The sequence below is a fragment of the Litorivita pollutaquae genome (genome assembly GCF_003205515.1).
Lineage (GTDB): Bacteria > Pseudomonadota > Alphaproteobacteria > Rhodobacterales > Rhodobacteraceae > Litorivita > Litorivita pollutaquae.
Genome location: NZ_KZ826485.1, coordinates 1 through 228,685, shown reverse-complemented (window position 1 = coordinate 228,685; position 228,685 = coordinate 1). Strand labels below are relative to the sequence as shown.

219 protein-coding genes, 2 tRNA genes and 5 pseudogenes (1 of these 226 cut by a window edge) are annotated in these 228,685 nt (G+C 58.0%); 143 read left to right on the top strand and 83 right to left on the bottom strand.

Annotation, left to right across the window (positions count from 1 at the left end):
- The 7 genes from gltB to DI396_RS10990 all read left to right on the top strand — a co-directional run.
- A protein-coding gene (gene gltB / locus DI396_RS11020; protein ID WP_110796260.1) for a glutamate synthase large subunit crosses the window boundary here: on the top strand, positions 1-3,653 show its 3' portion. Its footprint begins 886 nt before the window's first position; the window shows 3,653 of its 4,539 coding nt (coding positions 887-4,539); the start codon falls outside the window, past its left edge; its stop codon occupies positions 3,651-3,653.
- A gap of 103 nt (positions 3,654-3,756) precedes the next feature.
- Complete coding sequence (gene mtgA, locus DI396_RS11015) at positions 3,757-4,482, top strand: monofunctional biosynthetic peptidoglycan transglycosylase (protein WP_110796293.1); 726 nt, start codon at positions 3,757-3,759, stop codon at positions 4,480-4,482.
- A 56-nt stretch (positions 4,483-4,538) separates the two neighbouring features.
- Positions 4,539-5,204, top strand: a complete 666-nt coding sequence (gene fzlA / locus DI396_RS11010) for an FtsZ-binding protein FzlA (protein WP_110796292.1) — start codon at positions 4,539-4,541, stop codon at positions 5,202-5,204.
- A 12-nt stretch (positions 5,205-5,216) separates the two neighbouring features.
- Entirely contained in the window at positions 5,217-6,269 is a 1,053-nt protein-coding gene (gene queG, locus DI396_RS11005; protein ID WP_110796259.1) for a tRNA epoxyqueuosine(34) reductase QueG, read from the top strand.
- A 63-nt stretch (positions 6,270-6,332) separates the two neighbouring features.
- Positions 6,333-6,782, top strand: a complete 450-nt coding sequence (msrB, locus tag DI396_RS11000; RefSeq protein ID WP_110796258.1) for a peptide-methionine (R)-S-oxide reductase MsrB — start codon at positions 6,333-6,335, stop codon at positions 6,780-6,782.
- Positions 6,779-7,279, top strand: a complete 501-nt coding sequence (gene msrA, locus DI396_RS10995; RefSeq protein WP_110796257.1) for a peptide-methionine (S)-S-oxide reductase MsrA — start codon at positions 6,779-6,781, stop codon at positions 7,277-7,279. Before msrB ends, msrA begins: the two co-directional genes overlap by 4 nt.
- 157 nt (positions 7,280-7,436) lie before the next feature.
- A complete protein-coding gene (locus DI396_RS10990; protein WP_110796256.1) occupies positions 7,437-8,360 on the top strand; it encodes a DMT family transporter in 924 nt (307 codons plus the stop codon).
- 60 nt (positions 8,361-8,420) lie between these two features.
- Here the strand turns inward: DI396_RS10990 and DI396_RS10985 are convergent, their stop codons facing one another.
- The 5 genes from DI396_RS10985 to DI396_RS10965 all read right to left on the bottom strand — a co-directional run bounded on the left by DI396_RS10985 (position 8,421) and on the right by DI396_RS10965 (position 13,789).
- The gene (locus tag DI396_RS10985; protein ID WP_110796255.1) at positions 8,421-9,749 is read right to left on the bottom strand and encodes an NAD(P)/FAD-dependent oxidoreductase; all 1,329 of its coding nucleotides are present in this window, start codon (positions 9,747-9,749) and stop codon (positions 8,421-8,423) included.
- A 3-nt stretch (positions 9,750-9,752) separates the two neighbouring features.
- Positions 9,753-10,568, bottom strand: a complete 816-nt coding sequence (locus DI396_RS10980) for an ABC transporter permease (protein ID WP_110796254.1) — start codon at positions 10,566-10,568, stop codon at positions 9,753-9,755.
- Positions 10,565-11,455: an ABC transporter permease subunit gene (locus DI396_RS10975; RefSeq protein WP_110796253.1), complete on the bottom strand. Its 891-nt coding sequence runs from the start codon at positions 11,453-11,455 to the stop codon at positions 10,565-10,567. The genes DI396_RS10980 and DI396_RS10975 overlap by 4 nt, the downstream gene beginning before the upstream one ends.
- A gap of 2 nt (positions 11,456-11,457) precedes the next feature.
- Positions 11,458-12,582, bottom strand: a complete 1,125-nt coding sequence (locus DI396_RS10970; protein ID WP_110796252.1) for an ABC transporter ATP-binding protein — start codon at positions 12,580-12,582, stop codon at positions 11,458-11,460.
- A gap of 121 nt (positions 12,583-12,703) precedes the next feature.
- Entirely contained in the window at positions 12,704-13,789 is a 1,086-nt protein-coding gene (locus DI396_RS10965; RefSeq protein WP_110796251.1) for a polyamine ABC transporter substrate-binding protein, read from the bottom strand.
- Between the two features lie 158 nt (positions 13,790-13,947).
- Between DI396_RS10965 and DI396_RS10960 the strand changes: the two genes are divergently transcribed.
- Together DI396_RS10960 and DI396_RS10955 are read left to right on the top strand one after the other, a co-directional pair.
- On the top strand, positions 13,948-14,658 hold the full coding sequence (locus tag DI396_RS10960; RefSeq protein ID WP_110796291.1) for a GntR family transcriptional regulator: 711 nt from the start codon (positions 13,948-13,950) through the stop codon (positions 14,656-14,658).
- A gap of 100 nt (positions 14,659-14,758) precedes the next feature.
- The gene (locus DI396_RS10955) at positions 14,759-16,156 is read left to right on the top strand and encodes an aspartate aminotransferase family protein (protein ID WP_110796250.1); all 1,398 of its coding nucleotides are present in this window, start codon (positions 14,759-14,761) and stop codon (positions 16,154-16,156) included.
- A 57-nt stretch (positions 16,157-16,213) separates the two neighbouring features.
- Here the strand turns inward: DI396_RS10955 and DI396_RS10950 are convergent, their stop codons facing one another.
- The 3 genes from DI396_RS10950 to DI396_RS10940 all read right to left on the bottom strand — a co-directional run bounded on the left by DI396_RS10950 (position 16,214) and on the right by DI396_RS10940 (position 19,629).
- Positions 16,214-17,725: a malonate--CoA ligase gene (locus DI396_RS10950; protein WP_110796249.1), complete on the bottom strand. Its 1,512-nt coding sequence runs from the start codon at positions 17,723-17,725 to the stop codon at positions 16,214-16,216.
- A 73-nt stretch (positions 17,726-17,798) separates the two neighbouring features.
- Complete coding sequence (locus DI396_RS10945; protein WP_110796248.1) at positions 17,799-18,776, bottom strand: alpha/beta hydrolase; 978 nt, start codon at positions 18,774-18,776, stop codon at positions 17,799-17,801.
- Between the two features lie 148 nt (positions 18,777-18,924).
- Positions 18,925-19,629 carry a glutathione S-transferase N-terminal domain-containing protein gene (locus DI396_RS10940; RefSeq protein ID WP_110796247.1) on the bottom strand — a complete coding sequence of 235 codons (705 nt, stop codon included), beginning with the start codon at positions 19,627-19,629 and terminating at the stop codon, positions 18,925-18,927.
- A 149-nt stretch (positions 19,630-19,778) separates the two neighbouring features.
- Here DI396_RS10940 and mscL point away from each other — a divergent pair, with 149 nt between their 5' ends.
- From mscL to DI396_RS10920, 4 genes are all read left to right on the top strand, one after another.
- A complete protein-coding gene (gene mscL, locus DI396_RS10935; protein ID WP_110796246.1) occupies positions 19,779-20,195 on the top strand; it encodes a large conductance mechanosensitive channel protein MscL in 417 nt (138 codons plus the stop codon).
- Positions 20,196-20,381: 186 nt separating this feature from the next.
- On the top strand, positions 20,382-20,840 hold the full coding sequence (locus DI396_RS10930; protein ID WP_110796245.1) for an Lrp/AsnC family transcriptional regulator: 459 nt from the start codon (positions 20,382-20,384) through the stop codon (positions 20,838-20,840).
- A gap of 120 nt (positions 20,841-20,960) precedes the next feature.
- Positions 20,961-22,550: a GMC family oxidoreductase gene (locus tag DI396_RS10925; protein ID WP_110796244.1), complete on the top strand. Its 1,590-nt coding sequence runs from the start codon at positions 20,961-20,963 to the stop codon at positions 22,548-22,550.
- Positions 22,547-23,110 carry a flavodoxin family protein gene (locus DI396_RS10920; RefSeq protein WP_110796243.1) on the top strand — a complete coding sequence of 188 codons (564 nt, stop codon included), beginning with the start codon at positions 22,547-22,549 and terminating at the stop codon, positions 23,108-23,110. Before DI396_RS10925 ends, DI396_RS10920 begins: the two co-directional genes overlap by 4 nt.
- 257 nt (positions 23,111-23,367) lie before the next feature.
- Here DI396_RS10920 and rpsU read toward each other — a convergent pair whose 3' ends face one another.
- Positions 23,368-23,574 (bottom strand): 30S ribosomal protein S21, encoded by a 207-nt coding sequence (rpsU, locus tag DI396_RS10915; RefSeq protein ID WP_110796242.1) that lies wholly within the window; start codon positions 23,572-23,574, stop codon positions 23,368-23,370.
- Between the two features lie 112 nt (positions 23,575-23,686).
- On the opposite strand from rpsU, the gene DI396_RS10910 reads away from it, so the two are divergent.
- Positions 23,687-24,388 carry a COQ9 family protein gene (locus DI396_RS10910; RefSeq protein ID WP_110796241.1) on the top strand — a complete coding sequence of 234 codons (702 nt, stop codon included), beginning with the start codon at positions 23,687-23,689 and terminating at the stop codon, positions 24,386-24,388.
- A gap of 37 nt (positions 24,389-24,425) precedes the next feature.
- Positions 24,426-25,421: an NAD(P)H-quinone oxidoreductase gene (locus DI396_RS10905; protein WP_110796240.1), complete on the top strand. Its 996-nt coding sequence runs from the start codon at positions 24,426-24,428 to the stop codon at positions 25,419-25,421.
- 2 nt (positions 25,422-25,423) lie between these two features.
- Here the strand turns inward: DI396_RS10905 and DI396_RS10900 are convergent, their stop codons facing one another.
- Together DI396_RS10900 and DI396_RS10895 are read right to left on the bottom strand one after the other, a co-directional pair.
- Complete coding sequence (locus DI396_RS10900; protein WP_110796239.1) at positions 25,424-26,119, bottom strand: DUF1045 domain-containing protein; 696 nt, start codon at positions 26,117-26,119, stop codon at positions 25,424-25,426.
- A 42-nt stretch (positions 26,120-26,161) separates the two neighbouring features.
- Positions 26,162-27,184, bottom strand: a complete 1,023-nt coding sequence (locus DI396_RS10895; protein WP_110796238.1) for a LacI family DNA-binding transcriptional regulator — start codon at positions 27,182-27,184, stop codon at positions 26,162-26,164.
- Between the two features lie 490 nt (positions 27,185-27,674).
- Between DI396_RS10895 and DI396_RS10890 the strand changes: the two genes are divergently transcribed.
- From DI396_RS10890 to DI396_RS16765, 5 genes are all read left to right on the top strand, one after another.
- Positions 27,675-27,751 (top strand) — tRNA-Arg (locus DI396_RS10890).
- A gap of 155 nt (positions 27,752-27,906) precedes the next feature.
- On the top strand, positions 27,907-28,323 hold the full coding sequence (locus tag DI396_RS16780; protein WP_235851836.1) for a hypothetical protein: 417 nt from the start codon (positions 27,907-27,909) through the stop codon (positions 28,321-28,323).
- A gap of 25 nt (positions 28,324-28,348) precedes the next feature.
- Entirely contained in the window at positions 28,349-28,762 is a 414-nt protein-coding gene (locus DI396_RS16775; RefSeq protein WP_235851835.1) for a hypothetical protein, read from the top strand.
- Positions 28,759-29,232: a plasmid mobilization protein gene (locus tag DI396_RS16770; RefSeq protein WP_235851834.1), complete on the top strand. Its 474-nt coding sequence runs from the start codon at positions 28,759-28,761 to the stop codon at positions 29,230-29,232. Before DI396_RS16775 ends, DI396_RS16770 begins: the two co-directional genes overlap by 4 nt.
- Positions 29,226-29,417, top strand: a complete 192-nt coding sequence (locus DI396_RS16765) for a hypothetical protein (protein ID WP_235851833.1) — start codon at positions 29,226-29,228, stop codon at positions 29,415-29,417. Before DI396_RS16770 ends, DI396_RS16765 begins: the two co-directional genes overlap by 7 nt.
- Positions 29,418-29,635: 218 nt before the next feature.
- Here DI396_RS16765 and DI396_RS16945 read toward each other — a convergent pair whose 3' ends face one another.
- A complete protein-coding gene (locus DI396_RS16945) occupies positions 29,636-29,977 on the bottom strand; it encodes a hypothetical protein (protein ID WP_407936310.1) in 342 nt (113 codons plus the stop codon).
- On the opposite strand from DI396_RS16945, the gene DI396_RS16755 reads away from it, so the two are divergent.
- Both DI396_RS16755 and DI396_RS16750 read left to right on the top strand, forming a co-directional pair.
- Positions 29,976-30,404 (top strand): hypothetical protein, encoded by a 429-nt coding sequence (locus DI396_RS16755; protein ID WP_235851845.1) that lies wholly within the window; start codon positions 29,976-29,978, stop codon positions 30,402-30,404. The genes DI396_RS16945 and DI396_RS16755 overlap by 2 nt on opposite strands.
- Entirely contained in the window at positions 30,405-30,707 is a 303-nt protein-coding gene (locus DI396_RS16750; protein ID WP_235851844.1) for a hypothetical protein, read from the top strand. It abuts the gene before it with no gap.
- 37 nt (positions 30,708-30,744) lie between these two features.
- On the opposite strand, the gene DI396_RS10870 is transcribed toward DI396_RS16750, so the two are convergent.
- Positions 30,745-31,035, bottom strand: coding sequence for a HigA family addiction module antitoxin (locus tag DI396_RS10870; protein WP_110796237.1), 291 nt, complete (start codon positions 31,033-31,035; stop codon positions 30,745-30,747).
- A gap of 263 nt (positions 31,036-31,298) precedes the next feature.
- Here DI396_RS10870 and DI396_RS10865 point away from each other — a divergent pair, with 263 nt between their 5' ends.
- The gene (locus tag DI396_RS10865) at positions 31,299-32,363 is read left to right on the top strand and encodes a DNA cytosine methyltransferase (protein ID WP_110796236.1); all 1,065 of its coding nucleotides are present in this window, start codon (positions 31,299-31,301) and stop codon (positions 32,361-32,363) included.
- A gap of 18 nt (positions 32,364-32,381) precedes the next feature.
- Here DI396_RS10865 and DI396_RS10860 read toward each other — a convergent pair whose 3' ends face one another.
- The 4 genes from DI396_RS10860 to DI396_RS10845 all read right to left on the bottom strand — a co-directional run bounded on the left by DI396_RS10860 (position 32,382) and on the right by DI396_RS10845 (position 38,249).
- The gene (locus DI396_RS10860; RefSeq protein ID WP_110796235.1) at positions 32,382-34,055 is read right to left on the bottom strand and encodes a response regulator receiver domain; all 1,674 of its coding nucleotides are present in this window, start codon (positions 34,053-34,055) and stop codon (positions 32,382-32,384) included.
- 13 nt (positions 34,056-34,068) lie between these two features.
- Entirely contained in the window at positions 34,069-37,035 is a 2,967-nt protein-coding gene (locus DI396_RS10855) for an ATP-binding protein (RefSeq protein ID WP_110796234.1), read from the bottom strand.
- 174 nt (positions 37,036-37,209) lie between these two features.
- Positions 37,210-37,815: a hypothetical protein gene (locus tag DI396_RS10850; RefSeq protein ID WP_110796233.1), complete on the bottom strand. Its 606-nt coding sequence runs from the start codon at positions 37,813-37,815 to the stop codon at positions 37,210-37,212.
- Positions 37,815-38,249: a helix-turn-helix domain-containing protein gene (locus tag DI396_RS10845; RefSeq protein WP_110796232.1), complete on the bottom strand. Its 435-nt coding sequence runs from the start codon at positions 38,247-38,249 to the stop codon at positions 37,815-37,817. Before DI396_RS10845 ends, DI396_RS10850 begins: the two co-directional genes overlap by 1 nt.
- A gap of 175 nt (positions 38,250-38,424) precedes the next feature.
- Here DI396_RS10845 and DI396_RS10840 point away from each other — a divergent pair, with 175 nt between their 5' ends.
- Positions 38,425-38,643 (top strand): hypothetical protein, encoded by a 219-nt coding sequence (locus DI396_RS10840; RefSeq protein WP_110796231.1) that lies wholly within the window; start codon positions 38,425-38,427, stop codon positions 38,641-38,643.
- 369 nt (positions 38,644-39,012) lie between these two features.
- On the opposite strand, the gene DI396_RS10835 is transcribed toward DI396_RS10840, so the two are convergent.
- Positions 39,013-39,483 carry an Lrp/AsnC family transcriptional regulator gene (locus tag DI396_RS10835; protein WP_110796230.1) on the bottom strand — a complete coding sequence of 157 codons (471 nt, stop codon included), beginning with the start codon at positions 39,481-39,483 and terminating at the stop codon, positions 39,013-39,015.
- Between the two features lie 110 nt (positions 39,484-39,593).
- Here DI396_RS10835 and DI396_RS10830 point away from each other — a divergent pair, with 110 nt between their 5' ends.
- The 4 genes from DI396_RS10830 to arsB all read left to right on the top strand — a co-directional run bounded on the left by DI396_RS10830 (position 39,594) and on the right by arsB (position 44,358).
- Positions 39,594-41,972, top strand: a complete 2,379-nt coding sequence (locus DI396_RS10830) for a transketolase (RefSeq protein ID WP_110796229.1) — start codon at positions 39,594-39,596, stop codon at positions 41,970-41,972.
- A 433-nt stretch (positions 41,973-42,405) separates the two neighbouring features.
- On the top strand, positions 42,406-42,738 hold the full coding sequence (locus DI396_RS10825; protein ID WP_110796228.1) for an ArsR/SmtB family transcription factor: 333 nt from the start codon (positions 42,406-42,408) through the stop codon (positions 42,736-42,738).
- 9 nt (positions 42,739-42,747) lie between these two features.
- The gene (locus tag DI396_RS10820; RefSeq protein ID WP_110796227.1) at positions 42,748-43,257 is read left to right on the top strand and encodes an arsenate reductase ArsC; all 510 of its coding nucleotides are present in this window, start codon (positions 42,748-42,750) and stop codon (positions 43,255-43,257) included.
- 33 nt (positions 43,258-43,290) lie between these two features.
- Complete coding sequence (gene arsB, locus DI396_RS10815; RefSeq protein WP_110796226.1) at positions 43,291-44,358, top strand: ACR3 family arsenite efflux transporter; 1,068 nt, start codon at positions 43,291-43,293, stop codon at positions 44,356-44,358.
- A 157-nt stretch (positions 44,359-44,515) separates the two neighbouring features.
- Here arsB and DI396_RS10810 read toward each other — a convergent pair.
- From DI396_RS10810 to DI396_RS10765, 9 genes are all read right to left on the bottom strand, one after another.
- Positions 44,516-44,592: transfer RNA gene (locus DI396_RS10810), tRNA-Pro, on the bottom strand.
- A 60-nt stretch (positions 44,593-44,652) separates the two neighbouring features.
- The gene (locus DI396_RS10805) at positions 44,653-45,615 is read right to left on the bottom strand and encodes a DMT family transporter (RefSeq protein WP_110796225.1); all 963 of its coding nucleotides are present in this window, start codon (positions 45,613-45,615) and stop codon (positions 44,653-44,655) included.
- Positions 45,616-45,837: 222 nt separating this feature from the next.
- Positions 45,838-46,944 (bottom strand): 3-isopropylmalate dehydrogenase, encoded by a 1,107-nt coding sequence (leuB, locus tag DI396_RS10800; RefSeq protein ID WP_110796224.1) that lies wholly within the window; start codon positions 46,942-46,944, stop codon positions 45,838-45,840.
- A 105-nt stretch (positions 46,945-47,049) separates the two neighbouring features.
- Entirely contained in the window at positions 47,050-48,102 is a 1,053-nt protein-coding gene (locus DI396_RS10795) for an endonuclease/exonuclease/phosphatase family protein (RefSeq protein ID WP_110796289.1), read from the bottom strand.
- Between the two features lie 34 nt (positions 48,103-48,136).
- Positions 48,137-48,976, bottom strand: coding sequence for a hypothetical protein (locus tag DI396_RS10790; RefSeq protein ID WP_110796223.1), 840 nt, complete (start codon positions 48,974-48,976; stop codon positions 48,137-48,139).
- A gap of 383 nt (positions 48,977-49,359) precedes the next feature.
- Positions 49,360-49,965, bottom strand: coding sequence for a 3-isopropylmalate dehydratase small subunit (leuD, locus tag DI396_RS10785; protein ID WP_110796222.1), 606 nt, complete (start codon positions 49,963-49,965; stop codon positions 49,360-49,362).
- A 3-nt stretch (positions 49,966-49,968) separates the two neighbouring features.
- Positions 49,969-50,814: a hypothetical protein gene (locus tag DI396_RS10780; RefSeq protein WP_110796221.1), complete on the bottom strand. Its 846-nt coding sequence runs from the start codon at positions 50,812-50,814 to the stop codon at positions 49,969-49,971.
- The gene (gene leuC / locus DI396_RS10775) at positions 50,815-52,224 is read right to left on the bottom strand and encodes a 3-isopropylmalate dehydratase large subunit (protein ID WP_110796220.1); all 1,410 of its coding nucleotides are present in this window, start codon (positions 52,222-52,224) and stop codon (positions 50,815-50,817) included.
- A 347-nt stretch (positions 52,225-52,571) separates the two neighbouring features.
- A complete protein-coding gene (locus DI396_RS10765; protein ID WP_110796218.1) occupies positions 52,572-53,204 on the bottom strand; it encodes a hypothetical protein in 633 nt (210 codons plus the stop codon).
- A gap of 386 nt (positions 53,205-53,590) precedes the next feature.
- Between DI396_RS10765 and DI396_RS10760 the strand changes: the two genes are divergently transcribed.
- From DI396_RS10760 to DI396_RS10720, 9 genes are all read left to right on the top strand, one after another.
- Entirely contained in the window at positions 53,591-54,979 is a 1,389-nt protein-coding gene (locus tag DI396_RS10760; RefSeq protein WP_110796217.1) for a mechanosensitive ion channel family protein, read from the top strand.
- Positions 54,980-55,054: 75 nt separating this feature from the next.
- Positions 55,055-56,215, top strand: coding sequence for a VPLPA-CTERM sorting domain-containing protein (locus DI396_RS10755; protein WP_110796216.1), 1,161 nt, complete (start codon positions 55,055-55,057; stop codon positions 56,213-56,215).
- 256 nt (positions 56,216-56,471) lie between these two features.
- Positions 56,472-56,837, top strand: a complete 366-nt coding sequence (gene rsfS / locus DI396_RS10750; RefSeq protein ID WP_110796215.1) for a ribosome silencing factor — start codon at positions 56,472-56,474, stop codon at positions 56,835-56,837.
- On the top strand, positions 56,838-57,308 hold the full coding sequence (gene rlmH, locus DI396_RS10745; RefSeq protein WP_110796214.1) for a 23S rRNA (pseudouridine(1915)-N(3))-methyltransferase RlmH: 471 nt from the start codon (positions 56,838-56,840) through the stop codon (positions 57,306-57,308).
- Between the two features lie 108 nt (positions 57,309-57,416).
- Positions 57,417-58,934 (top strand): 2,3-bisphosphoglycerate-independent phosphoglycerate mutase, encoded by a 1,518-nt coding sequence (gene gpmI, locus DI396_RS10740; RefSeq protein ID WP_110796213.1) that lies wholly within the window; start codon positions 57,417-57,419, stop codon positions 58,932-58,934.
- The gene (locus tag DI396_RS10735; RefSeq protein ID WP_110796212.1) at positions 58,931-60,085 is read left to right on the top strand and encodes a murein hydrolase activator EnvC family protein; all 1,155 of its coding nucleotides are present in this window, start codon (positions 58,931-58,933) and stop codon (positions 60,083-60,085) included. Before gpmI ends, DI396_RS10735 begins: the two co-directional genes overlap by 4 nt.
- A gap of 3 nt (positions 60,086-60,088) precedes the next feature.
- Positions 60,089-61,429, top strand: a complete 1,341-nt coding sequence (locus DI396_RS10730) for a S41 family peptidase (protein WP_110796211.1) — start codon at positions 60,089-60,091, stop codon at positions 61,427-61,429.
- 276 nt (positions 61,430-61,705) lie between these two features.
- Positions 61,706-61,912: a cold-shock protein gene (locus DI396_RS10725; RefSeq protein WP_110796210.1), complete on the top strand. Its 207-nt coding sequence runs from the start codon at positions 61,706-61,708 to the stop codon at positions 61,910-61,912.
- Between the two features lie 139 nt (positions 61,913-62,051).
- On the top strand, positions 62,052-62,534 hold the full coding sequence (locus tag DI396_RS10720) for an RNA pyrophosphohydrolase (RefSeq protein ID WP_110796209.1): 483 nt from the start codon (positions 62,052-62,054) through the stop codon (positions 62,532-62,534).
- Positions 62,535-62,540: 6 nt separating this feature from the next.
- Here the strand turns inward: DI396_RS10720 and DI396_RS10715 are convergent, their stop codons facing one another.
- The 4 genes from DI396_RS10715 to dapE all read right to left on the bottom strand — a co-directional run bounded on the left by DI396_RS10715 (position 62,541) and on the right by dapE (position 68,277).
- Positions 62,541-64,022: a lytic murein transglycosylase gene (locus DI396_RS10715; protein WP_235851831.1), complete on the bottom strand. Its 1,482-nt coding sequence runs from the start codon at positions 64,020-64,022 to the stop codon at positions 62,541-62,543.
- A 112-nt stretch (positions 64,023-64,134) separates the two neighbouring features.
- A complete protein-coding gene (rnr, locus tag DI396_RS10710; protein WP_110796287.1) occupies positions 64,135-66,423 on the bottom strand; it encodes a ribonuclease R in 2,289 nt (762 codons plus the stop codon).
- Between the two features lie 31 nt (positions 66,424-66,454).
- The gene (locus DI396_RS10705) at positions 66,455-67,045 is read right to left on the bottom strand and encodes a TIGR04282 family arsenosugar biosynthesis glycosyltransferase (RefSeq protein ID WP_110796286.1); all 591 of its coding nucleotides are present in this window, start codon (positions 67,043-67,045) and stop codon (positions 66,455-66,457) included.
- A 35-nt stretch (positions 67,046-67,080) separates the two neighbouring features.
- Positions 67,081-68,277 (bottom strand): succinyl-diaminopimelate desuccinylase, encoded by a 1,197-nt coding sequence (dapE, locus tag DI396_RS10700; RefSeq protein WP_110796208.1) that lies wholly within the window; start codon positions 68,275-68,277, stop codon positions 67,081-67,083.
- A gap of 292 nt (positions 68,278-68,569) precedes the next feature.
- On the opposite strand from dapE, the gene DI396_RS10695 reads away from it, so the two are divergent.
- From DI396_RS10695 to DI396_RS10655, 9 genes are all read left to right on the top strand, one after another.
- The gene (locus tag DI396_RS10695) at positions 68,570-70,180 is read left to right on the top strand and encodes a Hint domain-containing protein (RefSeq protein WP_110796207.1); all 1,611 of its coding nucleotides are present in this window, start codon (positions 68,570-68,572) and stop codon (positions 70,178-70,180) included.
- Between the two features lie 52 nt (positions 70,181-70,232).
- Positions 70,233-71,321, top strand: a complete 1,089-nt coding sequence (locus tag DI396_RS10690) for a Hint domain-containing protein (RefSeq protein ID WP_110796206.1) — start codon at positions 70,233-70,235, stop codon at positions 71,319-71,321.
- A gap of 402 nt (positions 71,322-71,723) precedes the next feature.
- Positions 71,724-72,338 (top strand): ribonuclease D, encoded by a 615-nt coding sequence (locus DI396_RS10685; protein WP_110796205.1) that lies wholly within the window; start codon positions 71,724-71,726, stop codon positions 72,336-72,338.
- Positions 72,331-73,317 (top strand): KpsF/GutQ family sugar-phosphate isomerase, encoded by a 987-nt coding sequence (locus DI396_RS10680; RefSeq protein ID WP_110796204.1) that lies wholly within the window; start codon positions 72,331-72,333, stop codon positions 73,315-73,317. Before DI396_RS10685 ends, DI396_RS10680 begins: the two co-directional genes overlap by 8 nt.
- A 3-nt stretch (positions 73,318-73,320) precedes the next feature.
- Entirely contained in the window at positions 73,321-73,956 is a 636-nt protein-coding gene (locus DI396_RS10675; RefSeq protein ID WP_110796203.1) for a hypothetical protein, read from the top strand.
- 5 nt (positions 73,957-73,961) lie between these two features.
- The gene (locus DI396_RS10670; protein WP_407936309.1) at positions 73,962-74,462 is read left to right on the top strand and encodes an LptA/OstA family protein; all 501 of its coding nucleotides are present in this window, start codon (positions 73,962-73,964) and stop codon (positions 74,460-74,462) included.
- Between the two features lie 3 nt (positions 74,463-74,465).
- Positions 74,466-75,248 carry an LPS export ABC transporter ATP-binding protein gene (lptB, locus tag DI396_RS10665; RefSeq protein WP_110796202.1) on the top strand — a complete coding sequence of 261 codons (783 nt, stop codon included), beginning with the start codon at positions 74,466-74,468 and terminating at the stop codon, positions 75,246-75,248.
- A gap of 260 nt (positions 75,249-75,508) precedes the next feature.
- Positions 75,509-76,081 carry a ribosome hibernation-promoting factor, HPF/YfiA family gene (gene hpf / locus DI396_RS10660; RefSeq protein WP_110796201.1) on the top strand — a complete coding sequence of 191 codons (573 nt, stop codon included), beginning with the start codon at positions 75,509-75,511 and terminating at the stop codon, positions 76,079-76,081.
- Positions 76,082-76,123: 42 nt separating this feature from the next.
- Entirely contained in the window at positions 76,124-76,588 is a 465-nt protein-coding gene (locus tag DI396_RS10655; RefSeq protein WP_110796200.1) for a PTS sugar transporter subunit IIA, read from the top strand.
- Positions 76,589-76,660: 72 nt separating this feature from the next.
- Here the strand turns inward: DI396_RS10655 and DI396_RS10650 are convergent, their stop codons facing one another.
- From DI396_RS10650 to cysQ, 9 genes are all read right to left on the bottom strand, one after another.
- On the bottom strand, positions 76,661-78,109 hold the full coding sequence (locus DI396_RS10650; RefSeq protein WP_110796199.1) for a sulfotransferase domain-containing protein: 1,449 nt from the start codon (positions 78,107-78,109) through the stop codon (positions 76,661-76,663).
- Positions 78,110-78,115: 6 nt separating this feature from the next.
- Positions 78,116-79,813, bottom strand: a complete 1,698-nt coding sequence (locus tag DI396_RS10645) for a DUF5927 domain-containing protein (RefSeq protein ID WP_110796198.1) — start codon at positions 79,811-79,813, stop codon at positions 78,116-78,118.
- 73 nt (positions 79,814-79,886) lie between these two features.
- Positions 79,887-80,897, bottom strand: a complete 1,011-nt coding sequence (locus tag DI396_RS10640; RefSeq protein ID WP_110796197.1) for a glycosyltransferase family 2 protein — start codon at positions 80,895-80,897, stop codon at positions 79,887-79,889.
- A gap of 51 nt (positions 80,898-80,948) precedes the next feature.
- Positions 80,949-82,121, bottom strand: coding sequence for a glycosyltransferase family 4 protein (locus DI396_RS10635; protein WP_162617213.1), 1,173 nt, complete (start codon positions 82,119-82,121; stop codon positions 80,949-80,951).
- 67 nt (positions 82,122-82,188) lie between these two features.
- Positions 82,189-83,172: a UDP-glucose 4-epimerase GalE gene (gene galE, locus DI396_RS10630; protein WP_110796195.1), complete on the bottom strand. Its 984-nt coding sequence runs from the start codon at positions 83,170-83,172 to the stop codon at positions 82,189-82,191.
- 41 nt (positions 83,173-83,213) lie between these two features.
- A complete protein-coding gene (galU, locus tag DI396_RS10625) occupies positions 83,214-84,104 on the bottom strand; it encodes a UTP--glucose-1-phosphate uridylyltransferase GalU (RefSeq protein ID WP_110796284.1) in 891 nt (296 codons plus the stop codon).
- 138 nt (positions 84,105-84,242) lie between these two features.
- Positions 84,243-85,496 (bottom strand): glycosyltransferase family 2 protein, encoded by a 1,254-nt coding sequence (locus DI396_RS10620; protein ID WP_110796194.1) that lies wholly within the window; start codon positions 85,494-85,496, stop codon positions 84,243-84,245.
- Positions 85,496-86,296 (bottom strand): 3-deoxy-manno-octulosonate cytidylyltransferase, encoded by an 801-nt coding sequence (locus tag DI396_RS10615; protein ID WP_110796193.1) that lies wholly within the window; start codon positions 86,294-86,296, stop codon positions 85,496-85,498. Before DI396_RS10615 ends, DI396_RS10620 begins: the two co-directional genes overlap by 1 nt.
- Positions 86,297-87,094 carry a 3'(2'),5'-bisphosphate nucleotidase CysQ gene (gene cysQ, locus DI396_RS10610; RefSeq protein WP_110796283.1) on the bottom strand — a complete coding sequence of 266 codons (798 nt, stop codon included), beginning with the start codon at positions 87,092-87,094 and terminating at the stop codon, positions 86,297-86,299.
- 138 nt (positions 87,095-87,232) lie between these two features.
- Here cysQ and DI396_RS10605 point away from each other — a divergent pair, with 138 nt between their 5' ends.
- Together DI396_RS10605 and DI396_RS10600 are read left to right on the top strand one after the other, a co-directional pair.
- On the top strand, positions 87,233-88,054 hold the full coding sequence (locus tag DI396_RS10605; protein ID WP_110796192.1) for an ABC transporter permease: 822 nt from the start codon (positions 87,233-87,235) through the stop codon (positions 88,052-88,054).
- 15 nt (positions 88,055-88,069) lie between these two features.
- On the top strand, positions 88,070-88,648 hold the full coding sequence (locus DI396_RS10600) for a COG3650 family protein (protein WP_162617212.1): 579 nt from the start codon (positions 88,070-88,072) through the stop codon (positions 88,646-88,648).
- On the opposite strand, the gene DI396_RS10595 is transcribed toward DI396_RS10600, so the two are convergent.
- The gene (locus DI396_RS10595) at positions 88,645-89,286 is read right to left on the bottom strand and encodes an alpha-ketoglutarate-dependent dioxygenase AlkB family protein (RefSeq protein WP_235851830.1); all 642 of its coding nucleotides are present in this window, start codon (positions 89,284-89,286) and stop codon (positions 88,645-88,647) included. The two genes, DI396_RS10600 and DI396_RS10595, sit on opposite strands and share 4 nt — an antisense overlap.
- A gap of 251 nt (positions 89,287-89,537) precedes the next feature.
- Between DI396_RS10595 and dnaK the strand changes: the two genes are divergently transcribed.
- The 4 genes from dnaK to DI396_RS10575 all read left to right on the top strand — a co-directional run bounded on the left by dnaK (position 89,538) and on the right by DI396_RS10575 (position 95,933).
- A complete protein-coding gene (gene dnaK / locus DI396_RS10590; RefSeq protein WP_110796190.1) occupies positions 89,538-91,454 on the top strand; it encodes a molecular chaperone DnaK in 1,917 nt (638 codons plus the stop codon).
- Positions 91,455-91,531: 77 nt separating this feature from the next.
- On the top strand, positions 91,532-92,689 hold the full coding sequence (dnaJ, locus tag DI396_RS10585; protein ID WP_110796189.1) for a molecular chaperone DnaJ: 1,158 nt from the start codon (positions 91,532-91,534) through the stop codon (positions 92,687-92,689).
- Between the two features lie 131 nt (positions 92,690-92,820).
- Entirely contained in the window at positions 92,821-93,582 is a 762-nt protein-coding gene (radC, locus tag DI396_RS10580; protein ID WP_110796188.1) for a RadC family protein, read from the top strand.
- Positions 93,583-93,710: 128 nt separating this feature from the next.
- Positions 93,711-95,933, top strand: coding sequence for a response regulator (locus tag DI396_RS10575; protein ID WP_110796187.1), 2,223 nt, complete (start codon positions 93,711-93,713; stop codon positions 95,931-95,933).
- Here DI396_RS10575 and yaaA read toward each other — a convergent pair.
- The 3 genes from yaaA to DI396_RS10560 form a co-directional block, all read right to left on the bottom strand.
- A complete protein-coding gene (yaaA, locus tag DI396_RS10570; protein ID WP_110796186.1) occupies positions 95,930-96,703 on the bottom strand; it encodes a peroxide stress protein YaaA in 774 nt (257 codons plus the stop codon). The two genes, DI396_RS10575 and yaaA, sit on opposite strands and share 4 nt — an antisense overlap.
- Before the next feature lie 30 nt (positions 96,704-96,733).
- Positions 96,734-98,776, bottom strand: a complete 2,043-nt coding sequence (gene recQ / locus DI396_RS10565) for a DNA helicase RecQ (protein ID WP_110796185.1) — start codon at positions 98,774-98,776, stop codon at positions 96,734-96,736.
- A 74-nt stretch (positions 98,777-98,850) separates the two neighbouring features.
- Positions 98,851-99,138 (bottom strand): YggT family protein, encoded by a 288-nt coding sequence (locus DI396_RS10560; RefSeq protein ID WP_110796184.1) that lies wholly within the window; start codon positions 99,136-99,138, stop codon positions 98,851-98,853.
- A 145-nt stretch (positions 99,139-99,283) separates the two neighbouring features.
- On the opposite strand from DI396_RS10560, the gene DI396_RS10555 reads away from it, so the two are divergent.
- The 6 genes from DI396_RS10555 (at position 99,284) to arfB (ending at position 104,391) form a co-directional block, all read left to right on the top strand.
- The gene (locus tag DI396_RS10555; RefSeq protein ID WP_110796183.1) at positions 99,284-99,829 is read left to right on the top strand and encodes an acyl-CoA thioesterase; all 546 of its coding nucleotides are present in this window, start codon (positions 99,284-99,286) and stop codon (positions 99,827-99,829) included.
- A gap of 67 nt (positions 99,830-99,896) precedes the next feature.
- The gene (locus DI396_RS10550; RefSeq protein WP_110796182.1) at positions 99,897-101,255 is read left to right on the top strand and encodes an MFS transporter; all 1,359 of its coding nucleotides are present in this window, start codon (positions 99,897-99,899) and stop codon (positions 101,253-101,255) included.
- Between the two features lie 89 nt (positions 101,256-101,344).
- Positions 101,345-102,151, top strand: coding sequence for a penicillin-insensitive murein endopeptidase (mepA, locus tag DI396_RS10545; RefSeq protein WP_407936311.1), 807 nt, complete (start codon positions 101,345-101,347; stop codon positions 102,149-102,151).
- Positions 102,124-103,038 carry an esterase-like activity of phytase family protein gene (locus DI396_RS10540; protein WP_110796180.1) on the top strand — a complete coding sequence of 305 codons (915 nt, stop codon included), beginning with the start codon at positions 102,124-102,126 and terminating at the stop codon, positions 103,036-103,038. The genes mepA and DI396_RS10540 overlap by 28 nt, the downstream gene beginning before the upstream one ends.
- A gap of 65 nt (positions 103,039-103,103) precedes the next feature.
- Positions 103,104-103,733, top strand: coding sequence for a queuosine precursor transporter (locus DI396_RS10535; protein ID WP_110796179.1), 630 nt, complete (start codon positions 103,104-103,106; stop codon positions 103,731-103,733).
- Between the two features lie 247 nt (positions 103,734-103,980).
- A complete protein-coding gene (arfB, locus tag DI396_RS10530; protein ID WP_110796178.1) occupies positions 103,981-104,391 on the top strand; it encodes an alternative ribosome rescue aminoacyl-tRNA hydrolase ArfB in 411 nt (136 codons plus the stop codon).
- 140 nt (positions 104,392-104,531) lie between these two features.
- Here the strand turns inward: arfB and pncB are convergent, their stop codons facing one another.
- On the bottom strand, positions 104,532-105,824 hold the full coding sequence (gene pncB / locus DI396_RS10525) for a nicotinate phosphoribosyltransferase (protein ID WP_110796177.1): 1,293 nt from the start codon (positions 105,822-105,824) through the stop codon (positions 104,532-104,534).
- A 114-nt stretch (positions 105,825-105,938) separates the two neighbouring features.
- On the opposite strand from pncB, the gene DI396_RS10520 reads away from it, so the two are divergent.
- Entirely contained in the window at positions 105,939-106,493 is a 555-nt protein-coding gene (locus tag DI396_RS10520) for a hypothetical protein (RefSeq protein WP_162617211.1), read from the top strand.
- A 25-nt stretch (positions 106,494-106,518) separates the two neighbouring features.
- Here DI396_RS10520 and pncA read toward each other — a convergent pair whose 3' ends face one another.
- Positions 106,519-107,118 (bottom strand): bifunctional nicotinamidase/pyrazinamidase, encoded by a 600-nt coding sequence (gene pncA, locus DI396_RS10515; RefSeq protein ID WP_110796175.1) that lies wholly within the window; start codon positions 107,116-107,118, stop codon positions 106,519-106,521.
- 457 nt (positions 107,119-107,575) lie between these two features.
- On the opposite strand from pncA, the gene trhO reads away from it, so the two are divergent.
- Positions 107,576-108,484, top strand: a complete 909-nt coding sequence (gene trhO / locus DI396_RS10510) for an oxygen-dependent tRNA uridine(34) hydroxylase TrhO (RefSeq protein ID WP_110796174.1) — start codon at positions 107,576-107,578, stop codon at positions 108,482-108,484.
- 88 nt (positions 108,485-108,572) lie between these two features.
- Here the strand turns inward: trhO and glf are convergent, their stop codons facing one another.
- Positions 108,573-109,718 (bottom strand): UDP-galactopyranose mutase, encoded by a 1,146-nt coding sequence (glf, locus tag DI396_RS10505; RefSeq protein WP_235851829.1) that lies wholly within the window; start codon positions 109,716-109,718, stop codon positions 108,573-108,575.
- 263 nt (positions 109,719-109,981) lie between these two features.
- Between glf and DI396_RS16885 the strand changes: the two genes are divergently transcribed.
- Positions 109,982-112,690 (top strand): S8 family serine peptidase, encoded by a 2,709-nt coding sequence (locus DI396_RS16885; RefSeq protein WP_162617210.1) that lies wholly within the window; start codon positions 109,982-109,984, stop codon positions 112,688-112,690.
- 88 nt (positions 112,691-112,778) lie between these two features.
- On the opposite strand, the gene DI396_RS10495 is transcribed toward DI396_RS16885, so the two are convergent.
- The 3 genes from DI396_RS10495 to DI396_RS10485 form a co-directional block, all read right to left on the bottom strand.
- The gene (locus tag DI396_RS10495) at positions 112,779-116,165 is read right to left on the bottom strand and encodes a calcium-binding protein (RefSeq protein ID WP_110796171.1); all 3,387 of its coding nucleotides are present in this window, start codon (positions 116,163-116,165) and stop codon (positions 112,779-112,781) included.
- Between the two features lie 194 nt (positions 116,166-116,359).
- Complete coding sequence (locus tag DI396_RS10490) at positions 116,360-117,013, bottom strand: ABC transporter ATP-binding protein (protein ID WP_110796170.1); 654 nt, start codon at positions 117,011-117,013, stop codon at positions 116,360-116,362.
- A gap of 33 nt (positions 117,014-117,046) precedes the next feature.
- Entirely contained in the window at positions 117,047-118,087 is a 1,041-nt protein-coding gene (locus DI396_RS10485) for a KpsE/RkpR family capsule polysaccharide export protein (protein ID WP_110796169.1), read from the bottom strand.
- Positions 118,088-118,138: 51 nt separating this feature from the next.
- Here DI396_RS10485 and DI396_RS16620 point away from each other — a divergent pair, with 51 nt between their 5' ends.
- Entirely contained in the window at positions 118,139-118,474 is a 336-nt protein-coding gene (locus DI396_RS16620; protein WP_204362838.1) for a hypothetical protein, read from the top strand.
- 131 nt (positions 118,475-118,605) lie between these two features.
- Positions 118,606-119,487, top strand: coding sequence for an ABC transporter permease (locus DI396_RS10475; RefSeq protein WP_110796168.1), 882 nt, complete (start codon positions 118,606-118,608; stop codon positions 119,485-119,487).
- 21 nt (positions 119,488-119,508) lie between these two features.
- On the opposite strand, the gene DI396_RS10470 is transcribed toward DI396_RS10475, so the two are convergent.
- From DI396_RS10470 to fliK, 4 genes are all read right to left on the bottom strand, one after another.
- A complete protein-coding gene (locus tag DI396_RS10470) occupies positions 119,509-120,615 on the bottom strand; it encodes a glycosyltransferase (RefSeq protein WP_110796167.1) in 1,107 nt (368 codons plus the stop codon).
- 119 nt (positions 120,616-120,734) lie between these two features.
- A complete protein-coding gene (locus DI396_RS10465; protein ID WP_110796166.1) occupies positions 120,735-121,667 on the bottom strand; it encodes a phosphotransferase family protein in 933 nt (310 codons plus the stop codon).
- A gap of 134 nt (positions 121,668-121,801) precedes the next feature.
- Positions 121,802-122,608, bottom strand: coding sequence for a flagellar hook capping FlgD N-terminal domain-containing protein (locus tag DI396_RS10460; RefSeq protein WP_110796165.1), 807 nt, complete (start codon positions 122,606-122,608; stop codon positions 121,802-121,804).
- Positions 122,609-122,642: 34 nt separating this feature from the next.
- Complete coding sequence (gene fliK, locus DI396_RS10455) at positions 122,643-124,226, bottom strand: flagellar hook-length control protein FliK (RefSeq protein ID WP_110796164.1); 1,584 nt, start codon at positions 124,224-124,226, stop codon at positions 122,643-122,645.
- 120 nt (positions 124,227-124,346) lie between these two features.
- On the opposite strand from fliK, the gene DI396_RS10450 reads away from it, so the two are divergent.
- From DI396_RS10450 to DI396_RS10425, 6 genes are all read left to right on the top strand, one after another.
- Complete coding sequence (locus tag DI396_RS10450) at positions 124,347-124,682, top strand: rod-binding protein (protein WP_235851828.1); 336 nt, start codon at positions 124,347-124,349, stop codon at positions 124,680-124,682.
- Positions 124,672-125,031, top strand: a complete 360-nt coding sequence (locus tag DI396_RS10445; protein WP_110796163.1) for a hypothetical protein — start codon at positions 124,672-124,674, stop codon at positions 125,029-125,031. The genes DI396_RS10450 and DI396_RS10445 overlap by 11 nt, the downstream gene beginning before the upstream one ends.
- Positions 125,032-125,287: 256 nt before the next feature.
- Complete coding sequence (locus tag DI396_RS10440; protein WP_110796162.1) at positions 125,288-126,511, top strand: flagellin; 1,224 nt, start codon at positions 125,288-125,290, stop codon at positions 126,509-126,511.
- Positions 126,512-126,588: 77 nt separating this feature from the next.
- Complete coding sequence (flaF, locus tag DI396_RS10435; protein ID WP_110796161.1) at positions 126,589-126,966, top strand: flagellar biosynthesis regulator FlaF; 378 nt, start codon at positions 126,589-126,591, stop codon at positions 126,964-126,966.
- On the top strand, positions 126,963-127,367 hold the full coding sequence (gene flbT / locus DI396_RS10430; RefSeq protein WP_110796160.1) for a flagellar biosynthesis repressor FlbT: 405 nt from the start codon (positions 126,963-126,965) through the stop codon (positions 127,365-127,367). The genes flaF and flbT overlap by 4 nt, the downstream gene beginning before the upstream one ends.
- A gap of 15 nt (positions 127,368-127,382) precedes the next feature.
- Positions 127,383-128,177, top strand: coding sequence for a DUF1217 domain-containing protein (locus DI396_RS10425; RefSeq protein ID WP_110796159.1), 795 nt, complete (start codon positions 127,383-127,385; stop codon positions 128,175-128,177).
- A 95-nt stretch (positions 128,178-128,272) separates the two neighbouring features.
- Here DI396_RS10425 and DI396_RS10420 read toward each other — a convergent pair whose 3' ends face one another.
- Positions 128,273-129,745 (bottom strand): FliI/YscN family ATPase, encoded by a 1,473-nt coding sequence (locus DI396_RS10420; RefSeq protein ID WP_110796158.1) that lies wholly within the window; start codon positions 129,743-129,745, stop codon positions 128,273-128,275.
- 84 nt (positions 129,746-129,829) lie between these two features.
- Between DI396_RS10420 and DI396_RS10415 the strand changes: the two genes are divergently transcribed.
- From DI396_RS10415 to DI396_RS10370, 10 genes are all read left to right on the top strand, one after another.
- Complete coding sequence (locus DI396_RS10415; protein WP_204362837.1) at positions 129,830-130,216, top strand: FlgB family protein; 387 nt, start codon at positions 129,830-129,832, stop codon at positions 130,214-130,216.
- A gap of 9 nt (positions 130,217-130,225) precedes the next feature.
- The gene (gene flgC, locus DI396_RS10410) at positions 130,226-130,618 is read left to right on the top strand and encodes a flagellar basal body rod protein FlgC (protein ID WP_110796156.1); all 393 of its coding nucleotides are present in this window, start codon (positions 130,226-130,228) and stop codon (positions 130,616-130,618) included.
- Between the two features lie 31 nt (positions 130,619-130,649).
- Complete coding sequence (gene fliE / locus DI396_RS10405) at positions 130,650-130,937, top strand: flagellar hook-basal body complex protein FliE (RefSeq protein WP_110796155.1); 288 nt, start codon at positions 130,650-130,652, stop codon at positions 130,935-130,937.
- 15 nt (positions 130,938-130,952) lie between these two features.
- Positions 130,953-131,219 (top strand): flagellar biosynthesis protein FliQ, encoded by a 267-nt coding sequence (gene fliQ, locus DI396_RS10400; RefSeq protein ID WP_110796154.1) that lies wholly within the window; start codon positions 130,953-130,955, stop codon positions 131,217-131,219.
- Between the two features lie 18 nt (positions 131,220-131,237).
- Positions 131,238-131,951, top strand: coding sequence for a flagellar hook-basal body complex protein (locus DI396_RS10395; RefSeq protein WP_110796153.1), 714 nt, complete (start codon positions 131,238-131,240; stop codon positions 131,949-131,951).
- 40 nt (positions 131,952-131,991) lie between these two features.
- Positions 131,992-132,777 carry a flagellar basal-body rod protein FlgG gene (flgG, locus tag DI396_RS10390; RefSeq protein WP_110796152.1) on the top strand — a complete coding sequence of 262 codons (786 nt, stop codon included), beginning with the start codon at positions 131,992-131,994 and terminating at the stop codon, positions 132,775-132,777.
- On the top strand, positions 132,777-133,217 hold the full coding sequence (gene flgA, locus DI396_RS10385) for a flagellar basal body P-ring formation chaperone FlgA (protein ID WP_235851827.1): 441 nt from the start codon (positions 132,777-132,779) through the stop codon (positions 133,215-133,217). The genes flgG and flgA overlap by 1 nt, the downstream gene beginning before the upstream one ends.
- Positions 133,218-133,245: 28 nt before the next feature.
- A complete protein-coding gene (gene flgH, locus DI396_RS10380) occupies positions 133,246-133,983 on the top strand; it encodes a flagellar basal body L-ring protein FlgH (protein ID WP_204362836.1) in 738 nt (245 codons plus the stop codon).
- Between the two features lie 12 nt (positions 133,984-133,995).
- On the top strand, positions 133,996-134,523 hold the full coding sequence (locus DI396_RS10375) for a flagellar basal body-associated FliL family protein (protein WP_110796151.1): 528 nt from the start codon (positions 133,996-133,998) through the stop codon (positions 134,521-134,523).
- 170 nt (positions 134,524-134,693) lie between these two features.
- Positions 134,694-135,527 carry a DUF2793 domain-containing protein gene (locus tag DI396_RS10370; protein ID WP_110796150.1) on the top strand — a complete coding sequence of 278 codons (834 nt, stop codon included), beginning with the start codon at positions 134,694-134,696 and terminating at the stop codon, positions 135,525-135,527.
- A gap of 69 nt (positions 135,528-135,596) precedes the next feature.
- On the opposite strand, the gene DI396_RS10365 is transcribed toward DI396_RS10370, so the two are convergent.
- From DI396_RS10365 to DI396_RS10320, 10 genes are all read right to left on the bottom strand, one after another.
- A complete protein-coding gene (locus DI396_RS10365; protein ID WP_110796149.1) occupies positions 135,597-136,004 on the bottom strand; it encodes a hypothetical protein in 408 nt (135 codons plus the stop codon).
- Complete coding sequence (locus DI396_RS10360) at positions 136,001-137,089, bottom strand: EscU/YscU/HrcU family type III secretion system export apparatus switch protein (protein ID WP_110796148.1); 1,089 nt, start codon at positions 137,087-137,089, stop codon at positions 136,001-136,003. Before DI396_RS10360 ends, DI396_RS10365 begins: the two co-directional genes overlap by 4 nt.
- Positions 137,086-137,862: a flagellar biosynthetic protein FliR gene (locus tag DI396_RS10355; RefSeq protein ID WP_110796147.1), complete on the bottom strand. Its 777-nt coding sequence runs from the start codon at positions 137,860-137,862 to the stop codon at positions 137,086-137,088. The genes DI396_RS10360 and DI396_RS10355 overlap by 4 nt, the downstream gene beginning before the upstream one ends.
- Positions 137,862-139,949: a flagellar biosynthesis protein FlhA gene (flhA, locus tag DI396_RS10350; RefSeq protein ID WP_110796146.1), complete on the bottom strand. Its 2,088-nt coding sequence runs from the start codon at positions 139,947-139,949 to the stop codon at positions 137,862-137,864. Before flhA ends, DI396_RS10355 begins: the two co-directional genes overlap by 1 nt.
- A 3-nt stretch (positions 139,950-139,952) precedes the next feature.
- Complete coding sequence (locus DI396_RS10345; RefSeq protein ID WP_235851826.1) at positions 139,953-140,786, bottom strand: transglycosylase SLT domain-containing protein; 834 nt, start codon at positions 140,784-140,786, stop codon at positions 139,953-139,955.
- Positions 140,787-140,908: 122 nt separating this feature from the next.
- Entirely contained in the window at positions 140,909-143,317 is a 2,409-nt protein-coding gene (locus tag DI396_RS10340) for a hypothetical protein (protein WP_110796144.1), read from the bottom strand.
- Positions 143,314-144,183, bottom strand: coding sequence for a flagellar motor stator protein MotA (gene motA, locus DI396_RS10335; RefSeq protein WP_110796143.1), 870 nt, complete (start codon positions 144,181-144,183; stop codon positions 143,314-143,316). The genes DI396_RS10340 and motA overlap by 4 nt, the downstream gene beginning before the upstream one ends.
- Before the next feature lie 88 nt (positions 144,184-144,271).
- A complete protein-coding gene (locus tag DI396_RS10330; protein WP_162617209.1) occupies positions 144,272-144,916 on the bottom strand; it encodes a MotE family protein in 645 nt (214 codons plus the stop codon).
- Positions 144,917-144,918: 2 nt separating this feature from the next.
- A complete protein-coding gene (locus DI396_RS10325; RefSeq protein WP_110796142.1) occupies positions 144,919-145,377 on the bottom strand; it encodes a hypothetical protein in 459 nt (152 codons plus the stop codon).
- A 14-nt stretch (positions 145,378-145,391) separates the two neighbouring features.
- Complete coding sequence (locus tag DI396_RS10320; RefSeq protein ID WP_110796277.1) at positions 145,392-145,898, bottom strand: flagellar basal body-associated FliL family protein; 507 nt, start codon at positions 145,896-145,898, stop codon at positions 145,392-145,394.
- 122 nt (positions 145,899-146,020) lie between these two features.
- Here DI396_RS10320 and fliF point away from each other — a divergent pair, with 122 nt between their 5' ends.
- The 4 genes from fliF (at position 146,021) to fliP (ending at position 149,292) form a co-directional block, all read left to right on the top strand.
- Complete coding sequence (gene fliF / locus DI396_RS10315) at positions 146,021-147,646, top strand: flagellar basal-body MS-ring/collar protein FliF (RefSeq protein ID WP_110796141.1); 1,626 nt, start codon at positions 146,021-146,023, stop codon at positions 147,644-147,646.
- A complete protein-coding gene (locus DI396_RS10310; protein WP_162617208.1) occupies positions 147,646-148,242 on the top strand; it encodes a FliH/SctL family protein in 597 nt (198 codons plus the stop codon). Before fliF ends, DI396_RS10310 begins: the two co-directional genes overlap by 1 nt.
- Complete coding sequence (locus tag DI396_RS10305) at positions 148,235-148,531, top strand: FliM/FliN family flagellar motor switch protein (RefSeq protein ID WP_110796139.1); 297 nt, start codon at positions 148,235-148,237, stop codon at positions 148,529-148,531. Before DI396_RS10310 ends, DI396_RS10305 begins: the two co-directional genes overlap by 8 nt.
- Before the next feature lie 65 nt (positions 148,532-148,596).
- Positions 148,597-149,292, top strand: coding sequence for a flagellar type III secretion system pore protein FliP (fliP, locus tag DI396_RS10300; protein WP_110796276.1), 696 nt, complete (start codon positions 148,597-148,599; stop codon positions 149,290-149,292).
- A gap of 349 nt (positions 149,293-149,641) precedes the next feature.
- On the opposite strand, the gene DI396_RS10295 is transcribed toward fliP, so the two are convergent.
- A complete protein-coding gene (locus tag DI396_RS10295; RefSeq protein WP_110796138.1) occupies positions 149,642-150,457 on the bottom strand; it encodes an IclR family transcriptional regulator in 816 nt (271 codons plus the stop codon).
- 117 nt (positions 150,458-150,574) lie between these two features.
- On the opposite strand from DI396_RS10295, the gene DI396_RS10290 reads away from it, so the two are divergent.
- From DI396_RS10290 to DI396_RS10225, 14 genes are all read left to right on the top strand, one after another.
- On the top strand, positions 150,575-151,723 hold the full coding sequence (locus DI396_RS10290; RefSeq protein WP_110796137.1) for an acyl-CoA dehydrogenase family protein: 1,149 nt from the start codon (positions 150,575-150,577) through the stop codon (positions 151,721-151,723).
- 20 nt (positions 151,724-151,743) lie between these two features.
- Entirely contained in the window at positions 151,744-152,742 is a 999-nt protein-coding gene (locus tag DI396_RS10285; RefSeq protein ID WP_110796136.1) for an acyl-CoA dehydrogenase family protein, read from the top strand.
- Complete coding sequence (locus DI396_RS10280; protein WP_110796135.1) at positions 152,739-153,941, top strand: CaiB/BaiF CoA transferase family protein; 1,203 nt, start codon at positions 152,739-152,741, stop codon at positions 153,939-153,941. Before DI396_RS10285 ends, DI396_RS10280 begins: the two co-directional genes overlap by 4 nt.
- The gene (locus tag DI396_RS10275; protein WP_204362835.1) at positions 153,941-154,714 is read left to right on the top strand and encodes an enoyl-CoA hydratase/isomerase family protein; all 774 of its coding nucleotides are present in this window, start codon (positions 153,941-153,943) and stop codon (positions 154,712-154,714) included. The genes DI396_RS10280 and DI396_RS10275 overlap by 1 nt, the downstream gene beginning before the upstream one ends.
- Positions 154,715-154,738: 24 nt before the next feature.
- Entirely contained in the window at positions 154,739-155,758 is a 1,020-nt protein-coding gene (locus DI396_RS10270; RefSeq protein ID WP_110796133.1) for a TRAP transporter substrate-binding protein, read from the top strand.
- Positions 155,759-155,814: 56 nt separating this feature from the next.
- Complete coding sequence (locus tag DI396_RS10265) at positions 155,815-156,360, top strand: TRAP transporter small permease (RefSeq protein WP_162617207.1); 546 nt, start codon at positions 155,815-155,817, stop codon at positions 156,358-156,360.
- Entirely contained in the window at positions 156,357-157,640 is a 1,284-nt protein-coding gene (locus DI396_RS10260; protein ID WP_110796131.1) for a TRAP transporter large permease, read from the top strand. The genes DI396_RS10265 and DI396_RS10260 overlap by 4 nt, the downstream gene beginning before the upstream one ends.
- Before the next feature lie 451 nt (positions 157,641-158,091).
- Positions 158,092-159,057, top strand: a complete 966-nt coding sequence (locus DI396_RS10250; RefSeq protein WP_235851825.1) for a DnaJ C-terminal domain-containing protein — start codon at positions 158,092-158,094, stop codon at positions 159,055-159,057.
- Positions 159,058-159,061: 4 nt separating this feature from the next.
- Complete coding sequence (locus DI396_RS10245; protein ID WP_110796129.1) at positions 159,062-159,406, top strand: chaperone modulator CbpM; 345 nt, start codon at positions 159,062-159,064, stop codon at positions 159,404-159,406.
- Positions 159,407-159,504: 98 nt separating this feature from the next.
- Complete coding sequence (locus tag DI396_RS16735) at positions 159,505-159,831, top strand: general stress protein (RefSeq protein WP_235851824.1); 327 nt, start codon at positions 159,505-159,507, stop codon at positions 159,829-159,831.
- A complete protein-coding gene (locus tag DI396_RS16730) occupies positions 159,816-160,079 on the top strand; it encodes a hypothetical protein (RefSeq protein ID WP_235851823.1) in 264 nt (87 codons plus the stop codon). The genes DI396_RS16735 and DI396_RS16730 overlap by 16 nt, the downstream gene beginning before the upstream one ends.
- A 38-nt stretch (positions 160,080-160,117) precedes the next feature.
- Positions 160,118-160,600: a bacterioferritin gene (locus DI396_RS10235; protein WP_110796128.1), complete on the top strand. Its 483-nt coding sequence runs from the start codon at positions 160,118-160,120 to the stop codon at positions 160,598-160,600.
- A gap of 138 nt (positions 160,601-160,738) precedes the next feature.
- A complete protein-coding gene (locus DI396_RS10230; protein ID WP_235851838.1) occupies positions 160,739-161,215 on the top strand; it encodes an HdeD family acid-resistance protein in 477 nt (158 codons plus the stop codon).
- A gap of 103 nt (positions 161,216-161,318) precedes the next feature.
- Entirely contained in the window at positions 161,319-161,708 is a 390-nt protein-coding gene (locus DI396_RS10225) for a carboxymuconolactone decarboxylase family protein (protein WP_110796126.1), read from the top strand.
- Positions 161,709-162,032: 324 nt separating this feature from the next.
- Here the strand turns inward: DI396_RS10225 and DI396_RS10220 are convergent, their stop codons facing one another.
- The 3 genes from DI396_RS10220 to DI396_RS10210 form a co-directional block, all read right to left on the bottom strand.
- Positions 162,033-163,259 (bottom strand): acetate/propionate family kinase, encoded by a 1,227-nt coding sequence (locus tag DI396_RS10220; RefSeq protein ID WP_110796125.1) that lies wholly within the window; start codon positions 163,257-163,259, stop codon positions 162,033-162,035.
- Positions 163,256-164,653, bottom strand: a complete 1,398-nt coding sequence (locus DI396_RS10215; protein ID WP_110796124.1) for a bifunctional enoyl-CoA hydratase/phosphate acetyltransferase — start codon at positions 164,651-164,653, stop codon at positions 163,256-163,258. Before DI396_RS10215 ends, DI396_RS10220 begins: the two co-directional genes overlap by 4 nt.
- Positions 164,654-165,081: 428 nt before the next feature.
- The gene (locus DI396_RS10210; protein WP_110796123.1) at positions 165,082-166,914 is read right to left on the bottom strand and encodes a PHA/PHB synthase family protein; all 1,833 of its coding nucleotides are present in this window, start codon (positions 166,912-166,914) and stop codon (positions 165,082-165,084) included.
- A gap of 192 nt (positions 166,915-167,106) precedes the next feature.
- On the opposite strand from DI396_RS10210, the gene DI396_RS10205 reads away from it, so the two are divergent.
- The 18 genes from DI396_RS10205 to DI396_RS10125 all read left to right on the top strand — a co-directional run bounded on the left by DI396_RS10205 (position 167,107) and on the right by DI396_RS10125 (position 187,160).
- Positions 167,107-168,087: an HlyD family secretion protein gene (locus DI396_RS10205; RefSeq protein WP_110796122.1), complete on the top strand. Its 981-nt coding sequence runs from the start codon at positions 167,107-167,109 to the stop codon at positions 168,085-168,087.
- A complete protein-coding gene (gene rbbA / locus DI396_RS10200) occupies positions 168,084-170,840 on the top strand; it encodes a ribosome-associated ATPase/putative transporter RbbA (protein ID WP_110796121.1) in 2,757 nt (918 codons plus the stop codon). The genes DI396_RS10205 and rbbA overlap by 4 nt, the downstream gene beginning before the upstream one ends.
- A 1-nt stretch (position 170,841) precedes the next feature.
- Positions 170,842-171,969 carry an ABC transporter permease gene (locus tag DI396_RS10195; protein WP_110796120.1) on the top strand — a complete coding sequence of 376 codons (1,128 nt, stop codon included), beginning with the start codon at positions 170,842-170,844 and terminating at the stop codon, positions 171,967-171,969.
- A 463-nt stretch (positions 171,970-172,432) separates the two neighbouring features.
- A complete protein-coding gene (locus DI396_RS16940; protein ID WP_407936308.1) occupies positions 172,433-172,642 on the top strand; it encodes a DUF6506 family protein in 210 nt (69 codons plus the stop codon).
- 133 nt (positions 172,643-172,775) lie between these two features.
- Complete coding sequence (locus DI396_RS10190) at positions 172,776-175,496, top strand: cation-translocating P-type ATPase (RefSeq protein ID WP_110796119.1); 2,721 nt, start codon at positions 172,776-172,778, stop codon at positions 175,494-175,496.
- A 429-nt stretch (positions 175,497-175,925) separates the two neighbouring features.
- On the top strand, positions 175,926-177,374 hold the full coding sequence (locus DI396_RS10185) for a YfcC family protein (RefSeq protein ID WP_110796118.1): 1,449 nt from the start codon (positions 175,926-175,928) through the stop codon (positions 177,372-177,374).
- A gap of 13 nt (positions 177,375-177,387) precedes the next feature.
- Complete coding sequence (locus tag DI396_RS10180; protein ID WP_110796117.1) at positions 177,388-178,617, top strand: arginine deiminase; 1,230 nt, start codon at positions 177,388-177,390, stop codon at positions 178,615-178,617.
- Between the two features lie 18 nt (positions 178,618-178,635).
- On the top strand, positions 178,636-179,637 hold the full coding sequence (gene argF, locus DI396_RS10175; protein ID WP_110796116.1) for an ornithine carbamoyltransferase: 1,002 nt from the start codon (positions 178,636-178,638) through the stop codon (positions 179,635-179,637).
- A 1-nt stretch (position 179,638) separates the two neighbouring features.
- Positions 179,639-180,562 carry a carbamate kinase gene (gene arcC, locus DI396_RS10170; protein ID WP_110796115.1) on the top strand — a complete coding sequence of 308 codons (924 nt, stop codon included), beginning with the start codon at positions 179,639-179,641 and terminating at the stop codon, positions 180,560-180,562.
- Positions 180,559-181,968, top strand: coding sequence for a F0F1 ATP synthase subunit beta (gene atpD / locus DI396_RS10165; protein ID WP_110796114.1), 1,410 nt, complete (start codon positions 180,559-180,561; stop codon positions 181,966-181,968). The genes arcC and atpD overlap by 4 nt, the downstream gene beginning before the upstream one ends.
- Entirely contained in the window at positions 181,965-182,375 is a 411-nt protein-coding gene (locus tag DI396_RS10160) for an ATPase (RefSeq protein WP_110796113.1), read from the top strand. The genes atpD and DI396_RS10160 overlap by 4 nt, the downstream gene beginning before the upstream one ends.
- Positions 182,372-182,659 carry an AtpZ/AtpI family protein gene (locus DI396_RS10155; RefSeq protein ID WP_110796112.1) on the top strand — a complete coding sequence of 96 codons (288 nt, stop codon included), beginning with the start codon at positions 182,372-182,374 and terminating at the stop codon, positions 182,657-182,659. The genes DI396_RS10160 and DI396_RS10155 overlap by 4 nt, the downstream gene beginning before the upstream one ends.
- A 50-nt stretch (positions 182,660-182,709) precedes the next feature.
- Positions 182,710-182,955: a hypothetical protein gene (locus tag DI396_RS10150; protein WP_235851822.1), complete on the top strand. Its 246-nt coding sequence runs from the start codon at positions 182,710-182,712 to the stop codon at positions 182,953-182,955.
- On the top strand, positions 182,952-183,647 hold the full coding sequence (locus DI396_RS10145) for a F0F1 ATP synthase subunit A (RefSeq protein ID WP_110796110.1): 696 nt from the start codon (positions 182,952-182,954) through the stop codon (positions 183,645-183,647). Before DI396_RS10150 ends, DI396_RS10145 begins: the two co-directional genes overlap by 4 nt.
- The gene (locus DI396_RS10140; RefSeq protein ID WP_110796109.1) at positions 183,644-183,931 is read left to right on the top strand and encodes a F0F1 ATP synthase subunit C; all 288 of its coding nucleotides are present in this window, start codon (positions 183,644-183,646) and stop codon (positions 183,929-183,931) included. The genes DI396_RS10145 and DI396_RS10140 overlap by 4 nt, the downstream gene beginning before the upstream one ends.
- A gap of 4 nt (positions 183,932-183,935) precedes the next feature.
- Positions 183,936-184,691 (top strand): F0F1 ATP synthase subunit B family protein, encoded by a 756-nt coding sequence (locus tag DI396_RS10135; protein WP_110796108.1) that lies wholly within the window; start codon positions 183,936-183,938, stop codon positions 184,689-184,691.
- A 5-nt stretch (positions 184,692-184,696) separates the two neighbouring features.
- The gene (locus tag DI396_RS10130; RefSeq protein WP_110796107.1) at positions 184,697-186,235 is read left to right on the top strand and encodes a F0F1 ATP synthase subunit alpha; all 1,539 of its coding nucleotides are present in this window, start codon (positions 184,697-184,699) and stop codon (positions 186,233-186,235) included.
- Positions 186,219-187,160 carry a F0F1 ATP synthase subunit gamma gene (locus DI396_RS10125; protein ID WP_110796106.1) on the top strand — a complete coding sequence of 314 codons (942 nt, stop codon included), beginning with the start codon at positions 186,219-186,221 and terminating at the stop codon, positions 187,158-187,160. Before DI396_RS10130 ends, DI396_RS10125 begins: the two co-directional genes overlap by 17 nt.
- A 203-nt stretch (positions 187,161-187,363) precedes the next feature.
- Here DI396_RS10125 and DI396_RS10120 read toward each other — a convergent pair whose 3' ends face one another.
- Positions 187,364-188,146: a Crp/Fnr family transcriptional regulator gene (locus DI396_RS10120; protein WP_110796105.1), complete on the bottom strand. Its 783-nt coding sequence runs from the start codon at positions 188,144-188,146 to the stop codon at positions 187,364-187,366.
- 266 nt (positions 188,147-188,412) lie between these two features.
- On the opposite strand from DI396_RS10120, the gene DI396_RS10115 reads away from it, so the two are divergent.
- From DI396_RS10115 to DI396_RS10080, 8 genes are all read left to right on the top strand, one after another.
- Entirely contained in the window at positions 188,413-190,035 is a 1,623-nt protein-coding gene (locus tag DI396_RS10115; RefSeq protein WP_162617205.1) for a hypothetical protein, read from the top strand.
- 578 nt (positions 190,036-190,613) lie between these two features.
- Positions 190,614-192,413, top strand: coding sequence for a phosphomethylpyrimidine synthase ThiC (gene thiC, locus DI396_RS10110; protein WP_110796103.1), 1,800 nt, complete (start codon positions 190,614-190,616; stop codon positions 192,411-192,413).
- Positions 192,410-193,345 carry an FAD-dependent oxidoreductase gene (locus DI396_RS10105; RefSeq protein ID WP_110796102.1) on the top strand — a complete coding sequence of 312 codons (936 nt, stop codon included), beginning with the start codon at positions 192,410-192,412 and terminating at the stop codon, positions 193,343-193,345. Before thiC ends, DI396_RS10105 begins: the two co-directional genes overlap by 4 nt.
- Positions 193,335-193,532, top strand: coding sequence for a sulfur carrier protein ThiS (gene thiS / locus DI396_RS10100; RefSeq protein WP_110796101.1), 198 nt, complete (start codon positions 193,335-193,337; stop codon positions 193,530-193,532). The genes DI396_RS10105 and thiS overlap by 11 nt, the downstream gene beginning before the upstream one ends.
- Before the next feature lies 1 nt (position 193,533).
- Complete coding sequence (locus DI396_RS10095) at positions 193,534-194,295, top strand: thiazole synthase (protein WP_110796100.1); 762 nt, start codon at positions 193,534-193,536, stop codon at positions 194,293-194,295.
- 2 nt (positions 194,296-194,297) lie between these two features.
- Positions 194,298-194,900, top strand: coding sequence for a thiamine phosphate synthase (locus tag DI396_RS10090; protein ID WP_110796274.1), 603 nt, complete (start codon positions 194,298-194,300; stop codon positions 194,898-194,900).
- On the top strand, positions 194,897-195,811 hold the full coding sequence (locus tag DI396_RS10085; protein WP_110796099.1) for a HesA/MoeB/ThiF family protein: 915 nt from the start codon (positions 194,897-194,899) through the stop codon (positions 195,809-195,811). The genes DI396_RS10090 and DI396_RS10085 overlap by 4 nt, the downstream gene beginning before the upstream one ends.
- Positions 195,808-196,569, top strand: coding sequence for a hydroxymethylpyrimidine/phosphomethylpyrimidine kinase (locus tag DI396_RS10080; protein WP_110796098.1), 762 nt, complete (start codon positions 195,808-195,810; stop codon positions 196,567-196,569). The genes DI396_RS10085 and DI396_RS10080 overlap by 4 nt, the downstream gene beginning before the upstream one ends.
- Positions 196,570-197,112: 543 nt before the next feature.
- Here DI396_RS10080 and DI396_RS10075 read toward each other — a convergent pair.
- From DI396_RS10075 to DI396_RS10055, 5 genes are all read right to left on the bottom strand, one after another.
- Positions 197,113-197,439 (bottom strand): DUF6522 family protein, encoded by a 327-nt coding sequence (locus DI396_RS10075; protein ID WP_204362834.1) that lies wholly within the window; start codon positions 197,437-197,439, stop codon positions 197,113-197,115.
- 2 nt (positions 197,440-197,441) lie between these two features.
- On the bottom strand, positions 197,442-197,669 hold the full coding sequence (locus DI396_RS10070) for a hexameric tyrosine-coordinated heme protein (RefSeq protein WP_110796273.1): 228 nt from the start codon (positions 197,667-197,669) through the stop codon (positions 197,442-197,444).
- Positions 197,617-197,958: a cbb3-type cytochrome oxidase assembly protein CcoS gene (gene ccoS / locus DI396_RS16880; RefSeq protein ID WP_328588342.1), complete on the bottom strand. Its 342-nt coding sequence runs from the start codon at positions 197,956-197,958 to the stop codon at positions 197,617-197,619. The genes DI396_RS10070 and ccoS overlap by 53 nt, the downstream gene beginning before the upstream one ends.
- Positions 197,862-198,467, bottom strand: a complete 606-nt coding sequence (locus tag DI396_RS16720; RefSeq protein WP_110796097.1) for a DUF2189 domain-containing protein — start codon at positions 198,465-198,467, stop codon at positions 197,862-197,864. The genes ccoS and DI396_RS16720 overlap by 97 nt, the downstream gene beginning before the upstream one ends.
- 108 nt (positions 198,468-198,575) lie before the next feature.
- The gene (locus DI396_RS10055) at positions 198,576-198,992 is read right to left on the bottom strand and encodes an RrF2 family transcriptional regulator (protein WP_110796096.1); all 417 of its coding nucleotides are present in this window, start codon (positions 198,990-198,992) and stop codon (positions 198,576-198,578) included.
- Positions 198,993-199,078: 86 nt separating this feature from the next.
- Here DI396_RS10055 and DI396_RS10050 point away from each other — a divergent pair, with 86 nt between their 5' ends.
- From DI396_RS10050 to DI396_RS09980, 13 genes are all read left to right on the top strand, one after another.
- Positions 199,079-199,522 carry a group III truncated hemoglobin gene (locus tag DI396_RS10050; protein WP_110796095.1) on the top strand — a complete coding sequence of 148 codons (444 nt, stop codon included), beginning with the start codon at positions 199,079-199,081 and terminating at the stop codon, positions 199,520-199,522.
- 15 nt (positions 199,523-199,537) lie between these two features.
- A complete protein-coding gene (locus DI396_RS10045) occupies positions 199,538-200,023 on the top strand; it encodes a hemerythrin domain-containing protein (RefSeq protein WP_110796094.1) in 486 nt (161 codons plus the stop codon).
- A gap of 213 nt (positions 200,024-200,236) precedes the next feature.
- The gene (locus tag DI396_RS10035) at positions 200,237-200,947 is read left to right on the top strand and encodes a 5-formyltetrahydrofolate cyclo-ligase (RefSeq protein ID WP_110796093.1); all 711 of its coding nucleotides are present in this window, start codon (positions 200,237-200,239) and stop codon (positions 200,945-200,947) included.
- 609 nt (positions 200,948-201,556) lie between these two features.
- On the top strand, positions 201,557-203,227 hold the full coding sequence (gene cydD, locus DI396_RS10030) for a thiol reductant ABC exporter subunit CydD (RefSeq protein WP_235851821.1): 1,671 nt from the start codon (positions 201,557-201,559) through the stop codon (positions 203,225-203,227).
- Complete coding sequence (locus DI396_RS10025; RefSeq protein WP_110796092.1) at positions 203,224-204,867, top strand: amino acid ABC transporter ATP-binding/permease protein; 1,644 nt, start codon at positions 203,224-203,226, stop codon at positions 204,865-204,867. The genes cydD and DI396_RS10025 overlap by 4 nt, the downstream gene beginning before the upstream one ends.
- A gap of 122 nt (positions 204,868-204,989) precedes the next feature.
- Positions 204,990-206,591, top strand: a complete 1,602-nt coding sequence (locus DI396_RS10020; RefSeq protein ID WP_110796091.1) for a cytochrome ubiquinol oxidase subunit I — start codon at positions 204,990-204,992, stop codon at positions 206,589-206,591.
- A gap of 5 nt (positions 206,592-206,596) precedes the next feature.
- Positions 206,597-207,760, top strand: coding sequence for a cytochrome d ubiquinol oxidase subunit II (cydB, locus tag DI396_RS10015; RefSeq protein ID WP_110796090.1), 1,164 nt, complete (start codon positions 206,597-206,599; stop codon positions 207,758-207,760).
- A 14-nt stretch (positions 207,761-207,774) separates the two neighbouring features.
- Positions 207,775-207,903, top strand: a complete 129-nt coding sequence (gene cydX, locus DI396_RS10010) for a cytochrome bd-I oxidase subunit CydX (protein WP_110796089.1) — start codon at positions 207,775-207,777, stop codon at positions 207,901-207,903.
- A 151-nt stretch (positions 207,904-208,054) separates the two neighbouring features.
- Complete coding sequence (locus DI396_RS10005; RefSeq protein WP_110796088.1) at positions 208,055-209,371, top strand: NAD(P)/FAD-dependent oxidoreductase; 1,317 nt, start codon at positions 208,055-208,057, stop codon at positions 209,369-209,371.
- 12 nt (positions 209,372-209,383) lie between these two features.
- Entirely contained in the window at positions 209,384-209,737 is a 354-nt protein-coding gene (locus tag DI396_RS10000) for a DUF5368 domain-containing protein (protein WP_110796087.1), read from the top strand.
- Between the two features lie 676 nt (positions 209,738-210,413).
- Positions 210,414-211,082 (top strand): ZinT family metal-binding protein, encoded by a 669-nt coding sequence (locus DI396_RS09990; RefSeq protein ID WP_110796085.1) that lies wholly within the window; start codon positions 210,414-210,416, stop codon positions 211,080-211,082.
- 86 nt (positions 211,083-211,168) lie between these two features.
- Entirely contained in the window at positions 211,169-212,392 is a 1,224-nt protein-coding gene (locus DI396_RS09985) for a GTP-binding protein (protein ID WP_110796084.1), read from the top strand.
- On the top strand, positions 212,362-212,694 hold the full coding sequence (locus DI396_RS09980) for a DUF6525 family protein (RefSeq protein WP_407936307.1): 333 nt from the start codon (positions 212,362-212,364) through the stop codon (positions 212,692-212,694). The genes DI396_RS09985 and DI396_RS09980 overlap by 31 nt, the downstream gene beginning before the upstream one ends.
- A gap of 116 nt (positions 212,695-212,810) precedes the next feature.
- Here the strand turns inward: DI396_RS09980 and DI396_RS09975 are convergent, their stop codons facing one another.
- The 4 genes from DI396_RS09975 to DI396_RS09960 all read right to left on the bottom strand — a co-directional run bounded on the left by DI396_RS09975 (position 212,811) and on the right by DI396_RS09960 (position 216,542).
- Positions 212,811-213,764, bottom strand: coding sequence for a hypothetical protein (locus tag DI396_RS09975; RefSeq protein ID WP_110796083.1), 954 nt, complete (start codon positions 213,762-213,764; stop codon positions 212,811-212,813).
- A 500-nt stretch (positions 213,765-214,264) separates the two neighbouring features.
- On the bottom strand, positions 214,265-214,864 hold the full coding sequence (locus DI396_RS09970; protein WP_110796082.1) for a TetR/AcrR family transcriptional regulator: 600 nt from the start codon (positions 214,862-214,864) through the stop codon (positions 214,265-214,267).
- A 3-nt stretch (positions 214,865-214,867) separates the two neighbouring features.
- Complete coding sequence (locus tag DI396_RS09965; protein WP_235851819.1) at positions 214,868-215,548, bottom strand: DsbA family oxidoreductase; 681 nt, start codon at positions 215,546-215,548, stop codon at positions 214,868-214,870.
- Between the two features lie 424 nt (positions 215,549-215,972).
- Positions 215,973-216,542 (bottom strand): carboxymuconolactone decarboxylase family protein, encoded by a 570-nt coding sequence (locus DI396_RS09960; RefSeq protein WP_110796080.1) that lies wholly within the window; start codon positions 216,540-216,542, stop codon positions 215,973-215,975.
- A 250-nt stretch (positions 216,543-216,792) separates the two neighbouring features.
- On the opposite strand from DI396_RS09960, the pseudogene DI396_RS09955 reads away from it, so the two are divergent.
- The 4 pseudogenes from DI396_RS09955 to DI396_RS16930 all read left to right on the top strand — a co-directional run.
- Positions 216,793-216,960 (top strand): annotated as a pseudogene (locus DI396_RS09955) (transposase); the annotation flags it as partial.
- 57 nt (positions 216,961-217,017) lie between these two features.
- Positions 217,018-217,555, top strand: a pseudogene (locus DI396_RS09950) (IS3 family transposase); the annotation flags it as partial.
- A 33-nt stretch (positions 217,556-217,588) separates the two neighbouring features.
- A pseudogene (locus tag DI396_RS16935) lies at positions 217,589-217,735 on the top strand (IS3 family transposase); the annotation flags it as partial.
- A 45-nt stretch (positions 217,736-217,780) separates the two neighbouring features.
- A pseudogene (locus tag DI396_RS16930) lies at positions 217,781-218,011 on the top strand (integrase core domain-containing protein); the annotation flags it as partial.
- A gap of 259 nt (positions 218,012-218,270) precedes the next feature.
- Here the strand turns inward: DI396_RS16930 and DI396_RS09940 are convergent.
- Positions 218,271-219,680 (bottom strand): PepSY-associated TM helix domain-containing protein, encoded by a 1,410-nt coding sequence (locus DI396_RS09940; RefSeq protein WP_110796078.1) that lies wholly within the window; start codon positions 219,678-219,680, stop codon positions 218,271-218,273.
- Positions 219,681-220,953: 1,273 nt separating this feature from the next.
- Between DI396_RS09940 and DI396_RS16435 the strand changes: the two genes are divergently transcribed.
- Positions 220,954-221,805: a hypothetical protein gene (locus DI396_RS16435; RefSeq protein WP_162617203.1), complete on the top strand. Its 852-nt coding sequence runs from the start codon at positions 220,954-220,956 to the stop codon at positions 221,803-221,805.
- A 3-nt stretch (positions 221,806-221,808) separates the two neighbouring features.
- Entirely contained in the window at positions 221,809-222,168 is a 360-nt protein-coding gene (gene mauJ / locus DI396_RS09930; RefSeq protein ID WP_110796076.1) for a methylamine utilization protein MauJ, read from the top strand.
- A gap of 241 nt (positions 222,169-222,409) precedes the next feature.
- On the opposite strand, the gene DI396_RS09925 is transcribed toward mauJ, so the two are convergent.
- Genes DI396_RS09925 through DI396_RS09915 form a run of 3 tightly spaced genes read right to left on the bottom strand, consistent with a single transcriptional unit; the run spans position 222,410 to position 227,674 of the window.
- Complete coding sequence (locus DI396_RS09925) at positions 222,410-225,718, bottom strand: error-prone DNA polymerase (RefSeq protein ID WP_204362833.1); 3,309 nt, start codon at positions 225,716-225,718, stop codon at positions 222,410-222,412.
- Complete coding sequence (locus tag DI396_RS09920; RefSeq protein ID WP_110796074.1) at positions 225,715-227,172, bottom strand: Y-family DNA polymerase; 1,458 nt, start codon at positions 227,170-227,172, stop codon at positions 225,715-225,717. The genes DI396_RS09925 and DI396_RS09920 overlap by 4 nt, the downstream gene beginning before the upstream one ends.
- Positions 227,087-227,674, bottom strand: a complete 588-nt coding sequence (locus tag DI396_RS09915) for an ImuA family protein (protein ID WP_110796073.1) — start codon at positions 227,672-227,674, stop codon at positions 227,087-227,089. Before DI396_RS09915 ends, DI396_RS09920 begins: the two co-directional genes overlap by 86 nt.
- Before the next feature lie 121 nt (positions 227,675-227,795).
- Between DI396_RS09915 and DI396_RS16710 the strand changes: the two are divergent.
- Positions 227,796-228,685: pseudogene (locus DI396_RS16710) on the top strand (transposase); the annotation flags it as partial.

Below are 228,685 nucleotides of genomic sequence, written 5' to 3'. Positions count from 1 at the left end.
ACATCAAACCCATCGTTCCGGGCGGATCATCGGATTCGGCGGCTTTGGACGCGGTGTTCGAAGTTCTGGTTCGCGCGGGCCGCAATGCGCCGATGGCCAAAACCATGTTGGTGCCTGAAAGCTGGTCCAAGCAGGCGGTCGAATTGCCCGAAGCATGGCGCGATATGTATTCCTATGTGAATTCCGTGATGGAGCCATGGGACGGTCCGGCGGCGCTTGCCATGACCGATGGCCGTTGGGTTTGCGCGGGTCTCGACCGCAACGGCCTGCGCCCGATGCGGTATGTTGTGACCGGCGAAGGTATCCTGATCGCGGGATCCGAAGCGGGCATGGTGCCGTTTGACGAAGCAAGTGTCGTTGAGAAAGGCGCGCTTGGCCCGGGTCAGATGTTGGCGGTCGATATGGCCGAGGGCAAACTGTACCACGACACCGATATCAAAGATAAACTGGCCGCGAGCCAGCCTTTCGGCGATTGGGTCGGGAAGATCAAAGATCTCGAAGAAGTGCTTGGCAATATCGAAGAATCCCCTGTCTACACCGGCGCGGAATTGCGCCGCCGCCAAATCGCGGCAGGGTATTCCATCGAAGAACTGGAGCAAATTCTTGCGCCGATGGCCGAGGATGGCAAAGAGACATTGGCTTCGATGGGTGATGATACCCCGTCGGCGGTTTTGTCCAAACAATATCGCCCGCTGTCGCATTTCTTCCGTCAGAACTTCTCACAGGTTACCAACCCGCCGATCGACAGCTTGCGCGAATTCCGCGTGATGAGCCTGAAAACGCGATTCGGGAACCTCAAGAATGTGCTCGACGAAAGCTCGGCACAGACCGAGATTTTGGTGCTGGAAAGCCCGTTCGTTGCCAACACTCAATTCGATGAATTGACCAAATACTTCAATGCCGACATGACGGTGATTGATTGCACCTTCCCTGCCGGTGGCGGCAAAGGCGCGCTGCGTGTGGCATTGGACCGTATCCGCGCCGAAGCTGAAGATGCCGTGCGCTCGGGCGGTGGGCATATCGTGTTGTCCGACATGGGACAGGGCGAAGGCAAGGTCGGCATGCCGATGATCCTTGCGACCTCGGCGGTACATAGTTGGCTGACGCAAAAGGGCCTGCGCACCTTCTGTTCGCTTGGCGTGCGGTCGGCCGAGTGCATCGACCCGCATTATTTTGCGGTTCTGATCGGCTGCGGCGCCACCATCGTCAATGCCTACCTCGCCGAGGACAGCATCGCCGACCGCATTGATCGCGGCCTTTTGGATGGCACCTTGTCCGAGAACGTGCAGCGTTACCGCGAAGCGGTGGATGCCGGATTGCTTAAGATCATGGCGAAGATGGGCATCTCGGTGATTTCCTCCTATCGCGGCGGTTTGAATTTTGAGGCTGTCGGCCTTTCCCGTGCCATGTGCGCGGAGTTTTTCCCTGGCATGCTGTCGCGGATTTCCGGCATCGGCGTGTTTGGTGTTCAGACCAAAATCGAAGAAGTCCACGCCAAGGGCTGGGCCTCTGGTTCGGAAATCCTGCCGATTGGCGGGTTCTACAAGGCCCGCAAATCCGGCGAAACCCATGCGTGGGGCGCGCAAAACATGCACCTTTTGCAGGCCGCCTGTAACCGTGCGTCTTTTGAGCTGTGGAAACAGTATTCCAATGCGATGCAATCCAATCCGCCGATCCACTTGCGCGATTTGCTGGCAATCAAACCGATCAGCAAAGCCATCCCGCTCGAAGAAGTGGAAAGCATCACGGCGATCCGCAAACGCTTTGTGACGCCGGGCATGTCTTTGGGCGCACTTAGCCCCGAGGCGCATAAATTGCTCAATGTTGCGATGAACCGTATCGGCGCAAAATCGGATTCGGGCGAGGGCGGCGAAGATCCGGCGCATTTCGTGCCGGAACCCAATGGCGATAACCCGTCGGCCAAGATCAAACAGGTCGCCTCGGGCCGCTTTGGCGTGACCGCAGAATATCTCAACCAATGCGAAGAGTTGGAAATCAAAGTCGCGCAGGGGGCCAAACCCGGCGAGGGCGGGCAATTGCCCGGCATGAAAGTCACCGATTTGATCGCGCGTCTGCGCCACTCGACCAAAGGCGTGACGCTGATTTCGCCGCCGCCGCACCACGATATCTATTCGATCGAGGATCTGGCGCAGCTGATCTATGACCTCAAACAGATCAACCCGCGTTGCAAAGTCACGGTGAAACTGGTGGCGTCCTCTGGCGTTGGCACCATCGCAGCAGGCGTGGCCAAGGCCAAAGCCGACGTGATCCTGATTTCGGGCCACAATGGCGGCACCGGTGCTTCGCCGGCGACCTCGATCAAATTCGCCGGTCTGCCGTGGGAAATGGGCCTCACCGAGGCGCATCAGGTTTTGGCGATGAACAACCTGCGTGAGCGTGTCACCCTGCGCACCGATGGCGGGTTGCGCACAGGCCGCGACATTGTCATCGCGGCCATGCTGGGCGCCGAAGAATACGGCATCGGCACCGCCGCCTTGATCGCGATGGGTTGTATCATGGTGCGTCAGTGCCAATCGAACACCTGCCCCGTGGGTGTGTGTACCCAAGATGAAGCCCTGCGGGCCAAGTTCACCGGCACGGCGGATAAGGTCGTCAATTTGATCACCTTCTACGCCCAGGAAGTGCGCGAAATTCTCGCGAGCATCGGCGCGCGCAGCCTCGATGAAGTGATCGGCCGCGCCGATTTGCTCAGCCAAGTCAGCCGCGGCGCGGATCACCTCGACGATCTTGATCTCAACCCGCTTTTGATCACCGTCGATGGGGCAAAGGATATCAAATACGATCAGAACAAAGCTCGCAACGCGGTGCCTGATACGCTTGATTCCGAGATTGTCCGCGATGCGGAACGCTTCCTCAAGGATGGCGAAAAGATGCAGCTGAGCTATGCGGTGCAAAACACCCACCGCACCGTTGGCACCCGCACCTCGAGCCATATCGTGCGCAATTTCGGTATGCGAAACGCGCTGCAACCCAATCACCTGACGGTCAAATTGTCGGGCAGTGCAGGGCAATCCTTGGGGGCCTTCGCGGCTCCGGGGTTGAAGATCGAAGTGTCCGGCGATGCGAATGACTATGTCGGCAAGGGCCTGTCCGGCGGCACCATTGTGGTGCGCCCGCCTATGGCCAGCCCTCTGGACGCCTCGCAAAACACCATCATCGGCAACACCGTACTCTATGGTGCGACCGACGGTTTCCTCTTTGCGTCGGGTCGCGCCGGAGAGCGGTTCGCCGTGCGGAACTCGGGGGCGAGTGTGGTGATCGAGGGATGTGGCTCTAACGGTTGTGAATATATGACCGGCGGTGTGGCCGTGATCCTTGGCGAGATCGGTGCAAACTTTGGCGCGGGCATGACCGGCGGCATGGCCTATCTCTATGACCCGGATGGCAAAGCGGCGGACATGATGAATATGGAAACATTGGTGACTTGCCCGGTGAGCGTGGACCATTGGCTTGGCCAACTCGAAGGGCTGGTCCAGCGTCATTTGGAAGAAACCGGTAGCCGTAAAGCCGCCGCGATTTTGCAGCATTGGGATTTGGAAATATCCAACTTTGTGCAGGTCTGCCCAAAGGAAATGCTGGCCAATCTTCCTGCGCCTTTGACACTAGAGGAAGGCGCTATTCCGGCGGAATAGTCTCTGTCTCGCCGACCACGAGTTGGATGAAATCAATATCCCCGCGACGCGATTGCGCGTCGCGGGGCTTTTTATTTCTGCCGGCCCGCCCTATGAAGATTGTGTGGCAAAGAAGACAAAAAAACCAACCCCCAGACAGGCGCTGACGACGCGCTTTCACCCGCTGCGCTTTCTACGCCGCTGGACCATTCGTATGGTCTTGGTTTTGGCGGCTCTGGTGTCGTTGACCGTGTTCGCACACCGCGTGATCAACCCGACATTCGGCCACTATATGCGCACCGAAGATCGGCGTTTGGGCGATGTCGATCACCATTGGGTGCCGTTGGAAAATATTGCCACTGTCATGGCGCGCTCTGCTGTTGCGGCCGAGGATGCGAATTTTTGCACCCATTGGGGGTTTGACCTCAATGCAATCCGCGCTGCCCTCGATGAAGGATCGGGGCGCGGTGCATCGACCATCAGCCAGCAAGTCGTCAAAAATGTCTATTTGTGGCACGGGCATTCTTGGTTGCGCAAAGCCCTCGAAGCGGTTCTGACGCCGATGGTCGAAGCCATGTGGTCAAAACGCCGCATTGTCGAGGTTTACCTGAATGTCGCCGAATTCGATGAAGGTGTTTTTGGCATCGAGGCTGCATCACGCCATTATTTTTCCATCGGCCCCGAGGCACTCAGCGCGGTGCAGGCTGCGCGCCTCGCCGCCGTTCTACCCAGTCCAAAAACGAGGTCTGCCAGCAAGCCGTCAGATCGCACCCGCCGCCGCGCCGCGCAAATCCTCGACGGGGCGGCCACAATTCGCGCGGATGGACGTGCGGCCTGTTTCGAGGATTGAAAACCGCGCCGCAAAAGGGCATTCAGGGGGGCAAAGACCGCTTTGAAAGTTCCCAAATGGCCACTCTGTATCACGTTCCACTCTCTCCATTTTGCCGAAAGGTGCGCCTTGTTTTGGGCGAAAAACGGATCGAATGCGAATTGATCGAAGAGCGGTATTGGGAGCAGGACCCCGATTTTCTGCGCCGCAACCCTGCCGCCAAGGTGCCGGTTCTCAAAATCGACGGTAAAACCATGGCCGAAAGCGCCCCGATTTGCGAATATCTCGATGAGGCATATCCGGAGCCCTCGCTGATGCCGCAGGGGGTGGATGCACGGTATGAGGTGCGCCGTCTGGTGTCATGGTTTGACGATAAATTTCATCACGAAGTCACGGCGAATCTGCTCTATGAGCGGGTGAACAAAAAGGTGATGAAGGCCGGATATCCTGACAGCAAAAATATCAAATCCGGCGCGCAACGGATCAAATATCATCTCGATTACATGACGTGGTTGTTGGAGCATCGCCGGTGGTTGGCGGGTGACAATATGACTTTGGCCGATTTCGCCGCCGCCGCACACCTGTCGTCGCTCGACTATATTTCCGATGTGGACTGGCACCGTTCCGATACGCTTAAGGATTGGTATGCGAAAATCAAATCGCGCCCTGCCTTCCGCTCGATTCTGGCTGACCAAGTGTCGGGTTTCCCGCCGCCACCGCATTATGCCGATCTTGATTTCTAAAGTCCCGTGCCGATGCAGGCGCTAAAGGACCGCCTCACCGCGCAGGCCAATGCCGAAGGGTTTGACGCTTGCCGGATTTGCCGACCGTGGGACGTGCCGCAGGTGCCGGCCCGATTGGACGCGTTTTTGGACGCGGGTCATCATGGGCAAATGGCATGGCTCGCTGATCGCAAACATTGGCGCGCCGCGCCACAGGTGCTGTGGCCCGAAGCGCGCTCCGTGATCATGCTGGCCGAAACCTATTCTCCGGACCATGACCCATTGGAGATACTGGCGCAAAAAGATGCCGGAGCGGTCTCTGTTTATGCCCAAAACCGCGATTATCACGATCTGGTCAAGAAGCGTTTGAAGCGTTTGGCGCGGTGGTTGATTGCCGAACAAGACTGCGAGGTGAAGGTCTTTGTCGATACTGCGCCGGTGCCTGAAAAGCCATTGGGGCAAGCCGCCGGATTGGGATGGCAGGGCAAACACACAAACCTTGTATCTCGGGATTTGGGCAGCTGGTTTTTTATTGGATCGATTTTTACCACGCTCGATTTGCCCGATGATCCTGCCGAAGTGGATCATTGCGGATCTTGCCGGAATTGTCTCGATGTCTGCCCTACGGGCGCCTTTCCAGCGCCCTATCAAATCGACGCGCGGCGTTGCATTTCCTATCTGACGATCGAGCATCATGGCCCCGTAGACGAGGCATTGCGCCCCCTGTTGGGCAATCGGATCTATGGATGCGACGATTGCCTCGCGGTGTGCCCGTGGAACAAATTTGCGCAACAGGCGCGTGAGACCCGGTATCATGCCCGCGACGATTTACGCGCGCCGAAGCTGGCCGAATTGGCTGCGCTCGATGATGCGGCTTTTCGCGCGTTTTTTTCGGGCTCCCCTGTCAAAAGGATCGGGCGTGATCGGTTCGTCCGCAATGTGCTCTATGCCATCGGTAATTCGGCGGACAAAGGCCTTATTCCACATGTTCAGAGACTGATTTCTGATCCTGATCCCACGGTGTCGGATGCCGCAACTTGGGCGCTGGCGCAGTTGGTCAACGCCGGCCCCAACACGGCCGCGTGATCTCCCTTTGATCTTTGAGCTGCGAGCCTATCTAATAGCCGGAGCAAGCATCGGAGGACGCCCATGACACGCTATGAAAAAAAAACCGACGCCATCGCCGCGCTGACGCCGGAGCAATATCACGTCACCCAAGAAAGCGGCACGGAACGCCCCGGAACCGGCGAATATCTCGACAATAAAGAGGCGGGGATCTACGTCGATATCGTCTCTGGCGAACCGCTGTTTGCATCGGCCGATAAATACGAGAGCGGTTGCGGTTGGCCGAGTTTTACCAAGCCGATTGAGCCGGCCCATGTGGCCGAATTGCGTGACGACAGTCTTGGCATGACCCGCGTCGAGGTCCGTTCCTCCCATGGCGACAGCCACCTGGGCCATGTGTTTCCTGACGGGCCACAGGATCGCGGTGGATTGCGGTATTGCATCAACTCCGCCTCGTTGCGCTTTATCCCGAAGGACGAGATGGAAGCCGAAGGCTATGGCGCCTATGTTGATCAAGTAGAGCGTGCGCAATGAAGACTGAACGTGCGGTTCTGGCTGGCGGGTGTTTTTGGGGCATGCAGGACCTGATCCGGCGCTTGCCGGGCGTGATCGAGACGCGCGTCGGCTATACCGGTGGCGAGACCCCGAATGCGACTTATCGAGATCATGGCACCCATGCCGAAGGGATCGAGATTATCTTTGATCCGGCGCGTTTATCCTATCGCCGGATTTTGGAAGTTTTCTTCCAAATTCACGATCCGACAACGCTCAATCGGCAGGGCAATGATCGCGGCATTTCTTACCGCTCCGCGATCTATTATGCCGATGCAGCGCAAAAGGCCGAAGCGGAGCGAACCATTGCCGATGTCGATGCTTCGGGCTTATGGCCTGGTAAAGTTGTGACGGAAGTCGAACCGCTGGGTGATTTTTGGCAGGCGGAGCCGGAACATCAAGATTACCTTGAGCGTATTCCGAATGGCTATACCTGTCATTTTCCGCGCGCTGATTGGGTCCTTCCTCGCCGAGAATAGACTCAAACATGCGTGTTAGAGACTGATATGTTCAATCATGGAAGCCTACCGTTCAAGTGATGCAATGAGCCACAGCGTAGTTTCCGGTGATTGACAACTCGCGGCTGGTGATTTCAGCATGGGCTCCGATCATTGCGCGCCCAGGAGATCCCGCATCATGCACCCTGCCAAAGGAATTGCCTTCAAACTTGGCTCGGTGACGATGTTCATCATCATGTCCGCGTTGATTAAATCGGTGTCGGATCACGTGCCCGCCGGGGAAGCCGTATTCTTCCGCTCTGCGCTCGCCATTCCGGTCATTTTGATGTGGTTATGGACACGCGGTGACATAAAAATGGGCCTGCGCGTGGCGTCACCCTTGGGTCATTTCTGGCGCGGGTTTGTCGGCACCGCCGCGATGGGATGTATGTTTGCGGGGCTCGGGCTTCTGCCTTTGCCCGAAGTCACGGCCATTGGCTATGCTGCGCCGTTGCTGACGGTTATATTCGCGGCGATGTTCTTGGGCGAAGACGTGCGGGCCTTTCGGATGTTTGCGGTCGGACTTGGCTTGGTGGGGGTGTTGATCATCCTGTCGCCACGCCTCACCCTGTTCGAAGGCGACACAGTGCAAACCAGCGAAGCCACCGGCGCGATCATTGTGTTGATGGGGGCGGTGTGTGCCGCACTGGCGCAGATTTACGTGCGCAAATTGGTCCAGAGCGAGCAAACCTCGGCCATCGTATTCTATTTTTCGGTGACGTCGACTGTGCTCTCGTTGCTAACTTTGCCATTTGGTTGGGTTGTTCCGGCGCCGCATGAGCTGTTGATGCTCTGCCTCGCAGGGATATTGGGCGGGATCGGACAGATTTTCCTGACCTCGGCCTATCGGTTTGCCGATGCGTCCGTTGTCGCGCCGTTTGACTATGCCTCGATGATTATGGCGCTTGGCATCGGGTATTTCATCTTTTCCGAAGTACCGAGCAAAACCATGATCGGCGGTGCCTGTTTGGTGATTTTGGCCGGCGTCATGATCATCTGGCGCGAGCATCGCCTCGGATTGCAACGCTCCCGGGCGCGGTCAGGCATGACCCCGCAAGGATAGTCCGCCGCGATATGTCACTGCGGGCATTTCGCCGTGAAAACCGGCCTAAACAGAGACGGATTACCCGCCTGTCACAGCCCCCCAAAGATACGGTGGCACCAGAGCAAGCCGCCGGAAGCGCCCCATTGGCAATCGCCGTGGCAGGTTTTTCATCATCGCCGGATAGCTACGCTTTGGTGTCCGATCTTGCACGAGGTCGGCCAAAATTGCACCTGCGTAACTGCCCATCGCCACACCGTTTCCATGAAAGCCAAAGGCGGCAAACGCCCCGGGCATTTCGGGTATTGCACCGCAATAAGGCTCCAGATCGGGGGTGAGGCAAAGCAACCCATTCCACGCATAGGGCGTTTCTATGTCGGCCCAATCGGGAAACATAGTCTCGAAATGACGCCTTGTGGTGGTAAGGGTTTGGCGATCCGCCTGCGTTGACGATCGCAGGCCACCGCGCATCCCGAACAGCATGCGCCCCTCTGGCAGTAGTCGGAAATAATGTAAGAAAAATCGGTGATCATAGGCCATCTGATCGCTTGACCAACCAAGGTTGATCTCTTCGGGGGTCAGTTGGCGGGTGACGAGCACATTGGATTGCGCCGGCAAAAACCGCCCCGCCATCCAATTGGGTAGGTCTTCGGAGGAATATCCATTGGTTGCAACGATCAACTGTTTGCAGCGCAGGGCGCCTTGGGGGCTGTGCAGCAGATAACCGTCGCGTAGGGTTTCGATTTGCAGCACCGGACTATGGGAGTAAATCCGTGCATTCGCCACCCGTGCGGCACGGGCCAACCCAGCGAGGTATTTCATCGGGTTCAACCCAAACCCATGCGGAATTGTCATCGCCCCATGAAAGGCGCCTTTCATCCCTTCGGCAGCGAGGGCCTCCGCCTCGATAAGCCGAGGGGTGATGCCGTAATCAGTCTCTATTGCTGCACAATCAGCGCGTAAATGTGCCATCGAACCGGGGCTATGAGCCAAAACTGTTTCACCATTTGAATGCGTATCGGCGTCGATTTCATGCTGTTTCAATAGGGCCCTGACATGGTCTATTGCTGCGACCTCGGTGCGATACCACGCGGCCGCACCCGCCGCGCCGTAGCGGCGCAGCAAAGCTTTGCGCGACAGTGCGGCGCCGCCGAGGCAGCAAAAACCACCATTCCGGCCCGAGGCTCCAAAGCCCACATCTTTGGCCTCCATGACGGCAACACTTATTCCCGCGCGGGCCAAGGCGAGCGCCGCGTTCAACCCGGTAAACCCCGCGCCAATAATCCCGACATCGGCGTCTACAGATCCGGTTACAGATTCACATTCCGGCGGAATAGACTCTGTTTTTGGCCAATAGCAACCGGCGCGCGGCCCCGCGCCATAGGTATAGGAGGGGTAGATACGGCGCATATCTTAGGTTCGCACGGCGGCTTGTTCTTCGGCCTGTTGTCGCAGGCTGGCGCGTTTGGATATCAGCGAAGCCGAGATTACGCCGACGGTTACAATCCCGATCATGATGGTCGAAAGCGCGTTGATCTCGGGACTGACCCCAAGACGCACAGCCGAGAAAATCTTGATCGGCAAAGTCGTGGCGGAGGGCCCGGCGGTGAAGGAGGCAATCACCAGATCATCGAGCGACAAGGTAAAGGCGAGAAGCCAGCCCGAGATCACCGCAGGTGCAATAATCGGCAGGGTCACCAAGCGGAAAGCTTGAAATTGTGTGCAGCCAAGGTCAAGCGCAGCCTCTTCAAGCGCGCGGTCAAAGCTGACCAAACGCGACGAGACCACGACCGAAACATAGCACATCGCAAATGTGGTATGCGCGAGTATGATGGTGAAAATCCCGCGGTCCAATCCAATCCCGATGAACAGCAGCAAGAGCGACAGGCCGGTGATCACTTCGGGCATCACCAAGGGGGCATAGATCATGCCGGAAAAGAGTGTTCTCCCGTGAAAACGTCCGGCGCGGACCAGAACATAGGCGGCCATCGTACCGAGAACCGTCGCCAGAGTAGAAGACAGCACGGCAACTTTGACCGTGACCCATGCCGCATCCAAAAAGGCCTCGTTGCCCATCAATTCGACATACCATTTGGTCGAGAATCCGGCCCAAACGGTTACCAGCTTTGAGGCGTTGAACGAGTAGACCACAAGGATCACCATCGGCAGGTATAAAAACACGAATCCCAGTGTGATAGAGACTGTATTGAACCATGACATACGTTTCATTGATCCGCCTCCCGCGCTTTTTGCTCGTTGCGTTGGAAGAGGATAATTGGAACGATGAGCAGCAACAAAAGCACCACGGCGACGGCGCTGGCCACTGGCCAGTCACGGTTGGAGAAAAATTCTTCCCACAGGACCTTGCCGATCATCAATGTATCCGAGCCGCCCAATAGCGAGGGGATAACAAATTCGCCGAGCGCCGGGATGAAGACCAGAAAACACCCCGCGATAACGCCGCCTTTGGACAGCGGAAAAGTCACCAGCCAAAACGCCGAGAGGCGCGAACAGCCGAGATCTTCGGCGGCCTCGATCAGCGCTCCGTCGAGCTTTTCCAGCGCCGCGTAGATCGGCAGAATCATGAACGGCAGGTAAGTGTAGACGATGCCGATATAGACGGCCCAATTGGTGTTGAGGATGATCAACGGTTCGGAAATCAGCCCCAGCGACATCAAGAATTGGTTCAGGTAGCCCTCTTGGCTTAATATCCCCATCCATGAATAGACGCGGATTAAGAAGCTGGTCCAGAATGGCAAGATGATGAGCATCATCAAGGTGGGCCGCCACTCGATCCGTGCGTTGGCCATCGCATAGGCGATCGGATAGCCGACGAGCAGGGTGAAAAACGTCGAAACGGCTGCGATTTTCAGGCTCGACAGGTAGGCTTTCCAATAGAGTGCATCTTCGGTCAGGAAGGTGAAGTTTTCGAAATCCAACGCCGCGAAAAAGTTGCGAATTCCGTCCCATCCGGCCCCGAAATCCAGTTGCGGTGTATAGGGCGGGATCGCCAGCGCCGTATCAGAGAGCGAGATTTTTAAAACGATCAGAAAGGGCACCAAGAACAGCGCAAGCAACCAAATATAGGGCACCGCAATGAGGAAAAACCGCCGCATTCCTATTGCTCCAACACAACGGCGGCGGTGTCGGTCCAATTGAGCCAGACTTTATCTTCCCACGTCAACTCGCGGCGCGAGAGCCGCCGCGTATTGGCGGTTTGTGCCTTGACCATGATGCCGCCTGCGACCTCAACGTGATAGGTCGACAGATTGCCAAGATAGGCGATGTCGATGATTTTTCCCTCGATCGCATTGACGCTGTTTTCTGGCTTTTCGGCGGAGATAGAGACTTTTTCAGGGCGAATGGCCAAGCTAATGCGTTGCCCTTCGCGGAGCACCTGCGAAGCCTTGGCGACGAGCGGTGCGTGCCCCTCGGCCCAGCGGACCTCATACCCGTTTACCGAAGGCGACGCGGTTCCCTCGATGATATTCACGTCGCCGATGAAATCCGCGACATAAACCGAATTTGGCGCCTCATAGATCTGTGCGGGGGTCGAAACCTGCATGATCCGGCCTTCATCCATCACCGCGACGCGCGAGGCAACGGTCATGGCCTCTTCTTGGTCGTGGGTGACGATGACAAATGTGGTGCCGGTCTTTTCTTGAATGTCCATCAATTCGAATTGCGTGTCCTGACGCAATTTCTTGTCCAGCGCGCCCAAAGGTTCATCCAGAAGCAAAAGCTTTGGCGCTTTGGCGAGGCTGCGGGCCAAGGCGACCCTTTGGCGTTGCCCGCCGGAAATCTGGTGGGGCTTGCGCTTGGCGAATTTCTCCAATCGCGTCAGTTTGAGCATCTCCTCAACCCGCGCGCTGACCGCGTCTTTTGTGTGTCGCTCGCGTTTGAGGCCAAAGGCGATGTTGTCCCAGACGGACAGATGCGGAAACAGAGCGTAGCTTTGGAACATCATGTTTACCGCGCGCAGGTTTGGCGGCACATGCGCCATATCCGTGCCAGCGATCAATATCTGTCCCTCGGAAGGGGCCTCAAATCCCGCCAGCATGCGCATCATCGTGGTTTTGCCACAGCCCGACGGGCCGAGCAGCGCGAAAAATTCGCGGGCATAGATATCTTGGGTCAGGTTATCAATTGCAACGAAATCGCCAAACCTTTTGGTCACCCCTTTGAATTGGATCAGAGGCGTTTCGGTGGGATCATCCCACGGGGCGAAGACGTTTTGAGCCATATTAGTCCCTGTTCCTGTGTCATAAAGCACCAGATGTTCTCTCTGGTTTGGGCCGTTTCGGGTCAGTTCCGTGGGGCAGAAGGCAACCACCCGCGCCGGTGCGCGGGTGGGAATGGGCGCGTTAGGTTCCGGATTTGATCTTGGTCCAAAGACGGGTGACGACCCGCTGCACCTTGGCGTCATACGGCGTGGTGGTGAAGAGGTTCTCCATGGTTTCGGCTGACGGGTAAATTGCCGGATCCCCGATCACATCTTCTTCCAAATACTCTTGGCTCGCGAGGTTGCCGTTGGCGTAATAGACATAGTTGGACGCCGCGGCCATGTTTTGCGCATCCATGATGAAGTTCAGGAATTTATGCGCGCCCGAGGGGTTCGGGGCATCCGTCGGGATCGTCATTTGGTCGAACCACATCTGCGCGCCTTCCTTGGCGGCGTAATAGACGATTTCGGTGCCATTGTCGGCCTCTGCCGCGCGATCACGCGCTTGCAAGATATCGCCGGACCAACCGACCGCAACGCAGATGTCCCCATTCGCCAGCGCGTTGATATATTCCGAGCTGTGGAATTTCTGGATATAGGGGCGCACGGCGGTAAACACGGCTTCGGCCTTGGCGATGACCTCGGGGTCGTGGCTGTTTGGGTCTTCTCCGAGGTATTTTAATGCGGCCGGGATCATTTCGGCAGGTGCGTCAAGGAAATGCACACCACACTCAGACAGCTTTTCCATATTCGCCGGATCAAATACCAACGCAAGGCTGTCGACCGGTGCATCGGGGCCAAGTACTTCGGTGACCTTGCCAAGGTTTGCTCCGATCCCCGTGGTGCCCCACATGTAGTTGATTGAATAGGCGTTATCGGGGTCATATTGTGCCGTGCGCGCCTCGACCATGTCCCACATGTTCACATGGTTCGGCAATTGCGCCATGTTGAGCTTTTGGAACGCGCCGGCGGTAATCTGGCGTTGCAAGAAGGTGCCCGTGGGCACGACCACATCATAGCCCGATCCGCCAGCCAGCATTTTGGTTTCCAGCAATTCGTTGCTGTCGAACACATCGTAAATCAGGTTGATGCCGGTTTCTTCTTCGAACTTGGTCAGCAACTCTTCGTCGATATAATCGGACCAGTTGTAAACCCGCACGTCCTCGGCCATTGCCGCCCCCGCGCAGAGCGCAAGCGTCGCGGTCATGGTCATCATTGGATGTTTCATATCGTTCTCCCATAAATCTTCGGATCGGGGTCTTTGCCGCGCACGCATGGCCGCGACATAGATTTGATCAAGTTTTGCCTCTGTGGGCAGTATAGCAATCTATTCATGGTCGCGCTAAACTGGCAAGGGATCAGATGCCCGGAGGATCGGAGGGGAAGATGAAAATTGCTGCAGATGCCCAACAATCAACCAGCGCGCCCATCACACCGGCCGGCGCACCGGCACATCAAGTGATCTATGGCGCCTTGCGCGATCTGATTCTATTTGGCGAACTGGCCCCGGGCGAAGCCGTGACCATCGCGGGTTTGAGCGCGCGGCTTGATGCGGGTATGACGCCGGTGCGCGAGGCGATCCGCCGCCTGACCGCCGAGGGTGCATTGGCATTTTTGGGCAACCGGCGGGTTATCGTCCCGGATCTTACGGCGGCGAATGTCTCGGAAATTATATATGCAAGGCAACATCTTGATCCTGAGCTGGCGCGCCGTGCCTGCGCGCATGCGACCCCTGAGGACATTGCCGCACTGGAGGCGATCGACATCGCGCTTGATGCGGCAATCGCGCGCGGCGACCAACGTCAGTATCTGGAACAGAATTACCGGTTTCACGATTGCTTTTACGATTTGGCCCAGGCTCCGATTTTGGCGGATATGGCGCGCGGGCTTTGGTTGCGGTTCGGGCCGTCTTTGCGGGTGATTTGCGGGAGGATTGGCACGCAAAATTTGCCGGATATGCATAAATCCATGCTCGCCGCCATGCGTGCCGGCAATGCCGAAGCTGCCGCCCAAGCGATCCGCGAAGATGTGGGCCAAGGCATGACTCATGTCGCGCAAAGTCTCGATATGCCGCATATCGGTCAGCGATTCGATTGACTCGGCTTAATTTGATCATATTCTGACCGCAGCTTTGACAAGCCGCCCCTTGGCCCTGCCAACCGGCGCCCCCGCCACCCCAATCCAAGGAGGCCCAGATATGGCCACCATCACAAACCACATGCCCACCGCTGAATTGCAGGCCCTCGACGCCGCGCATCACATCCACCCGTTCTCGCATCAGGCGGAGCTTGCCGAAAAAGGCGCACGGGTCATCACCCGCGCAGACGGCATCTATTTGACCGACAGTGAAGGTGAAACGATCCTTGACGGGATGGCGGGGCTTTGGTGCGTCAACATCGGCTATGGTCGCAAGGAGTTGGCCGATGTCGCCGCGCGGCAGATGACCGAGCTGCCGTATTATAACAGCTTTTTCCAAACCACCCATGTGCCGGTCATCGCTCTGTCGCAGCGTCTTGCCGACCTTGCCCCCGGTGATTTGAACCATGTGTTTTATGCCGGTTCCGGCTCCGAGGCCAATGACACCAATATTCGCATGGTGCGCACCTATTGGGCGGAAAAAGGCAAGCCAACCAAGACAACCATCATCAGCCGCAAAAATGCCTATCACGGCTCGACCGTCGGAGCTGCCAGCCTTGGCGGTATGGCGGGAATGCACGCACAGGGTGGCATTCCGATCCCTGATATTCACCACATCGACCAACCCAATTGGTGGGCCGAGGGCGGCGATGCGACCCCCGAAGATTTCGGCCTTGAACGTGCGCAACAATTGGAACAGGCGATTTTGGAGCTGGGCGAAGACAAGGTCGCAGCCTTCATTGCCGAACCGGTTCAAGGCGCTGGCGGCGTGATTGTTGCACCTGATAGCTATTGGCCGGAAATCCAACGCATCTGTGACAAATATGAAATCCTGCTCATTGCCGACGAAGTGATCTGCGGGTTTGGCCGCACCGGCAATTGGTTTGGCAGTCAAACCCTAGGCATCCGCCCCGACATCATGACCGTCGCCAAAGGGTTGTCGTCCGGATACATGCCGATCGGCGCTTCCATCGTGAGCGACGAGATTGCCGAGGTCATCGGCAATTGCGAATTCAACCACGGTTACACCTATTCGGGTCATCCGGTGGCCTGCGCTGTGGCGCTCGAAAACCTGCGGCTGTTGGAGGAAGAAGGCATCGTTGATCGCGCGGGACGCGAGATCGCGCCCTACCTCAAAGAGAAATGGGAAGGTTTGCTCGATCATCCTTTGGTGGGTGAAGCAAAGATTGTCGGCCTGATGGGGTCGGTTGCCTTGACCCCCGACAAAGCCAGCCGCGCAGCATTTGCGTCTGACCCCGGCACAATTGGCTATATCTGCCGCGACCGTTGCTTTGCAAACAATCTGGTGATGCGTCATGTCGGTGACCGGATGATCATCTGTCCGCCGTTGGTGATCACCAAGGCGGAAGTCGATTTGCTCATTGAACGGGCGCGCAAATCCTTGGATGAAACCTTGGAAAAAGCCACTGCTGACGGGCTGATGGTTGCCGCAAGTTAGGCCCGAACAGAGACTGTTTCGGGGCGGCGCGCGGGGCAACCTGCGCGCCGTTTTGCATCAAGCAAAGAGATCTGCGTGCGCCTCCCGCAGCAGGTTCTTTTGCACCTTGCCCATGGTGTTGCGAGGTAGGGCATCCATCACAACATAGCTTTTGGGTTGTTTGAATTTTGCCAAAACCTCCGCCGCCGCCGTGGCGATACGTGACGTATCAAGTGATGTGCCCGCCTCTGGCACAAGAACCGCAACGACGGCCTCGCCAAAATCGGGATGCGGCACGCCAATTACGGCGCTTTCCAATACACCGGTCTGGTCATCCAAAACGCTTTCGATCTCTTTGGGATAGACGTTGAATCCGCCGGTGATGATCAAATCCTTGCCGCGCCCAACCAACGTCACATAGCCATCCGCCGAGCGCACCCCGAGATCGCCGGTGATGAAAAATCCGTCCGCGCGCAATTCTTCGGCGGTTTTCTCGGGCATCTTCCAATAGCCTTTGAACACATTGGGCCCGCGCACTTCTATCGACCCGATCTCGCCATCGGGCATTTCGGCGCCGGTCTCGGGGTCGGTGATCTTCAACTCTACTCCGCGCAATACCGGCCCCACGGTGCCCGCGCGGCGTTCGCCCTCATAGGGATTGGTGGTGATCATATTGGTTTCGGTCATCCCGTAGCGTTCCAAAATGCGCAATCCGGTGCGTGCTTCGAACTGTTTGTGTATTTCCGCCAAAAGCGGAGCAGAGCCGGAGATGAAAAGCCGCATATGTTTGGTCGATGCACGATCGAACCGCGCGTCATCGAGCAGACGGGTGTAGAAGGTTGGCACGCCCATCATCGCCGTCGCCTGCGGCATTAACTTTAGGACCGTTTCCAGATCAAACTTCGGTAAAAACAACATCGATCCACCCGCCAAAAGCATCACGTTGCTGGCTACAAAAAGCCCATGCGTGTGGAAAATCGGCAAGGCATGCATCAGCACATCTTCGGCACTAAACCGCCATTCCGTGACCAAAGTGCGTGCATTCGACAACAGGTTCTCATGCGTCATCATCGCGCCCTTGGAGCGCCCTGTGGTGCCGGACGTATAGAGAAAGGCCGCAAGATCATCGGGTGCGCGTGACACGGTGTCGAACCTGTCAGGCTGAGCGTCGGCCATCGCCGCGAAACGGCCCGCGCCCTGCGCATCCAATGTTTCGATCCGCGCACCGGTATGGGCCAACGCACCGGCCAACTCCGTCTCGCGCGCCGGATCACATAGGAATAATTTTGCTCCGGAATTTTCGACGAAATAGGACACTTCCGCGCCGGTATAGGCCGTATTGAGCGGTAAGAAGATGACCCCGGCCTGGGTGCAGGCCGCATAGATTGCCAACATCTGAGGCGATTTTTCAAGCTGCACCGCCAAACGGTCGCCAACATCCAATCCGCCAGCGCGCAGAGCATGGGCAAACTGTGCCGCCATGCTTACAAACGCGCCATGGGTCAGGGTCTCGCCCTCGGGTGAGATCAAAAACGGTGTGTCTTTGCCGGCGTGAATGCCGAAAAGCGCGTCATAGAGCGGATTGGCCATGGGTGCCTCTTTACCTGTCATTTGCGCCCTTCTTGAGCAAAACCGGCAGATTTGGCAAGCTTCGCCGCGCAGATTATTCGGCGGCGTCCGAGGGTTTGGGCGGCGTGCTGCGGGTTTGTGCGACGGCCTCTTGCAAGGCGCGATGCTGTTTGCGCAACTTCCAGTTGCTTTCGTTTTCCATCAATTTTTCCGACAGAGCCAGCCCGGCATGATGATGTCCCTTTTCCAAGCAGCGATCCAGAAACCCGACCATCCACGGCAATGATGTGCGCCGCGCCCGAAACAGCCGGTGAAACGCGGCCTCATCCAAATTTCCTTGCAGTGCCGGCACGGCTAGGGATTTCAAAATTCCCATCCGTTTAAGTTGTAGCGGAATTTTATGCCCCAGATACGGCAGTTTCAGCGTCGTGACATTGGGCCCGTCCAACCGTTCGACATGCATCCGATCATAGCGTTCCATCGGGTCATACAGGATATAGGCGCGTTTTGCCGCGCGCACGCCATCGGCAGCATCGGTATATCGCCCGCCCCAATTGCCTTGCTTGCGTCCGTATCGATAGCGTTTTTCAAAAGGCACCAATTCGGGGTCAAGCGTGCTTTGCGGGGCAAAAGCCAAAACCGTGCACCCCGGAGCGGCGGGGGCGAAGGTAAGCGCGCCATATCCGCCCATAGAGGCTCCATACATTGCCACATGATCGAACCGTTCAAAAAACTTTTCGCGCCGCAGAACATCGAAGAGATCCCAAACATCTTCGTGGCGATACCAATCATTGATCCGCCCCATGATGCCCAAAATGCTCCAGCTTTGACCAAGCAGAAAATTCGCCTCCCATGGCATACGGCGGGGATCGCGAATGGCGGAAAGATTGTCGAAACTGACGACCAGATTGCGCGCCGTCGCGCTGTCGGAGGGGGCGGGTAGAAACGCCGCAACGTGGTTGAGCATATCATGCACGAACCCGCCGCGCGCCAGAGCCGCAGCTTTGACATCGTCAAAGGTCGGGTCCCGAAAATGGCCCTGCGTCAATGTATCGGCATTCTTCACAACCATGTGCCCCGAAGTTACGTGCCTCCTTCTGTGCTCCGGCGAGCCGGCGGGAGGTTTCGGGCAGTTTCGCAAATTGCGCGGGCAGGGGTCAAGGTCACCGGCATCAACCGCCGGTGACCTGTGGCATGCAGGGGCAGGGCCGTAGGCGGCGTCAGGTGGCCGGACGCGGCGGTATATTTAGACCCTTTTGCACCGCAGAACGCTTCGAAAACCGTTCGATGTAGCTCTGAAGCTGCGGGAAGTTATCCCAACCCAAAACCTCATAGGCGTCGTAAAAATCAAGCGCGCGTAGCCAAGGCACGATGGCGATATCAGCGATGGAATAATCCCCCGCAATCCAGTCACGGCCCTCCATTTGTGTCTCTAACACGGCCAAGAGCCGCTTTGCTTCGCCGATATACCGGTCGCGCGGGCGCGGGTCTTCTATGTCTTTGCCCGCAAAAGCATAGAAATACCCAAACTGTCCCAACATTGGGCCAAGCCCACCCATTTGAAACATCACCCATTGAAGAACTTCATGGCGCTTGGCACCCTGCGCAGGCAGCAGCTTGCCAGTTTTTTCGGCCAGATAGATCAAGATCGCACCGCTTTCGAACAACGGCATCGGTGCCCCATCCGGACCGTCAGGATCGATGATCGCGGGAATTTTGTTATTGGGATTGAGCGCGAGGAATTCGGGGCTTTTCACATCGGCGTCGGACAGGGTGACCAGATGCGCCTCATAGGGCAATCCGATCTCTTCGAGCATAATCGAGACTTTCACGCCGTTGGGCGTCGGAAAAGAATAGAGCTGTAGCTTGCCGGGATCAGCAGCGGGCCAACGGTTCTGGATGGGGTGGTTCGAAAGTGGCGTCATGAAAGCAGTCCTTCGCACATGATGTGATATTTGCGCCAACCTAAGCGTTTTTCCCCCTGTGAACAGTCATTAACATGTGCGAATTCGTGCTATGGTCTGCGCGCAGGGCAAGAATAGAAAACAGCGCTTCACAACACGAGGGAAGAAAAATGTTAAAAGAATTCAAAGATTTCATCGCCAAGGGCAACGTCATGGATATGGCCGTCGGGATCATCATCGGCGCGGCGTTCACGGCGATTGTTGGATCGTTGGTGGCCGATTTGATCAATCCGATCATCAGCCTGTTCATGGGCGGGGTTGATTTTGCCGGCCTCTATGCGCTTTTGGGCGAAGGTGAATATGCTTCGATCGCCGAGGCCGAGGAAGCTGGCGCAGCGGTCTTTGCCTATGGCCGGTTCATCATGGCAATCATCAATTTCCTGATCATCGCATTCGTGGTGTTCATGTTGGTCAAGGCTGTGAATGCAACCAAGAAGAAAGAAGCAGAAGTGAAAGCGGAAGAGCCCACAGGCCCGAGCGAGCTTGAGCTTCTGACAGAGATCCGTGACGCGCTTGCCAAGAAGTAAGCACGCCTGATCGACGCTCTAGCGGCCCGCTGCCCGGTCTTGGGTGGCGGGCCGTTTGCGTTTTTGGTCCGCGCACAAAACCGCAAACGCGGTGGAACAGATATGGCGACACGATTGCATTTCGCCCCTCGCATGCGCGCGCGCCTTGTCCTAACCTGCGTGCAAGCGAGAATGAAAAGGCTGCCAATGGATATTGATCAACACGACCGCCAGATCCTGACCGTGTTGCAACGCGAAGGGCGCCTTTCCAATGCAGCGCTTGCAGAACGGGTGAACCTTTCGGCCAGCGCGACCCACCGCCGTGTGCAACGCCTTGAGGCAGACGGCTATATTCGCGCCTATGTCGCCATGCTTGATGCGCGCAAGGTGGACTTGCCCACCACGGTGTTCGTCGAAATCAAACTACAGGCGCAAGCCGATGAGGTTCTCGATGCCTTTGAAAAGGCGGTGGCGCGGGTGCCGGATGTTTTGGAGTGTCATTTGATGGCCGGCACGGCGGATTACATTCTCAAAGTGGTGGCTGCCGACACTGATGATTTTGCCCGCATCCACCGGCAATATCTCACCCGCTTGCCCGGCGTCGCGCAGATGCAATCGTCCTTCGCATTACGCACGGTTTTCAAAACCACGGCTTTGCCCGTCTGAAACATCGAATCTGGGTGGAATAGGACCTGTTTTTGGTGAGAACCCGCCACCACATCACGTGGCGTTGCCATTCCCGCTGCGGGCGTTACTCTGTGCCGTATTCGGTTGGGGAGTAGCCAGATGGATTGGGATTATATCATCGTCGGTGCCGGCAGCGCAGGGTGCGTTTTGGCCAAGAGGTTGAGCGAAGCAGGGCACCGCACGCTGATTTTGGAAGCCGGTGGCAAGGACAATTATCATTGGGTGCATATCCCGATGGGCTATCTCTATTGCATTGGCAATCCGCGCACCGACTGGATGTATAAAACTGCCCCTGATGCCGGGTTGAACGGGCGGCAGCTTCTCTACCCGCGCGGCAAGGTGCTGGGCGGATGCTCATCAATCAACGGCATGCTATACTTACGTGGGCAGGCGGCGGATTATGATGGTTGGCGGCAAATGGGGCTCTCGGGTTGGGGATGGGATGACGTCCTGCCGATGTTCAAGAAATCCGAGGATTATTTTGGCGGTGAAAACGACGACCACGGCGCTGGCGGTGAATGGCGGGTGGAAAATCAGCGCCTGCATTGGAAGGTTCTCGACGATTGGCGCGATGCCGCCGTGGCGGCGGGAATTCCGGCGACGGAGGATTTCAATCGCGGTGACAACGAGGGCGTCGGATATTTCAAGGTCAACCAACGTGGCGGATGGCGGATGAACACCGCCAAAGCGTTTTTGCGCACGGCTAAAACGGATTGTTTGAAGGTTGAAACCAAGGCCCACGCACAAAGGATCCTGCTGGAACAGAGTCGATGTGTCGGGGTCGCGTACGAGCAGGGTGGTGAGGTGAAAACCGCCCGCGCCCGCAGAGAGGTGATCCTGTCCGCAGGCGCGATCAACAGTCCGCAAATCTTGCAACTTTCAGGGCTTGGGCCGGCGGATCATCTGCGGGAGCAGGGCATCGAAGTGGCGCGTGATATCGGCGGCATTGGCGGCAATTTGCAAGATCACCTGCAATTGCGCTGTGCGTGGAAACTGACCGGGGCGAAGACGCTCAACACCATGGCGAGTTCGCTGTATGGCAAGGGCAAGATCGGGCTTGAATACGTCCTGCGCCGCTCTGGTCCGATGTCGATGGCGCCAAGCCAATTGGGCGCGTTCTCCAAATCCCGCGACGGGTTGGCGACTGCGGATTTGGAATATCACGTGCAGCCCTTATCTTTGGAAGCTTTTGGTCAGCCCTTGCATGATTTCCCTGCGATGACAGCGAGCGTTTGTAATCTGCGTCCCGAAAGCCGTGGACGGGTCGATATTATCAGCAATGACCCCAAGGTCGCGCCAAAAATCGCGCCGAATTACTTGAGCACCGAAGGCGACCGGCGCGTGGCGGTCGATGCGATCCGGCAGGTGCGGGACATCATGGCGCAGACCCCGATGGCACAATATGCGCCCGAAGAGATGAAACCAGGAATGGCCGCGCAGAGTGACGAAGAACTGGCGCGGGCGGCCGGCGATGTAGGCACGACAATTTTCCATCCCGTCGGGACCGTGGCAATGGGTGCAGAGGACAGCGCGCCATTGGACGCGCGCTTGCGGATGCGGGGGGTGGCGGGGCTGCGCGTGGTGGATGCCTCGGTCATGCCGCGCATCATTTCTGGGAACACCAATTCACCCACCATCATGATTGCGGAAAAAGCCAGCGAGATGATCCTGTCGGATGCCCGGGCATGAGCGGCGCGGTGCAAACTGTGGCTTTGGCCTATTGCTCCGGTGCAGGCCATACGCGGCGTTTGGCCGAACACATCGCGACGGGCGTCGAAGCGGCAGGCGCGCGGGCCGTTCTGGTTGATGTCACCGCAATGACGGCGGCGGACTGGGCCACATTGGCCGCAGCACATGCAATTCTTTTTGGCGCGCCGACCTATATGGGCAGCGCCGCAGCCGGGTTCAAAACCTTTATGGATGCGAGCAGCGATATTTGGGCGGGTCAGATATGGGCGAATAAACTGGCGGGGGGCTTTTCTGTTGGAACGTTTCCAAGCGGTGACAAACTGTCGACCCTCGTGCAATTGACGGTCTTTGCCGCGCAACACGGGATGCTATGGGTAGGACAACAAGAGATCGGTGCACCGGTGGATGCGGGCAAACCTGATATCAATCAAAGCGGCACATGGCTTGGGCTTGGCGCGACATCGGTGCGCGATAAAAGCCTGATGATCAGCAGCGGCGATGCCGAAACCGCCCGCCGGTTTGGCACCCGCATGGCCGCGGCGGCGCAACGCTGGGGCTGACGGTGATTTTGGCACCCGCCAATAGACACACTGTGTCTGCCTTGCTCAAATCCGCCTGTGTCACTTGGCCAAGGCGGCTGTCGTCGCTGCGACAGGATCGATAAACGCCCTTTTTGGTAGACACAATTACATGGCGCGCGAAGAGGGCCGGTGCTGCGGATTTGCGCCGTGCATCACGGCCTCAAACGACAAACCCCCGCAGCCTTGCGGCAACGGGGGCTGTATTCTCATCGTGTCAAAAGCTGTGAAGCCTGCTCTTAGAGCATACCTTCGCGCTGGAGCTTCTTACGTGCCAGTTTACGGGCACGGCGAATCGCTTCAGCCTTCTCGCGCGCTTTTTTGACCGACGGTTTCTCGAAATGTTGCTTGAGCTTCATTTCGCGGAAAACGCCTTCGCGCTGCAGCTTTTTCTTCAGAGCGCGGAGCGCCTGATCGACATTGTTGTCGCGAACACTAACCTGCATGTGGTTTTCACCACCTTTCTAAGTTGAATTGCAAAATTGCAGGAGGTGGCCATATAGCAAAGCGCGCCCTAGATGTCTAGTATGCTGATAAATCTCCCGGAAGGAGGCCGCCATGCCCGAGACTGATCAAAGCGCCGAGGCACATCGTGCTGTGAAGGACCGTTTGTTGGATGCTGCATTGATGCATGTGGCGTTTGACGGATGGACAGACGCGACATTCACCGCCGCGATCAATGATGCGGATGTTGAGCCAGCTCTGGCGCGGGCGCTGTGTCCGCGTGGGGCCTTGGATCTGGCCTTGGCCTATCATGCGCGCGGTGATGCGTTGATGTTGGAACGGCTGGCCTCTGCGGATTTGAGCGCGATGCGGTTTCGCGACCGGATTGCCGCCGCTGTTCGGTACCGGCTTGAGGCCTCCACCGATAAAGAAGCCGTGCGCCGCGGCACCACGCTTTTTGCCCTGCCGCAAAATGCGCCCGATGGCGCCCGCGCGATTTGGGGCACCTGTGATGCGATTTGGACGGCGCTGGGCGATACCTCGGATGATTTCAATTGGTATTCCAAGCGCGCCACTCTGTCCGGGGTTTATAGCTCTACCGTGCTCTATTGGCTCGGTGATGATAGCGAAGACCACGCCGCCACATGGGAATTCCTTGATCGGCGCATCGATAATGTGATGCAGATCGAGAAGCTTAAAGCCACTGTGCGCGATAACCCGCTTTTGTCGAAATTGATGGCGGGGCCGATGGCGCTTGCGTCCCATATCAAACCGCCGCAGGGCGGGGCACATATGCCGGGGCGCTGGACCCGTTGAGCGTCCGCAGCGAAACTCACTAAAAAAGGAAGACGCAATGAGCGATACACTCCCAACAACCATGCGTGCGATCGAGATCACCGAAGCCGGCGGGCCGGAGGTGTTGAAACCTTGCTCTCGCTCCGTCCCGACCGCTGCGGCCGGTCAAGTGGTGATCAAAGTCGCCTACGCCGGGGTTAACCGTCCGGACGCATTGCAACGCGCCGGTGCTTATAACCCGCCCCCCGGCGCTTCCGACCTGCCGGGCTTGGAAGCTGCGGGAGAGATCGTCGCCATCGGCGAGGGTGCGCAGGGCTGGGCGATTGGCGATCAGGTCTGCGCCCTGTTGCCCGGCGGCGGATACGCCGAATATGTCGCCACCCCCGCCGCGCATTGCCTGCCCGTTCCCACCGGCATGGGCCTCAAAGAGGCAGCCTGTTTGCCCGAGACATTTTACACGGTTTTCTCCAATGTGGTTCAACGCGGCGGATTGAAAGCGGGCGAGGTTTTCTTGGTGCATGGCGGGTCGAGCGGCATCGGCACAACGGCGATTCAATTGGCCAAAGCGATGGGCGCGCGGGTCTTTACCACCGCCGGTTCGGACGAGAAATGCGCCGCCTGCGTGGCATTGGGCGCGGAAAAAGCGATTAACTATCGCACTGAGGATTTCGTCGAGGTGATGAAGGCCGAAGGCGGTGCGAATGTGATTTTGGATATGGTGGGTGGTGATTATATACCGCGCAATATCAAGGCGTTGGCAATGGAGGGCCGTTTGGTGCAAATCGCGTTTCTCGGCGGCGCTGTGGCGAAAATGAACTTTGCCCCCGTGATGATGCGACGCTTGACGATCACCGGATCAACGCTGCGTCCGCAAAGCGATCTGGCGAAGGCGCGGATTGCGGAGGCCTTGCGGGCGGATGTCTGGCCGCTGCTCGACGCGGGTAAAATCGCACCGGTGATGGACAGTGAGTTTGCCTTTGAAGACGCGGCAAAAGCCCATGCGCGGATGGAAAGCAGCGGCCATATTGGCAAGATCGTGCTGAAGGTCGGCTGAGGTTAACCGCCGAGCGGCACGCGCGCGATTTGCACAAACCGTCCGGCGTGATCCGAACGTAAAAGCGTCACCTCCCGCACCTCGAACGGTGCGGGAAGGATCGGGGCAAGGAGAGGCGCCAACACCTTGCGGGTCTGTGTTGCCTCCGCCTTGGGTAGTTTACCGGTGAGCGTGATGTGGAATTTGAACTGGTCGAACACATAGGGATAGCCCCAGCGCTCCAAATGACGGCGTTGCGCGTCGTTCAAATGCGCGGGATTGCGGCGGGCAATCTCTGCGGCTCTGGGCGGGGCACGAAAACCATCTAAACCTTCGACCAATGCGCTTGCGATATCGGCCAACCCTGTCGTTTCCCCCCGTGGGATCAGCGCTATGAACCGCCCCAGTTGTGCCAGTTCCAACCCGTCCAAAATCGCGGGCTTTAGCGTCGCGCTGACATGCTCAAGAGCGGTAATTAGACCGGTTTCGTCGCATCCATCGGCCAAATGAAACGGCGGTTTGAGTGTGCCGTGTAGACCATATTTACGCGGCGTTTCGGTGATGTCGGCAATCTGGCGTGGCACACCGTCGATCTGCGGATGTGGCAGGGCGCATCCATGTGCGCAATCCCAGCCGAGCCACGCCGCGCCGAAATCGGCCAGTGGCCCCGCAGGCGGCGTGTAATATATTGCATAGCGAGGCAGGGCAGCGGTTTGCATGTTCGCGGGCCTCGCGGCGCGGTGTGACGCCGGCATGACGGGTTACCGTTTCAGCGTATCGCCAAACGAGATCACCGGAGTCATCTCGATTTTCTTCGGCAGATCACTCTCGGGGTTGGTTGTACGTTCGGCAATGATCTCGGCGGCTTTGCGGCCGATCTCGCTGCGGCAGGCATCCATCGTTGCCAATTGGCGTGGCAGGCCTTGCAACAGTTCAACCCCGTTGAACCCCGCGAGTCCGATTTGCGCCGGCACATCGACACCTTTTTCGAGGAGATAGAGCAAGCCGCCTGCGCCGATCATGTCATTGGAATAATACAGAAAATCAATGTCCGGTGTGCGGTTGAGCATCGCTTCGGTCAACTCGCGCCCCTTGGCCAGGGCTGATCCGCCAGAGTAAAATTCCTGATCCGCCATTTCTATGCCGGCTTTGGCCATGACTTGTGTGAAGCCTTCGAAGCGTTTTCGTGCGCGGTGGTCGAGAGGCATCTTCGTGCCCAGAAAGCCGATCCGTTTATATCCGGCCTCTACGATTGCCTGAGCCATCTTTTCGCCCGCAACCCGGTGCGAAATGCCGACCATTGTGTCGATCGGCATACCGTCCACATCCATGATCTCGACCACGGGAATTCCGGCCGCACGCAGCATCGCGCGCGAAGCGTCCGAATGTTCCAATCCGGCGATAATCACGCCGGAGGGGCGCCACGAGAGCATCTCGTAAAGCACTTTTTCCTCTTTTTCGGGGAGATAATCGGTAATTCCGACCACGGGCTGTAAATCGGTGCCCTCAAGGGCGCGGCTGATGCCGGTCATCACTTCAGGAAAGACCATATTCGACATCGACGGGATGATTACAGCGACCAGATTGACCCGCTGACTTGCCAGAGCTCCGGCAATTTTATTGGGCACATAGCCAAGTTGTTTGGCCGCTGCGAGAACTTTTTTCCTTGTGTTTTCCGATACATCGCCGCGATTCCGAAGCACGCGGCTTACGGTCATTTCTGACACGCCCGAAGCTTCGGAGACATCACGTAGGGTGAGCGGGCGGCTGTCATGTCGTGTCAAAGAAGTGATCCTGAAAATAAGACTTGCGGTTATGTTAGCGCGAACCAGCCCAGCACTTCAAGCGACCTCACCGATCTACCTTATGCATCTGCCGCCAAGGCCCCGAAAATCGTCTAAAGAATCCTCGCGTTTACCTTCGTTCGCAGTTCGCATTTCGGGTCTGGCGACGTTACCGAGCGGGCGAGAAGATTGCATGTTGTAAGCGAGGCCGGCGCGGGGCCGAGGCCAAGCTGGATGAAGCTGTGACGGAGGTTTAAGACCAAGGATGCGAACATTCATACCCGAGAGGTTCCACGCCACATCGACACCGTCGATGGCGCGAGCGTTTTGTGCGCATAGGATGGAGGTATCGCCACATCTGCGATAGTAACACAGCCTCACGTTGCCCATTGGCAAAAATACAGTGCCCGCGTCCGCAATGTGTCATCGTAACAATGGATGACAAACCCCGCCGGGCAAGGTAAAGCATGCACCGCAGGTCGTGCACCGTGGCCCCGTGGCTCAACTGGATAGAGCAGCCCCCTCCTAAGGGGCAGGTTATTGGTTCGAATCCAATCGGGGTCACCAAAAACACCTTTAAAATATGGCCTATTTACAGGGCTTTGTGCAGAAGCTTGCAGAAAGTCCCGCGAGCTTTCGCATCGAATTCTGCTGAAATGGCGGAAATCTCGTACAAAACCTGTACAAAATTTGCATGTCTTTGCGCAGTTTTGGGCCTTCCAATGAGCTGGCGGGTTGCAAACACATGCGCGGAACGGAAGTTCGGCAGCGCAACGCGCAAGCAGATCATCATGTTTCTGGCCGATAAGGCGAGCGATGACGGCTCAGGCATCTGGTGTTCTAAGGGCACGATCCAGCGCCATACCGAGCTGGGCGAGACCACAGTCAAGCGAACCGTCCGCGAGTTCCTGAAGGAAGGCATTCTGGTCGAGACTGGCGCGCGGACCTGCAAGAATGGATTCACGGTCGTTTATCGCATCGATCTGACCCAGGTCGAAGAGTTGGAGCCGACGCTTGAACCCAAGATTGAGACGGGGTCCACAGTGGCCCCCGTCCAGTCTGACCCCGGTACGGGGGCCACTGTGGCCGGGGTACCGGGGCCACCACGGCCCCCAAACCATCCAAAAAACCATCCATAAACCACCTACGCGCAGGCGCGAGGCGGTGGCGGATAAAGAAGCTGAGAAGATTTTGGCGGCCTATCCATCGGACCGGTTGCGCGGCAAAGCCACCTGCCTTGCCCAGATCGAAGAGGCCATGAAGGAAGGGATCAGGCGGGAGGACTTACTTAAGGCCGTCCAAGCCTACGCGAACGACAGCGCAGGGTTTACCCGCTCCAAGGTCTGCTTTTCCGACAACTTGTTTCTGTCGCGGCGCTGGCGGGCCTATATCGAGAAGCAAGCGGAAGACCGAGAGAAGGCGGCGGCGTTGGAGGCGGATCACCACAAACGGCTGGCCTGCTGGATTAGTGATCGCAGTCCGATGTGCAAGCACATCACGGCCAAGCAGATCGACAGATTGCTGGCGTCGAAGCTGGTAAACGAGGCCCAAATCCAAGCCGCAGGCCTCAGATCATGAGCGTCACCGATCCGACCGAAATGCAAACAGCAAGGCGACCCATGTCATACGGCTGCGCCGATGACACGGGACCTTGCGAGGGGCGGCAAGCCTCCCCTTCGAACCCCACCGGCGCGGGTAAACCTCGCACCAAAGAGCCGCTCACCGAGACTTTTGTCTTCCGGTGCACAGCGGCAGAGAAGGCCCAGTTGCGCGCCAAGGCCGAGGCCGCTGGTCTGCCCGCAGCGACCCTGTTGCGCGAGGCTTTGGGCCTGACTGAGGCCCGCCGTCGCAAGCCCATCCCACGCGTTGACCCGGCGTTGGTGCTGGCCGTCGGGCGCATCGGCGGCAACCTCAACCAGATCGCACGCTGGCTGAACCGCGCAATGCTGGCCGGTGGCGTTGACCTCGACGCGCTCACAGTTGCGCGCCGTCTGCTGACCATTGAACGCCAGCTCGCCCAGATCATTGAGGCGTCCCGTCGATGCTGATCAAGTTCTTCCGCAACGGCAAAGGTGCGGGCTCTGGTCCGGTCGGCTACCTCGTCGCAGACAAGGTGCTGGCCTATGACGACAACCGCGACCTGATCCGCGATGCTGACGGCCAGCCAATGACCGTGACCCGTGAGCCTTTGCCGGAGGTTCTGCGCGGCAATCCCGAGCGCACCGAGGCCTGATCGATGCCAGCCGCCACCAGTGGACCTACCGCGCAGGCGTGATCAGCTTTGCCGCAGAGGATGCTCCGAGCGAGGAACAGCAGGCCGAGGTCATGGACGGGTTCGAGCGTCTGGCCTTCGCGGGGCTGGACCCGACGCAATATGAGGTGCTCTGGGTCCGAAATACCCACGAAGACCGTGTCGAGCTTCACTTCTGCACGCCGCGCTTGGAGCTGACCTCAGGGCGGAGCCTGAACATCGCGCCGCCCGGATATCAGAATGCCTTCGACAGCCTGCGCGACGTGATGAACCAGCGCCACGGCTGGGCCGATCCGATGGAGCTGGAGCGCACCCAAGAGGTGCGCGACACCATCGAGACCCCAACCCGTGCCCAAGGCCGCGACGAGCTGCACGCATGGCTGCAAGACCAGATCAGCGTTGGCTTGATCACTGACCGCGCCAGCATGGTTGATGCGCTCGCCGACGCAGGCTTCGACCTGCCTCGCGTCGGCAAAGCCTACCTGACCGCCCAAGACCCCGACACGGACGAACGCTGGCGTTTGAAAGGAGAGATTTTCCATGAAGACTGGCAAGCCGACCCGGCTGAGCGAGAAGCTGAACGCGGAACTGGACACGATCCGGCAGGACTACGCCGCCTCGATGGCATCCCAGCTGGAGAGCTTCAGGACCGATTTGAACAGCATTGCGACCAACGCGCAGCATACAATCGAGATCGATACCCGCACCTTTCTGCGACAGAACAAGAGCTGGCTGACGATCTCGCCCTGGCTGATCACGGGGACGTTCTTGGTGGGGATCGTCTCGATGATGGCCGCGAGTTTGCTTTGGACGCTGATGCTGGCCAGCTCGGAACTGACGGACTTGGGCCTGACACGGATCGACAGGGAGGACGGGACCTGGCTGGTGCTGGACCCGACCAAGACGCACTTGAGGACCTGCACACTGGGCGGCAGACCAGTGACCTGCATCAAAATCGAAGAGAATTAGATGACGACACCCCTGACAGCCTTGGAACGCGACTTGCTCGCCTGCGTCGAGCGGTTGGTGACGGCCTGCGAAGTCTCAGCAAAGGAATTGAGCGGGTTAGAAGCACGCTCGACGACCAAGTTGCAGAGCCAGATGGATGGATTGGCCGCCTGCGTGTCGGTGCTCATTCAATCGCAAGTGGCGTCCGTGGATGCGTTGAACGGCTTGTTGAGCGAGGGCTCGAACTACGGGAAGCTGCGCACGCAACTAGAGACCAGCTTGAAGTTAGTGAAAGCCGCCGAAGAGAGGTTGAGACAGAGCTAGAAGAGCGGGAGGTCGAGATGGACCGGGGTCTGACGCATTAGGGTGCGATGAGCGGCTCGATTTTGGAAACGTCGACTGTTTTCGCCGCAACCGATAGGTTGAAATTCGTCTGCAAGTTCACCCAGTAAGTTGGCGTTGTGTTGAAGACGCGTGCTAAGCGAAGTGCAGTATCAGGCGTAATTCCCGTTGTTCCTTTGATCAACCGTTCGATCCGCGTACGAGGCACATCCAAACGCCGCGCAAACGCGATTGCCCCCATGTCCAGAGGATCAAGGTAAAGCTCTTTCAGGACTTCACCGGGGTGTATTGGTTCCTTAAGTATGCTCATGGCCTTGGTATCTTCAAAGCAAGGCCGAAATTCAACAACAAGAACCGATCTTGTTCAGGAGGCCGGGTCTTCCGGTTGGACTTCGCGCATCTACATTTTTCGGCACTGTTTGCGAAAGACCGCCGAGCACCCGACGCCTTGAAAGCGCCAAATTTTGACTTGAGGAAAATGCGGGCAAACGGTATTAATGAGAGAAAAATTGACATCTTAAAATCAAGTACTTAGCGGAATTTTCGCTTGAACTTACAAGGCAAAAACTGACCATGAAGGCCAAATCCACACCGGAGCCCCAAAAAAAACTTACAGCGGTGGACCTGTTTAGTGGGGCTGGCGGACTGACACTGGGACTGAAACAGGCGGGCTTTAACGTGTTGGCTGGTGTCGAAAAGGAAAAAATCCCCGCCGCAACTTATCGGCTTAACCACTCTGATGTTCATTGCTTTGAAAATGACATACGTGAAGTGGGAGCGGCCGCGTTGTTGAAGACCATCGGCCTGAAACGGGGAGAACTAGACTTGCTGGCTGGCTGCCCACCTTGTCAGGGTTTTTCAACGCTACGAACTCGCAAAAAATCTAATGCAGTCGCAGATGACCGTAACGATCTTCTGTTTGAGTTTCTGCGGATTGTTGAGGCTGTTTCACCCAAAGCTATCATGATGGAGAATGTGCCGGCTTTGGCGCAAGATAACCGCATGAAGACTTTCCTTAAGAGAATATCAGTCCTCGGTTACAAGGTTGGGCGGAAAAACGTAAGGGTGGAGGATGCTTCAGAATACGGCGTTCCTCAGCGCCGATACAGAATGATTTTGCTCGCATCCAAAATTGGCCAAGTTGAGGGTGCTGAAAAGTCAGAGACTATTACAGTTCGGAAATGTCTCGATGCCGTTCGGCTTGCACCCGTTGGTGAAGCAGGTGACCCGCTGCATGACCATTTTCCAAACAGGGCTCCGCACGTAGAGGAAATCATCCGCAATATACCGAAGGACGGGGGATCGAGAACATCTCTACCAGAACATCTTGTGCTTGATTGTCATAAAAACAAGAAGTCTGGCTTTCGCGATGTTTATGGGCGCATGTCTTGGGACAAAGTTTCCCCTACGATGACAGGTGGCTGCGGGAATCCATCAAAGGGACGATACCTGCACCCGGAAGAAGATCGTGCGATTAGCTTGCGTGAAGCGGCATTGTTTCAAACGTTTCCTGCTGACTATCGGTTTGACCTCACTGAAGGTCGCGGAAAAGTTGCCTTAATGATCGGGAATGCGTTGCCCCCAGAATTCATTAGGCGGCACGCCATACAGATTGCAAAATCGTTGGCATACTGCTGACCCCAGACTAGGTGGCAGCTAACCTTTACGAAATGGCTCGAATTCATCGAAGCCGATCCTAGAAATTTCCTGGCTCATATTCTGCGCAATTCTAAGTGCCCGCTTGTACTTAAGATTTGCGAGCCAGCGATAGTCCGTATTATTGGCATCCGGGACATGGTAAATCTCTCTCTGCTCATCATAGCATATTGGGATATGCCCTATGGCATCGTTTATCACACCAAAATCGAGAGACAGGGATTTGGTGTAGCACTTTGGCGGAACCGAAAGGCCCACGTAGTTGATAAGCGCTCCATTTCTTCCATGGGGAACAACGATATCAGGAGTATCACTATTCACGACTTCGAGCGGTACGAAGAAAAATAATCCAGCCCCACGAACAGTATCGCAGGTCGCTTGTAAGCATAAAAAATAGCCGCCGTCAGCATCCGAGAAAATGACTGATCCTAGCCCCAATTTTGGCGGTGCTTTTCGGTGTACCATACTGAGCTCGCTTGACTGAGAGTTAGTCAAGAACGAGAACTGCCGCATGGAGAAACTTGCCGCCTCAATGGTATCGCAGAACAGAGTAGAAAAACTCTTGGAAAACGCATCCTTTGGCGGCATTGGGCTGGCTTGCTTATCCTGTTGCCGCCCAACAGCTGCTTGCTTGTCCTCATCTGGCCAAGCGGAAAAACCACGTTCCATAATTGAAATGACATCGTCAATATGCAGCTTAAATTCCTTTTCTTGATCCTTTTTCGAGTACCGGAGTGTAAAATTTTCAGGGCTCTGAGGCATCAGGCTTAAGCGACGTTTTATTGCGTCTACTGTTGTATATTTCGACGTGACTTTTGACTTATCCACCTCCGACTTCAACGCGCTCATTACGACAGAAACTGCATAATCCATCGAATCCGAAGAATTTTTAAGGAGTGCGCGGTGGTGAAAGAATGGACCATCGAGTTCTGACGAAAATTTGCTCAAAACATGATGCGTCGTGTCTCTCATCGAGGAGATCGTTGCGAGCGCGACGTTCGAAAGTAGACCATTCGACAACTCTGAGAATGCCTCCAACAGCTCTTTTGGAAGTTGCGTCTCGGAAACGGCATTGGCCAATTTTTCATTGCCCATTGATTTTTCACGCCAAATTATACGTAAACCAGACGAGTTGGTAAGGACATCACCTGTCTTAGAAACGTTGCCAGCGATTTCCTCAGCTGCGTTGAGCCTTTCAGCGATTTTTTCAAGGATGGCTCCCTGATCCTTGTTGCCGGTGTAGATCGCGATCAATCTCAGGCGTCCTCCAATGGCCTCATCCCCACGAAGAATTTCCTGAATAATCTCGGATGCTAGCTCGCCATCATCACCGTGATTCATGTGCCAGTCTAAGGATACGATATCAGCTCTCAACGAGGCCTTAGCGACACTTTTTGCTACACTACCTTCATCACCAGTCGGATTAACAACCGAGCAGACAAGCCCCAAGTCTAGGGCACTCTTTATCAATCCTTTTGCGTCTAGCGGATGTGAGCGTTGTGCTTCAGGTTTCTGATCAACCTTCTTGGCGGCCGCAACATCGCGCCTACCAGGCGTCTTAACCTCAACGGCCGGTTCTGGTTCGACAGGGTCATCTACAGGTTCGTCGTCAACCACGATCATTGTATACGCGAAGGAGCTGGCGGCGTTGTATTGGTCGTCGGCAAAATTCATCTGATCAAATCTTCTATTGAGACATCTTTGAGATACGGAAACAGGCACCAGAATTGGGGGTTGGTGGATCAATGTTCAGTTCGTAACCAAGCCGGCCAAGCGCCTGCCTTGAAATATGCAGTCCCATACCTCTCCCGCCCGGCTTTCGAGTAAAGCTGAGCTCAAAAATGTTTCGGACATCAATGCTACTCACTCCACGACCGTTGTCTCTGACACAAAGGTCGCCATAGTCTTCAATCAGTTCAATGATGCCCGCGTCGTTTCTCGCACTGGACGCCCAATAGATCGCATTATCGATTAGGTTGACGAAGACAGGATAGAAGTCCGCGTGAAACCCATGAAGAGTATGAGCCTTAAAGCCCTCATCAGCGACCAGCCGAACATTGTGACGTTTAAGCCGCTTTTCAAACAAGTCAGACACAAATCGAAATATGTCACTGCCTTTGATATCGACGGCTGTCGACTGAAGCTTCCGGTCTAGTGGGTTGAACAATGCCAAGTAGCTGTCCAAGTGATCAAAATTGACGCGCATGTCGTCGTATAGGCGCTTCATGTCAGGATTGGCATGGGCCCAAGATTTCATGCGCCTAAGGCCGTCTCGCAAGCTACCAGCCGTCTTTCCAAATTCATGATTAATCGTGTTAAGCGCCATCCCAATTTGGGCGAGCTCGAAATCGACCTCTTGCCGCTCGCGAAGCGCGACGACTTCCTCTTCCAGCGCTTCAGTGACTTCGACCATATCTGAACCGCTGGATTGGGTTGATGATAAAACAGCGTCGAGTTGACTGTAGATCTTCCGCAGTTTTTCGCTCTCTTCTTCGAATGCGTCAGCTACCAAGGTCTCGAAAGCCTCCCGCTGTTTTGAGAAATCGAACTCTGCCTGCTTCTTACCTTTAACGGCCTCAAGCTCGGCGAGGACCTCATCAACGACTTTCGATACGTTTCGAAAGCTGTTTTTTGTTGTATCCCTTACTGTGCGTGTCAGGTCGGTTAGGGTCTCCTCAGTCTGCGTCCGCAGAGTTTTCATGGTTGAAAGGGTCTCTTTCGTGTGCTTTTGGACGGCAGCATTCAGTCGCAGCCCAGGCTCAAGGTTCAGCTTGTTTTTCTTTACAGTTGTTGTGACGATGTTCTCAATCGTCTTCTCGGCAGGCAACACCAGGTCATTCGTTAGCCGGCCCATTTCTGTTTGATAGGCCTCCCAGTTGTTGCGTAGTTCAGTGTTTAGACCAACACCTCGCGGTTTCGAGATAGCATGCTCCTTACGAAGTTGGTCCAGATGCAACTTCGCCTCAGCCTCCAGACGGCCAATTGCAAGTGCCTTGGCTTGAGGATTCTTTTTGCTATTGATTTCGGAAAGCACGTCCGCTTCAAAACCTGCAACCGTATCAGATATGGTTTTTGGCAACTGTCCGGAGTCTATAACCTTGAAGAATTTCTCCAGCTGTTCACCGAACCTGTCTTTCTTGCCTTTGGACTGTTTCTCACGCTTCTTTCGAACTTCATCGAGGCGTTGAAGTTCGTAACGTTTTTCAGTCCATTCTTCAGAATATTTGCCATTTTCCCGGAAGAAATCTGCCGCCGACTGTATGAAAAAGTTAATCAGAATACTTCGAAACTGCCGGTAAGCCTTATCCTCACGAAAACCTTCCCTCCCTGCTTTTTCTACCAAGTTGGGGTTGTCTCGAGATGTTAGTTCGACCGCCCCCATGATATTTCTGAAGGAGTAGTAGGCTGTTGCTGCTCGCAAGTTTCGCCGGCGCTCAACATCGAGGAAGTCGAAGTCAGGACCGCCATATGGTTGAACTCGAACCCCATCTTTGTAGATATAAACTCCACCATGCCGTTCAAGTTTTCGCCGAATTTTGGCGTGCTCGGTTGGATCAACTAAAGAGTCCGTTGGCGTTGGCTGTATCACCGCGATTGAAAAGTCAAAGGGGCCGCAACTAGTCGGTTTACCATCTGTATTTGACCAGTTGAGCACATATTCAGAGGGCAACGTTTGATAGACGCCAACCTTCCCACGAAACTGACCGAATTCATCGAAGCGACCGCGAATATGATGGTCGACTTGCTTGAACTCTTCAGGACTAAAGAATGCTTTCTCGCCGACTCTCTCTAACGGCTCACCCTCGTCTATATGATCTCTAAACCGTGTTATGATCTTTGGCTTCCGGAATTCCGGTGTCATCGTATTTGTGAAGCCGATGAGGTTTTTTTCGAACCTTGTTGCCTTGGTGGATTCATCCCGATCATCAATATCGTCTTGGATGATCTCATCGGCAGGCAGTATGTAGAAATGAGTTCCGGAACCGTTCAAATCGAAAGAAGGTTGCCCAAGGTAGGTTGATGCATCTCGAGGGTCTACTTTGAAGGCGTCCATATCGTTGCGGATGGATTTTGCAACTTTTTCGTCTATCCGGCTTGCTAGGCTGTCCAAGCTGTCCCGGGCTTTTGACACCATCTCTTGCACGTCTTCAAGGTTCGGCAGGGTGTCAGCTCTGAAAGTTTCAAGTGGGATAACAATTTCGTCGAGATCAATCCCAGGTAGCTCAAACAAGCCCCAATGGATGTAAGCCGCGGTAATGCTGTCCTCAGCTTTTCCATCGACTTTTGCGCGAGTAAGTACAAGTACTTGTCGGCCGATAACCGCAATTGCTAGCCGTCCTATGCCCTTTTCGCCAAGTAGCGGACGAATGTCTTGTGCGCTGTCAACTGGGGGACGTTTTAGGCCCGAAAACGATCCTACCTTGCTGTCAGTCCCAAGTGTGAGCCAACGATCTTCAAAGTCTTGCTTGGTCATCCCTAGACCGTCATCTCTTAAGACAAGCAGTCCATCGTCCCGAAAGTAGTCGACTTCAGCTGTAGTGGCATAAGCATCATGCGCATTCTTGAAGAGCTCACTTATTGCCGTGGATATGTTGGCGATTTGCTGTCGACCAAGAAGGTCAATGGTTCGCGCTCTGATGTGAAACTTTGCCAATGACTTTTCTATCCAACTTGGGTGGTTATAGTGTGACCCAACGACAGGGCCAGTTCTTTGTCCTGTGCGGATCCGTTGTGTAAAGGCACCACTGACAAACCCAGGCTTTTACAGGATGTTTTAGGGCCAAAAGTAAAGGACCTTTGCTGACTTGGAGTAGGGTGAACCAAGGGGTTATACACCATTGGCTTCTAACCCCTCTTCAAAAAACGGTTTGTTAGGGTGCTGATATCTGTTGGATAGGAAAACATCGAAGGTGTAGTTATTGAGTAACTGGTTGCTTTCCTTAAGTGGCCGGATGACATGGTTCTCCGCAAACATACCAGCACCGGCGATTAGCATGGCTGGCATCCACCAAAGAAAAGTACTTAGGGCGAAGCTATCAGACCAAAAAAGAGCATGTAGAGCTGGCATGATCATAAAAGGCAGGGCAAGCATGTAGCAGAACCGGAGGGGCTTTAGTGCGCGCTCAACCTCATCAGACAATTCTGCATGTTTAGCGTGGAGGCTCTGCTCAAAAGCAAGATACTCGTCTTGAAGTTGACCGCCTAGATAGTGACCACAGCGACAATATTCGCGGGTCAGATACTCGACTTGGCCACAACCCGCGCAAAACATGGCGTTCAAACTGCCAGCCTTGGGTCGAGTCTGATCGTTTACCGGAGCACAATCAGAATGCGCTAGGCCAGTTGCATTTAAGAAACTATCGAGTTTCTGCGACACGGAGACTTTTCGTGGCTTCAGGACATGGACGCTTCCGGGAAAGTCAGTGTCAGACATTATGCCACCAGTCCTAAAATGCTATCGATCCGCTTGGTATCTAGCTCGTGATCCTCGCCACCCAAAGCGTCCGTGTTAAGAAACTCAGCGAATAGGAAGTCGATTGCGTCCCACTTCTTTTCTGGCGTTACCTTCAGGCTGCGTTCGCTAATGCGATGCTCGACCGCGAGGCCAATCTTTCGGTAGGCTTGTGTCACCTCTTCGTGGCGTCTGCTTTTGCCAGTTTCAGTGTCACCTTCCAGCATCCAGAGCGGGTCAACGTCGAACTCTTTATATACCTTGAACAGGAGTTCGGCGGTCAGGTCACGTTGGCCCCGTTCATAATTCTGGAACGCGCTACGACTTATCCCCAAACGACGACACATATCCTCTTGGGAGAGCTTAGACATGGTTCTAACTGCCGCGAGGCGTTCTCCCATTCCCTGAACTGCCATTTGCAACTTTCGTTTGTAATCGTATTGACCTCATTCGTGATCATACCTAACAATATATGTTACGAACGATGGCGATACGCCTGATTCATCCAAGATCAGCGTAGTTTTGTTTCTTTCTGAACGCAAAACTAATTCTCTCGCCTCGATATGTGAGCAACTGGCGGAGGGGCGATCCATGACTAAACTTCTCGAGACACCCAAAGAGCTGGCGGACCGAGTTGGCATTCCTGTGACAAACGTTCGCTACCTGATCCGGGAGGACATGCTGGATCATATCTACACCGCGCCTGGGAAACGGAACCCGAAAATCCCCAGCGGGGCTTGGGAAAAGTATGTGGCCCAGTTCACGGTCAAAGCCGAAACCAAAGCGGTAATCTCGCGCAGGGAAGGGTGAGTCATGTCTATCCTAGATACCACCGATGGTTCTCAAATCTTGGGGCTGGGAAAGACGCCGGCTCAATGGGTCGCGGTCATGTCGGACAAAGCCTGATCGCATCGCACCTCTGTGTTTAGGCTTTCTAGGTTCGTCTGAGCCGCGCTTGTGAACGGATATAACGCCGCAACTATCGCAATAAACCTCGCGTGTTTCATAAGTTCATTCCGGTCTGTTTCTCGAGAGTTACCATCGCCCAAAGGTGTTTATGGCAGCAAGTAAATTTCCAAAAAAGACAGGCTGGCCAAAGTTGGCTAATGTGGTTTTTAAATGCACCATCGGCGGCATTGATCTTGACCCTATGAGAGTGAGGCCGCTCTATTTGGATCGTTAAACCGCCTTTCGCGTTGATGCTTTGACCCTGCGCAAAGAAATTGAACTTTCGATGCTGGATACGCCCGGGACGCGAGTCAGTTGTCCGGTCAGGAAGGCCTCGAACCCTGCCAATCCGGTGGTCACCACGCGCAGCAAATAGTCGCGGTTTCCGGTCATCAGCCAGCAATCGGCCACTTCGGGAAATTCGTCAATTGCGGCTTCGAATTGGGCCAAGGCCTGATCGACCTGCCGATCCAGTTGCACCGATACGAACACCGAAAACTCATAGCCAAGCGCGGCTTCGTTTATCACGGCGGAGTAGCTGCTGATGATACCTTTTGATTCCATCTGGCGAATGCGCCGCGAGACGGGGGTCGGGCTTAGTCCGACGCGGGCAGACACATCTTGAACGCTCATCCGGCCGTCGGTCACCAAAAGGTCAAGGATTCGCGCGTCTATATGATCAATGGTCGTTAGATCAGCCATAATTTTGAATTTCCTTAGTGGTATTCGCCAATGATTATCACATTCAGAGCAAAAGTAGCAGGGAAAGACTACCGTGGTTTTGATATTCGGGATGAAAAAGGGAGTAGCACATGACCCAATCTCATCTTCGCACGATTGAGCAACGACTGCTGTGGCTGTCGCATTGGATGATCCACCACGCAAATCATATCCGGCCCAAGGTGGACGGGATCAAGGTTGGTGGGCACCAAGCCTCCTCGGCGTCGATGGTGTCGATGATGACGGCGCTCTATTTTTCGGCGCTCCGGCCAGAGGATCGGGTGGCGGTCAAGCCCCATGCCTCGCCGATTTTTCATGCGATGCATTATCTGATGGGAAACATGCCACGCGAGAAGATGGAGAATTTCCGTGGCTTTGGCGGGGTGCAATCCTATCCCAGTCGCACCAAGGATGTGGATGATGTGGATTTCTCGACGGGCTCTGTTGGTCTGGGTGTGGCGATCACTTCATTTGCGTCAATCATACAGGATTATGTGACTGCTAAGACTTGGGGGGCGGATGTCCCAAAGGGGCGGATGATTGCCTTGATGGGGGATGCGGAGTTGGATGAGGGCAACGTTTATGAATGCCTCCAAGAAGGATGGAAACACGATCTACGCAACACGTGGTGGATCATTGATTACAATCGGCAATCTTTGGACGGGGTCGTGCGCGAAGGGTTGTGGGAGCGGGTCGAAAAGATTTTTGATGCCTTCGGTTGGGATGTCGTGCGGGTCAAATACGGCGCCTTGCAGCGGGCGGCGTTTCTTGAGCCCGGCGGTGAGACATTACAGCAGTGGATCGATGCTTGTCCCAATGATCTTTACTCCGCTCTGACCTATCAAGGCGGAGCAGTTTGGCGCGAACGGCTGATGGAAGATTTGGGAGATCAGGGGGATGTTTCGGCGCTGATCGACGGTCGCGACGATACGGAATTGGCCGCCTTGATGGAAAACCTCGGCGGGAATTGCGTCGAGACGATGGCCGAGACCTTCGCCAGCATCGACCACGACCGTCCGACCTGTTTTCTGGCCTATACCATCAAGGGGTGGGGCACGCCGATTGCGGGGCATAAAGACAACCATGGCGGCCTGATGACCAAAGCGCAGATGGGAGAGTGGCAACAGCATATGGGGGTGCCGGAGGGGCAGGAATGGGAGCCGATGGCAACGGTCGCAGATCCCGAGGCTCTGACTCGGTTTCTGGGTGAGGTGCCGTTTTTTGCCGCCGGTCCGCGTCGTTTTAATGATGCGCATCTGCAGGTCCCCAAAATCGGGCTGCAAAGCGACCGCGAAATTTCGACACAGATGGCCTTTGGCAAAATCCTTGACGACCTTGCCAAAGGGTCCTCGGATATCGCGCAGCGGATTGTGACAATGTCCCCCGATGTTACGGGCACGACGGGATTGGGGCCATGGGTCAACCGCCGCGGATTGTTTGCCCGCACAGAGCAACCGGACATGTTCAAGGAACGGAAGATCCCATCCACAGCAAAATGGGAGTTTTCCCCCGAAGGCCAGCACGTCGAATTGGGCATCGCAGAGATGAACCTGTTCCTTGCGCTGGGGGCGGCGGGTTTGTCGCACTCGTTGTTTGGCAAGCGGCTTATTCCGGTCGGAACGGTCTATGATCCCTTTGTGAACCGTGGGTTGGATGCGTTGAATTACGCCTGCTATCAGGACGCTCGGTTTATGATTGTTGGCACCCCCTCTGGCGTCACCCTGGCCCCCGAAGGCGGGGCACATCAATCTGTCGGCACGCCTTTGATCGGGATGAGTCAGGATGGTTTGGCCGCGTTCGAGCCAGCCTTTGTGGATGAGCTCGCGGTGATCATGGAGTGGGCGTTTGATTATCTGCAAAAGGATGGTTCGGGCGATCCGGATGAACGCACATGGTTGCGTGATGAGACCGGCGGTTCGGTATATTTGCGATTGACCACCAATCCGATCGAGCAACCGGGAACGCGGAATGATGATGCCTTTCGTCAGGGCGCGATCGATGGCGCCTATTGGCTGCGCCCGCCGGGTCCGAATTGTGAGGTCATCCTTGCCTATCAAGGTGCGGTGGCCCCTGATGTCATCCGTGCGGCGGGGTTGATTGGCGCGGCGCGGCGCGATGTTGGAGTGTTGGCGGTGACCTCGGCCGACCGGTTGAACGCCGGATGGACGGCGGCACAGCGCGCGCGGGCGCATGGGCAGAGGGACGCGATATCGCATATTGAGCGCCTGTTGGCGATGGTGTCTCGCGACGCCAAGATGATCACTGTGATTGACGGGCACCCTGCGACATTGGCGTGGATGGGCGCTGTCGTAGGGCACGAAACGGTGCCGCTGGGCGTGGAGCATTTTGGTCAAACGGGCACAATTGGGGATCTGTATCGGCATTTTGGCATAGATACCGCGAGCATCGTCGAGAAGGTCAACGGGCTTACGTTTGGTGCAAAGGTTCCGGTGCACGGGCCCCTAGGATAGGGGGCGGCCCAAACCCATAGCCATGCGCCGCCCCACAGGTATCAGCCCTCGTGTCAGGCTTTCGTGTCCGGTTTCTGCAGAATCTCGGCCTATTCGCGCGGGTGTGACGGTGCCGCATTGGCGCCGCCACGGTGGCCCACCTCTTCGCGTGCGTGCGTCTGCCACAAGGCGGGCATGCCTTTTTGTCAGATGCGCGGATATTTTGTGAGGGGAAATCCCCAGTCGTCAAAAGGATCGGGAATTTTCAACGCATTGAACGTGGATGGCACATCGAATTTTCTCGAAGGCGTGCCGGTGGCATCAGGATCTTACCGCGTGAATAGCACCTGCTGTGATGCGTTTGCTTTCACCTATGTGGGGCACTGATGCGGGGATTTGCGCGAGATTGCATTGGGGCTTGACGTGCGGCCATTGTATCTTTAATTCTCGATATATGGATAAAAATACTGCCCTAGATGCCTTTGCGGCACTCAGCCAATCAACCCGTCTCGACGTGTTCCGTTTGCTCATAAAGGCGGGGGAAACGGGGATGTCGGCGGGTGCGATCAGTGACGCCCTCGATGTGCGCCAGAATACCATGTCGACCAACCTGTCTATTCTGGTCCGCGCCGGCCTAATCCGCAGCACCCGCGAGGGCCGCAGCATCCGGTATTTCGCCGATATGGACGGAATGCGCGGCTTGCTTGGTTTTCTGATGGAGGACTGTTGTGGGGGGCGACCGGACCTTTGCCAACCTGTCATCAATGAAGTCGCTTGCGCCTGTTAGGAGGTTGCCATGACCAAGGATGTTTATAACGTCTTATTCCTGTGCACCGGAAATTCCGCCCGGTCGATCATCGCCGAAGCAATTATGAACCGCGAGGGGATGGGCCGGTTCAACGCCTATTCTGCGGGGTCCAATCCGGCAGGGACGCCGCATCCCTATACGCTTGATCTGTTAAAGGGATTGAACCACGACACCGGCTTTGCGCGGTCAAAAAGTTGGGACGAATTTGCCGAACCGGACGCGCCGCAGATGGATTTTGTCTTCACGGTTTGCGATGCCGCCGCCGCCGAGACCTGCCCTGTGTGGCCCGGTCAACCGATGAGCGCGCAGTGGGGTATGCCTGATCCGGTCAAGGTCGAAGGCACCGAAGCCGTCCGCCGCGTTGCATTCTCGGAAACCTACCGGATGTTGCGCAGCCGCATTTCGATTTTCACAAGTTTGCCGATTGGCTCGCTTGACCGGATGGTGTTGCAACGCAATCTTGACGATATCGGCAAAGGCACCGTGGAGGCGGATTAATTCTACCCTTGAAGGATTAATTGAGAGACTAAGATGACTGATATTTCGCGCACCGCTGCGGCAGGGTTGGGCACTTTTGAACGTTGGCTCTCTGTCTGGGTGGCACTTGCCATCGGGGCGGGACTTTTGCTGGGCAATCTATTTCCCGCTGTTTTTGGATTTCTGGCCTCGCTCGAAGTGGCTTCGGTGAACCTGCCGGTGGCGGTGCTGATCTGGGCGATGGTTTATCCGATGATGGTGGGCGTGGATTTCGGCGCCCTGCGGCAGGTCGGCGACAAACCGAAGGGCTTGATCGTGACGCTGATTGTCAACTGGTTGATCAAACCCTTTACCATGGCCGCTCTTGGGGTGTTGTTCTTCAACTATGTGTTTGCCGGATTGATCCCGCCCGAGGATGCGCAGGCCTATCTCGCGGGCGTGATTTTATTGGGCGCGGCGCCCTGCACGGCGATGGTATTTGTCTGGTCGAATCTGACGCGCGGAGATCCCGCCTATACTCTGGTGCAGGTTAGCGTGAATGACGTGATCATGGTATTTGCCTTTGCACCGATTGTGGCTTTTTTGTTGGGCGTGACGGATATTGTCGTGCCGTGGGATACGCTCTTATTGTCGGTGGGGCTCTATGTAATGTTGCCGCTTCTGGCGGGATATGTCACGCGCCGGAAGCTCGTGGCGCAGGATGGGGAGGCGGCGGTCGATGCCTTCAAAACCCGCGTGCAGCCGTTTTCTATTCTCGGGTTGTTGGTCACCGTCGTGCTGCTGTTCGGGTTTCAAGGCGAAGTGATCTTGGCCCGCCCTATGGTCATTGCTCTGATTGCGGTGCCGTTGCTCATCCAATCCTACGGTATCTTTTTCGTGGCTTATGGCGCGGCGCGGGCTTGGGGCATTCCCTTTAATGTGGCCGCGCCCTGTGCCTTGATCGGGACGTCGAATTTCTTTGAGCTCGCAGTGGCAGTGGCGATCAGCCTGTTTGGCCTTGGGTCCGGTGCGGCGCTGGCGACGGTCGTCGGTGTGCTTGTCGAAGTCCCGGTGATGTTGTCATTGGTTGCCTTTGCCAACCGCACCAAACATTGGTTTCCCGCCGACGATCCGGCCGCGTGAGTATTGTGGCCTTATGATAATCTGGGCTGTGACCTGTTGGGATTGTCTGTGCCCGACGGCGCAAAGGCGATCACCATAACGGGCAGGACAGGCGCGATTTTCCGGCGTCGGCCGTTAGCATCGCATTTGACGTCGCCGCGTTTGAGTTGTTTGAAATTGGTCGGGCTGAGAGGATTCGAACCTCCGACCCCCTGCTCCCGAAGCAGGTGCGCTACCAGGCTGCGCTACAGCCCGACCGTGAGGGGCGATTTAAACCCCGCATCGGGTTTTGACAAGACAAAACACGCGGGGCGGTCAGTCGCTTTTGCGGCCGAAGCGTTGCAATAGACTGATACGGGTCAGCGGGATCGGGCCAAAGCGGCTTTGGGTTTTCAGAACCGGCGTGCCGCTGCCCGTGGCGCCATCCTCGCGCAACACGATATAAACGCCGCTGCCGATGATGATCGCCGCGCCGATCGCCGTGTTGAGGTCGGGAACCTCGTCAAAAAAGAGCGCCCCAAACAGAGTGGCCCAAATGATTTGCGAATACTGCATCGGGGCGACGATCACAGCGCGCGACATTTTATAGGCTTGAATCTGCACCAGCAGCGCCACCACCGCAAGGGCGGCGAGCGCCGCCATTCCGGCCATATCGGCGGGGGCGACAGGCACATAGACAAAGGGCAGAATGCAGCCCATCACGATGAAATTGGCCAGCATCGGATAAAGTACCAGAACCGCGCTGCGCTCTTCATGGCCAATTTTGCGCAAAATCACCGAGATCAAAGAGAGGAACACCGCCGCAGAGAGTGCCGCAGCATGGCCAAGCGTGAGGTCCGTTGTGCCGGGGCGCAACACTGCCATAACCCCGCCAAGGCCTACCAGAATCGCGATGCCGCGGCGCCAGCCGATGCGCTCACCCAAAATCGGAACCGCAACCAAAGAGATGATCAGCGGCATGGAAAAAAGGATCGCGTAGGTCTGCGCCAGAGGCAGCGCCGAAAAGGCATAAAAGACGCTAAGCGTTGCGATGACGGTAAAAACCGTGCGCAAGACGGTCCACATCGGTCGGCGCGGGCGCAGATTGCCGTCGGTGCGGTCGCGGATTAACATCAGGGTGGTCAACGGAAAGCCGAAAAGCACCGAGAAAAACACGATTTGGAACGCTGAATAGTTGGCCCCCAATGATTTAATCAACGCGTCATGCACGGCATAAATCGCGAATGCGGCTAATGCAGTGAGCGCGCCGCGCAGGTTGGATGGGAGGGCTTGGGTCATGGTGGCTCGGGGAGGTTTGCTGCAAAAAACGATAGCTGTTCGCGGTGACACTAAGGTGCATGCGATGCGCTGCCTAGGGGATGATATGGATTTGAGGAGTTTCCACATGGCGGCCGGTGTGATGGCCGCTTTGTAGATAAAAACGGCGCGCCCTGTGGCGCGCCGTTTCCATCCGTGTGCCGGTTGTCCGGCCGATAAGTTTTCCGGCCAATGGGCCCCGGATTATAGGGACGCCTCGAGCGCGGCGACAATCGCATCGCCCATTTCTGCGGTGGTCACCGGCGTAACGCCGTCTTCACCCAAAAGATCCGCCGTGCGTTTGCCGTCTGCCAAAACCGTCTCGACGGCTTTCTCAAGGCGGTCGGCCTCTGCGCCCTGGTCAAAGCTGTAGCGCAGCGCCATGGCGAAGCTAAGCACGCAAGCGATGGGATTGGCTTTGCCTTGACCGGCGATGTCGGGCGCCGACCCGTGCACCGGCTCGTAGAGCGCCTTGGGGCGGCCATTGTCCATCGGTGCGCCAAGGCTGGCCGAAGGCAGCATGCCGAGTGAACCGGTGAGCATCGCAGCGGCATCGGACAGAAGATCGCCAAAGAGGTTGTCGGTGACGATCACGTCAAATTGCTTGGGCCAGCGGCACAGCTGCATCGCGCCCGCGTCCGCATACATATGCGACAATTCCACATCGGGATATTCGGCGGCGTGCACTTCGGTGACCACGTCGCGCCACAGGATGCCGCTTTCCATCACGTTGGCTTTTTCCATCGAGCAGACTTTGTTGCCACGCTTGCGGGCCAATTCAAACGCCGAGCGGGCCACACGGGCGATCTCGCTTTCGGTGTAGCGCTGGGTGTTGATGCCCACACGCTCATTGCCTTCTTTGATGATGCCGCGCGGCTCGCCAAAATAGATGCCCGAAGTCAATTCGCGCACGATCATGATGTCGAGACCCGCCACAACGTCCTTTTTCAGCGACGAGAAATCGGCCAATGCGTCAAAGCATTGCGCGGGGCGCAGGTTGGCATAAAGATCCATTTCCTTGCGCAGGCGCAGCAACCCACGCTCGGGCTTTACCGAGAAATCAAGGGCGTCGTATTTCGGCCCGCCGACGGCGCCGAGCAGAACCGCGTCGACCTCTTGGGCCTTGGCCATCGTGTCGTCATGAAGCGGCGTGCCATGTTTGTCATAGGCGCAGCCGCCGACGAGGTCTTCGCTTACGTCAAAGGCCAGATCCCGTTTGTTGCCATACCAGTCAATAACTTTGCGCACCTCGGCCATGACTTCGGGGCCGATGCCGTCACCTGCGAGAATAAGGATCGAGGGGTTCGTCATGTGGATCTGTCCTTCGTGAAAATCTGTTGCGGTCGGCCTATCGCGTTGGTGCGGTCGGGTCAAGAAATGAGGGGGCTGGAGATGACGGGCTATCCCGCACACCGATCAACGAGGGTCGAGATCAACATAGACGAGCCGGTGGCGGCTGGCAGCGGGGTCTTGCAGTATGCCACTGCCGGTCACCTGCAAATCCGAGGACGGCAGGATGTAGCTCAGGCGCAGCAGGCCAGCACGCGCGAATTCGGTGGTGGCATCCTCGCCCGCACTATTGGTCGGGTGCGGATCGTTGAAGCGCGGATCCGCCAGCAAAGCGGTCAACGCCGCGCGCCGTCCTTGGCCTCTGTGCGGGTCGACATTGGCAAGGCCGAGCAGAACCAAGGGCGGGTTAGGCGGCGGACCAAACGCCCCATCCAATAGCCATGTCCAAAACCGTGTTTCGTCGTGATTGCGTTTGCCATTACGATCTTCGTCTTTGTCAAACAGGGGCGGCGTGGCGGCATAGGTCAGCAGCATCAATTCCTGACCTTCGCCCAAATCGACCGGCACGGCCCAATGTCCGGTGGAGCTGAGCCGCTGCGCCGCGAAGGCATCGGGGGAGGGGAAGGGTGCGCCGTCTGGGCTGGTGGGCACCATTGGGTCGGGCATATCGGCCCATAGCAGCGCGCTGTAATCCTTGGCCAGAACGGTCCGGATTGGATAACGCGACAGGATCGCCATGCCGTGTTGGCCCGAATAGTGCCCATACCCTTGAGCGTCGCGGGGAGTACCAAGGCGGCCATCACCCTCCATATCAAGACCGGTGGGCATGCCGGTATTGGGGCGCAGTGCAAAGCGATAGGGCAATGCATGACCGTGCTCTGTGATGCGCTCCGCGAGGGCGGTGAGCGCCTCGGCGTGATAGTCATAGTCAATGTCTTGCAGGGCAATGATATCCGGTGCGGCGCGGGCGATGAGCCGCGCGACAGCTTCGACCTGAGGATCACCTTCGCGGGCTGCTTTCAGCAAAAGCCCCGGCCCCTTACGTGACAATTCGGTGTGGAAGCTGGCGATACGCAGCGGGCCTTGGGCGCATGCGGGTCGCGGAGCAAGTAACAGCAGGATAACCACCAAGGCGCAGATCAAGGCAAGGGGCGCATGTCCAGTATCAGGCACCGCCATGGCACACCGCCAAGGCGGCGCGCGCCGCGATCCATTACGCCGTTTGCAGGGCGTCGTGATTTGCTTCGGCATAGGTCCGGCGGCGCTTTTCCTCGATCATATCGGCGATGCGGCTCATGGCGATACCGCGCATGATCATGCTCGCGGGCAGGAACGCCCATGCCGAAATGGTCCAGATCAAGGTTTGCGGGTTTTGCATGCTGATCGGGTCAATCACGTCTGCTGCGGCTTTGATCACAGCGGGGATGAAGAACGGAAGGAGAAAGCCAAGCACAATGTTCAGGCTGGCATCGCGTTTGAGACGGTGCAAGACATCGCCGCCTGCTGTGGGATCAAACAGGGGCAGGTTGACCCATACATTGAACACGCCGCCACGGGCCGGCCAGCCAAAGATGCGTACCATCGTGACAAAGCAGAACATCGCAATCAACGAGACGAGATAGGCGATGCCTGCGGCGGTGCGCACGGTTGCGACCAATTCGTGGCTGGCATCGGCAGGTAGGGTCAACACGACCAACCGGACCGGCGAATAGGGGAAATCAATGGCATTGCCGAGGATCGCCCCGAGCGATGTGACGAAATGCGTGAAATTGGTCGGATCGGTGAGGCCACGGCAAATTACGGTCAATAGGAAAACGGTGAAGAACAATGCCACAAACCGCAGCCGGTTAAAGGGCGGTGCAAAGCGGAACTCCACGATCGACGGGTATTGGCTAAAGTATTCGATATAGGTCAACAGCCCGGCGAAGATCGCGATGAGCATGACAATTTGCGACGTGTCCGCGACCACCCCCGGTAACAAGAGTGCCGGCGTCGCGATCAAAAACGCGACAAGGACTGCGCGCATAAATGCGCCGAATGTTCGTGCGAGCACTGCTGTGTTCCCTTCAAACTGGCCTGACGCGATACGATGCCGCGTCTTTGTCCCAACTTGATTCCGCCTACTCTGACGGTCTGCCTCAATCTTGCCCAATTTCTGCCTTCTTTCGCTATCTCGCTCAAGGTATTGGTTAACAAGAGTTGAGATTCAGGGCGATTTGAGGGTCAATGTGGTGCGGTATTGCATCAATTTTGGTGCAAGATTAAGGCACATTGATGCGTCCTACCAGATATGGTGGAGCGCGCCAAAGGGGCCACTACGTGACGCAGATTTTCGAGAGGTAAGGCCAAAACAAAGGCCGCCTGCGCGGGACAGGCGGCCTTGGCGGCATATGAGTATCGAGGCACGCGGGAAGACGGCGCGCCTGATATTTCATCTCAAACCCAAGGGCGTTCGGCGCTTGCGTTGGATTCAAAGGCATCGATGGCCGCGCCTTTTTCCATGGTCAGGCCAATGTCGTCGAGACCTTCGAGCAGGCAATGCTTTTTGAACGGATCGACGTCAAATGTGATCACTTCGCCATCCGATGTGGTGATCTCTTGCGCTTCAAGATCGATGGTCACACGGGCGTTTTCCCCTTTCTCGGCGTCTTTCATCAAAAGGTCGACTTGCTCTTGCGGCAGGACGACGGGCAGGATGCCGTTTTTGAAGCAGTTGTTAAAGAAGATGTCGGCGAAGGATGTGGAGATCACGCATTTGATGCCGAAATCCGCAATCGCCCAAGGCGCATGTTCGCGCGAGGAGCCGCAGCCGAAGTTGTCGCCCGCCACCAGAATTTCAGCGCCGCGATATTGCGGTTTATTGAGCACAAAATCGGGGAGTTCATTGCCCTGACGGTCATAGCGCATCTCGTCAAAGAGATTCACGCCAAGGCCCGAGCGTTTGATGGTTTTGAGAAATACTTTAGGGATGATCATATCGGTGTCGATGTTGACCAAAGGCATGGGCGCGGCAACGCCGGTGATTTTTTGAAACTTGTCCATAGGTTAAAACCCTTCGGTTTGTTGTGGCAGGTCTCCGAAAGAGAACCCGATATCGGCGGCGAATTTCGCCATAAAGCTATTGGGATAGGGCGCGACGCGCAGGTGCAGCGCCCTGATCCGTGATGAGTAAAGATGCACGGCTTGGGTTTCATCCGTCAGCCATCCCTCGACCCCGCCATGGGGGTTGAAATAAGCATCGGCCATCGACCAAGGCAGCGGGTTCAACGCGGCAACCGGCAAGGCATGGTGCTTTTCATTATGCTTTTTGAGCATATGGGTCAGCATCCTTGGCCCCAATGTGTTGCGGATGCGTTTGCACGCTTCCATCAACCGGTTCTTGGGTTGCACGCGCATCACCTTGGCTTGCACATCCTCTGGCAACCATTCCGGCACGGTGGTCGGATCAGTCACGCAATCCATCATGTCGTGCAATGCCGCACTGTCTTCGGGCAACCGCATCACGGCGACATTGACCCAACCGCCGTGCTCGCGCCCGACAAGATACCCGTCCTTGGGCCGGAACGGCCGTAGGGCGAGCACATCGGTATCGACACATATGAAATCCGATTTGGAAATCAGATGCAGCGCAAACATGTCGGAAAAGACCGAAGGTTTCACAGACGCAAGGAAGATCCGGTCATAATCGAACACTTCGCGTGCGTGGATGAATTCGACACCCTCAATGGGTGGCTCTGCGAACCCGTCGAGATGAAACAATGCGACCGCGTGGCCCTGATGCACGAACGACGCGAGCGACAGCCGGTCAAGCCAGCGCAGCCGCTCTCCCACCCAAAGCGCGCCAATTGGCGCAAGGGTTTGGTCATCGGTATGCAGGGCCACTTGGCTCATTCAGAGCATCTCGCGCACATCGGTCAGGTGACCGGTGATCGCAGCGGCTGCGGCCATTTCCGGCGATACAAGATGGGTGCGGCCTTTGTAGCCTTGGCGCCCTTCGAAGTTGCGGTTCGAGGTCGATGCGCAACGTTCGTCTTCTGCCAATTGGTCGGGGTTCATTGCAAGGCACATCGAGCATCCCGCCAGACGCCATTCGAACCCGGCCTCCTGGAAGATCGCCGCAATGCCTTCTTCTTCGGCTTGGGCGCGAACAAGACCCGAACCCGGCACGACCATGGCACGCAGGCCGTCTTTGATTTTTTTGCCTTTGAGGATCGACGCCGCAGCGCGCAGATCCTCGATACGGCCGTTGGTGCAGGATCCGATGAACACCGTGTCGATTTCGATGTCGGTCAATTTTTGACCGGCGGTCAGGCCCATGTATTCAATGGCGCGTTTGGCCGCTTCGACCTTGCCGCCCTTAAAGCTTTCCGGCGCAGGCACAACCGAGGTGATCGGCAGAACGTCTTCGGGCGAGGTGCCCCATGTGACCACCGGGGCGATGTCTTCGCCTTTGAGTGTGATGACCTTGTCGAAATGTGCGTCCTCATCAGTGTAGAGGGTTTTCCACCACGCCAAAGCCTTGTCCCAATCCGCGCCTTTGGGGGCATGGGGGCGGCCTTTGCAATAGGCATATGTGGTGTCGTCCGGCGCGATGAGGCCCGCGCGCGCGCCGCCCTCAATGGCCATGTTGCACACGGTCATGCGGCCTTCCATCGACAGATCACGGATCGCTTCGCCGCAATATTCGATGACATAGCCGGTGCCGCCGGCGGTGCCGGTTTCGCCGATCACGGCAAGGGTGATGTCTTTGGCGGTCACGCCGGGCTTCAATTTGCCGGTGATCTCGACCTTCATGTTTTTGGACTTTTTCTGGATCAACGTTTGCGTGGCCAGAACATGTTCCACCTCGGAGGTGCCGATGCCATGGGCCAATGCGCCGAATGCGCCATGGGTTGCGGTGTGGCTGTCGCCGCATACCACGGTCATGCCCGGCAGGGTCCAGCCTTGCTCGGGGCCGACAATATGCACGATGCCTTGGCGCACGTCCGAGACGGGATAGTAATGGATGCCGAAATCCTTGGCGTTCTTGTCGAGGGCTTCGACTTGAATGCGGCTTTCTTCATTGGCGATAACACCGGACACGCGATCCAATGTGGTGGGCACGTTGTGATCCGGCACGGCGATGGTTTTATCCGGCGCGCGCACCGCGCGGTTCGCCATACGCAGACCCTCAAACGCCTGCGGTGATGTCACTTCGTGCACAAGGTGACGGTCGATATACAAGAGGCAGGTGCCGTCGTCGCCTTCATGGGCAACATGGGCATCCCAGATTTTATCATAGAGTGTCTTTGGGGCTGTCATGGCTTGGTCCTCTCCCGTGTGGAGTGTCGGGATTTGCTGTGATGATTGTATGTATCAGAAACTTGGGCCGCATGTGCGTATGGCGCGCGGCAAAACAGGGATCGGTGCCTTATAGGCGTGCCAGAATGGTCAGCGTTGCGCCAAAAAAGCGCCACGGCAGACGGGACCGATCATCCATGTCGAAAATCTGTGTCATAGGAAGCAGATACTATGCGCCGCCGTCTCTATCAAGAGATATGCGCAAACGGGGTTTTGGGCGCGTGGGCCGCCACGGGGTAGGCAAACAAAAAGCCGCCGCCCCAGCGAGGGATCAGCGGCTTTGGTCGTTAGAGATATAGAGGCGTGGCTTAGCCTTTGCGGCGCCGCGCGGCCCCGATCAGGCCCAAACCGCTGAGCAACAGCAAACCGCCGGCTGGCAGCGGCACGGTTGGCAGGTTGTCATAGACGATGAAGCCCGCGATCGCGTTGCTGGGCGAGCTGCTGTCGTAGATGCCAAAACGGTAATCGCCCGCAACCAGATCGCTGAACAGCATCGCGCCAGGGGTGCTGGCCAAACCTGTGGAGCCGCCTACTGCGCCGTCTTGAGAGAACAGATTACAGCTGCCGCGGACGGCAGCGGCAACGCCTGCGCCTGCGCAGAATGTCGTGTCATTGGTCAAACGCGATGTCACGCCGCCGACAGTGTAGTCCAGCGTATAGCCGGTCACATCGCTAAGCGCGCCACTGTAAACGTCGAACGCGTCAAATGCGATTGACCCGGTGCCTTCGAGGGTGAAGTCGACCCAACCGGATACCGGGGCAGAGATCCAATCAAAGTTCATGAAGATCTGGCTTTCGTCGCCGCGGGCGCTGACAAAAATATCGCCTTGCCCAACGCCGGTGCTGACGGATGTCAGCGCCTGAGCCGTGGTGGCAGGCATCGCGGTCAGGGCCAGACCCAAAGCGCAGGTTGCGGCAGCTGTTTTCTTGAATAGGTTCATCGTGTCCTCGTTACAGTTATGCGTAGGGGGGCAGAACCCCTTATGGTTAACCTGTCGGTTACATACGACGCCAAAACGGGTCAATGTTGACGTTAGGAAGTGACCGTCAAACATGTCCGAAATAAGGCCAAATCAGAGCAGGCAAGACATTATTAACCAATTGTTGCGGATATTTGGAGATTCAGTGTTTCGGGTTTGGCGACAATCGCGGAAAGCGTCCGGCGAGAGGGGCCTTCCGCCGGTCGCCGCGCACAATGCCGTGCACAGTAAGGAACGGGATCGGCAAGATACGGCTTTGGCCCCGCAGCTCGGGATCATTGCTTTAGCGCGGCATTCTATGCCTTACTCAATGGAAGGGTTTGCACAGACGAGGGCGACCAAAACCTATGACGATCATTTTCCCGTTTGATATCTCCGCTGTCACCCATGACGCCGCTTTGTCGTTCTGGGAGCGGGCGATGGCATTTGCCGATACCATGATGCGGCCTTGGAATGCCTATCAGATTGCGATTGCGCTGGGCGTGTTTGCGGCGGCGTGGGTGGCGGGGCGGATCATCGGGCCGCGTATGCAAGATTGGATGCGGTCCCGCGAAGGATGGCCAAAATGGCGCATGCGCATTTTTGTGGTGCTGCACCGGCGGTTGGGGCTCATCTTGTTCGTCGGGATGATCTGGGCCCTTGTCTGGATCATGCGGATGACGACGTGGCCAAGCCGTTCTTACCTCTTGGCGGTTATTGCGCAATTGGCCTTTGCCTATCTGGTGATTGCGGTCCTGACGCGTTTGATTTCCAACAAGTTGCTGCGCTCGGCGGTGCGATATGTGGGATGGGTGTGGGTGACGCTGTCGATCCTCGGATTGAGCGATCAGGCCCAAGCCATCCTTGATAGTGCTTCCGTGCATTTGGGCGAAATGCGCCTGTCGTTGTGGATCTTGTTGCAGGCAGGGGTGATTTTGGGGGCGCTTTTCGCCCTTGCGCGTTTCATTTCGGTCAATAGCGCCACGCGCGTGCGCCGCAACGACGACATCAGCCCTTCGATGCAGGTCCTTGTGATCAAATTCATGCAAGTGCTGCTCTACGGTGCTGCGGTGTTTATCGGGTTGCGCACCATTGGTGTGGATTTGACGGGACTGGCGGTGTTGTCCGGTGCGATTGGTGTCGGGCTGGGTTTCGGGCTGCAAAAGGTGGTCTCCAACCTGGTGTCAGGGATTATCATCCTGTTGGATAAATCCATCAAACCGGGCGATGTGATCTCTTTGGGCGAAACCTTCGGGTGGATCAACGCGTTGGGCGCGCGCTATGTCTCAGTGGTGACGCGGGACGGCAAGGAATATCTGATCCCGAACGAGGATTTGATTACCGGGCAGGTGGTCAATTGGTCCCATTCCGACGACTTCGTACGGCTCGATATTTTCTTTGGCACGGCGTATGAGGATGATCCGCATTTGGTGCGTACAATCGCCATCGAAGCGGCGCAAAGCGTCGATCGCGTGCTCAAAACCAAACCCTCTGTCTGTCATGTCGTCGGGTTTGGCGACAGTTCGGTGGATTACATTTTGCGGTTTTGGATTCGCGACCCGACTGGCGGGCTGACCAATATTCGCGGCAATGTGTATCTGGCGCTTTGGGATGCGTTCAAAGAGCATGGCATTTCCATTCCCTTCCCGCAGCGCGAAGTGCGTATGTTAGGAGAGGCCGCCGCGTGCGGCGATGGCGCGTTGCCCGGCGATGCCGGTAAGGGCGCCTCCACATCAGGCAAAGCCGCGTTGGACTGACATCATCGCGCCACTGTTAATACCCTGTCACATTCGCCGCCTAAGGAGGCGTGAACACTGACATAGGGGATTTTCATGTTTGTTACCGATAGACGCACTGCCGCAGTGATCGCCGCGACGTTTTCCACGCCTTTTCTCATGGCTGTGCCGACTGTTGCGGTGGCCGATTGTGCGCAAATTGGCAGCTCCAGCAGCTATGCCTGCCTGACCGATGACAGCGACGGGTTTCGCGTCGATATTGATGGCATTGACGTGACTATCGCGGGCGACGTCACCGTTCGCAATGACAACGACGCCTTGCGCACCAATGCCGATGACCTGACGGTGGTCAATGCCGGCACGCTGATCAGTTCCGAGCAAGAGGGCCTGCAATCCGATGACGGGCTGACCCTCACCAACCTTGGTAGCATCATTGCCGGCGATGAAGGTATCGAGGCTGGAGATGATGCGGTCATTCGCAATTTTGGCCTGATCGAAGGGGTTGATGACGCGCTGCAGGTCGGCACCGACGCTTGGATCGAAAATTTCGGTCTCATCCGCAATGTTGGCGGTGCCGAAGATCCGCAGGATGCGATTGATCTCGACAGCGGCTATATCCTCAATGCGGCAGGCGCCGAAATTTCCTCGATCCAGGATGCGGCAATTGATTTTGACGAGATGGAGGGCACGGTCGATGTGATCGACAATTACGGGCTGATCAGCGGTACCTATGGTGTGCTTGTCGATGATGCCAATACATCGTCACAATGGCTCACTAATTTTGCCGGCGCGAGTTTGACCGGAACGGACGACCGCGCGGCCTATCTCGGCGGGGGGGACGATAGGGTCACGCTTGCCGGCGGTTCGATCCTCAACGGCGGTATTGATTTGGGCGCTGACGATGACATGTTGGTGCTTGGCGATATATCGGCGCTGGGCGGCACGCTTGGTTTGTTCGATGGCGGCGACGGATATGATATCGCGGATTTCGAGGCGACGATGATATCCGACATTCTCGGCGCGGCTTTCTCGGGAGACGCCGCAGTGTTGTCTTTTGCGGATGCGCTGGGCGGCAGGGTTGATGCGACATTCGCCCGTTTCGAGACCTTCCTCTTTGGGGGCGAGAGCTATACCTTGGCCACGCTTGAGGCCGCTTTTGCCGCACCGGTTCCCTTGCCTGCGGGCGGATTGCTGATGCTTGGGGCGCTGGGCGGCTTGGCCGGACTGCGCCGCAGATCGTCGCGCGCCGCCTGCTGATTCTGTCGCAATGATTGCCCATTGGCCCGCCACGCGTCCGCGCGTGGTGGGTTTTTTGTATGTTACGCGGTGTTTTCTGCGTTGCGGCGACAAATTCACGCCGATTGCGCGCCGCCGGATTGAGATTTCCACCCTCCGATGCTATTTAGTAATGGATAGCCCAGCGTCGGGGCCCTGACGACGCTTTGATAAGGAGGACGATGTCCTGTCTCTTCACGTTAGCGCAGCTCAGGCTGCGGGTTCCGGAGTGCCGCCTATGAGCGCGCCTCAAGATGTGTCCAGCGAAGAACTGCTGGCGCGTATTCTCTCCTCGCTCGACGAAGATAAAGCCGAAGATATCGTACAGATTGATTTGCGCGGCATGACGGCGATTGGCGATTACATGGTGATCTGCACGGGCCGGTCATCTCGTCAGGTTGCCTCGATTGCCGAGAAACTGGTCGAGCGCCTGAAGGCAGATTTTGGTCGCCTCAGCAAAGTCGAAGGCAAGGACACCGGCGATTGGGTGTTGGTCGATGTTGGCGATGTCATCGTCCATGTGTTCCGCCCCGAAGTGCGCGAATTCTATCAGCTTGAAAAAATGTGGCTGCCCAGCGGCGCGGCGGCTCCTGCTGACGCGTAAATGAAGTTGCATATCTGCGCGGTGGGCCGTCTACGGACTGGCCCCGAGCGCGATCTTCTCGACGACTATTTGAAGCGATTTGAGCGCACGGGGCGGGCTTTGGGCCTTGGCCCCGCGATTGTGCATGAGGTCGAGGATAAAAAAGGCGGCGGTATGGCGGCAGAGGCCGACCTGCTGCGCCGTAGCCTGCCCAAGGGGGCGGTGATCTGCGCGCTGGATGAACGCGGTAAGCTGATGACCTCGCCGGAGTTCGCCGATAAGCTTGCCGGATGGCGCGATGCGGGGCGCTCTGATCTGGCCTTTATCATTGGCGGGGCGGATGGGATCGACCCGTCCTTGCGGGCCGAGGCGGATTTTTCCTTGTCGTTTGGCAAAATGGTCTGGCCGCATATGATGGTGCGCGCGATGCTTTCCGAACAAATCTATCGGGCGGCTTCGATCCTTGCTGGCGGGCCGTACCACCGCGTGTGAACGGCGGATTTCGGGCGCAATGATGCGGCAGGTGCGAAAGCGGTTCAAAATCCGGTGCGAAGCGGCTAAAACCGGCGCAAATTCTATCCGAGCCTGCGGAGCATCCCTATGAGCCATCCCAAACCTGTTGTCCTTTGTATCCTCGACGGTTGGGGCGCGCGCAGCGAAACGGGTGCAAACGCGCCAGCTTTGGCTGACACGCCGAATTTCGACCGGATCATGCGCGACTGCCCGAACAGCCAGTTGATCACCCACGGTCCCGATGTGGGCCTGCCTCGCGGGCAAATGGGCAATTCCGAAGTGGGGCATACCAACATCGGTGCGGGGCGTGTGGTTGCGATGGATCTGGGTCAAATCGATTTGGCGATTGAAGACGGCAGCTTTGCTGATGCCGAGAACCTCGTGAAGTTTATCGACGCGATGAAGGCCTCGGGCGGCACCGCACATGTGATGGGCCTTGTCTCGGACGGCGGGGTGCACGGGCATCTCTCTCATATCATCGCGGCGGTTGAAACGCTTTGCGCGGCGGGGGTGCCGGTGGCGTTGCACGCGATGACGGATGGGCGTGATGTGGCGCCGAAATCGGCCGCAAGTTTCATGGCGAAATTACAAGCGGCTTTGCCCGAGGGCGCGAAAATCGCCACCGTGACGGGGCGCTATTATGCGATGGACCGCGACAATCGTTGGGAGCGTGTCAGCACTGCTTATAACGCGATGATCAAGGGCGAGGGGCCCAACAAACCTAGCGCCGTAGAGGCGATTGCCGATGCCTATGCCGCCGATCAAACCGATGAATTCATTCCCGCCACTGTGATCGGAGATTACGCTGGTGCGCATGATGGCGACGGCGTGTTTTGCCTCAACTTCCGTGCGGATCGCGCGCGCGAGATATTGGCCGCCATTGGCAAGCCGGAGTTTGACGGCTTCGACACGGGCCCGCGTCCAGATTGGGCGGGGCTTTTGGGGATGGTCGAATATTCCGACGGTCACAACACCTATATGACTGCCGTGTTCCCCTCGCGCGACATCGTGAACACGCTGGGTGCTTGGGTCGCCAAACAGGGCCTGCGCCAGTTTCGTGTGGCCGAGACCGAAAAATACCCGCATGTGACGTTTTTCCTCAACGGCGGCAAAGAAGAGCCGGAAGACGGCGAAGTGCGTTACATGGCGCCCTCGCCCAAGGTCGCGACCTATGATCTGCAACCGGAAATGTCGTCGGTCGAAGTGACCGATGCCTTTGTCGGCGCGATCAAGGATGGATTTGATTTGATCGTTTGCAATTATGCCAACCCTGACATGGTCGGCCATACCGGCGATTTGCAGGCCGCGATGAAGGCGTGCGAAGCGGTGGATGCCGGCCTTGGCCGTGTGTTGGAGGCGCTAAAGACGGCAGGCGGCGCGATGATCGTCACCGCCGACCACGGCAATTGCGAAACCATGATTGATCCCGAAACCGGCGGGCCACACACGGCACATACGATCAATCCGGTGCCTGTGATTTTGGTCGGCGGGCCAGAGGGCGCGGCACTGCGTGAAGGTCGTTTGGCAGACCTGGCGCCGACCTTGTTGGATTTGATAGGCGTTGAGAAACCTGACGAGATGACTGGCGAGAGCCTTTTGAAATGATCCGCATCGCCTGCCTGATCGTGATGATGATGGCGGGAATGCTGCGCGCCGAAGTAGACGCGCGCCCGGATGCACGAGTGGCGGCGCGTGATGCCGCACAACGGTTGGATGCAGCGGCGCGGCAGATGGACAAAGCCACAACCGCCAAGGACCGCGTCAAAGCGCTCAGCGAGACGGTGCATGCCTATGAGGACGGATTGGACGCGATGCGTGACGGGCTGCGCCGCGCCACGGTGCAAGAGCAACGTATCAGCCGGGAGTTAAAAGCCCGTGAGATCGAAATCAGCCGTCTTTTGGGGGTGTTGCAATCGATCGGTGCTGCTCCTGCGCCTGCCACATTGTTGCATCCTGACGGGCCGGTGGGCACGGCGCGGGCCGGCATGGTGTTGGCTGATATCATGCCCGGCGTGAATAGCGAAGCCGCAAGCCTGCGGGCGCAGTTCGAAGAGGTCACCACGTTGCGCCTGTTGCAAAAATCCGCAACAGAGACCTTGCAAAAGGGTTTGGTCGGGGCGCAAGAGGCGCGCACAGCATTGAGCCAGGCCGTGGCCGATCGTACCGATTTGCCACGCCGCTTCACGGCCGACCCGGTACGCACGGCGATTTTGATCGCTTCGACCGAAACGCTTGAAGGATTTGCCAGCGGTCTGTCGCAGATCACCGATGCCGAGGGCGGCGCGCCGCTACCGGATATTTCACATCGTCAAGGTACATTGCCGTTGCCGGTGCAGGGGCAGGTGTTGCGCCGCGCCGGAGAGGCCGATGCTGCCGGCATCCAGCGCCCCGGGATCGTGATGGCAACGCGCCCGCAGGCTTTGGTCACCACGCCAACCGCCGCGACGATCCGCTATCGCGGGCCATTGTTGGACTACGGAAATGTGATGATCCTTGAGCCGCAAACAGGCCTACTGTTGGTTCTGGCGGGGCTCGATGTGGTTTACGGTCACGCTGGCGAAGTCTTGCCCGCAGGTGCGCCCGTGGGTTTAATGGCGGGCGACCCGGCGCTTTCGGGCGAGATTTTACAGGAAACACCGGCAGGGATGGGCATTGGCTCTGGAAACCGGCGCTCGGAAACGCTCTATATAGAAATCAGGCAGGACAACACGCCGGTAGATCCGGAGCTGTGGTTCGAAACGGATAAGGATGACTAGGCGATGAAGAAATTCGTAATGGCAGCGGCGGGCGGTATCCTTGCCGGCGGCATCGTGACGACACAGCTTGCGGCGCCTTTGCTGGCCCAAGAGGCCGCCAAGACCACCAACGTGTATGAGCAGCTTGATCTGTTTGGTGACATTTTCGAGCGCATCCGCGCGCAGTATGTTGAGCCCGTGGATGAGGCAAAATTGATCGAAGCCGCGATCAACGGCATGCTGACATCGCTTGATCCGCATTCCTCTTATATGCCGCCCGAAGACGCCGAAGCCATGCGCGTGCAGACGCGGGGCGAATTTGGCGGCCTTGGCATCGAGGTCACCCAAGAAGAGGGTTTCGTCAAAGTCGTTTCACCCATTGATGGCACGCCTGCGGAAGCGGCGGGTATCGAATCGGGCGATTTCATCACCCATGTGGATGGCGAAAGCCTGCTTGGTCTGACGCTGAATGATGCGGTGGAATTGATGCGCGGCCCCGTGGGCAGCGAGATTATCATTACCATCGCCCGCGAAGGCGAAACCGAACCTTTCGACGTTTCGATCATCCGCGATACGATCAAATTGACCGCTGTGCGGTCGCGCGTTGAGGGCGACACAGTTGTTTTGCGCGTTACCACCTTCAATGACCAAACCTATCCGAACCTTGCCGAAGGCCTCGCCAAAGAGGTTGAAACGCTGGGGGGGCTGGACAAGGTGAACGGCTTTGTTTTGGATTTGCGCAACAATCCTGGCGGGCTTTTGACCCAGGCGATCAAAGTATCGGATGCTTTCCTCGAGAAGGGTGAAATCGTCTCGACCCGTGGCCGCAACCCCGAAGACGGGGACCGGTTCAATGCCGATGCCGGTGATCTGACTTCGGGCAAGCCCATCGTCGTGCTGATCAATGGCGGTTCGGCTTCGGCTTCTGAAATTGTGGCGGGGGCTTTGCAAGACCACCGCCGCGCCATTGTCGTTGGCACGAAAAGCTTTGGCAAAGGTTCGGTGCAAACGGTTCTGCCGTTGCGCGGCGACGGGGCGATGCGGCTGACCACGGCGCGTTATTACACGCCTTCGGGCCGCTCGATTCAGGCGCTCGGCGTATCGCCGGACATTATCGTCGCACAGCCGCGCCGCAAGGTGGAAACCGAATCCGAGGATGAGGCAGCGGTTAAGCCACGCACACGGTCCGAAGCGGATCTGCGCGGCAGCTTGAACAATGACAGCCTGACAGAGGATCAAATTCGCCAGATCGAAGCTGATCGCGCCAAGGCCGAGAAGGCTGCGAAGCTGCGTGAAGAGGATTACCAATTGGCCTATGCTATTGATATCCTTAAGGGCCTTTCGGCGCTCGGCCCGAAAGAATAGGCCGCAGCGTCGCGCCAACGATCAAGGCCGCGCTTTTGCGAGGCCTTGATATCGGGTTTGAGGGCGGCGGATTTACGCCACACACTCGCCGTCAAATACCGGATCTTGCGCGGTTATCTCGCAAAGACCTTGCTCTTGAGCATGAATCGCCTTAAATAACACCTGCGACGTTACCACTATCGGCCTCACTGATCCTCTTACGGCACAGTCTTTCGATCTTGCACTGACTTAGCCGAACTGCCGCATTCCGTGGGCAGTATAAAAAGGAGAACGACGATGGCTACTGGCACCGTCAAATGGTTTAACACTACTAAAGGCTTCGGCTTTATCGCCCCCGATGGCGGCAGCAAAGATGTGTTTGTGCACATTTCGGCTGTTGAGCGCGCGGGCCTTACTGGTCTGTCCGACAACCAAAAAGTGACTTTCGACATCGAGCCCGGCCGTGATGGCCGCGAGAGCGCGACAAACCTCGCATTGGCGTAAGGTTTGGCCCCGATTGCGGGGCTGGTAAAGTATTGAAAAGGGCGCATCTTTGTCGATGCGCCCTTTTTTGCACGCGCCTGCTTTCCCTCTGGTCGGAGCGCCGTTAGGTTGAGGGCACGATCACCGCAAGAGGCCCACCATGACCCCCGATGAAATTGAAAAACTGCCCTATCGCCCCTGTGTCGGGGTGATGCTTGTGAACGGTGACGGGCATGTTTTCGTTGGCCAGCGGATTGATAATCCCGGGCCCGCTTGGCAAATGCCGCAAGGCGGGGTGGACGAGGGAGAGGCGCCGCGCGATGCCGCCCTGCGCGAGCTTTGGGAAGAGACGGGAATAGAGGCCGGTAAAGTATCGGTCGCGGCCGAAACCAACGAATGGATCCCATACGATTTGCCGCATGAACTGGTCCCACGCATTTGGAAAGGCCGCTATCGTGGCCAAGAACAAAAATGGTTCCTGTTGCGCTTCGAAGGCACGGATACGGACGTAAACATCGCCACCGACCATCCCGAGTTTTCACAGTGGCGGTGGTTACCGCCGCAAGACTTGGTTGCCAATATCGTGCCCTTCAAGCGCGCGGTTTATACCCGCGTTTTGGCCGAGTTTGATGGCCTGATTTAACCGCAGTTAGCGTTTGAGAAGCTTCATCAAATCTTGTGAGGGGAAGCCGTCCGGCGTCGCGCCAACCGAATTTTGAAAGGCACGAATGGCGTTGATGGTGTTCGGCCCGATGATGCCATCGATTTTTTCGACATCGAAGCCCTTGCGTTTCAATCGCCTCTGCATTTCCTTTTTCTCATTAAACGACAATGGCTTATACCCGCGCGGCCAAGAGGCTTGAATGGCCGGGCCGCCTTTCAACCGGTCGGAAAGATGTCCGACTCCGATCACATAGGCGTCGGCCTTGTTGTATTTCTCAATGGCAGCGAAATTGTCGAAGATCATAAACGCGGCCCCTGCCGAACCGGCAGGTAGCAAGATCGAGGCCCGGCCATAGTTCGGCACCACCCGTCCGTTCACATCGCGCACGCCCATAGCGGCCCAATCGGCCGGGGATCGTTTGTTGTCGCGCCGCGCGGCAGCATGATTGAAGCCTCTGGGCAAACGTACTTCGACGCCCCAAGGTTGGCCTTTGGTCCAACCGGAGCGTTGCAAGTAGGCCGCCGTCGAAGCCAGAGCATCGGCGGGATTGTCCGACCAGATATCGCGTTTCCCGTCGCCGGTGAAATCCACAGCGAATGACAAATAGGAGGTCGGGATGAATTGTGTATGGCCCATGGCACCGGCCCAAGATCCGGTCATGTTGCGGGGGGCAACGTCGCCGGATTGCAGGATCTGCAGCGCTGCGATCAACTGCGCCTCGAAGAACGCACCGCGCCGCCCGTCATAGGCCAGTGTTGCCAAAGCCTCGATGATATGGATGTTGCCGCGGTGTTCGCCGTAGGCGCTCTCCAGCCCCCAAATCGCCGCGACGACTTCTTTTTCGACGCCATATTTTGCCTCGATGCGGTCCAGAACACGGCCGTGTTTGCGCAGGGCGGATTGGCCGTTTTTGACCCGCACCGGCGATGCGGCGCTGTCGAGGTAGTCCCAGATCTGTTTGGTGAACTCGGATTGATTGCGGTCCTTTTGGATCACGCTGGTGTTGTAGCGCACCCCGCGAAAGGCACGGTTGAGCACTTCGGGCCGGATGCCTTTGGCGCGAGCGCGCGATTGGAAACCTTTGATCCAACGGTCAAACCCGGCATTGGCGGTTGAAACCCGTTCGCTGGCCAAAACGATATCGGCGGTGAATGTATCGGGGCGTTCTTGCGGGCGCAGGCTGCGGGTAACGGCATTGGCGGGGGATCGGGACGGTGCGGCGGTTTGCGTGGGCGGCGAAATCGCAGCAAGGGCGGCGGCGGCGATGCTGGCCCCAGCGGCGGCATCGGTGCCACGTACCGGCGCCGGCGTTGCGGGTTCGGGGGCCTTCTGCGGAACGGTGGGAGCCTGTGCGGGTCGCGCCTGTGGACGCAGGGATTGCGCCACGGGAGCGGCGCCTGCTGCCATGGTGGTGGCGCCAGAGAATGCCAGAGTAACCAGTAGAATCGTGCCGAACACGCTATGCATTTTTTGCCTCAAGACTGCTTTCTCCACGATGCTATCCGCATTGTTTCCGAATCGAAAGCAAAGTTGCATCTAGCATGGGCATCATGCCGCCGACGGGCGCGATCCGGATGGATTAGCTGCGTTTGCGGTGGACCTTGCGTTTGACCTTATCGGCTTTGCGTTTGGCCTTAACCGCCTTACGCTTCGCGGGCTTGCCGCTGTTGCCGCCGCGCCGTGCTTGGCGGGAAAAACCACCGCCGGTCGGGCCGTGGGGGACATCCTCACCGTCGAGCGTCAGTATTTGCAATTCGACCCCGCCGGTGACCGGCAGGGCATCGATCAATTTGACCGTAACCCGTTGGCCAATTGTGATGATCCGCCCTGTATCTGCGCCCATCAAGGAATTGTTGTCGCGGTCGAAATGAAAATATTCGTTGCCCAATGATCGGATCGGCACCAACCCGTCGGCACCGGTTTCGTCCATTTTCACGAAGACGCCGAATTTGGCGATGCCGCTGATCCGGCCGGTGAATTCACCGCCCAGCCGTTCGGACAAAAACGCCGCGAGGTAGCGGTCGTTGGTGTCACGCTCCGCGACCATCGAACGGCGTTCGGTGCTGGAAATATGCGTGGCGGTATCGTCCAGGGATTCGATCCCAGCCGGTGACAATCCGTCTTTGCCCCAACCGTGACTGCTGATCAAAGCGCGGTGCACGATCAGGTCGCTGTAGCGGCGGATCGGAGAGGTGAAATGCGCGTAGCTTTGCAAGGCAAGGCCGAAGTGACCGAAGTTTTGCGGGCTGTAATAGGCCTGCTGCATCGAGCGCAGGGTCGAGATGTTAATCAACTCATCGCTTTCGGTGTCTTCAGCGGCCTTGAGCAATGCATTGAGATGCGCGGTTTTCAACACTTGGCCTTTGGCCAAGTTGAAGCCCGCCGCTTGCGCCACTTCGCGCAGTGCGTCGAGTTTGTCGGTACTGGGTTCCTCATGCACGCGGAAGAGCAGCGGTGATTTCTTGGCAATCAGGGTTTCGGCAGCGGCGACATTGGCGAGGACCATCAATTCCTCAATAAGCCGGTGCGCATCGAGCCGCTCGCGGAAATTCACCGAGGCGACTTTGCCGGCGTCATCTAACTCCACCTTGCGCTCTGGCAAATCAAGGTCCAGCGGCTGCCGCCGCCCCCGCGCGCGGGTCAGCGCATCATAAGCGGCATAAAGCGGCGCGATCACCAAATCCATCAAGGGCGCGGTTTTCTCGTTGGGCTTGCCATCAACGGCGGCTTGGACTTCTTCGTAGTTGAGCGAGGCGACAGACTGCATCAATCCGCGTTCAAACCGGTGGCTGATCTTGTTGCCATCGGCGTCGAGTTGCATGCGCACGGCGATACAGGCGCGCGGCACGCCTTCGTGCAGGCTGCATAGATCGCCGGAAAGGCGATCGGGCAACATTGGCACAACGCGGTCGGGGAAATAGGATGAATTGCCGCGTTTGCGCGCCTCGCGGTCAAGCGCGGTGCTTGGGCGCACATAATGGGCGACATCGGCGATGGCGACCCACACAATATGACCGCCCTCGTTTTTCGGATCGTCGTCCGCATGGGCCCAGCAGGCATCATCATGGTCGCGCGCGTCCCAAGGGTCGATTGTGACCAAAGGCATATCGCGCATGTCGGTGCGGCCCTTGAGGCCGGCTGGCTTCATGGCGTCGGCTTCGGCAATCACCTCATCGGGGAAATCATCGGGAATGCCATGTTGGTGAATGGCGATCAAAGACACGGCTTTGGGTGCTGATGGATCGCCCAAACGGTTGACGATGCGCGCGCGCGGCAACCCCATGCGCGCCTTGGGTCCGGCCTGTTCGGCTTCGACCAATTCGCCGTCCTTTGCGCCATGGGTGGCATCGGCGGCAACGCTCCATTCGGTGCCAAGCCCCTTGTCGATGGGCAAGATGCGCCCGCCTTCCGCGCCTTTGCGAAAGACGCCCAGAACCTTATGGGGGTTCGTGCCGATCCGGCGGATCAGCTTGGCATCATATGTGTTGCCCTCGCCTTCGCCCAAGGACACGCGGGCCAAAATCCGGTCGCCTTCGCCCAATGCGGGATCGGAGGCGCGCAGCGCCATGAAAATCTTTGGCTCCGGTCCCTCGCCTTGCCATTCGAGCGGCTTGGCCGTGAGGTCGCCGTTGCTGTCCGGGCCAAGAATTTGCAGCACAGACACAGGCGGCAACCGGTCGGGATCGCGATAGGTCTTTTGACGCTTCTCGAGATGCCCTTCCGCCTCCAACTCTTTCAGGATGCGTTTCAGGTCGATCCGCGCGGCGCCTTTGATGCCAAAAGCTTTGGCAATGTCGCGTTTTGCGGTTTGTGTCGGGTGGTCGGAAATCCATGCGAGAATCTCCGCCTTGGAGGGCAGCTTGCTCATGCCTATGCCGTAACACGGCGCGCGGGCGGCGTCATCGGGAAAGAACTGGCGCGGGCGCGGCATGCGCCAAATTGTGCAAATCCTCGGCGGTGTCGATGTCCTGAAGCGTGTCGATCAGGGTAGTGCGCAGACCGCCAAGGCTGGCGCGGCTGTCCGCAAGGGCATGTTCGCAGGACCAGCGCACGTTTTTGAAAAGCCCGGGCGGGGGCGGGGCGCTGCGTTTGAGGCCGGTGAGCCAGAAACCGCCGTCCGGTGCGGGGCCAAAAACCGCCTCATCGCGCCCAAGCGCGGCAAAGGCACGGGCGATATGTGCAGGGGTGATGCCGGGAATATCCGCGCCAATGATACAAACCGGGCCTTTGGGAAGGCCATACATCAACCGCGCCATGCGCGTGCCAAGATCACCGTTGCCTTGCGCGACGCGGGGCAGATGCGCGGGCCAAATCGGGGTCATCAATCCGGTGCGGTCCGGCGCGACGGCGAGGATCAATTCCCAACGCGGGTCAGACAACCGGCGCAGCAAAGCGGCGCTTTGGTGGCGAAACCACCATGCCGAAGTCGTCATGCCAAGATCCGCGCCAAGGCGGGTTTTGACACGGCCCGCTTGCGGAACTTTCAGCATCACCACAAGGCGCTGGCGATAGGACAAACCGGGTGTCATCGGGCGAAATAGTCGCGCAGGATACGGCTGTAAATGGATTTCAATTGGTGGATTTGAGCCACCTCGACGCGCTCGTCGACCTGATGCATCGTCTTGCCGACAAGACCGAATTCCACCACGGGGCAATGGTTTTTCACGAATCGCGCATCCGATGTGCCGCCCGATGTGGACAGCTCTGGCGCGATACCGGTTTCGGCCTCGACCGCGCGGGCGATGATGCCGGAAAAATCACCCGGCGGGGTGAGGAAGCTTTCGCCGGATATTTTGATTTTGAGGTCGGCTTCGATCTTGAATTCATCAGCAATCTTCCCGGCCTCGGCGCGCAGCCAATCCGACAGGTCCGCGCCGGTATGGGCGTCATTGAACCGGATATTGACGGTGGCACGGCTGGCCTCGGGAATGACATTTGTGGCCGGATTGCCGGTGTCTATTGTGACCACGGCAAGGGTCGAGGCATCGAAATGTTCGGTGCCGGTGTCGAGCTTATGGGAGGACAGCCGGTCCATCAATCGCGCCATCGCGGGCAACGGGTTGTTGGCGCGATGCGGGTAGGCGGCATGACCTTGGGTGCCGCGCAGGGTGAAGAACGCATTGAGCGATCCCCGCCGCCCGATTTTCATCATCTCGCCCATAGTGTCGGGGCAGGTCGGCTCGCCCACAAGGCAGACAGACATCGCCTCTCCCTGCTGGGCCATCCAATCCAAAAGCGCCAGAGTGCCGTCTTCGGCATCGCCCTCTTCATCGCCGGTGATCGCAAGGATCAGCGCGCCGTCTTTGGGCATATCATTGGCAAAATCAATCGCGGCGGCGGCAAAGGCGGCCACGCCGGATTTCATATCGGTGGCCCCGCGCCCATACATAAAACCGTCTTTCACCTCGGCACCGAAGGGCGGCATGGTCCACGCATCGGGATCGCCCAAGGGCACCACATCTGTATGACCATTAAAGCCGAAACTCTTGGCTGCGGCTTTGGCACCAAAGCGGGCGTATAGGTTGGCAATGCCGCCGCGATCAACGCGGGTGCAGGTGAAGCCCGCCGCGCTCAACAGCTCTTCGAGCAAGACCAAGGCGCCGCCTTCATCCGGCGTGACCGACGCGCAACGGATCAGCGCAGCCGTCAGCGCTTCGGGATCGGTTGCGCCGGTGTCGTCACGTAGGTCATCCGCGATTGACGGAGCGGGGGATGCGGTCATTTTGCTCTCCTTTTGGGGTTTGTATGTAGCCTCTCGCGGCCACGGGGGAAATCCAAAACGTTGTAAAAAAGCCGCGATTTCGGAGCTTTAGCAGGGCTTCCTTCGCGAAAGCCGTATGGAATGGGACTGTCATATGTTAACCATTTGGTAATAATGACCCGAGGCAGGGCAACCAAAGTGGGGCCGCAATAGGCCCCTATCGAGCAGAATAAAGATGATAATAGTTTGATAACGTTGGATTATATCCGGCGTGCGATGGGGTATCCTGTCTCCAACAGGGGTTGGAGCAGTCATGGTTGCGGCATCAAAGCTGTCTGTAAACAGCAACGCCTCTGCACTGCAGATGGCACAGGAAATTTTTGGTCCCGGCGTTCAGGTGGTCGGGGCTTCGGTCAGTGGTGACAGCCGCTCTTCGGGTGTTTTCGAAGGTGGCGACACGGTTGCGCCTGGATTGACGCCGGCGGATACTGGTGTGATTTTGTCCACAGGGCGCGCCGATAGCGTGACCAATCCCGCCGGCACCGTCGGAAAAGGTTGGAACACCCGCCCTGCCGACGCCAACCAGTCTGATTTTCGAAGCACCAACACCCGCGGCCTTGATAACGAGGCGGGCTTTAACGAGGCCGCAGGCACCCGTACCTTTGATGCGGCCTATATGGACGTAGATTTCATTCCCGATGGCGATGTGATGACGATGCAATTCGTTTTTTCATCCGAAGAATACCCTGAGTTCACCACCGGTCAGTATCAGGATTTCGTCGGCGTTTGGGTCAATGGTCAACAGGTCGAGTTGGCGGTGGGTGATGGTGATATTGATCCGGGCAATATAAACGGATCAGCGAACCAGAACCTTTATGTCGACAATGCCAACTCGGAGTTCAACACCGAGATGGACGGGTTCACCGTCACCATGACATTGACCATGCCGGTCAATGCAGGGGCGCTCAATTCGATCCGTATCGGCATCGCGGATGTCACCGATACCAGTTATGATAGCAATCTTTTGATTGCAGGCGGGTCGGTGCAAACCGCCGTGGTGGCACATGAGGATGTCGGCAATGTCTTTGCCGAAGGCTCGACGACGATCGACGTGCTGGCCAATGACTATAACGTCTCTGGCGGTCAATTGTTCATCACCCAGATCAACGGCAATAACGTTTATCCCGGGCAGGTGATCACGCTGAAAACGGGTCAGCAGGTGTTTTTGAACACCCGCGGCACCTTGACGGTGCTTGCCGATGAGGATGTCGAAGACGTCAGCTTTACCTACACCATCCAAAGCGAAACCGGCCAAACCGATGTGGGGTTTGTTACCGTTAGCTCGATCCCTTGCTTTGTTGCCGGCACGATGATCCGCACGCCGGATGGAGACGCCGCGGTCGAGAGCCTTGAACCCGGTGATCTGGTGATGACCAAGGATGACGGTGCGCAACCATTGCGGTGGATCGGGCGGCGCGGCGTTGCGGCCACGGGTGATTTCGCCCCGATCCGCATCGACGCCAATACCTTTGGCCGTCATGACGCCTTGTTTCTGTCGCCTTTGCATCGCGTATTGATCCGCGATCATTTGGCCGAATTGATGTTTGGCGAGGCCGAGGTTTTGATCGCCGCCAAGGATCTGGTCAATGATTGTTCGGTCCGGCGGATCGAGGGCGGTGCGGTAGAATATGTGCATTTGCTGTTTGACCGGCACCAAGTGGTCTATTCCGCCGGGTTAGAAACCGAAAGCTTCCTGCCGGGGCCGCAAACCAACAAGAGTTTCGAAGCGGAGATTGTGCGCGAGATCTGTGCGATTTTCCCCGAGATCGATCCCGAAACCGGAGCCGGATATAGCCCCGCCGCGCGCCGCCTCCTGCGCGGCTTCGAGGCACGGCTGTTGTTTGGCGAGCGGAGCGCCGCGTGATCCGTCCCGATTTAGTTTCGATATCTTTTTCTTGTCTGGCTCGGGTGTTCTGATGGCTTGGATCGGTCTCTCTGATACAGGTGGGTGCGTGCTCAATCCTGCGGGATTGACGGCGGGGGAGATGCCGAAAGGGCAAGGCGCCACACAGCGACAAATGCCGCAGGGCACGATCATGCTCGAGACCCGATTGTCACCGGACGGGCGGCCGCAATCGCTCTTGTCGTACCAGCGCAGCCACCCTTGGCATAGCGGGTTTTCCCTGCATTCCCTGCCGGATGGGGGGCTGGCAGTGGCCAGCTCTTTGGGCGATCATGTTGCCCATGGGGTGTTGCATCACGACGGCGCGGGGCGCACCGATGTCTTGCGCATCAGCTACAGTTGGAGCGTGCCCGAAGGGTGGGGGCGTTTGACGGTCGAGCGCCCGGAGGGACCGTCTTGTGTGACGATCACACTCAAGGCGCCGCCGCCGATGATGATGGAAGATTTGCATCACATGTTACGTGACCCGTTACGGCGCAGCATGGATGCGGATGTAATTTTTGCGGCTTTGTCGGACCGGATTGAACCGGTCGGCCCCACCCCGACGCTTAGCCTCGCCACGCCTGTCGCGGCGGCTGGCGGTTATCGCACCGCAAGCACGTTACAGCGCGGCGATCTGGTTTATACGCCATCGGGGGATCTGGTGCCGGTGCTGCAAACCGTGCGCCGCACGGTGCCCGCGCGCGGCAATTTTGCGCCGGTGCGGTTGCGCGCGCCCTATTTCGGTTTGCAACAAGACATCATCGTCGGACCGGAGCAACGGTTGATGATCAGCGGATCAGAGGTTGAATATCTTTTCGGGGCCGAGGCGGCATTGGCATCGGCGGGTCATATGATCAACGGCGTCTCCGCCATGCGTTGTGATGCTCATCTTCTGGTCAGCTATGTGCAGGTGGTCTTGCCCAAACACGAGGCGGTTCTGGCAGCAGGCTGTGCGGTCGAGAGCCTGTATATCGGACGGTTGCGGCGCGACCCCGTCGGTTTGGCGGCGAGCATCCTGTGCGATGTTTCGCGCGGCGCATTGCCTGAACATGCCCGCGTCAGTTATCCGGTTTTGAAGCATTTCGAGGCGGTGACTTTGGCCGATCACCGCGCCGCCTGATCTATTCGGCGAAGCGTCGATTTTCGCCTTCAGGCACCCGCTGTCACCTATCGTGGGCAGGGCACCTGTCAGTGCAGGCGGTATCTTGGGCGCGGTTTGCACCGGTCCTAGGCCGAAACGTTCGCGAACTGTGGCAAAGACATGGGGCAAAGATATCATGCACAGGATATGCCGATGAGCATATGTAGACGACATACCTGCGGGAGGGCGCATATGCGGCCGAATGGCAGCGCCGGATTCTTTTTCGGATAGCCCCGCAACAGGCCGTTGGCCGCTTGCCTCGCAGGGATTTCAATGGCGCCGAGGGTGCATAGCCTTGGCAATTGCGCCTTCGCGGTCCTATATAGCGCCAATAGAGACCCGCGCGTGAACCGCTCGCAAGACAGACCAAAGGATGCGTGAATGACCAACCACCTTTATCAAAACGATTTGCCCGATGGGCTCGACATGGGGCCGGTCGTGGCGATTGATTGCGAGGCGATGGGGTTGCATGCGCACCGCGACCGGCTATGCCTTGTGCAACTGTCGGGTGGGGATGGCAATGTGCATCTGGTGCAGATCGCCAAGGGCCAGCGTGAGGCGCCGAACCTTTGCGCAATGCTCGAAAATCCTGATGTGCTCAAGCTGTTCCACTTCGGCCGCTTTGACATTGCGGGAATGTATCACACATTCGGGGCCTTGGCCGCTCCGGTGTATTGCACGAAAATTGCCAGCCGTCTGGTGCGCACCTATACGGACCGTCATGGGTTGAAAACACTGGTGCAGGAGATGTTGGGTGTTGATATTTCCAAGCAGCAGCAGATGAGCGATTGGGGCGCGGAAGAATTGAGCGCGGCGCAATTGGACTATGCGGCTTCGGATGTTTTGTATTTGCACCGTTTGCGCGAAGAAATGAACAAACGCCTTGAGCGCGAGGACCGGATGGAATTGGCGCAGGCCTGCTTTGATTTCCTACCGACGCGCGCAAAACTGGATATCGCCGGTTGGCCCGAGACGGATATTTTTGCCCATGCCTGAGTTGGAAGATAGCGCTCGCGCGGCCGTGTTTTTAGACGCCGCGCGCCGTGTGATCGGGATCGAGGCCGATGCTTTGGCTCAGCTCGGCGCGGGCTTGGACGACAGTTTCGCCGAAGCCGTCGAATTGATGCTCGCGGTCCAAGGCCGTGTGATCATTGTCGGCATGGGCAAGTCCGGACATATTGCGCGCAAGATTGCCGCCACATTAGCCAGCACCGGCACACCGGCGCAATTCGTGCATCCGTCCGAAGCCAGCCATGGCGATTTGGGCATGTTGACACGCGCCGATGTTGTGATGGTGCTGTCCAATTCGGGCGAAACGCCGGAATTGGCTGATGTTATTGCCTATACGCGCCGTTTTAATATCCCGATGATCGGCGTCGCCAGCCGCGCGGAGTCGACGTTGATCAAGCAGTCTGATGTGCGCATCGTGTTGCCCCGCGCCGAGGAGGCTTGCGGCACCGGCGTCGTGCCAACCTCGTCAACGACAATGACGCTTGCCCTTGGTGATGCTTTGGCCGTGGCCTTGATGGAGCATCGCCAGTTCACGCCTGAACATTTTCGCGACTTCCATCCGGGTGGCAAATTGGGCGCGCAGCTGAGCCGTGTGAGTGATTTGATGCATTCGGGGGCGGCTTTGCCGTTGATCGGCATGGACACGCCGATGGGGGATGCCTTGCTTGAGATCAGCCAGAAAGGTTTTGGCGTGGTTGGGGTAACCGATGTCGAGGGACGCCTTGCGGGGATCATCACCGATGGCGATTTGCGTCGCCACATGGACGGGCTTTTAAGCCGTACCGCCAAAGATGTGATGACCCGCGCGCCTTCGACGCTCACGCCGGAGGCTTTGGCGGAAGAGGCCGTGGCGGTGATGAACGCCCGCAAGATCACCTGTTTGTTCGTGGTTGACCCGACGGGCAATGGCGCGCCGGACGGGTTGTTGCACATCCACGATTGCCTGCGCGTCGGGCTCGGATAAGGCGTGGCGCGCGAGAACCTTCACTCGCGGGTGGTGGCATGGCTGAAAATCCTGCTGCCTGTGGCGGCGCTTGGGTTGTTGTCGACACTTTTCTTACTGTCACGCAGCAACGAGCCAGCGGACTCCATCCCATTTGCCAAGGCTGACCTCACCCAGCGTGCGGCAGAAGAAGGCATGACTGATGCCTCGTTTTCCGGCGCAACGATGCGGGGCGATATGGTGCAGTTTTCGGCGGCAACGATGCGGCCTGACCCGGTGGACAACCGGCAGTTTTTGGCCCAGGCGGTGAGCAGCCGCATCGCGCTTGCCGGCGGTGGCGTGATCAATCTCAGTGCGACTTCGGCTCAAACCGATGGCGGCGCAGTGCATGTGGTGCTGGATGAAGGCGTGGTTCTGTCCAGTTCGACCGGCTATGACATCACCACCGATCAGATCCGTGCGGATATGAGCATGCCCTATCTTGAAACCGCCGGTGAGGTGGTTGGGCGCGGTCCGGCAGGTGATTTTACTGCGGGTAAAATGCAGCTATCGGCCCCGAACGGAACCGGAGATGCGCAATTGCTTTTCACACAAGGCGTCCGGCTGATATACCGTCCGGCAGGAGGCTCGGCCGCGAGCCCGAATGAGGATAAGGAGTGACGCGAGTGTCCGTTGAAAAATCCATTGCCGCCTACGGGTTTTGCTTGATTGCGGCGGCATGTCTTTGGATTGCAGGTCCGGTTGCGGCGCAGGGCGTGGCCTTTGGCGCGATGGCGGACCAAGGCGATGCACCGGTCGAGGTGACGGCGGATAATCTCGCGGTCAACCAAAGCGATGGCACCGCGATCTTTACCGGACATGTGGTGATTGCCCAGGGCGCCATGAGATTGGCGGCCCCCAAGGTCTTGGTGATCTACGCAGAGGCGAGTGAACGGATTGAGCGGCTTGAGGCCAGTGGCGGCGTCACATTGGTGTCTGGAGAAGATGCCGCCGAGGCCCGTAACGCGCGCTATGATATCGACGCCCAAGTGATCGTCATGGAGGGTGACGTTCTGTTGGCGCAGGGACCGTCGGTTATGTCGTCTGAGCGGATGACTGTTGATTTGGAAAAGGGCACGGCGCAAATGGGTGGCCGTGTGCGTACGATCTTGAAGCAAGGCAAATAAGCAATGGGTGAGCTAACGGCAAACGGTGCAGGCGCGCCGCAATTGACGGTGACCGAAGGCACATCGGGGTTGCATATTGTTAACCTGCGCAAATCCTACAAGAAACGTGTGGTGATCCGTGATGTGACGATCGATTTGCAACGGGGCGAGGTTGTGGCTTTGCTTGGCCCGAATGGCTGCGGCAAGACGACGACATTCTACTCGATTGCGGGATTGGTGTATCCCGAGGGCGGTCACGTGATGATTGACGGGCGCGATGTGACCGGATTGCCGATGTATCGCCGCGCCAAATTGGGCATCGGGTATCTGCCGCAAGAAATGTCGGTGTTTCGCGGGCTTAGCGTCGAAGATAACATCGGGGCGATTCTCGATATCACGGTGAAAGATCCGCATAAGCGGCGTGAGCGTCTCGAAGAGTTGCTGTCCGATTTTTCAATTGAACACCTGCGCCGTGCGCCGGCATTGGCCTTGTCGGGCGGCGAACGGCGTCGGGTCGAGATCGCGCGCTGTCTGGCCGCCGATCCGAAGTATCTTTTGTTAGATGAACCTTTTGCCGGCGTTGACCCGATTTCGGTCGGTGATATCCGGCATCTGGTCTCGGATTTGAAAAAACGCGGCATCGGTGTATTGATCACCGACCACAATGTGCGCGAAACGCTCGAGATCGTTGATCGCGCTTATATCTTGCACGACGGCAAGGTTTTGATGTCCGGCACCCCCGACGAAGTGGTGCGCAACGAGAATGTGCGGCGTGTTTATTTGGGCGATAACTTTAAGATCTCTTAACGCCCGCGCAAGAAATCGCGCATGTATCGGGGATTCTTTTTGCCCATGTGGATTGACAACATCGTGGGATCGGGCGTCAAATAGGGTATGACATTCGTGCTTCTTGCCTTGCTTTCTTGTGCGGCCTTCTCGTTGGGGCTGAACGTGGCTTCGCAAAGCCGGTGTCTCATCCCAGCATCCGGCTGCTAACATTTCAGCTCGCGCGCCGATGGTGCGCGAGGCTTGATTAGGCTGCCGGTGTGTCATGTAAAGGAGACGACATGCGCTACCAGATCAGTGGAAAACAAATCGATATCGGCAAGGCGTTGCAAACCCATGTTCAAACCGAATTGGGCGAAGCAGTAAGTAAATATGCCGAGCGTCCGACTGACGCACAGGTGATCTTCTCCAAAAGTGCGAGCGAATTTGTGTGCGAGGCGACGGTGCATTTGTCCACCGGATTGACCGCGCAAGCCAAAGCGCACGAACACGAAATTTACGCCGCTTTTGACAGCTGCTGTGCCAAGTTGGAAAAACAATTGCGCCGCTACAAGCGCCGTTTGAAAGACCATCACAGCAACCGATCGCAGCCAGTTGAACTTTTTGCGGGTTCCTCGTATATCCTCGCCTCAGATCACGCGGATGATGAAGATTCGGAACCCGAGACACTGCAACCGATTATCGTGGCCGAGATGGAAGCGAAGATTCCTTCGCTGTCAGTCGGCGAAGCGGTGATGCAGATGGAACTCGCAAATGCTCCGGTTCTGATTTTCCGCAATGAAGGTAACGAAGGGGTCAACGTGGTATATCGTCGTGAAGACGGCAATATCGGTTGGATAGATCCCAAGAATTGAGGCGGCGGGGTTTACCCACGCAGTCGGAGCGATATACGGACTATGGAACTATCCAAGATCCTCAAGCCTGAGGCGGTCAAGGTAATCTCGGCGGCCTCAAGCAAAAAACGGCTATTGCATGAATTCGGGGACCTTGCGTTCTCCGCCTATGGTATTCGTGCGGGATTGGCTGTCGAAGCGTTGCAAGAGCGCGAGAGCCTCGGTCCGACCGGAGTGGGTCATGGCGTGGCCCTGCCTCATGCGCGGATCGACGGGATCAGTGATGTGATCGGTGCGTTCATCTTGCTCGAAAAACCGGTCGATTTCGAAGCCGTTGACCGCCAGCCGGTCGATATCGCTTTTGCGCTTTTTGCGCCCGAAGATGCAGGGGTCGAGCACCTCAAGGCGCTGGCGCTTGTTTCTCGGACCCTGCGTGATGCCCGTGTCTGTGCGAAATTGCGTGCCAATGCAGATGCTGCAACGCTTTACACGATCCTGACCGAAAGTCCGGCGGTGCAAGCGGCGTAACGCCATGCGGAATTTTCAACTTTAAAACGGCGCGCGAGATTGCGGGCCGTTTTGTGTTTGGTGGGTTCTGACTTATGCCGTCTCGGCCCAAGGGCCAAAACCGAACATCATGTAATCGCGTTGATAGATATCCGCGATCATGGCTTCGATGTCACCGTCATAGATATCGGCCAATGCAAACGGAGCATCGTCCCGCGCGGCAACGGGATCGGGCGGGTCGGTGCGGCCAACCTGATGGGCAATGGCGGGCAAATAGGCTTCCATCTCGTCTTCGCGCAAAATGAAATCCGGCAGGGCAAAGGTGCCAAAGCCTTGCACCGTATTTGCGGCGCTGGCCCAAGTGCTGTCGATGCGCACGCCGGTTTGTCCGGCAAGATTGGCCTTTAAAAAGGTCAGGAAGGCGACGAAAGCTTCGCGGTGGGCGCGGCGATCATAGGCCCCATCGGGCTTTTCCATCGGCCCCTGTCCCGGGATCGGCAATTTATAAAGTTTGCGCAGGGTTTTGCGGATGTCGGAATAGGCCGCAGTGCCCGTGGACAGAATATGTGTGCAAAACGCATGATGGGCGCGGGCGGCGGGATGGCGCAGCACGGTGAAGGTCCGGTGGCCGGTATGGCCGCGCTTCCATTGCCGCAGCGCCTTTTGGTTGAATTTGGTTTGCAAGGCGCCGGTGTCCACCCCGTCGAGCGCTGCCATCCAGTCTTGCACCTGCGCCTCCGGTCCGCCGCGCACCGGTAGGTAGAGCAAGGGCGCGGTGGCACAGGCTACATAGGAGGGCACCACAGGGCCGCGGCGCGGTTCAAAGTTCGGAGTGCGGGTCAGGTTGAAGGTATCCAGCCGCACCAAAGCCTCCTCCATGGCCTCGAAATTCTCGACCTTGTCGGAAATCGGGCTGGGATTTTGTTTCTTCAGCTTCTTATCGAGGCTGTCCAAGGCTTCATCCAGACCGAGATATTTGGCTAGGCCGTTCATCACCTCGACGCTTTGCAGGTCTTCATAAGCGACATAAAATGCAGTTTGACCAGAACATTGCAGCGTGTTGAGCAGGGTGACCTGAAAGGCTTGCAGCTTGGCGAGATGGCGCTCGAATTCATCACGGTCGAATTCGGCCTTGCCGTCCTTGCGGCGTCGCGCATCGGTCAGCTTCCATTGCCCGGTCGCTTGGGCAATTTTCCAGCTGACGTAACTGTCTACCGGATTGCGGGTCAGGATGATCTTGGCGCAGCGCGGATCATTGAGCGTCATGTCCAAGGCGCGCGGGTCGTGGTCGTGGAAAAACCGGAAGCCCCCCAATACGCCATTCTGTGCTTTGACCGTTTCGATCAAACGCGCGGGGTCGCCTTCGCGCATGGCTTGAGTAACCCCAAGGATATTGTCGACATTCGGATAGCCAATGAAATGCGGATTAAAGGCTTCGCCGTGGCATTCGATGCCCTCAAAGGCGTTGAGGTTCGCTTCCAGAAAATTCGATCCGGTGCGCATTTCGGCAAAAACGACGAAGTAGTCAAAACGGGCGGTCATTGGGTATTACTGCACCAGATAGGGTTTGCGCGATTTACGCGGGGCGAGGTTTTTATCATTGGTAACAGGGAAATCGCCCATGAGATAGGGATGCATTCCTTGGTTTTTGAGGTTCTGCAAGAACTGGCCAAATCCCGAAAGATCGACCATTTTCGGGGCTTCGGCCAAGCGGCGCATGTTCTTTGGGCCGATCTCGTCGATGATGGTCTGCAAAGGCTCCATCGGAGCTTCGATAAACTCCGCCATGGACCAGATGCGAATGCGGGCCTTGCTATAGGGGGACCGCAGCACGTCGAGATGTTGGCTTTCGATGCGTTGAAGGCGCGCGGCTTCGGCGCGGATCTCGGCAAAATTCTTGTTGGAAAAGAAAAGCGGCACCGCCCATGCGCCGCTAATTACGCTGATCTGGGCGTTGGGATCTTTGGCAAGATCCCAGCTGATGTCCTGATTGTCGCGGGGGCCGAATTGAAAGCATTGCCGTTCGCCGCGGGTGTTCCAGATCAGGTTGGTGAGAAAGCCTTTGGGATTGTAATCACGTATTGCGGCACTGTCGCTCAGTGCGCCGTTGATGATGTTTTGCCCGCCGTGATATTCCACCTGTTCGGGGCCATAAAGATGCCCGTGCACCCGTGCACCCGTGGCTTTTCCGAGCCATGACTCGAAATCCTCAAACAGGTCTGAAAACCCTTCGAACACCGAATATTTTGACGAGGTCATGCCGTTGTCCCACCCGTCGTTGGGCCACCGACCCTGCATATAAAGGCCGGGGCGGCCACGGGTGCGGCGCTCGACGGCCTTGGCGAAAATCCGGTCGATTTTACCAGGGTTGGGCTCCGTGCGCTTCATTGCGCCGGCGGAATCGGTCAAAAATGCATCATACAGCCGGTCCGCGTGGGGCCAGATTTTGCGGGCTACAAAACAATCGGAGCGGCGCAACAGTTGCAGGTGATCGTCGTAGAAAATATGCGGTTTGCCTTGAAAATCAAATTTGCTCAGCGTGAGTGAACGGCTTTCGATATTGGTGGAGTATTGCCGTGCCAGCGTTTGGAAATAGCTTTCGTCGGGAATCCAGACTTTGGAGAAATAGCGGTCATAGGTTGCGCGTTCAGGGTCTTCCAATATCGCCGACAGCGTTTGCCGCGTCAGGCACCACCACTGGCTCCCCATATGCGGGAGGATGCCATTGGGAATGCGGCGTTTGTAGCCAATCCGGCGTTGCAGCAAAACGTAACGGTCAAAAAGATACCGGTGTTTTTTCCACGAAAACGGAAAACGCATGGTGAAGCGTTCGTGATCCAATCCCCCCACCGTCCACGGCACATCCGCCGTTGTTGCGCTTTCAATGAAATCGGTGCGCGGGCGGCTGTCGAGATAGTCGATCAATTCCTGCACAGGCCGCAGCGGCAGGCAGGCGCCGGAAGCAAGGTAGACATGGCGCACATCGGGAAAGCTTTTCAGCATGAGTTCCGAAGCGGATTGTGCGCCGGCGACGATGCCCCATGTGCCCCATTCACATCGGTGCCGCACACATAATTTGACGTCCGGTATATCGGCCAAGGAAGCGGAGAACGCGGCATAGGTTTTGCGGGGCACGGCCTTGTCGACATGGATCACGACCGGACAGCCTGCCGCCGCCCAGTGACGGGCCACCTGCTCGGCCCGGGCCAGTGCTGTATGCACCAGCATAATGATCCCAACGCTCACCTGCGGTTGCTCCTGTGTTGGGGCGGCTCATTGGCCATGCCCCGGTATGTCCGTGCGCCCCGAAGGACCATTGTCAGGCCCAGTTGCCTTTTGACATCAACCCGAGGATCTCAAGTTGCCGCCAGTTGATATACTTCTCCGACCATTTGCACCAAAGTTCGGGGTCGTCCTGTAGCGTTTCTGCGTAGGCCTTGTATTCGACCGAAGCGGCATAATGCTGTTTGCGTTCCAATTCCTCGGCGGCCTTGGCGGTGAAGGTGTCGAGAAATTTCGTATGCAGCAAAACGCCGCTGGCTTTTTCGCCACCCCATTCATCATATACAAGGTTTAATCCGCGCGGCAAAAGCATATGGGTCGAGCTGACATAAGCGTATTTGCGGTCCCATTTCACCAAGGGGATCTTGTTCAATGCGGGTGCCTTGGCGGGTTTGTCGGGAAAAAACACCCGTTGGCGCGGTCCGCCCTGAATCCACAGATTGCCGAAGATTTTGTTTTTGGTGATGGTATAATTGCCGCTGTCGAACCAATTGGCGATTTGCAAAGGATCCTGGCCCGCTTGATAGGGTTCGGCGTCGATGCGACCCTTGGGATACATATCCAAAAGCATGGCAGAGAAGCTTTTGATCGACGAGGCGTCCAGCCAATCCGTCAGCGCCCGCAGGGGCCGCGTGTCGCAAAACGGATAGACCAAAAACTCATCCGGATCGACGACCAAAGCCCAATGCCCGTCGGCGTATCGCATTTGCAGCCAGTTCAGCCAGTCCACCCCAAAGCGCGCCCGCTTATACCCGGATTCGGTATGCCACAGGGATACGTCGGGTTGATCGGCCAGATATTCGGCGCTGCCATCGGTGCTGCCATTATCGACAATGAAAAAGTGGTTCACGCCGATATCACGGTAGTATTTCAAAAAGAATGGCAGGCGGATTTTCTCGTTGCGCAGGGTTGAAAACACCAAGATATCGCCACGACGGATATGCTTGGTGCGGTCTGCAATGGAGTTCAACTCACGCCGTTTCCGGAACGCACGAATGCGCCAGCGTCGCCGCTGAACCCTGAGCCGATAGGACTGCAGTGCACCCAAAACCGTATCCCCTTATCCTGCCGCGTTTTACGCAGGTCATGGGATGCGATATCATGCCATTCTTAAGACGGCATTGAAATGTGTGTCCCAATCCGGCGCAATGAAACGCGAAGGTATGCCTTCGTCTTTGGCGCCAGATGCCCGCTTGCCTTTGGCAAGACCCATAATAATCTTTTGCCAATGATACCCGTCATTTACCTCTGCGTAAACGGGTAAACCGCCGAGGACTTCGGTGAAAACCGGTAAGGGCGCGGCGACGATCGGACATCCGACCTGTGCCGCTTCGACGGCAGGAAGCCCATAGCCTTCGGCGAAGCTGGGAAACAACAATGCCCGGGCCCGGGACAGCAGCGTGACGATCTGGCCATCGGTGAGGTCGTGCAGCTCATGGATGGGGGCGTCAGCGGGCAGGGCGTCGAGCCGCGCAAAGACCGCTTCGTTTTGCCAGCCGCGTTTGCCGCAGATCAACAAATGCGGCACGTCACACGCGGGCATTTCGGCGCGCATCCGGTCCCAAATGTCGAGCAAAAACGCATGGTTTTTACGCGGCTCTATGGTGCCGAGGATCATAAAAAACGGCTTCTCATCTGCGGACAAGCGGTTGAGCACGTCGGGAAGCGGCGCGCCCGGGATGCTCTCGACGCCCAGATGGGCAACGATGGATGCGGGCGGCGGGGCAACCTTGGCCAAATGGGCCTCGACACGGGTGCGGGTATCTTGCGAATTGTAGATCACGCGATCCGCATAGGCGCCGATACGGCGTAGCAGAGCGGCAAACCGCAGCACCGCTTCGGGCCGCGTATATTGCGGGTAATCCAAGGGGATCGCGTCATGGATCAACACGTTTATTTGCGCCCGTGGTCCGTGGCGTAGGGCGTGGAGCACCCGATCGGTAAGGTTGGAATGTCCGGTGTTGAAATACTGCAAGCCGCGCGGCAGGGCGCGGGTCAACATCCGTTGCAAACGATGCGGACGGCAGCGGGTGATGGCGTGACGGCGCAGGTCCGATTGCGCGCGTTTTTGCATCGGGGAAAGCTTGCGCGCCACGCGCGACAAACGGTCCGCTGCGCCCCAATCGTGCGCGCCGGTGATCCGCGCAAGCACGGCATCTGCTCCGTCGCGGTCAAGCAAAACATAGCCATAAGTCGTGCGCGCAAGCGTGAAAAACGGGATGCCCGTGTCGGCCACCAAATGCCGCAGATAGGCAAGTTCTACACGGTCCACACCTGTCAAAACCTCACCGCTCCGACGGATCAGACGGGTGATGTCCAACACGCGCGCAGGCGGGGGATTATTTGTCGTAATGGCCAGTTTGGTGCCATTTCCACGCGTCTGCGATCATGGTTTGCAAGGTCGAACGCGTGGGTGTCCAACCTAATTCTTGTTCGGCGCGGGTCGATCCCGATACCAGCTTGGTGCAATCTCCGGGGCGGCGCGCGCCTTCGTTGAAGGGCACCGCGCGATTGGTCACCGCGCGCGAATGGTCGATGACTTCGCGCACCGAAAATCCCGATCCGGTGCCCAGATTGAAAACCCGGCTGCCTTTGTCCTTCTCGAGCCATTTGAGCCCCAAAACATGCGCATCGACCAAATCGCAAACATGGACATAATCGCGGATGCAGGTGCCGTCCGGCGTCTCGTAGTCGGTGCCGAAAATCGTTAGCGCATCGCGCTTGCCGTCAATCGCATCCAGCATCAGCGGGATGAGATGGGTTTCGGGCTGGTGGTGCTCACCCACTTCTGCCTCGGGGTCGGCGCCCGCGACATTGAAGTAGCGGAAGATGACATGGTTCAGTCCGTTGGAAGCCTCGAAATCGCGCAGGATGTCTTCGATGGCGCGTTTGGATGCGCCATAGGCGTTGATCGGATGTTGCGCGGAATTCTCGTCCAAAACCACGTTGTCTTGATCGCCATAGGTGGCGCATGTCGATGAGAATACAAAGTTATGGCAATCCGCCGCGACGGCCGCTTCGATCAGGTTCAGCGAGCCTACGACGTTGTTGCGCCAGTATTTCCCAGGCACCTGCATGCTTTCGCCAACCTGTGACAGGGCGGCAAAATGCATCACGGCGATGGGGGCATATTTGGCAAATACCTCGTCGATCCGCGCACGATCCAGCAAGTCACCCTTTTCAAAGGGGCCGAATTTGACCGCGTCTTCCCAGCCGGTGACGAGGTTGTCGAAGGTGACAGGCGTGTAGCCTGCCGCGCGAAGTGCCTTGCAGGCGTGCGAGCCGATATAGCCCGCGCCGCCTGTCACCAGAACATTGGTCAATGGTCGTTCCTTTGTCTTGGTCTTGTTGCCAACAAAGCCGCTTATTGCGCGGCTTTGTTCACATGAACGATTTCTTCGAGGAATTGGCGCAGCTCGTCACGCAATTCGTCGCGGGCGAGAGCAAAGGACACCGTGGCTTGCAGGAAGCCGGCTTTGGAGCCGCAATCGAACCGTTGACCACGGAAACGATAGCCATAAACATTACCATTCGGAATTTCTTCGGCAATGGCATCGGTGAGTTGAATTTCGCCGCCGGCACCGGATCGCTTCTGGTTCAGGTTTTGCAGGATTTTCGGCGTCAGGATATACCGTCCGATCACGGCAAGGTTCGACGGTTCGTCGCCGGATTTGGGCTTTTCGACCATGCCTTTGACCGAGACGAGCGATCCCATGTCTTCTTTGACATCCAAAATACCGTAAGCCGACGCTTTTTCCTTGGGCACTTCCATCGCCGCAACGATGTTGCCTTGGGTTTCTTCATAGGCTTCGACCATCTGCTTGAGGCAGGGCTTCTCGGCGGCGATCACGTCATCGGGCAAGATCACGGCGAAGGGTTCGTTGGCGATCAGCCGGCGGGCGCACCAAACGGCGTGTCCCAGGCCAAGCGCCTTGTGTTGACGGATATAGGCGATGGCGCCGCTGTCCATATTGGTGGCTTTGAGGATTTCCAAAAGCTCTTTTTTGCCCTTGCGGCGCAGATCGGCCTCAAGGGTGGGAGAATGGTCGAAGTAGTCCTCAAGCGCGCCCTTGCCGCGGGACGTTACAAAGATGAATTCCTTGATGCCTGCTTCACGGGCCTCGTCGATTGCGTATTGGATCAACGGGCGGTCTACCAGCGTCATGATCTCCTTCGGCACCGATTTCGTAGCAGGGAGGAAACGCGTCCCCATGCCTGCGACCGGGAAAATTGCCTTGGTAATCTTTTTGCGCATCATTCACTCCTGAAAATATATTTGCCCGCAGCACCTTGGGATGCCGCATCTTATCATCTCGTTCGTCTAGGTCATATGACAATAGGGGGGAATTATGGAAAGCTGGGCTCAAAATTCGGGCGATGTGCTAAATATTCATCAAAATTCAGCCAAACCACGGGCGCCGGCGATGCGTTTGGCTTCGGCTCTGGCGCGCGACGCAAGGCGCCAGATCTTGAAAATTGGGCCGTTGCGCTGGCTGCGGCCAAAAAGCCCGCCCCACTGGAGCCAATAGCCCTCATTGGTGAAGCGTATTCGGTGAAATAGGGCGGTGTGCGAAAATATAAAAAGCGAAACTGTCCCACCAGACTCTGCACAGGATTTTGCCTGTTCTTTCAATTCTTTACGCTTGGAGAGAGGTCCAAATATCACGCGGTGACTACCGGTGCTCAGGGAGGCGAAAGCGCGAAAGCCGCAGGCAGCGCGTGACAGCGGCAGCAAGGGAGCGATTGCACGGCGTTGACCGTCATCTATTCCCGCGCGCAGGCTGCGTCGCAAGCGGCGGATATCACGCGGTTCGAGGCGTCCGTCGATCAGACAGGCAATAAGTCGCGCATCCTGCGCACGGATCTCTTCAGTCAGGCGTGTGGCCTGCTCCGATTCGGGACAGTGTTTGCGCAAGAAGACTGCAAGACTGGCGCCGATCTGATGCAGATCGCGGGGCGCACGGTTGGCGCGGCGGCGGGCAGAGGCGGCGTATCCGTGGTGGACTTGGGCCAGAGGCACGATGGCGGTGGCGTGACCCGATGCGGCCAGCCGCAGGTTAAGATCGCTTTCATCCAGATAGAACCGAAAGGCAGGATCAAACCCGCCCATATCGGCCAAAAGATCGCGGCGCACCGCCATATTGGTGCCTTCGGTTTTGATTGCGCGCTCGCGTGTCGGGTGCAAGACGGTGGCGCGGATTTCGTCGCTCATATGGATGTCGGCGGTGCGTGCGGCGCGGTCGATGCTGCGGGCTTTCCATTGAAAGCTGATGCCGTTGCGCCCCAATACATATCCCCCTGTGGTCATGACCTCGGGGTCGGCAAAGGGCGCGGCGAGATGGGTGAGCCAAAGCGGTTCGGGCACCGCATCATCGTCGATGAAGGCGACGATTTCGCCGGCGGCTTCGCCGATGCCAAGGTTACGCGCCGCAGAGATATTGGCAGTATCATAGGCGACGGTTTTTATCTCGCCGGCAAGACCCATGTCCTGCGCCACGCGCAGCCCTTCGGGGTCGGCGACGAGAATGATTTCATAGCTTGGATAATTCAGTCGCGCCACACCGGTGAGGCATAGGCGCAGCGCCGCAGCGCGCGCGCGGCTGACGATGATGACGGAAACCGAAGGAGGGGCTTCCGCAAGGCGCATTATTGCATGCCCATCTCGGCCATCATCGCTTCGATCCGTGGCACGTCTTCGGGGTTGTTGAGTTCCCAAAACTGTCTTCCGCGGGCCTCGACCTCGACGCAAAGAACAGGACGCCCGCGCTCCAAAAACCGCAGTTGTTCGAGGCCTTCAAGTCCCTCCAACGGACCGGAGTCCCATTTGGAATAGGCGGCAAGAGCAGAGGGGCGGTAGGCGTAGACACCGACATGGTGAAACACGGGGGTTTCATCCTCATCTGTGTAGGTTTTGGAGGTAAACGGAACGACTTCCTTGGAGAAATAGAGCGCATGGCGGTCCTTGCTGAACACCGCCGTGGTGCCGCCGACACGGCCCGCCTTGCGATCCTCCAACAATCCGTTCAAGGCCCGCGCATCACAGCGCAAAACCGGCGTCGCGACTTCGGCCATCGGATCGTTTTGCAATCCTTTGACCAAATCTTCGACGAACCAATGCGGGGTCAGCGGCGCATCGCCTTGCAGATTGACCACGATGTCATACCCGCCGCCGAGGTTTTCCAAGGCTTCGGCGCAACGCTCTGTGCCATTGGCGCAAGATTGCGAGGTCATCACCACCTCGGCGCCAAAGGCCTGCGCCGCGTCGCGGATGCGGTCGTCATCGGTTGCCACCACCACGCGGTCCACGCCACTGACGGAACTGGCCGCTTCCCATGACCGCTGGATCAGGCTTTTGGAGGTGCCGCCTGCGCCGGTCAAAGCGACCAGAGGTTTGCCGGGATAGCGTGTCGAGGCAAAGCGGGCGGGGATGACGACCAGAACCGGCATTTACGCGTCTTTCAATTCGACGCTTGGGCTGTAGGCGATGAAGAACGGATTGGCGTAGCCGTCTTTGCCATAGACCAGAGGGGAATGATCGTCGAAGCGCACGACCTTGCCGCCGGCGCCGTGCAAAACGGCGTGACCTGCGGCGGTATCCCATTCCATGGTGCGGCCGACGCGGGGGTAGATATCCGCCTCGCCCGTGGCGATCAGGCAGAATTTCAGCGACGAACCGGCGCTTTTCATGTCCGCGACGGCGTATTTATTGATGTAGTCATCGGTGGCCTGATCGCGGTGCGATTTCGACGCAACGACGAGCAAAGCTTCGTTATTGGCATCAGACACTTTGATGGGCACCAATTCACCGACCTTGGCCGGGTCAAAGGGCGCGGTTTCTTCATAGCTGTCGCCGGAGCTGTCGGTGAAGAACATGCGGTCCTTGGCGGGGGCGTAGACCACGCCGCGTGTGGGGGTGCCGTTTTCGACATAGGCGATGTTGACGGTGAAATCGCCGCGGCGATGGACGAATTCTTTGGTGCCGTCCAATGGATCGACGATCAAGAATGTCTTGCCGGTGCTGTCGTGGGTGTCGGCTTGTTCTTCGGTGACCAACATCACATCGGGAAAGGCGGCGCGCAGACCGGCCGAGATCAGCGCATCGGCGGCTTCATCGGCGGCGGTGACGGGGCTGTCGTCGGATTTGGTTTTGACCTCGAAATCGTCCGAGTTGTAAATTTCCATGATTTTGTCACCCGCCAAAAGGGCAAGGCGGCGCATCTCGATGGTCAGCTTTTCGTAATCCAATGTCACACTCCAGAGTGGCAGGGCGCAGCGGCGCTCCTGTTTTGTTGATAATATAATTAGGGCCACTTATGGTATGACCCTAACCGAACGGCAAGAATTCCGTGATATAAAGGCCGCCTAAAGCGGAGCAGTGAGGCGATGTTTCAACAATCCCAAAATAGGCGGGGCCGCAATTCCGCGATGGTGATGGGCGAGCTTGTCTATCATTCCATTGTGCGATCTGTGCGCAAAAGCCACCGCAATGCGATGGTGTCGCTGCTGAGCAATATGTTGCAGGTGGCGATTTTCGTGCTGGCTTTTTATGTGATGTTTTCGGTTCTTGGGCTGCGCGGCAATGCGCTGCGCGGGGATTTCCTGCTGTATATTATGTCGGGAATTTTCCTGTATCTGACCCATTCCAAGACATTGGGCGCAGTCGTGGGGTCCGAAGGGCCGGCCTCGCCGATGATGAAACATGCGCCGATGAATACCATCGTGGCGATTCTGTCGGCAGCGCTTGGTACGCTTTATATACAGGTGCTGTCGCTGTTTGTGGTGCTGTTCATCTATTATGTCGCGGTGACGCCCTTTGAGATGGATCAACCGATTGCGGCCTTTGGCATGCTGCTGATCGCGTGGTTTGTCGGCGTGGCTTTGGGCGTGGTTTTACTGGCGATCAAACCTTGGGCGCCGGGGTTTGTGGGGATTTTCACCACGATCTACCAGCGGGCCAATATGATCGCGTCGGGAAAGATGTTCGTGGCGAATACGTTGCCAAGCTTTATGTTGGCGATGTTTGATTGGAACCCGTTGTTTCACACGATTGACCAAGCGCGCGGCTATGTTTTTATCAATTACGCACCACGCTATAGCTCGTGGGAGTATGCGTTGATCATCGGTGTGGTGTTGTTGATGATCGGATTGATGGGTGAATTTTACACCCGCCGTCATGCTTCGGCGTCGTGGAGCGCGCGCCGGTGATCCGCCGGGTTCTTTTTGCTCGTTGGGGCGGTGCAGGCGCAAAATGCGGCTTTGCCGGCCTATTATGATGTCACCGGCGTGGCATCGAATGACGCGTTGAATGTTCGGGCGGCGCCTGAAGCGGATGCGCAAATTTTGGGCACTTTGGCATTTGATGCAACGAATGTCGCGGTCGTGACGTTATCAGGGGATCGGCGCTGGGCGATGGTGGGTGCGGGTGAAGGCTCCGGTTGGGTCGCGCTGCGTTACCTCGCGCGGCAAGACGGGCAGGAAGACGCCTTGCCTGCGGGCCTGATCTGCAGCGGGACAGAGCCGTTCTGGGCCTTGATGATCGATGATAGGAGAGCCGAATTCTCGCTGCCGGACGCGCCGCCTATTGAGTTGCGCGTCGGGCAAAGCCTGTCGGCGATGGGGTATAGTGGGCGCTATGGATTGTTGCTCGAGGGGCAGGATCTGGGCGCCACAGCGATCATTCGCCGCGAGATGTGCTCTGACGGAATGTCGGACCGGACCTATGGATTTGGTGTCGATCTGATGGTTGGCTCATCTGCGTCAAACGCCTTCTATGCAGGGTGTTGCCGTCTTGAACGCTAATCAACCACCCGCAGCGTCAAGTTGATCCGCCCACCTTTGGGCATCAGTGGCGAAGCACCAAATTTAATCCGGTCTACGCCGTGATAGGTCAACCGCGCCGCCCCGCCCATTACCACCACATCGCCAGAGTGCAACCAAAGCGATTCGGTTTTGCCGCCCCGTTCGGGATTGCCAATGCGAAAAAGCGCTTCATTGCCGAGGGAAATTGACACAACCGGATAGGCGAAATCGGCCTCGTCGCGGTCCTGGTGCAAGCCCATTCGCGCGCCTTCCGCGTAGAAATTCATTAAACAACAATCGGGGGACCGATCCGTTTGCGATACTGCCCGCCAGACCTCCATGATGGTTTCGGGGATGGCCGGCCATGCTGTGCCGTCCGGATGCTGCGGCGCGTAGCGATATCCGCGCCGGTCCGAAACCCAACCGTATGTGCCCGAGGATGTCATGCGCACGGACATCGGTTTGCCATAGGGGGTCATTGGGGAAAACAACGGCGCGGCGCGCACCACATCACGCAGATCGGACAGCATGGCCTCCTGCGCAGAGGGCGTAAGGAAGGATTTATAAATCTCGAACCCCCGCAGCAGCAGAGGTTTGGCTGTGGTCGCATGCGGCATTTGTTGCGAATTGAGCGGCATAAAACCCCCTTTTGCCTTTGCTTCACCCCCGAAAGGCACCGATTTTTCAGCTTATCTGCAAAAATAGCGCAAAATCTAGAAAACCCTAGTGGTAGGGCGCTTGCAGCGTCAAATTCCCCTCCCTATATACGCTTCGAAGCGTGATGCACCGACCCTTGGATTGGGCGGGCCTCACACACCGAAATCGGGGCGAGGATGCCGTAATGGGTTCGCGTCTCGGGACATCGCCTTAAGTAGAAGGGATCTAACAAATGGCCAAAGTGATTGGTATCGACCTCGGAACCACGAACTCCTGTATTGCGATCATGGACGGCAGCCAGCCGCGTGTGATTGAAAACGCTGAAGGCGCGCGCACAACGCCGTCTATCGTTGCGTTTACGGATAGCGAACGCCTCGTCGGTCAGCCCGCGAAGCGTCAAGCTGTGACCAACCCCGACAATACCGTATTTGGCGTCAAGCGCCTGATCGGGCGCCGGTTTGATGACGCGGATCTTGCGAAAGACCTCAAAAACCTGCCGTTTACTGTCATCAATGGCGGCAACGGTGATGCATGGGTTGAAGCCAAGGGTGAGAAATACTCCCCATCGCAAATTTCCGCCTTCATCCTGGGCAAAATGAAAGAAACCGCCGAAAGCTACCTTGGTGAAGAGGTGACGCAGGCCGTCATCACCGTTCCGGCATATTTTAACGATGCCCAACGTCAGGCCACCAAGGATGCCGGTAAAATTGCCGGTCTCGAAGTGCTGCGGATCATCAACGAACCGACTGCGGCGGCCTTGGCCTACGGTCTCGACAAAGAAGAAACCCATACCATCGCGGTTTATGACCTTGGCGGCGGTACATTCGACGTCACGATCCTTGAGATCGATGATGGCCTGTTTGAAGTGAAATCCACCAACGGCGATACGTTCCTTGGCGGTGAAGACTTTGACATGCGCATCGTCAACTATCTTGCGGATCAATTCAAAAAAGAGAACGGCGTTGATCTGACCAAAGACAAAATGGCGCTTCAGCGTTTGAAAGAAGCGGCCGAGAAAGCCAAAATCGAGCTGTCCTCGTCAAGCCAGACCGAGATCAACCAACCGTTTATCTCGATGGACCCGAAGGGCGGTCAACCGCTTCACCTCGTGATGAAGCTGACCCGTGCGAAATTGGAAAGCCTTGTTGGTGATTTGATCAAAGCCTCGATCAAGCCGTGTCAGGCGGCCCTGAAAGATGCGGGCCTGTCTACGTCGGACATCGACGAAGTTGTTCTCGTCGGCGGTATGACCCGCATGCCCAAGGTCATGGAAGAAGTGTCCAAGTTCTTTGGCAAGGAGCCGCATAAGGGTGTGAACCCGGATGAGGTTGTCGCCATGGGCGCCGCGATCCAAGCGGGCGTTTTGCAAGGCGACGTCAAAGACGTGGTTCTGCTTGATGTGACGCCGTTGTCGCTCGGTATCGAAACATTGGGCGGTGTATTCACCCGCTTGATCGATCGGAACACCACGATCCCGACCAAGAAATCGCAGGTCTTCTCGACCGCCGAGGACAATCAAAACGCGGTCACCATCCGCGTGTTCCAAGGCGAACGTGAAATGGCGGCGGACAATAAAATTCTGGGTCAATTCAACCTTGAAAACATCCCGCCCGCGCCGCGCGGCATGCCCCAGATCGAAGTGACCTTTGATATTGATGCCAACGGTATCGTGTCGGTTGGCGCCCTCGACAAAGGCACCGGCAAAGAGCAGAAGATCACGATCCAAGCGTCCGGTGGTTTGACCGACGAGGACATCGAGAACATGGTCAAGGATGCCGAGGCCAACGCGGAAGCGGATAAAGAGCGTAAGGATCTGGTCGAGGCCAAGAACCAAGCCGAGAGCCTCATCCACTCGACCGAGAAGTCGATGGAAGAGCACGCGGATAAAGTTGACCCGACCACGATTGAAGCGATCGAATTGGCCATTGCGGCGCTCAAGGACGAACTTGAGACCGAGAACGCCGAGAAGATCAAATCGGGCATCCAGAACGTGACCGAAGCGGCCATGAAGTTGGGTGAGGCGATCTATAAGGCCAGCCAAGACGAAGGCGGCGACGAGCCGATGGCCGCCGATGAGGGCGCAGCTCCGGGCGACGATGATATCGTCGATGCGGATTTCGAAGACCTCGGCGACGACAAGCGCTCGTAAGCGCCAATCGGAACTTAGCAGAGGCCGGCCGGCAACGCGCCGGGCCGGCCTCTGACGTTCCATGAAGGGGGAACCCAATGGCAAAACGTGACTTCTACGATGTGCTTGGCATCAAAAAAGGTGCCTCAGCCGACGAAATCAAAAAAGCATATCGGACCAAGGCGAAAGAATTCCATCCGGATCGCAATTCCGATAATCCGGACGCAGAGACCAAATTCAAAGAGGCCAACGAGGCCTATGAAGTCCTGAAAGACGCTGACAAAAAGGCAGCTTATGACCGCTATGGCCATGCGGCTTTCGAGGGCGGAATGGGCGGCGGCGGGCCGCGCGGCGGTCATCCCGGGCAACAGGGCGATTTCGCCTCGGCTTTCTCGGATGTGTTTGACGACCTCTTTGGCGATTTCATGGGGCAACGCGGCGGCGGTCAAGGCGGTGGTCGCGGGCGCGCCGCGCGCGGCTCTGACCTGCGCTACAATCTGCGGGTGAGTTTGGAAGACGCCTATTCCGGCCTGCAAAAAACCATCAATGTCCCGACCTCTATCGCTTGCGAGAGCTGTGAAGGTTCCGGAGCCGAAGGCGGCGCGGAACCGGCGACCTGTCCGACCTGTTCGGGGATGGGCAAGGTTCGTGCGCAGCAAGGGTTTTTCACGGTTGAACGGACCTGTCCGACCTGTTCGGGTCTTGGCCAGATCATCAAGAACCCATGCAAGGAATGCGGCGGCAATGGTCGCGTGCACAAAGACCGTTCATTGGCGGTGAATATCCCTGCGGGCGTTGAAACCGGCACGCGGATTCGTTTGTCCGGTGAGGGCGAGGCTGGGATGCGCGGCGGGCCTGCGGGCGATCTTTATATCTTTATCGAGGTCACCCCGCACAAGATCTTCGAGCGCGAGGGGAACAATCTGTTCTGTCGCGTTCCGGTCTCTATGTCCTCTGCGGCCCTAGGCGGCGACATCGAAGTGCCGACGATTGACGGCGGCCGTAGCCGCGTGAAGATCCCGGCAGGCAGTCAGTCGGGCCGTCAAATGCGCTTGCGTGCCAAGGGTATGCCGGCGCTGCGTGGTGGTTCGGCGGGTGATATGTTCATCGAATTGGCTGTAGAAACGCCGGTCAATCTGACCAGCCGCCAGAAGGAAATTCTTCGCGAATTCGAGGATTTGTCAGAGGATAACAATCCTGAAGGCAAAAGCTTCTTTTCGTCGGTGAAGAATTTTTGGGACAGCATGAAGGGGTGATCGCCACCCTGCGCGCTTCCGGAGCTTTCCGATTGCTTTGACACAGGCCTCCCGATTGGGGGGCCTGTTTTCATCTTGGTGGCGGGGCGGGGTTAACCTCTCGGTAACCAAGTTTGCGCCATGATGCGGGCATGCGTGATGCCAATGTCTTTCATGAGGCGCCCTTGTCCTTATTCGGGGAGGATGAAGCCCCTGAAACGCCGCTAAAATCGGGGCGATTGCCCTCGTATATCCGGGACCACCGCAAACGGTTGCGTGAAAGATTTCTGTCGGGCGGGGCGGCGGCCTTGCCGGATTACGAGATGCTCGAATTGGTACTGTTTCGGGCGATCCCCCGACAGGATGTAAAACCGTTGGCGCGGCAACTTCTGGAGATATTTGGTGATTTTAACCGCGTGGTATCGGCAGCGCCCGAGCGGTTGTTGGCAGTGAGTGGCGTGGGCGCTGCGGTCGTGACCGAATTGAAGATCGTTGAGGCCGCAGCACATCGGCTCTCTCGGTCCAAGGTCATGCAACGCCATGTGATTTCCAGTTGGGATGCGATCCTTGATTATTGCCACATGACAATGGCGCACCGCGAGACAGAGCAATTCCGTATTCTATATCTGGACCGCAAAAACGTGCTTATCGCGGATGAAGAGCAAGCGCGCGGCACCGTCGATCATGTTCCGGTCTATCCGCGCGAGGTGGTTAAACGGGCGCTTGAATTGAACGCGAGCGCGCTGATTTTGGTGCATAATCATCCATCGGGCGATCCCACCCCCTCACAGCAAGATATCGCCATGACCGAACAGGTCGCACAGGCCGCCGGCGCATTGGGCTTGGCAGTGCATGATCATTTGATCATCGGTAAATCCCGCGAGTTGAGCTTTCGCGGTGAAGGATACCTTTAGTATTCGGACCGTAGGGCCATGTGACCCATAGATTTTTGCACTCTCGGTGCAGTCTTAAACAATATTTTCATTCTCGCTGTCGATGATGCCCATGTTTAATTATTGATTGCGCATGGCGGAGGGCAGGCATGAGCCTAGCCAATAAATTATCGGAAGAGCGCCGCGCTCGGCTCGCGGCAGAGCGTTTGTTAGAGCAAAAACAGGCGGAACTGTTTGCGGCCAATCGCAAGCTGGGCCGTCACGCGCGCCAACTTTCCGTTGAAATAGTCGAAACCCGCGCCGAGGTTCGCAACGTCCGCGATGAAAACAAACGCGTGAAATCCGACCTGACCGTTGCCAATCAGAAAATTGAGATCGCCGAACGGCGGCTTTGGCATTCGATCGAAACCATTCAGGACGGGTTTGTATTTTTTGATGCCGATAGCAAAATGATCGGTGCGAACCATGCCTATTTATCGGTTTTTGATGGCCTCGAAGAGGTGCGTCCGGGTATTAGCTATATCCGCATTCTGCAATTGGCGACCGAGGAAGGGATCGTCAACATTGGCGATGAACGCCCCGCCGCATGGCGCGCACGGATGCTTGATCGATGGCAGCACCCGGCGCCGGAACCTGTGGTGCTCCGTCTTTGGAATGACGTTTATGTCAAATTCATAGATCAGCGCAGCGCCGGCGGCGACGTGGTATCCTTGGCTTTGAACATCACTGACACGGTGCGCTATGAAAAGGAATTGAAGAAAGAGCGCAGCAAAGCCGAAGCAGCAAATCGCGCGAAATCCTCCTTCCTTGCCAATATGAGCCATGAAATCCGTACCCCGATGAACGGGGTTGTTGGCATGGCGGAGCTGCTCACCGATACGACCCTTAACGAAGAACAACGGCTGTATGTCAACACGATCAAGAACTCTGGCGAGGCGTTGCTGGTTATCATCAATGACGTGTTGGATTACTCCAAAATCGAGGCGGAAAAGCTCGTCTTGCACCCAGAACCCTTTGATTTGGAACGTTGCCTCCACGAGGTGATCATGCTGTTGCAACCACCGGCGCGCGACAAAGGCGTAGATATCTTGGTGGATTATGACATGTTCCTGCCGACGCAATATGTCGGCGATCCCGGTCGGTTGCGGCAGATCCTCACCAATCTTTTGGGCAATGCCGTCAAGTTCACCGCTGAGGGGCACGTGCTGATCCGGGTGGTCGGGGTGCAACCCGCAGGCAGCGATAATACCCATGTTCATGTAACTATCGAAGACACGGGAATCGGAATTCCTGCTGATAAAGTCGACCACATCTTTGGTGAGTTTAATCAGGTCGATGCCGAGCAGAATCGTCAATTCGAAGGCACCGGACTTGGGCTTGCGATTACGCAGCGGTTGATCAAACTGATGGGCGGAAAAATCTGGGTCGATAGCGAAGACGGTGTCGGGTCGGCCTTTGGCTTCCGCATCACCATGCCGGTGGCGGATACGCTTGAAGAGGTGGCACCGGTCCTATCGACAAGTCTCAAGCGCGCGTTGATTGTTGACGACCACGAGGTCAATCGTGCGATCTTGGAAAAACAGATGGGTGTTTTGGGGATTGAAACCGTGTCCTGCGTCAATGGTGCCGATGCGTTGGCGGCGCTGTCCCAACCATTTGATTTGATCCTGACCGACCACAATATGCCCGATATGGATGGGCTTGAATTGGCTGAAACCATTCGCAGGCGGGGCTTTGATGTTCCGATCATTTTGCTCAGTTCAAACCCCGGCTACGCCGAACAAGATCCCGCACGCGCGCATCTCCAGGCGATCTTACAAAAGCCGACACCGCGCAGGGAGTTGTTTGCCAAGCTCAAAGCGCTTGGTGCCGATGTGGAAAAGCCGGAGCCCGATCTGGTTACCGACGCCGGCGGTGGCACGGTGGTCAGTATCAAACCGGCAGGGCGTCAAATGCGGATTCTGGCCGCAGAAGACAATAAGACCAACCAGTTGGTATTTCGTAAGATGATCAAATCATTGGATGTTGAGCTGGTCTTTGCAAACAATGGCTTGGAGGCGCTCGAAGCGTATCGGGATTTCAAACCGGATTTGATCTTCATGGATATTTCGATGCCGAAGATGGACGGCAAGGAGGCCACGCAAGAGATCCGAAAAATTGAGGCGCAGACGGGTGAACATGTGCCGATTGTGGCGCTCACCGCGCATGCGATGGATGGTGATAAGGATGGGATTCTGGCTGCCGGGCTTGACCACTATCTCACGAAACCGCTGCGCAAAGCTGCAATACACGAGCAGGTCATGCAGCATTGTCCACATGACGCGCGCTCGCCGGTGCCGGAAGAGGGCGAGGCCACGCAGGTGGCGGGTTAAGTCGATTTTGCATCGGGATAGCCGCGCAAGAATACCCATGTGTCGCCGTCCGACATGTCCGGCTTATGCTGATAACCGCCAAGATCGAATCCTTTGATATCTTCTGCTTCGGTGATCCGATTTTGCATGACATACCGCGCCATCGCGCCGCGGGCTTTTTTCGCGTAAAAGCTGACAACCTTCGGCGTGCCGCCTTTTTCTTCCATGAACACCGGCGTGATCACCCGCAATTTCAAAGCATTGAGATCCACCGCGCCGAAATACTCTTGGCTGGCGCAGTTGACCAACACGCTCGATCCGGTTTGCTGTGCCTGCTCATTCAGGCCTTGGGCGAGGCGATCACCCCAGTAATCATAAAGAGATTTCCCATGCTTGGTGGCGAGGCGACTGCCCATTTCCAAGCGGTACGGCTCAATTGCGTCCAGCGGACGGAGCAGCCCGTACAAGCCTGACAAAATGCGCAAATGATCCTGCGCATAGCGTATTTCATCCGCATCCAAGGTCGCAGCTTCAAGCCCTTGATAGGTGTCGCCGGCAAAGGCCAAGGCGGCGGCTTTGGTATCCTGAGTGCCAAAATTTTGGAAGCGCTCGACGTTCAGCGCCGCCAATTTTTCGGAAATATGCATCAGCTTTTGCAGCGCTGCGACATCGAGCTCGCGCGCGACGGCGGCCAGTTCTGCGGCCTGTGCCGCATAGGCGGGCGTGCTGGTTTCGACCCCTACGGCAGGGCTCATATCCATTTTCTTGGCAGGGGAGATCACGACAAGCATTGGCGGTTCCTTTTCAATCGCGTTCACTATCTAGTTCGCGCTGTGCAGCACGTCCAGAAAAGCGGCAGAAAATCTCTCGGCGCGGCGGGCCCCGATCAAACGTTCCATTGCCTCGGCATCACGGGGGCGGGCGGCGGCGACTTTGGCGATCTGCGCGGCAGAGCAGGACATCGGGCGATCGGTTCCTTCCGCGCCGCGCTCCATGGTTTTTTGTGCGGCGACGAGGCGGTCATATAATGCGCCCGCATCGCGGCCCGCGAGTTTGCGGCGCGAGGGGTGCATGCTCTCGGCCTCGCCATTGATCACCTCAAGGAACTCCGTGCCATAGCTCTCAAGTTTTTTTGCACCAACGCCGCCGATGCGGGCCATCTCATCGAGGTCACAGGGGCGTTTTTCGGCCATCTCGATGAGGGTGCGGTCGTTGAAGATGATATAGGCAGGGGCTTTGGCGGCCTCGGCCAAGGCGCGGCGTTTGGCCTTGAGCGCGGACAACAGCGGCGCGTCCTCTTCGGACACCAAGGATTTGACCGCAGGGCGGCGTGAGGCGGCGGATCGGATCGTGTCGCGGCGTAGGGTGATTTTCGCCTCGTCCCGCAGGATCGGCAGTGCCGGATCCGTCATGCGCAATGCGCCGTGGCGTTCGGGATCGGGCCGGACCAGATCATGCCCCATCATTTGCCGGAACACGGCTTGCCATTGGCGGCGGTCGTATTCCTTGCCGACGCCAAAGGTGGGCAAATCCTCATGGCCGCGGGCGCGTACTTTTTCGGTAGCGTTGCCAATCAATATGTCGATCAAATGACCGGATCCGAAATATTCGCCGGTGCGCAGGATCGCGGATAGGGCTTTGCGCACGGCGACGGTGCCGTCGAAGGTCTCTGGCGCGGTATCGCATAGGTCGCAATTGCCGCAGGTCACGTTGCTTTCGCCGAAATAGGCCAGAAGCTGTTTGCGGCGGCATTCGAGGGCCTCGGCCAAACCCAATAGCGCATTGAGCCGCGCGTGATCGGCGGCGCGCATTTCGGGCGGGGCGAGGCCTTCATCAATCTGGCTCCGGCGCAGGCGAATGTCATCGGGGCCAAAGAGCGTGAGGGTTTCTGCGGGGGCACCATCGCGGCCCGCGCGGCCGATCTCTTGGTAATAGGCTTCGATGGATTTGGGCAGGTCGGCATGGGCGACCCAGCGGATATCGGGTTTGTCGACGCCCATGCCAAAGGCGACGGTGGCGACGACGATCAATCCGTCTTCTTGTTGGAAGCGGCGTTCGGTGATGCGGCGGTCCTCGGCCTCCATCCCGCCATGATAGTGACAGGCAGCATGACCCGCCTCGCGCAGGGCGGCGGCGAGGCTTTCGGTTTTGTTGCGGGTGCCGCAATATACAATGCCGGATTGACCCTTGCGGGCCGCGGCGAATTCGAGGATCTGGCGGCGCGGGCCGTCTTTTGCGGCAAAGGCAAGGTGGATGTTCGGCCGGTCAAACCCGTGCAAGAAACTTTGCGGGGCGGCCCCGTCAAACAGGCGGCGGATGATTTCTTCGCGGGTTTCGGCATCCGCCGTGGCGGTGAATGCGGCGAGTGGCACGTCGAGCGCGCTGCGCAATTCGCCGATACGAAGGTAGTCGGGCCGGAAATCATGGCCCCATTGGCTGACGCAATGGGCCTCGTCTACGGCAATCATGCTAACATTGATGCGGCGCAGCATGCCCATGGCATTGCCCGAGGCGAGCCGCTCGGGCGCGATATAGAGCAATTTGAGGGTGCCATCTTCGAGGGCGCGCCACACGGCGTTCGTCTCTTCTTCGGTATTGCCCGAGGTCAAAGCGCCCGCTTCGACGCCCGCTTCGCGAAGGGCGCGGACTTGGTCGCGCATCAATGCGATCAGAGGCGAGATCACCACGGTGACCCCCTCGCGCATCAGGGCAGGCAATTGAAAGCATAGGGATTTGCCGCCGCCCGTGGGCATGATGGCGAGCACGTTTTGGCCCGTGCGAACCGCATCGACGATCTCTTCCTGTCCGGGGCGGAAGGCGTCAAATCCGAATACGTCTTTGAGCAGCTTGGCAGCAGCGGTCATGGGTGTCCTGTGGGCGTTGTTTTTATGCTCTCAGGCGGTTTTCCCATGTTCCGCGCGCAGCGGCAAGGCGGGGATTAGTAGAAGGCGGAGATATTGTTGGCCAGAACAATCCGCAGGGCGTAAATGCCGATCAAGACAACGAGCGGGGCCAGGTCAATACCGCCCATGGGCGGCAGGATCGAGCGCACGCGGCTATAGACCGGTTCCAGAATGCGTTGCAGCATATGCCAGATTTGCGCAACCAAAGGTTGGCCCAGATTGAGCACCTGAAAGTTGATCAGCCAGCTCATGATCACATGGGCGATGACGAAGAACCACGCGATATCGAGGATCAGCGAAAGGATCTGGAAAAGCGACAACATAGTGGGGTCCTTCATTGGTTGCGCGTCCTAGGTAAGCATACCTGCCGCAAAGGGCAAGTCTGACGCGCGGTCTTGGTTGACGCGAGTGGTGCTTGGGGTCAGCAGAGGGCATATTTGGATCAATTCCGCCGCAAAGGACGCCCTCATGTATCCGTTTTTTCGCATGATCAAAGAACTCGTCAAATATCGCAAGGCTGCGCCGCTTGCTCTGGATGGCGTGCATGTTTCACACCACCGTTGCATGCCGTGGGACATTGATATGTTTTTAGAACTGAACAATGGTCGCACGCTGACGCTGTATGATTTGGGGCGCTTGCCCTTTGCCCAACGCGCAGGATTGTTTGCTGCGTTGAAATCCGAGAAATGGGGCATGACGATGGCCGGTGCGACGGTGCGCTATCGCCGCCGAATCCGCACGTTTGAACGGTTCGAGATGCGTTCGCATATGGTGTGCTGGGATGATCGGTTTATTTATATCGAACAAAGCATGTGGTTGGAAAATGGCGAATGTGCCAATCATATTGTGTACCGTGCGGCTTTGACGGATCGCAACGGCATCGTGTCGCCATCGCGGGTGGCAAAGGTGCTTGGGGTTGATGACACATCCCCCCCGATTCCGGCGTATATTGCCAAATGGATTGAGGCCGAAGACGCCCGTCCGTGGCCGCCGATGCAGGATCTCACCACATAGGCCGCGACAAGTGCTTGCATGCATGGGGGCTTGCCTGTCATATCGCGCTTAGCGAGAAGGAGCAGGCATGACGACAATTTCACCGCGCAAGCGCATCTGGGGTTGGTTCTTTTTTGATTGGGCGAGCCAGCCGTATAACACGTTGCTTTTGACCTTCATCTTTTCGCCGTTCTTTAGCGAGTTGGTCGGAGATGGCGCCAAAGCACAGGCGTCGTGGGGGTTTGGCATTGGCGCTGCGGGGTTCTTCATTGCGGTTCTGGCGCCGTTTTTGGGAGCCTTGGCGGATACCTCGGGAAACCGGATGCGGTGGATTTGGGTGTTTTCGGGGCTTTATATCGCTGGCTCTGCGATGCTGTGGACCGCTGCACCCGACAATTTCAACATGTATTTCACGCTTTTGATGTTTGCCATCGGTCTGATCGGGATGGAGTTCGCGACGATTTTTACCAATGCGATGTTACCCGATCTGGGCCCACGCGAAGAAATCGGACGGATTTCAGGAAACGGTTGGGCGTTTGGTTATGTCGGCGGTTTGGTAACCCTTTTGATTATGCTGGCGTTTTTTGCGGAGAGTGCCCAGACGGGCAAAACCATGATCGGCTTGGACCCGGCCTTTGGCTTGGATGCCTCGGCACGGGAAGGCACGCGGTTTGTCGGGCCATTGACGGCGATTTGGTATGCGGTGTTCATGATCCCCTTTTTCCTGTGGGTTCGCGATCCGAAGTCCGCGAGGCCGCCGAAAGGCGCGGTGGGCCTGGCGCTCAAAGGCTTATGGGGGACGGTGCGCAAACTGCCACAAACCCCGTCGTTGTTCAGCTTCCTCGGCGCTTCGATGTTTTACCGTGATGCGCTCAACGGGATGTATTTTTTTGGCGGTATCTATGCCACCGGCGTCTTGGGGTGGAGCGTCGTGAATGTTGGGGTTTTCGGTATTGTTTCGATTATCTTTGGCGCGATCTTTGCCTTTTTGGGCGGTAAATGTGATGTCCGGTTCGGTCCCAAACCGGTGATCCGTATTTGTATTTTGGTGCTGACTTTCGTGGCGGTGTCGACGGTGATGATCTCGCGCGATAGCGTCTATGGCGTGGCAGTGGCCGCAGAATCGAACCTGCCTGATATCGTATTTTACCTTCTGGGTGCGACGATTGGCGCGGCGGGCGGGGTGTTGCAGGCCGCGAGCCGCACAATGATGGTGCATCAAGCCAACCCCGAACGGATGACCGAAGCCTTTGGCATTTATGGTCTTGCGGGCAAGGCCACGAGTTTCCTTGCGCCGACATTGATCGGGATCGTCACGGCTTTGACCGGCAGTCAACAATTGGGCGTGTCGCCATTGATCGGGCTTTTCCTTATCGGGCTCTTGCTGCTACGCTGGGCGAAACCCGAGGGAGATCGTGCGGTATGGTCCGGTTCATTAAGTTCCTGAGCTTAACAGTTTTGCTGACCGCCTGCGGCGGTGGCGATCAAGTTGCCCGCGAGGCGGCAATTTCAACGCAGGCCGCTGTGCCGGCTTCAATGCAGGGCATCGAAGCAAAAGCCCTGTTCGGAGCCAAAACCACAGGGTCGGCGCAACATAGCGCGTCTTTGGGCAGCTTTGCCAAAGGGTGCCTCGCTGGCGGGGTGCAGTTGCCTGAAACCGGGCCGACATGGCAAGCGATGCGTTTGTCACGCAATCGCAATTGGGGCTATCCGGAAACCGTTGCCTTTGTCCAGGACCTGAGCCGGAAGGCCGCCGCTCAACCCGGATGGGCGGGGCTTTATGTGGGTGACATGAGCCAGCCGCGCGGCGGGCCGATGCTGTCGGGGCACCGCAGTCACCAGATCGGGCTTGATGCTGATATCTGGATGCTGCCACCGAAACGGTTGAACCTGACGGCCGCAGAGCGTGAAGGAATTTCGTCGATTTCAATGCGCCGCAATGCAGGCGCCTATGTAAACTCCAATTGGACGCGGTCGCATCATAATGTGTTGAAGGCGGCGGCATCCGATCCCCGTGTCGCGCGAATTTTCGTCTTTCCGGGGGCCAAGGTACAGATGTGCAAGGACGAGACCGGCGATCGCAGCTGGCTCAACAAAATCCGGCCGTGGTACGGGCACCACTACCATTTTCATGTGCGCCTGAAATGTCCCAAAGGCGCGCGCGGTTGCGTTGATCAGGCTCCGCCGCCTGCGGGTGACGGGTGTAAGGATGCCGAGCAATGGGTGCGTGATATTCTCGATCCGCCCCCGCCGAACCCGAATGCGCCCAAACCGAAGCCACGGCGGGAATATACGCTCGCGGATTTGCCGGCCCAATGCGTTTCAGTCTTGCAGTCGCGTTAAGCGCCCTCTGCCTTTTTCTGTCGGGGCCAACCGAGGCACAAAATCCGGAGGCGGTATTTCTGTCTCGGTATGTCTGGCATGATCCGGCGCGGGCCTTTGGTGGTATATCCGGTATTGATTTGGCGCCGGATGGCCGCGCGTTCCGTGCGATTTCGGATCGTGGCAACCTGTTGTCCGGCCGGCTCCGGCGGGAAGATGGGCAGATCATCGGCGTTGACGATTTGCGCATTGTGCAATTGCGCAACGGCTTTGGCACGCCCTTGCGCGGGGCGATGCAGGATTCTGAGGGTCTGGTATGGGACGGCGGTCCCAATGTGGTGATCTCCTTTGAGGGCAATCACCGGTTGGCGATGTTCGATGCCGATGGGCTGCTGCGCCGCCAATTGCCATTAGCGCGCGAGTTTCTTAGTTTTGAGAGCAATCAGGGGATGGAGGCCTTGGCGCTTGGCCCTGAAGGCGCGCTGTATACCGTGGCGGAAGCCGTGGCACGGGACGGGAAGTCAACGCTTTATCGGTTTGACGGAACGCGGTGGACTGTCGCGTTCCGCTTTGCGGGGGATGGGGAGTTTTTGCCCGTCGGGGCGGATTTCGGCCCCGATGGCGCGCTCTATCTACTGGAACGGGATTTCACCGGGCTGGGGTTTCGCAGCCGGGTGCGGCGGTTCGATTTGGGGGATGGAACGGCGCGGGTCGGTGACGGGCAGGTATTGTGGCAAAGCCGCGCGCGCGAATTTGATAACCTCGAAGGGGTGTCGGTTTGGCGCGACGGGGCGGGGAACCTCCGACTTACCATGGTGTCGGACGATAATTTCATGCGGTTTCAGCGCACCGAGCTGGTTGAATTTGTGATCTCGGAGGGGCTTGCCAAGTCGCGATCCAGCGATTAGACGCCCCTGATCCGCGCCGATCCTCGGCGCCAAGTCGCCGCAACCTTGTAAAAACGGGCTCAAAAATGAAAACTGCTTACCTTCCTGGCATTATTGCCATGGCCGCCATTGTCGTGGCCTCTAACATTCTGGTGCAATTCCTGCTCCTTGACGGGCTCCTGACATGGGGTGCCTTTACCTATCCGTTTGCCTTTCTGGTCACTGATGTGATGAACCGGATTTACGGCCCCTCTGCTGCGCGCCGCGTGGTTTTCGCGGGCTTTGTCGTTGGCATTCTGTGTTCGCTGATCGGCAGCCAGATCATGCTCGAATTCGGTCCTGCCGTGGCGTTGCGTGTGGCTGTGGCATCGGGCACTGCATTCTTGATCGCGCAACTGTTTGATATCGCCGTCTTTGACCGTCTGCGCAGCGGCGCATGGTGGCGCGCGCCTTTGACTTCGTCGGTGCTTGGCTCGGCGGTAGACACGGCAATTTTCTTCTTTCTCGCCTTTTCGGCCTCGGTGTCCTTTGGCGGCAATGCGGATGCGGCCGTAGCATGGGCCAGCGATCCCGCGCCTCTGCTGATGGTTGGTCCGATGGCCCCGCTTTGGGTGACTTTGGCGCTCGCCGACTGGGCGGTCAAATTGGTGATTGCGATGATTGCACTTGTTCCTTTTCGCATCATCGTGGGGGCACGTAGCACCCCGACCACATGATTTTGTTTTGACATCTGCGAAATCTATGCTTTCCTGAGGTTACCAGAAACATCAGAAAGGAGGTGCTCTAGTGTCTAATGAGGTATTGGAGAGAGGTGTCGGAACAGTTTGGAAAGGGGCCAAGCCAAAGCAGCCTTAGGCTTGAGACCCAACCGGATTGGCAGGACCTAACCGGCACCGCCTCCTAAACTCTGCTAGGGCCGTTCGCATCGCGGGCGGCCCTTCTGATTTGTAAACGAGCGAGCCTATGAAGATCACCGAAACGATCACCATCGAAGATTGGGAATTGACCGAACAATTCGTCCGCGCCTCTGGCCCGGGCGGGCAGAACGTCAACAAAGTCGCCACAGCGGTCGAATTGCGGTTCGAGGCCGAGCGGTCGCCGAATTTGCCGCCTGCGGTGAAAATGCGCCTGCGTAAACTGGCGGGGCGGCGGTGGACCAAAGAGGGCGCGATCGTGATTTTTTGCGACGAGACGCGGCATCAGGCGCGCAACCGCGACATCGCCCGGGACCGCCTTGCGGCGTTGATTGTCGAAGCAACCAAACGGCCAAAGTTCCGCGTGAAGACGAAACCGACGAAAGGGTCGGTAAGACGGCGGTTGGAGGCCAAGAAGCAGCGCGGCCAGGTGAAGGCGTTGAGAGGGAAGGTGGAGTGAGGGCCCTTCAATATCTGTGAAGAGGCTGCGAAGTACCGCGCGCAGGCGTCCAATAGGCGAATGCTGTCGTGGCTTGCTCCCATAAATTAACGGCCTAGATGTTTGTCGGGCCGCAGGCAGAGCAAAACCCCAACTAGGACCTAAACCACAACCTCCATCCGGTCCTGCTCGCCCACGCCAAACACCCGTTTATACCGTTCGATTTCCGCCTTCGGGCCCATCGCTTTATTCGGATTGTCCGAGAGTTTCACCGTTGGTTTGCCGTTGGCGCTGACGGCTTTGCAGACCAATGAGAACGGCGCGAGGGTGTCGCCTTTGGTCAGGCCGCGGAAGTCGTTGGTGAGCAGCGTACCCCACCCGAAGGAGGTGCGCACACGGCCTTGGAATTTCTGGTGCAGCTCGATGATTTTATCGGTGTCCAAGCCGTCCGAGAAGATCACCAGTTTTTTGGTCGGGTCTTCGCCGCGCTCTTTCCACCAATCGATTGCCACCTCGGCGGCGGCCGCAGGATCGCCGCTGTCGATGCGAATACCGGTCCAACCGGCGAGCCAATCGGGCGCGCCATCCAAAAACCCTTTGGTGCCGTAGGTGTCGGGCAAAATGATGCGCAGGTTGCCCTCGTGTTCCTCGTGCCAATCGGCCAAAACGTCATAGGGTGCCTGACGAAGGGCATCATCCGTTTCGGCCAAGGCGCTGTAAACCATTGGCAATTCATGGGCGTTGGTGCCAACGGCCTCAAGGTCGCGTTTCATGGCGATGTGGCAATTCGAGGTGCCGGTGAATTTATCACCCAGCCCTTCGACCATCGCCTGCACGGCCCAATCCTGCCACATATAGCTGTGCCGGCGGCGGGTGCCAAAATCGGCGATGCGCAGCCCGTCGAGGTCGCGCAGCTTCTCGATTTTTTCCCATAATTTGGTCATGCCACGCGCATAAAGCACCTGCAGCTCGAATTTGCCCATATCGCGCAGAACGGCGCGGCCGCGCAGTTCCATCAACACCGCCAAAGCCGGGATTTCCCAAAGCATCACCTCGGGCCACGATCCTTCAAAGGTTAGCTCGTATTGATCGCCTTTGCGTTCCAAATGGTAGGGCGGTAATTGCAGGTTCTCGAACCACTCCATGAAATCGGGGCGGAACATTTGGCGCTTGCCGTAGAAGGTGTTGCCGCGCATCCATGTGCTTTCGCCGCGCGTGAGCCGCAAAGAGCGGATATGGTCCAGTTGTTCGCGCAATTCCCCTTCGTCGATGAGATCGGCCAAGGGGATCGACGTGGTCCGGTTGATCAAGGAAAACTGCACCTGCGTATCGGGTTTGTAGCGAAACACGGATTGGCACATCAGCAGTTTATAAAAATCTGTGTCAATCAGGGACCGGACAATCGGATCGATCTTCCAGTTGTGATTGTGAACACGGGTTGCGATATCGGCCATCTGCTGCTCTCCTTACGCGCGACACGCTTAAAGCAGGGAAAACAGGCGATTGGCAAGGTTTCGGTGAGGCTTTGATGGCAAGGTGGCGTGCATGATGCAATTCAGGGGACGAATATGAAGTGGAATATGGCGATTTGCGCGGGTGTGATCTGTGCGGCGGCGGGGACGGCAGGCTCGGCGCAGGGGTTTTGGGAATATGAGGATTGGCGGGTCTGGGTCGAAGAGGTCGACACCGGCGAGGATCTGCGCCGGACTTGCACCGCGATGACCGGCGGCGATGGCGATCCAAGCGTTTCGATTGCCTTCAGCAATGGCGATGCGGGCCCGCCCACCGTGTTTCCATCGGTTGTGATCCGCGAACATGCGCCGCGCCACTACCAAACGGGAATGCGCGACGGACAAGCAGCCTATGTGCGCTTTGATGACGAGGATACCGTCGAAGGGGTTGTTCGCGGATATCTGGACGAAGGCGTATTCGAGGTGGCGGAAATCACTTATCACCATCCGGTAAGCCAGTGGGTGTTGGAGGCGATGCGCCGCAATTACCAGATGGACACCGTAGTAGAGCACAAAGTGTATTTCAGCGCTTTTTTGAACGGGTTTTCGGCGGCATACCTCAAAGCAGCCGTGGAGTGCGGGTTCGACGGGAGCGGGGTTTTAATCGACTAGAACCGGTGCGCAGCTGTGGCCGCCCCTACGTCAGAGCGACCCCTGCCGCGGTCATTCCGTCCAGGGCGGCACAGAGTGAACCATCCATATCAATGGCGCGGCAGAGGTCTTGGCGCACGGTCACATCAAAGCCGAGCTGTGCCGCGTCAACGGCGGAAAAATTGACGCAAAAATCTAGTGCAAGCCCCACCAGCGTCAGATGGGTGATGCCGCGTGTGCGCAGGTATCCATCGAGGCCGGTGGGGGTTTTATGGTCATTCTCGAAAAATGCAGAGTAGCTGTCGATGGCGGGATTATACCCTTTGCGGATGATCATATCGGCGCGGTCCGTGTCGAGCGCGCTGTGCAGCGCGGCGCCTGTGCTGCCTTGGATGCAATGATCGGGCCATAGGACTTGCGGGCCATAGGGCATTTGGGTCATCTCGAAAGCGGTTTTGCCCGCATGGCTGCTGGCAAATGAACTGTGGCCTGACGGGTGCCAATCCTGCGTCAGGATCACCGCATCGAAATCCTCTACCGCTGCGTTGATATCGGGGATGATCTCGTCCCCGCCCGCAACCGCCAATGCGCCACCGGTGCAAAAATCATTTTGGACGTCAATCACGATAAGGGCAGATTTGGGCATGGGGTGGCTCCGGTGCTGTGTTTCCTATGGGTAGGCCGAGCGACGTGGCGGCGTCAATTAATGCGGGACAGAAAATACAAGATCTGTGGAACCGGATGGAAGATAGGGCGTTAGATATTCAAGCCCGGCCACTAAACGGTCCCATGCCGGGGCGCAGCTGATTGCGTGGAAAACTGTAGGACTGCTGGTTTTAGACCCTTCTGGCGTTTGCGGGCATCCTCCCCTCTGCCCTTTGACTCCGCGATAGGGATTATTTGCCTGGATTCGGGCGATCATGAATTTATTTCTGCAAAGGCCTGCCGTTCGTCCCACGGCGGGCCTTTCTGTTTTTGGCGTAACATGCCGTGCATGGGGGAAGGCAAAGAGAGTAGAGTCGTTAAAGATATACCCGAAATACCCTTATTTGCATGGTGCTTCCCTCTTGCACGGCGGGGCGCGCGCGCGGTAAAGGAGCGGCATGTATACCATCGCAGCCCTCTACCACTTCACCCGTTTTCCTGACCGCGAGGCCGTTCAAGCGCCGCTCAAAGCGCTATGCGCGGCTGAGGGGATCACCGGATCCTTGCTTGTAGCGCATGAGGGGATCAACGGCACGATCGCCGGCTCTCGCGCCGGAATCGATAAGGTGCTGGCGCATATTCGTGCGCTGCCGGGGTGCCGTGATTTGGTGCATAAGGAGAGCTTTGCCGAGGCACAGCCTTTTGGCCGGATGAAGGTGCGTTTGAAGAACGAGATTGTCACGATGGGGCAACCGGATGTCGATCCGCGTGCCTCTGTTGGACATTACGTTGAACCCGCCGATTGGAACGATTTGATCCGCAGTGACGATGTGGCGGTGATTGATACGCGCAATGATTACGAAGTGGCGATTGGCACATTCGAGGGCGCGATTGACCCCGAAACCGCCAGCTTTCGTGAGTTCCCGCAGTGGTGGGAGGAAAACAAAGAGCGGTTCCACAACAAGCGCGTGGCGATGTTTTGCACCGGCGGGATTCGGTGTGAGAAAAGCACCAATTACCTTTTGCAGCAGGGTGTTGAAGAGGTTTACCACCTCAAAGGTGGCATCTTGAAATACCTCGAAGAGGTGCCGCAGGACGATAGCACATGGGAAGGCGAGTGTTTCGTGTTCGACGGGCGGGTGTCTGTTGGGCATGGTTTGGAAGAGGGTCCGCATAAGCTTTGCCATGCGTGCCGTCGTCCGCTTTTGCCCGAAGATCGCGGACGCGCCGAATACCAGCACGGCGTGTCGTGTCATCAGTGCATCGATCAGACTTCGGAGGCGGATAAAGCGCGCTTCCGCGAGCGGCAAAGACAAATCGAATTGGCGCGGCAGCGCGGCGAAAGCCATTTAGGCCACGCGGTTTAGGCCTAGAGGCAAAGAGCAAGACGTTCAGATATGAAAACGCCCGCAGCCAATCGCGCGGGCGTTTTGCGTTCAACCTGTCGGCGCAGCCTTATAGAGGCGCGACCGCAAATGCGGGCATGGCTGTTCCGTCCGTTTCGGACTTGAGGAACAGATCGGCGGTGTCCATCGCCTCGCGGATGGTCACATCCATATCGAGATACCGATAGGTGCCGAGACGGCCGACGAATGTGACCGCGGGGGTCTTTTCCGCTAAGGTGATATAATCGGCCAAGAGCGCTTTTTCGTCGGTCATCCGGATCGGATAATAAGGGATGTCATCGGGTTCTGCGGCGCGGGAAAATTCGCGGTAGCAGACCGTGCCCTCATGGGTTTCCCACGGCGCGAAATGTTTGTGTTCGGTGATGCGGGTAAACGGCACATCTTTGTCGCCGTAATTCATCACGGCGCAGCCCTGATAATCGCCGTCTTCGGTGAATTTTTCGAAATCCAATGTGCGATACCCCAAACGGCCGAGTTCGAAATCGAAATAGCTGTCGAGCGGGCCGGAATAGAACACGTGGTCATAACCTTCCGCATCGGCGGCGGTGAAGGTGGTGCCCAGTTTTACGGTGATCGACGGGTGATCCAGAATCGCGGCGATCATCGGGGTGTAGCCCTCGACGGGCATGCCTTGGAATTTGTGGAAGAAATAATTGTCGTCGTAGTTGAACCGCACCGGCAGGCGTTTGAGGATCGAGGCTGGCAATTGATCGGGCGTCACGCCCCATTGCTTGATCGTATAGCCCTCAAAGAAGGCGGCGTAGAGGCCATGACCGACAAACCGCAGGGCTTGTTCTTCGAAGGTTTGCGGGTCGGTAATGGATTTGTCGGCCTGTTCTTCGATAAAGGCGCGGGCCTCATTGGGGCGGAGAGTCTTTCCGTAAAACTGGTTGATCGTATGCAGGTTGATTGGCAACGAATAGACCGCGCCTTGGGCCGTGGTTTTCACGCGGTTCTTATAGGGCATGAACTTGGTAAAGCTGTTGACGTAATTCCAGACTTCTTCGTCGTCGGTATGGAAAATATGCGGGCCATAGACATGCACCATAACTCCGGTGTCGGCATCGCGTTCGGTATGGCAGTTGCCGCCAATGTGGTCGCGGCTGTCGACGATGGTGATGGTATGGCCCGCTTCTGCGAGCTTTCGTCCGATCACTGCGCCGGACAGACCGGCTCCGACCAATAGAATATTCAATGTGATCTCCTGCTGTTGACCTAACCTGAACGGTTCTGGTTTGTCCCACGCGTGGCGCCCAAGATCAAGCATCGCGCGCAGGGTCGCTGTGGCGGTGGTTTGGCCCTGAAACGCAGCGGTTTGCGGTGGCGGTGCCTGCTTTTCCCCATGAAAAAGCCACGAAAATGCCTTAAGTGAATATTAAGTTAAATTGGGTTTTAAATTGGTTTGGACGGCGCAGGGATTCTGCGAAGCCATCCGAGATGAGAGCGACGAGGGATTTCATGCAGCCGAACGATTCACTTTACGCATTTCAGTGGCATTTCACCCTGATTGGCGATGTCGAAACCATCTGGGATGAATATACTGGTGCCGGAATCGCAGTCGGGGTTTATGACACCGGTGTCGATATATTGCATTCCGAGTTTGACGAGAATTATAACAGCGCCTTGCATTTTCCCGGCGATGATGGCGAACCGAATGGGGCGGCCAACAGTCACGGAACATCGGTGGCCGGAATTATCGCGGCGGAAAATGATGGCAGCGGTGTTGTCGGTGTTGCCTTCGATGCATCACTGACCAGCGTCGATTTTTTGGTCGATGTGAGTCTCGCCGATACGTTTGATGCATACGACTGGATGGCGAATTTCGATGTCGTGAACAACAGCTGGGGCTATACGCCGAATTTTGGCGACGACAACGATGTTGGTGATGTTGACGGATATACCTATGCCGAAGTGGAACACATCGGTGTCGCAACCGCGACGGGACGCGGTGGGCTTGGCACCATTGTGACCAAAGCGGCGGGGAACGAGAACCATAACTCGACTTTGGAAGCCACCGGGATCATGGGCAATGCGCAAGGCGACGGGATCAACAACACGCGCTATGCGATCTCCGTGGCGGCCACCGGATCGGACGGTATCATTGCCGATTACTCGAATTGGGGTACGAATGTCTTGATTGCCGCACCGGCGGCGCAATACACGACCGATCGTGTCGGTCCCAACGGTTATAATGGCACCGATTATACATCGACATTCGGCGGCACCTCTGCAGCGACACCCGTGATTTCAGGTGTTGCGGCGCTGATGTTGGACGCCAACGCCGGCCTTGGCTGGCGTGATGTGCAGGAAATTTTTTCAGTCTCGGCGGCGCACACCGGATCGAGCTATGGGGCGGCGGCGACCTCTTACGAGGAAGGTGCATGGTTTGCCAATGGTGCAGACGACTGGAACGGTGGCGGGCGGACCTATAACGTCAGCTATGGGTTCGGCATGGTGGATGCCTACGCCGCTGTACGCATGGCAGAGGTCTGGTCTTTGTTCGGGAACGCGCAAACCTCGGGAAACGAGGTGCAAAGCACACTGTCCTATTCCGGGAGCTCAATGGCGATTTCCGACCACGAGATCACGTCAGTTTCGCAAGTGTCCTCTGCGGGGATGGTGGTTGAACATATTGCCGCTACGATTGAACTCACGCATTTTAATATGTCAGATATTCAGGTCACTTTGGTGGGCCCCGACGGATCGCGCTATGTCTTGTTGAACCATGATGGCGGCGACGAAATGCTGGTTGGCGACTATACCTATGGCGTTGATCTGGCGCGAGGGTCTTATTCCGACGGCGAATGGGCGGTCGAGGTCGAGGACACCTCTACGGGTGACACCGGGTGGCTGTATGATTTTGATCTGACCTTTTACGGCCGCGCCGTGAGTGATGATAAGGTCTATCATTTCACCGACGATTATCTTGATTTTCGCGCCGACGAAGAAGCTCGGGGGTCGATCACCGTGGCGGCGAGTGGCGAGCAATGGGTCAACCTTGCGGCTCTGACCGGCGATGTTTCGTTTCACGCCACTGGCACCTCTGCCTTTAGGGTCGATAATGTAATCTGGGCGAGCTTTGCGAATGCAGATGTGATCGAGGGTTTGGTGGCTGGCGATGGTGATGACACGCTGACCGGCAATGCGTTGGAGAACCATATCCTTGGGATGCGCGGTAACGACAGTCTTGAGGGAGGGGCCGGGCGAGACACCTTGGAGGGCGGCGCCGGCGATGATGTGATCGATGGCGGCACCTGGGCCGATACCATTCGCGCGGGCGCGGGTACCGATACCGTTTATGGCGGTATGGGGAAAGATACCATTTGGCTCGATGAGGGCAATGATGTGTTTTTCGACGACGTGCAAGAAGGGGTGCAGGGGGCCGATACGGTCTATGCTGGCGACGGCAATGATTCACTTTATGGCGGAGGCGGCGACGACTATTTGGCTGGCGGTACGGGCGATGACAGCGTGACTGGCGGCGTGGGCAATGACACGCTGATCGGTGCGCCAGGTGATGACACATTGCGCGGCGCCGATGGTCACGACAGCATCCATGGCGGTAAGGGCGCGGATCTCATTGATGGCGGCTGGAGAGGTGACACATTGATTGGTGCGGGCGGCAACGATACGCTCCATGGCCGTCAAGGGTATGACCAATTGTTCGGTGGCGGTAATAATGATTTGGTTTTGGGCGAACAGGGCAACGATACCGCCTATGGCGGCAACGGCAACGATACGCTCTATGGTGCGCTTGATGACGACTGGCTCTATGGCAATGCTGGCAATGATAGGGTCGGCGGCGGCAAAGGCCATGACGTGGTCGATGGCGGTGAGGGCGCGGATGTGGTGACTGGCGGGGTCGGCGACGACACTGTGACTGGCGGGGTCGGCGACGACATCGTGAGCGGCGGTCTTGGCGCGGATGAATTCGTCTTCTACGGTGGCGCCGATACCTTCACGGATTTCGATATTTCCGAAGACATATTGTCCTTTGCCTCCACGCCTTGGGGCAGTGGGACGCTCAGCGGCACGCAGATTGTCGATATCTATGGCGAATCGGTGGCGGGCGGCTACGAGTTGGCCTTTAACGCTGCCGATGTGATCTTCTTTGATGGAATGACCGACAGCACCGGCCTGTCCGATGTGATCTTCTCTTACAGTTGATCCGGTGAGGTCGGACTCGCCGATGCAGGCAATATGATCGGGAAGCGGGGTGCATTTCGCACGTGCCGGATAGTGCGGTTCGCTCGGCCTAGACAAACTCGAAGTTGGCGATACTGATCAACCACGGCAGCGTGTCCTCGATCACGATGGTGCCAAAGCTGCTGGTGAGATGGGTGTCGCCATCGTTGAAGGTCATGGTCACATCGTTGCGCGAGCTTGGGGCCGAGGGGTCATCATCGGTGATAAATTGCAGCAGGTCGGCGCCCGTATCAAACCCGGTGATGGTGTCGTCGCCATGATCGGCCGCCAAGATGAAAACATCATCGCCTGCGCCGCCATACATTACGTCATTTCCGCTGCCACCATTGAGAGTATCATCACCGTCATTGCCGAAAAGCCGGTCGTTGCCATCGTTGCCTGCGATATAATCATTACCGTCTTCACCTAAGACGAGATCATTACCGCCGTTACCGAACAGGCGATCGTGGTCGGTGCCACCGGTGATCGTGTCATGCCCGTTTCCACCCTTTAGGCTGTCATTGCCGCCGCCGCCGGTTAACAGGTCGTTGCCATTGCCTCCATCGACCGTGTCGGCGGCATAGATGCCGCGCTGTGCATTGTCGAAAAACGAGTCGTCGCCATCGCCCAGCATGATTTGATCTAGGCCATTATCGCCATACACCCAATCGTCTCCAGCGCCAGCGAAGATATAGTCGCCGGCTTGGCCGCCATAAATCGTATCATTCCCGTCGTTGCCGATCAGCCTGTCGGTATCGTCCCCGCCGGACAGCACATCGTTGCCTAGGCCGCCTTCCAACCGGTCCGCACCGCTGCCGCCATCAAGGATGTCATCTCCGTCCTCGCCCGCCAAAAAGTCGACGCCGCCATTGCCAAAAAGGTTGTCATCACCCTCTCCGCCCCAAAGACTGTCATCGCCGTTCCCGCCATACGCCGTGTCATTGCCGACCTCGCCGAACAGGGCATCGTTATGGGCGCCGCCATAAAGCCGGTCGTGGCCCGCGTAACCATAAAGCCTGTCGTTCCCGTTTCCGCCGACCAACGTGTCGTGGCCCCATCCGCCATAGGCCAAATCATCCCCGTCACCGCCGGTGAGGTAATCTTCGCCGCTACTGCCGCGCAGGGTGTCGTTTCCGCCATCCCCACGCAGTGTGTCATTGTCCGCCCCGCCATCGACGATATCATGTCCGCTGCCGCCGGAAATATCGTCCTGCCCGTTTTGCCCCCGCAGGATGTCATCGCCGCTGCCGCCCTGTAATATATCACTGCCCTCGCCGCCCTCTATGACGTCATTATCGGTGCCTCCGTCAATCACATCGTCGCCACCCAAAGCGAGGATCGTGTCCATGCCCGCGCCGCCATAGACCGTGTCGCTGCCCTGCGGGCCCTCTTGTGCATCGTCAATAAACGCGTCGTTTCCATCACCGAGCCAGACCAGATCAGAGCCAAGACCGCCGGTCACCGTGTCATGGCCGCGCCCTGCGTTGACGGTATCGGCCCAGGCCCCTGCGTCGATGATATCATCTCCGTCGCCCCCTATGATCGTATCATTTAGCGCGCCGCCGAACATCGTGTCGTTGCCGTCGCCACCGAGCAGGCTGTCGCTGCCGTTGCTGCCGTCGATCCGGTCATTACCGGTGCCGCCGGTTATGGTATCGTCCCCGTCGCCGCCAAATAGGCTGTCGTGACCCGCATCGCCGTGGAGAAGGTCATCGCCTGCGCCGCCGTTCATGCTGTCTTCGCCGGTTCCGCCCTCGAGCGTGTCGCGTCCCGCGCTGCCCAAAAGCGTATCGTTGCCCGCTTCGCCCAGAATGCTATCGTCCCCGTCTTTGCCATCGACCCAATCATGCCCACCCAAGGCGCGGATGTCGTCGCCGATCGCTTCGCCGGTCATTGCATCATTGCCTTCGGTGCCGCGTACCGGCACGCGCACCAACATCATCGGACGGTTTGGGCCGGTGATTTCATATCCGAAAAGATCGGTCATGCTGAGGTAGCCGCCGCTTGCGGCATAGACGTCAATGACCTCGTTACGGAAACTGACTCGCGCGCCCCAGGAGGTGCTAAGCAGCGTAAGTTGTTGGGTCGAATAGAGCATTGGAAAGGCGCTGAGGTCGAAGCGATCCACCCCGCGTTCAAAATCGACGATTGTGTCGGTGCGTTGGTCGTAGTCGAGGATAAAGATGTCCGCCCCCGCGCCCCCGCGTAGCGTGTCGGCGCCGTCGCCATCGACGATGATGTCGTTGCCTGCCCCGCCAGAGAGACTGTCGTTGCCGCCGTTTCCCATCAAGATATCGTCGCCCGATGTGCCGTTTTGTGTGCCGCCGCCGGACCCATGGGAAATGGTTTGGCCCTGGCTTTCGGTGGACATTGCCAGTTGCGTCAATCCGGCTTCGGATTGCGAAGCGGCCATGACGATCATCTCGCCGCCCGCAGAGGTCAGAGAGAGCGCCTCGATGTTTTGCAGGCCCATGCTGAGGCTGTCTTCGATGGATTGCAGATGCACCAACCGCCCGCCGGGCAATAGCGTGAAGAGCGAAATGCCATCATCCGCCCCACCTGCCAGAATATAGACGCGGTCGTCCACGGTGGTGACCTCGAGAGAGGTGAGGCCGCCGAACCGTGTCGATAGCGTATCAAGGATGTGGTCCGTCGGGGTTAAGTTGCCCGCTGCATCAAGGCGCATCACCGAAATGGATTGACTGCCCGCCGCCCCCAAAATCACATAGGTTTCGCCGTTGACCTGCGCCACCTGCATCGCCGTTGGCGTGTTTACCCCCAACCCGTTGCCCGCGCCCAAGGAGGTGGTTTCACTTAGATTCCCGCTTTGCGCGTCGACACGATATGCGGTGACGCCATGCTCTGAATTGGAGGCGACGAGCAGATAGGTGACGCCATCCACGGTGGCCTGCACCAAAGCGGCAGCGTCTTGCATATAGGAGGTGTCAGTGTCCTGCGCCGAGGCCGAGGCGACATATTGTGCCGAACCGGATCCCCAACGATAGGCGTGAATTTCTGTGCCCCCTTCTTGAGCGAAGTAGAAAAATTCGCCGCCCAGAAGATTGACCGAAGTAAAAGCCGTCACCCGGCCCGAGCCGGAGGATTGTATGCCGCTGATCGCCGTGGCGCTGCCGATGGTGCCATCGTCGTCGACATAATGGCCGACCAAGGCGCCGGAGCTGTCATTGCCGGTGAGCACATAGCCTTGGCCCGACAGGGTGACGGTGGTGATCTGGGTATCGGCCACGGCTGCCATGGAGGAGGTGAAAAAGGCGGCATCGACGAGCGTGGCATTGCTGCCTGAAATCAGCTCGTAAGAGGTCAAGCCGCCATAGGTGCCGCTGGTCGCATAGGCGAAAACCCCTTGGTCCGTGACCTGCACGTCGATGTCGGAAATCGCGACGTCGAGCATCTCTTGCCCGCTGCCGACCATTGTCCTGAAACCTAAGTAGCTCATGCTCAATCCGTTTGCGAATACCGGCTGACAATGCAGTGTCAAAGGTTAACGCGCGTGCTGGAAAATCAGGCGAGAATATGGAGATCGTTTCCAATCTTAATCTATCTTATGAGGGGTTGTCGGCGTTTAGGTTTTGGTAGCCATGTTGTTGCCGGTTTCGGGGCGGGTCGTCCATTGGGCAGGAACGTGGCCGATTACGCCATCAACGCTTCATGGCGGGCGATGGCGTCGCCGAGATCATCGAAATATTCCAATCCGCCATTGTGCAAAACGCACCCCACATCGCACAGCTGCCGGATTTGGTTCATGTCGTGATTGACCACCAGCGCACCGGCATTGCGCATCCGCTCCAAGAACACCGCGCGGCTTTTGCGGCGGAACCGTTGGTCGCCCACGGCCGTGACTTCATCGACCAGATAGGTGTCGAACCCGATCCCCATCGACGCGCCAAACGCCAGTCGCGAGCGCATGCCAGAGGAATAAGAGCGCACCGGCATGTTGAAATGCGCGCCAAGTTCGGCAAAATCCTCGACGAAGCCTTCAAGCTCATAGGTGTCGACCCCGTATATGCGGGCAATAAACCGAACATTCTGGGCGCCGGTCATCTCGCCGTGGAACGATCCGGCAAACCCAACGGGCCAGGAAATCGACCGGTCGGTGGTTAATGTGCCTCTGTCCGGTTGCAACGTGCCGGCGATGATGTGCAGCAGTGTCGATTTCCCCGCCCCGTTTTGCCCCAAAAGAGCGACCGATTTCCCATCAGGAAAGGCAACGCTGACGTCATCCAAAACGGTTTTATACCCGTTCTTCACCGCAAAGGATTTGGTAATATGATCGCACCGCAGCATCCACGCGTTCCTTTCATGCGCCGGGCAACAGGGTCAATGCCGGTCACGGATGGAATAATAGACCAAGACGCAAATCGACCACAGCAGCAGCGAGAACAGCGCTGTCAGCAAGGTCCAGGTGATCCGTTGTGGATATTGCGCCGTTTCCGCCAGCGTCGGGGCGATATAGGTCGCGAGATATCGGCTTTTGCGGGCGGCGTTCGAACGGGCGATCTCTACGGCCGCGAGGGCCGCGCGATACGCTTCTTCGGAGAATTCGCGGTCCACGGTCAAGCTTTCGAATTCCGCCATGAGTGTCGGATAATCTTCGCCATTCTGGCCTGCTTCGGCGGTGGCGAAGGTTAACCGCTCTTGAGCGATTCGGCTTTGGATCACTTCGATGCGACGTTCGGCCTGTTGTAGTCGCGGGTCGGTGCGTTTGGTGGTTTCCGACAAGATGTCGAATTCAATCAGTGCCTCGGCAAGCTGCTGTTGCAGGTTGTTCAACACACCCATGCGGCCCTGAATGTCGGCGCTGGGATCGACGATCTGCGTGCGGGTACGAAAGGCCGTCAGGGCTTCGCGCGCGGTCTTGAGACGATCCAATGCCTCTTCCAGATCAAAGAGCGCATAGCGAATGGTGTCGTCGCGGGCCGCAGCGTTGAGGGCATTGATCATGGATTGGCTTTCGTCAACCACTTCTTCGGCGATGGATTGCGCGGTTTGCGCATCAAATGCCAGCACCCGCAATTCAATCAGACTGGCCGATTGATCGTAGGAAATCCGCACGATGCGTTGCCAGTATTTTACCAAATCTTCGAGGGTCGCGTCGGGTTTGAGCGAGAAGAGCGGATCGGTTCCCCAATGTTGGGTATAATGCGCCCGCAGGTCGACAACCGCATCGACGCGGCGCACGAGTTCCTGACTTTGGATGAACTCATACAGGATGTCGGTGTCCGACGAGCTTCCGCCGCCGGACAGTTGTGACAATCCGCCAAGCAGATCAACCGCGCTGCCCCCGGTTTCGCGCTGGACCGTGAAGGCGGTGGTCGACGCATATTGATCGACGCTGCGGACCCACAGGTAGTAGGACATGAGGGCGATCGGCAGGCACACCAGAAAGAGAAAGGAGACGAGCAATCCGCGATGCCGCCTACGCATGCGGGCCGGCCGGGCGATCGGTTTGACCTGCACGACGGGGCGCTGGTGTTGTGGGCCAGATCGGTTTGGGTTGGGCTGGTTTTGCCCTGTTTTGCCTTGATTGGGCGCGCCGTTTTGGTTTGGTTTCTGACCCTGACCCTGACCCTGACCCTGACCCTGACCCTGACCCTGACCCTGACCCTGACGGCCCTGTCGGTTTTGCCCGCCAGAGCCACCCCGCGCGCCACCTTGCGGTGGCTTTGGCTGTGCCTGCGCGGCGTTGGCGTTCGATGGGCTATCTTTGCGGTCCGCGTGGCCAGAGGGTTCGGCGTCGCGGGATGACTGCGCCTCGCCGTCCGTAACGGGGTTTTGCGCACCGGGCTTGTTGTTCTGGTTCAACAGGGATACTCCGGTTGTGAACGCATTTACATTGCGGCAATCATAGCCCCATACTTCGGCATTAAAAACCCCGCATGACGGAGGCGGCTCTGAACTCTCGATCTGATCCAGCCCAACCCCAATCCAATGCGCCGATCCCTCCGGTTGTGCGCCCTGTTGCCGGGTCTGCTGCCTTGCCTGCTCGTGCCATAGGCTGGACCTCGGCCCGCGCGGTTCTGGCCTTGATGTTGCGCGAGATGGGATCGCGTTATGGGCGAACGCCGGGCGGATATGTTTGGGCGGTTCTGGAGCCGCTGGGCTATGTGGTCATCCTGTCGTTGGCGTTTTCTCTATTGTTCCGGTCGCCGTCGCTGGGGACCAGTTTCGTGTTGTTTTATGCCACGGGTTATCTGCCGTTCATACAATACCAGAATGTGTCGCATGAGGTGGCGCGGTCGCTGCGGTTCTCGCGCGCTTTGATGAGTTATCCGGTGGTCAGCTGGATCGATGCGGTTCTCGCCCGATTTATTCTCAATGCCTTGACGACCCTGTTCGTTGCGGTTCTCTTGATGACGTTGATTTTATCCTTTGTGGATACACGCGGTTTGTTGGATTTTGGTCCGATTCTGCTCGCCTTTGCTTTGGCATCTATGGGCGGGCTGGGGGTTGGATTGGTCAATTGCGCCTTGATCGGACTTGTGCCGGTTTGGGAGCAGCTTTGGAACATCATCTCGCGTCCGTTGTTTTTGGGGTCGGCTATTCTTTATACCTTCGAGGACCTGCCGACGATGGTGTCGGATTTCTTGTGGTTTAACCCGCTGGTGCATGTCTCGGGGTTGATGCGGCGCGGAGTCTATTCGACCTATGATGCCAGTTATGTGTCGTTGATTTACACCTTTGGGGTGGCCATGATTTTGGTTGCATTCGGATTGTTGTTGATGCGCCGGTTTAGTCGGAAAATCCTCAACGACATGTAGTGACTTGCGCGCGCTTGACCGTCAGGTGCCGCGCTGGTCACCAGAGGCGACATTTGTGTCGCTCTGGTTCGTGGGTGATGGTGTTGCCTCTGGTGTTTCTGGCAGCAATTTCGGCGGACCGGCGGCGGCCAGAATATCTTCATGCCGCGTGGTCGTGCGGCGCAGAATACCGTCGCGCAGGGCCATCCGCAGCAACCGTAGATAATCGCGACGTGCCGCCCCGTATCGTTTTGCTGCCAGCAGCCATTTCACCGTCAGCAGCGGCATCAGGGGCCAAAACAGCCAACCGGCCGCTTGTCGATACATCAAAAGCCCGTTGCGATAGGTGTAATACACCTTCCACAGTGGGCGGAAAACTCGGCGGTTTTCGTTGCTGTAGGTCGTGCAGTCGTGTTCGAAGGTAACCTTGGGATCAAAACCGATTGTCATGCCGGCTTTGCGCAGCGATAGGGCGTAAAGCACATCATCGCCATAGAGGAACAACCGCCCGTCAGGTTCGCCCACCTTGTCCATTGCGGCGCGCGAAACGAAGAACCCGACAAAAGAGGTGATGTCGAGCGGAACAATCTCGTCCCCGGCATAGGCGCCGCGGGAAATATGGTATCCGTCCCGCCCATGCCCCATCAAGGTGCGCAGGAACAGGTGCGGGTGTTGGAACGGGTTTTGCGACGGGCGGTTCATCTCGCAAATCTGCCGGTTGGGGAAATAAACAGCGGCGGCGATTACATCCCATCCGCTATGGTCCCTGCGGTGAAATTGCGCCAATGCATCCGCATCGGGGCGGGCATCATCATCCATCAAGAGGCACCAATCGGGGTTGAGCTGCGCTCGTGCATGCCGCATGCCGATTTCGAAGCCGCCGGCGCCGCCAAGGTTATGGTCGGGCAACAAAACCTGTAACCTCGCGCCGATGCGGGCCTCTTCTCGCCTCAGCCAGTCGCGGGTGCCGTCAGTCGAGAGATTGTCGACGACCACGATTGCACTCAAAAGATTGCTGTGAACCGCCAGCAAGCGCGCCAGCGTGGTTTGCAACTGCTCCATCCGGTTATGGGTTGTCACCACGGCCACCACCCGCCCCTTATGAGCATCGGTTCGGTCGATCGTGTCCGCAGACAGGGGGGAGTGCATGTATTGGCCTCGATATTGGTCTTGGGACTCTAAGGCCATAAGGTGCATGAGATGTCAAACCGCGTCACGGGAAAATGCTCGGATGTTTGCCGCCTCCGAGGTATCCTTGTGCGGCCTGCTCAGGTCAAAGCGGCTTTTAACGCAACGTACTCCAACGTAAAGGCGGGGCCGTAGTCTTGCGCACCCTGCGCCATTTTCCAGCCGCAATAGGCCGCCATGCGTGCGTGATACCATGGCGCAAGTCGGGTATAGCGTGCGGTGGTTTTCCGATCGCTATAGGCGATTAGGAATTCTTCTGTCTCGCCCCGTGTCAGGGGGGAGCCGCGATAAACCAACTGCTGCGCCGGTGACAAAAAATGCGCGATATCTTCGCAAGGATCGCCCAAGGCCGGGCATTGCCAATCAATCAATCGCAAACCGTTGGAGGTGTCGATCAGATTGCCCGCGACGGGATCGCCATGTAGTAAGCGCACCGCGCCACTGGCGGGGATATCGCGCCGCGCTGCCAGTGTCCTCACCTTTGGTGTGAGGGTATTTTGGATCTGTTCGGGACATGCCTCGAGAATGGTTCGGATCTGCCGAAGCAGCTCTACCGAACCATCGGCCGCATGCGGCAAGGCCAGCCTTTCCGGCGCGGGCAGGCCATGCAAACGGTGCAGCAGCGCCGCCACCGGTGCCGGATTGCCTTGCCAGATCGCGCCATCAAGGTGTTCGTAGATGATTGCCTCTCCGGCCGGTGGTGACAGATATGCTTGCAGGCGCGGCGCGATGCCTTGCCCGTCCAGATGAGTCAAAAGCTGCGTCTCGCGGTGGGCATCATTGGCGAACAGTGGATTGTTTTGCTGCGGCGCAAAGAGTTTTACAACCCATCCGGAGGGGCAGTTTCTTGCGGCCGGTGCGACGGGGTTGGTGACATGCCATAAACGGTTGCTGCGCCCACCGCGCAGCGGGATCCAATGGGCGTGGCGCGTCGCAAATCCGCGCACGATCACCGCTTGGGCCAAAGTGTCGGGCGGCAGGGTGCAAGGGGAGGGGGCGGCGTGGTGCGGCACGGAGGTCTCGGATGGGCCGCGCGGGGGTGCGGGGCGGTACGAGGGTAAGCGAGGGAGCGGCGCAAGGCAAGCGCGCTACAGTGATGAGCGCTTGCCTATTGGAGGGCTGGCGCGGGTCTGCTGACCCGAGCCGGTTAATCGGCTTGACGCAGGGCGGTAATTTGCGCGGCTGCGATTTGCGTGCCGCCTTCGAGCAAGAGCATCGTGGTGCCGTTGTCGTTGCGAGCCTCGGTAATGCGCGTGTAGGTATCCACCGTCGACGCACCCAAAAGTTCATCATTGGCGTAGCTTTCCAATTCAAACCTGTAGACACCCGCGGCAAAGGGCAATCCGTCTTCGCCGACGCCCGCCCATTCTATCGTATCGGCGGAAACCGGCACGTCGATACGTTGCACGATGGTGTTGCTGGCGTCGCGCACCACAAGCGTGGTTTGATCCGCAAGGCGTTCCGGGCTGGGCGAGAGGCTGATCGGGCTGCCATCGAAATATCCTGCCGAACTGCTGCGCGCGTCCATCCCGACCCATCCGGCCAGTTGCGCCATACCCATCGCGCCCATTTGCGCCCCGAGCCCTTCAAGCAGGTCATTGGTGACGACCTGTTGCTCGACCGAAGAGAAGGTCGCCAGCTGCACGGCGTAATCCGAGCTGTCGATCGGGTTCAGCGGATCTTGGTTTTTCATTTGCACGGTCAACATCTGCAAGAATGTATTGAAATCCGAACTCAAGGTGGGCGTCGCCGCAGTGGTCTCGGAGGTTGATGTTGACGTGCTGTCGGTGGTGGTGGTTGTGCTTTCGGACGCCGGGATTGCGGTTTTCGTAGTTGTCGCGACCGCAGGTGTGGTTGCCTCCTGCGGGGTGGCTGCTTTTGCGGCGCGGGCCAGATCGGCACTGGTTTTCAAACCAGTGAACGCGGGCGGGATAGATTGAGTGACTGTGGTCATAATGATGTCCTTAGATAGGGTCGTGTTGCCTGCGTCAGAGACGCAGGTCCAGACCCTCTGTCGGGGTCAAATTGATTTGTGCGGTTGCGGTTTGGGCGGTGTCTGTGGTCGCATCCGATTGCGCAAGCGGGCGGTCCGGCGCGGCGTCGTCGTTGAAATTGCCGTCTTGAGCGGTCTCGCCATCGGCTGATCCGCTTTGTGCGCCGAAGGAGAAGCTAACATCATCATAGCCGATTTCGCGGAACTGCTCGGCCAGTTGATCGATATGACGGCGCATCAAGTCCAAGGTTTCGCCGCGCTCGGCCAGCACCGTGACAACCATCCCGTTTTCTGCGGTGTTTAGGGTCATGCGCACACGGCCTAATTCCTCGGGGTTGAGGGCGATCTCTATCGGTTTGCGATCCGAAATGCGTTGCGCGACTGAGGCCAGTTGCTCGGCGATATGGCGCGGGATTTCGGGGCGGGCGGCCAGAGCATCAAGCCGCATTTGCGCAGTCTGTGGCAGCCGCCCGTCATGGCGGGTTTCAAAGGCAAAGTCGGCCTCGGAGATCCATTCGATCTCGCCGGCGGTCTCTGTGCTACTGTGCGCGGCGGTGGTGGATTGGACCTGTAACGGCATGACGGCGGCGGGCGGCGCAGGGGTCGTGCGCTGTGTTGTGAAGGCAGGAGCGGCCGCGCGCGCAGCGTCCTCTGTGGCGCGCGCGGCGAGGTCGCGGCGGGACGGGCGCGTGGATGCTTGATCTGCCGCCGAAGCGCTCAGGGGCGATGCGGCGTTGGTTTGGGGCGCGCTGGTTGCATCGCGTGCGACGAGGGGGGCGCTGCCGTCGGATTTGGTTATGGCGTCAGCCGTGCCTCGGTCGGCGCGTGTTGTGATCGTACCCTGTGCTGAGGCAAGGGGCTCGCGCAAATTTTGGGACCCGGCGCGGCGGCTGGAAAAGGCGATCGCGTTCATATCGGTTTTGGCTGGCTCTGCTGTGCCTGCGCGTTGCGGGACCGATTCCAAAGATATGTCGGTGTCCGGCTGCGCTACGGCGGGTGTCCCCGTGATAGCAGTCTGTGACGGCATACCCGTGAGCGCGGAGGTCGCGACGAGATGATTCGGGTGTGGCTGCGCAGAGGCGGTTGGCAACGAGGCCTGTGAATCGGCGCTGAACCGTGCAGACAGCAGGCTGGCGGCGGGAGCGTCTTGGGCAGGTTTTTTGCGCTGAGCGGTTGGATCGGCCGCGCCGGTAAGCAAATTGAACTCTTCGCTCTCGGCTTCGGAGGCAACGTCATACTCCTCACCTTCTGCAGCAGCGGAAGCAATGGCGTCGTTTTGCTCTGCGAGTGTAAGGGTGATCTCGCCATCGACATCTGCGCTGGGTGCCGTGTCAGGCGACGCAGGAGGCGTTTTGGCTTTATGCTTAGAATTTGTTTCGGCGGTGGTGTTGGCGTCAGGATTGAGCGCCCGGTGTTCGGCGCCCTGTTTGCGCTGTGCTGCGCGTTCTTCTTGCTGGTGCAGGATGTCGCTGAAACCTTCGCGGGTATCCTCGCGGCCGGGGCGCATTGACGGTTCGGTTTGCGTGCGGGTCGGGTCGATCGCAGGCTTGGGTGCAAGCGCGCTATGGAGCGGGTTCATCTGTGTGCTACCTCCGGGAATTCTTCCTCAGCATTGCTGCACTATGACCGCGCTTGGTTACTGGTTCTTTACCGCTCATCCGGCAATCTGGAAAAAATCCTGTCAATTTGGAGATACCTGATGAGCGATCCCTCCCTCCTGACCCACCCTGTGATGCGGGCTTCCGCATCTCCGGTGACAAAGGGTCAGAACGTTGAAAATATAAACCAAAATAGCGATCAGCGCGATAAATCACTGCGCGAAGCCGCAAGGTCGCTCGAGGCCGGGTTTCTGGCAGAAATGCTGAAATCAGCGGGCCTTGGAAAATCGCGCGAATCGTTTGGAGGCGGTAGCGGAGAAGATCAATTTGCTTCGTTCCTGCGTCAAGCGCAGGCGGAAGAGATGGTGAAAACCGGCGGAATCGGATTGGCCGAGTCGCTGTATCAAGCCCTGAAGGAGCGTGAAGATGCGAAGTGAAACAGCGCAAGATCTGATCAATGAAATGGACGTGCTACTTGATAAAGAGCGCGAGGCGTTGCTTGTGGGAGATCTTGACGTGATCTCGCGGCTTCTGGATCAAAAAGAGCATTTGATCGACGCACTCAATGCGATGGAGCACGGTGAGCAAGAGCGACTGGTGGCATTGCAAGGCAAGGTCCAGCGCAACCAAGCGCTTCTGGATGGGGCGCTGGCAGGGATTCGCGCGGTGGCCGAACGCCTGTCGACGATGCGCCGCGTGCGCAAATCTTTGGATACATATGACGTTCATGGCCAACGCCAGACGATTGAGGGCACCCGTGCGCCCACTGTTGAGAAACGCGCGTAGGGACAATAAATCAAATAAAATCAAACCATAAGCCGAAGTGTCCGCGAGATTAGTTCAAATCCGCGGTAATGCAAAAACCGGATTTAGGGTCGCGTTAGGATTTAGGGGGGCATGGTGTGGAGGCATTCCAAAGCGAATGGCGCAGCCGGCCCGAACCGCCGACACTGTAGCAGTCAGAACGACAGTTGGATCCGTCCCGAATAGGGGCGGGAATGATAACTGGGTGCAAAGCGCCCACTGATTTAAGGAAAATGCTATGTCCAGCATTCTGACCAACAATGGCGCAATGGTTGCGCTGCAAACCCTGAAATCCATCAACTCGAACCTGTCGGATGTGCAATCGCAAATCTCAACGGGTAAGTCTGTTGGTTCGGCCAAAGACAACTCGGCCGTTTGGGCGATTTCCAAAGTGATGGAATCGGATGTGAAAGGCTTTAAGGCGATTTCCGATAGCCTTTCGCTTGGTGAAGCGACTGTTTCTGTTGGCCGTAAGGCTGCTGAGACTGTCACCGACCTCTTGACGGATATGAAAGAAAAGATCGTCGCGTCGCAAGAAGACAACGTCGATAAAGTCAAGATCCAAGCAGACATCTCCGCTTTGCGTGATCAGATCACAACCGTTGTGGGCGCGGCCCAGTTCAATGGTCTGAACCTTGTCGATTCGGCAGGTACCGTGAATGTTCTCGGCTCGCTTGACCGGGACGCGGCGGGCAATGTGACGGCTTCTAATATTGCCGTGACCAAGCAAAACCTTTCGACCGGCAGCTACGCAGCGAAAGCTGTGTTTGACACAACCAATACAGATGGTGTGTCGGCGGATGGCGCGGATACCTTCGGTTTCGCTCTGGATGCCAGCGGTGGTACGGTAGACGCGGGTACGATCGAATTTGAAGATCCTGCTGCTGCAGACGCATGGGCCGCAGGCGATTCGGTTACGATCCGCTTGGGTGATGACACAGTCACCTATACGATCACGCAAGAAGATGTTGATGCCACAGCGACCGAAGACGTGATCGCGGTTGGTGTGAAATCTGCGATCGAAGCATCGGGTGCCAATGTCACCGTTGATTATGACACGACCACTCCAGGCCGTGTGACCATCACCAACGCGGATACCACGGATGGCTTGCACATCTCCGGCCAGTTCAACAACGCTTCGTCCGGTGGACTTGGCGCGTTGGCTGCCATTGATGTGACCAGCGGCGCGAGCGCGGCTTTGGGGTCGATCGAAACTTTGATCGGCACTGCAATTGATGCGGCGGCAGCTTTCGGTTCGGTTGAAGGCCGTATCGAAATTCAGTCCGATTTCGTGTCGAACCTGTCGGACTCGCTGAAATCCGGTATCGGCGCGATGGTTGACGCCAATATGGAAGAAGCTTCGGCGCGTCTGACCGCGTTGCAAACCCAGCAGCAGCTCGGTGTGCAATCGCTGTCGATTGCCAACTCGGCGCCTGAGACTCTGCTCTCGCTGTTCCGTTAAGGGCCAGCTTCAGGGGCGCGGGAACCGCGCCCCTGATTACAGACGAATAGCATATATGCCACCTGGAAGGATTTCACGTGAACGCTCAAAATTTGGCCCGTCAGGCTTATACCAATCAAGCCGCCCCCATTCGAACAACGCGGGGCACGGAATACGAGGTCTTTGCCAAGATCACCCACCGCCTCAACGCCGCCGCGCGCAAAGGCAAGATGGGATTTCCCGCGCTGGCCTCGGCGATTCACGACAACCGCAAATTATGGACCATGCTCGCCGCCGACGTGGCTGATGATGACAATGGTCTGCCCAACGATCTTCGGGCGCGGATTTTTTATCTGGCGGAATTTACCCAGGTGCATAGCCGCAAGGTGTTGAAAAGCGAAGCCTCCGCTGCTGCACTGATTGAAATTAACGCCGCGATGATGCGCGGCCTGCGAAGCGGGAGCGTCCAGCCATGAGCGGCCTTGTCCTGAAACTCAGCCCGAAAGAGCGCGTGTTGATTAATGGTGCAGTGATTGAAAACGGGGAGCGTCGTTCGCGCCTGTCGATCGTGTCACCCAATGCGAATATTTTGCGGTTGCGTGATGCGATCCACCCCGAAGAAGCCAACACGCCGGTGCGGCGGGTGTGCTATGTGGCGCAATTGGTTCTGACAGGCGATGCGGATCCCACAGAAACACGCCACAAATTGCTGCGGTCGATCGAAGAACTGAGCCAGGTTCTGACCGACGCTGACAGCCGCGCGCATTTGACTGCCGCGACCGATGCGGTTTTGGGCGGACAGTTTTATCAATGCCTCAAGGCGCTGCGGTCGCTTTTGCCCCGCGAAGACCGCCTTTTGGCGACACCACTTAGCTGAGCAAAGGGGAATACCATGAGCTTTCAACCTATCATCCCATCAAGCGGTTTGGTCGGATGGAAATTCCTGGAGCGGACCTATGAGGCGCAAAATGCCGCCTTTCAGAAATCCACGGTGATCACCCGTGATACGGAGTATTTTGCCGAGAATATCAGTAAGGTCGAGACCGCCGAGGATTTGGTGAATGACCGGCGTTTGCTGCGTGTTGCCTTGGGGGCGTTTGGCCTCGGGGATGACATCAATAACAAGTATTTTGTTAAAAAAATTCTCGAAGAGGGCACCATTGATGATGGGGCTTTGGCCAACCGGCTGGCGGATGATCGGTATAAGGAGTTGGCCAGCTCTTTCGGTTTTGATCTGGGCACGCCGCACACCAAAATATCGACCTTTGCTGATGATATTATTGGGAAATTCCGCGAACAGCAATTCGAGGTCGCGGTTGGTGAGCAAGATGAAAACATGCGTATGGCGATGTACACCGAGCGCAGCCTTGGAGAGATTGCAGTCGGCGACAGCACAGAAGACACCAAATGGTTCAAGATTATGGGCACGCCTGCTTTGCGCGAGGTGTTTCAAACGGCTTTCAATTTGCCAAGCAGCTTTGCCCAACTCGATCTTGATCAACAGCTCGGGGTGTTTCAAGACCGCGCCACACAGTATTTCGGCGATGACAGCGTCGCGCAGTTTGCCCAGCCGGAAAATCAGGAAAAATTGATCAGGGATTTTCTGGTGCGCAGCCAGATTTCCGATTTCCAAGCCACGTCGGCAGGAAACATTGCGCTGACCTTGTTGCAGAGCTCGAACTACTAAACCGATCTGTTTGCGGCATTGCCAAGGCTCTTATGATAAAACCGGCGCAGGGTGATCTGCGCCGGTTTTATTTTCTTGTCTGTGGGTTTTGCCATCTATTCGGCAGGTAATTGCCCACCAGAAGCACCGCGCACGGCGGGATTGACGGTCAAAGCGCCGCCACTGGCGCGTTGGCGGGGGGCGGGAGCCGATGGCGCCGCGCGGTTTGGCACGTTGCTGCGTTTTTGTCCGGCGCTGCGCCCTGCGGATTGTGCGCGGCGCAGGATCAATTGCAGACGGCTAAAGCTGTGGCTGCTGTCTTGGCTTTCCTTTTCGGCCAAAAAGGCGTCGAGGTCCGACTGCACTTTGATGGCACTGTCGAGCATTGGGTCAGAGCCTTCGGAATACAGCCCCGCGCGGATCATCATTTCAGATTGTGCATAAGCGCCAAGCAATTGGCGCGCCTCTGTGAGGGATGCATTTTCCTCGGGGCTGGCGGCGTCGGGCAAGGACCGTGAGACCGAACGCAAGAGATCCACCGCAGGATAGCGCCCGCGCTCTGCGATTTTCCGGTCGAGCACCACATGGCCGTCGAGCACCCCGCGTAAAATGTCGGCAATGGGTTCTTCCATATCCGATCCGGCAACGAGCACCGACAGAACTGCGGTGATATCGCCGCTGGATCCGGCGCCCGGCCCGGCACGTTCGCAAAGCGACATGATCGTATGGGCGGTCGAGGGCGGATAACCGCGTAAAGACGGGGCTTCGCCCGAGGCCACGGCGACTTCGCGGTGGGCTTCGGCAAAGCGTGTGATCGAATCGGCCAAGAACAGCACGTGTTTGCCTTGGTCACGGAAATGTTCTGCGACACTCATCGCAGTCCACGCGCAGCGGCGGCGCACCAACGGCGAGCGATCGGAGGTGGCTGCGATGACGACCGAGCGCTTCATGCCTTCCTCGCCCAGAACGTTCTCGACAAAATCGCGCAGTTCACGGCCCCGTTCCCCGACCAAGGCGATGACCACGACATCGGCCTGCATATTGCGGGCCAGATGCGCCAGAAGCGATGATTTGCCGACGCCTGAACCGGCGAAAAGCCCCACCCGCTGACCGCGCACCACGGGTAAGAGTGTATTGAAAACGGCCATGCCGGTTTCAAGCCGTTCACCCATAGCGCGGCGTGTGGCGGCCGCAGGGGGATCGGCGCGCAATGCCCGCGCGCGCGCCCCGCGCATCAAGGGGGCGCCGTCCAAAGGTTTGCCGTAGGGGTCGATGATCCGCCCGATCCAGGCGTCGGAGGGGGCAATCGTATTGGCATCCAACAGCGCAACGCGATCTCCCAAGGACACCCCGTCCGGCGCGGCGTCGGGGAGCATCACCACGCTGTCCTGTGCCAATTGCAGAACCTCGCCGCCGAGCACTTCGCCGCCGCGTCTGTAAACTTGTAGCTGATCCCCCATGCGGGCGGCGTGGCCCAATCCGGAGACGCGCAGCGTATTGCCCTCCACCGCGCAGATGCGCCCCACGGTGCGCACGGCGCTGAGGGTCGAAATTTCTGCGGTAAGGCTGTCGAAGTCGGACTGGTTCATCGAACTCTCCATAAAGTCTCTGCAACTCTTTCTAAAGGAATCAGGGTTAAGCCTTGGTTGAAGCTAATCGAGGGAGAAGCCCCGATGTTTGAAAAACTCGAAATCTTTCGCATGGCACATGCGATGGCGACCCATGCAGGGGCCCGCCAAACTGTTGTGTCACAAAATATTGCCAATGCGGACACGCCTGGCTACCGCGCAAAGGACGTTGCTTCCTTTGCCGAGCAATTCGCGCCATCGGCGGGCGAGGGGGCGCAACGCGCGACTCGCGCCGGCCACCTCAACGGTGCCGAAGGTCCCTATCAGGTTGCGATGATTCGCAGCGATGAGGGCGCCAACCCGAACGGCAACACCGTCTCTGTTGAAGAAGAGATGATGAAAGCCGTCGAGGTGCAACGTCAACATGACCGCGCGCTTGCCATCTATAAATCGTCGCTGGGCCTTTTGCGCACCAGCATTGGTCGTCGCTAGGAGAACCCTATGGCTGATTTCACTGATTCCCTTTCTGTTTCGGCCTCTGGCCTGCGCGCACAGGCGCAGCGCTTGCGGCATGTCTCTGAGAACATCGCCAATGCCGATACCCCCGGCTACCGGCGCAAAACCGTCTCGTTCGAGAACGAGCATGGGGCCGCAGGTGATGTAGAGACGGTCAAAACCGGCCGTGTCAAACTCGACAGGTCCGATCTGTCGCAAATCTATGATCCCGGTCATCCGATGGCTGATGAAACCGGTCACTATGACGGCTCGAACGTCAACCTTGTCATTGAAATTGCTGACGCGCGCGAAGCGCAGCGCAGCTATGAGGCGAACCTCAAAATGTTCGATCAGGCACGGCAAATGTCGTCCAGTTTGCTTGAACTTCTCCGCCGCTAAAACGCGCGTCTGTCCCTAAAGGAGATCCAGAATGGATATTCAATCACTTGCCGCCCAGAAATATGCAGCCTCCCGTCCGGCGACCGAGCCCACGCTCGGCACCGGCGGGGCCGGCGAGGCCTTTGCGGGTCTCGCCAAGGATTTCGCCGCCACCTTGCAAGAGGGGGAGGCCACGGCCAAAGCGTCCATGATGGGCAATGCCGATCCGCATGCTTTGGTGCAGGCATTGGCGCAAACCGAGTTGGCGGTCGAAACCGCCGTGACGGTGCGCGACAAAGTCGTCGAAGCCTATCAAGAAATCCTGCGGATGCCGGTGTAAGGCCGCCGTTCAGACATGGAACAGGCAATTTTCTTCGACACGCTCCGTCAGGGGCTTTGGGTGGCGCTGATCACATCGGTGCCGATCCTATCGGTGGCTTTGGTCGTCGGTCTGGTGATTGGCCTGTTTCAAGCGCTGACATCGATCCAGGAAATGACACTGACCTTTGTTCCCAAACTCGCGGCGATTGTCGCGGTGTTCTGGATGTCGATGGGGTTCATGACACAAACGCTGGTCTCGTTTTTTCACGACCGGCTCATTCCGCTGATCATCAGCGGATAACGGTAAAGGGACAGAGCCATGGAAAACGCAACATATACCACATTGACCCGCCAAACCGGATTGATGCGCGAGATGCAGATCGTCGCGAATAACATCGCCAATGCGGCGACCACCGGCTTTCGCCAAGAGGGATTGGTGTTCGGTGAATATGTCAAGTCCGTCGAGGGCGAGCCGTCGATTTCGATGGCAACGGGCAATGTGCGTATGACCTCGATGATGCAGGGCGGGTTGACCCAAACCGGCGGCCAGTTCGATTTTGGTATCGAGGGCGAGGGATTTTTCCTTATCGAGACGCCGCAGGGCGAGCGTTTGACCCGAAACGGGAGCTTTAGTCCAAGCGCCGAAGGCGATCTTGTCACCAATGACGGGTTTCGCGTGCTTGATGCGGGCGGCGCACCGATCTTCATTCCGCCTGACGCGACGGATCTGTCGGTTGCGGCCGACGGCACGGTCAGCTCGAATGGCAAACCCTTGTCACAAATCGGCATCGTGCAACCGATCGAGCGGCATAACATGGTGCGCGAGGATGGTGTGATGTTCTTGGCCGAAGCCGGACATGAGCCGGCCGAAAACGCATCGGTGCTGCAAGGGTTTCTGGAAAGCTCAAATGTCGATTCCGTCGGGCAAATCGCCCGCATGATCGAGGTGCAGCGGGCCTATGAGATGGGTCAAAGCTTCCTTGATGCCGAAGATGAACGCATGCGCAATGCGTTGAAAACCTTCCTGCGCTGATCCGCGTAGGCCTGTCATTTAACCGAAAAGGAGACGCCTCATGCGCGCCCTAAAAATCGCCGCCACGGGTATGGCCGCACAACAGATGCGGGTGGAAACCATTTCGCAAAACCTCGCAAACATGTCGACCACGGGGTATAACACCCGCCGCGCCGAATTTGCCGATTTGCACTATCAGCAGCTGGCGCGCGCCGGCACGGTGAATGCCTCTGACGGCACGGTATTGCCCACCGGTGTGCAGCTTGGCCTCGGAGTGCGCCCGTCGGCTGTGTCGGTCAATTTGGCGCAGGGGTCTTTGTCGGCCACCGGCGGTGATTTGGACGTTGCGATTGATGGCAAAGGCTATCTCGAAGTGACGTTGCCCTCTGGGCAGGCGGCCTATACCCGCGATGGCGCACTCAAGCGCACGGGCGAAGGGTTGATCGTGACTTCGGACGGTTTTCCCGTCGCGCCGGAAATTGTCATCCCTGACGATGCCCGTAGCATTTCCATCAATGCCGATGGCGAGGTCTACGCCTATTTTGATACGGCCACCGAGGCGCAGCTTTTGGGGCAATTCACCTTGGCCAATTTCACCAACGCCAAAGGGCTTGAGGCGATCGGATCGAACCTGTTCACCGAAACCGAAGCCTCCGGCCCCGCAACGGTGGCCACTCCGGGTTTGGACGGGCTTGGCACGTTGCGGCAGGGGTATCTTGAGGACAGCTCTGTCGATGCGGTGCGCGAGGTGACCGAGTTGATCGAGGCGCAGCGTGGTTATGAGCTCAATGCCAAAGTGATTTCCGCCGCCGACCAGATGCTCGGCGCAACCACGCAGATTCGGTGATGGCACGGGTTCATCATATGGCACGGGCGGCGGCAATTTTTGCCGCATCAATTGCAGCGCTGCCGGCGGGTGCCGATACGGTCGTGGCGGTGCGCACCCTGCGCGCGCAGACGGTGCTAACCGCTGCCGATGTGATGCTCAGCACCGCCACGGTGCCCGGAGCGGCCACGGCGATCGAGCAGGTGGTCGGCCAGGAAGCGCGCAGCGCCCTTTACGCCGGACGCCCCGTGCGTGTGCAAGATGTCGGCCCGCCCGCCGTGGTGGACCGCAACCAGATTATCACCCTCGTTTACGTCAGCAGTGGTCTCGAAATTATTGCCGAAGGCCGGTCGTTGTCGCGCGCGGGCATCGGCGATCATGTGCGTGTAATGAACATGTCGTCCCGCACCACAGTCAGCGGCACCGTCCAAGCGAACGGCACAGTGCGCGTGTCGAATTGACATCGCGCGGACCAATTAGGAGTTAAGAATGAATCCTTTGAAAATGATCGCGGGCTGCGTGCTCTTGGCGGCGGGCGCGGGCTGCGCGGACCGGATTGACCATTTGGGCAAAGCCCCAAGCTTTACCCCGACCGATACGTCGGCTGAGCGGAGTGCGATGGTGAATGCGGGCCTGCCGCAAACGGTGGAACGCCGCCGGATGATTGATGGCGCGTCCTTATGGGATGGTGGTCGGCAATCTTTGCTCGGAGACCGGCGCGCGATGCAGCGCGGTGATATCCTGACCGTGGTGGTCGAGATCAATGACAAGGCCGAGATTTCCAATTCGACGGCCCGCTCGCGCGGAGGGTCGGAGTCCATGGGCGTGCCGAACCTGTTTGGCATACCACAGCGTATTGACGAGAGCCTGCCCGAAGGTGCGTCGATGGCCAATGCTGTGGGTTTGAATTCCTCGTCGAATTCCTCCGGTGATGGGTCGGTAAAACGGAACGAGAAGCTGACATTGCGGGTCGCGGCGACGATTTTGAATGTGTTGCCCAATGGGGTTCTGGAAATTTCCGGCAGCCAAGAGGTGCGGGTGAACTTCGAAATCCGCGAATTGTTGGTCACTGGCTATGTGCGCCCTGCCGATATCTCGCGTCAGAACGAGATCACGTATGACAAAATCGCTTCAGCGCGGGTGTCATATGGCGGGCGTGGACAGATCACCGATGTGCAACAACCGCGGATCGGCCAACAGGTTCTCGACACGATACTGCCGTTCTAAGGAATTGATTTAATGAAAAAACTCTTACCTATATTGCTGGCATTGATCGGGATTGGAGGCGGAATTGGCGCGGGGGTCATGCTGCGTCCGCCGCCCGCCGAGGTGGTCGAGATCCAGCCCTGCGGGGATGGCTCAGACATCGCCAAGTCTGCGGCTCACGGCGATGACTACGGCGCGGATCATGGTGACGAAGGATCCACAGGTCCCGAGGGTGAACTGCGCGAATATGTGAAGCTCAATAATCAATTCGTTGTGCCGGTTGTGACTGAAAGCAAGGTCGAAGCTCTGGTAGTGTTATCGCTCAGCGTTGAGGTCGGGCCAGGGCAAAAAGAGTTGGTCTATGCCCGTGAGCCGAAGTTGCGTGATTCGTTTCTGCAAGTGTTGTTCGACCATGCCAATATGGGCGGATTCCGCGGAGCTTTTACGAATGCCAACAATATGGATGTGCTGCGCAATGCTTTGAACGAGGCGGCGCGCAAGGCCATCGGGGATACAATTTCCGATGTTCTGATTACCGAGATCGCGCGCCAGGACGTTTAAGACTCTGCCTGACTTCGATGTAAATGCCGTGGCCGAGCGCTGCGGCATTCGCATGACGAGTGCGCGGTGCAACACCACCGTACGGCAAGGATACCGGTTGCACATCAATTGCGAGGATAACTCTGTCCTATCGCCCGCTGCGTGGCCTGACTTTGACAGAGGATTTCTTGATGCCCGATCAATCACCCATCCTATCTCTTCCATACATTGCGCCTTCCCAAGCGCAAAAACACGTCACTCATAACGAAGCCTTGCGCAAGCTGGATGCCATCGTTCAACTCGTCGCGCTCGACAATGCGCTTACCGCGCCGCCCGCCGTACCGAATGAAGGTGATTGCTATATTGTCGCCCCGGGTGCCGGAGGGCTTTGGGCCACTTATGACCATACCATTGCTGTTTATGATAGCGACCTTTGGATGTTCTACGCGCCAAAAGAAGGCTGGCGTGCCGAGGTTCTGTCTTCGGGTATGACGCTGCGCTTTGATGGCACCCTGTGGCAGGACGCCGGGACGCAGTTGCAAAACCTGCCCGAGGTTGGAATTAACACCTCGGCCGATAGCAGCAATCGCCTTGCTGTGTCCGCTGAGGCGAGTCTCTTCACGCATGAAGGGGCGGGTCATCAGATGAAGATGAACAAAAATGCCAGTGGCGATACCGGCAGCCTGTTGTTTCAAACCAATTGGTCAGGCCGCGCCGAGATTGGCTTGATGGGTGATGATGATTTGGCGTTCAAGGTCAGCTCAGATGGCACCAGCTGGACCGATGTGCTGCGCTTTGACGGCACGGTCGGGTCTGCGACATTTGGAGTAGATGTTTTTGCAGAGTCGATAAATGCAACCAGCCGGTTCAACTTGCCAATATACACGATGGCGACCCTTCCGTCAGCTACGACCCAAGGCCAGGGTGCAGTCATTTTTGTCACGGATGCGCCTGAGGGGGCAGAACCCTATTACAGCAGGGGCAGCACATGGCGGCGTATGCGCAACGGAACGGTGTTGTCCTGATCCATAGCACAAATTTGTCCGCGCGGTTGGGCCATCGCGCGGCGATCTGCGGGGCCAGGTGAATTGCGGTCATTGGGCGAGTTGCTCGAGATCCGTGACGATACGCTTGGCCTCGCGTTCCTTGGCCACTTTATGTAACTCTTGCTCCAACAGGTCTTGAGCCACTGTGGTTTTACCGAAGGCGCGGCGTAATTTGACCATGGCTTCGTTCTTGCGTACGAGAACCTGCGCCAGCTGCATTTGCAGCGCGGCGCGGGCCCGACCGACCCACTGCCGCCAGAGAAGGTCGGCGCCAAGCGCGCGCACTGCCATCATATCGTCTTGGGCGGCGTTCATCGCATCGCGCGCCTGTGAATCCAAATCCGCCAAAGCTTGACGCAGCCGCGCCTCTTCGGCCGCGATCTTTTGTACTTTGGCCAACTCGACTTGATAAAGCGCATCGGTGACCTGCACCAGTTCCTTGAATTGCTGACTCATCCCCGCCCCCAACGCGCGCGTTTACGCATGGCTTCGGCGAATCGGATGGCTGCCGCGACAGCGCGGAAGTGTTCCGAAGCGATCTCCTGTCCGATATCGGTTGTCGCATAAAGCGCCCGCGCGGTTGGCGGATCGGATCGGATCGGCACCGCATTCTCATTGGCAATCTCGCGGATTTTTGCGGCGATTTCGTCGACGCCTTTGGCGACGCAAACCGGCGCGGCACCGGGCATACGGCTCCATTTGAGCGCCACGGCATAATGCGTCGGGTTGACAATGATCACATCGGCGGTGGGGACGTCTTGCATCATCTGGCCCATGGCGATTTCATACCCGCGCTGGCGGCGCTGGTTTTTCATATGCGGGTCGCCTTCGCTTTCTTTGTGTTCGTCGCGGATTTCCTTGTTGGACATCATGTTTTTGCGATTGTGCTCCATCTTTTGCCACAGAAAATCAACCACGCCGATGACGATGGCGATGAGCAGGACGACAACAAAGAACCGGCTGAATAAATCGGCCAGCATCATCGTGGCGATTCCGGGGCTGGTTTGCACGGTGCCCGCCATTTCTTCGATACGCGCCCGCAAAAACAGGCCCAAGACCGTCGAATAGATCGTCAGTTTGACGAAACTTTTGCCAAATTCAAATAATCCGCCGCGCCCGAATTTGTTCTTGGCGTTGGACAGGATCGAAATTCGGCTGAGCTTCATGTTCAGTTTCGAGGGGGCAAAGGCAAATCCGCGTTGGGCGAAAAGTGTCAGGAGCGCGGCGACGGCGGGTAGGGCAAACAGCGGAAGGACCGCGATACCTACGGCACCGAGCACACCGGCAAATACCGGCTGCGCCGATCCGTCGAACATCAGTGGCGCCAGATCGTGTGATTGGCTGACCAGCATCATCAACGCATTGCCAATACCTTCGATGATCGAGGGCCCCGCCGCGACCACGGCAAGCAAAAGCCCGCCATAGGCGGCAGCAGTGGTCAGATCTTGAGAACGGGCGATGTCGCCCTTTTTGCGCGCCTCATCCAGCTTTTTGGGCGTGGGTTCGTGTGACTTTTCGGTATCGTCGTCCTGTCCACTCATGGCGCACCTGTGAACGGATTGGCCATGAAGAGGTTCAGCGCCTCGACCCAGACTTGTAAAATCACCGGTGAGATAATCAGAAGCAGGGCCATTGCTCCGCCGGTGATCACCGGCGCGCCGACAAAGGCGACCATGAGTTGCGGCATGGCCCGGTTGATGACCCCGAGGGTCAGGTTATAGAGTACCGAAATGATGATGAAAGGCGCGGCCAAAGTAAAGGCCAAGGAGAACGCGCGGCTGACTTGTGAAATGCCCCATTGGCTGACCACCGAGGGCACCGGAAATTGACCTGCGGGAAGCATGTCATAGGACAGCACCAAGAGTTGAACAACTCGCACATGCAGACCCATCATCATCGCCAAAGCGAGGCCGGACACCATTAAGACATGACCAATCGCAGGCAGGGGTTCGGCCCCTGCACCGCCAAAAATCTGCGCCAAAGATGTGGCCTGCGCGGCCATCGATCCGGCGGTTTGCAGGGCCAGCACGAAAAGCCGCACCCCAATGCCGAGCAACAGTCCGTTTGTGGTTTCTGTCGCGGCATAGCGGACGAGCGCCGGCAAGGTATAGGTGCCTTGTGGGTCAATCGTGCCGACAATCGGGGACAACACCAAGGTGAACGCGAGCGCCAATCCCAATTTGACCCGCACCGAGACGGATTGTTCGCCAAATCCCGGCAATAAGGATACCATCGGGCCCACCCGCAGAAACACCAAAAACCCCTGCCAGAGAAGGGCTTCTGTCCATCCAAACAGGGCGGCGGCATTTTCCATCAGGCTGACACCACTCCGACCAAAGCGGGGCGCGCCTCAAGCCCGATTTCCTCGAAAGAGAGCACGGGATTGGAGATGTTTTTGGCGCTCATCACCGTGCGCAGAAACCGGCGGCGACGGGTCGAGGTGACAATTGCGGGAAAAATTCCGCGATCGCCGGCCTCATTGATCCGGTCCGAGACCGAATTGGCCAGACGGTTGAACATATCGGGCGGCAGCGCCACGTCGAGCCCGCCGCGTTCGCTGTCGATTTGATAGGTGCTGAAGGTGTCCTCCCATTCGGGCGCCAGTTGGATCAACGGAATTGTGCCGTCGTCACGGCGCATCTGCGCAACCAATTGGAAGCCGAGCCTTTGGCGCACATGTTCGCAAATCGCTTCGGGTTGATGGTGGATGGTGCGTGCTTCTGCCGTGGCTTCGAGGATCAAAGGCAGGTTGCGGATGGAAACCTGCTCTTCAAGCAACAGGCGAATGACCTGATGCAAGAGGTCAAGCGGGACCTTTTCGGGGATCAGCTCGTCGAGCATTTTGCGGTTTGCCTCGGCGCGATGCGGGTCTGACAGATTGACCATTTCATCGAGCAAGCGGCGCAGGGATTTCAACGTCATCAGGCGGGGGAAGTTCTTTTTGATGATTTCCAAAAGATGTGTGGCCAGAACCTCGGTCGGGGTGACGATGGTGACGCCGGACAAGGCGGCGGCCTCTTGGTCTTTGGGGTTGAGCCAGCGGGCCGGGGCGCCATAGACCGGTTCTTGCACATCCTCACCCTGCGGCAGGCCGGCGCCGCCATCGGGGATCAACGCAAGTACTTGATCGGGGGACAGGCGCGCGCGCACCTGCGCGACACCCTGAATGCGAATGACGTAGTGGCCGGGGGGTAATCCGGGATCATCGGTGAGCCGGATTTCCGGCAGGATCAAACCAAAGAAGGTGGCCACATGGGTCCGCATATTGGCAATACGCGCGTCCAATCCGGTGCCGGGGTCAAGCACCATATTGACCAGATCCGGCGCGAATTCGACGTGGATGTCATCAAGGTTCAATACATCGCCCAACGGACGGTCTACCGGCATGGCAGGCGAATCCTCGGGCTGGAGTTCTGCCTCGGCTTCGGTTTTCTGGTTCTTGAACATATAGAAAGCCGCAGCCCCCAACACGCCGGCGCCGGCCATGAAGGGCACGAAAGGCAGGCCGGGGACAAGCGCGAACAACGCCATCAGAACAGCCACCGTGGCCAGTGCGGCTGGATATTTTCCAAGCTGGTCAAACAGCGCCAGATCGGTCGCGCCCTTGTCGCCGCCACGCGCCAGCAAAAGCGCCGAAGCGATGGAGATGATCACCGCCGGAATTTGCGTTACAAGCCCATCCCCAACAGTCAAAATCGTATAGGTTTCAAAGGCATCGCCAATGGCCATGCCGTGGACGACAACACCCATGATCAACCCCATCACAAGGTTGAGCATGGTGATCAACAGGCCCGCCACCGCATCGCCTTTGACGAATTTCGATGCACCATCGAGCGACCCGAAAAAGGTCGTCTCCATCTGTTCCAATTCACGGCGGGCCTTGGCTTCGGCGTGGTCGATGGCGCCGGCGGACATGTCGGCGTCGATGGCGAGCTGTTTGCCGGGCATGCCGTCAAGCGCGAAACGCGCACCGACCTCGGCCATCCGCGCCGCGCCTTTGGTGATCACCATAAAGTTCACGATGAGCAGCACCCCAAAAACCACAAGGCCCAAGAAGACGCTGCCGGACATGACGAAATTGGCAAAACCTTCGATCACATCCCCCGCTGCGCCGGTGCCGGTGTGACCTTGACCGATGATCAACTTGGTCGAGGAAACATTGAGCGACAGTCGCAGCATCAGCGAGGCCAGAAGGATCGTCGGAAAGGCTGAGAAGTCGAGGGGGCGTTCAATGAACAGGGTCACGGTGAAGATAAGGATCGCCAATGCGAAAGAGGCGGCCAGTCCGATATCGAGCACAAAGGCCGGCATCGGCAGAATCATCATTACGATGATTGCCATCAACGCCAAGGCAAGCAGGATCGTCGGTTGGAAAATCGTCCGCAGAGTCAAAGCTGGCATGATTTATCCTTCGGGTGTGGATTGTGCGAAAAGGCTCGCTCCGCCGCGCGAGATGGGCACGAGAGAGCCAAGCCCTCCGGTTGCGCCCGATTGCAGCAGCGGGAAATTATTAGGTGCGCGGGTTTTTTGTCGCCGCACGGGCGAAGCATCCGCGATGGCGACAGGAGCAGGGTCGGCGCGGGTGTCGCGGGGCTGCAATTCACCCACGTTCGGCGGGGTGTTGGTCATCGCCGAGCGGAACCGTTCGAAGCGCGCTTTGTATTTGTTGGCGTATTTCGGGGTGCGGGAGTGATAGGCACCCGCAGCATTGGTCCAGCTGCCGGTCTCTTGATACAGTTCGGTCAGGAATTTTGCCGCATAACGGGCATTGGCGATCGGCTCGAACATCTCTTCGATGGAGCTGAAATTCTTGTGATGCCATTTGTAATTGATCTGAAAACAACCGACGTCAAAGCTGCGCGCGCCGCGTTTGAAGTGTTTGAACACATAGGCGCGAGCTTCGTCCTCATTGTCGAACCATTTCCCTGCACCCTCCATATTGACCGTCCAGGGCCATGGGCGGATTTTCCCGCCGCGTTTGTGGCCGGTTTCCGTACGTGTAATGGCCTGCAGAACCGAAATGGGGACGCCCGATTCGCGGCTGACGGTTTTGGCAGCGGCATCGCAGATCGCGGCGATCTCGTTTGAGGCACGTGCGCCGCCGGGTGCCACGATGCATAGGACAGACCCCAAGCAAAGTAAGGTTACGCGCGCACAAACGCGGGCCATTGCGGCCTTTGTAAGGGGGATGAAAAACGCCGCCGTATGGAACGGGGCGCGGATCTGGAGTGATGACATTCTACCATCCTTGATGCGCATTCTGCTGCTTTGGCATCAGGATAGGTCTGGGGTCTTACCAATGGGTAACGAAGGGCCGAGAAAAGCGGGTAATTCTATCGGTGGGCGCCGTTTTCTGTGGATTATTCTGCCTTGAGCGGATCGACGCGAAGATCGGTCAACAATCCATCAAGAAGCGCGCGTGCTTCGGCGCTTTGTTCGAGCAGAGCACGGTTGCGTGCCAAGACACCTTGGTCTGCGCGCGCTGTATCCTCTTCGGGCGTTTGCGCCGAAACCATCAGGGCGGCGGCCTCTGCCATCGGGCCGTCATCTGCGTCTTGAACGTTGCCCCATGCGCCGGCGAGCCAGGCTTGGCGTTTGGCTTTTTCGGTGTCTTCAATGCTTTGGAAGGCGCGGGTGGCGGCTTCGTGGTCGCCGGTCATGGCGCGCGCCTCGGCGCGAATTTCTTCGGCATCCGGTCCGCCAAGGCCAATAACATCAGCTTCGGCCCGCAGGGGGCGCATATCAAGAAGCGCGGCGCGGGCGCGCAAGAGGCGGCGCGCCCTTCCGTCCGGGCCATCGGCGCTGGGTTCCAAAAACCGATCGGCAGGAGCCGCAAATCCGAGCGAGATCAAACGCTCTGCGGCGCGATTGCCGACGTCGGGGGAGATCTCTTCGATATGATCGAATTGCTGCGCGATGGCGATCTCCAGAAAGATCATATCGGCAGCTTTTTCGGTCAATATCCCAACCGCTTGTGAGCGAACGGCACGATAAGCGGCCGGAGCCGCACCGGATTTAAATTGTTGAAGCTGTTTGAAGGCCTCGTGAAATTTACCTGCGTCGGCCAAGGCCAAAGTGTTTACCCTCAGCAACTCATCCCCCAAGGGTGTCTCGCGTTGTTCAAAGGCATAGGCACCCGCGAGATCGGCCATTTCAGGCGAAATTTGTTCGTGGCGTGCCAGTTTGGTGTCGATCAGTTTGACCAAGGCTTCGGGAGAATCCTCGGTGTTGGAGGTGACCACAGTGTCGAGGGTCTTGGCCGCCGGCTCGATTTCACCCTTGGCAAGTTCAAGATCGGCTTTGGCCATATGGGCCTTGGCGTCAGGCACATCAATGCCGCGGTCCAGAAGGCGCAAGACCTGCTCTGCCTCGTCTTTCATGCCGGCAGAGAGAAAGCGTTCGCTCAACATTGGTCCGATATGGGCACGCAGGTGCAGCGGAAGACTGGAGAAATTGCGCAGCGCCGCAGCGACATCGGGATGCGCGGCATAGGGCAGGGTTTTATGTGCCAAGATTGCCCAAAGAGCGACGGGTGAATCGCATTGCATCTGGCTGTGGAGAAGCCCTTCGTTGGGGGCAAAGCCGCGTTCCATGATCTGCGCCAAAGCGCGCAAGACGTCGGTTTCCTTGGCGTGCGGGTCGAGCATCTTTGAAGCGATGAGTGCTTCGGCGCCAAACCCGTAGTGAAGATAAAGACGGACAAGATTGCGCGCGGCATCGGGATTGGGTTTGTCGAATTCCCCCAATAGCTGCGCCCGCGCCTTGCCGATGGCGGTGCCGAAACTTACATCCGGGTCGCCCCATTGCCCCACGGCAATTTCATCTCCATCAAGGCATCGTTGTCCGTCTTGGGATTGTGGTAGCTCCCCGATCATCCGCAACAGGTCTCGATCGATGCTGGTTTCTGCTTTGAGATTGATGTGGCTCATGGCCTCCTGCGCGGCCTCTTCGGGGGACATCAGCGCATCATGCGGGTTTTGTCCGTCATCGGATGTGGTCTTCGTATATGGCGCATCATTTTCCGCGCGATGAGTGCGCGGGGCATGCGTTGTGGTCTTGCGCGGCACCAATAGGCCTTGGGTTGCGGCGCGGCTGATTTGTTCAACCAAACGGTCTTGGGCCTCTTGGACCCGCTGCAGCCGGCCAAGATCTTCGTCGCGCAGGGTTGCAAATCGGTCGGCGGCGTTTTCTGTGCTGGCGGGTTCGGGTTGCAGCGGAACTACGGGTTCTTCAACCTCGCCCATGGAAATTCCGAACCCAAGGTGGAACGGAACTTGGCTGTTGTCGGTGGCGACCGGGAAGACACCGAAAGAGACGCGGCTTTGTTCGCGCGGCTTGGTGTTTGGGGTCACAGCGGCGGCCGCAGCCACGGTCGGAATTGGCGTGGTATCGGTTTCGTTCTCTGCGCCGTCGCCGGAGATGTCGAGCACCAGATAGCGTTGCCCGACATAATAGCCTTCGATGGCGCACTCACAGGCGAGATCAAGACGCAGCGCGCTTTCGCCCGCAATAGGGCGCAGTGCCTTTAAACGGTTGCGCGGAATTTTGTCAAAAGCCTTGGTGGTGTCAAAGCTCAGCCCCTCGCGCGCAAAGCTCAATAGGCGGCTGTCTCCCATTTTTTCCAGACGCCATTCGGTGGCGTCTGGAAGGTAGAAAACCAGACGGGTGAAATCCGCATGTTCCCCGCCAAGCACGTCAACCCGCTGCGCGGCAGCGGGCGATGCCCCGGCAAACAAGAGCGACGCGATAAAGAGGGCAACCCGGATCATGCCGCCTCCGATTTGAGCGCCTTGAGGGCCTCTTCGAGGTCTGAAAAGCTCGGGCGGCAATGGGATGGCGTGTTCTGGCGGCCGACTTCGATGCAAATATTGGTTGCATGATTGTGCAGATTGGCGACGAGAACCTCGCGGATGAGCTGGTAGAAATGGCCGTCTTCTTCGACCACGTCTTTGACTTTGGTGGCAAAAGGTCCAACGATACCGTAGGCGAGGAAGACCCCCAAGAAGGTGCCGACGAGCGCGCCACCGATCATTTTACCCAAAACTTCAGGCGGTTGGTCGATTGACGCCATGGTTTTAATCACGCCCAAAACCGCCGCCACAATCCCCAAAGCAGGCAGACCATCCGCCATGACTTGCAGGGCGTGGGAGCCATGCAACGCGTGGTGCAGGTTTGCTTCCATCCGCTTTTCAAGCACTTCTTCGACCTGATGCGGGTCGTCATAATTCATCGAGGCCGAGCGCATGGTGTCACAGATCAGGTTGACCGCCTCGCCATCGCTCATGATTTTGGTGTATTTCGAGAAGATCGACGAGCTTTCAGGATCTTCGATATGTTCCTCGATGGCCACGGGGTTTTGCCGGGCCAGGCGGATCAACTCGAAAAGCAGGCAAAGAAGGTCACGGTAATCGTCATGCTGCCATTTTGGCCCCTTAAAGACCTTCCCAACATCCTTTAGCGTATGTTTGATGCCGGCGATGTCGTTGCTGATGAAAAATGCACCGGCTGCCGCGCCGCCGATCATCATCAATTCGAACGGCAGGGATTTGAGGATGATTCCCATCTTGCCGCCGGCAAGGATATATCCGCCGAAGACCATCGCGAAAATGACGACGATGCCAATGATACCGAACATGCTGGTGCTCCACCCGATTTTGGTTGATCCGACTGTGACAGCCGAGCGTTAAGAAAGCCTCTGCGCGGGCTAAATTACTGACCTGATTCTAGTTTTTTGGGACATTTGCGTTGCGCCCGGCGAGAACCACGCTGATTGTATAGGCGGCGGCTGGCGAAAGGCCGGTCATGATACCTGCCGCTGCATCGGGACGCATTCGCGCCAGAAAACCGGCGGCAAAATCGGGATCCATTTCCTCAAAGAGCGCGGCGGCGTCCTTGGGCTTCATATTTTCATACACTGCCGTGAGTGTGGTGATATCTGTTTCGGCGGCACTGTCGGCCAAAGCAAGGGTGTCGCGCAGGGCGGATTCGGCAGCGGTCAGCTCGGCCATTTTGCGTGCGATCTGTGCATCCGCAACCGCAAGCGCCTGCATACGTTCTTGCATCTGTGCTTCGCGGGTTTTCAGCCGGTCTTCGCGTTGTTGGAACAGCTTGAGCATTTCGGCCATGTCCGGGGGCGGCGCACAACCTTTGGCCGGCGTGGCGGCGTGGGCGTCGTTGGTTGCTGTGTCGTGTTTGTTTTCGACCGCAAAGGCCCGGCCCGCATCCCCTCCGATTCGCACCATCGCCGAGCCGATCAGCAGGCTTGAAATCAACAGCAAGATCCCACGCCCCCTCCGACGGCGCTTGCGCGCTTTGGGTTTCGGGTTGGCCACAGGTGCGGCCTTGGCGGATTTCTTTGCGGCGCGCATGATTATCGGCCTCCGGTGGCGGTATGGCGTCTGAAGATGGGTTCTATAGGCTGCTCGGGCATCGGCTCCGGTGCGGGTTGCGCGGGTTGAACCGGTTGTTGGGCCTGCTGTCTGGCGGCGGGTGCAAATTCGGGCTGAGCGAACGACTGAGGCGCCGCAGCGCGTGTGGCGGCAGGATCGGGGAGGTCATGCATGGATGCGACCAACAGTTCGAGGCGTTTGGCCACGCCCTCGGCCCGATCGGTCAAACCGTCCAGAGACCGGGTCGAAGCCACGGCGGTATGTTGTGCGGCGGCGAGGGTTTTGGTCAAATCATCGACCTGTGCGGAAAGAACCGCGACCGCGCCGCCAACGCCGTTTTCAAGATCGTTAAACCGGCTTAACCGGCGCGCCAGCACATAACAGTAAAGGCCCGCGCCAAGCGCGCCGGCCACCAGCAGAATATCTGCAATCATCTCCATAAGTAGTCACCCTTCTAGTTGACGACGAATTCCATAATCAGAAGATCGTTCACACGGCCTTCGCCGGTGACGATTTGAACGCGGCGCAGCATTTGCGCGCGCAGACGTACCAGCGCCGATGGATCGGTCAGATCCGCCGTTTCCAGCGCGCGCAGATAGCTGTTCAGCACATCCACAACCCGCGGCAATAGCATCTCGACGTCGGCTTGGTGCTTGAGGGGCACTTCGAGTTGTGCCCGAAAGCGCAGGTGTTGGTTCTCCGAACGCCCGCTCAGTGAAATCAGCAACGGATCGACCGCAACAAAAGCCACATTCGGCATGGCTTCGCTGTGCATTTCTTCTTCGTCATGTGCGTCTTCTTCGGCATGGGCGTCGCCCCCGAGAATCATCCCGGAAGAGGCTGCATAAAATCCGCCACCGCCGCCCGCGATGGCAAGCACCAGCCCAATAATCAAAGGCATTTTGGAGGATTTCTTAGGCGTGTCTTCGCCGCCGTCTTCGGTTGTTTCTGTCTCGGCCATGCTGATTTCCTGCATTTCTCAATAAACCTTCTATAGCCCGTCAGGGACTAACCGATTGTTAAGTCTGATGAGCGAAAGATGGGGCACCCGAGCAGAAGTTCGGAACACTTGGAGGCAAAGAATTGCAGCAACTCATCAATGTATGGTCCGCCCTCGATATGCGCCGCCGCCTGACCGTGGTTCTGGCTACGCTGGCGATGTTTGCCGCGGTTTTATTCCTCTCTCGTATGGCTGCGGCGCCGAGCATGACCTTGCTTTACGCGGGTCTGGAAAGCGGCCCGGCGGGCGAAGTTGTCCGCTCTTTGGAGCAACGCGGTGTCGTCTATGACGTGCGTGGCGGTGCGATATTCGTCGAATCGGGACAACGCGATGAACTGCGCATGACATTGGCCAGCGAAGGTTTGCCAACGCAATCAAGCCAAGGATATGAATTGTTGGATGGGTTGTCGGGGTTTGGCACCACATCGCAAATGTTCGACGCGGCCTATTGGCGCGCGAAAGAGGGCGAATTGGCCCGCACGATCGTCTCCAGCCCCCATATTTCCAATGCGCGCGTGCATATCGCGAATACCGGATCGAACCCGTTCCAGCGCGATGTGCGCCCGACGGCATCGGTGTCGGTGACGGCCTCTGGCGGGCCATTGCCTGCCAGCCATGCCCGGGCGCTTAAATATCTTGTCGCGTCGGCGGTTCCGGGGCTATCGCCCGAAGATGTCTCGGTGATTGACGGCAGCGGCGCATTGATTGGAGCGGCTGAAGACGCCGCCCCGCAAAACGCCAGCGAGGATCGCGCAGAAATGCTGCGCGAGCGGGTGCAGCGTTTGTTGGAGGCGCGGGTTGGCTTCGGCAACGCCGTGGTCGAGGTCAGCGTTGATACGGTGACGGAAAGCGAATCGATCTCCGAGCACCGGTTTGATCCCGAAAGCCGCGTTGCGATCAGCACCGATACCGAAGAGCGCTCGAATACATCGAAGGATCAGGGCGGCGGTGATGTCACCGTGGCCTCGAACTTGCCGGAAGGGGATGGCGCAGGTGGCGACAGTTCACAAAGTCAAAACAGCGAAACCCGTGAGCGCGTCAACTATGAGGTGTCAGAGACCCGCCGTGAGATTGTCCGTCAACCTGGTGCGATCAAACGGTTGACCTTGGCGGTTCTGGTCAATGGAACCAAGGGGACTGATGATACCGGCGCGGAAGTTTTCATGCCGCGCCCAGAGGGCGAGCTTGAAGCGCTGCGTGAGTTGGTCTCGGCGGCGGTCGGATATAATCCCGAACGCGGGGATGTCATCACGATGAAATCCATGGAGTTCGAACCGATCGCGCCCGCAGGCACCGCAAGCACAGCTTCGATGTTCGATAATATGAACCTCGATATCATGTCGATCATTCAAATGGTTGTCTTGGCGCTTGTCGCCCTGATTCTCGGGCTGTTTGTGATTAAACCGGTTCTCTCGCGCGACAGCGAAGGCGCCGCCGCCTTGCCTGCGCCTGACGGTGAGGGTGCGGGCAGCGCCGGCGATTTGCCCAGTTTGACGGGCGAGATAGATGACGGTGGTTTCGAATTGCCTTCGTTGGCGACCATGTCGGATTTCGACGATGCGAACCTGCCGGATCTGGGTGATTTCGGCGGCGGGGGCATAAACGGCGACGATCCGGTCACACGGTTGCGCAGCATGATTGGCGAACGACAGGAAGAAACTGTTGAAATCCTGCGCAGCTGGCTCGAAGACAAAGAGGAGAATGCCTGATGTCTATTTCTCATTTACTCGAGGATTTCGGCAGCAATAGCGCCGTGCGGACGACGGTTTCCATGACCGATACCACCCTTGAAGAGCAACGATTGGATTCCTTCGAGCAAGGCTACAAAGCGGGCTGGGAAGATGCGCTTAAGGCGCAAAACAATACCACCCGGCAGATCTCCGAAGAGTTTGCCCGTAATTTGCAGGATTTGTCGTTCACCTACCGCGAAGCCTATGCCCATGTGATCAAATCGATGAACCCGCTGCTGAGCCAGATCGTCGAGGCGGTTCTGCCGGAAATGGCGCAGCAAACCATTGGTATGCGAGTGATCGAACAATTGCAGGACATGGTCAAAACGTCGGGCGACAGCGGGATCGAGGTGCAGGTGGCCCCGGCAAATCAACCCGCCGTCGCCGCCCTGTTGAAACAGGAATTCGCCTTTCCCGTCCGGCTCAAAGCCGATGCGACCCTGACGGAGACGCAGGCGTTGCTGAAATTCGACGAAACCGAAAAACAAATCGACCTTGGCGAAGTTCTGGCCGGTATCGGTCAGGCTGTGTCGGGATTCTTCCATGAACATCAAAAGGAGGTCGTCAATGGATGACGTCAATGGAACGCCAAAGATCGCCGGGGCCGATCTGGCTAGCCCGTTCACTTCGGTGCCGATCGAGATCACCATTTCAGTGGGTAAGGCGCGGCCGTTGATCCGCGATTTGCTGAAGATGGGGGCCAATGCTGTATTGCCGCTCGACAGCCGCGTCGAAGACCCGGTTGAACTGTTCGTCGGGGACCGGCTTATCGCGCGGGGCGAATTGGAAGAACTGGAAGGCGATCAAGCCGGGCAATTGGCGGTGCGTCTGACCGAAGTTGCGGATTTGCAGAACGGATTGTAATGACCCTAGCCTTTGTACGGAGTCCAGAAGGACTCTGGCGGGCCGCCCTGATCGCGGTTTGCCTCATGGCGCTCAGCGCCGCGCCCGCAGCGGCGCAGGAACTTTCGCTGGATCTTGGCGATGGCGGCTCGGTAAGCGCGCGGTCGATCCAGTTGATCGTGTTGATCACGGTGCTCAGCCTCGCGCCGGGTCTGGCGATTATGGTGACATGTTTCCCGTTTTTGGTGACGGTGTTGTCGATATTGCGCCAAGCCATCGGATTGCAGCAGTCGCCGCCGAATATGTTGATCATTTCGCTGGCGTTGTTCTTGACTTATTTCGTGATGGAACCGGTATTCACGACCGCATGGGAAACTGGCATCGATCCGCTATTGAATGAACAGATCGAGGTGGAAGAGGCGTTTACGCGCACCCTCGCCCCGTTCCGCACCTTTATGTCTGCGCGTCTTGACGGCGACACGTTTTCAGCGATGGCCTCCTTGCGCCCTGGCGGTGACGAGATCGTCGCAGGGCCGGATGCGCCTTTGTCGGTTCTGGTGCCGAGCTTCTTGTTGTCGGAAATCTCGCGCGCATTTCAGATCGGTTTCTTGGTCTTCTTGCCGTTTTTGATCATCGATTTGGTTGTGGCGGCGGTGTTGATGTCGATGGGGATGATGATGGTGCCGCCAGCGATCGTTTCTTTGCCATTCAAATTGGCATTTTTCGTCATCGCGGATGGTTGGAGCCTGATCGCCAGTTCCTTGGTGCGCAGTTACTTTTAGCTTTGCTACGGACTTTGTAATGCGTTGCAAACGCCGTCCTGCGGGGCGGCGTTTTTGTTGCGCGGCGCAAGGGTAGTGGACCCCTCGCAGTTTAATTCCGCTCCCGAAATGGTATTTTCGGCAACAAAAGAGACTGAACCTGGGGCTGAGACGGGCGGGCGATTTTCACCAAGATTCGGTGCGATTTGCGCTGACCAGTCAGCTTATGCGCAAACGTTGCGCGTGATTTTGATGTCGGGATGGCGACGCTGAATAAATGGATTAGTGCACATATCGTGGCCTTGCGGTATCACCGACTAAGCCCCCATAGATTTGTAGATGCTTATCCTGCATTCTACGCCAAAGGGGTCTATGAAACGTCTTTTGCGCCGGCAACTTGCTCCCTTACCATAGTTAACTTCTCTACAAATTCTGCCTCCCGCTGCTCTAGTGTCGGTAGCAAACTGGCAATGCTAACCGCCAATGGGCGTCCTGCGGTTTCTATTGAATGAGGAAGCGTGACAGCAATCGCGCCAGCGCCGGGAGTCACTTGGCCGCGTGAAAAGGCATACTCGGCGGCCCTTGCGGCGCGGATTGTCTCCAGCGTCTTTTTCAAATCAATCTGCACCTCTGCGATCTCCGAATTCGTGCGCCTGATAATCGCTGAAATTTCTTCATCATCCAAATGACTAAGAAGTATCTGACCCGTTGCCGAAGTCGCCGCCAGACGCCTAGAGCCAATTGGGATATGGTAGCGCAGGTTTCCGGTTGCGGGAATGACATAGATATAATGGCTATAAATCCCGATGCGTGTAGCGACGACCACGGCTTCGCGTGTTTCCTCGGACAGCCAGTTCAGCGCATCAATAAGCCGGCCATCCCGGATTGGACCTTGATCCAACCATGCGCCAAGCAGCGTGACGCGCGGTGTCGGCAGGTAGGTCTTATCCCTTTCATTATAATCCAAATACCCGTGATCTTTCAGACTCCGCAGCAGCATCGACATCGAAGACTGCGGAATATTGAGATCTGTAGCGATCTCTTTCGCGGTCGCATGGCGGCGGTTTAGCAAGAAAAATTCAAAGACATGCAGCGTGCGCAATGCGGATTTGACGGAGGTTTGCGTGTCGAGGGGGCCGGCGTTAGGCGCTGTTTGAAATGGTATGTCCTCTGGTCTTTGCGTCATTCCATGTCTCGCATCATATATATGATTTGTTGTATCGGATATGTGATTTACATTGTCAATGCGCGCGATCCATCGTTACCTCAATCAAACGTCAAGCTCGACCGGGGGGGATCGTAGATGTCAGTGTTCGAATTTCAGTCCGTCGCGCTGCCGAAAGTAGCGGAGATAGAGCGTCTTGAAATCCGCGAGTTTTTACAGCGCGAGATTGCCGAAAAAAGATTCGAGCCCCATCGTTGCTCGTGGAGCTCTTTCGACGCAGGGTTCAGTCAAAGGTTAGGTGCCGCCGGGTTTATCGGCGTAACCTGGCCCGAACAATACGGCGGCCGCGGGGCATCCACATTGACCCGTTTCGCTATCACCGAAGAGCTTCTGGCAGCAGGCGCTCCGTGTGGCGCCCATTGGGCTGCGGACCGGCAGTCCGGCCCCCAGTTGCTTAAATACGGGTCTGATGAGGCAAAAACCAAAATTCTGCCACAGCTTGCAGCGGGAACAAGTTTCTTCGGCATTGGTATGAGCGAGCCAAATTCCGGCTCTGATCTTGCTTCGGTCAAAACCAAAGCCGTCAAAGTCGATGGCGGATATGCGATCACAGGGCAGAAAATCTGGACGAGCAACGCGCACCGCGTGGACTATCTGATTGTCCTCGCGAGAACCGGGGATCGCGGCGAAAGCAGGCACGAGGGCCTGACGCAATTTGTCGTGGATATGACGTCAGACGGGATTTCTCCGCGTGCGATCCATGATCTGGCGGGCAACCATGAATTCAATGAAGTGTTCTTTGATGACTGTTTCGTCCCGGATGACATGATCGTGGGCGAGGTGGGGGAGGGCTGGAATCTGGTGACCGGCGAACTGGCGTTCGAGCGCTCAGGGCCGGACAGGTTCCTATCCGACTATCAGCTGTTTCGTGAGCTGGTCGATCAAGTCGGCCCCACGCCTGATCGTTGCGCTTCGATTGAAATCGGCGCAATGGTCAGCAGGCTTGCAAGTTTGCGCAAAATGTCCGCGTCGATTGCCGGAATGCTGGATCAAGGCGCGCAACCCGCCGTTCAGGCCGCGATGGTTAAAGAGCTCGGCACCGCTTTCGAACGCTCGGTTCCCGAAATCGTCCGCAAGCTGGTGCCGGTGGAGCCAAGTCAAATCGCGCACGATGATTTCGCCGAAGCGATGGCGGACACGGTCCTGCGCGCGCCCTCCTTCACGCTACGCGGCGGCACGCGTGAAATCCTCAAAAGCATGATCGCACGCGGGCTCGGGTTGCGTTGAAACTATCTGGAGACGTAGAGATGAAGGAAAACTTCGGAGAGGTCATACAGGGGCAATTCGAAAAACTTCTTGAGACGCACGTTGATCGCGATCTGCTTGAAAAAGCCGATGGTCAGAGCATGTTTCGCGATCTCTGGGCGGTTGTTGAAAAGTCCGGATTTTGTCTTGCTCTGGTGTCAGAGTCCAATGGCGGCATTGGATTGAATCCGGTTCTCGCATTCCAACTGATCACCGCAGCCAGCTATTTTGGGCTACCCTTGCCTTTTGGCGAAACGATGGTGGTTTCCGGGGCGTTGAATACGCCCTTGGCCGGTCCCGCGACGCTCTCCGGCGGTGCGGGCGGAAAACACCCTAAGGTGGCCTACGGCGCAGACGCCGATCATGTGCTTGTTGCGCGGGATGGCAAGTGGCTGCTGGCCCCCGCCTCTTCCATCACATCGCAGCGCGGGAACAATCTGGCAGGGGAGCCTCGCGATGCGCTTTTGGTGGCAAATGGCGCGCCACATGATCCGGCCCCTTGGCTCGAGGATGGAAATCTCGACAGCCTCGGTGCCTTGGTGCGCGCTGCCCAAATGCGCGGCGCAATGCAACGCGCCCTTGAGATGTCGATTGCCTACGCACGGGATCGCGAGCAGTTCGGCCGGCCAATTTCCAAATTTCAGGCGGTGCAGCATATGCTTGCTGACGCCGCAGGCGAACTTGCCGCAGCAGGTGCTCTTGTGGACAATGCCGCTGAAGCTTGGGGTGGGCCTGACTTCACCATCTGTGCCGCACTTGCGAAATCGCGTACAGGAGAGGCCGCAGGAAAACTAAGCGAGATCGCGCATCAGGTTCACGGCGCCATTGGCTTTACTAAAGAACACGATCTCAATTTCTTTTCGCGGCGACTGTGGTCTTGGCGAGACGAATTCGGCAGCGATGCCGTCTGGCAGGAATACATCGGCCGCAAGGTGTGTCGGGACGGCGGCGCGGCCCTTTGGGACAGGATTATTTCCGTGACCCAAGGAGCTGTTGCATGACCAATACGTCCAATCCGGGCCCTTTAAGCGGTGTGCGCGTGATCGATTTGACCAATGTGATCATGGGGCCATTCGCGACCCATATTCTTGCAGATATGGGGGCAGATGTTGTCAAAATTGAAAGTGCTGATGGAGACAGCGTACGCGGATTTCCTCCTGCGCGGTCCGAGGATATGTCAGGGGCTTTCCTGCATCTCAACCGCAACAAAAGATCAATCGTTCTGGATTTAAAATCCGCTGACGGGCGTGCGGCGTTGGACCGGCTTCTTGAGGGTGCCGATGTGTTTGTACATGCGTTGCGGCCCAAGGCGATCGCGCGATTGGGTTATGCATCCGAACGGGTCAGAAGCCTGAACCCCGACATTATCTATTGTGGCGCATACGGGTTTTCCGTGGATGGGCCTTATGCTGACAAAGCCGCCTATGACGATATTATACAGGCGGGTTCCGGTATCGCCTCGATCTCGTCGCGGCTCAGCGCAAATGGTGAACCCGCGTTCCTGCCGACTGTCCTTTGCGACAAATTGGGGGGGCAGGCAATCGCCTATGGCATCTTGGCGGCCCTCTTCGCGCGTGAAAAAGGCGCGGGTGGACAAGACATCGAAGTCCCGATGTTCGAAACCTCAATCGAGTTTATGATGATTGAACATATGGCCGGATCTATGTTCGAGCCGAGCCTCGGGAAACCCGGATATTCACGAATGCTCAGTAAAACCCGCAAACCGTTCCGCACCTCGGATGGTCATTGCTGTATCCTGCCGTACAGCGATCAGAATTGGCGGGATTTCTATGATTTTGTCGGTTGCCCCGAATTGGCCACCAATCCGAAGTACAGCACGCTGAGCACCCGCGTGCAAAATATCGACGACCTTTATGCTATGATCGAACATCACGCCTGTGCGCATAGCACCGCCGAGTGGGTGTCGTTTTGCGATACCCATAGCATCCCGTGTATGCCGGTTTTGTCCTTCGAAGACATCGTGGAGGATCCCCACGTCAAAGCCGTGAACTTGTTTCAGGGCGCTACGCATCCGACGGAAGGCCGCTACAAGGTTATTCGCAGCCCCGTCAAATTCAGCGGATCGGAGTTTTCGGTCAGGCGGCACGCCCCCAAACTTGGCCAGCATACCAATGAGATACTGACCGAAATCGGAATGGGGCCGGTCATTGATCCCGCCCGTGCAGCGGAGAAAAGCTGATGCAAGAAGATCTAACATTCACCATTGATGAGGACGGGATCGCGCGGATCACCTTGAACCGTCCCGAGCGCCGGAATGCTTTTACCTTTGACATGATCGCCGCGTGGCACGCTGCGTTAGAGGATTCAAAGAAAAACCCGAAGGTTAAGGTCGTGGTGATTACCGGCGCGGGCGACGCGTTCTGCGCGGGCGGCGATATTGTCGAAATGATGGACCGGATGGACCAGACAGCGGCCCAGCGCAAAGCCGAACTGTTTGATCGCGTTCAACGCATCCCTCTTGCATTGGAAGACATGGACAAACCCGTCATTGCCGCGATGAACGGTGCTGCCGCTGGCGCCGGTCTCGATCTGGCTCTGATGTGCGACCTGCGTATTGCGGCGCGCTCTGCCACGTTTGGCGAAACCTACACCAAAGTCGGCATCGTGCCCGGTGCAGGCGGGGCATGGTTCTTGCCACGGTTGGTTGGCACAGCCAAGGCGCTTGAGCTTTTCTGGACTGCTGAATTTCTGTCCGCCGAACAGGCCGAAGATATCGGCATGGTCAACCGAGTCGTCGATGATGCGGATTTGATGGATGTGACCGATGCGTTGGCCCGTAAGATTGCTGCATCCCCACAACAATCCGTCCGCATGATAAAACGCGCCGTGCTCGCGGGGATGAGGAGTGACCTGCGGACCCATCTGGATATGATCTCATCCCATTATGCCATCGTGACATTGGGAGAAGACCATCGAGAGGCTGTCGCGCGCTTCGTTGAAAGGCGAGAGTGACAGAAAACAACTAGGGAGAGAGAAATGAAAAGAACTGGAATAATTGCAGGATTGGTCGCGTTGGCCCTTCCTATGATCGCAAGCTCGGCCGTCGCACAGGAGTTTACCCTGCGCGTTGCCGACAGTTTCCCAACAACACACCAGTATTCAAAAAACACTCAGGATTGGTTGGACTTGGTGGAAGAAAAAACCAATGGGCGCATCGCGTTCAAATACTTCCCTGCCGAACAACTGGCGAAATCGGCGGACTTGCTGGACGCGGCACAAAATGGACTTGCCGATATCGTTTATGCGCCGCCGCTTTATTTGTCCGACCGCCTGCCGTTGTCGACAGTGATCGCGTTGCCCTTGATAGGCAATATCACAGACCAACAAGCGCTCAATGATGCGTTTAACGAACTTGTTTTAAGCGAGCTTAACGACATTGAAATTCTGCCGCTGGGCGTTCGGGCCATTCGATCGTTGGTGACCGCCCCGTATCAAGTGATGAGCCGGGGCGATAAATTGGAGACAGTCGAACAACTTGAGGGCATCAAGTTGCGTTCTTCCGGCGGGGTACAGGAACGCAGTGTCGAAGCGCTTGGCGCGGTGCCTGTCGCGATCCCCGCACCCGATTTGTACCCGGCTTTGCAGCGCGGTACCGTGGACGGAACCCTTTTCAACCTTCCGACGGCGGCTGGCTATAAATTGCAAGAGCAAATCAAATACGCCACGGACAATATGAACCTTGGCCTTTTTCCCGCGCTTTACGTGATCAATGAGGATGTTTGGAACACGCTGCCGGAAGACATCCAGACCGCGCTTGTCGAAGCGGCCAGAGAAGTCATCCCTGCGGTTGTACAAGCCGACAAAGACCGGATTTCCGAATTCACCAAGGGCCTCGAAGACAACGGTGGTGGGGTGTACCAGATTGAACAGGCGCAGTTGCAGCAATGGAACAGCAAGCTGAGCGAAGTGCGCCAGGCATGGGTCGATAGCCTTGAGAAGCAAGGCAAGCCGGCACAGGCAATCTTGGACCGTTGGTCTGATCTGGCTACCAAATAATGAACACTGCCCGGTCATCCGTGACCGGGCATTTTTGTGGCGGGTGGAGAATAGAAATGAAGACCATAAAGCGTTTCCTTGCGGCTTTTGAAAATGTTCTGCTCATTCTAGGCGGCTTGGCCTTGTTCATACTTATGGTCCTCGTGGCCGGAGATGCAGGCGGACGGTATTTTCTGAACGCTCCTATTTCCGGCGTCTATGAAATCAGCGAATTTTACCTGATGGTGTCGATTGTGTTCTTAAGTCTGGCCCATACCCAGAGGAAGCGTGCGCATGTGCGGGTTGAATTTGTGCTCGACCGATTGCCAATCTCGGTGGCGCGCATTCTCGAATTTACCTATCTGATGTCGGCCGCCATCATTTTCGCTCTGGTTGCCTATGTTGCGGCAAAGAACGGTTGGAAGAATATCACCTTGAATCGCTGGACAACCGGTGTGGTCGCAATCCCGACCGGCCCCTCGTGGCTCATCGTGGCGCTGGGGACAGCGGTTTTCACCGTGAGGCTCTGCGTGGATGCGATCGATACGTTACTGGCCCCGCGCAACGGGGAGGATGACGGGGGCGGCGCCACGACACATTCCGCCATCGGGGGTGATACATGATTGCCCTCATCATCATGTTGCTGTTGGTTGTGCTGATTGTCATCGGGATGCCAATTGCGTTTTCTTTGATCCTATGCGGCGCCGTCGGCTTATATATCGAAGCCGGTTCGGGGGCGATGCTGGGCGTTCTTCAAACGACGCCCTATCGCACCGCCGCCAGTTTTTTACTTTCAACCGTCCCGCTCTTTATATTGATGGCCGAACTTCTGGCGCGCGGCTCCGTCGTGCGAGATCTCTATCGCGCCTGCTATTTGTGGATGGGTCACATTCGCGGTGGTCTTGCGCTGGCAGCCATCGCAGCAAGTGTCGGGTTTGCGGTGCTCTCTGGTTCGTCCACGGCGGCGGCGGCCGCAATGTCGCGCATTTCCATGCCCGAAATGCGCCGATACGGCTACAGTGATCGCTTCGCGCTTGGCGTCATTGCTATTGGCGGCACGCTGTCGATTATGATCCCGCCCAGCCTGCCGTTGATCTTATATGGCGTGCTCACGGAAACCTCGATCGGGCGCTTGTTTTTGGCCGGTGTTCTTCCGGGCTTGCTCACCGCTGGGGTCTATGTCGTTACCATCATCATTCAGGTGCGCCGCAATCCCGACATTGCCCCTCCGACCGAACGCCACGCATGGTCCGAGCGCTGGGAAAGCTTGCCAAAAACATGGCCGGCATTGGCTTTGGTCATGCTTGTATTGGGGGGGATATATTCGGGGGCCATCACGGCGACCGAAGCTGCCGCCGTCGGTGCCACAGGCGCCATGGTCATTTCAATTGCTGTCGGGGGCTTGCGCTGGAACGGTTTTGTCGAAGCCTTCCGTGCCACGCTTGGCTCTACATCAATGATTTTTGCCATCGTGATCGGCGCCATGGTGTTCAGCTACTTCTTGGCAATCACCGAAGTGCCGCAGACTTTGATATTGTGGGTCTCTGAACTTCCGCTGCCCAATTGGGGGATCCTGATTATCATCATCCTGCTGTATCTGGTGCTTGGATTTTTCATCGACCAGATCGCGATCATAATCCTCACGCTTCCCCTTATTTTTCCTCTGGTGATGTCGCTTGGATATGATCCGATCTGGTTCGGGATCATTGTCACTAAAACCGCCGAGATGGGTTTGGTATCGCCCCCCCTTGGGATGAATGTGTTCGTGGCCTGCGGCGCAACAAACACCAAAGTCGAGGATGGTTTTCGAGGCGTCACCCCGTTCTTGTTTGGGGATGCCTTGCTCATCATACTTCTTATCGTGTTCCCCGGTATTGTGACGTATCTGCCATCGCTCATGTAGGGGGGTGGGATATAGGGCCGGCGTCACTTTCTCTGTTGGCTGTGTCCCGGTTTCGGCCTGGGCCCGCCAGGTCGCCTTATCACTTTGCGCGCTGGCGGCGATCCGCGAATTGCGTTTCGTCAATCCTGCCGTGCGGCAAACGTGGCATCCAACCACAAAGGGAGGTGCCAAAATGCCTGCGCACGATCTCAAAGCCACATGTGATGCTTTCGATCCGCATAGTCGCAAGGCTGAAATGCGCCTGAAAGATAAAGTCCTGTTCGCGGGCGATCCGGCGGGCAAGGACGATTGACGTGCGGCGCTGCGGCCTCGGCGGAGAGGCTGCGCCGGAGCATGGCCCGCCATGTCTGCGATGATCAACACTTTGTGCGCGGGCGCAGGCCGCTTTTGAACTTGGCATGAACGGACGCGGTGCGCCTATGGGTGCCGCACTTGGACCCAAAGGAAATAGATGACCATGGAGTACAAGGATTATTACAAGACGCTCGGGGTTGAGCGCGGCGCTTCTCAGGAGGAGATCAAGCGCGCCTACCGCAAACTGGTGCGCAAATATCATCCTGATGTGAACACCGGCCCCGAAGCTGCCGATGCAGAGCAAAAATTCAAGGACGTCGGCGAGGCCTATGAAGTTCTGCAAGACCCGGAGAAACGCGCGGCTTACGACCAGCTCGGCGCAGATTGGAAAGAAGGCCAAGCGTTCCGGCCGCCCCCCGATTGGGACGAAGGGTTCGAATTCTCTGGCGGCGGATATACCGAAACCGATCCTGACCAATTTGGCGCGTTCTTTGATGAGCTGTTTGCCCGGCGCGGACAGGCGCGGCCTGACATGCGCGGCGGCGGACAGTTTCATGCAGCAGGTCAGGATCACCATGCGAAAATCACCATCGACCTTGATACCGCATACAAAGGCGGGTCGATGGATGTCGGGATGAGAAAACCGGAACGCGACGCCTCCGGTCATGTGGTTCTGGGCGAAAAGACCATTCGGGTGTCCATCCCTAAAGGGGTCTGCGATGGACAACATATCCGTCTGGCGGGGCAGGGATCGCCCGGATTGGGCAAGGGGGCAGCGGGAGACCTATATCTTGAGGTGGCGATCAAACCCACGCCGGGGGTCCGCCTTGAAGGCAGGGATGTGATCATGGAATTGCCCGTCACGCCGTGGGAAGCGGCGCTCGGTGCGCGGGTCGACTACGCCACGCCCGGTGGATCGGTGCAACTGACAGTGCCGAAACATTCACAATCGGGACGAAAACTGCGCCTTAAAGGCCGCGGCATACCGGGCAAACCGCCGGGCGATCTCATTGCGGTGGTCAAAATTGTTATCCCACCGACGGAATCCGAGAAAGCGCGCGAGCTTTACCAACAGATGGCGCGCGAGATGGATTATGATCCGCGCGCGGGACGGAAGGGGTAGGACAATGGCTTCAGACAATGAATTGGTTCCAACAGGAGAAGTGGTCACCACGGTCACGTTGAAAGAGCTCTGCCGGGTCGGCGGGTGCTCTGCGGATTGGGTGGTCGAATTGGTCGACGAGGGCATTCTGGAGCCATATGGGCCCGGCCCCGCGCAGTGGCGGTTCTACGGTTCAAGTATCGCCGTGGTGCATCGTGTCCGGCGGCTTCAAAAGGATTTGTCGCTCAACCTCGCCGGGGTCGCCGTTGTTCTGGTGCTGGTTGAGGAAAACGCCGACCTCAAGCGGCGTCTGGCGCATCTCGACCACGAGGTTACGCTTCCGATCTGGCAATCGGGGCCAGACCGTTAGCGCAGATGGCTCTTTGCCGCCATGTTCAACGATTGATCAATGTCAATCACCGCGTCACGCGGCGGGCTAGACAGCGATAACAGCGCAGGAGGCCGGATATGACCATCGCACAAGATGCCCACCACAGCACATATATCAATGTTCCCGAAGCCGTCGGTGTATTCGACAGTTTCGAGACCCTGCAGCAGGCGATTTATGATCTGCGCATGTCCGGGTTCAGCCGCGCCGACATCAGCCTGCTCGGTAGCAAAGAGGCCATGCGGGAGAAACTCGGCTCGGCCTATTGGCGTGCCGAAGATTTGCAAGATAACCCGGATGCTCCGCGCGCCGCTTTTGTTTCTGAGGAAGCCATCGGCGAATTGGAAGGCGCGATTTCTGGCGGTTTCTTCTTTTTGGGACTTACATCGCCATGGCGGCCATGCTGACACCGGTGTCGACGCTGGCCGCCTCGATCGCAGCGATTGCGATCGGAGGTGGACCGGCTGCGGTGGTTGGAACGCTTCTGGCGCGGCGTGTCGGTCAGCACCACAAAGACTATTATGCCGATCAAATCCGCAATGGCGGCATCCTGCTTTGGGTGAGAACCGTCGATAAGGCCAAGGAGGAACTGGCCGTGAAGATCCTTAAGGGCCATTCCGGTCGAGATGTTCACCTGCACAGTTGGAGTGAATAGCCATTCGAGGGCGGCACCAAACCTAAAAGGGAAAAGCCATGAACGACAAAAGCAAAACGTTGGAAAATCTGCAAACGGCCCTGTCGATGGAACTGGCGGCTGTGAATCAGTATCTTCTCCATATTCTGACAGCCGAGGACTGGGGGCTGGATAAACTGGCCGAAAAGATGCGTGCCGAGATGCTCGAAGAGCTTGGGCATGCCGAAGAATATGCGCGGCGCATGATGTTCCTTGGGGGTGTTCCGGAAATGAAACCCGCGAAAGTTCCAGCGAAAGCGCAATCCTTGCAGGACATGTTCGAGGTTGATTTGGCCGATGAAAAGGACGCCATCCGTTTCTATTCCCAGGCCGCGCGGGATGCGGATGCGGCCAATGACATCGGAACGCGCGTTCTTTTTGAGCGCACCGCAATGGATGAAGAGGGCCATATGGCTTGGCTGGACCTGCAAGTGTCGCTCCTGCGGCGGATGGGTGAACCAGCTTTCACAGCGCTGCAAATCGGCCCGTCCGAGACAGCTTAGCGCAGCAATGCAACTCCGGCGCTGACCGCGCTGCTTTTCAAGGAGGCCAAGATCGAAATGGCATCACCTTCCCATACCCCTCCGGCCGAAACCCTTTTGGCCCGAATGAGAAAAATTTGGCTTTGGACTGGCATCGTGATGATCGCCCTCGGAATTGGTGCGCTTTTGATGCCGGTCCTCAGCTCATTGATCATTGGCATTCTGATCGGGTGGCTGATGTTCATCAGCGGTATCATTGCGGTTGCTTCGGCCTTTTCGTTCCGTGGAACGGGTCTTTTTGCTTGGCAACTCATGGGTGGCCTTGTGCCGCTGGTGGCGGGGGCGCTTTTGCTCGTGTTTCCTGCGCAAGGCCTGATTGCTCTGACGGTGCTGGTGGGGATCGTTTTTCTGCTGACAGGTATCGCACAATCCTCCTTCGCATTCTGGGTGCGTCCAAGTCCGAACTGGGGATGGATTCTGGCCTCTGCGGTGATCAGTATCGCATTGGGTGGCTTCGTCCTCATGGCGCTTCCGGAAGCATCTGCGGTGCTTCTCGGGGTCCTGTTCGGCATCGATTTTGTCAGTACCGGCGTTTCCATGGTGTTGATCGCCATAGCCGCGCGCTCGGTCACCTGATCCCAAGGCGCCGGCCGATGTACCGGCCCGAGGCGTGACAGGACGGATATGAGCCCCTGATGCGCTCCGCGCATTGGGCAAGAGCATCACGAAAGGGAAGAGCATGACGCAGAGAAAGGAGTATGACGTGAAAAATTATGCGACGATCGCCAACGAGTATCACTCTGGCTATGCGGATCTGTCGATTGAAATTCCGGACACGACGGCGGCCTTCGGGCGCTTGGTGATGCAGGCGACTGCAGAAGGGGCGCTGTCCACCAAGATGAAGGAATTGATCGCCTTTGCCATCGCGATCTCTGTCCGCTGCGATGGCTGCATTGCGCATCATTCGCAAGCGGTCGCCAAGGCCGGTGCCACGCGGCAGGAAGTGACGGAAATGATCGGGATTGCCATTCTCATGGGCGGCGGGCCGGCCTCTGTCTACGGTGCCGAAGCGTTGCGCGCCTTCGGCGAAGCGACGGGCACCACAGCCACCGCGCCAGCATCAGTCTGAGCAAAGCCACAATGAACTGCGGACACAGTTGGTCGAAAGCCTCTGGCTGGTCGCGACTTTGGTCGGCAGGGGGCGCGGCTTGTTGAGTGTCGTAATGGCGCACGGCTGCACCGCGCCGGCATTGACAGCGATGCGTGACCGCAGCCGATAGAGCCACAGGCTGCAAGGCCGCAGAGGCGGCCAAGATGCCCCCCTTGATGAACCCCGTCTGCGGCCGCAGCGTCGCAACCCGGTTGAGAGCGGATTGTGATAAGCTGAGGTTACCTAGGGCATGTGCACCGATCGCCGCGCCTTGCGGGTGCCGCTTTGACCCGTGATCACAGGTCAACTATCGGGGCTTTCGTGGGGCTGCGGCGTTTGCGCACTCGGCGCATTCATCAGGGTCCGGCAGGCATCTGCAATCACGGCCTCTTCGTTTGTCGGCAAGACAAGGACATCAACGGCAGAGGTTTCCGTGCTGATTTTGATGGCATTCACGTCGTTTGCGCCGGCATCTATCTTGATCCCCAACCATTGCAGCCGGTCACAGATCGCCCGCCGGATACACGAGGAATTTTCGCCAATTCCGGCGGTGAACACGAGGGCATCAAGTCCACCAAGGGCGGGAACAAGACCCGCCAGCGTGCTGGCGGCGCGATAGGCATAGAGGTCAATGGCCTCGCGGGCGGTCGGTGCGTCGCTATCTTCCAAGACCTTCATATTATTGCTGACGCCGGAGACGCCAAGCAGGCCGGAGTTTTTGTAGAGGAGCGTTTCGATCTGTGCGGCATCCATGCCCTTCGATTGCAACAGATACAGCACAACACCCGGATCCAATGCACCGCACCTGCGTCCCATCATAAGACCGTCAAGCGCCGTGAACCCCATGCTTGTTGCGACGCTCTTGCGGTTTTGCATCGCGCACATGCTGGCCCCGTTGCCGAGATGGGCGACAATGACCCGCCCGTCCGCCTTGGCTCCGATCTGTTCGGGCAGCACACGGGCCATATAATCGTAAGACAGACCGTGGAACCCGTATCGAATAACCCCCTCGTCGCTAAGAGCGCGCGGCAGGGCGAACAGCGTCGCCAGCCGGTGTTGCGTGCGATGAAACCCCGTGTCGAAGCACGCGATCTGAGTTAAGTCTGGTCGCCAGTTTGCAACGGCGTGGATCGCCGAAAGATTGTGTGGCTGATGGAGCGGCGCCAGCGGCACGAGCGTTTCGAGCTCGTCCAGAATCGCATCGGTGATGCGGACGGGCTGACCGAAGGTCCGCCCGCCGTGCACAACCCGGTGCCCTACGATCCCGAGCGGTTGCCCTGCAAGTTGCTGCTCGAGCCATTCCAACAAAAGGGCAACCAAATTTTCGTGGCTGGAGGAAGGATCAAGCGCGTCGAGCGGGCCGGCAGGCAAGGCTGTGCCTGTGCGGTCCTGCGCGGTGAAAACCGGTGCCCCCCCGATGCCCGCGATCTTGCCCGTGATGCGGGCTGTTTTGTCAGGATGTTCGGGGGCAAAGACCGCGAACTTTATGCTCGAAGACCCCGCATTCAACGTCAGGATATCGCCGGTCATATCGTGAACTCCGCACCGCGCCGGTGCACGAAAAGCTGTGCCATAGCGGCGGAAGCGAGGCGCGACATCACCCCGTCCGAGCGGCTGGTCAGCACGATCGGTATCCGCGCGCCCAGAACGAGACCAGCGGCATCCGCCCCGGCAAGATGGATCAATTGCTTTGCCAGCATATTGCCGGCTTCAAGGTCCGGCACGATCAAAACGTCGGCGTCGCCGGCGACCTCGGAAACGATGCCTTTGGTTTCGGCCGCCGATTTGGAAATGGCATTATCGAAGGCCAAGGGGCCGTCGAGCATCCCGCCGGTGATCTGCCCGCGCGCCGCCATTTTACAAAGTGCCGCCGCCTCAACGGTTGACGGAATGCTTGGCATCACGGTTTCCACCGCCGACAAAAGAGCGACCTTCGGGCAAGCAATTCCCAGCGCCTGACCCAAGTCGATGGCATTTTGAACGATGTCGCATTTGTCTTCCAGATCCGGAAAAATATTGATCGCGGCATCGCTGATCAGCAACGGTTTTGGATAGGTCGGCACATCGAGGACAAAAACGTGGCTGATGCGTTTTTCGGTGCGCAATCCGGTCTGCCGGTCCACCACGGGCGCGAGCAATTCGTCCGAATGGAGCTTGCCTTTCATCAGCATGCTGACCTCGCCAGAACGTGCAAGCGCTACGGCTTTTTCCGCCGCAGCGTGGCTGTGGGGGACATCGATGATCTCTATGTCGGTCAGCTTGTGGCCGATTTCCTCTGCGGTGGCTTCGATTTTTGCGCGCGGACCGATAAGCACCGGGATGATAATACCCTGCGATCCCGCCTCAAGTGCCCCCCGTAACGAGAGCGCATCGCAGGGATGAACAACCGCTGTGGGCACTGCGGGAAGCGCGGCGGTCGCCTCGATCAGATCCTTAAACCGCGCGCCGCGTTCATGCAGGTGAACCTCCGGCAGGACCGCGCGCGGACGCCGCACTTTGTCGGCCGGGGCGATGACCAAAGCCTCCCCCTGAATCACGGTTTCGCCGCTTTGGTTCAGGCACAGGCAATCGAGGGTGACGTGATGATTTGCGGCGTCCTTGTCGCGGACGGTCACTCGAACCGTAACAGTATCGCCAAGCCCGACCGGATGTAGAAAGCTCATGCTCTGATTGAGATAGATTGTTCCGGGGCCGGGCAGCTCTGTTCCGAGGACCGCCGAAACCAAGGCGCCGCCCCACATGCCGTGTGCGATAACCTTGTGAAAGATATCGGATTTGGCGAAGGCTTCGTCGACATGGGCCGGATTCACATCGCCGGACATCACGGCGAAAAGCTCGATGTCCTGAGCGGTCAGCTTGCGTGTCAGTTCCGCACTGTCACCGATTTGAAGCTCGTCGAAGGTTTTGTTTTCTATGAATTGCATGAGGGGTGTCCAGTTTTTGCGGGGGTTTCAGACCCCTGAAAGCGCGGGATCAGCGTCGGATAACCTATCCTTGAATGTTTCGGCGAGGGTTTCAACCGGTCGGAATGCGGCAACCGCGCGCAATGCGGCAAGGGCAGAGGATTTGCCTTTGATATGTGCGGCCTTCTGGCGGTCTGACTTGAAATCTGCATCGCGCTCGCTGTGTGTTGAATTTCCACGCCACGCCTCGTCTTGCCCGTGGTGGCTGCGGCGAGCTGCGGTTCAGGCGCGTTTTCCCGACCACCGCAGAAAACGGGCCTCCAGCGGCGCGGGCGACAAAACGCCTTGGCACCCATCGCCGGCGGCCTCTCGCGTGCTGGCGCATGGGCGCTGGGCATTGCCTTGGTCCACCCGCAGGCACCTGTCCCGGGAGTGTCATTCATCGGCTCTCATTTTTGAAACACGTAGGTGCCGGGCGCATCGCAGAGCGGGGGATATCCGGCGTCGCGCGCCCCGAGGGGCGGGGGCGATGTGGGCGCGCCCGATTGCTTGGCCAGCCAATCGGTCAGTGCTGGCCACCATGATCCGTCGACCGGGGCGGTCTGTGCCATCCAAAGATCCGGACCGATATAGGGCGCATCTTTTGCCTGCGACGCGATCCGGTAATGCCGGTGGGGATGGCCGGGTTCTGATACGATGCCCGCATTATGCCCGCCGCTGGTCAGCACAAATGTGACATCCGTGTCCGAGAGCAGGTTGAATTTATAGACCGAATGCCATGGTGCCACGTGGTCCCGTTCTGTCCCGACCAAGAACACAGGCGCGCGAATATCGGATACGGTCACCGGCCGATCACCGACATGATATCGCCCCTCCGCCAGATCATTGTTCAGATAAAGGCTGCGCAGATATTCGGAATGCATCCGGTAAGGCATCCGCGTCGCATCCGCATTCCACGCCATCAGGTCGATCATCGGGGTGCGTTCCCCCATCAGGTAGTCGTGGATCATATACGACCAAATCAAATCGTTGGAGCGCAAGAGCTGAAACGTTCCGGCCATTTGCGTCGTGTCGAGATAACCCTGATTCCACATCATATCTTCGAGAAAGGTGAGCTGGCTGTCGTTGATAAAAAGCTGCAGCTCCCCGGCTTCGGTGAAATCCGTTTGCGCGGCGAGCAACGTCAGGGTTTTGAGGCGGGTGTCGCCCTCACGCGCCAAGGTGGCCGCCGCAATCGACAGGAGCGTCCCCCCGAGGCAGTAGCCAACGGCGTGCACTTTTTCACGCGCCGTGATGGCCTGCACCGCGTCCAACGCCTCGATGACCCCAAGCGATATGTAATCATCCATACCAAGATCGCGATCCTCGGCATGGGGGTTCATCCATGACACCATGAACACGGTAAAACCCTGATCGGTCAGGAAGCGGACCATCGAATTCGTCTCGCCGAGATCCAGAATATAGTATTTCATGATCCATGCCGGCACGATCAGGATCGGTTCGGGGCGCACTTTGTCGGTCGTCGGGGCGTATTGGATCAACTCGATCAACCGGTTGCGGTAGACGACTTTTCCGGGGGTGGTGGCGAGGTTGCGGCCAACTTCGAAGTCCTCCGCGCCAGCGGGCTTCTGACCGGTGTTCAGCCGCGTCGCGTCTTCAACGAAATTCTGCCAGCCGCGTATAAGGTTCCAGCCGCCTTCACGCAGTGTCTTTTGCAAAATATCCGGGTTGGTCATGAAGGAATTGGACGGAGAAAACACATCAAGCATCTGGCGCGCGGCGAACTCCACCACGTTCTCGTGCTGCTTGGTCATACCTGCGATGCCGGTCGTCGCATTGTGCCACCATTGCTGGTTCAGCAAAAAGCCTTGGTGAATGACGTTGTAAGGCCATTGGGTCCACGCCTCGCTGCGGAACCTTTTGTCCTGCGGCAATGGATCGATACAGGTTCGCGGCGCATCCGCAACGGTGGCGCAGGTGGCCGCGTAGCGGGCCAATTTCGTGGTTTTCTTGGCCGCTTTTTCGAGAAGCTGGAGTTGCTTGCCGGGAGCCGAGGCAAGGTGCAGTGCCCAATCCGAATAAGCTGCGGCCAGCGCAATGGGTGATAGTCCTGCCGTTGACTTCGCGATGATGGCTTTGAGGCCTTTGTCCAGAGCCTCTTCCATGGTCGTATGGGCGTGCGGCAGGGGCACACTGCGCGCGGCAGCATTTATTGCGTGCGGCGCATGTTGGGGCGCTGTCGGTGGTGAGGAGGGATCATGTAATGTGGAGACGCGTGCCATGGGTGACCTTTCCGAGAATCCTGAGAGACGCGATGGGCTCGCGTTTTGTTTTCTGTTTATCGTGGCGGGGCTTTCGGCGATTGACGTTCGTCAATCCCCGGACGAGTGTAGATGAAAGATGCTATAGAATAGCGGGTGCGCGATGTGACGTTCACCCCAAGCTTCAGGAGTGACCGCGATGGGTGACATAGAATGAAATGGGTTTGGACAGTGCTTGTGATCGCGGGTTTGGCCATCGCCGGAGTGGGCATCTATTGGTGGCAAAGCACCGTCACATCAGCGCTCCCCGATGGTATCGCCGCGTCCAATGGGCGGATCGAGGCGGAACGGATCGAGATCGCGACCCGGCTTCCCGGCCGCATCACCGAAGTTCTCGTCGACGAAGGCGATTGGGTCGACGCCGGGGATGTGATCGCACGCATGGACACGATCGAGCTGGATGCCCAGTTGCACGCGGCGGTGGCATCGGTGCATCAGGCGCAGCAGCAGAAACTTCAGGCAGAGGCGCTGTTGCGCCAACGTAGATCCGAGCTTGTAACGGCGCGCGCCGAATTCGAACGGGTGTCCCAACTTGCTGTTGAAGGATTTTCCAGCGAAGCGCGGCTGGATGGTCAACGCACCGTTCTGGACACGGCCGAGGCCGCTATTGCGGCGGCGGAGGCGGGCGTACCGTTGGCAGAAGCAATGATTGCAGCGGCAGAGGCCTCTGTCGAAAGATTGCAGGCGTTGATCAATGATGCCACGTTGACCGCCCCGCGCGATGGGCGTGTGCAATATGTTCTTGCGCAGGAAGGAGAGATCCTGGGGGCGGGCGGGCGTGTTGCGACGGTCACAAACCTGTCGCAGATGTATATGTCGATTTTTCTGCCAACGCGTGACGCCGCACGGCTGGCGGTTGGCGATGAGGCGCGGATCATTCTTGACGCTATCCCCGACTATGTAATTCCTGCCAAAGTGACCTTTGTCGCCAGCACCGCGCAATTCACGCCGCGCTCTGTCGAGACAAGGGATGAGCGCGAGCAGCTTATGTTCCGGGTCAACCTGACCATCGTGCCGGATCTATTGGCGCAATACCAAGATCGCGCACGCGCCGGCGTTCCCGGGGTGGGCTATGTGCGTGTCAGCCCAGGCATTGATTGGCCGGCGGAGCTTGCCGTCAGACTGCCGCAATGACCACGGATCCGATTGTCGAACTTTCGGGCGTCACCCATCTTTATGGCCCGATTGCCGCGCTCGATGATGTCAGCTTGCAGATCCCGTCTGGCTGCATGGCGGGTCTGATCGGTCCGGATGGCGTCGGAAAATCCACACTCTTGGCGCTGGTTGCCGGGGTGCGGCGGCTCCAGTCGGGCAATTTGCAAGTCTTGGATGGCGATATCAGCGCGCCGCAGCATCGCAAGACCTGCAATCATCGCATCGCCTATATGCCACAGGGGCTGGGTCGGAATCTCTATCCAACGCTGACGGTCGCCGAGAATCTCGACTTTTTTGGCAGGCTCTTTGCGCAGCCCCTTGAGGAGCGCCAAGCACGCATCGCCGATCTGTTGGAGGCAACGGGGCTTGATCCGTTTCCTGATCGCCCCGCCGGAAAATTATCGGGGGGGATGAAGCAGAAACTGTCCCTCTGTTCTGCCCTGATCCACGATCCCGATTTGCTGATCCTTGACGAGCCGACAACCGGGATCGACCCGTTATCACGTCAGCAGTTTTGGGATTTGATCGACCGGATTCGACGCGAGCGCCCGACGATGAGTGTCATCGTCGCGACCGCTTACATGGAAGAGGCCGAGCGTTTCGATTGGCTGGCTGCCATGTCTGACGGGAAGGTCATGGCGACCGGCACGCCGGCAGAGCTGCGCGAGAAGACGGGGCAAGAGAACCTCGACAGTGCCTTTATTGCTCTGCTGCCGGAAGGCATCCGGCCCGAGCAGCAGGGCGTCGTTGTTCCCCCCTTTGAGCCCTTAAGCGATGCCCCTGCGGTGCAGGCAATATCGCTCACGCGCAAGTTCGGTGATTTTACTGCCGTGGACAGCGTCGATTTCGAGATCGCCAAGGGTGAAATATTCGGTTTCCTCGGTTCGAACGGCTGCGGCAAGACGACCACGATGAAGATGTTGACCGGCCTGCTGCCTGCGAGCAGCGGCGAGGCGCTGTTGTTTGGAGAACATCTCGACGCCAGCGATATGAAGACCCGTCAGCGCGTCGGGTATATGTCTCAGTCCTTTTCGCTCTATTCAGAACTCACCGTGCGCCAAAACCTTGAGTTGCACGCAGAACTCTACCGGATTCCCAAAAGTGAGCGGGCGGAACGGGTGTCCGAAATGCTGGAGACGTTCGAGCTGCTTGAGGAGGCCGATGATCGGCCCGATGGTTTGCCGTTGGGGATACGCCAACGCCTGCAGCTGGCGGTCGCGGTGATCCATCGCCCCGAGGTGTTGATCCTCGACGAGCCGACATCGGGGGTTGACCCTGTTGCGCGCGACGCCTTTTGGCGGCTTCTTATCGGGCTTTCGCGCGCGCAGGGCGTGACGATATTTGTTTCCACACACTTCATGAACGAGGCTGAGCGGTGTGACCGGATTTCCTTGATGCACGCGGGCCGTGTTCTGACCGTCGGCGCACCGGATGAGATCGTTGCCGCAACGGGCGCCGGAAACCTGAATGATGCTTTTGTCAGCCACCTGCGCGACGCCGACGATGAGGCCAAAGACGGCGCCGGCATGGAGCCGCAGACGGATGCCGCCGCCGGGTCCACCGCTCCCGCCGTGCCGCCGCGCGCGGCCGGCAAAGGTGATGTGCTGTTCGATCCGCTGCGCATGTGGGCCTTCGCACGGCGGGAGACAACAGAAATCATGCGCGACCCGCTCAGGCTTGCCTTTGCGCTTCTCGGACCGATCATCTTGATGTTGACCTTCGGCTATGGGATCTCTTTCGATGTCGAGAACCTGCCTTACGCCGCAGCCGATCAGGACCAGAGCGCCGAAAGCCGCGCATTGTTGCAGGCCTTCTCAGGCTCGCGTTTCTTTGAGGAACGCCCTCCCGCCTCTGGCGCGCAGGAGCTGGACGCGCGTTTGCGCGCCGGCGAGATCGCCATCGCAATTGAGATACCTTCGGGATTTGGACGTGAATTGCTTGGCGGCGATGTGCCTGAGGTCCGTGTCGCGCTCGATGCGGCGATGCCGTTTCGCGCTGAAACCGCACGCGGCTACCTGCAGGGATTGGTCGCGTCGTATATGCAAGATCAGGTCGAGCGCAGCTATGGCGAAGTGATCGACACCACCGGTGCGGGGATCGAAACACGGTTTCGCTACAATCAGTCTTTTGAGAGCGTAAACGCAATGGTGCCGTCAGTCATCATGATGATGCTGGTGCTGATCCCGTCGATGATGGCCGCCATGGGTGTGGTGCGCGAAAAGGAAACCGGTGCAATCGCCAATTTCCGCTCCACCCCCGTCACGCGTGGAGAGTTCCTGTTGGGCAAGCAACTGCCGTATGTGGTCATTGCCTATATCAGTTTCCTATCGCTTTTGGCGTTGTCCTACTTTGTGTTTGACGTGCCGATCAAAGGCTCTGCGACCGCACTTTTTCTCGGGACGTTTATTTATGTTCTGGCCACCACGGGGTTTGGTGTTCTCGTCTCGACGTTCACAAAAACACAGGTGGCCGCGACCTTTGCAACAGCTGTGATTTCGATCATTCCGGCGGTAAATTTCTCCGGCCTTCTGGTTCCGGTTTCATCCCTGTCCGGCGGGGCGCGTCTGGTTGGGCGCGGGTTTCCGGCGGCCTGGTATCAACAGATCAGCATCGGCACATTCACCAAAGAGCTTGGCTTTTCCGAGCTTTGGTTGAATTTTGTGGCTTTGACCGTCTTTGCGGCGGTGTTCGTGACGGCAGCCATCCTTTTGCTCAATAAGCAGGAAGATTGAAATGTCGCGCTGGCTGATCAACATCTACCTACTGGGCGTCAAAGAGCTGCGCAGCCTGTTCGCCGATCCGATTCTTCTTTTTCTGATCTTCTACATGTTCAGCTTCGCCATTTATGCCGTTGCCACCGGAGCAAAGACCGAAATCGGCAACGCCGCCGTGGCCTATGTCGATCTCGATCAATCGGCTTTGACCGGGCGGATCGTGGATGCCATCCTCCCCCCCGAATTCGAGGCACCGCAACGGATCGCGCTTTCAGAGGTGGATGGGGTCATGGACCGGGGCGAGTTCGTTTTTGTGTTGTCTTTCCCGCCGCGGTTCGAGGCGGATGTCCTTTCCGGGGCGCATCCATCGCTGCAGATGAATGTCGACGCGACAGCGATGACACAGGCCGGCAATGGGTCGGTCTACCTTCAAACCATCATTGCCTCCGAGATCGAGCGTTTTGTGACCGGTGATGACACATCCAGCAACCTGCCCATCGATCTTGTGGTCACGGCCCACTTTAACCCGAACCTGCAATCCATCTGGTTCAACTCTGTGATGCAAATCATCAACAACATTACCATTCTGGCCATCTTGCTGACCGGGGCGGCGCTCATTCGAGAGCGTGAACATGGAACGATTGAGCACCTGTTGGTTATGCCGGTGAACGCGACGGAGATTATGTTGGCAAAGATCTGTGCCAATGGTCTGGTGATTGTCGTCGGCGCGATCCTGTCGCTTTGGCTCGTGGTGCAGGGGTGGCTTCAGGTGCCGATTGCCGGTTCGATCCCGCTATTTGTTGCCGGAACAATTCTATATCTTGTGTCGGTCACAGGCCTCGGCATTTTGTTGGCCACCTTCACGACATCAATGCCGCAATTCGGGCTTTTGGTGATGCCGGTGCTGGTGATCATGAACCTGTTATCCGGCAGTACGACGCCGATTGAGAGTATTCCGTTCTGGCTGCAAGCGATCATGCAAGGGTCGCCCTCGACCCATTTTATCGCCTTTTCACAAGCGATTCTATATCGCGGCGCGGGGTTTGACACAGTTTGGCCGGATATGCTGGTGATGGCGATCCTGAGTACGGTGTTCTTTGCGATTTCGCTGATGCGGTTTCGCCAAACGATGGCCGGAAGCCAGTAGAGCGCCCAACCGCCGTTTGCCGAGAAAGGGAGGTTAGCCTTAGAGCTGTTGAAACCGGCTGTTTGTTTCGAATGCCCGCACGCGTGGACGGCATTGGGAAAGGCGCCCACAGTCCGGTAGATCCACTCGTGCGCTCTCTCTGACTGCATGCGCGACTGCGTTTTACGGGGCGGCGTTGGCCGATTGACGGATGTCAATCCTGGCGTCGCGATGCGGGTAAACTGTCCTCATCGCATATGCGCGGAGGCGGAAATGAAGCGTTATCCCGAAATAACGGCGAAACATCGCGAAGGCATTTGCCCGCTGGTGTCGGCATCGGCGCAGGCCTGCGCGCAGTCATGTGGATGAACGAAAGGAAGGCAAGCGTGCCGACCGGTAAGACAAGGCCGACGATGAGGTTGGAAACCAGTCGAAATGTAGTTTTCGCGTCGGGTACGGAAGGGACCGTGGTTGGCGCGACAGGTTGCGTTGGTGCGGAACCATTGCCGGTGATCTGGCGGTGCATGGATGTGCGGCGGTTGAATTGTGCGCCGGTTTTGCCCGGACTAACATCGGGAGAATTTTTCGGGCCGTTGATGGAAAAGCAACCGTCGGGGCGGCGCGCTTCGACACTCCCCCGCCTTGGAGGCAAAAGCGGTGCCAAGGTCGCTCGGGCCATGGGTTTTGTCCGTGAACCAATGGTATATCCGGAAAGGAGGGCTCGAAAGATGTTTGCTGTGGATGAAAGGGTGGGGTCAGAAACTGAAAGTTTCTGACCTGTTGGAAGAAAAGATCGCATGAGCCGCAGAAGAAAGGCGAAAGCCCGCATGAAAGAACTCGATGAGACCGAAGCGTTTGCCAAACACGCTGAAATCGTGACCCAAGAGCTCGCGGTGGATCCAGAATACGGGCTGGATGAAAGCGAAGTCGTGGCACGACGCAACCGCCATGGTCCGAACCAATTGCGTGCCCATGCCAAACAAAGCGCCTTTGCCATTCTTGCGCATCAGTTCAAAGGCGTGATCGTTTGGCTGTTGGCGTTTGCGGCGGGGTTGTCGTTCTATTTTCATGATATTGCCGAAGGCATTGCGATTGTTGTGGTTCTGGCGATCAATGCCGTGATCGGTTTTGTCACGGAACTGCGTGCGGCCCGTTCGATGGAGGCGCTTCTCGACATCGCCTCGGTCACCACGCGCGTCAGGCGCGGCGGACGCGCGCAGCACATTGACGCGCATGATCTGGTGCCGGGCGATGTCGTTCTGTTGGATGCGGGGGATGTGGTGACCGCAGATCTGCGGCTGATCGAGGCGTCGAACCTGCAATGCGACGAATCCGTGCTGACCGGCGAATCGGTTCCGGTGCCCAAGCAGACGGGTGTGGTTTCACCAAAGGCGGCAATCGGGGACCGGTCCTGCATGGCCTTCAAGGGCACGGCCATCACCCAGGGGGCGGCGACCGGTGTTGTGACCGCCACCGGGATGGCCACCGAGCTCGGCCATATCAGTCATCTGGTGCAGACCGCCGATTCCGCCGCCTCGCCGCTGGAAAAACGTCTTGATCGTTTGGGGCATCGGCTGGTTTGGCTGACGCTGGCGCTGGCCGCCTTGGTCATCGGCGCGGGCATTCTTCGTGGTCATGAGGTGGCTGCCATGCTTCAAACCGGCGTGGCACTGGCCGTTGCGGCCGTCCCCGAAGGCCTGCCGGTGGTGGCCACCCTAAGCTTGGCGCGGGGCATGTGGCGCATGGCGGCGCGCAATGCAATCATCTCGAACCTGTCGTCTGTGGAAACCTTGGGCGCGACCACGGTGATTTTGACCGACAAGACCGGCACTTTGACGGAAAACCGTATGACGGTTGCGGGGTACCTTGTTGCGGACGCGCGGCTAAATCTGGACCGTGAAGGAGAGGCTGTGCACTTCGAACGCGATGGGCGCAGGGTGGATCTCGAACAGGAGGTCCGCCTTGAACCCTTGCTGCGGATCGGGGCGCTTTGTAACGGCGCGTCATTGGGGCAGGGGGACGAGCCGCCGTCGGGCGATCCAATGGAACTGGCGTTGCTACGGGTTGCGCAGCAGGCTGGACAGGGGCGCGAAACGCTATTGACCGGTTGTGAAAAGGTGAGTGAATACTCCTTCGACCAAGACACCAAGATGATGGCAAGCGTGCATCGCAACGGTGAAGGGTTCTTCTATGCCATCAAGGGCGCGCCAGAGGCGGTGATCGGCAACTGTAGCCATGTTCTCGGCCCGCAGGGCGTGCAGGACTTGGACAGCACGTCACGCCATGAATGGGAGGACCGCAGCAGACAGGCGGCCGGCGAAGGGTTGCGTCTTCTGGCCTTGGCGATGAAGGAAACAGATCGTGACGATGAGGATCCTTACGCGGGACTGACGCTTGTCGGGATCGTTTGCTTGCGCGATCCGTTGCGCAGCGACGTCGTCGGGGCCATTGCCGCGGCCCGCGCCGCTGGCGTCCGGGTGGTGATGATGACCGGCGATCATGCCGACACCGCCGCTGCGATCGCAGGTCAGGCCGGATTGGGCACGGATGAGGGCCACCTGACAGTGATCGAGGGGGATGAGCTCACCGATTTCGACCCTCAAACGCCTGATCCCGCGCTGAGTGACCGTATCCTTGCCGCTGACGTCTTTGCCCGTGTCGCTCCTGCAACCAAACTCCACCTTGCCACGCTTTATCAAAGCCGCGGTCACATCGTGGCGATGACCGGTGATGGCGTCAACGATGCCCCGGCATTGAAAAAAGCCGATATCGGCATCGCGATGGGCCAGCGCGGCACCGAGGTCGCCCGCGAAGCCGCACGTATGGTGCTGCAAGACGATTCCTTTGGCACGATCATTGCGGCCATGCGGCAGGGGCGCGTGATCTTCGACAATATCCGCAAATTTGTCATCTATCTGATGTCGTGCAATGTCAGCGAGGTTCTGATTGTTGGACTGGCGGTCGGCGCTGGGCTTCCGATGCCCTTGCTGCCGCTGCAAATTCTGTTCCTGAACCTCGTGACGGATGTCTTTCCTGCCTTTGCCCTCGGGCTCGGCGCGGGCGATGAAAACGTCATGCGCCAACCCCCGCGCGATCCGGACGAGCAGATCATCGACCGCCACCGCTGGATGACCATCGCCGTTCTGGGCGGCGCGATCACCCTCGCGACGCTTGCTGCATTCTGGCTGGCGCTGCATTGGCTGAAGCTGGATGATGCCCCTGCCGTCACCGTTGCCTTCTTGACTCTGGCGTTGGCGCAGCTGTGGAATGTGTTCAACGTGCGGGTGCCCGCCGCGCGTCTTTTCGTGAACGAAGTGACACGAAATCCTTGGGTTTGGGGGGCTATTCTATTTTGCCTCGTGCTGATCGCGGCGGCACTTTGGTTGCCCGGTCTGTCAGAGGTCCTGAAGCTGCCCGATCCGGGCCCTGCGGGGTTGCTGTTGGCGGTGGGCGCAAGTTTGGGGCCCTTGGTGATCGGGCAGATTTTTATCGTCTTGCGGCGGGCGCCGGATCGGCAATCCCCTGCCCAAACCACTGCTAAATCGTAACCGAAGACGGCTGGCCCGCCCGTTGGTTCCGTTCCCGTTTGTCCGCGCCAAGTGTGTGAGTTGCGGGCAGGTAAGCCGTTTTCGAGCACGTGGCGCCCGCGTTGATCCCGTCCCATAGGGGATCGTTTGCACGATTGCTTTCGGTGAGGTGTCGCGCGTTTCCCGGACGCCTGCTTCGTTCAATTTCTTCTGTTCTGCGTCATAGTCAACGCAGAACAGCACGCCGCTGCGATCCTTGCGGCGGACCGTTGTCTTGCGCCCTTGCAGGCCGCCGCGTGGTTTGTCGGTTGCTGTGAAAACCGATGCATGTCCGCGCATTGACGAACGTCAATCTTGCAACCCCGGTGCCGTGGCACGTCTCTTACAGGATTTCAGAGCCACCGAGGGCAATTGACGCCTTTGGGTGAATTGTAGTGAAGGGAGATCCACATGCCGGATACCATACCAGCGACAGAAAACCCGGAGGCGCAGACGCAGTCGCGTTTTCCGACGGCCTACACGATCCTTTTTCTGCTTATCATATTGGTTGCGGCCCTGACGTGGATCATTCCGGCGGGCAGTTACGACCGCGTTCTGGACAACAACGTGGGGCGCGAAATCGCCGTCGCGGGCACCTATCAGGAGGTCGCGCCGAACCCTCAGGGTTTCTGGGACGTCATGCTCGCGCCGACGGCGGGGTTTTATGACCCGGACAGCTATGCCGCGAACGCCATTGATGTCGCGCTGTTCGTTCTTTTTCTTGGTGGGTTCCTCGGAATCGTCAATGCCACCGGATCAATCGACACAGGGATCCGGGCCGTCATGCGCAGGCTCAAGGGGCGTGAGATTTGGATGATTCCAATTCTGATGTCGCTCTTTGCGCTTGGTGGCACGACCTATGGCATGGCCGAAGAAACACTGGCTTTCTATGCCATTCTAATCCCGATCATGATCGCTGCCGGATATGACGCCGTGACCGGTATTTCGATCATATTGATCGGGGCGGGCATCGGCGTTTTGGGCTCTACTATCAACCCTTTCGCGACGGTTATCGCGGCCAATGCGGCGGGCATCCCCTTCACCGACGGGATTGTCTTGCGGTTCATTTTGTTGATCGGTGGTCTCGTCATTTGCGCCGCATACGTCATGCGATATGCCTCTCGGGTGAAGGCAGATCCTGCGCGCTCCGTCGTTGCCAAACATGCAGCCGCGCACCGTGCGATTTTTTTGAAAGATCGTCCTGATGCGTCTGAGGCGTCCAGCCTGACCGGAACACAGTCCATCGTTCTTGTCATTTTCGGGGTGACATTTGCGGTGATGATCTGGGGCGTTTCCTCGCAAGGCTGGTGGATGGCACGCATGGGCGCGCTGTTCCTTGGATCGGCCGTTGTCATCGGCCTGATCGCGCGGATGGGTGAGAAACAGATCACCGGAAACTTCGTCGACGGGGCGCGGGATCTTCTCGGTGTCGCGCTGGTCGTGGGACTTGCCCGTGCCATCGTTGTCATCATGGAAAACGGCCTCATCGCAGATACCATTTTACACGGTGCCGAACAGTCTCTGGGCGGTCTGGGGGACCTGGCCTTCATCAACCTGATGTTCTGGATCGAGGTCGGGATGAGCTTTTTCGTGCCGTCTTCTTCCGGTTTGGCGGTGTTATCGATGCCGATCCTGGCACCGCTTGCCGATTTTGCAGGCGTGGCGCGGAGCCTTGTGGTCACCGCTTACCAATCCGCAAACGGACTGGTGAACCTGATCAATCCAACCTTTGCGGTTGTGATCGGTGGTCTGGCCATCGGGCGTGTCTCTTATGATCGATGGCTTGTGTTTGTCTGGCCGCTGCTTCTGATCCTGACCGTTTTCATCTCACTCGCACTTAGCATCTCTGCACTTGTATGACGGAGCCAACCCCATGACAGATCATCCATTAGGCGTTCATTCCGAAACCGGCAGATTGCGGCAAGTCGTCGTTTGCCGCCCGGGTCTGGCGCATCGCCGCCTGACGCCGGACAATTGTCAGAGCCTGTTGTTCGACGATGTTTTCTGGGTCAAGCAAGCGCAGAAAGACCATGACGTTTTTGTGCAGACCATGCGCGATGAGGGGGTCGAGGTTCTGGATGTCAATGACCTGTTGGCGCAAACCTTGGACATCCCGGAAGGGCGCGATTGGCTTTTGGATCACCGGATCGTGCCGGACCAGATCGGTGTCGGCATGTTGCCAGACCTGCGGGCCTGGATGGACGAATTGCCGGGTGCGCAATTGGCAGAGCATTTGCTGGGCGGCCTTGCCACCGGCGATCTTCCATTCAAGCCATCGGGATTGTTCGGCAGCTATCTTGGCGCGCAGGGGTTCATTTTGCCACCGTTGCCAAACGCCTTGTTCACACGGGACAATTCCGCGTGGATCTTTGGTGGTGTGTCGGTCAATCCGATGTATTGGCCCGCGCGGCGTCCCGAGACGTTGTTGAACACAGCGATCTACAAATTCCACCCCAAATTCGCCGGCAAGACGACGATCCACTTTGGCGATCCGACCGTTGACCATGGGCTGGCCACGGTCGAAGGGGGCGACATCATGCCCGTTGGTGATGGCACGGTGCTCGTCGGTATGGGCGAGCGGTCTTCGCCGCAAGGGGTGGGCCAATTGGCCGAGGCCCTGTTTGACACGGGCGCAGCGCAGAGGGTTCTGGCCTTTGCGATCCCGAAATCGCGCGCGGCGATGCATCTGGATACGGTCTTTACCCTATGCGGCGGTGATGTCGTGACCACATTCAAGGAGGTTGCGGACGAGCTTGTCTGTTATGATATCCGTCCGGGTGAGGGCCGAGCGCCGCTGCAATTTCGCCATGACCCGCGCCCGATATTTGAGATCGTGGCCGAGGTGCTGGGCTATAGGCGCCTGACGATTGTTCCGACCGGTGGCAGCACCGAAGAAGAACGCGCGCGTGAGCAATGGAATGATGGCAACAACGTGCTGGCCCTGCGGCCCGGCGTCGTCATCGGCTATGACCGCAATGACGACACCAACGCCGCGCTCAAAGCGACCGGGATCGAGGTGCTGGCCATCCCCGGCGCCGAACTTGGGCGCGGGCGCGGCGGCGGTCATTGCATGAGTTGCCCGACCATTCGTGATGCGGTGTGATCTGAAAAGGAAACGACAATGGCTTTCAATCTCAAGAACCGGCATTTTTTGACCCTCCGCGATTTCACACCGCGCGAAATCGCCTTTCTGCTGAAGCTGGCAGCGGACCTGAAGGTAGCGAAATACGCCGGAACCGAACAGCCGACACTGCAAGGCAAGGATATTGCGCTGATCTTTGAAAAGGACAGCACACGCACGCGGGTGGGGTTCGAAGTTGCGGCCTATGATCAGGGCGCGCGCGTGACCTATCTGGGACCGACCGGCACGCATATCGGGCACAAGGAATCCGTCAAGGACACCGCGCGGGTGTTGGGGCGGATCTATGACGCCATCGAATATCGCGGCTTTGGCCAAGAGGTCGCCCGGCAGCTTGCCGAATTCTCGGGTGTGCCGGTCTATAATGGCCTGACGGACGAATTCCACCCGACACAAATCCTCGCCGATTTCCTGACCATGCAGGAACACGTCGAAAAGCCGCTGCACCAAGTGGCCTATGCGTTTCTGGGCGATGCCGGAAACAACATGGGCGACAGCCTTCTGATTGGCGGGGCAAAGATGGGGATGGACGTGCGCCTTTGTGCCCCGAAAGCGTGCTGGCCGGTGCAGGAGATCATCGATGCGGCCAAGGCGATTGCAATAGACACCGGTGCCCGCCTGACCATCACGGAGGACGTGGACGCCGCCGTCAAAGGCGTCGATTTCATCTACACCGATGTCTGGGTGTCGATGGGGGAGCCCAAGGAGAAATGGGCCGAGCGTATCGCATTGCTCAAACCCTATCAGGTGACGGCTGAGGTGATGGCCAAGACCGGCAACGCGCGTGCCTGTTTCATGCATTGCCTGCCGGCCTTTCACAACACGGACACTTCGGTGGGCACGGACATCAAGGAAACGTTCGGTCTCGATGCGATGGAGGTCACCGAAGAGGTTTTCGAAAGTCCCGCCTCGATCGTCTTTGATCAGGCGGAAAACCGGATGCACACGATCAAGGCCGTTCTGGTCGCAACCTTGGGGGCCTGAGATGCTGGTTGTGGCCGCCATCGGAGGAAATGCGCTGTTGCGGCGGGGCGAGCCGTTGACCGCCGAGACGCAGCGCGCGAATGTCAAGGTTGCCGCGCAGGCGCTGGCCGAAATCGTGCGCGCCGGGCATCGGTTGATTGTCACCCATGGCAACGGTCCGCAGGTGGGTTTGCTGGCCTTGCAAGGGGCGGCCTATAAACCGGACGAGGCCTACCCTCTCGATGTGTTGGGGGCCGAGACCGAAGGTATGATCGGCTACCTGATCGAGCAGGAATTGGAAAACGCGCTCGGTCACGATCACGCGGTTGCGACCCTGCTCACGCAAGTGGTCGTCGATCCGAAAGACACGGCCTTTCAGACCCCGACCAAACCCGTGGGGCCGGTCTATTCCCGCAGCGAGGCAGAGGCGCGCGCCAAGGCCGCAGGGTGGGCTATCGCGCAGGACGGCGATCATTGGCGCCGGGTTGTGCCCTCGCCAAAGCCGGTCGAAATCCCCGATCTTCGTGTGCTGCGGTTGTTGCTGGACCAAGGCGTGACGGTGATCTGTGCCGGGGGGGGCGGCATTCCCGTGATGCGCCGCGCGGATGGCGCGATGATCGGCGTCGAAGCGGTGATCGATAAGGATGCTGCAAGCGCGCTTCTGGCGGCTGATATCGGCGCAGATGCTTTGTTGCTTCTGACCGATGTCGACGCGGTCTACAAGAATTTCGGCGCGGAAGGGGCCGCTCCGATTGCCACCCTGACACCGGACGAGGGCCGGGCGATGGACCTGCCCGCAGGATCCATGGGGCCAAAACTGACGGCGGCATGTGATTTTGCCGAGGCCGGAGGCTTGGCCGGGATCGGCCGGTTGCGTGATGCCGTGCATATCCTTGGCGGTTCGGCGGGCACGCAGGTGGTTCAACTTGATCGAGGCGAGACATGACCACAGACACCAGTATCGAGAAGACCGACATCAAGCCGGAACCTCGGACGGATGGCACAATCGTCGCCATTCGGGGCGGTGTTGTGGATGTGGCGTTTGAAGCCGAGGTGCCGCGTATCCATGACCTGCTTTACGCGGGGGATGTGCCGCTCGAAGTGTCCGCGTTGATCGGGCAAGGGGTCGTTCGGGCGATGGCAATGGCCCCGGCGCGCGGGCTTGGCCTTGGCATGCGGGTGCGGGCAACCGGCGGCCCGATTGAGGTGCCTGTGGGCGAGGCTGTCCTTGGGCGTATGCTCGATGTGTTCGGCGCTCCCATCGACGGACGCCCCGCGCCGGAAACCGATTTGCGCCGGTCAATCCATCAAACGCCCCCCCCCTTACGCGCGCGCGTTTTGCATTCGGCGTTTTTGGAGACGGGCATCAAAGCGATTGATCTGCTGTCGCCGATCGAGCGCGGCGGAAAGACCGGGCTTTTCGGCGGGGCAGGGGTCGGAAAGACGGTTTTGATCACCGAGCTGATCAACAACACCGTGCAGCACCACAAAGGCGTCAGCCTGTTTTGCGGCATTGGCGAGCGGTCCCGCGAGGCGGAAGAACTTTACCGTGAAATGGGTGAGGCGGGCGTGCGTGAAAAAACCGTCATGCTGTTCGGCCAGATGAACGAAGCCCCCGGCGTGCGGTTTTTGATTGGCAATACCGCTTTGACCATGGCGGAGCATTTCCGCGACGAGAAGGGGCAGGATGTGCTTTTGCTGATCGACAACATCTTTCGCTTTGTGCAGGCCGGATCCGAAGTGTCCGGGTTGATGGGCCGGATGCCGTCGCGCGTCGGCTATCAACCGACCTTGGCCACAGAACTCGCCGCTCTTGAGGAAAGGATCACCTCGACGCAGCGGGGCGCGATCACGTCGATTCAGGCTGTCTATGTTCCGGCGGATGATTTCACCGATCCGGCCGCCGCCCATATTTTTTCGCACTTGTCGGCCTCGGTTGTGCTGTCGCGCAAACGGGCGAGCGAGGGGCTTTATCCGGCGGTTGACCCGTTGGCCTCGGCATCGGTGATGCTGACCCCTGCGGTGGTTGGCCAACGGCACTACGATATCGCCCGCACGGTGCGTAGCACACTGGCCGAATACGAAGACCTGCGTGATATCATCGCGATGCTGGGCCTTGAGGAATTGTCTTCTGCCGACCGGCTCACCGTCGCCCGCGCCCGGCGGTTGGAGCGCTTTTTGACGCAGCCTTTTGTGACGACCGAAGCCTTTAGCGGGATGAAGGGCCAAACTGTGCCGATCTCTGCGACGCTCGACGGGTGTGAGACGATCCTGAAACAGACAGAATTTCCATTGCCCGAGAGCGCCTATTACATGATCGGCGGTCTGGATGATCTGGAGGCCGCCCGATGACGATGGCCACAGATATGAGCGTGGCACTGCAATTGCCGACGCGGATCTTGTTCGAGGGTCGCGCAGACCGTTTGACCGCTGTTGCACCGACCGGCGCCTTCGGGATTTTGCCGAACCATGTCGATTTTGTCACGGCATTGGTGCCTTCGGTGATGGCGCTACATCTGCCCGATGGAACAGAGGCCATCTTCGGCATTGATGAAGGATTGCTTGTCAAGAAAGGCCGCAATGTCTCTGTGGCCGTTTTGCGCGCTGTCTACGGCGATGATCTGGACAGCCTACAGCAGAGGGTGGAGACAAGTTTCATGCAGATGGACGAAGAAGAACGGCAAGCCCGATCTGCTTTGTCCCGGCTCGAGGCTGACATGGTGCGCCGCTTCGCCGAATTGCAAAGGCCGCTGTTATGAGCCGTGACCCCGACAAATCGGTGAAAGATATCGCACGGCACGCCGCGCGGATGAAATCCTCGCGGGATCATCCGGCTCCGAGCCCTCTGCGCGGCATTGGCACCTTCGGGATGATCGGCTGGTCCATCGCTGTGCCGACTGTTGGCGGTGCATTTTTGGGCCTTTGGTTGAACCGCGTGGCCCCACAAGATTTTTCATGGACGATTGCCCTGATCCTTGGCGGTGTCGTTATCGGTGCGTTTATCGCCGCCGCATGGGTCAACAAAGAAGGAGGTGAGGATTGATGGCTGTGGATTGGACTGCTCTGGCGTTGGGGGGCGTGGCAGGGACTTTCATGAGTGTGGTGTTCTTCGCCGGATTGGCGTTTGGCATGCAGCGCGCCTTGCAAGCTGAATACACCATTAAAATTCTGGCTCTGAGCGCGGTCGTGAGAATTGCAGCGTTCTTGGGTATCGGCTGGGTTGTCGTAACGCAGGCCGGGCCGTGGGCCTTCGCGGGATATGGTATCGCCTTTTTCATCTGTCGCCGCGCCGCAACCACATGCGCGGCAATATCTTTCCCGTCTGGAGATGCAAAATGAGCCTTTCTCCGGATGAAACAATCCTGTTCATTCTCTTGGGTTTCCCGATCAATGCGACCATTTTTTTCACATGGGTTGTGATAGCGGTGCTGACCGTTGCCTCGTTTCTCATCACCCGAAACCTGCGCGCCGATGTGCCCCCGAACCGTTGGCGCACCGCTTTGGAGGTGATTGTGCAGGGCATTCAGGCGCAGATCGAAGAGATCGCAGAAGGCCCATCCCGCCATCTTCTCTATTTCGCGGGCACGTTGTTTTTGTTCGTGGCGGTTTCGAACCTGCTTCTGGTCGTTCCGGGGTTTGAACCGCCGACCTCCTCGCTATCGACGACAACGGCTCTGGCGCTTTCGGTTCTTGTGGCCGTGCCCCTTTTCGGCATCTCCAGCCGGGGCCTTGGCGGCTATCTCAAGACCTATGTCGAGCCGTCGTTCATCATGCTGCCCTTTAACATCATTTCGGAGTTTTCGCGCGGTGTCTCGCTGGCCATCCGGCTATATGGCAACATCATGAGCGGCGCGGTGATCGCGGCCATTCTCCTGACTGTCGCGCCATTCTTCTTTCCGGTGGTTATGGATCTGCTCGGCCTGCTGACCGGTATGATCCAAGCCTATATCTTCGCGATCCTGGCAACAGTCTATATTTCGAGCGCCACCGCGCCCAAACACCCATCCACAACACAGGAGCATTCTCCATGACTGACCTCGCAATTATTGCAGCGATCTCTATTTTTACCGCCGGTTTGACGGTGTCCTTCGGGGCGATTGGCCCGGCTTTGGGGGAAGGCAGGGCGGCGGCTCAGGCGCTCAACTCGATCGCGCAGCAACCCGACGCCGCTTCGACGCTGTCGCGCACGCTTTTCGTCAGCCTCGCGATGATCGAATCTACGGCGATCTATTGTTTTGTTGTTGCGATGATCCTGATTTTCGCCAACCCGTTCTGGACGGCGGCGGTGGAAGCGGCATCCACGGCGGGCGGTTGATCCGATGTCCATTGACTGGCTCACTGTTGCGGCGCAGATCGTAAACTTTCTGGTGCTCGTATGGCTGCTAAAGCGGTTTTTATATCGTCCAATACTGGATGGGATCGACGCGCGTGAGGCTGAGATCGCCGACCGGATGCAGGTCGCTATGCGTGCCAAGGAGGAGGCGAGGGTTGCAGAGGCCGAGTATCGCGCGCAACTGTCGACGCTTCAATCGGAGCAGGCGTCGGCAACAGAGGCCGTGCGCCGGCAGGCAGAACAGGACAAAGATGCCCTGTTGACCGAGGCACATGAGCGGGTCGAACGCGAACGCACCGCTTGGCAGGCGCATCTCGATGACGAGCGGCGAAATTTTACCGCCAAAATGCAGCGCGCCGGTGGTCACGCGCTGCTTGAGCTGACCCGCAAGGCGCTCGCTGACCTCGCGGATGAGACACTCGAGGCGCGCATGGCGGCACATCTTGCCCGCCAGATCGGTTCATTTGACAGCACGCTACAACATGCGGCGGGTCATCCCGATGATGCGGTGGTGACCAGCCATGCGGCTTTGCCAGACCCGATACAGGAGGATCTGACGGCGGAATTGCGGCACCGGTTTCCTGACATCGAGGTGCACTTTGACACGGATCAGAGCCAACCCCCCGGGTTGATCTTGCGTATTGGCGGCGCACAGCTCGCATGGACGGTCGACACCTATATCGATGATCTGAACGACCTTATCGCCGACCAACTGGTTGTCGGTGCCGAGCAGAGGGCGTGATTTTAATGAACCCTGAAACCAAAATACCCTCTGTCGAGCCGGACGACGTGTTGCGCCTCTTGCTGCAAAGCCCGTCCCCCGCGCCGCAGCTCAGCGAAGTCGGAGAGGTGGCCGAAGTCGGCGATGGTATTGCAATTGTTTGCGGGTTGGAGCGCGCCTTATCCGATGAGGTGTTGCAGTTCGAGAGCGGCGTCAGCGGCATTGTGCTCGACCTCGAACCTGGCCGTCTTGGGGTGGTTCTTTTGGGCCCGTCCGAGCGGATCACCGTGGGCGAACGGGTGGTCAGATCGCACCGCGTGGTCAGCACGAGGGTCGGAGAAGAGCTGCTGGGCCGGGTTGTGGATGCGCTCGGCAACCCCAGCGACGGCAAAGGCCCCCTGAAAACCGAAAAGCTGCATACTGTTGAGGTGGAAGCTCCGCAAATTCTTGCACGCAAGGCGATTTCACGCCCCCTTGCGACAGGGATCAAAGCGATTGATGCCGCCGTGCCTATTGGTCTTGGGCAGCGTCAGTTGGTGATCGGCGACAGGCAGACAGGGAAAACCTCCATCTCAGTCGATGCAATTCTCAATCAGAGCTCCACCGATGTGATCTGTATCTATTGCGCCATCGGCCAGCGGGGCGATGCGGTGGCCAAAGTTGTCGGTGCGATCCGCGATGGCGGCATGACGGACCGGACCATTATCATGGCCGCCGGCGACGAAGAGGCTGCGGGCCTGTCCTATGTCGCGCCCTATGCCGCCATGGCCATGGCAGAGAGTTTTTCGGCGCAGGGCAAAGACGTGTTGATTGTGTTTGATGATTTGACCCACCACGCCCGATCCTATCGCGAGCTGTCATTGCTGTTGCGCCGGCCGCCAGGACGGGAGGCCTTTCCGGGCGATATTTTTTATATCCACGCCCGGCTATTGGAGCGCGCCGGTCAGTTTGCCGACACGGTCGGGGGCGGATCGATCACCGCCTTGGCAGTGGTTGAGACACAGGCAGAAAACCTCTCGGCCTATATTCCGACCAATCTTATCTCGATCACCGATGGGCAGGTTTATCTATCGCCCCGACTTGTGCGCAAGAACCAGTTTCCCGCCGTCGATTTGGGGAAATCGGTCAGCCGGGTGGGTGGCAAGGCGCAAAGCCCGGCCTTTCGGTCCGTGTCGGGCAATCTGCGCGTGACCCTGTCGCAATTCGAAGAACTGGAGGATTTTGCCCGGTTCGGCACCCGTCTTGACGACGCAACCCGTGCCCGCCTCACACGCGGCGCTGCGGTTCGTGGGGCCTTGCGACAGGCCGAACGCGATCCGATGCCCGCCATTGAGCAATTGACTGTTCTAACGGCGGCGAACGAGGGCGTCTTTGATGATTTGAGTGAAGGCGATGCGGATGCGGTGATGCAGCGACTGCGGGCCGAGGCGCGGCGCGACTTTGTGGACCTTGCCAAGCAGATCACAGACGGCGCGGCGGTGGATGACGCGGCGCAACGCCGGATGATCGCTCTCGGGCACCGTCTGCGCGATGAAAAGGCAGGCGGACATGTCCCAAACACTTGAAACCCTGACACGCCAGATGGGCAGTATGGAGAGCATCCATAGTGTGGTGCGCACGATGAAAACGCTGTCGGTAATCAATTCCGCACCCTACGAACAGGCCAACCGTGCCATCGAGGCCTATCATCAGACCGTGCGCGATGGCCTTCATGCGTTTCTTTGCGCTGCCGGTCTGCCGGATTTTTCCGCGCAAAGGATCGGTTCTCAGGTCATGGTGGTCTTCGGTTCCGATCACGGTCTGTGCGGCAATTATAACGAGATTCTCGCGGCGCATGTGGCAGGTCATATGAAGGCTGCCCAAGGGCGCGCGCCAATCGTTTTATGTGTCGGAGCTCAAATGGCTGACGCGCTGGGCGACCGCTCCATTGGCGTCGAACGGTTATTCTTGCCGCCCGCGTCGGTCGACGGGATCGGACGGTTGGCGAACCTGCTGACGCAGCATATCGACGATCTGCGCCTCGGCTCCCATGCGTCGGAGATAGCAGTGGATTTGGCGTTCACCGCCCGGCGCGACAGCGGTGTGCAAGCCGCGCAAACCATGCCGTTGCTCCCGCTCGACGCGACGGTTTTGAACGACCTGAAGCAGACGCCTTGGGTTTCGCGCAGCCGGCCGACCTTTACGATGTCCTCGGCGGCGCTTTTCCGTGCCTTGGTCCGCAGTTACGTTTTCGCAAGCCTGTTCAAAGCCTCGGCCGAAGCGATGGTGACTGAAAATGCCGCGCGGCTGGCCTTGATGCAGCAAGCGGATCAGTCTGTTGAGGATAGGCTGGAGGTGCTTCGATCTGACGCGAACGCCCTGCGTCAGGACGGTATCACTACCGAGCTTCTGGATGTGATCATCGGGTTTGAAGCCCTGAAGAAACCCCGGCGCCGGTCACAACCCGGGACGACCAAAACCTTCAATACGTCATCTCGAAAAACCCGATGAGAGCGGTATGCGCGGGGGCGGTTATGCTTTTGGCAGCGGCGGGCTGAGCATGGGCATGACCGCACCCACGCCCGTGGACCAACGAGCCGCCGGAATGGCCGGTTCGGATTGTAGGTGCGGTTTCGGGGTCTCGTCCGAAATTGGCGGCCCCGCGTAATTTTGGGCGTGTGTGCCGGCGTTTGTCTTCGCGCCGTCACGTGAGATCAGAGATCGGCATGAAGGGGCAGGGGCGTGGCATCGCGCCCAGCGTTGCCGATAAGTTTGTATTTTTCGTGTGACTTTAGATCAATCAGGCCTCTGCGCTTGAGATCGCTGAATGCACGGCAGACGCTTTCCATCGACAACCCGATGTGATCGCCGATATCGCGCCGACACATGGGGAGCACGATATGTCCGCCACCCGATCGTGTCGCGGCAAACTCTTCAAGAAACCGATACAAACGCTCGGGGCCCTTGGTGCTGACCAGAGTGAGCATCTGACGTTCGCGGCGTGCTAGCAGTCCACCCATGAGCGTTCTCATTTCCAGTCTCAGAGAAATATTGACAGCGAGTTCCTGTTCAAGGGTTAGGCGCGGTATCGATTTCACAATGACATGGTCGACGGCCTCTGCCGTAAAATGCCAACGGTCTATATCCGAAACGCCCACAAAATCGCCCTTTTTGGGGAAGGCGAAAATTTGACGGCGGCCCTCGGAGTCGACGGTACAGCAACGTATCGTGCCCGAGACCACAAGATAAATTGCATCCGCCGGATCCCCATGCAGTAAAACGGTGCTGCCAGGTTGGAAATGCTGTTCAAATGAAGCGTTCCGGAACAAGGTTAGCAGTTCCGTATCGTCATTATCGCGCAACGTCTGGGTTTGTTTTGCGGCCTTTGGTCCGGTCGCGTAGGCAGAGGCGCCTGCGCCGGACGGTGCAAGCTTTGGCCGTAGGGGGGGCCGATTTGCCGTCGAAGCATATGGCAGAAATGCAGTCATATCTTTCATGGGGTGCGCTCCTGTCTGATGTATTGCCGGTCAATGCATGGCTCGTTCTGGAGCGATACTCTGCTCATGGCTGCGGCGCGCCTGCGGTTTGGTTCTGGCGCGACTTGCATGCAGATGTTAAGCAAGAGAAACAGCATCATGCTTCTGCTGTGCCAGTATAAACCGCTTGGAAGTTGCATGAAGTGACTCACAGTGAGTCCAAGAGTCCAAAGGTTAGGGGTACCAGACGCCAAGGTGGTCGAGCACACAACAATAGGGGGTGGTTTTTGAACCTGCAACTTGCGTCATCATTGCCCCACGATCTGGTGCGGGCACAACTTGTCCGCATCGTCAACAGCCGGCAATTCCGAAACGCCCCCCGTTTGTCGCGATTTCTCACCTTTGTCGTGGAGCAATGCCTTGCAGGCCGCTCTGATCAGCTCAAAGGGTATACAATCGGGTTGGAGGTTTTTGATAAGGGCACAGATTTTGACCCTCAAACCGACACGATCGTGCGGGTGCAGGCGCGCGCGCTGCGTCAAAAGCTCGATCAATACTACACTCAGGACGGTGCGGATGACCCTGTGCACATCGTCATCGCCAAGGGCGGGTATCTTCCCGAATTCTATTTGCACTCGGTCAACGGCATGCCGGACGCGGCGCGTGAAACTCCCGCCGGTGGCGAAAATACTCCGATCGTTCCGGCATCTGACAAACCGTCCATCGCAGTTTTGCCATTTGAGTGTATCGGGTTGGGAAGCGATTGCGATTTTTTGGCGCTTGGTCTCACCGAAGGCGTGATCACAGATCTGTCGCGGTTCAAATATTTCTCTGTGTTTTCGCGATCAACGACGCAAGAGGCGAAGAAACAGCAATTGAGCATTGCGCAAATGTTCCGGCGGTTCCGCCCTGATTTTGTTCTGGAAGGAACCTTCCGTTTGCGGAACGAACTCATCGAAACCCGGATCAAGCTAATCGACGCCGCGTCTGAATCGATCATGATGACATATCAAATCGATATGAGGATGGATCCAGACCATGTCTATGACGTGCAAGATGAGGTGTGTGCGCGCATCGCGGCGCGGATTGCCGTGGATGGTCCGATTGGCAATTTTGCCCGTCATGCGCAGGGGGCAAGGCACGCGATCAAATGGGAAACCTACGCATCATTATCGCGGTATTTCGAATACGGTATTCAATTGGACAAGGCCGACCGGGACGAAATCGAGGCGGGTTTGAAACATGCTGTGGCTGCGGATCCATCCTCGGCAGAAGCCCATGCAGCGCTTGCGATGATCGAAGTCGAGCATTACCGGACCATGTCGGAGGAGGTCGGCGATCAGAAACGACTTGATCTGGCCCTGCGTCACGCCCTACGCGCGGTGCGGCTCGACCCGCAAAGCGCAATGGCACATCAGTCCTTGGCGCTCGCGTATTTTCATTCCCGACGCTTCATAGATTTTCGGGCGTCGGTGCGGCGGGCATTGGAGCTCAATCCCGGTCATGGGGACATGCTGGCCACCTTTGCTTTGTGTTTCGTCGAACGCGCAGAATGGGACGAAGGCATCCCATTGCTGGAGCGGGCGCTTGCGCTGAACCCCTTGCATCCTGATTGGTATCATATGCCAAAAGCCATGTTCCTGATGATGACGCAGGGCCCTGAAGAAGCGATTGCAGAGTTCACCAAGAGGCCCATGCCCGGTTTTTTTGCATTTCATTTCATTCTCATGTGGTTTCACGTGGAAGCAGGCGACATGGAGGCGGCCAAGCGCGAGAAGGGGCGGCTGCTTGACATCGCGCCCAACGCCGAGCAGTTCTCCCGGAGGTACTTCGACGCAATTTGTCTTTGTGATGAAATCGCCGACCGTGCCATCGCCGCGTTTCAAAAAGTAGATCTGCATATCGTCTAAGCGGGACCGTCATTTTGGCAACCTGGTCTGGCCTGTGGTCTTCTTTAGCAAATCGCTTTTGACGGAGTGCGACGCGCATCCGCTTTGATGTTTGTCTGATCGCAAATTCTAGCGGTATAACTGACCTGTCAGGCCGTTAACCGGCTGCAATCGCACATAAATGTCGTCTGACATGGGTGCCTTCAAGGCCATCGCGGGCCTTCCATATGCATATCTATGGCGGCGGCAGCTGTCGCCACCCCGTGACACCGTGCCTGCGCTGTTGCTGTCCATCGGGTGAATGCATTTATCAGTTGACAGGGTGACCCGATATTTCGTTAATACCCCCACGTCAGGGGAGTCCCGCCGAAGGGACTGAGAGGCTGATTGACGGCGGGGCAAACCCGCCTGAGGTGATGCGACCCTTAGAACCTGACCCAGTTGATGCTGGCGTAGGAAGACCGAAGGGCATTTCCGTACACCTCTATCTCGAGGGCGGTCCTTTCGGGCCGCATGGCCCATATGCGTTTGCACGCGTGGGCGCCGGTCCATGTCTGCTACCCGTTTCACTTGGGTCTCATCGTTACGAGGAGACCGAAATGAACAAGACAATCCCCACAATCACAACAGGTGCCTTGCCTGCATCCCAAAAAATCTATGTCCATGGGCAGACCCATGACTTGCGTGTGCCGCTGCGAGAAATTTCGGTGACCGGAGAGGCGCCGTTGCGGGTTTACGATAGCTCTGGCCCCTATACCGATCCGGCGGCGCATATCGAAATTTCCGAGGGCCTGCCCGATGTGCGCGGCGGCTGGCTTCAGGGGCGCGGTGATGTCGAACAATATGCGGGGCGGGTCGTTACCGATGCTGACAATGGCTTCGCCACCGGCGCGCGGTTGACGCCTGTCTTCCCGCAACATCGTGATCCGCTGCGCGCCGTTGGCACACGGGCTGTCACACAATTGGCCTATGCCAAGGCGGGCGTGATCACCCCGGAAATGGAATTTGTCGCCATCCGTGAAAACGAAGGGCGCATGGAGGCCTATACCCGCGACGGGGATCCGATGGGCGCAGAGTTGCCCGATCTGGTGACGGCAGAGTTCGTGCGCCAAGAGATCGCCGAAGGCCGCGCCATCATTCCTGCCAATATCAACCACCGTGAATTGGAGCCGATGATCATTGGCCGTAATTTCAAGGTCAAGATCAACGCAAATATCGGAAACTCTGCTGTGACCTCCTCAATGGAGAAAGAGGTGGAGAAAATGGTCTGGGCGATCCGCTGGGGCGCGGACACGGTCATGGATTTGTCCACGGGACGGAATATTCACAACATCCGTGATTGGATCATCCGGAACGCGCCGGTTCCCATCGGCACCGTGCCGCTCTATCAGGCCTTGGAAAAGGTCGATGGCATTGCCGAAGATCTCACATGGGAAGTGTTCCGCGACACGTTGATTGAACAGGCCGAACAGGGCGTCGATTATTTCACCATCCACGCCGGTGTGCGGCTGCATATGATCCCGATGACGGCCAAACGCGTGACCGGTATCGTGTCGCGCGGCGGGTCGATCATGGCGAAGTGGTGTTTGCATCATCACCGCGAAAGCTTCCTCTATGAGCATTTCGAAGAGATCTGCGACATCTGCCGGCGCTATGATGTGAGCTTTTCTCTGGGCGACGGATTGCGCCCCGGTTCTATCGCAGACGCCAATGACGAGGCGCAATTTGCCGAGTTGCGCACGCTTGGCGAGCTTACGAAAATCGCTTGGGCCAAGGATTGCCAGGTGATGATCGAAGGCCCCGGCCATGTGCCCATGCACAAAATCAAGGCCAATATGGACGAACAATTGAAGCACTGTCACGAAGCGCCGTTTTATACACTTGGGCCGCTCACGACCGACATCGCGCCCGGTTACGACCATATCACGTCTGCCATTGGCGCGGCGATGATCGGGTGGTTCGGCACGGCGATGCTATGCTATGTGACGCCCAAGGAGCACCTCGGCCTGCCCGACCGCGACGATGTCAAAACCGGCGTGATCACTTATAAACTTGCCGCCCATGCTGCCGATCTGGCCAAGGGGCACCCCGGTGCACAGCTGCGCGATGATGCCTTGTCACGGGCGCGGTTCGAGTTCCGTTGGGAGGACCAGTTCAACCTTGGCCTCGACCCCGATACCGCGCGGGAAATGCATGATGAAACCATGCCGAAAGAGGCGCATAAGGTGGCGCATTTTTGTTCCATGTGTGGGCCGAAATTCTGTTCCATGCGCATTTCCCACGACATCCGCGCCGAGGCCGAAAAGCGTGAGGGGATGGAGGCTATGGCAGAGAAGTTCCGTGAGGGCGGTGAACTTTACATACCGACAGACGACCCCGCCAAGGAGCCGGCCGAATGATATCGATTCTGGGGTCAGGCGTAACCGGGCTTTGCGCTGCGACCGCCCTGCAGGAGGCGGGGCATACAGTCGAAGTGATCGAACCTCGCGATAGCCCGCCGCCGGCCTCTTGGCTCGCTGGCGGGATGCTCGCGCCGTTTTGCGAAGGCGAAACTGCGCCACAGGTGATCGTCGCGCGCGGCCAAACCGCAGTTGATTGGTGGGCGGCCCATGTCCCCGATGTGGCGCGGCGAGGCACGCTTGTGCTCAGCGCCCCGCGCGATGCGGCTGAGCTGGATCGCTTTGCACGGGCGACGGAGGGGCATGGCTGGGTCGCACCCGATATGCTTGAACCCGCGCTTTCGGGTCGGTTTGCGCGCGGGCTTTTCTATGAGGCCGAGGCGCATCTCGATCCCCGTGCCGCACTCACCGCGTTGCGCGGCGGTCTCTTGACGTCGGGGTGTGTTTTTCGTGAGGGCGCACCGCGCGGACGGGTGATCAATTGCACCGGTATCGCAGCCCGCGCCGCTCTGCGCGACCTGCGCGCGGTGCGCGGCGAGATGCTTGAACTGCATGCGCCGGATGTGGTGCTTTCCCGGACCGTGCGGCTGCTGCATCCGCGGTTTCCGGTCTATATCGTGCCGCGCGGAGCAGGGCGCTACATGGTCGGTGCGACCATGGTCGAAAGCGACGATGCGGAGGGCATTACCGCGCGGGCGGCGATGGAATTACTGTCGGCGGCCTACACCGTTCACCCCGGTTTTGCCGAAGGCGAAGTGATCGCTACGGCGGCGGGGTTGCGACCCGCCTTTGCGGATAATCTGCCTGCACTCCGGCGGGTGGGTGATGTGATCCACATCAATGGCATGTATCGCCACGGGTTTTTGATGGCCCCTGCTCTGGCGCTTGATCTGGTGTCTCTTCTGGCAAAGGAGCCTGCTTATGCACATTGATTTGAACGGCGCATCATATGAGACGGCAGCGCAGACATTGGCAGGTCTCATTGACGAAACCGGTGCGGAGGCGGATGCGGTTGCCACGGCGCTCAACGGGGCGTTCATCCCCCGCGACGCCCGCAGCGAAACACCGCTGATCCAAGGCGCGAAAGTTGAAATTCTTGCGCCGATGCAGGGAGGTTAGAATGTTTTATGACAGAGATATCAAAAACCGTCTGATGCTCGGGACTGCGCAATATCCTTCGCCCGAGGTGTTGCGCGCCGCGATCGCCGCCTCGGATGTTGAGGTCATCACCGTCTCGCTGCGCCGCGAGGGAAGCGGGGGCGCGGGGTTTCGCGACATCCTTCGTCAGAGCGGTTGCCGGATTTTGCCCAACACCGCCGGATGCCACACCGCGCGCGAGGCCGTGACCACCGCTCATATGGCGCGCGAACTGTTTGGCACCAACTGGATCAAGCTCGAAGTCATCGGGCATGCAGATACGTTGCAACCTGATCCCTTCGGGCTTGTCGAAGCCGCGCGCATCCTATGTGCGGACGGGTTCGAGGTGTTTCCCTATACCACCGAGGATCTGATCGTCGGTGAGAAATTAGTCGAGGCCGGGTGCCGGGTGCTGATGCCATGGGGCGCGCCGATCGGTTCGGGGCAGGGGCTGCGCAACATTGGGGGGCTGCGGGCCATGCGGGCGCATTTTCCAAAGGTGCCGTTGATCGTCGATGCGGGGATCGGGGCCCCGTCGCAGGCGATGCTGGCGATGGAATTGGGCTTTGACGGCGTGCTGTTGAACACCGCTGTGGCCAAGGCGCGCGATCCGGTCGCCATGGCGCGGGCCTTTGCGCAGGCGGTCACCGCAGGTTTGGATGCCTATCGCGCCGGCCTCATGCCGGCACGCGATATGGCACAGGCGTCAACGCCAGTGTTTGGCATGGCGGAGTTGCTGGCATGAAAATCGATCCCTTTTACTTGATTGTCGGTCATGTCAGTCAAATCGAATTGCTGGTCCCCCAAGGCGTACGCCTTGTGCAGCTCAGGATCAAAGACCAGCCCGATCAGGAAATTCGCCGTCAAATCCGCCGCGCCCGTGATTTTTGCGCCGTGCATCGCACAAGGCTCGTGATCAACGATCATTGGCAGGCGGCCCTCGATCTCAACTGTGCCCATGTGCATCTGGGGCAGGAGGATATGGACCGCGCGGATTTCGTCGCGCTGCGCCGTGCCGGTGTCTCTTTTGGCCTCTCGACCCACGACGAGGCCGAGTTGGAGCGCGCCTTGTCATTCGATCCGGCCTATGTCGCTCTTGGTCCCGTCTATCCCACACGCCTCAAAAAAATGGCATGGGCGCCACAGGGGCTTGATCGTGTGCGCGCGTGGAAAAAGGCCGTCGGACAAACCCCGTTGGTTGGTATCGGCGGGCTGACGCCGGAACGCCTGCCGGCGCTGTTTGACGCGGGAGCCGACAGCGCCGCCGTGGTGACCGATATTGCAACTGCGGCCGATCCTGAACGGCGCTGCGGCGAATGGATCACGGCCACGCGAGGCCACCTGTCATGAGCCGCTATGCCCGGCAGATGTGCCTTCCACAGATCGGATCGGCCGGTCAGGCCCGCCTTGCCAAATCGCGCGTTGCGGTTGTCGGCGCAGGCGGACTTGGGGCGACAGTATTGCCGCAAATCGTGGGGGCGGGGGTTGGATTTATCCGCATTCTCGACCCCGATATTGTGGAAGAAAGCAACCTTCACCGTCAGACCCTCTACCGTATGGCGGACTTGGGGCGGCCAAAGGTCGAAGTGGCTGCGGAAACGCTGACCGGGCTCAACCCTGATTGCACTTTGGAGCCGCACCGCGGCCGGCTCGATCCTGCCTCTGTGCACGGGTGGCTGACGGATGTGGATCTGGTCGTGGATGCGGCCGACAGTTTCGCAACCAGCTATGCGCTATCGGATTTTTGCCGACAGGGCGGCGTGCCGTTGATCAGCGCCTCCGCGCAGGCGCAGCAAGGCTATGTGGGCGGATTTTGCGGCGGTGCGCCGAGCCTGCGCGCGGTGTTCCCCGATTTGCCCGCCGTGATGGGGAACTGTGCGGACACCGGCGTGATGGGACCGGTCGTCGCCAGCGTTGCGGGGCTACAAGCGCAGATGACGCTGGCGGTTTTGCTGAACTTGATGCCCTCGCCGCTCGGTCAATTGCTTTCGCTGGATCTGTCGAAATGGCATGTGAGCGGGTTTCGCTTCGACGGGGCGCCGGAGCCGGACCGCGCGGTGCCTGATATATTATCCTCGACGCAGATCATCGCGCAAGATTTGGTGGTTGACCTGCGCAGCGCAGCGCCGCCGGTGCCCAAACCGGCACCGGACCAACGTGTGGTGTTCATTTGCAATTCCGGGCTGCGTGCTTGGCGAGCGGCGAAGGCGCTTGAGGCGCAGGGTCACGCTCGCGTTGCCATTATCGGGATGGGCGAATGAGAGAGGCGGTACTGGCGATCGGCGGTGTGGATTCAAGTGGCGGGGCAGGGGTGCTCCGCGACAGCGCCACGGTTGGCGCGCTTGGCGGGGTCGCGCGTGTTGCCGTCACCGCCGTAACAGCCCAGAACGATCATGCCGTGAGCGCCGTACATGTGATGCCGGCCGATGTTGTGGTGGATCAAATTGAAATGGCCGGTTCGGTGGGCGCGGTCAAAATCGGCATGCTGGCCACGGCAGCGATCGTTGGGGCTGTCGCCACCGCCTTGCCTCGCGCGCCTTGCGTGCTCGACCCGGTTCTGATGTCCAGCTCCGGACATATGTTGCTTGACGATCTTGGGCTTTCGGCCTTGCTGGAACGGCTTTTGCCAAAAGTTGACCTGCTGACGCCGAATGTGCCGGAATTGACAGCGCTGGCCCGACGTTTCGGGCGCGCGGATGAGGATCATCACGTCTGTGCCGCATTGCTGTTGCAAAAGGGATGCCGTGCGGTTCTGGTCAAAGGGGGGCATGCAGAGGGCAAAGCCAGCGAGGATCATCTCTATCTCCCGGACAGGCCGCGTGTGACGTTCACAGCGCCCCGGATCGACGCGACGCTCAGAGGAACCGGCTGCCGGTTGGCCAGTGCCATTGCCCTCCATCTGGCAAATGGAGACAGCCTTGATCATGCGGTTGGCGCAGCAAAAAACCATGTGCATAAAGAGCTGACATTGGCCCGTGATATGGCGTCCGCGTCGATGGTTGGCGCTCCGCATGGCTGATTGCTCTGCATTGGTGATCTCTCAAGGAAAACCTTAGGCCGCAGATATTGCGTCTGCTTCAGTGGACTGCCGGTGCGGGCATCTCTCGAGAATGCGCCGTTGGCAGCACTGCGCGAGACCCGCCAGAACGTCTGCACATGGCTGCTCTATGGTCGCAGGTGCAGGCCATACGCATGGTTGGCGGTCTCGGCACGATGGGGTTTTCAAGGACAAGAGGATCGTAGGTGGCGCTCCGAAGCGCGGCGCCAAGGGTCGCTCGTGCGGCCGGACAATTGTGAGGCAAAGCCGCTTTGTTCTCACGGTTCTCCTGACAGTCATGCTAGAGTGATCCTATAGGTGTTTAAAGGTGTCGTCTCTCAATATTGCAAGAGCCACCGCTGTCCTTGTCTGCTTTTGAACAAGGGTGCAAAGCCGCCGAGGCAGGGGCGCAAAACCGGCGCGCCGCGAACATGAGGTCTCTTTTCGGTCGCCGCATGCATCATATGCTTAGATGATTGTCTTTTCGTGATGCCAGATCCATCCAGAGGCGTAGAACCGGCGCAGTCAGGTTTTCTTGCCTCCCGTCGGCGCGGGTTTGTGCGATCTGGCGATAGGCGGTGGTCCTGTGGCAGCACCCGTAGGGCCGACCGGAAAACTGCTTTTGCTCAATACCTTGCCATGCGCGTCCACAACCAACCGCAGGGCGCGGCCTTGGTGGCGAAATGTCAATCGCCATCGGCCCGCATCCTCGTCTTCGCCGGCTTCGCATAAAGAACCGATTTGCCCGCTTTGCATCCGGATGCGTGTTTCTTCCAGGGGCAGATTAAACGCCGCAGACAGCAGCTGCGCATCCACGATAAATTGGTCCCCGTGTCTTTCGACCTCGGCCATGTCTAGTCCCGCCAGAAATCATTTGCTGCAGATACGGTGGCGAAATGGGGTGCGACCACCTGACTCACCGCGATCAGGGCATCGGGGTTTTCAGCGTAAGACGGGCGCAACCGGTCCCGCACTCCGGTATCGGGTTGGGTCTGCTTTACAGTGACCCGTGCGAGTTTGACGGCGAGATCATAGCCCTCCTCGCGCGTCGCAGTTTGTAGTGTCGGTCGCCAGTGTGTCATGTTTCTCTCCTTCCGGTTCAGGTCGGTTGTCAGGTGGAATAATACGCCATGCGGCGCCATCCGGGTCGTCGAATTGCCCGTTTCGCAGCGCCCAGATAAAGGCGCAAAGCCCCAGCAGGCCGAGGCCGATAGACAGCGGTATGAGCAACAGCAAGCTTATTGTTCGTCCCCTGCAATTGTTTGATACGCATGCTATGTGCCGTGACCAAGAACCGGAAACAGCACGACCAACCCAAGAAGGCCGGTTGCGGCGGACACTCCTAATCCGGCAGCAACGATTCCGGCCCACGCCATCATCGGGCGCAGGTTCTGGACCGTCATGACAAAGCTGAGCCCCATCGCGGTTCGCGCGTCCGTTTTGCGTGACACCAACATCGGAATGGAAAAGACGCTGATCGCAAAGGCGAAGGCTGCGAACAGCCCGACCACCAGCGTGCCTGTTGCGATCAGCGCCCATCCCCGAGGTGTGGTGAAGGCGTTCAGCAGCGCCTCCGCCGCACCGGGGAAGGGTTTTAGCCCGAATAGCAGCGCATAAAGCAAATCCGCCGCCCTGAGCCAAAATAGAATAAGTAACCCGAGCAGCAATCCTGCATAGGCCAGCTGTCCTACCGATGCCGGTCGAAACAAGAGCATATCGCGCAATGCGACCTGTGGCTTTTGCGTTTGACGGCGGCTTTTCTCGTAAAGCCCGAGTGCCAGAAAGAGGCCGAAAATGAGGAACCCCGAAATCGCCGGCAGAGCCGGATACATCAATGGGCTGACATGGAGCACCCCTGCAAGCCCATCACCCCGTGTCATGCGGTGGCCATGGTCAAGCCGGTCGGGGCCAGCATGACCGACATCAGCAACCCGACACGGCGTTCAAAAACGGTAAGCGTGGTCGTCATCTTGCCTCGCCTTTCTACATTATGCTGCCGCCCGTCGCGGCAGGGCGACATCCAGAAGCGTCGAGCCATTCAGATCCGCGATGAAGCGGTTCTCAGCTTGCCGCAAACGCGACTTTAGGCGGCAGCACCCATCTATGGTGCAATCCCCGCCTTTCGGTCCGAAACATTCGACCAAGGATTGCCCTTGTTCGAGCAGCCGCACGACATCACCAAGCCGGATTTCGGCCGGGGTTCGCCGAAGCAACGCCCCGCCATTCACGCCGCGCCGTGTCTCGACGATGCCGCCCTGTGCAAGGCGCTGCATGATCTTCGTCAGGTGATTGCGCGAAAGCTGGAACTCTTCGGCCAGGTCGGCCGTCGAGAAAGCTTGATCGGGGGCGCTGGCCATTCGCATCAACATTCGAAGCCCATAATCGGTGAAGGAGGTGAGATTCATGTCTTTTCGCGCCCTCTAAATTGGTATTTACAATACCCATTTAACAGATGTAGCATGAGAGACAAGTTCAAAGTTTTGAAGATTCCATGAGATCCACCGATTCACAGCCCCTGTCCGCACGTCCGGAAGTCACCGCCAGAATTACCGCGCAGACGGGGCTGGACGAGGAAAAACTGACCGAATTGGTTCATCGATTCTATGGCAAGGTGCGCGCGGATCCGCTTCTTGGTCCGATCTTCGCCGCCCGCATTTCGGATTGGTCCCCGCATCTGGAGCGTATGGTGGCCTTCTGGTCGTCTGTGGCGTTGATGACCGGCCGGTATCATGGCGCGCCGGTGCCCGCGCATGCCGGTCTGCCCGTGGAGTGGCGGCATTTCGAGCATTGGTTGATCCTGTTCCGGGAGACTGCGACAGAAATCTGCACGCCCGAAGGAGCGGCGCATGTTATCGCGCGGGCCGAGCGGATTGCGCGGTCTTTGCATATTGCCGTCGAAGATGCACAGCCCCGAACAGTTCCCTCGCTGCTCTGATTAAAGGAGACGGACATGACGAAGCCACCGCCGCCGCCAGACCCCGCAGGCCTTACCCGTCACATTGAGGCGGAATATCACGCGAAACATCGCGCCCAGTTGCCGCAGTTGGCGGCGCTGTCGGAAAAGGTGGAGGCCGTTCATGCGGGCCAAACGGATGTCCCCGCCGGATTGGCCGAAGTGCTGCGCCGCATGATCGGTGTGTTGGAAGTGCATATGAAAAAGGAAGAGCTGATCCTCTTTCCAGCCATACGCAATGCAGCGGCCCGGTTGGATGCGCCGATTGCAGCGATGCGTGCAGACCATGATGACCACCAAGCAGAGATCGCACAGATCAGGCGTTTGACCAACGGGCTGACCTTGCCCGACGGGGCCTGCCGGAGCTGGACACGGCTCTATTCCGAGGTTGACGAATTCCTTGACGATCTTGGCGAACATATCCGGTTGGAAAACGATGTGTTGTTCCCGCAATTCGAAACGCCGGGCACCGGCCATGTCTGAGCGTCACTTTCCCAAACCCGCCCGCGAGCTTCTCGATCGGCGTCATGTTTTGGCGCCGGATGCCGAAGACGCCTTTCGCGGCTTTTCCAAGGCGGTGGATACGCAAGGTATCGGTGAGGCCAGCCGACGGTTCCGCGACCGAACTGGCATAGGACGCCTCACAGGCAGAGCACCACCTCATCGGCACGACTTCAAAGGAGGCCGAGCACTCCCATGAATGACAAATTCGATCGCTTTCGATGCCGCAGCGGATTTTCCTCACCGCCCTGCTATGCCGCCTGGATCGCACCGGATTACTTTGATCCGCTGGGCGTCGATCCTGAGCAGGCGCGCGATGTGGCCCGTTGGCGCAAGGCCGAGCGCAGCCGCCTATGTGCCCAGCGTCAGGCGCTGTCTGCCAAGGCGCGCGTAGATCATGCCGACGCGATTGCGGGGCATCTGCGGCAGGTATTGAACGACGGGTTCGAAGGCGCGCGGGGGATGGTGCTTGCGGCCTATTGGCCGATGAACGGCGAGCCGGATCTGCGCCCATTTATGGCGGAGCTGCACGCCTGCGGCGTTCGCATTGTTTTGCCTGTGGTCGAGGCCAAGGCCGCGCCGCTGACCTTCCGCCACTGGACGCCCGAAACCCGCATGGGACGCGACCGTTTGAATATTCCTGTTCCGCCGTTGGATGCCCCTGCGGTCTCGCTCGATATCGTGCTTGCGCCCTTGGTGGGTTGGACGGCGGAGTGCGATCGTTTGGGCTATGGTGGGGGCTATTTTGACCGGACACTCGCCGCTCTTTCGCCAAAGCCTTTTGTCATTGGCATCGGCATTGAAGCGGCGAAACTCGCAACCATCTACCCGCAACCCTATGATATACCTGCTGATCTTATCCTGACGGAGGCAGCGGTCCATAGTATTCAAGGACCGAAGGCATGATTGGAAAATAAGCGCCGCGCGGCGTTCCGTCCGGCATGATCTGCCACCTGCGAGCAAATTTTCGGGCGTAGCAGCCGCAAGAAGAGCACCGCTAAATCGTGATAATTGGCCTTTTAAATGCGAGGTGGAGGGATGTTTGTGCACCGCAAACCCATCTGGCACTTCATCACGGGATGGCGCGCGGCTGCCACGCCGCCGATGCCCGTTCTGAGCGGTTCGAAGGCACGCCCCTGAGGGCCGCTCGCCCCAAACAGGCGTGGCAATCCTGCGATGGAAAACTCAGTTTGCAGGCCAAGAGGATGAGGTGGCGAATGTGTCGCGATAACACGCTCGTCAAAATCGCCTTCGATCTTTTGGCACGCGAACACGCCCGAGGCAGAACATGGCTTGCACGTGCCGCAGGAGGTTTTCGATGGTCTCGAGATGTTCTACACCTTGAGGCGTGGTCGCAGACATCGGTATGCGGGCGCGGGTTGACTGACTATGTAGGCAAACACCGGAACCTGCATGAAACAGGTGTTTAGGGCCCGAAGGCTGCCGCAAACGGCGGCACTTGATCCATGCCGGGTCAATGCGCCGGATTTTGGAAATAAACTGTAAGGCGCGCCCGTGACCGACGACCAACAGAGCAATGCAAAAACGGATCATGCGCGCGCCTCGGGGGGAATGTCATTGATGGCACCCGGGGCCGCGATGCAGCGCCGCGCCAGTCGGCTGTCGGTTCTGGCGGCGGTGCTTTGGCCGCTGCAGGCCGCCTTGGTGGCCTATGCTCTTGGCGGGCTGTTGGCGGGGGTGCCGATACCGGCGGTGCCCGTGGCTCTGGCCTATGTCGCGCTTGGAGCCGTGCGTAGTTTTTTGACCGTCTTAGGGGATGCGCAATCACAAGCCGCAGCCGAGACGGTGATCCATGCCGCGCGCGGGCATATCGTGTTGGAAGAGGCGCGGCGCGCGGCGGATGGCCCCTTTGGCGGCGCCGGCGGGGTCGCGGCTCTGGCCAGCGAAAAGCTGGATCTGCTGGCCCCCTTCATCACCCGCTATGCGCCGGCGCGGGCGCGCGTGATGGTGATCCCTGCCGTCATTCTTGCCTTGGCCTTTTGGCATTCATGGGCCGTGGGGCTTGTGCTTGTGATTTCCGGACCGTTGATTCCGGTCTTCATGGCGCTTGTCGGCATGGCGGCCAAAGAGGCGAGCCAACGACAATTGGTCGAAATCGGTGATTTGAACGACCTGTTGATTGAACGGTTGTCGGCACTTGCCGATATCCGGCTTTTGGGGGCGTCGAAGGTGGTGCGCGACAGGTTCGCCACGCAAGCAAAGGACGTGCAGCGTCGCACCATGGCCGTGCTGCGCGTGGCATTTCTGTCCTCGACAGTGTTGGAGCTGTTTGCCGCGATCGGCGTGGCGATGGTCGCGGTTTATGTTGGGTTTTCTTTGCTCGGTGCGATTGAGTTCGGGGCCTGGGGGGGCCTCACGCCGCAGTCTGGTATCTTTTTGCTGTTGCTGGCGCCGGAGTTTTATCAGCCGTTGCGGGATTTGTCGGCGGCCTGGCACGACAAAGCAGCCGCAGATGCGGTTTTGGAAGAATACAGCACATGGGAGGCGCAAGAGACCACCTGCCTGTTGGGGCGTGGTGGGGCGAGCCTCCCGATGCGCGGCGGCGCCGAAATATCCCTGCGCGGATGTGTGCTGCCGAACGGTGATACCTTGCACAACATCGAGGTGTCCGCCGGTGAAAGCGTTGCATTGATGGGCCCTAGCGGGGCGGGGAAAACCTCGGCGCTTCGGTTGATGGCGGGTCTCATGTCGCCGGACACAGGACAGGTGCGGGTGGCGGGGCAGGGGCTCTCGGCCGACACCGCCGACAGCTGGCGCGCACGGGTGGGGTGGATGCCCCAATCACCGCATTTCCTGAACGCGAGCCTGCGCGAAAATGTGCGGATGGGGCGCGAGGGGGATGTCTCTGAAGCGCTCAAACAGGCGGCCGTGGACGAGGTGGTGGCGCGCCTTCCCCACGGGCTTCATACGCGGCTCGGTGAGACGGGCGGCGGATTGTCGGGCGGCGAAGCGCGTCGTTTGACATTGGCGCGCGCGATCTTCGGGGCGCCTGATGTGATCCTTGCAGATGAACCGACTGCGGATCTGGATGCGGTGACAGCCCATGCCGTGACCGAGGGGCTTTTGGCGCAGGTGGCGCGTGGCGCGACATTGGTTGTGGCGACCCATGATCCGACGCTGGCGGCGCGGATGGATCGGGTCATTGAGGTGGGAGAGGCGCGATGAAAGCATTGTGGCAGATCTTTCGGCGCATTTTACGCGAACAGCGCGTGTCCTTGATCCGGGGGGCTTTCCTTGGATTTGTCGTGCTTGCGATGGGCGCTGCGCTTCTGGGGCTGTCGGGCTGGTTTATAACGGCGGCCGCGGCGGCTGGATTGGCAGGAACGGGGGCGATTTTTGACGTTTTCCGTCCCTCGGCGATGGTGCGGTTTCTGGCGCTTGGGCGTGCGGCGGCACGATATGGCGAAAGAGTGCTGACCCATGATGCGACATTGCGCGCCCTGCAATCGCTGCGCTTGCAGTTGATGGAGGGGCTTATGGCGGCCCCCTATCACCGGATTACCCGGCTGCGCGGTGCGCAGGCGCTCAACCGGTTGACTGCAGATGTTGATGCGTTGGACGGGGTTTCATTGCGTTTGGTTTTACCGGTTCTGGCGGGGGTGTCGGGGCAGGTTGTGGCGTTCTTCGTACTTTGGTGGTTGGTTGGACTGCCGATGGCCGCGTGGATTTTCATCGGGTTCGTCGCCGGATCCGGGGTGACTTTCTGGCGAACCGCACGCAAGACGGTGCCTTTGTCACGTAGGGCCGAAGCCGCAGGGCAGGCTCTGCGCGCGCGGTTGATTGACCTGATCAGGGCGCGGCGTGACTTGGCGGTCTATGGTCGCCTGCAAGATCAGGTTGAAACGACATTGGAGGCCGAAAATCGGCGGCTTGCCCTGCGCCGGCAACAGGACAGGGCAGAGCGCCGCGCAGGCGGCGCGTTACAGATGCTCGGCGTGTTGGTGTCTGCGGGGGCATTGGGTCTGGGTCTTTCGATGGCGCAATCGGGGACCCTCGCGCCGTCTTTTGCCGCACTCGCGTTTTTTACCACATTGTCATTGGCGGAAACCATCGCGCCGTTGCGCAGGGCGGCAAGCGATCTTGGCCGGATGACAGAAGCGGCGCGGCGGGTGGCGCGTGATGTTGCGGTGCCGCCGCCGATGTTGCAGGGCACCGCGATGATGCATGGTGGCCCTCTGCGGATCCAGTCGGTTACGTTAAATCGCGGGGTTTCGGCGGTCCCGATGATCGAACACCTGAGCCTTGCCGTGATGCCGGGAGAAACCGTTGCGTTGACGGGGCCCAGCGGTGTGGGAAAATCAACGCTTCTGCTGGCGGTTGCGGGGCTGCATCCGGTTGCAAAGGGGCGGATTATGATTGGTGACACCCCCGTCCTTGATTGCGAAGAGGCGGTGTTGCGCAAGGTGGTGACACTTTTGCCGCAACGCAGCGCATTGATGACCGGATCTGTTGCCGATGCGTTGCGACTTGCCGCGCCTGACAGTGATGACGAAACGCTGTGGCAGGTTCTTGAGGCGGTGCAATTGGCGTCGGTGATGCGGGCGCGGCAGGGGTTGGAGACACCGATCGGGGTGCGCGGCGATGCGCTGTCCGGCGGGGAATCCCGCCGTTTGGCCTTGGCGCGTGCGATGTTGCGGCGACCTGCGGTGTTGTTGCTTGACGAGCCGACCGAAGGGTTGGACGACACGACCGCCATGCGCGTGCTCGACGGCGTTCGCGGTTTTTTGCCGCATACGGCCATTCTCATTGCAGCTCATCGCGAGGCAGAGGTAGAGTTCTCTGAGCGGATCGTGCCCCTGATGTAAGATGCATCTGTGATATCAGTTTTGATCCAGATCAAAGATTCCCTACGGCTTTAGGCGCACACATTCTTAAGTTGGAATTCTTGACGGTCCTGAAGTGCCGCGAGCAAGCTGGAGCAGAATCAATGGAATTTGGTATTGTCGAATTGTCGCGCCTGCAATTTGCAGTGACGGCGATGTATCATTTCCTCTTCGTGCCGTTGACGCTGGGTCTGTCGATCCTCGTGGCGATCATGGAAACGGTTTATGTCATGACCAACCGCCCGATATGGCGGCAGATGACCAAATTTTGGGGGATGCTCTTCGGAATTAACTTTGCGCTGGGTGTGGCCACCGGCATCACGATGGAATTCCAGTTCGGAATGAACTGGAGCTATTACAGCCATTATGTCGGGGACATCTTTGGTGCGCCGCTGGCCATGGAAGGGCTGATGGCGTTTTTCCTTGAGGCGACTTTTGTGGGTCTGTTCTTCTTTGGCTGGGACAAACTGAGCAAGGTGGCGCATTTGGTTGTCGCGTGGTTGGTGGCGATCGGGTCGAATTTTTCCGCGCTTTGGATTTTGATTGCCAACGGTTGGATGCAGAACCCGGTCGGCGCCGAATTCAATCCGATGACCATGCGCATGGAGATGACGGATTTCTTTGCGGTTCTGTTCAATGAGGTCGCACAGGCGAAATTCGTCCATACCGTGTCGGCGGGCTATGTCACCGCATCGGTTTTTGTGATCGGCGTGTCCGCGTGGTATTTACTGCGCAGTCGCCATGTGGAATTGGCCCGCCGCTCCATCACTGTCGCCGCCGCGTTTGGTTTGGCCTCGGCGTTTTCGGTGGTCCTGTTGGGGGACGAATCCGGTTACTCGGCCACGCATAGCCAGAAAATGAAGCTCGCAGCGATCGAAGCCATGTGGGAAACCCACGACGCGCCCGCGCCATTCAATCTGATTGGGTTTCCCGATCAAGAGACGCGAGAAACCCATTATGCAATCGAAATTCCTTGGGCGATGGGGCTGATTGGAACCCGGTCTTTGACAACCGAAATTCCGGGGATCAACGATCTGGTTGCGACCGCTGAAACCCGTATTCGATCCGGACTGATCGCATATGAGGCCCTATTGGATGTGCGTGTCCATCGCGATGAGACTGACCCCGCCGTGATGGCGACCTTCGAAGAGCATTCTGCCGACCTTGGTTTTGCCTTCTTGCTCAAGAAATATGTCGACAACCCATTGGAGGCGACCGAGGCGCAGATCCAAGCCGCCGCCAATGATACGGTGCCAACCGTATGGCCCTTGTTCTGGGCGTTCCGTTTGATGGTGGGGCTTGGGTTCGGGTTTATTGCCACGATGGCCTATTTCTTCTATCGCGCCTCGTTCAAGGGGATGAATTTTCCGCGCCCTGCGCTGCATTTGGCGGTGTGGATGATCCCCGCGCCATGGATTGCCGCAGAACTAGGATGGTTTGTTGCCGAATACGGGCGCCAGCCATGGACCGTTGACGGGGTGTTGCCCACGGCAATGTCTGTCAGCGCGCTGTCGATGACCGAGGTGGCCCTGACCTTGTCTGGTTTTGTGATCTTCTACACGATTTTGTTCATCGTCGAGATGGGCCTCATGCTGAAATACATCCGGAAAGGGCCCTATCAGGATGTGACCGAAACCGAAGCTTGGAACAAACGCCATACGGATCGCTTGGCGGGGCGCGATGCCTTCGCCGCGCCTGGGGAGTAAGACCGATGATTTTGCATGACCTTATGAGCTATGAACTGTTGCGTGTGATCTGGTGGTTGTTGTTGGGGATCCTATTGATCGGATTTGCCCTGACCGATGGGTTCGATATGGGGGTAGGGGCGCTCTTGCCCTTTGTCGCCAAATCGGATGTTGAACGCCGTATTGCGATCAATACGGTCGGCCCGGTTTGGGAAGGCAATCAGGTTTGGTTCATTGTCGGGGGTGCCGCGATTTTTGCCGCTTGGCCGCCGCTCTATGCGGTGAGTTTTTCGGGCTTCTATCTCGCGATGTTCGTCATCCTCGCCGCTCTTATCGTGCGTCCGGTGGCATTTAAATACCGCTCTAAGCGCGACGACCCGCGTTGGCGCAGCACATGGGATTGGGCGCTGTTTGCCAGTGGGGCCCTGCCGGCATTGTTGTTCGGGGTCGCCGTGGGGAATGTGATCCAAGGGGTGCCCTTCCGCTTCACGGATGATTTGCACACCATCTATGAGGGCGTGTGGTATATGAAATTCATCGGCCTGCTCGATCCGTTCTCGGTCCTTGCCGGTGTGGTGTCGCTTTCGATGCTGGTGATGCATGGCAGTGCGTGGTTGACGTTAAAGGCCGAAGGCATTGTGCAGACCCGCGCCCGCGCCATTGGCTCCGTTGCAGCATTGATCGCGGTCGGTGCCTATATGGTGGCAGGTGTGTGGTTGGCGGTCGGGATCGAGGGATTCCGCATCGTCGGGGAGTATGTCACCGATGGGCCGTCCAATCCGCTGCATTTCGAGGTCGCGCGCACGTCCAGCTGGCTAGTGGCCTATGCGGAACGTCCATGGATTGCCATAGCGCCTGTGATGGGGGTCCTTGGCGGTTTGCTGACATTTCTCGGCCTGCGGGCCGGGCGTGAACTTTCCACGCTTCTGGTGTCCAAGTTCGCAATTTTTGGCGTGATTTCATCGGTTGGCCTGACGATGTTCCCCTTCATCATGCCCAGTTCCAGCGACCCGCAGTCCTCGCTGACGGTGTGGAACAGTTCGTCGTCGCATTTGACGTTGTTTATCATGTTGGTGAGCATCGCGATCTTTATGCCATTGGTGCTGATGTACACTGCATGGGTCTACAAAGTGCTCTGGGGCAAGGTCACCGAGACCGATGTTTCTGAAAATTCTCATTCGGTTTACTGAAGAAAGGAAATTTCATGTGGTATTTTGCTTGGATTTTGGGGCTTCCGCTGGCCGCTATTTTTGCGGTGATGAACGCGATGTGGCTCGAGTTGAAAGAAGATGAGCGCAAAATGACCGAGGCCACCTCGGACCAGGTGTCCTAACGCGGACGGACGGCGTATGCGCCGCGACGCCGGAGATGATCGGCGCGGCATCTGGCATTGGCGCATCGCGTCGGCACTGCGTGGGTGTGCGTTTCGCGTATGACGCCGGCGCCATTCGGGTGTGCCGCCGTGCCCCCACAGGAGACAATAGATGACGACTATAGAAAATCTGACACCATCACGGCGTGCCTTTTTAGGCCTCATGGCCGCAGGGGCCGCATCGGGCTTTGCGACACGTCCGGCCAAGGCCGCCAAGATCCAGACCAAGGCGCGCATCGTTATTATCGGCGCGGGGGCGGCGGGCACCTCGCTTGTCAACCGGCTGGTGACGCGGTTGGAAGGGGCGGACATCACCATCCTCGATCCCAGCGCGCAGCATCTCTATCAACCGGGTTTGTCTTTGGTGGCGGCGGGGCTCAAACCGGCCTCCTATACCCAATCGCAAACGGTGGATTGGCTTCCAGAAGACATCACATTTATCCCGGCGGGGGCAGCTGCGGTGGATCCCGAAGCCAAATCCGTTGCCACAACCGAAGGTCAAACGATCCCCTATGATTTTCTGGTCGTCGCGCCGGGACTGGTGTTGGACCATGACGCGATCGAGGGCTTTTCGCTGGATCTGGTTGGTAGCGGCGGGATTGGTGCGCTTTATGCTGGTCCGCAATACGCTGCCAAAACATGGCAGGCCGCATCGAAGTTTACCGAAGATGGCGGCGTCGGTATTTTTACCCGCCCTGCAACTGAAATGAAGTGTGCAGGCGCGCCACTGAAACACACGTTCTTGATCGAAGATATCGCGACCCGGACCGCAGGCGCTGGCAAGCACGAGATGCATTACGCCTCGAATAATGCGTCGCTGTTTGGCGTGCCGATCGTTTCGGAAAAAGTGCGGATGCTGTTTGAAGATCGCGGGATCACACCGCAATATAGCCATGTCCTCACGGCAGTCGATCCGGTCCGGCAGTTGGCAACCTTTGCAACGCCTGATGGCGAGACCGAGATGGAATATGATTATCTCCATGTGATTCCGCCGCAGCGTGCCCCCGATTTTGTCCGGCAGTCCGGATTGAGCTGGGCTGACAAATGGACCGATCAAGGCTGGGTCGAAGTGGATATGCAAACGCTGCGCCACCGGCGCTATCCCGAGGTTTTCGCGCTGGGCGATGTCGCGGGGGTGCCAAAGGGGAAAACTGCGGCGTCGGTAAAATGGCAGGTTCCTGTGGTCGAAGATCACTTGATTGCCGCCATCGAAGGGCAGGAAGGCACGGCTGTCTATGACGGGTATACCTCTTGTCCTTTGATCACCCGTGTCGGTCGGGCGATGTTGATCGAGTTCGATTATCACAACAATCTGACGCCCTCCTTCCCGGGCGTGATCGCGCCGCTTGAAGAGCTATGGATCAGCTGGCTGATGAAGGAAGTGGCGTTGAAAGCCACGTATAATGCAATGCTGCGCGGCAAGGCATAAGGAGCAAACACCATGGAACAATTGACATTTGAAACGATGGTCGCCGTGTTTGAGGAAATCTTTGGCCGCATGTTGTTTTGGGGCATGGTTGCGGTGGCGGTTGTCATTACCGTGGCTTATTTTTACGTTCTCATCCGCGACCGGACTATGTCCATGCGCAAGTTTCTCCTGGCGCAATTGTCGATGCCATTCGGCGCCGTTGCTGCGGTGATCTTTGTGATGGCGATGACGCATTCTGACCTGCGTGACATGGGCGGGGCGGTGGATGTGATTGTGCTGCTGGGGATCGCCGCGATGGGCGCTGTCGGGGCGGCAATCTTGGTCTATACTGCGCAATCTTTGTTCCGTGGCGTGCAAGAGCCGTGATGAGCAAAGGGATGTAGCACCCGCGTGCGGCGCGCGCCGGTTATGTTCCTATGCCGGTGTGTTCAATAATCCGGCGCACCTTGTCCCGCGTTTGATGTCTGGTGCGTTTCAAACCTGACTCTTGCGCCCCTGTGCCATGCCCGGATCTGTGAGGGCGGGTTTCAGTGGCTGCGCAGGCTGTGTCAGGGAGTTTGCGCGCCGGGCCTTCTGTGTGGCGCGTCAAGGCGCTTGCCAGTCCTCAGCTTTGCAGGGCCAAGCGGCTGTTGGGGCGGCGCACTGCATGACGAGTTGCCTGAATGACGGGCTGCTCGACATTGGCTGGCGGTTAAACGCCGGCCTCGCAGGGGCAGATGTCCATCCAAAATATCTGGTTATGGGGTAACAGGGGGCAATCCCGTTGCTGTTCTTGCCGACCGTTCGGTGCATCCGCGCGTGCGGCGAAGGGTGGCTGAGGGCAACGGCGCTGCCCTTTTATGCGTTTTCGCCTGATGTGCAGGTGGGGTCCGGGGTCAACCTTGGTGCCCTTCAGGGTATTTGTGCGCAAAATCATGCTGTCCGTGATCCGCATGTTGAAACGGCAGTTGCGGAGAATTTCATGATCAGCTAACAGTAGGATTGTTATGTTATAACATAACAAGAAGCCGAGCTGGTATGTCCACATGAACGGAGAGTTTACATGAGAATCACAACTGCAAAGCAGATCAGCGCCTTAGCCCTTGGCGCTCTGGTCGCGTTGTCTGCACCCGTGGCCGCAGAAACGGCGCAACACGGCGATGCCCATAAGGATGCCACTAGACACGCCCACGATCACGGTGCCGATGACATTCACAAAGGCTATTTCAGCGACGAACAGATCAAAGCGCGCACCCTGTCCGATTGGGCTGGCGAGTGGCAGTCGGTTTACCCGCTTTTGCAACATGGTGATCTGGATAGCGTGCTAAAGCACAAGGCGGAGCATGGCGCAAAAACCTTTGACGAATACAAAGCCTATTACACCGCCGGCTATGCCACCGATGTGGAAAGCATCCATTTCGATGGAAATATCGCCACATTCTTCCGCAACGGGGTGCCCCTACAAGGCCGATATGAAAGCGATGGCTTTGAGGTTTTGACATATGATGCGGGCAATCGGGGCGTGCGTTATATCTTTAAAAAGGTGAACGGCGATGCCGATGCACCGGCATTTTTCCAGTTCAGCGATCACAAGATCGCTCCGGCAGCGGCGGATCATTTCCATCTCTATTGGGGCAATGACCGCGCGGCTTTACTGAAAGAGCTGACCAACTGGCCGACCTATTATCCCGCCAAGCTGACCGCGAAAGAGATCGTGGAACAGATGCATTAACCCCTCGTTTCATATCCCGTCCGGCCGCTGTGTTGCGGTGCGGCATCTTCGATATCCTCCAAAACAGAATAAGGCACGGAACCGCTATGCCCTCTCAAGATCCCCGTCTTCCCGTCACTGTCCTCTCCGGTTTTCTCGGTGCAGGTAAAACCACGCTTCTCAATGCGGTGCTCAACAATCGTGAGGGGCGGCGCGTGGCCGTGATCGTTAACGATATGTCCGAAGTCAACATCGATGCGGATATTTTGCGCGAGGGCGGGGCCGACCTGAGCCATGTGGACGAAACGCTGGTCGAAATGAGCAATGGATGCATTTGTTGCACCCTGCGCGATGATCTTCTGCAAGAGGTGCGGCGTCTCGCGGTGGAGCGTCGGTTTGATTATCTGTTGATCGAATCCACCGGCGTGTCCGAACCGCTTCCGGTTGCGGCGACTTTTGATTTTCGGGACGAACAGGGCGACAGCCTTTCGGATGTGGCGCGGTTGGACACGATGGTCACGGTCGTGGATACCGTCAACCTGCTCAAGGATTACGCCAGTCATGAGTTCCTGAAGGATCGCGGCGCAGAGATGGGCGGCGAAGATGACCGCACCTTGGTGGATTTATTGGTCGATCAAATCGAGTTTTCAGACGTCGTCATTCTCAATAAAGTCAGCGATGCAGGCGCGCAAAAGCTGGATGCTGCACGCAAGATTGTCACCGCCTTGAACCCTGATGCGCGGATCATTGAAACCGATTATGGCGCCGTCCCGCAAGAATGTATTTTTGATACGGGGCTTTTCAATTTCGACACTGCGCAAGAGCATCCCCTATGGGCCAAAGAACTCTATGGGTTTGCCGATCATGTTCCCGAAACCGAGGAATACGGCGTGTCGTCCTTTGTGTACCGCGCGCGCCAACCGTTTCATCCGCAAAAGGTGCATGATGTTTTAAATGGGCCTTTGCCCGGTGTGTTGCGCGCCAAGGGGCATTTCTGGATTGCCACGCGTCCTGATTGGTTGGCCGAGTTTTCGCTGGCGGGCGCGATGAGCACCGTCCGGCCGCTTGGTCAATGGTGGGCGACAGTGCCACGCGATCAACGACCAGACCATCCGCAGGCCGTTGCCTATATGCAGCGCCATTGGCAGGAACCATTCGGGGACCGCCGGCAAGAACTGGTTTTCATCGGCTCCGGCATGGACAAGGCCGCAATCACCTCTGCGCTTGATGCGGCATTGGTGGAGGAGGCCGCAACGCTTGCTCCGGATGAATGGGCCGCATTGCCGGATCCCTTCCCGAAATGGCGCACGGCTCCGCCGCAGGTCGCATGATGCGCCGCGGGTACAGGCAGGGAAACACACGTAGCACCCTCAAGCGGCGTGTGCGGCAGGGGGATCCGATGGCGGCATATGACCGGCTCCCGCCGGCATTGAGAGCATGGTTGGCGCAGGCTGCCTTGCCATGGTCGGCCCCGTCGGCGCTGCGTCTGTGGCAGCGGTTTCTCCATGCGACCGGAGGCGATATTGACGCCGCGCAAAAGCAACTGACGCGCCACGAACGGCAGGTGTTGGAACGTGACCGGTTTCACATGGCAAAGCTACAATCTCAACCGACCGGTGCGGGGCGGGCATGACGGCGATGCGCATGCCGGTTCCCGGCTGCTGACCAGAGCCGTGCCGTGCAAAAGGGCCGCCGTGGTGGATGCCACGGCGGCCCTTTCATGCAGAACGATCGCGGCCGCGCAGGCAATCACTGCCGCGTCGAGACCCAATGGAAATACCGCGACATGCGCGCCATAATGAGCGGGAACACCACCTCGAAAGAGCTTTCGTAATCCAGCGTTTTGGGCGTGGAATTTGAAAATGTCTCTCCGCCCAGATACTTTTCGCTGATGCGCGCATTTGACTCGGCGTAGAATTCCATGATCAGCGACCGTTCCAGATCGGATAGAACATTGGTATCGGGTTTTCCGTTGTTCATATTCTTGGAAGCATCTGCCAATATGCCTGCCATGCTTTGCAGCAAATCGGGCGGCGCTCCTTGGAGTTCGCTGTTCATGGCGCGTTTGATCTTGAAAACACTTTTCTCAAGGCTGTGGTTGGTATCTTTCTGACCGCGCTTCAGCTTGCCGGTGATCCCGACCAGATGGGCAAAATCCTCAACGATATCGCCGTCGCGCAACTGGTTGCGATCATAGACGCGCACCATCAACTCGGTGTCTTCGGGCAGATTGCCGGAGATGACCTCAAGGTAGTGTTCATAATCAAAGGCGAGTTTGCGAGGGTCAAAGAATTGTTTGCTCGAAACGGTCAGCGTTCCATATTTAACCATCTGGCTATAAAGGGAATTTATGGCATCGTCCTGACGGCGCAGATAGACCACGACCGTGATGGCAAAGCCGTCGAATACAGAGGCGACCGTGGTGAAGAAATCCTGCAGATCCGGCGTTGACAGCAGATGCAGTTTTTCCGACGACAGGATCAGATCCTTGCCGCGTGTGTCGGAGCGCATTTTTGCGAGATATTTTTGCAGTTCATCGCCACGAAATTCCGTCAAATGAAAATGCTGCGACGCTTTGGTGTGTCGGGGCAGGTAGGTCATATTCTGCTTGTTCAGCAGCGTTTCATTGGCATCCAAGGTTACTTGCAAGGCCGTTGAACCTGTCTTGTGGATCGGGAGATGCAAGATGAGCTTTTGTGCCATTGGTGCCGGGACCTTTCTGTAATGCGTCGTGCCACGGGTGCCGTTAATCAACCCGTAATTGCGCGCTGGCGCGCGCGGTATCGTTTAGCCGAGTTTGTTCATCGGATAAATTTTGCATCTGCGCAAGAGGGCAGGATGGCGCCGGTCGCAGCGGTTTCTCATCACATTGGCGCTTGGCGCCTAAAGCGACCTCTATCGGCGGTTGTACGGGACTCCCGCCAAGTGGTCGAGGCGCCCATCGCAGAGCGCAACCATCTGTCACCCCTCACCCGATTGCGTTCCCAGCGCAGAGTGGTTGAATGTCGGCCATGTCTGAGGGTTCGCGGCGAACCCGCCGACATAGAAAACCGGCAAATTTTGATTTGTTCCGCGCTGGTGCTGCCGCTTCTTCGGCGCGATCCGTCTGTCGCACTCTATTGCGTTTTGCACCATCTGAAGGATGTTTGCCGGGACCACAGTTCTGACGCAGGGCGGGGCAGGAGCCTGCTGCATCCGTCGCCCTAACGCGGCGCCCCGAGCGCCATCGTTTCTTGCGCCATGTCGGCGGCAAGTTGAGAGAGGTTGTCCTGAGAGGTTCCGCGTTGCAATTCTATGCGAAGGGCCGATACATTTGCCTGAAACCGCCGTGCAAGGCGCATCGGATCTGCACCGCGCGGTATTTCGCCTGCAGCAGCAGCGGCTTCGAAAGCCTTGGCAAACTCCGCACACATTTGATCGAGATAATGTTGCGACGCCGCCGCAATTTTGGGATCGGTTGAGGCCGTGTCGACAATTGTTTTCATCAACATACAGGCCTGCCGCGAGGGATGACCCTGCGCCAGGCCTGCATAGTTTTGAAATTGGGCCGCCAACCCCGCAAGCGGCGTTTTCGCCTTGGCCATATGCGTGCGAAATCCATGACGCGATGCTTCGAAGTAGCGTTCGATTGCCAGTAGATATAGATTTTCTTTACTTTCGAAGGCCGCGTAAATGCTCCCCGGTTTCATGTTCAGCGCGGCTTCCAGATCTTTCAAGGACGTCGCGTGATATCCCTTGCGCCAAAACACATCCATGGCCGCATCAAGGGCAGCATCACGATCATAGTTTGTGGCACGGGCCATGGGTCAGTCTTTCATGTCGGCAAGCTGGGCGAGAATGTTGGTGTAGTTTTCAACGCCTTGTGCGCCTGTGACAAGGTGTTTGCGATTGAACACCATGGCGGGCACGCCGGTAATACCCTGCTGCTGCCAGAATTGCTCGGCGCTGCGCACCTCATTGGCAAAGCGCTGATCCGCGAGGACAGCTTCGGCTTCCGCGCGATCGAGTCCGTTCTCTGCCGCGATCTCGGCCAGTACAGCAGTGTCCGACAGGTTGCGGCGTTCGGTGAAATGTGCGGTAAAAAGCGCCTGCTTGAGGTCGTGCCTGCGGCCTTGCGTGTCTGCCCAATGAAGCAACTGATGGGTGTTGAACGTGTTGTGCATGCGCGAATCCTCTGCCCATGCAAACTCAAAGCCAAGGTCATGGCCGACTGCGGTCATGTGTTGGCGTGACTGTTCGGATTGTTCAGGGGTGCTACCATATTTTTCTACAATATGTTCACGGGTGTTTTGGCCTTCGGCGGGCATCTCGGGGTTTAATTCGAACGGGTGCCAGTGAATTTCATGGGCTGTGTCGGTCGCTTCCAGTGCTTTTGCCAATTGACGATAGCCGATGATGCACCATGGGCACATTACATCGGATACGATATCAATACGTAGAGGTTCGGTCATTTTTATGTGCTCCGGTCGTGGCCGAAAGCCTGACATTCATCGCCAAGCCTAGCCGTGAATTGTTGATACCCAACATTGGCAATAGGATGTTCGCCACCATTGGTATCGTCAGATAGGTGTCATGGGTGCCATTTGCCAGAGGACCAGTGCATATCTGTAACTGAATCTATAGCACCCAAAAGAGAAGAAGGCCCGCAGGCATTCGGGTGGTAGAACCCCGCCGCCGGATGAGCGTAACGACATCGACCAAGAAATCACCCCTGCAACTGCGGCGCAAAAAGCACCGATGGGGCAGGCGCGAAACACAAAGGCCGGCACAGGTGCCGATCCAACAGAACCCTCACCCAAAGCGGCAGGATGCAACCAGAGGGCAGCGTAAGAAAATGCGTTGTTGTTGGCATCGAGCGCCGAGATGGGCAAAGGATGAACGGCTGGAGCGGTCGCCCGCCCCGGCCATTTACTATTCAGCAGCCACCGCCGTTTTCTTTTCCCAAGCAAATTTTTGGAAAACCTGATCAACGGGCGTTTTTGCGAAATGATTGGTGTAGTTGGACATCAATTTTTGCGCCGCGCCCAGAATGATTTCAAGGATGTTGGTTTCCGTGAACCCCGCGTCCAAGAAGGCCTGTGTTTCTGCGTCGGAGACGAACCCACGGTCACGGATCATCGCCAAGGTAAAGCTGCGCAAAGCTTCGAGCTTCGCGGTTGGTAGCGGCGTTTCATCACGCAGAGCCTCGGTGATGGCATCGTCTACCTTCATCATTTTCGCGATTCCGGTGTGGGCAGGCACACAGTAATGGCAGTTGTTCTCAACGTTGATTGTTTGCCAAACCACGGTTTTTTCTTCGGCGGTCAAGGTGGTTGCCATGAACTGTTGGTGGGCAAAGTGGTAAGCCGCAAGCACCGGTGGCGCGGCCGCCATCGTGCCGTGCAGGCCCGGAATGCGGCCATTGTTTTTAAATGACGTTTCCAGCAACGGCTTAGCGGGTTCGGGGGCAGTCTCGATGGTATGGATCGTGAAGGTGGCCATGATAGGTCCTTTCAGGAGTAGCTCTTCATGTTGATGAACCTGCAGTAGACGTATTTGAGTGATTGCTCAAATATATAATTGAGCAATCACTCAAAAGTGAGCTGGCGGCCATGCCGCAGTTATCGTGGTTTCCCCGGCGTGACCTGCCCCCCCCCCGAAATTTCCCTCGTTCTGATGTAGAGTTTGCTCAACCTTTTGAAGAAGAAAACGAATGCGAAAGGGCCGTTTCACGGAAGCCTAAATCATTGGGATGATCAAAGAAAAGGAAGCCGAAATGCCCACAGCGGAGGTTTGTCGTAAGCTCAGCTTCAGTCAGGGCACGTTCTACCAATACAAGTCCAGGTATGTCCGTAATGAGGTGTCTGCCGTTGCCGAGATGAGGTCGTTGGAAGACGACAACGCCAAGCTTGAGCGGCTGAACATCGCGTGACAACCGTTGTCCCGCAGGCGATTGCAAAGCAATCTGTCGAGAGGGGATAGCGACCACAAATGCAATATTGCGCCAAACTTGTTGGATCGTGACTTCACAGCAGGCTCGCCAAACCAGAAATGGGCTGGCGACATCAGCTATGTGTGAGCCCGCGAAGGCTGGTTGGATCTGGCTGTCATACTGGACCTACATTCCCGGCGCGTCATCGGCTGGGCTGTGAGTAATCAGATGAAGCGCGACCTGGCGATCGGGGCGCTGAAAATGGCCGCCGCGTTCAGGTAACCACCCGAAGGCCGTATCCATCAGACGGATCGCAATATCATTCTATCGATTACTAAAAGATTCTGCGCAAGAATGGGTTCAAGGTATCGATGTCTGGCAGGGTAATTGCTACGATAATGCGGCTGTTGAGACCTTCTTCAAAACCATCAAGGCCGGACTAATCCGGCGGCACCCAAGGGAAACCCAACGCAAGGTTGAGGTGGCGATCTTTGAATGCATCAATGGCTTTTAAAATCCGCGCCGCCGTCACTCAGCACTGGGTTGGAAAAGCTCCGTCGCTTTAGAACGAAAGGTGGCTTAAACGAACACTTGGGGCGGCACAAAAGCGGGACAGGTTCAGGCCCGAGGTTCTCGCACATCGATAGCGGAGGCACTGAGGACTGGCGAACGCCGGTCGTTGGATTTTCTGTCTGACACGTGCGGCGCATCCCACAGGTTCCGCATCTTGGCGTGAATGATGATTGTTGCCGTGAGAACCTGTACCCCCTCTCGGCAGATTTGGCTTTGCCAAATCGTCTGCCGGGCAATGGATGAGCTCCTGAACGAGGAGGTGTTCGACAACCTGAACGATGCGTGCAGAAAGCTGGTGCTTTGGCGCTATCACTACAACAATGCCCGATCTCACTCATCGCTCGGAAACCAAACGCCCGCAAAAGCGCGCTGGACGCTTGAGCAATTTGAGGGCTCCGCGCCCGGCGCGCTTGCCCAAACCGACACCGAGGAATATGAAAACCAGACCCGCAGACTTTCATTATGAGTGAGGGAGCCTAGGGGGGCAGGTCAGAAGAAACAGCTCTCCAACCCCAACGACGATACCACTAAGCAAGGCGCCAATCGATACTGTTCCCCAGCCGAAGAAGCGGTAGGGAGGCGTGACACGTCAACCCTCGCTTTGGTTTTGATCGGGGCTCAGGGCCACAAAATATGGTCTCCAGTTTAACCATCGCAACGCCGAGCGGCCTTTGACTGGTCTCGAAGGTTGCTGTGCCAGCCTTGGAGGCTGGTACAGCTACTGGTTACGACAAAACCCGTCGCAGCTTAGGGATGCGTGAAAGCACAAGCACATCCAGGGCCAGAACCGCCAGCAATGTCAGTCCGGCCAACGGGAAGGCAAGAGAGACGGCAAGCCCGATGAAAATAGCACCCTGCCAAAGCGGCATGTCGCGTGGCATGGGGGGCGCGGCGAGCCGCCCTGCCTTGGACGGGCGGCGCATCCACCACATGACGGCGCCGCTGATGCTGAGGAAGATGACCAACAGGCAAAAGATGGTGTTCAAAGCCACGTTCCACCAGCCCATGTCGCCTTCGTGCAGCGCAATTCCAACGGCCATACCTTTGCCATAGACCGTGTAGTCGGCAAACTTCACATCAGCGAGGATATTGCCGGTATACTGGTCGATATGAACAGTCCGGTCGTCTGTGGGATGGGCGCTGTCATTGCTCATGGAATCGCGACTGATGGTCCAAACTCCAGTATCCCCCTTTGGCACATTCAATTGAAACCGGTTGTCGAACCCGATTTGCCGTGCAAACGCGACAACCGTATCAAGCGTAACAGGAACACCGTCGGCTAATCCGGTTGCACCAACATCAGACCCCGATGCGGGCATCGGCGTTTGTTCCAGCACCCAAGGCACTTCTTCGGTGGCACCGTGGTTCATGCTGGCATGGGTGGTGTCCGAAAGGGGCGCGCCCCATTTTTCGGCGGGAAACGTATTCCACGCTTGCACGAACTTTTCGCCCCAGATGCCGGCCCATGACAGACCCGACACCAGAAAGAACACCAGAAAAATGGAAATCCACGCACCAATCGTCGCGTGCAGCGTTTTCCACAGCGACCGGCCCCGGGCGGCAAGATTGGGAACAAGCACGCGCAGCCCTTGGCCATCGCGCGGCCACCAAAGATACAAACCGGTTGCAAGCAGTACCATCGCCAACGAGGCCGCAATCTCGATCATCCGGTCGCCTGTAACACCCAGCAGGATCGTGCCGTGGACGTCGTTGGCAAAATCATACCATCCGGCACGGCGCGACATTTCAGACAGCACTTCGCCAGTGTAGGGATTGATCGCAACCATGATAGCATCCTCGCCCGCATCGACGCGGAAGATTGCTGCGAGATCCGCCGCGCGGGGGGCGACGTACTGAACAAGCGTGCCTTCGGGAACTGCATCGACAGCGGCTTGGGACAGCACAGAGACAGCCATCGGATCGCCAGCCGGAGTGACCGTTATCCATTCGCCATCACGCCCAGACAGCACGCTGATCCACAACATAAGCAGGCCCGTTACAGCGAGCATAATGAGGAAGGGAATGACATAAAGGCCTGCGTAGAAATGCCAGCGCCATGCGGCACGATAAAGTTTATTGGTGACGGGCGCAGTATCTGCGGCCTGCGACACCTGTGTAGGGTCGATAGAAACCATGAGGGTTCTCCAATTACAGCACACTCGCCCTGCGAGGTGCCTGTTGTCAGATCTAATATGTGAAGGAAAAGATCAGACGGTTGGAGGGCCGCGTGCCGCACGAGACAGGTCCAGTGGGGCAGATTGCATATCCAAGTCTGCAACGGGAACCTGAACGGTAGACAGCTTGCCGAAGGGCACACTGCGAGCCGGACCATGGTCCGGCAGAACAACAGCGGTCACCAGTCGACATGCTTCGCAGGTCTGTACATTCTGGTGCGACGAGCCTTCGGTTTCCCCGCAGATATCCGCCAGTGATCCACCCGCAGAAACATAACCTGCCAGAGCGGGGTCAACCGGTTGGCTCACAAATCGATGCGCAAAGCCCGTGCTTGCCAGTGCACAAACGAGTGCAAAGACGACGAGTAGCTTTGATTTGTGGATGGCCAATAAACGCATGATGCCGCGTGTATACTCAACAATTACTTAGATCGATAGGTACCGTGATCCGTGAGACGTCGATATCTTGCAATGCCCGAAAAAGACGACTGTTAAACGGTGCGCCAAAGCGGACATTCGGACACTTGCGGCGAAAGAACAGTTTGTCCGCAGTTTGTGAATTTGACCCCTGACCCTTGCTGTACTCTGAATGAATGGCTGGTTTCCCCACTGCGCGGCTGCGCCAATTTTCACGATGACGCAGCATTTTCGGCGCTGCGAGCGCAAGCAGCATGAAAACCAGATTCACGGTATGGGCTCTCCTGACACCTTCGCAGCGAATTGCACCAAGGTCAGGTCTGAAAGAACAAGACGCGGACAAAGCGGCCTTAAGCACGCGCGGCTATTGCTGACGCAGCATTTCCTCGCAGTTGCAGTCAATTTGATGCTGCGATGCAGCTTAAGTCGCGGAAGCGGCCATTCAATGTTGTCGATCTCAGTGGATTTCAAACCGACCTTTCGCCGCATCTTGCACCAATTAGTCGAGTGCGGACGAAGCCACCATTCGCTGCGGCGGCGCCAAAGTCTGCTTGAGACCATTATTGATGATTCATGTGCGCAAGTTTAAGCAATAGCCATGTATGCAAAAAACCTGACCCTTCTTCTTCATCGTCGACTTGCTGAACCGCGATCATATGACGAGACACTAAAGTGATTTGAAAGCCTACGGGGGTATGGGCAACTTCCCCGCGGGCGAGAAAGGGCCGCGCAGCGTCTTACCAACAGTGAGATCGCACGGGCCGTTTTAGGTTTTGTGCCGACATTTAGCGGATGGGCCGGCCATGTGGCACTCATAATGGGCGATCTTCGGCCTGTCGGTGGTGTCGCTGCATCGTTTAAGAAAGCGGCGTCTCTCGAGGAGGCGATGGCCGCGCTACTCAGCAAAGACTCAAATTGCCATGCTCTTGTTTCGCTTACGCTTTCAATAGCCCGAATTCCTGGAAACGATGAATACCAAGCGAAGCTTCTTTTCGAAGAAGAGGGCCAACGGAAAACGACTTCGTATGTTTCGAAATATGCTCTGACTATGGCAGCTGAAGGAGCTGAAAAAAACTTTGATCATGACCGCCCGTTGTCGAGCAATACCCGCCAACTTGTCCTCAACCGAGAGTTCTTTCATGAGCTAAAACGTGACATCGACATTTCGCGTCATTTGAACCGGCCATTGGAAACAGATTGGCGAGAATACGAAACAGAAGAGGAGCGTAACGCTTTCCACGACGGCCTTGGTGCGCGCAGAGGATCAAGTTTCTTAAACTTTGGCGTAGATACCACTGTCACTTGGCCAAAGGAACCAACGCGAGTAGAGTTCGGCGGTCATCATTTAGTGCTTTTTCCCAAAACCAATGAAAACTCGCATTCAATCAGCATCGACCTTCAGGACAGGCGTATTGCGACCGAAGATGCCAGAACTCTTATCAACCGCTTTTTGAGTGTTCTTTCTTGGTGTGATGATCGTCACGCTATCCTGCGAGAAGGTTGGTCTGGAAACCCTGTACCCGTACCCGTGCCAAGGCGTGATATGGCGTCCTCGACAATGTTGATTTGGATGTTCTATCGATCACTGCCCGAGGATAAAGAATTGTTAAACTGCCTTTCCTACTACCGGGAAGGATTGAATGCTTCCGAGGCCGGAATTGCATCGTAGGAAGTGCTGAGCTTCTTCAAAGTTTTTGAGACAGGTTTCAAACACTTGGATAGCAGAGAAATTGGGCGAACCACCCGTGAATGGATAAAGGACGTTTTTGACGAAGCTTGCAAGGATGTCTTACCGGAGCGCTTAAAGCGTTTCAATGAAGACAGGCAGGAAAAAGTGGTTGAAAAGTACGTGTATGAGAATTGTCGCGTCGCAGCAGCACACGCGTCCAAAAATTTTGCGTCCGATGCTGATATGTCCTCCGAAACGCGCAGGCTATCTGTTGCTGCCGATATTATGAGGGCTTTAGCGCGGCACTACATACGAACGGCATTCAGTTTTTCAGATTCATACTTGAGCGATGAAATAAATTGATAGCAGACATTGGGTCAGTGCGCAGCATCAGTCAAACTGGGCTCTCTTCGGGCTCTAGCCGCACAGCGTTCGAACGGCAGACCCCAAGAAATCCGTTCCTTTGCGGCAAAACGGGTGAACGGATAAGATGCGGGACGTTCCTGTCGTTGGCTACGATGATACCAATGCCGAGTTTGCCGCTCTGTCCTGCGTCGCCGCGATGGAATGAGGCCAGATTAGGCCGAAGGCACTGTGCCAGACCTTAGTGGAAATCGCGGCTTGGGAATAAGCGTTTGGCCTGATCGCGCGGGTGATAGGCGCGGGCTTGGTCGCGGGGCGGGCGTGGAGCGTCGTCGGCGGGCGGGTTGGTGATGCCCACGGCATCGTCCATCGGGTGGCCAAGATCGGCGATACGCCCTGACAGGTCCTCGACCTGTTCGGCGATCAGATGCACAACCACGCCTTCGCGCTGCAACCGTCCCGTCACCCGCAACAGTCGCCCGCCCATCACGATGCGGCGAAACCGCTCGTAAACCTTGGGCCAGACCACGATGTTGGACACGCCGGTTTCATCCTCCAGCGTCAGGAAAATTACCCCCGACGCGGTGCCGGGACGTTGGCGGGTAATCACGAGGCCACAGACCGAGGTGCGGCGCAAAGGCGCTGTGGCCAGTTCGGCATGCGGCGTCAGCCCCGTCATCGTCGGGCGCAGCAACTCCATCGGATGTGCGCGCAACGACAGGCGCAGCGCGACGTAATCCTCGACCACCTCCTCGCCCAGATGCATCGTGGGCAGGCTAACCTGCGGCTCGCGCAGGCCCTCGCCGTCCAGCGGATCGGCAAACAGCGGCAGCGGCGCGGGGGCGCGGATCGCGCGCACAGCCCAGAGCGCGTCGCGCCGCGTGAGGTTCATCCCTGTAAACGCATCCGCTTCGGCCAGACGTTCGAGCGTGGCGGGCGACACACCAGCGCGCAGCCACAGGCTTTCGGGATCGGGATAGCCATTGGCGCGCGCGCCTACGATCCACCCCGCATCCTCGGCGCGAAAGCCTTTGATCTGGCGAAACCCCAGCCGCAGCGCCAGCGTCCCGTCGGTGCGGCGTTCCAGCGTGTTGTCCCAAGCGCTGTGATTGACGCAGATCGGGCGCACCTCGCAGCCATGTTCGCGCAGGTCGCGCACGATCTGGGCGGGGGCGTAAAACCCCATCGGCTGGGAATTCAGCAAGGCACAGGCAAAGATTGCCGGATGATGGCATTTGAGCCAAGAGGACACATAGGTCAGCATGGCAAAGGCGGCGGCGTGGCTTTCGGGAAACCCGTAGTCAGCAAAGCCCTCGATCTGGGCAAAACAGGCTTGCGCTACCTCTTGGGGATAGCCTCGGGCCATCATCCCCGCCACAAAACGGTCGCGGTGCGCGCCGATGGTGCCCATCCGGCGAAACGAAGCGAGCGAGCGGCGCAGCTGATCGGCCTCTTCGGCGCTGTAACCCGCGCCGACGATGGCGATCTGCATCGCTTGCTCTTGAAACAACGGCACGCCCAGCGTCTTGCGCGTGACCTCCATCAGCGCGGGACCAAAAGGTTCGGGCGCCTCCAGGCCCTGACGGCGGCGGATATAGGGTTTGACCATGCCGCCCTGAATGGGGCCGGGGCGCACAATCGCGACCTCGATCACCAGATCGTAAAAGGTCGCCGGTTTCATGCGCGGCAGGAAATTCATCTGGGCGCGGCTTTCGACCTGAAACACCCCGACCGCATCGGCGCGGGTCAGCATATCATAGGTCGCCTTGTCTTCCTGCGGGACGGTATCCAGCGTCAGACGTTGATTTTCATGCCGCTCCAGCAGGGTGAACGCCTTGCGGATGCAAGTCAGCATCCCAAGGCTCAGCACGTCGACCTTGAGGATGCCCAGCGTGTCGATGTCATCCTTGTCCCACTCGATCACGGTGCGGTTTTCCATCGCCGCGTTTTCAATCGGGCAAAGTTCATCAAGCCGACCTTGGGTAATGATGAAACCGCCAACATGCTGGCTGAGGTGACGCGGAAATCCGATGATTTCCCCGATCAGCTTGAGCGTCTGCGCAAGGCGCTGATCGTCAGGGTTCAGCCCCAATTCACGGATGCGCGCGGGATCCGCGCCACCATTGGAGGTCCCCCAAATCTGCCCGGACAGAACGGCCGTGACGTCCTGAGACAGGCCCATGACTTTGCCCACCTCGCGGATCGCGGCCCGCGAGCGGAAATGGATCACGGTGGCACAAAGCCCCGCCCGATCGCGTCCGTATTTTTCGTAAATCCACTGGATGATTTCCTCGCGCCGCTCGTGCTCGAAATCGACATCAATATCGGGCGGCTCGCCGCGATGACGTGAAATGAACCGTTCAAACACCATGCCGATCATGTCGGGACTGACATCGGTGATCCCAAGCAGATAGCAGATGATCGAATTGGCCGCCGACCCGCGCCCCTGACACAGAATGCCGCGCGCGCGTGCTTCGGCAACGATATCATGCACGGTGAGAAAATAGGCGGGATAGCCAAGCTCGCCCACAAGGTGCAGCTCCTTTTGGAGCAGGTTGTGGACCCGTGCAGGCGCCCCACGAGGATAACGGCGGGCGACGCCCTCATGGGCAAGGCGGGTCAGGCGCTGTTGCGCCGTTTCCGCGCCCTCCTGTGCATTGGGATAGTCATAGCTGAGTTCCGACAGATCAAAACTACAGCGCGCGGCAATCTCAACGCTGCGGCGCAGTGCGGCGGGATGGTGACGATAAAGCCGCGCCATATCGGCCGGCGCTTTCAGCCGCCGCTCGGCGTTGGGCAGCGCGCGGGTGCCAATGCGATCAATCGTCACCCCCTCACGCAGGCAGGTCAGCACATCGGCGAGTTGGCGGCGCGCGCCGTGGTGCATCAGTGCATCCCCCACCGCGACCATCGGCGTCGAAGCCCGTAAAGCCAGAGCGGCGCAGGCGGTAAACCACGCCTGATCGGAGCCGTCATAACGCGGCGCGACGCCCAAAAAGACGGCGCCTGGATAGTGACGGGCCAGTGTTTGAAGAGGGACAAGCGCTTGGGCAAGGTCAGGTGGTGGCAGGGCAATCATGATCATGCCCTGACACCCCTGTACCAGATCGGCCTGATCCAGATGGCACTCGGCCTTGCCCGCCCGCCGTTTGCCCAAGGTGAGTAGCCGTGACAGCCGTTGATAGGCCGCATGATCGGTGGGCAGCGCCAGCCAGTCCACGGGGCAGTCGCGCAGCACCAGCCGCGTGCCGACGATAAGCTTGGGCAATGGCACGCGGTGGGAAAGGCTCAAATCCTGCGGGGTACCGACCTCTTGGCGTGAACAGGTGTCGGTCTGCGCGCTGGAGCAGAGACGCAGCGCGGCCTCGTTTTCATCCTTGAGCGTTTTAAGGGCGCTAAAGGCGCGCACCACGCCCGCCAGCGTGTTGCGATCCGTGATGGCAATGGCGCTGAGCCCCAGTTCCGCAGCGCGCAACATCAGCTCTTCGGGATGCGACGCCCCTGTCAGAAAAGTGAAATTTGAGGTGACACAGAGTTCAGCGTAGCTCATGCGAATTCTCCGTGGACAAACCATGCGGGAGCTTGGGGGGTGTAAAACAGCCATAGGCGGCGGCCCTCGCGGGTGTCGATTTTCCAGTAATCGCGCAATCCCGAGCGCCAGTTTTCGTCGCTAAGCCACCATTCGGGCGCAATGCGTTCCGGCCCCGTGGCGCGCCCGGTGGTCAATGACATACTGCGCCAGCGAAACCGTTTGGGAGGCGCTGCCCCTTTCGCTGTCAATGGTTCGGGGGGAAACAGCCGCAGCGGACGGGGCCGCAGGCAGACCCAGCCCTTGTCGGGGTCGCTGAAGGCGGCGGGGGCGATGGTAAAACTGCGCTCGGGGATGTGGCTGTCGGCGGGCAAGAATCGCTGGATATTTTCCAGCCCGATGCGGGTACCGATACGGGTGATCAAATCATTCAACTGGTCGGGTTGGTCTTGCGACACACTGGTGATTTGCTGCACCGGCAGCGGTTCAACTCCCACCGCCTCCAGCCGCATCACGTCGATGCCAAAGCCCGCATCTACCGCCGCGACGCCACGCTCGAATAGCGGCAGGATGCGCACCGGATCGCGCATCGCACTGGCAAGGCGCAGTTCGATCTGCTGGCTGTCCCGATCGACGCGGCGTAGGGTCAGTAACAGGCGGCGCACGCCGGCCTCATCGCGGTGCAACTTGGCGCAGAGCGGATCAAGCAGTCGCGCGGTTGCGCCCATCACATCACCAAGCAGGCCAATTGGTTCGGGAAATGTTAGCCGGACACCATAATGGGGGGGCTCAGGGGCAGGATTGATGCTTTCGGGCAGGTCGCCCAAGGCTTGATCGAGGCGGCGGAGCACTTCGGGGCCGAAACGGCGCGCCAGCGGCGCACGCGGCGTCGCCGCCAGATCACCGATACGGCCCAGGCCCAGACGTTGCAGCGCGGTGACCGTGGTAGGTTCCAGCCGTAGCGCCGCCACCGGCAGCGGCTCCAACGCGCCCGTCGTGCTTCCATAATGCGCCAACGCCCATGCCGCGCCTCGTGTATCACCCACCCCCAAGCGGAGTGTGATCGCAGCCCGTTGCGCGCGCTGTCGCATATCTTGTAGCATCGCCGCCTCATCGCCCCATAAATGTGTCGAGCCGGTGACATTTAAAATTAGACCATCCGCACCATCGTGCGCGACCCAAGGGCAATAGCGCGTTGCCCATCGGCGCAGGGCTGCCAGGAATCGCGCGTCCAGATCAGGGCGCGCGGTTTGACTAACCAGCGTTGGGCAAAACGCACGCGCATCTGCAAGGCTCATGCCACGATGCAGACCCAGCCCCTCGGCATGCTGGTTCAGGCAGTAAATCCGGTCGGTGTTTTGTTGATGGAGGGAAAGCGCGAATGGCGCCTCAACAGGACGTGCCTTCAGTGCCCGGTCGGAAGCCAACCGGGGAAACCACATACACACGACGCGCTTCTTGAGACCATCGAACATTCCAGGTACCCATTGTTCCCGATTTGTTCTTAATAATTTCCCACTGCATCAGAGTCGAGTCATTGTCATCTGGATCAAACAATGGGCGCGCCCGCCAACGGGTTTCTGCGGCGTTAGATCCCATACCTTCCGGGATCAGGCACAGCCCTGTCGTCCCACCTGCTTTGGCTGCCAGTTGCAATCGCCGCCCCTCGCGCAGGTTCAGCGGACGGGTGATATCGATCAGCACACACGCCAGCGCGCCATCGCGTAACGCCTCCTCTGCCACGGCCAAACTATCGGTTTGATTATCTGTGCGCGCACTCAAAAGCAGCGCCGGATCCAGCACAGGTGCAAGACCCAAAGGGTTCACCGTTTCGCCCGCCCATGATTGACTTATCCATAGCGTCATACCCTGCGTCACGCTGCCTGCGACTGCTGCAAAAGCCGCCGCCGCAGGTCCACAGGCTTCATGGACCCGCCCGTGGCGTAAAGGGAATATGGTTGCGAAATCTGGCTGCATGACACTATGCCTATCGCGAATACCAGAAAACGCCAACGCATCAATCCTAAGGGTAATCCCCCTAAAAATAGTGGTGTTCAAAAGTAGAATTTTCTCGGCAAGATATCTGAGGAGATTTACGATGAAGAACGGACGATACAGCGACGCACAGATCATGGCCGTGTTGAAGCAGGCAGAGGGTGGCGTGCCGGTCTCTGAGCTGTGCCGCGAGCACGGAATGAGCAGCGCAAGCTTTTACAAATGGCGAGCCAAGTTTGGTGGCATGGACGCGTCTTTGATGTCTGAGATGAAGGATATGGCGGAAGAGAACCGTCGTCTGAAGCGCATGTATGCCGAGATGAGCATGCAAAACGACCTGCTGAAGGAAGCGCATGGAAAAAAGCGTTAAGGCCGTCTCATAGGCGAGAACCTCTCGGTGAATGTGCCATTCACCTACCGGTCAACGGATGGCCATGAATGCAGTTGCGCAATATGGGGTCAGCATCGCTCTGGCCTGCCGGGCGTTCCACCCTCTCATCGAAACTGCGTTTCGACTGCCGGGCAGTGGATCAGCGAGACGTGCTATCGTTACAGCCCTGTTTTGAATGATGAGAACGCAGAGATTGCGGACTGGCTGGAACGCCTGACCACCAACAAGCGTAGCTGGGGCTTTGGTCTGTGCTTTTTGTATCTGCGCAATGCCCAGGGCTATGGATGGAACCACAAACGTGTCTACCGGATCTACTGCGAGCTTGCGCTGAACCTGCGGATCAAGCCCAAGAAACGGCTGAAGCGCGACAAGCCGGAACCGCTGGCGGTGCCTGATAGGCCCAATGAGACTTGGTCGATCGCTGCCCGGCAGGCAATTTGCAGAGCAAATCTGCCGAGAGGGGATTTCATGGCAGACCAGCTTGCGGATGGTCGGTCGATCAGAACACTGAACGTTCTGGATCGCTGCACGGCAGGGTATCGCGCAGCGATGTCCCGAGAGCGGACTTCAATCGCGAAGGTTTGTGCATCGAAGTGGACTTC

Bases quoted from the DNA above. Each gene is read 5' to 3' on its own strand.
- fzlA (WP_110796292.1), top strand. From the start codon at position 4,539: ATGGCCACTCTGTATCACGTTCCACTCTCTCCATTTTGCCGAAAGGTG.
- queG (WP_110796259.1), top strand. From the start codon at position 5,217: ATGCAGGCGCTAAAGGACCGCCTCACCGCGCAGGCCAATGCCGAAGGG.
- msrB (WP_110796258.1), top strand. From the start codon at position 6,333: ATGACACGCTATGAAAAAAAAACCGACGCCATCGCCGCGCTGACGCCG.
- msrA (WP_110796257.1), top strand. From the start codon at position 6,779: ATGAAGACTGAACGTGCGGTTCTGGCTGGCGGGTGTTTTTGGGGCATG.
- DI396_RS10990 (WP_110796256.1), top strand. From the start codon at position 7,437: ATGCACCCTGCCAAAGGAATTGCCTTCAAACTTGGCTCGGTGACGATG.
- DI396_RS10985 (WP_110796255.1), bottom strand. From the start codon at position 9,749: ATGCGCCGTATCTACCCCTCCTATACCTATGGCGCGGGGCCGCGCGCC.
- DI396_RS10980 (WP_110796254.1), bottom strand. From the start codon at position 10,568: ATGAAACGTATGTCATGGTTCAATACAGTCTCTATCACACTGGGATTC.
- DI396_RS10975 (WP_110796253.1), bottom strand. From the start codon at position 11,455: ATGCGGCGGTTTTTCCTCATTGCGGTGCCCTATATTTGGTTGCTTGCG.
- DI396_RS10970 (WP_110796252.1), bottom strand. From the start codon at position 12,582: ATGGCTCAAAACGTCTTCGCCCCGTGGGATGATCCCACCGAAACGCCT.
- DI396_RS10965 (WP_110796251.1), bottom strand. From the start codon at position 13,789: ATGAAACATCCAATGATGACCATGACCGCGACGCTTGCGCTCTGCGCG.
- DI396_RS10960 (WP_110796291.1), top strand. From the start codon at position 13,948: ATGAAAATTGCTGCAGATGCCCAACAATCAACCAGCGCGCCCATCACA.
- DI396_RS10955 (WP_110796250.1), top strand. From the start codon at position 14,759: ATGGCCACCATCACAAACCACATGCCCACCGCTGAATTGCAGGCCCTC.
- DI396_RS10950 (WP_110796249.1), bottom strand. From the start codon at position 17,725: ATGGCCAATCCGCTCTATGACGCGCTTTTCGGCATTCACGCCGGCAAA.
- DI396_RS10945 (WP_110796248.1), bottom strand. From the start codon at position 18,776: ATGGTTGTGAAGAATGCCGATACATTGACGCAGGGCCATTTTCGGGAC.
- DI396_RS10940 (WP_110796247.1), bottom strand. From the start codon at position 19,629: ATGACGCCACTTTCGAACCACCCCATCCAGAACCGTTGGCCCGCTGCT.
- mscL (WP_110796246.1), top strand. From the start codon at position 19,779: ATGTTAAAAGAATTCAAAGATTTCATCGCCAAGGGCAACGTCATGGAT.
- DI396_RS10930 (WP_110796245.1), top strand. From the start codon at position 20,382: ATGGATATTGATCAACACGACCGCCAGATCCTGACCGTGTTGCAACGC.
- DI396_RS10925 (WP_110796244.1), top strand. From the start codon at position 20,961: ATGGATTGGGATTATATCATCGTCGGTGCCGGCAGCGCAGGGTGCGTT.
- DI396_RS10920 (WP_110796243.1), top strand. From the start codon at position 22,547: ATGAGCGGCGCGGTGCAAACTGTGGCTTTGGCCTATTGCTCCGGTGCA.
- rpsU (WP_110796242.1), bottom strand. From the start codon at position 23,574: ATGCAGGTTAGTGTTCGCGACAACAATGTCGATCAGGCGCTCCGCGCT.
- DI396_RS10910 (WP_110796241.1), top strand. From the start codon at position 23,687: ATGCCCGAGACTGATCAAAGCGCCGAGGCACATCGTGCTGTGAAGGAC.
- DI396_RS10905 (WP_110796240.1), top strand. From the start codon at position 24,426: ATGAGCGATACACTCCCAACAACCATGCGTGCGATCGAGATCACCGAA.
- DI396_RS10900 (WP_110796239.1), bottom strand. From the start codon at position 26,119: ATGCAAACCGCTGCCCTGCCTCGCTATGCAATATATTACACGCCGCCT.
- DI396_RS16780 (WP_235851836.1), top strand. From the start codon at position 27,907: ATGAGCTGGCGGGTTGCAAACACATGCGCGGAACGGAAGTTCGGCAGC.
- DI396_RS16770 (WP_235851834.1), top strand. From the start codon at position 28,759: ATGAGCGTCACCGATCCGACCGAAATGCAAACAGCAAGGCGACCCATG.
- DI396_RS16765 (WP_235851833.1), top strand. From the start codon at position 29,226: ATGCTGATCAAGTTCTTCCGCAACGGCAAAGGTGCGGGCTCTGGTCCG.
- DI396_RS16755 (WP_235851845.1), top strand. From the start codon at position 29,976: ATGAAGACTGGCAAGCCGACCCGGCTGAGCGAGAAGCTGAACGCGGAA.
- DI396_RS16945 (WP_407936310.1), bottom strand. From the start codon at position 29,977: ATGGAAAATCTCTCCTTTCAAACGCCAGCGTTCGTCCGTGTCGGGGTC.
- DI396_RS16750 (WP_235851844.1), top strand. From the start codon at position 30,405: ATGACGACACCCCTGACAGCCTTGGAACGCGACTTGCTCGCCTGCGTC.
- DI396_RS10870 (WP_110796237.1), bottom strand. From the start codon at position 31,035: ATGAGCATACTTAAGGAACCAATACACCCCGGTGAAGTCCTGAAAGAG.
- DI396_RS10865 (WP_110796236.1), top strand. From the start codon at position 31,299: ATGAAGGCCAAATCCACACCGGAGCCCCAAAAAAAACTTACAGCGGTG.
- DI396_RS10860 (WP_110796235.1), bottom strand. From the start codon at position 34,055: ATGAATTTTGCCGACGACCAATACAACGCCGCCAGCTCCTTCGCGTAT.
- DI396_RS10850 (WP_110796233.1), bottom strand. From the start codon at position 37,815: ATGTCTGACACTGACTTTCCCGGAAGCGTCCATGTCCTGAAGCCACGA.
- DI396_RS10845 (WP_110796232.1), bottom strand. From the start codon at position 38,249: ATGGCAGTTCAGGGAATGGGAGAACGCCTCGCGGCAGTTAGAACCATG.
- DI396_RS10840 (WP_110796231.1), top strand. From the start codon at position 38,425: ATGACTAAACTTCTCGAGACACCCAAAGAGCTGGCGGACCGAGTTGGC.
- DI396_RS10835 (WP_110796230.1), bottom strand. From the start codon at position 39,483: ATGGCTGATCTAACGACCATTGATCATATAGACGCGCGAATCCTTGAC.
- DI396_RS10830 (WP_110796229.1), top strand. From the start codon at position 39,594: ATGACCCAATCTCATCTTCGCACGATTGAGCAACGACTGCTGTGGCTG.
- DI396_RS10825 (WP_110796228.1), top strand. From the start codon at position 42,406: ATGGATAAAAATACTGCCCTAGATGCCTTTGCGGCACTCAGCCAATCA.
- DI396_RS10820 (WP_110796227.1), top strand. From the start codon at position 42,748: ATGACCAAGGATGTTTATAACGTCTTATTCCTGTGCACCGGAAATTCC.
- arsB (WP_110796226.1), top strand. From the start codon at position 43,291: ATGACTGATATTTCGCGCACCGCTGCGGCAGGGTTGGGCACTTTTGAA.
- DI396_RS10805 (WP_110796225.1), bottom strand. From the start codon at position 45,615: ATGACCCAAGCCCTCCCATCCAACCTGCGCGGCGCGCTCACTGCATTA.
- leuB (WP_110796224.1), bottom strand. From the start codon at position 46,944: ATGACGAACCCCTCGATCCTTATTCTCGCAGGTGACGGCATCGGCCCC.
- DI396_RS10795 (WP_110796289.1), bottom strand. From the start codon at position 48,102: ATGGCGGTGCCTGATACTGGACATGCGCCCCTTGCCTTGATCTGCGCC.
- leuD (WP_110796222.1), bottom strand. From the start codon at position 49,965: ATGGACAAGTTTCAAAAAATCACCGGCGTTGCCGCGCCCATGCCTTTG.
- DI396_RS10780 (WP_110796221.1), bottom strand. From the start codon at position 50,814: ATGAGCCAAGTGGCCCTGCATACCGATGACCAAACCCTTGCGCCAATT.
- leuC (WP_110796220.1), bottom strand. From the start codon at position 52,224: ATGACAGCCCCAAAGACACTCTATGATAAAATCTGGGATGCCCATGTT.
- DI396_RS10765 (WP_110796218.1), bottom strand. From the start codon at position 53,204: ATGAACCTATTCAAGAAAACAGCTGCCGCAACCTGCGCTTTGGGTCTG.
- DI396_RS10760 (WP_110796217.1), top strand. From the start codon at position 53,591: ATGACGATCATTTTCCCGTTTGATATCTCCGCTGTCACCCATGACGCC.
- DI396_RS10755 (WP_110796216.1), top strand. From the start codon at position 55,055: ATGTTTGTTACCGATAGACGCACTGCCGCAGTGATCGCCGCGACGTTT.
- rsfS (WP_110796215.1), top strand. From the start codon at position 56,472: ATGAGCGCGCCTCAAGATGTGTCCAGCGAAGAACTGCTGGCGCGTATT.
- rlmH (WP_110796214.1), top strand. From the start codon at position 56,838: ATGAAGTTGCATATCTGCGCGGTGGGCCGTCTACGGACTGGCCCCGAG.
- gpmI (WP_110796213.1), top strand. From the start codon at position 57,417: ATGAGCCATCCCAAACCTGTTGTCCTTTGTATCCTCGACGGTTGGGGC.
- DI396_RS10735 (WP_110796212.1), top strand. From the start codon at position 58,931: ATGATCCGCATCGCCTGCCTGATCGTGATGATGATGGCGGGAATGCTG.
- DI396_RS10730 (WP_110796211.1), top strand. From the start codon at position 60,089: ATGAAGAAATTCGTAATGGCAGCGGCGGGCGGTATCCTTGCCGGCGGC.
- DI396_RS10725 (WP_110796210.1), top strand. From the start codon at position 61,706: ATGGCTACTGGCACCGTCAAATGGTTTAACACTACTAAAGGCTTCGGC.
- DI396_RS10720 (WP_110796209.1), top strand. From the start codon at position 62,052: ATGACCCCCGATGAAATTGAAAAACTGCCCTATCGCCCCTGTGTCGGG.
- DI396_RS10715 (WP_235851831.1), bottom strand. From the start codon at position 64,022: ATGCATAGCGTGTTCGGCACGATTCTACTGGTTACTCTGGCATTCTCT.
- rnr (WP_110796287.1), bottom strand. From the start codon at position 66,423: ATGAGCAAGCTGCCCTCCAAGGCGGAGATTCTCGCATGGATTTCCGAC.
- DI396_RS10705 (WP_110796286.1), bottom strand. From the start codon at position 67,045: ATGCTGAAAGTTCCGCAAGCGGGCCGTGTCAAAACCCGCCTTGGCGCG.
- dapE (WP_110796208.1), bottom strand. From the start codon at position 68,277: ATGACCGCATCCCCCGCTCCGTCAATCGCGGATGACCTACGTGACGAC.
- DI396_RS10695 (WP_110796207.1), top strand. From the start codon at position 68,570: ATGGTTGCGGCATCAAAGCTGTCTGTAAACAGCAACGCCTCTGCACTG.
- DI396_RS10690 (WP_110796206.1), top strand. From the start codon at position 70,233: ATGGCTTGGATCGGTCTCTCTGATACAGGTGGGTGCGTGCTCAATCCT.
- DI396_RS10685 (WP_110796205.1), top strand. From the start codon at position 71,724: ATGACCAACCACCTTTATCAAAACGATTTGCCCGATGGGCTCGACATG.
- DI396_RS10680 (WP_110796204.1), top strand. From the start codon at position 72,331: ATGCCTGAGTTGGAAGATAGCGCTCGCGCGGCCGTGTTTTTAGACGCC.
- lptB (WP_110796202.1), top strand. From the start codon at position 74,466: ATGGGTGAGCTAACGGCAAACGGTGCAGGCGCGCCGCAATTGACGGTG.
- hpf (WP_110796201.1), top strand. From the start codon at position 75,509: ATGCGCTACCAGATCAGTGGAAAACAAATCGATATCGGCAAGGCGTTG.
- DI396_RS10655 (WP_110796200.1), top strand. From the start codon at position 76,124: ATGGAACTATCCAAGATCCTCAAGCCTGAGGCGGTCAAGGTAATCTCG.
- DI396_RS10650 (WP_110796199.1), bottom strand. From the start codon at position 78,109: ATGACCGCCCGTTTTGACTACTTCGTCGTTTTTGCCGAAATGCGCACC.
- galU (WP_110796284.1), bottom strand. From the start codon at position 84,104: ATGCGCAAAAAGATTACCAAGGCAATTTTCCCGGTCGCAGGCATGGGG.
- DI396_RS10620 (WP_110796194.1), bottom strand. From the start codon at position 85,496: ATGCGCCTTGCGGAAGCCCCTCCTTCGGTTTCCGTCATCATCGTCAGC.
- DI396_RS10615 (WP_110796193.1), bottom strand. From the start codon at position 86,296: ATGCCGGTTCTGGTCGTCATCCCCGCCCGCTTTGCCTCGACACGCTAT.
- DI396_RS10605 (WP_110796192.1), top strand. From the start codon at position 87,233: ATGTTTCAACAATCCCAAAATAGGCGGGGCCGCAATTCCGCGATGGTG.
- DI396_RS10595 (WP_235851830.1), bottom strand. From the start codon at position 89,286: ATGCCGCTCAATTCGCAACAAATGCCGCATGCGACCACAGCCAAACCT.
- dnaK (WP_110796190.1), top strand. From the start codon at position 89,538: ATGGCCAAAGTGATTGGTATCGACCTCGGAACCACGAACTCCTGTATT.
- dnaJ (WP_110796189.1), top strand. From the start codon at position 91,532: ATGGCAAAACGTGACTTCTACGATGTGCTTGGCATCAAAAAAGGTGCC.
- radC (WP_110796188.1), top strand. From the start codon at position 92,821: ATGCGTGATGCCAATGTCTTTCATGAGGCGCCCTTGTCCTTATTCGGG.
- DI396_RS10575 (WP_110796187.1), top strand. From the start codon at position 93,711: ATGAGCCTAGCCAATAAATTATCGGAAGAGCGCCGCGCTCGGCTCGCG.
- yaaA (WP_110796186.1), bottom strand. From the start codon at position 96,703: ATGCTTGTCGTGATCTCCCCTGCCAAGAAAATGGATATGAGCCCTGCC.
- recQ (WP_110796185.1), bottom strand. From the start codon at position 98,776: ATGACCGCTGCTGCCAAGCTGCTCAAAGACGTATTCGGATTTGACGCC.
- DI396_RS10560 (WP_110796184.1), bottom strand. From the start codon at position 99,138: ATGTTGTCGCTTTTCCAGATCCTTTCGCTGATCCTCGATATCGCGTGG.
- DI396_RS10555 (WP_110796183.1), top strand. From the start codon at position 99,284: ATGTATCCGTTTTTTCGCATGATCAAAGAACTCGTCAAATATCGCAAG.
- DI396_RS10550 (WP_110796182.1), top strand. From the start codon at position 99,897: ATGACGACAATTTCACCGCGCAAGCGCATCTGGGGTTGGTTCTTTTTT.
- mepA (WP_407936311.1), top strand. From the start codon at position 101,345: ATGCAGGGCATCGAAGCAAAAGCCCTGTTCGGAGCCAAAACCACAGGG.
- DI396_RS10540 (WP_110796180.1), top strand. From the start codon at position 102,124: ATGCGTTTCAGTCTTGCAGTCGCGTTAAGCGCCCTCTGCCTTTTTCTG.
- DI396_RS10535 (WP_110796179.1), top strand. From the start codon at position 103,104: ATGAAAACTGCTTACCTTCCTGGCATTATTGCCATGGCCGCCATTGTC.
- arfB (WP_110796178.1), top strand. From the start codon at position 103,981: ATGAAGATCACCGAAACGATCACCATCGAAGATTGGGAATTGACCGAA.
- pncB (WP_110796177.1), bottom strand. From the start codon at position 105,824: ATGGCCGATATCGCAACCCGTGTTCACAATCACAACTGGAAGATCGAT.
- DI396_RS10520 (WP_162617211.1), top strand. From the start codon at position 105,939: ATGAAGTGGAATATGGCGATTTGCGCGGGTGTGATCTGTGCGGCGGCG.
- pncA (WP_110796175.1), bottom strand. From the start codon at position 107,118: ATGCCCAAATCTGCCCTTATCGTGATTGACGTCCAAAATGATTTTTGC.
- trhO (WP_110796174.1), top strand. From the start codon at position 107,576: ATGTATACCATCGCAGCCCTCTACCACTTCACCCGTTTTCCTGACCGC.
- DI396_RS16885 (WP_162617210.1), top strand. From the start codon at position 109,982: ATGCAGCCGAACGATTCACTTTACGCATTTCAGTGGCATTTCACCCTG.
- DI396_RS10495 (WP_110796171.1), bottom strand. From the start codon at position 116,165: ATGAGCTACTTAGGTTTCAGGACAATGGTCGGCAGCGGGCAAGAGATG.
- DI396_RS10490 (WP_110796170.1), bottom strand. From the start codon at position 117,013: ATGCTGCGGTGCGATCATATTACCAAATCCTTTGCGGTGAAGAACGGG.
- DI396_RS10485 (WP_110796169.1), bottom strand. From the start codon at position 118,087: ATGTCCTACTACCTGTGGGTCCGCAGCGTCGATCAATATGCGTCGACC.
- DI396_RS16620 (WP_204362838.1), top strand. From the start codon at position 118,139: ATGCCGCCTACGCATGCGGGCCGGCCGGGCGATCGGTTTGACCTGCAC.
- DI396_RS10475 (WP_110796168.1), top strand. From the start codon at position 118,606: ATGACGGAGGCGGCTCTGAACTCTCGATCTGATCCAGCCCAACCCCAA.
- DI396_RS10470 (WP_110796167.1), bottom strand. From the start codon at position 120,615: ATGCACTCCCCCCTGTCTGCGGACACGATCGACCGAACCGATGCTCAT.
- DI396_RS10460 (WP_110796165.1), bottom strand. From the start codon at position 122,608: ATGACCACAGTCACTCAATCTATCCCGCCCGCGTTCACTGGTTTGAAA.
- fliK (WP_110796164.1), bottom strand. From the start codon at position 124,226: ATGAACCCGCTCCATAGCGCGCTTGCACCCAAGCCTGCGATCGACCCG.
- DI396_RS10450 (WP_235851828.1), top strand. From the start codon at position 124,347: ATGAGCGATCCCTCCCTCCTGACCCACCCTGTGATGCGGGCTTCCGCA.
- DI396_RS10445 (WP_110796163.1), top strand. From the start codon at position 124,672: ATGCGAAGTGAAACAGCGCAAGATCTGATCAATGAAATGGACGTGCTA.
- DI396_RS10440 (WP_110796162.1), top strand. From the start codon at position 125,288: ATGTCCAGCATTCTGACCAACAATGGCGCAATGGTTGCGCTGCAAACC.
- flbT (WP_110796160.1), top strand. From the start codon at position 126,963: ATGAGCGGCCTTGTCCTGAAACTCAGCCCGAAAGAGCGCGTGTTGATT.
- DI396_RS10425 (WP_110796159.1), top strand. From the start codon at position 127,383: ATGAGCTTTCAACCTATCATCCCATCAAGCGGTTTGGTCGGATGGAAA.
- DI396_RS10420 (WP_110796158.1), bottom strand. From the start codon at position 129,745: ATGAACCAGTCCGACTTCGACAGCCTTACCGCAGAAATTTCGACCCTC.
- DI396_RS10415 (WP_204362837.1), top strand. From the start codon at position 129,830: ATGTTTGAAAAACTCGAAATCTTTCGCATGGCACATGCGATGGCGACC.
- flgC (WP_110796156.1), top strand. From the start codon at position 130,226: ATGGCTGATTTCACTGATTCCCTTTCTGTTTCGGCCTCTGGCCTGCGC.
- fliE (WP_110796155.1), top strand. From the start codon at position 130,650: ATGGATATTCAATCACTTGCCGCCCAGAAATATGCAGCCTCCCGTCCG.
- fliQ (WP_110796154.1), top strand. From the start codon at position 130,953: ATGGAACAGGCAATTTTCTTCGACACGCTCCGTCAGGGGCTTTGGGTG.
- DI396_RS10395 (WP_110796153.1), top strand. From the start codon at position 131,238: ATGGAAAACGCAACATATACCACATTGACCCGCCAAACCGGATTGATG.
- flgG (WP_110796152.1), top strand. From the start codon at position 131,992: ATGCGCGCCCTAAAAATCGCCGCCACGGGTATGGCCGCACAACAGATG.
- flgA (WP_235851827.1), top strand. From the start codon at position 132,777: ATGGCACGGGTTCATCATATGGCACGGGCGGCGGCAATTTTTGCCGCA.
- flgH (WP_204362836.1), top strand. From the start codon at position 133,246: ATGAATCCTTTGAAAATGATCGCGGGCTGCGTGCTCTTGGCGGCGGGC.
- DI396_RS10375 (WP_110796151.1), top strand. From the start codon at position 133,996: ATGAAAAAACTCTTACCTATATTGCTGGCATTGATCGGGATTGGAGGC.
- DI396_RS10370 (WP_110796150.1), top strand. From the start codon at position 134,694: ATGCCCGATCAATCACCCATCCTATCTCTTCCATACATTGCGCCTTCC.
- DI396_RS10365 (WP_110796149.1), bottom strand. From the start codon at position 136,004: ATGAGTCAGCAATTCAAGGAACTGGTGCAGGTCACCGATGCGCTTTAT.
- DI396_RS10360 (WP_110796148.1), bottom strand. From the start codon at position 137,089: ATGAGTGGACAGGACGACGATACCGAAAAGTCACACGAACCCACGCCC.
- DI396_RS10355 (WP_110796147.1), bottom strand. From the start codon at position 137,862: ATGGAAAATGCCGCCGCCCTGTTTGGATGGACAGAAGCCCTTCTCTGG.
- flhA (WP_110796146.1), bottom strand. From the start codon at position 139,949: ATGCCAGCTTTGACTCTGCGGACGATTTTCCAACCGACGATCCTGCTT.
- DI396_RS10345 (WP_235851826.1), bottom strand. From the start codon at position 140,786: ATGTCATCACTCCAGATCCGCGCCCCGTTCCATACGGCGGCGTTTTTC.
- DI396_RS10340 (WP_110796144.1), bottom strand. From the start codon at position 143,317: ATGATCCGGGTTGCCCTCTTTATCGCGTCGCTCTTGTTTGCCGGGGCA.
- motA (WP_110796143.1), bottom strand. From the start codon at position 144,183: ATGTTCGGTATCATTGGCATCGTCGTCATTTTCGCGATGGTCTTCGGC.
- DI396_RS10330 (WP_162617209.1), bottom strand. From the start codon at position 144,916: ATGCGCGCCGCAAAGAAATCCGCCAAGGCCGCACCTGTGGCCAACCCG.
- DI396_RS10325 (WP_110796142.1), bottom strand. From the start codon at position 145,377: ATGGAGATGATTGCAGATATTCTGCTGGTGGCCGGCGCGCTTGGCGCG.
- DI396_RS10320 (WP_110796277.1), bottom strand. From the start codon at position 145,898: ATGGCCGAGACAGAAACAACCGAAGACGGCGGCGAAGACACGCCTAAG.
- DI396_RS10310 (WP_162617208.1), top strand. From the start codon at position 147,646: ATGTCTATTTCTCATTTACTCGAGGATTTCGGCAGCAATAGCGCCGTG.
- DI396_RS10305 (WP_110796139.1), top strand. From the start codon at position 148,235: ATGGATGACGTCAATGGAACGCCAAAGATCGCCGGGGCCGATCTGGCT.
- fliP (WP_110796276.1), top strand. From the start codon at position 148,597: ATGGCGCTCAGCGCCGCGCCCGCAGCGGCGCAGGAACTTTCGCTGGAT.
- DI396_RS10295 (WP_110796138.1), bottom strand. From the start codon at position 150,457: ATGACGCAAAGACCAGAGGACATACCATTTCAAACAGCGCCTAACGCC.
- DI396_RS10290 (WP_110796137.1), top strand. From the start codon at position 150,575: ATGTCAGTGTTCGAATTTCAGTCCGTCGCGCTGCCGAAAGTAGCGGAG.
- DI396_RS10285 (WP_110796136.1), top strand. From the start codon at position 151,744: ATGAAGGAAAACTTCGGAGAGGTCATACAGGGGCAATTCGAAAAACTT.
- DI396_RS10280 (WP_110796135.1), top strand. From the start codon at position 152,739: ATGACCAATACGTCCAATCCGGGCCCTTTAAGCGGTGTGCGCGTGATC.
- DI396_RS10275 (WP_204362835.1), top strand. From the start codon at position 153,941: ATGCAAGAAGATCTAACATTCACCATTGATGAGGACGGGATCGCGCGG.
- DI396_RS10270 (WP_110796133.1), top strand. From the start codon at position 154,739: ATGAAAAGAACTGGAATAATTGCAGGATTGGTCGCGTTGGCCCTTCCT.
- DI396_RS10265 (WP_162617207.1), top strand. From the start codon at position 155,815: ATGAAGACCATAAAGCGTTTCCTTGCGGCTTTTGAAAATGTTCTGCTC.
- DI396_RS10260 (WP_110796131.1), top strand. From the start codon at position 156,357: ATGATTGCCCTCATCATCATGTTGCTGTTGGTTGTGCTGATTGTCATC.
- DI396_RS10250 (WP_235851825.1), top strand. From the start codon at position 158,092: ATGACCATGGAGTACAAGGATTATTACAAGACGCTCGGGGTTGAGCGC.
- DI396_RS10245 (WP_110796129.1), top strand. From the start codon at position 159,062: ATGGCTTCAGACAATGAATTGGTTCCAACAGGAGAAGTGGTCACCACG.
- DI396_RS16735 (WP_235851824.1), top strand. From the start codon at position 159,505: ATGACCATCGCACAAGATGCCCACCACAGCACATATATCAATGTTCCC.
- DI396_RS16730 (WP_235851823.1), top strand. From the start codon at position 159,816: ATGGCGGCCATGCTGACACCGGTGTCGACGCTGGCCGCCTCGATCGCA.
- DI396_RS10235 (WP_110796128.1), top strand. From the start codon at position 160,118: ATGAACGACAAAAGCAAAACGTTGGAAAATCTGCAAACGGCCCTGTCG.
- DI396_RS10230 (WP_235851838.1), top strand. From the start codon at position 160,739: ATGATCGCCCTCGGAATTGGTGCGCTTTTGATGCCGGTCCTCAGCTCA.
- DI396_RS10225 (WP_110796126.1), top strand. From the start codon at position 161,319: ATGACGCAGAGAAAGGAGTATGACGTGAAAAATTATGCGACGATCGCC.
- DI396_RS10220 (WP_110796125.1), bottom strand. From the start codon at position 163,259: ATGACCGGCGATATCCTGACGTTGAATGCGGGGTCTTCGAGCATAAAG.
- DI396_RS10215 (WP_110796124.1), bottom strand. From the start codon at position 164,653: ATGCAATTCATAGAAAACAAAACCTTCGACGAGCTTCAAATCGGTGAC.
- DI396_RS10210 (WP_110796123.1), bottom strand. From the start codon at position 166,914: ATGGCACGCGTCTCCACATTACATGATCCCTCCTCACCACCGACAGCG.
- DI396_RS10205 (WP_110796122.1), top strand. From the start codon at position 167,107: ATGAAATGGGTTTGGACAGTGCTTGTGATCGCGGGTTTGGCCATCGCC.
- rbbA (WP_110796121.1), top strand. From the start codon at position 168,084: ATGACCACGGATCCGATTGTCGAACTTTCGGGCGTCACCCATCTTTAT.
- DI396_RS10195 (WP_110796120.1), top strand. From the start codon at position 170,842: ATGTCGCGCTGGCTGATCAACATCTACCTACTGGGCGTCAAAGAGCTG.
- DI396_RS10190 (WP_110796119.1), top strand. From the start codon at position 172,776: ATGAAAGAACTCGATGAGACCGAAGCGTTTGCCAAACACGCTGAAATC.
- DI396_RS10185 (WP_110796118.1), top strand. From the start codon at position 175,926: ATGCCGGATACCATACCAGCGACAGAAAACCCGGAGGCGCAGACGCAG.
- DI396_RS10180 (WP_110796117.1), top strand. From the start codon at position 177,388: ATGACAGATCATCCATTAGGCGTTCATTCCGAAACCGGCAGATTGCGG.
- argF (WP_110796116.1), top strand. From the start codon at position 178,636: ATGGCTTTCAATCTCAAGAACCGGCATTTTTTGACCCTCCGCGATTTC.
- arcC (WP_110796115.1), top strand. From the start codon at position 179,639: ATGCTGGTTGTGGCCGCCATCGGAGGAAATGCGCTGTTGCGGCGGGGC.
- atpD (WP_110796114.1), top strand. From the start codon at position 180,559: ATGACCACAGACACCAGTATCGAGAAGACCGACATCAAGCCGGAACCT.
- DI396_RS10160 (WP_110796113.1), top strand. From the start codon at position 181,965: ATGACGATGGCCACAGATATGAGCGTGGCACTGCAATTGCCGACGCGG.
- DI396_RS10155 (WP_110796112.1), top strand. From the start codon at position 182,372: ATGAGCCGTGACCCCGACAAATCGGTGAAAGATATCGCACGGCACGCC.
- DI396_RS10150 (WP_235851822.1), top strand. From the start codon at position 182,710: ATGAGTGTGGTGTTCTTCGCCGGATTGGCGTTTGGCATGCAGCGCGCC.
- DI396_RS10145 (WP_110796110.1), top strand. From the start codon at position 182,952: ATGAGCCTTTCTCCGGATGAAACAATCCTGTTCATTCTCTTGGGTTTC.
- DI396_RS10140 (WP_110796109.1), top strand. From the start codon at position 183,644: ATGACTGACCTCGCAATTATTGCAGCGATCTCTATTTTTACCGCCGGT.
- DI396_RS10135 (WP_110796108.1), top strand. From the start codon at position 183,936: ATGTCCATTGACTGGCTCACTGTTGCGGCGCAGATCGTAAACTTTCTG.
- DI396_RS10130 (WP_110796107.1), top strand. From the start codon at position 184,697: ATGAACCCTGAAACCAAAATACCCTCTGTCGAGCCGGACGACGTGTTG.
- DI396_RS10125 (WP_110796106.1), top strand. From the start codon at position 186,219: ATGTCCCAAACACTTGAAACCCTGACACGCCAGATGGGCAGTATGGAG.
- DI396_RS10120 (WP_110796105.1), bottom strand. From the start codon at position 188,146: ATGAAAGATATGACTGCATTTCTGCCATATGCTTCGACGGCAAATCGG.
- thiC (WP_110796103.1), top strand. From the start codon at position 190,614: ATGAACAAGACAATCCCCACAATCACAACAGGTGCCTTGCCTGCATCC.
- DI396_RS10105 (WP_110796102.1), top strand. From the start codon at position 192,410: ATGATATCGATTCTGGGGTCAGGCGTAACCGGGCTTTGCGCTGCGACC.
- thiS (WP_110796101.1), top strand. From the start codon at position 193,335: ATGCACATTGATTTGAACGGCGCATCATATGAGACGGCAGCGCAGACA.
- DI396_RS10095 (WP_110796100.1), top strand. From the start codon at position 193,534: ATGTTTTATGACAGAGATATCAAAAACCGTCTGATGCTCGGGACTGCG.
- DI396_RS10085 (WP_110796099.1), top strand. From the start codon at position 194,897: ATGAGCCGCTATGCCCGGCAGATGTGCCTTCCACAGATCGGATCGGCC.
- DI396_RS10080 (WP_110796098.1), top strand. From the start codon at position 195,808: ATGAGAGAGGCGGTACTGGCGATCGGCGGTGTGGATTCAAGTGGCGGG.
- DI396_RS10075 (WP_204362834.1), bottom strand. From the start codon at position 197,439: ATGGCCGAGGTCGAAAGACACGGGGACCAATTTATCGTGGATGCGCAG.
- DI396_RS10070 (WP_110796273.1), bottom strand. From the start codon at position 197,669: ATGACACACTGGCGACCGACACTACAAACTGCGACGCGCGAGGAGGGC.
- DI396_RS16720 (WP_110796097.1), bottom strand. From the start codon at position 198,467: ATGACACGGGGTGATGGGCTTGCAGGGGTGCTCCATGTCAGCCCATTG.
- DI396_RS10055 (WP_110796096.1), bottom strand. From the start codon at position 198,992: ATGAATCTCACCTCCTTCACCGATTATGGGCTTCGAATGTTGATGCGA.
- DI396_RS10050 (WP_110796095.1), top strand. From the start codon at position 199,079: ATGAGATCCACCGATTCACAGCCCCTGTCCGCACGTCCGGAAGTCACC.
- DI396_RS10045 (WP_110796094.1), top strand. From the start codon at position 199,538: ATGACGAAGCCACCGCCGCCGCCAGACCCCGCAGGCCTTACCCGTCAC.
- DI396_RS10035 (WP_110796093.1), top strand. From the start codon at position 200,237: ATGAATGACAAATTCGATCGCTTTCGATGCCGCAGCGGATTTTCCTCA.
- DI396_RS10025 (WP_110796092.1), top strand. From the start codon at position 203,224: ATGAAAGCATTGTGGCAGATCTTTCGGCGCATTTTACGCGAACAGCGC.
- DI396_RS10020 (WP_110796091.1), top strand. From the start codon at position 204,990: ATGGAATTTGGTATTGTCGAATTGTCGCGCCTGCAATTTGCAGTGACG.
- cydB (WP_110796090.1), top strand. From the start codon at position 206,597: ATGATTTTGCATGACCTTATGAGCTATGAACTGTTGCGTGTGATCTGG.
- cydX (WP_110796089.1), top strand. From the start codon at position 207,775: ATGTGGTATTTTGCTTGGATTTTGGGGCTTCCGCTGGCCGCTATTTTT.
- DI396_RS10005 (WP_110796088.1), top strand. From the start codon at position 208,055: ATGACGACTATAGAAAATCTGACACCATCACGGCGTGCCTTTTTAGGC.
- DI396_RS10000 (WP_110796087.1), top strand. From the start codon at position 209,384: ATGGAACAATTGACATTTGAAACGATGGTCGCCGTGTTTGAGGAAATC.
- DI396_RS09990 (WP_110796085.1), top strand. From the start codon at position 210,414: ATGAGAATCACAACTGCAAAGCAGATCAGCGCCTTAGCCCTTGGCGCT.
- DI396_RS09985 (WP_110796084.1), top strand. From the start codon at position 211,169: ATGCCCTCTCAAGATCCCCGTCTTCCCGTCACTGTCCTCTCCGGTTTT.
- DI396_RS09980 (WP_407936307.1), top strand. From the start codon at position 212,362: ATGGCGCACGGCTCCGCCGCAGGTCGCATGATGCGCCGCGGGTACAGG.
- DI396_RS09975 (WP_110796083.1), bottom strand. From the start codon at position 213,764: ATGGCACAAAAGCTCATCTTGCATCTCCCGATCCACAAGACAGGTTCA.
- DI396_RS09970 (WP_110796082.1), bottom strand. From the start codon at position 214,864: ATGGCCCGTGCCACAAACTATGATCGTGATGCTGCCCTTGATGCGGCC.
- DI396_RS09965 (WP_235851819.1), bottom strand. From the start codon at position 215,548: ATGTCAGGCTTTCGGCCACGACCGGAGCACATAAAAATGACCGAACCT.
- DI396_RS09960 (WP_110796080.1), bottom strand. From the start codon at position 216,542: ATGGCCACCTTCACGATCCATACCATCGAGACTGCCCCCGAACCCGCT.
- DI396_RS09940 (WP_110796078.1), bottom strand. From the start codon at position 219,680: ATGGTTTCTATCGACCCTACACAGGTGTCGCAGGCCGCAGATACTGCG.
- DI396_RS16435 (WP_162617203.1), top strand. From the start codon at position 220,954: ATGGGCGATCTTCGGCCTGTCGGTGGTGTCGCTGCATCGTTTAAGAAA.
- DI396_RS09925 (WP_204362833.1), bottom strand. From the start codon at position 225,718: ATGAGCTACGCTGAACTCTGTGTCACCTCAAATTTCACTTTTCTGACA.
- DI396_RS09920 (WP_110796074.1), bottom strand. From the start codon at position 227,172: ATGTTCGATGGTCTCAAGAAGCGCGTCGTGTGTATGTGGTTTCCCCGG.
- DI396_RS09915 (WP_110796073.1), bottom strand. From the start codon at position 227,674: ATGCAGCCAGATTTCGCAACCATATTCCCTTTACGCCACGGGCGGGTC.